240 protein-coding genes, 2 tRNA genes, 1 pseudogene and 1 riboswitch (2 of these 244 running past the window's edge) are annotated in these 219,231 nt (G+C 61.9%); of the genes and pseudogenes, 128 read left to right on the forward strand and 115 right to left on the reverse strand.

What is annotated here, in order from left to right:
- The 4 genes from mutS to GO014_RS08835 form a co-directional block, all read right to left on the reverse strand.
- A protein-coding gene (gene mutS / locus GO014_RS08820) for a DNA mismatch repair protein MutS (protein ID WP_210252433.1) crosses the window boundary here: on the reverse strand, positions 1–1,939 show its 5' portion. 719 nt of this gene lie to the left of the window's left edge; only the first 1,939 of its 2,658 coding nucleotides appear in the window; it begins with the start codon at positions 1,937–1,939; the stop codon falls past the left edge of the window.
- A gap of 163 nt (positions 1,940–2,102) precedes the next feature.
- On the reverse strand, positions 2,103–2,918 hold the full coding sequence (locus GO014_RS08825; RefSeq protein ID WP_157290016.1) for a DUF2189 domain-containing protein: 816 nt from the start codon (positions 2,916–2,918) through the stop codon (positions 2,103–2,105).
- 140 nt (positions 2,919–3,058) lie between these two features.
- The gene (locus GO014_RS08830; RefSeq protein ID WP_157290017.1) at positions 3,059–4,330 is read right to left on the reverse strand and encodes an O-acetylhomoserine aminocarboxypropyltransferase/cysteine synthase family protein; all 1,272 of its coding nucleotides are present in this window, start codon (positions 4,328–4,330) and stop codon (positions 3,059–3,061) included.
- 112 nt (positions 4,331–4,442) lie between these two features.
- Complete coding sequence (locus GO014_RS08835; RefSeq protein ID WP_157290018.1) at positions 4,443–6,065, reverse strand: glycoside hydrolase family 43 protein; 1,623 nt, start codon at positions 6,063–6,065, stop codon at positions 4,443–4,445.
- Positions 6,066–6,236: 171 nt separating this feature from the next.
- Here GO014_RS08835 and GO014_RS08840 point away from each other — a divergent pair, with 171 nt between their 5' ends.
- Positions 6,237–7,313 carry a PAS domain-containing protein gene (locus GO014_RS08840; RefSeq protein ID WP_157290019.1) on the forward strand — a complete coding sequence of 359 codons (1,077 nt, stop codon included), beginning with the start codon at positions 6,237–6,239 and terminating at the stop codon, positions 7,311–7,313.
- A gap of 40 nt (positions 7,314–7,353) precedes the next feature.
- On the opposite strand, the gene xylA is transcribed toward GO014_RS08840, so the two are convergent.
- From xylA to GO014_RS08855, 3 genes are all read right to left on the reverse strand, one after another.
- A complete protein-coding gene (gene xylA / locus GO014_RS08845; protein ID WP_343030873.1) occupies positions 7,354–8,661 on the reverse strand; it encodes a xylose isomerase in 1,308 nt (435 codons plus the stop codon).
- Positions 8,658–10,121 carry a xylulokinase gene (gene xylB, locus GO014_RS08850; protein WP_157290020.1) on the reverse strand — a complete coding sequence of 488 codons (1,464 nt, stop codon included), beginning with the start codon at positions 10,119–10,121 and terminating at the stop codon, positions 8,658–8,660. The genes xylA and xylB overlap by 4 nt, the downstream gene beginning before the upstream one ends.
- Before the next feature lie 302 nt (positions 10,122–10,423).
- On the reverse strand, positions 10,424–11,467 hold the full coding sequence (locus tag GO014_RS08855; RefSeq protein ID WP_246204528.1) for a LacI family DNA-binding transcriptional regulator: 1,044 nt from the start codon (positions 11,465–11,467) through the stop codon (positions 10,424–10,426).
- Between the two features lie 160 nt (positions 11,468–11,627).
- On the opposite strand from GO014_RS08855, the gene GO014_RS08860 reads away from it, so the two are divergent.
- Positions 11,628–12,638 carry an aldose epimerase family protein gene (locus tag GO014_RS08860; protein WP_157290021.1) on the forward strand — a complete coding sequence of 337 codons (1,011 nt, stop codon included), beginning with the start codon at positions 11,628–11,630 and terminating at the stop codon, positions 12,636–12,638.
- A gap of 95 nt (positions 12,639–12,733) precedes the next feature.
- Complete coding sequence (locus GO014_RS08865) at positions 12,734–13,441, forward strand: helix-turn-helix transcriptional regulator (protein WP_116587638.1); 708 nt, start codon at positions 12,734–12,736, stop codon at positions 13,439–13,441.
- A 9-nt stretch (positions 13,442–13,450) separates the two neighbouring features.
- Here the strand turns inward: GO014_RS08865 and GO014_RS08870 are convergent, their stop codons facing one another.
- Positions 13,451–14,860: a helix-turn-helix domain-containing protein gene (locus GO014_RS08870; protein ID WP_157290022.1), complete on the reverse strand. Its 1,410-nt coding sequence runs from the start codon at positions 14,858–14,860 to the stop codon at positions 13,451–13,453.
- A 151-nt stretch (positions 14,861–15,011) separates the two neighbouring features.
- Between GO014_RS08870 and GO014_RS08875 the strand changes: the two genes are divergently transcribed.
- The 3 genes from GO014_RS08875 to cfa all read left to right on the forward strand — a co-directional run bounded on the left by GO014_RS08875 (position 15,012) and on the right by cfa (position 17,923).
- Positions 15,012–15,239, forward strand: coding sequence for a hypothetical protein (locus GO014_RS08875; RefSeq protein WP_116587636.1), 228 nt, complete (start codon positions 15,012–15,014; stop codon positions 15,237–15,239).
- Between the two features lie 200 nt (positions 15,240–15,439).
- Positions 15,440–16,735 (forward strand): isocitrate lyase, encoded by a 1,296-nt coding sequence (gene aceA, locus GO014_RS08880; protein WP_157290023.1) that lies wholly within the window; start codon positions 15,440–15,442, stop codon positions 16,733–16,735.
- A 72-nt stretch (positions 16,736–16,807) separates the two neighbouring features.
- On the forward strand, positions 16,808–17,923 hold the full coding sequence (gene cfa / locus GO014_RS08885; protein WP_157290024.1) for a cyclopropane fatty acyl phospholipid synthase: 1,116 nt from the start codon (positions 16,808–16,810) through the stop codon (positions 17,921–17,923).
- A gap of 45 nt (positions 17,924–17,968) precedes the next feature.
- On the opposite strand, the gene GO014_RS08890 is transcribed toward cfa, so the two are convergent.
- On the reverse strand, positions 17,969–18,421 hold the full coding sequence (locus GO014_RS08890) for an NUDIX domain-containing protein (protein WP_157290025.1): 453 nt from the start codon (positions 18,419–18,421) through the stop codon (positions 17,969–17,971).
- Positions 18,422–18,436: 15 nt separating this feature from the next.
- Positions 18,437–19,963 (reverse strand): YifB family Mg chelatase-like AAA ATPase, encoded by a 1,527-nt coding sequence (locus tag GO014_RS08895; RefSeq protein ID WP_157290026.1) that lies wholly within the window; start codon positions 19,961–19,963, stop codon positions 18,437–18,439.
- A gap of 187 nt (positions 19,964–20,150) precedes the next feature.
- Here GO014_RS08895 and GO014_RS08900 point away from each other — a divergent pair, with 187 nt between their 5' ends.
- The 4 genes from GO014_RS08900 to GO014_RS08915 all read left to right on the forward strand — a co-directional run bounded on the left by GO014_RS08900 (position 20,151) and on the right by GO014_RS08915 (position 23,918).
- Complete coding sequence (locus GO014_RS08900; protein ID WP_157290027.1) at positions 20,151–20,987, forward strand: glycoside hydrolase family 25 protein; 837 nt, start codon at positions 20,151–20,153, stop codon at positions 20,985–20,987.
- A gap of 101 nt (positions 20,988–21,088) precedes the next feature.
- Positions 21,089–22,081 (forward strand): SPFH domain-containing protein, encoded by a 993-nt coding sequence (locus GO014_RS08905; protein ID WP_211198461.1) that lies wholly within the window; start codon positions 21,089–21,091, stop codon positions 22,079–22,081.
- A 12-nt stretch (positions 22,082–22,093) separates the two neighbouring features.
- A complete protein-coding gene (locus tag GO014_RS08910; protein WP_116587553.1) occupies positions 22,094–22,543 on the forward strand; it encodes an NfeD family protein in 450 nt (149 codons plus the stop codon).
- Between the two features lie 109 nt (positions 22,544–22,652).
- Complete coding sequence (locus tag GO014_RS08915) at positions 22,653–23,918, forward strand: outer membrane beta-barrel protein (protein ID WP_157290029.1); 1,266 nt, start codon at positions 22,653–22,655, stop codon at positions 23,916–23,918.
- A 9-nt stretch (positions 23,919–23,927) separates the two neighbouring features.
- On the opposite strand, the gene galU is transcribed toward GO014_RS08915, so the two are convergent.
- Entirely contained in the window at positions 23,928–24,812 is an 885-nt protein-coding gene (gene galU, locus GO014_RS08920) for a UTP--glucose-1-phosphate uridylyltransferase GalU (protein ID WP_343030874.1), read from the reverse strand.
- A gap of 110 nt (positions 24,813–24,922) precedes the next feature.
- Between galU and galE the strand changes: the two genes are divergently transcribed.
- The 3 genes from galE to GO014_RS08935 all read left to right on the forward strand — a co-directional run bounded on the left by galE (position 24,923) and on the right by GO014_RS08935 (position 28,376).
- Complete coding sequence (galE, locus tag GO014_RS08925) at positions 24,923–25,909, forward strand: UDP-glucose 4-epimerase GalE (RefSeq protein WP_116587550.1); 987 nt, start codon at positions 24,923–24,925, stop codon at positions 25,907–25,909.
- 10 nt (positions 25,910–25,919) lie between these two features.
- Positions 25,920–27,122 carry a lytic murein transglycosylase gene (locus GO014_RS08930; RefSeq protein WP_157290031.1) on the forward strand — a complete coding sequence of 401 codons (1,203 nt, stop codon included), beginning with the start codon at positions 25,920–25,922 and terminating at the stop codon, positions 27,120–27,122.
- A 75-nt stretch (positions 27,123–27,197) separates the two neighbouring features.
- Positions 27,198–28,376: an SGNH/GDSL hydrolase family protein gene (locus GO014_RS08935; protein WP_157290032.1), complete on the forward strand. Its 1,179-nt coding sequence runs from the start codon at positions 27,198–27,200 to the stop codon at positions 28,374–28,376.
- Between the two features lie 231 nt (positions 28,377–28,607).
- Here GO014_RS08935 and GO014_RS08940 read toward each other — a convergent pair whose 3' ends face one another.
- The 6 genes from GO014_RS08940 to rsmI all read right to left on the reverse strand — a co-directional run bounded on the left by GO014_RS08940 (position 28,608) and on the right by rsmI (position 31,998).
- Complete coding sequence (locus GO014_RS08940) at positions 28,608–29,234, reverse strand: MarC family protein (RefSeq protein WP_157290033.1); 627 nt, start codon at positions 29,232–29,234, stop codon at positions 28,608–28,610.
- A gap of 58 nt (positions 29,235–29,292) precedes the next feature.
- Complete coding sequence (locus GO014_RS08945) at positions 29,293–29,490, reverse strand: DUF2283 domain-containing protein (protein WP_157290034.1); 198 nt, start codon at positions 29,488–29,490, stop codon at positions 29,293–29,295.
- Positions 29,487–29,741 carry a DUF4258 domain-containing protein gene (locus GO014_RS08950; protein ID WP_157290035.1) on the reverse strand — a complete coding sequence of 85 codons (255 nt, stop codon included), beginning with the start codon at positions 29,739–29,741 and terminating at the stop codon, positions 29,487–29,489. The genes GO014_RS08945 and GO014_RS08950 overlap by 4 nt, the downstream gene beginning before the upstream one ends.
- Before the next feature lie 61 nt (positions 29,742–29,802).
- A complete protein-coding gene (gene gshB, locus GO014_RS08955; protein WP_157290358.1) occupies positions 29,803–30,747 on the reverse strand; it encodes a glutathione synthase in 945 nt (314 codons plus the stop codon).
- Between the two features lie 8 nt (positions 30,748–30,755).
- Entirely contained in the window at positions 30,756–31,142 is a 387-nt protein-coding gene (locus GO014_RS08960; RefSeq protein ID WP_157290036.1) for a YraN family protein, read from the reverse strand.
- Positions 31,111–31,998, reverse strand: a complete 888-nt coding sequence (gene rsmI, locus GO014_RS08965) for a 16S rRNA (cytidine(1402)-2'-O)-methyltransferase (protein WP_157290037.1) — start codon at positions 31,996–31,998, stop codon at positions 31,111–31,113. Before rsmI ends, GO014_RS08960 begins: the two co-directional genes overlap by 32 nt.
- 130 nt (positions 31,999–32,128) lie before the next feature.
- Between rsmI and GO014_RS08970 the strand changes: the two genes are divergently transcribed.
- Positions 32,129–33,313, forward strand: coding sequence for a penicillin-binding protein activator (locus tag GO014_RS08970; protein WP_157290038.1), 1,185 nt, complete (start codon positions 32,129–32,131; stop codon positions 33,311–33,313).
- Here GO014_RS08970 and pncA read toward each other — a convergent pair.
- A complete protein-coding gene (gene pncA / locus GO014_RS08975) occupies positions 33,310–33,945 on the reverse strand; it encodes a bifunctional nicotinamidase/pyrazinamidase (RefSeq protein WP_157290039.1) in 636 nt (211 codons plus the stop codon). The genes GO014_RS08970 and pncA overlap by 4 nt on opposite strands.
- A complete protein-coding gene (pabB, locus tag GO014_RS08980; RefSeq protein ID WP_179952948.1) occupies positions 33,942–35,726 on the reverse strand; it encodes an aminodeoxychorismate synthase component I in 1,785 nt (594 codons plus the stop codon). The genes pncA and pabB overlap by 4 nt, the downstream gene beginning before the upstream one ends.
- A 243-nt stretch (positions 35,727–35,969) precedes the next feature.
- Between pabB and dnaK the strand changes: the two genes are divergently transcribed.
- The 3 genes from dnaK (at position 35,970) to GO014_RS08995 (ending at position 40,330) form a co-directional block, all read left to right on the forward strand.
- A complete protein-coding gene (gene dnaK, locus GO014_RS08985) occupies positions 35,970–37,886 on the forward strand; it encodes a molecular chaperone DnaK (RefSeq protein WP_157290041.1) in 1,917 nt (638 codons plus the stop codon).
- Positions 37,887–38,188: 302 nt separating this feature from the next.
- A complete protein-coding gene (gene dnaJ, locus GO014_RS08990) occupies positions 38,189–39,328 on the forward strand; it encodes a molecular chaperone DnaJ (RefSeq protein WP_157290042.1) in 1,140 nt (379 codons plus the stop codon).
- A gap of 147 nt (positions 39,329–39,475) precedes the next feature.
- Positions 39,476–40,330, forward strand: a complete 855-nt coding sequence (locus tag GO014_RS08995) for a glycosyltransferase (RefSeq protein ID WP_157290043.1) — start codon at positions 39,476–39,478, stop codon at positions 40,328–40,330.
- Here GO014_RS08995 and GO014_RS09000 read toward each other — a convergent pair.
- Positions 40,327–40,536, reverse strand: coding sequence for a hypothetical protein (locus tag GO014_RS09000; RefSeq protein WP_157290044.1), 210 nt, complete (start codon positions 40,534–40,536; stop codon positions 40,327–40,329). The genes GO014_RS08995 and GO014_RS09000 overlap by 4 nt on opposite strands.
- A gap of 69 nt (positions 40,537–40,605) precedes the next feature.
- On the reverse strand, positions 40,606–41,013 hold the full coding sequence (locus GO014_RS09005) for a VOC family protein (RefSeq protein WP_157290045.1): 408 nt from the start codon (positions 41,011–41,013) through the stop codon (positions 40,606–40,608).
- A gap of 117 nt (positions 41,014–41,130) precedes the next feature.
- Here GO014_RS09005 and GO014_RS09010 point away from each other — a divergent pair, with 117 nt between their 5' ends.
- Complete coding sequence (locus tag GO014_RS09010) at positions 41,131–41,676, forward strand: NADPH-dependent FMN reductase (RefSeq protein ID WP_157290046.1); 546 nt, start codon at positions 41,131–41,133, stop codon at positions 41,674–41,676.
- A gap of 2 nt (positions 41,677–41,678) precedes the next feature.
- Positions 41,679–42,284, forward strand: a complete 606-nt coding sequence (locus tag GO014_RS09015) for a histidine phosphatase family protein (RefSeq protein WP_116587536.1) — start codon at positions 41,679–41,681, stop codon at positions 42,282–42,284.
- A gap of 6 nt (positions 42,285–42,290) precedes the next feature.
- Here GO014_RS09015 and GO014_RS09020 read toward each other — a convergent pair whose 3' ends face one another.
- A complete protein-coding gene (locus tag GO014_RS09020; RefSeq protein WP_157290047.1) occupies positions 42,291–42,728 on the reverse strand; it encodes a MarR family transcriptional regulator in 438 nt (145 codons plus the stop codon).
- Between the two features lie 154 nt (positions 42,729–42,882).
- Here GO014_RS09020 and pyrF point away from each other — a divergent pair, with 154 nt between their 5' ends.
- Positions 42,883–43,584 (forward strand): orotidine-5'-phosphate decarboxylase, encoded by a 702-nt coding sequence (gene pyrF / locus GO014_RS09025; RefSeq protein WP_157290048.1) that lies wholly within the window; start codon positions 42,883–42,885, stop codon positions 43,582–43,584.
- Positions 43,585–43,692: 108 nt separating this feature from the next.
- Here the strand turns inward: pyrF and GO014_RS09030 are convergent, their stop codons facing one another.
- Together GO014_RS09030 and GO014_RS09035 are read right to left on the reverse strand one after the other, a co-directional pair.
- Positions 43,693–44,697 carry an adenosine kinase gene (locus tag GO014_RS09030; protein ID WP_116587534.1) on the reverse strand — a complete coding sequence of 335 codons (1,005 nt, stop codon included), beginning with the start codon at positions 44,695–44,697 and terminating at the stop codon, positions 43,693–43,695.
- 128 nt (positions 44,698–44,825) lie between these two features.
- The gene (locus GO014_RS09035; protein ID WP_157290049.1) at positions 44,826–45,386 is read right to left on the reverse strand and encodes a TetR/AcrR family transcriptional regulator; all 561 of its coding nucleotides are present in this window, start codon (positions 45,384–45,386) and stop codon (positions 44,826–44,828) included.
- Between the two features lie 59 nt (positions 45,387–45,445).
- On the opposite strand from GO014_RS09035, the gene GO014_RS09040 reads away from it, so the two are divergent.
- Positions 45,446–45,895, forward strand: coding sequence for a DUF2214 family protein (locus GO014_RS09040; protein ID WP_157290050.1), 450 nt, complete (start codon positions 45,446–45,448; stop codon positions 45,893–45,895).
- A gap of 56 nt (positions 45,896–45,951) precedes the next feature.
- Here the strand turns inward: GO014_RS09040 and nth are convergent, their stop codons facing one another.
- Positions 45,952–46,626, reverse strand: coding sequence for an endonuclease III (gene nth / locus GO014_RS09045; RefSeq protein ID WP_157290051.1), 675 nt, complete (start codon positions 46,624–46,626; stop codon positions 45,952–45,954).
- 48 nt (positions 46,627–46,674) lie between these two features.
- Here nth and GO014_RS09050 point away from each other — a divergent pair, with 48 nt between their 5' ends.
- The 3 genes from GO014_RS09050 to GO014_RS09060 all read left to right on the forward strand — a co-directional run bounded on the left by GO014_RS09050 (position 46,675) and on the right by GO014_RS09060 (position 49,499).
- A complete protein-coding gene (locus tag GO014_RS09050) occupies positions 46,675–47,154 on the forward strand; it encodes a DUF2244 domain-containing protein (protein ID WP_157290052.1) in 480 nt (159 codons plus the stop codon).
- Positions 47,155–47,241: 87 nt separating this feature from the next.
- Positions 47,242–48,111 (forward strand): methylated-DNA--[protein]-cysteine S-methyltransferase, encoded by an 870-nt coding sequence (locus GO014_RS09055; protein ID WP_157290053.1) that lies wholly within the window; start codon positions 47,242–47,244, stop codon positions 48,109–48,111.
- A 359-nt stretch (positions 48,112–48,470) separates the two neighbouring features.
- Positions 48,471–49,499: an AI-2E family transporter gene (locus tag GO014_RS09060; protein WP_157290054.1), complete on the forward strand. Its 1,029-nt coding sequence runs from the start codon at positions 48,471–48,473 to the stop codon at positions 49,497–49,499.
- Here the strand turns inward: GO014_RS09060 and GO014_RS09065 are convergent.
- Both GO014_RS09065 and dapB read right to left on the reverse strand, forming a co-directional pair.
- Entirely contained in the window at positions 49,496–50,110 is a 615-nt protein-coding gene (locus GO014_RS09065; RefSeq protein WP_157290055.1) for a 2,3-bisphosphoglycerate-dependent phosphoglycerate mutase, read from the reverse strand. The genes GO014_RS09060 and GO014_RS09065 overlap by 4 nt on opposite strands.
- Positions 50,111–50,170: 60 nt before the next feature.
- A complete protein-coding gene (gene dapB, locus GO014_RS09070) occupies positions 50,171–50,983 on the reverse strand; it encodes a 4-hydroxy-tetrahydrodipicolinate reductase (protein ID WP_157290056.1) in 813 nt (270 codons plus the stop codon).
- A gap of 125 nt (positions 50,984–51,108) precedes the next feature.
- Between dapB and GO014_RS09075 the strand changes: the two genes are divergently transcribed.
- Positions 51,109–51,459, forward strand: a complete 351-nt coding sequence (locus GO014_RS09075; protein ID WP_116587525.1) for a VOC family protein — start codon at positions 51,109–51,111, stop codon at positions 51,457–51,459.
- 147 nt (positions 51,460–51,606) lie between these two features.
- On the opposite strand, the gene coaA is transcribed toward GO014_RS09075, so the two are convergent.
- From coaA to hisB, 8 genes are all read right to left on the reverse strand, one after another.
- Positions 51,607–52,557, reverse strand: a complete 951-nt coding sequence (gene coaA / locus GO014_RS09080; RefSeq protein WP_157290057.1) for a type I pantothenate kinase — start codon at positions 52,555–52,557, stop codon at positions 51,607–51,609.
- On the reverse strand, positions 52,557–52,874 hold the full coding sequence (locus GO014_RS09085) for a phosphoribosyl-ATP diphosphatase (RefSeq protein ID WP_157290058.1): 318 nt from the start codon (positions 52,872–52,874) through the stop codon (positions 52,557–52,559). Before GO014_RS09085 ends, coaA begins: the two co-directional genes overlap by 1 nt.
- Before the next feature lie 59 nt (positions 52,875–52,933).
- Positions 52,934–53,731, reverse strand: coding sequence for an imidazole glycerol phosphate synthase subunit HisF (gene hisF / locus GO014_RS09090; RefSeq protein WP_157290059.1), 798 nt, complete (start codon positions 53,729–53,731; stop codon positions 52,934–52,936).
- A complete protein-coding gene (locus tag GO014_RS09095) occupies positions 53,728–54,057 on the reverse strand; it encodes a hypothetical protein (RefSeq protein ID WP_157290060.1) in 330 nt (109 codons plus the stop codon). Before GO014_RS09095 ends, hisF begins: the two co-directional genes overlap by 4 nt.
- Complete coding sequence (gene hisA / locus GO014_RS09100) at positions 54,054–54,782, reverse strand: 1-(5-phosphoribosyl)-5-[(5-phosphoribosylamino)methylideneamino]imidazole-4-carboxamide isomerase (protein WP_157290061.1); 729 nt, start codon at positions 54,780–54,782, stop codon at positions 54,054–54,056. The genes GO014_RS09095 and hisA overlap by 4 nt, the downstream gene beginning before the upstream one ends.
- Positions 54,779–55,432 carry an imidazole glycerol phosphate synthase subunit HisH gene (hisH, locus tag GO014_RS09105; protein ID WP_157290062.1) on the reverse strand — a complete coding sequence of 218 codons (654 nt, stop codon included), beginning with the start codon at positions 55,430–55,432 and terminating at the stop codon, positions 54,779–54,781. The genes hisA and hisH overlap by 4 nt, the downstream gene beginning before the upstream one ends.
- Entirely contained in the window at positions 55,429–55,779 is a 351-nt protein-coding gene (locus tag GO014_RS09110) for a DUF2628 domain-containing protein (RefSeq protein ID WP_157290063.1), read from the reverse strand. Before GO014_RS09110 ends, hisH begins: the two co-directional genes overlap by 4 nt.
- A gap of 202 nt (positions 55,780–55,981) precedes the next feature.
- Positions 55,982–56,569 carry an imidazoleglycerol-phosphate dehydratase HisB gene (gene hisB / locus GO014_RS09115; protein WP_157290064.1) on the reverse strand — a complete coding sequence of 196 codons (588 nt, stop codon included), beginning with the start codon at positions 56,567–56,569 and terminating at the stop codon, positions 55,982–55,984.
- A gap of 491 nt (positions 56,570–57,060) precedes the next feature.
- Here hisB and hslV point away from each other — a divergent pair, with 491 nt between their 5' ends.
- From hslV to hslU, 3 genes are read left to right on the forward strand one after another with little or no spacing between them, the layout of a single operon-like run.
- A complete protein-coding gene (hslV, locus tag GO014_RS09120) occupies positions 57,061–57,621 on the forward strand; it encodes an ATP-dependent protease subunit HslV (RefSeq protein ID WP_116587516.1) in 561 nt (186 codons plus the stop codon).
- The gene (locus GO014_RS09125) at positions 57,618–58,142 is read left to right on the forward strand and encodes a GNAT family N-acetyltransferase (protein WP_157290065.1); all 525 of its coding nucleotides are present in this window, start codon (positions 57,618–57,620) and stop codon (positions 58,140–58,142) included. Before hslV ends, GO014_RS09125 begins: the two co-directional genes overlap by 4 nt.
- Positions 58,139–59,449, forward strand: a complete 1,311-nt coding sequence (gene hslU, locus GO014_RS09130; protein WP_157290066.1) for an ATP-dependent protease ATPase subunit HslU — start codon at positions 58,139–58,141, stop codon at positions 59,447–59,449. The genes GO014_RS09125 and hslU overlap by 4 nt, the downstream gene beginning before the upstream one ends.
- Positions 59,450–59,609: 160 nt before the next feature.
- Here hslU and GO014_RS09135 read toward each other — a convergent pair whose 3' ends face one another.
- Genes GO014_RS09135 through GO014_RS09145 form a run of 3 tightly spaced genes read right to left on the reverse strand, consistent with a single transcriptional unit; the run spans position 59,610 to position 61,300 of the window.
- Positions 59,610–59,978 (reverse strand): helix-turn-helix domain-containing protein, encoded by a 369-nt coding sequence (locus GO014_RS09135; protein WP_157290067.1) that lies wholly within the window; start codon positions 59,976–59,978, stop codon positions 59,610–59,612.
- A complete protein-coding gene (locus tag GO014_RS09140) occupies positions 59,975–60,556 on the reverse strand; it encodes a Smr/MutS family protein (RefSeq protein ID WP_116587512.1) in 582 nt (193 codons plus the stop codon). The genes GO014_RS09135 and GO014_RS09140 overlap by 4 nt, the downstream gene beginning before the upstream one ends.
- A gap of 21 nt (positions 60,557–60,577) precedes the next feature.
- Positions 60,578–61,300 (reverse strand): Tim44/TimA family putative adaptor protein, encoded by a 723-nt coding sequence (locus GO014_RS09145; protein WP_116587511.1) that lies wholly within the window; start codon positions 61,298–61,300, stop codon positions 60,578–60,580.
- 172 nt (positions 61,301–61,472) lie between these two features.
- Here GO014_RS09145 and GO014_RS09150 point away from each other — a divergent pair, with 172 nt between their 5' ends.
- Together GO014_RS09150 and secB are read left to right on the forward strand one after the other, a co-directional pair.
- Complete coding sequence (locus GO014_RS09150; protein ID WP_157290068.1) at positions 61,473–61,937, forward strand: FxsA family protein; 465 nt, start codon at positions 61,473–61,475, stop codon at positions 61,935–61,937.
- 86 nt (positions 61,938–62,023) lie between these two features.
- Positions 62,024–62,545 carry a protein-export chaperone SecB gene (gene secB / locus GO014_RS09155; RefSeq protein WP_116588128.1) on the forward strand — a complete coding sequence of 174 codons (522 nt, stop codon included), beginning with the start codon at positions 62,024–62,026 and terminating at the stop codon, positions 62,543–62,545.
- A 71-nt stretch (positions 62,546–62,616) separates the two neighbouring features.
- Here the strand turns inward: secB and dnaQ are convergent, their stop codons facing one another.
- Genes dnaQ through GO014_RS09175 form a run of 4 tightly spaced genes read right to left on the reverse strand, consistent with a single transcriptional unit; the run spans position 62,617 to position 65,372 of the window.
- A complete protein-coding gene (gene dnaQ, locus GO014_RS09160; RefSeq protein WP_343030912.1) occupies positions 62,617–63,324 on the reverse strand; it encodes a DNA polymerase III subunit epsilon in 708 nt (235 codons plus the stop codon).
- A complete protein-coding gene (gene coaE, locus GO014_RS09165; protein WP_157290070.1) occupies positions 63,324–63,920 on the reverse strand; it encodes a dephospho-CoA kinase in 597 nt (198 codons plus the stop codon). The genes dnaQ and coaE overlap by 1 nt, the downstream gene beginning before the upstream one ends.
- Positions 63,921–63,923: 3 nt before the next feature.
- Positions 63,924–64,754, reverse strand: coding sequence for a shikimate dehydrogenase (locus GO014_RS09170; protein WP_157290071.1), 831 nt, complete (start codon positions 64,752–64,754; stop codon positions 63,924–63,926).
- A gap of 15 nt (positions 64,755–64,769) precedes the next feature.
- Positions 64,770–65,372 carry a Maf family protein gene (locus GO014_RS09175; protein WP_116588126.1) on the reverse strand — a complete coding sequence of 201 codons (603 nt, stop codon included), beginning with the start codon at positions 65,370–65,372 and terminating at the stop codon, positions 64,770–64,772.
- Positions 65,373–65,813: 441 nt separating this feature from the next.
- Here GO014_RS09175 and hemE point away from each other — a divergent pair, with 441 nt between their 5' ends.
- The 8 genes from hemE (at position 65,814) to GO014_RS09215 (ending at position 74,635) form a co-directional block, all read left to right on the forward strand.
- Positions 65,814–66,848, forward strand: coding sequence for a uroporphyrinogen decarboxylase (hemE, locus tag GO014_RS09180; protein ID WP_157290072.1), 1,035 nt, complete (start codon positions 65,814–65,816; stop codon positions 66,846–66,848).
- A gap of 31 nt (positions 66,849–66,879) precedes the next feature.
- Positions 66,880–67,308 (forward strand): protoporphyrinogen oxidase HemJ, encoded by a 429-nt coding sequence (hemJ, locus tag GO014_RS09185; RefSeq protein ID WP_157290073.1) that lies wholly within the window; start codon positions 66,880–66,882, stop codon positions 67,306–67,308.
- A 288-nt stretch (positions 67,309–67,596) separates the two neighbouring features.
- Positions 67,597–68,862 carry a transcription termination factor Rho gene (gene rho, locus GO014_RS09190; protein WP_104892701.1) on the forward strand — a complete coding sequence of 422 codons (1,266 nt, stop codon included), beginning with the start codon at positions 67,597–67,599 and terminating at the stop codon, positions 68,860–68,862.
- A gap of 24 nt (positions 68,863–68,886) precedes the next feature.
- Positions 68,887–70,179 (forward strand): tRNA uridine-5-carboxymethylaminomethyl(34) synthesis GTPase MnmE, encoded by a 1,293-nt coding sequence (mnmE, locus tag GO014_RS09195; RefSeq protein WP_157290074.1) that lies wholly within the window; start codon positions 68,887–68,889, stop codon positions 70,177–70,179.
- A 241-nt stretch (positions 70,180–70,420) separates the two neighbouring features.
- A complete protein-coding gene (gene mnmG / locus GO014_RS09200; protein WP_157290075.1) occupies positions 70,421–72,283 on the forward strand; it encodes a tRNA uridine-5-carboxymethylaminomethyl(34) synthesis enzyme MnmG in 1,863 nt (620 codons plus the stop codon).
- Positions 72,284–72,931 carry a 16S rRNA (guanine(527)-N(7))-methyltransferase RsmG gene (rsmG, locus tag GO014_RS09205; RefSeq protein ID WP_157290076.1) on the forward strand — a complete coding sequence of 216 codons (648 nt, stop codon included), beginning with the start codon at positions 72,284–72,286 and terminating at the stop codon, positions 72,929–72,931.
- Between the two features lie 18 nt (positions 72,932–72,949).
- A complete protein-coding gene (locus GO014_RS09210; RefSeq protein WP_157290077.1) occupies positions 72,950–73,750 on the forward strand; it encodes a ParA family protein in 801 nt (266 codons plus the stop codon).
- Positions 73,751–73,759: 9 nt separating this feature from the next.
- Positions 73,760–74,635, forward strand: a complete 876-nt coding sequence (locus GO014_RS09215; RefSeq protein ID WP_157290078.1) for a ParB/RepB/Spo0J family partition protein — start codon at positions 73,760–73,762, stop codon at positions 74,633–74,635.
- A gap of 79 nt (positions 74,636–74,714) precedes the next feature.
- Here GO014_RS09215 and holA read toward each other — a convergent pair whose 3' ends face one another.
- Positions 74,715–75,737 (reverse strand): DNA polymerase III subunit delta, encoded by a 1,023-nt coding sequence (holA, locus tag GO014_RS09220; RefSeq protein WP_157290079.1) that lies wholly within the window; start codon positions 75,735–75,737, stop codon positions 74,715–74,717.
- Positions 75,738–78,347 carry a leucine--tRNA ligase gene (leuS, locus tag GO014_RS09225; protein ID WP_343030879.1) on the reverse strand — a complete coding sequence of 870 codons (2,610 nt, stop codon included), beginning with the start codon at positions 78,345–78,347 and terminating at the stop codon, positions 75,738–75,740.
- 134 nt (positions 78,348–78,481) lie between these two features.
- On the opposite strand from leuS, the gene GO014_RS09230 reads away from it, so the two are divergent.
- The 3 genes from GO014_RS09230 to GO014_RS09240 all read left to right on the forward strand — a co-directional run bounded on the left by GO014_RS09230 (position 78,482) and on the right by GO014_RS09240 (position 80,539).
- The gene (locus tag GO014_RS09230; RefSeq protein WP_157290080.1) at positions 78,482–79,156 is read left to right on the forward strand and encodes a YggS family pyridoxal phosphate-dependent enzyme; all 675 of its coding nucleotides are present in this window, start codon (positions 78,482–78,484) and stop codon (positions 79,154–79,156) included.
- Positions 79,157–79,289: 133 nt separating this feature from the next.
- Positions 79,290–79,973, forward strand: coding sequence for a response regulator transcription factor (locus GO014_RS09235; protein WP_104892710.1), 684 nt, complete (start codon positions 79,290–79,292; stop codon positions 79,971–79,973).
- A 113-nt stretch (positions 79,974–80,086) separates the two neighbouring features.
- On the forward strand, positions 80,087–80,539 hold the full coding sequence (locus GO014_RS09240; RefSeq protein WP_157290081.1) for a Crp/Fnr family transcriptional regulator: 453 nt from the start codon (positions 80,087–80,089) through the stop codon (positions 80,537–80,539).
- 15 nt (positions 80,540–80,554) lie between these two features.
- On the opposite strand, the gene GO014_RS09245 is transcribed toward GO014_RS09240, so the two are convergent.
- From GO014_RS09245 to GO014_RS09265, 5 genes are all read right to left on the reverse strand, one after another.
- Complete coding sequence (locus GO014_RS09245; RefSeq protein ID WP_116587497.1) at positions 80,555–81,367, reverse strand: exodeoxyribonuclease III; 813 nt, start codon at positions 81,365–81,367, stop codon at positions 80,555–80,557.
- Between the two features lie 373 nt (positions 81,368–81,740).
- Positions 81,741–82,292: a 50S ribosomal protein L19 gene (rplS, locus tag GO014_RS09250; protein ID WP_157290082.1), complete on the reverse strand. Its 552-nt coding sequence runs from the start codon at positions 82,290–82,292 to the stop codon at positions 81,741–81,743.
- Positions 82,293–82,482: 190 nt separating this feature from the next.
- Positions 82,483–83,172 carry a tRNA (guanosine(37)-N1)-methyltransferase TrmD gene (gene trmD / locus GO014_RS09255; RefSeq protein ID WP_425482070.1) on the reverse strand — a complete coding sequence of 230 codons (690 nt, stop codon included), beginning with the start codon at positions 83,170–83,172 and terminating at the stop codon, positions 82,483–82,485.
- Complete coding sequence (gene rimM, locus GO014_RS09260) at positions 83,172–83,708, reverse strand: ribosome maturation factor RimM (RefSeq protein WP_116587495.1); 537 nt, start codon at positions 83,706–83,708, stop codon at positions 83,172–83,174. Before rimM ends, trmD begins: the two co-directional genes overlap by 1 nt.
- Before the next feature lie 61 nt (positions 83,709–83,769).
- A complete protein-coding gene (locus GO014_RS09265; RefSeq protein ID WP_157290083.1) occupies positions 83,770–84,369 on the reverse strand; it encodes a DUF4893 domain-containing protein in 600 nt (199 codons plus the stop codon).
- A gap of 80 nt (positions 84,370–84,449) precedes the next feature.
- On the opposite strand from GO014_RS09265, the gene GO014_RS09270 reads away from it, so the two are divergent.
- Positions 84,450–84,749 (forward strand): hypothetical protein, encoded by a 300-nt coding sequence (locus tag GO014_RS09270; RefSeq protein WP_104892717.1) that lies wholly within the window; start codon positions 84,450–84,452, stop codon positions 84,747–84,749.
- Here the strand turns inward: GO014_RS09270 and GO014_RS09275 are convergent.
- The 8 genes from GO014_RS09275 to htpX all read right to left on the reverse strand — a co-directional run bounded on the left by GO014_RS09275 (position 84,746) and on the right by htpX (position 95,193).
- Entirely contained in the window at positions 84,746–85,192 is a 447-nt protein-coding gene (locus GO014_RS09275; protein ID WP_157290359.1) for a metallopeptidase family protein, read from the reverse strand. The two genes, GO014_RS09270 and GO014_RS09275, sit on opposite strands and share 4 nt — an antisense overlap.
- Positions 85,189–86,595 carry a 3-isopropylmalate dehydratase large subunit gene (gene leuC, locus GO014_RS09280; RefSeq protein WP_157290084.1) on the reverse strand — a complete coding sequence of 469 codons (1,407 nt, stop codon included), beginning with the start codon at positions 86,593–86,595 and terminating at the stop codon, positions 85,189–85,191. The genes GO014_RS09275 and leuC overlap by 4 nt, the downstream gene beginning before the upstream one ends.
- Positions 86,596–86,702: 107 nt before the next feature.
- Positions 86,703–88,028, reverse strand: coding sequence for a lipopolysaccharide biosynthesis protein (locus GO014_RS09285; RefSeq protein WP_157290085.1), 1,326 nt, complete (start codon positions 88,026–88,028; stop codon positions 86,703–86,705).
- A 1-nt stretch (position 88,029) separates the two neighbouring features.
- A complete protein-coding gene (locus GO014_RS09290; protein WP_157290086.1) occupies positions 88,030–89,259 on the reverse strand; it encodes a carboxylate--amine ligase in 1,230 nt (409 codons plus the stop codon).
- A 201-nt stretch (positions 89,260–89,460) separates the two neighbouring features.
- Positions 89,461–91,044 carry a bifunctional phosphoribosylaminoimidazolecarboxamide formyltransferase/IMP cyclohydrolase gene (gene purH, locus GO014_RS09295; RefSeq protein WP_157290087.1) on the reverse strand — a complete coding sequence of 528 codons (1,584 nt, stop codon included), beginning with the start codon at positions 91,042–91,044 and terminating at the stop codon, positions 89,461–89,463.
- A gap of 104 nt (positions 91,045–91,148) precedes the next feature.
- Positions 91,149–92,759: a heparinase II/III domain-containing protein gene (locus GO014_RS19545; RefSeq protein WP_157290088.1), complete on the reverse strand. Its 1,611-nt coding sequence runs from the start codon at positions 92,757–92,759 to the stop codon at positions 91,149–91,151.
- A 108-nt stretch (positions 92,760–92,867) separates the two neighbouring features.
- Positions 92,868–94,142, reverse strand: coding sequence for an RsmB/NOP family class I SAM-dependent RNA methyltransferase (locus tag GO014_RS09305; protein ID WP_179952949.1), 1,275 nt, complete (start codon positions 94,140–94,142; stop codon positions 92,868–92,870).
- A 67-nt stretch (positions 94,143–94,209) separates the two neighbouring features.
- Complete coding sequence (gene htpX, locus GO014_RS09310) at positions 94,210–95,193, reverse strand: zinc metalloprotease HtpX (protein ID WP_157290090.1); 984 nt, start codon at positions 95,191–95,193, stop codon at positions 94,210–94,212.
- A 96-nt stretch (positions 95,194–95,289) separates the two neighbouring features.
- Between htpX and GO014_RS09315 the strand changes: the two genes are divergently transcribed.
- Positions 95,290–95,505: a DUF1674 domain-containing protein gene (locus GO014_RS09315; protein ID WP_157290091.1), complete on the forward strand. Its 216-nt coding sequence runs from the start codon at positions 95,290–95,292 to the stop codon at positions 95,503–95,505.
- Positions 95,506–95,519: 14 nt separating this feature from the next.
- Here the strand turns inward: GO014_RS09315 and GO014_RS09320 are convergent, their stop codons facing one another.
- From GO014_RS09320 to ccmA, 6 genes are all read right to left on the reverse strand, one after another.
- Positions 95,520–95,666 (reverse strand): Flp family type IVb pilin, encoded by a 147-nt coding sequence (locus tag GO014_RS09320; protein WP_114341092.1) that lies wholly within the window; start codon positions 95,664–95,666, stop codon positions 95,520–95,522.
- Between the two features lie 67 nt (positions 95,667–95,733).
- Positions 95,734–96,267 (reverse strand): DsbE family thiol:disulfide interchange protein, encoded by a 534-nt coding sequence (locus tag GO014_RS09325; RefSeq protein ID WP_157290092.1) that lies wholly within the window; start codon positions 96,265–96,267, stop codon positions 95,734–95,736.
- Entirely contained in the window at positions 96,267–96,413 is a 147-nt protein-coding gene (ccmD, locus tag GO014_RS09330; RefSeq protein ID WP_116587484.1) for a heme exporter protein CcmD, read from the reverse strand. The genes GO014_RS09325 and ccmD overlap by 1 nt, the downstream gene beginning before the upstream one ends.
- Positions 96,410–97,171 (reverse strand): heme ABC transporter permease, encoded by a 762-nt coding sequence (locus GO014_RS09335; protein WP_157290093.1) that lies wholly within the window; start codon positions 97,169–97,171, stop codon positions 96,410–96,412. The genes ccmD and GO014_RS09335 overlap by 4 nt, the downstream gene beginning before the upstream one ends.
- A 9-nt stretch (positions 97,172–97,180) precedes the next feature.
- The gene (gene ccmB, locus GO014_RS09340) at positions 97,181–97,846 is read right to left on the reverse strand and encodes a heme exporter protein CcmB (protein WP_157290094.1); all 666 of its coding nucleotides are present in this window, start codon (positions 97,844–97,846) and stop codon (positions 97,181–97,183) included.
- Positions 97,843–98,469, reverse strand: coding sequence for a heme ABC exporter ATP-binding protein CcmA (gene ccmA, locus GO014_RS09345; RefSeq protein WP_157290095.1), 627 nt, complete (start codon positions 98,467–98,469; stop codon positions 97,843–97,845). Before ccmA ends, ccmB begins: the two co-directional genes overlap by 4 nt.
- Positions 98,470–98,590: 121 nt before the next feature.
- Between ccmA and acnA the strand changes: the two genes are divergently transcribed.
- The 4 genes from acnA to GO014_RS09365 all read left to right on the forward strand — a co-directional run bounded on the left by acnA (position 98,591) and on the right by GO014_RS09365 (position 103,360).
- Positions 98,591–101,383, forward strand: a complete 2,793-nt coding sequence (acnA, locus tag GO014_RS09350; protein ID WP_157290096.1) for an aconitate hydratase AcnA — start codon at positions 98,591–98,593, stop codon at positions 101,381–101,383.
- A 125-nt stretch (positions 101,384–101,508) separates the two neighbouring features.
- A complete protein-coding gene (locus GO014_RS09355) occupies positions 101,509–102,246 on the forward strand; it encodes a DUF1223 domain-containing protein (RefSeq protein ID WP_157290097.1) in 738 nt (245 codons plus the stop codon).
- A 266-nt stretch (positions 102,247–102,512) separates the two neighbouring features.
- Positions 102,513–102,896, forward strand: coding sequence for a DUF2794 domain-containing protein (locus GO014_RS09360; RefSeq protein WP_116587481.1), 384 nt, complete (start codon positions 102,513–102,515; stop codon positions 102,894–102,896).
- Positions 102,893–103,360, forward strand: coding sequence for a GNAT family N-acetyltransferase (locus tag GO014_RS09365; protein WP_157290098.1), 468 nt, complete (start codon positions 102,893–102,895; stop codon positions 103,358–103,360). Before GO014_RS09360 ends, GO014_RS09365 begins: the two co-directional genes overlap by 4 nt.
- Here the strand turns inward: GO014_RS09365 and GO014_RS09370 are convergent.
- Together GO014_RS09370 and GO014_RS09375 are read right to left on the reverse strand one after the other, a co-directional pair.
- Positions 103,357–103,854 carry a GNAT family N-acetyltransferase gene (locus GO014_RS09370; protein ID WP_157290099.1) on the reverse strand — a complete coding sequence of 166 codons (498 nt, stop codon included), beginning with the start codon at positions 103,852–103,854 and terminating at the stop codon, positions 103,357–103,359. The genes GO014_RS09365 and GO014_RS09370 overlap by 4 nt on opposite strands.
- A gap of 96 nt (positions 103,855–103,950) precedes the next feature.
- Positions 103,951–104,676 carry a Bax inhibitor-1/YccA family protein gene (locus GO014_RS09375; RefSeq protein WP_116587478.1) on the reverse strand — a complete coding sequence of 242 codons (726 nt, stop codon included), beginning with the start codon at positions 104,674–104,676 and terminating at the stop codon, positions 103,951–103,953.
- Between the two features lie 199 nt (positions 104,677–104,875).
- Here GO014_RS09375 and thpR point away from each other — a divergent pair, with 199 nt between their 5' ends.
- The 3 genes from thpR to GO014_RS09390 all read left to right on the forward strand — a co-directional run bounded on the left by thpR (position 104,876) and on the right by GO014_RS09390 (position 106,748).
- Positions 104,876–105,415: an RNA 2',3'-cyclic phosphodiesterase gene (gene thpR / locus GO014_RS09380; RefSeq protein ID WP_157290100.1), complete on the forward strand. Its 540-nt coding sequence runs from the start codon at positions 104,876–104,878 to the stop codon at positions 105,413–105,415.
- Between the two features lie 219 nt (positions 105,416–105,634).
- Positions 105,635–106,156, forward strand: a complete 522-nt coding sequence (locus tag GO014_RS09385; RefSeq protein WP_157290101.1) for an invasion associated locus B family protein — start codon at positions 105,635–105,637, stop codon at positions 106,154–106,156.
- Positions 106,157–106,241: 85 nt separating this feature from the next.
- Positions 106,242–106,748 (forward strand): invasion associated locus B family protein, encoded by a 507-nt coding sequence (locus GO014_RS09390; protein WP_157290102.1) that lies wholly within the window; start codon positions 106,242–106,244, stop codon positions 106,746–106,748.
- 39 nt (positions 106,749–106,787) lie between these two features.
- Here the strand turns inward: GO014_RS09390 and GO014_RS09395 are convergent, their stop codons facing one another.
- Complete coding sequence (locus GO014_RS09395; RefSeq protein WP_157290103.1) at positions 106,788–108,176, reverse strand: M20/M25/M40 family metallo-hydrolase; 1,389 nt, start codon at positions 108,174–108,176, stop codon at positions 106,788–106,790.
- Positions 108,177–108,328: 152 nt separating this feature from the next.
- Here GO014_RS09395 and GO014_RS09400 point away from each other — a divergent pair, with 152 nt between their 5' ends.
- The 26 genes from GO014_RS09400 (at position 108,329) to GO014_RS09530 (ending at position 129,064) form a co-directional block, all read left to right on the forward strand.
- Entirely contained in the window at positions 108,329–109,096 is a 768-nt protein-coding gene (locus tag GO014_RS09400; protein ID WP_157290104.1) for a FadR/GntR family transcriptional regulator, read from the forward strand.
- Between the two features lie 157 nt (positions 109,097–109,253).
- Positions 109,254–109,356: riboswitch (TPP riboswitch) on the forward strand.
- Between the two features lie 111 nt (positions 109,357–109,467).
- Complete coding sequence (locus GO014_RS09405) at positions 109,468–110,211, forward strand: ABC transporter permease (protein ID WP_157290105.1); 744 nt, start codon at positions 109,468–109,470, stop codon at positions 110,209–110,211.
- A 19-nt stretch (positions 110,212–110,230) separates the two neighbouring features.
- Positions 110,231–111,181, forward strand: a complete 951-nt coding sequence (locus GO014_RS09410; protein WP_157290106.1) for an ABC transporter substrate-binding protein — start codon at positions 110,231–110,233, stop codon at positions 111,179–111,181.
- Positions 111,178–111,918, forward strand: coding sequence for a hydroxyethylthiazole kinase (locus GO014_RS09415; RefSeq protein WP_157290107.1), 741 nt, complete (start codon positions 111,178–111,180; stop codon positions 111,916–111,918). The genes GO014_RS09410 and GO014_RS09415 overlap by 4 nt, the downstream gene beginning before the upstream one ends.
- Complete coding sequence (gene thiE, locus GO014_RS09420; protein WP_157290108.1) at positions 111,918–112,580, forward strand: thiamine phosphate synthase; 663 nt, start codon at positions 111,918–111,920, stop codon at positions 112,578–112,580. Before GO014_RS09415 ends, thiE begins: the two co-directional genes overlap by 1 nt.
- Positions 112,577–113,380, forward strand: coding sequence for a bifunctional hydroxymethylpyrimidine kinase/phosphomethylpyrimidine kinase (thiD, locus tag GO014_RS09425; protein WP_157290109.1), 804 nt, complete (start codon positions 112,577–112,579; stop codon positions 113,378–113,380). The genes thiE and thiD overlap by 4 nt, the downstream gene beginning before the upstream one ends.
- Positions 113,377–115,194 (forward strand): TRAP transporter large permease, encoded by a 1,818-nt coding sequence (locus GO014_RS09430; protein WP_343030885.1) that lies wholly within the window; start codon positions 113,377–113,379, stop codon positions 115,192–115,194. The genes thiD and GO014_RS09430 overlap by 4 nt, the downstream gene beginning before the upstream one ends.
- 17 nt (positions 115,195–115,211) lie before the next feature.
- Positions 115,212–116,228, forward strand: a complete 1,017-nt coding sequence (locus tag GO014_RS09435; RefSeq protein ID WP_157290110.1) for a TRAP transporter substrate-binding protein — start codon at positions 115,212–115,214, stop codon at positions 116,226–116,228.
- 655 nt (positions 116,229–116,883) lie between these two features.
- Positions 116,884–118,146, forward strand: coding sequence for a tyrosine-type recombinase/integrase (locus GO014_RS09440; RefSeq protein WP_157290111.1), 1,263 nt, complete (start codon positions 116,884–116,886; stop codon positions 118,144–118,146).
- An 89-nt stretch (positions 118,147–118,235) separates the two neighbouring features.
- A complete protein-coding gene (locus tag GO014_RS09445; RefSeq protein WP_179952950.1) occupies positions 118,236–119,132 on the forward strand; it encodes a hypothetical protein in 897 nt (298 codons plus the stop codon).
- Between the two features lie 133 nt (positions 119,133–119,265).
- The gene (locus tag GO014_RS09450; RefSeq protein ID WP_157290113.1) at positions 119,266–119,457 is read left to right on the forward strand and encodes a MerR family transcriptional regulator; all 192 of its coding nucleotides are present in this window, start codon (positions 119,266–119,268) and stop codon (positions 119,455–119,457) included.
- A gap of 247 nt (positions 119,458–119,704) precedes the next feature.
- Entirely contained in the window at positions 119,705–120,094 is a 390-nt protein-coding gene (locus GO014_RS09455; protein ID WP_343030886.1) for a hypothetical protein, read from the forward strand.
- On the forward strand, positions 120,078–120,371 hold the full coding sequence (locus tag GO014_RS09460) for a hypothetical protein (protein WP_157290114.1): 294 nt from the start codon (positions 120,078–120,080) through the stop codon (positions 120,369–120,371). Before GO014_RS09455 ends, GO014_RS09460 begins: the two co-directional genes overlap by 17 nt.
- Positions 120,368–120,895, forward strand: a complete 528-nt coding sequence (locus GO014_RS09465; protein ID WP_157290115.1) for a helix-turn-helix domain-containing protein — start codon at positions 120,368–120,370, stop codon at positions 120,893–120,895. The genes GO014_RS09460 and GO014_RS09465 overlap by 4 nt, the downstream gene beginning before the upstream one ends.
- Positions 120,892–122,367, forward strand: a complete 1,476-nt coding sequence (locus GO014_RS09470) for a DEAD/DEAH box helicase (RefSeq protein ID WP_157290116.1) — start codon at positions 120,892–120,894, stop codon at positions 122,365–122,367. The genes GO014_RS09465 and GO014_RS09470 overlap by 4 nt, the downstream gene beginning before the upstream one ends.
- Positions 122,360–123,340, forward strand: coding sequence for a toprim domain-containing protein (locus GO014_RS09475; protein ID WP_157290117.1), 981 nt, complete (start codon positions 122,360–122,362; stop codon positions 123,338–123,340). Before GO014_RS09470 ends, GO014_RS09475 begins: the two co-directional genes overlap by 8 nt.
- 178 nt (positions 123,341–123,518) lie before the next feature.
- A complete protein-coding gene (locus GO014_RS09480; RefSeq protein ID WP_157290118.1) occupies positions 123,519–123,686 on the forward strand; it encodes a hypothetical protein in 168 nt (55 codons plus the stop codon).
- A gap of 9 nt (positions 123,687–123,695) precedes the next feature.
- Positions 123,696–125,000, forward strand: coding sequence for a hypothetical protein (locus GO014_RS09485; RefSeq protein ID WP_157290119.1), 1,305 nt, complete (start codon positions 123,696–123,698; stop codon positions 124,998–125,000).
- Between the two features lie 4 nt (positions 125,001–125,004).
- Positions 125,005–126,732 carry a hypothetical protein gene (locus tag GO014_RS09490; RefSeq protein WP_157290120.1) on the forward strand — a complete coding sequence of 576 codons (1,728 nt, stop codon included), beginning with the start codon at positions 125,005–125,007 and terminating at the stop codon, positions 126,730–126,732.
- A gap of 293 nt (positions 126,733–127,025) precedes the next feature.
- Entirely contained in the window at positions 127,026–127,238 is a 213-nt protein-coding gene (locus GO014_RS09500) for a hypothetical protein (protein WP_157290122.1), read from the forward strand.
- Between the two features lie 125 nt (positions 127,239–127,363).
- Positions 127,364–127,657: a hypothetical protein gene (locus GO014_RS09505; protein WP_157290123.1), complete on the forward strand. Its 294-nt coding sequence runs from the start codon at positions 127,364–127,366 to the stop codon at positions 127,655–127,657.
- Positions 127,641–127,940, forward strand: a complete 300-nt coding sequence (locus GO014_RS09510) for a hypothetical protein (protein ID WP_157290124.1) — start codon at positions 127,641–127,643, stop codon at positions 127,938–127,940. Before GO014_RS09505 ends, GO014_RS09510 begins: the two co-directional genes overlap by 17 nt.
- Complete coding sequence (locus GO014_RS09515; protein ID WP_157290125.1) at positions 127,937–128,176, forward strand: hypothetical protein; 240 nt, start codon at positions 127,937–127,939, stop codon at positions 128,174–128,176. The genes GO014_RS09510 and GO014_RS09515 overlap by 4 nt, the downstream gene beginning before the upstream one ends.
- The gene (locus GO014_RS09520; protein ID WP_157290126.1) at positions 128,173–128,466 is read left to right on the forward strand and encodes a hypothetical protein; all 294 of its coding nucleotides are present in this window, start codon (positions 128,173–128,175) and stop codon (positions 128,464–128,466) included. The genes GO014_RS09515 and GO014_RS09520 overlap by 4 nt, the downstream gene beginning before the upstream one ends.
- Positions 128,463–128,885, forward strand: a complete 423-nt coding sequence (locus GO014_RS09525; RefSeq protein WP_157290127.1) for a hypothetical protein — start codon at positions 128,463–128,465, stop codon at positions 128,883–128,885. Before GO014_RS09520 ends, GO014_RS09525 begins: the two co-directional genes overlap by 4 nt.
- Positions 128,882–129,064 (forward strand): hypothetical protein, encoded by a 183-nt coding sequence (locus GO014_RS09530; RefSeq protein WP_157290128.1) that lies wholly within the window; start codon positions 128,882–128,884, stop codon positions 129,062–129,064. Before GO014_RS09525 ends, GO014_RS09530 begins: the two co-directional genes overlap by 4 nt.
- A gap of 1,776 nt (positions 129,065–130,840) precedes the next feature.
- Here GO014_RS09530 and GO014_RS09540 read toward each other — a convergent pair.
- The 4 genes from GO014_RS09540 to GO014_RS09550 form a co-directional block, all read right to left on the reverse strand.
- Positions 130,841–131,224, reverse strand: a complete 384-nt coding sequence (locus GO014_RS09540) for a hypothetical protein (RefSeq protein WP_157290130.1) — start codon at positions 131,222–131,224, stop codon at positions 130,841–130,843.
- 476 nt (positions 131,225–131,700) lie between these two features.
- Positions 131,701–133,194 carry an alginate lyase family protein gene (locus GO014_RS09545; protein ID WP_157290131.1) on the reverse strand — a complete coding sequence of 498 codons (1,494 nt, stop codon included), beginning with the start codon at positions 133,192–133,194 and terminating at the stop codon, positions 131,701–131,703.
- A 162-nt stretch (positions 133,195–133,356) separates the two neighbouring features.
- Entirely contained in the window at positions 133,357–133,689 is a 333-nt protein-coding gene (locus tag GO014_RS19745) for a sunset domain-containing protein (RefSeq protein WP_484482002.1), read from the reverse strand.
- Positions 133,662–134,099, reverse strand: a complete 438-nt coding sequence (locus tag GO014_RS09550) for a hypothetical protein (RefSeq protein ID WP_246204530.1) — start codon at positions 134,097–134,099, stop codon at positions 133,662–133,664. The genes GO014_RS19745 and GO014_RS09550 overlap by 28 nt, the downstream gene beginning before the upstream one ends.
- 126 nt (positions 134,100–134,225) lie before the next feature.
- Between GO014_RS09550 and GO014_RS09555 the strand changes: the two genes are divergently transcribed.
- From GO014_RS09555 to GO014_RS09565, 3 genes are all read left to right on the forward strand, one after another.
- Positions 134,226–134,723, forward strand: coding sequence for a hypothetical protein (locus GO014_RS09555; RefSeq protein WP_157290133.1), 498 nt, complete (start codon positions 134,226–134,228; stop codon positions 134,721–134,723).
- A 34-nt stretch (positions 134,724–134,757) separates the two neighbouring features.
- The gene (locus tag GO014_RS09560) at positions 134,758–134,937 is read left to right on the forward strand and encodes a hypothetical protein (protein ID WP_157290134.1); all 180 of its coding nucleotides are present in this window, start codon (positions 134,758–134,760) and stop codon (positions 134,935–134,937) included.
- A gap of 195 nt (positions 134,938–135,132) precedes the next feature.
- Positions 135,133–135,348, forward strand: coding sequence for a cold-shock protein (locus GO014_RS09565; RefSeq protein ID WP_157290135.1), 216 nt, complete (start codon positions 135,133–135,135; stop codon positions 135,346–135,348).
- A gap of 60 nt (positions 135,349–135,408) precedes the next feature.
- Here GO014_RS09565 and GO014_RS09570 read toward each other — a convergent pair whose 3' ends face one another.
- The 5 genes from GO014_RS09570 to GO014_RS09590 form a co-directional block, all read right to left on the reverse strand.
- The gene (locus GO014_RS09570; protein WP_157290136.1) at positions 135,409–136,167 is read right to left on the reverse strand and encodes an SOS response-associated peptidase; all 759 of its coding nucleotides are present in this window, start codon (positions 136,165–136,167) and stop codon (positions 135,409–135,411) included.
- Positions 136,168–136,169: 2 nt separating this feature from the next.
- Complete coding sequence (locus GO014_RS09575) at positions 136,170–136,481, reverse strand: hypothetical protein (protein WP_179952951.1); 312 nt, start codon at positions 136,479–136,481, stop codon at positions 136,170–136,172.
- A complete protein-coding gene (locus GO014_RS09580) occupies positions 136,482–136,868 on the reverse strand; it encodes a hypothetical protein (protein ID WP_157290138.1) in 387 nt (128 codons plus the stop codon).
- A 1,329-nt stretch (positions 136,869–138,197) separates the two neighbouring features.
- Positions 138,198–138,626 carry a thermonuclease family protein gene (locus tag GO014_RS09585; protein WP_246204532.1) on the reverse strand — a complete coding sequence of 143 codons (429 nt, stop codon included), beginning with the start codon at positions 138,624–138,626 and terminating at the stop codon, positions 138,198–138,200.
- Complete coding sequence (locus GO014_RS09590; RefSeq protein ID WP_157290140.1) at positions 138,623–138,871, reverse strand: helix-turn-helix domain-containing protein; 249 nt, start codon at positions 138,869–138,871, stop codon at positions 138,623–138,625. The genes GO014_RS09585 and GO014_RS09590 overlap by 4 nt, the downstream gene beginning before the upstream one ends.
- Before the next feature lie 116 nt (positions 138,872–138,987).
- Here GO014_RS09590 and GO014_RS09595 point away from each other — a divergent pair, with 116 nt between their 5' ends.
- The 9 genes from GO014_RS09595 to GO014_RS09635 all read left to right on the forward strand — a co-directional run bounded on the left by GO014_RS09595 (position 138,988) and on the right by GO014_RS09635 (position 142,317).
- Positions 138,988–139,320 carry a hypothetical protein gene (locus GO014_RS09595; RefSeq protein WP_157290141.1) on the forward strand — a complete coding sequence of 111 codons (333 nt, stop codon included), beginning with the start codon at positions 138,988–138,990 and terminating at the stop codon, positions 139,318–139,320.
- Between the two features lie 13 nt (positions 139,321–139,333).
- The gene (locus GO014_RS09600) at positions 139,334–139,666 is read left to right on the forward strand and encodes a hypothetical protein (protein ID WP_157290142.1); all 333 of its coding nucleotides are present in this window, start codon (positions 139,334–139,336) and stop codon (positions 139,664–139,666) included.
- Between the two features lie 59 nt (positions 139,667–139,725).
- Positions 139,726–140,397 carry a hypothetical protein gene (locus tag GO014_RS09605; RefSeq protein WP_157290143.1) on the forward strand — a complete coding sequence of 224 codons (672 nt, stop codon included), beginning with the start codon at positions 139,726–139,728 and terminating at the stop codon, positions 140,395–140,397.
- Positions 140,394–140,774, forward strand: a complete 381-nt coding sequence (locus tag GO014_RS09610; protein WP_157290144.1) for a hypothetical protein — start codon at positions 140,394–140,396, stop codon at positions 140,772–140,774. The genes GO014_RS09605 and GO014_RS09610 overlap by 4 nt, the downstream gene beginning before the upstream one ends.
- Entirely contained in the window at positions 140,771–140,980 is a 210-nt protein-coding gene (locus GO014_RS19645; protein ID WP_157290145.1) for a GcrA family cell cycle regulator, read from the forward strand. The genes GO014_RS09610 and GO014_RS19645 overlap by 4 nt, the downstream gene beginning before the upstream one ends.
- Complete coding sequence (locus GO014_RS09620) at positions 140,977–141,285, forward strand: hypothetical protein (RefSeq protein ID WP_157290146.1); 309 nt, start codon at positions 140,977–140,979, stop codon at positions 141,283–141,285. Before GO014_RS19645 ends, GO014_RS09620 begins: the two co-directional genes overlap by 4 nt.
- The gene (locus GO014_RS09625) at positions 141,278–141,589 is read left to right on the forward strand and encodes a hypothetical protein (protein ID WP_157290147.1); all 312 of its coding nucleotides are present in this window, start codon (positions 141,278–141,280) and stop codon (positions 141,587–141,589) included. Before GO014_RS09620 ends, GO014_RS09625 begins: the two co-directional genes overlap by 8 nt.
- Before the next feature lie 132 nt (positions 141,590–141,721).
- Positions 141,722–141,916: a helix-turn-helix transcriptional regulator gene (locus GO014_RS09630; RefSeq protein ID WP_157290148.1), complete on the forward strand. Its 195-nt coding sequence runs from the start codon at positions 141,722–141,724 to the stop codon at positions 141,914–141,916.
- The gene (locus GO014_RS09635) at positions 141,913–142,317 is read left to right on the forward strand and encodes a hypothetical protein (RefSeq protein ID WP_157290149.1); all 405 of its coding nucleotides are present in this window, start codon (positions 141,913–141,915) and stop codon (positions 142,315–142,317) included. Before GO014_RS09630 ends, GO014_RS09635 begins: the two co-directional genes overlap by 4 nt.
- Positions 142,318–142,358: 41 nt before the next feature.
- Here GO014_RS09635 and GO014_RS09640 read toward each other — a convergent pair whose 3' ends face one another.
- From GO014_RS09640 to GO014_RS09650, 3 genes are all read right to left on the reverse strand, one after another.
- Positions 142,359–143,519 carry a COG3904 family protein gene (locus tag GO014_RS09640; protein ID WP_157290150.1) on the reverse strand — a complete coding sequence of 387 codons (1,161 nt, stop codon included), beginning with the start codon at positions 143,517–143,519 and terminating at the stop codon, positions 142,359–142,361.
- Between the two features lie 172 nt (positions 143,520–143,691).
- A tRNA-Ala gene (locus tag GO014_RS09645) sits at positions 143,692–143,767 on the reverse strand.
- Between the two features lie 50 nt (positions 143,768–143,817).
- Positions 143,818–144,852: an SDR family oxidoreductase gene (locus GO014_RS09650; protein WP_157290151.1), complete on the reverse strand. Its 1,035-nt coding sequence runs from the start codon at positions 144,850–144,852 to the stop codon at positions 143,818–143,820.
- Positions 144,853–144,932: 80 nt separating this feature from the next.
- Between GO014_RS09650 and GO014_RS09655 the strand changes: the two genes are divergently transcribed.
- The gene (locus GO014_RS09655; RefSeq protein WP_157290152.1) at positions 144,933–145,487 is read left to right on the forward strand and encodes a TetR/AcrR family transcriptional regulator; all 555 of its coding nucleotides are present in this window, start codon (positions 144,933–144,935) and stop codon (positions 145,485–145,487) included.
- Here the strand turns inward: GO014_RS09655 and GO014_RS09660 are convergent.
- Positions 145,484–146,494 (reverse strand): Gfo/Idh/MocA family protein, encoded by a 1,011-nt coding sequence (locus GO014_RS09660; RefSeq protein WP_157290153.1) that lies wholly within the window; start codon positions 146,492–146,494, stop codon positions 145,484–145,486. The two genes, GO014_RS09655 and GO014_RS09660, sit on opposite strands and share 4 nt — an antisense overlap.
- Positions 146,495–146,678: 184 nt before the next feature.
- Here GO014_RS09660 and GO014_RS09665 point away from each other — a divergent pair, with 184 nt between their 5' ends.
- From GO014_RS09665 to GO014_RS09675, 3 genes are all read left to right on the forward strand, one after another.
- Positions 146,679–148,028, forward strand: coding sequence for a hypothetical protein (locus GO014_RS09665; protein ID WP_116587458.1), 1,350 nt, complete (start codon positions 146,679–146,681; stop codon positions 148,026–148,028).
- On the forward strand, positions 148,025–148,843 hold the full coding sequence (locus GO014_RS09670) for a COG3904 family protein (RefSeq protein WP_246204534.1): 819 nt from the start codon (positions 148,025–148,027) through the stop codon (positions 148,841–148,843). Before GO014_RS09665 ends, GO014_RS09670 begins: the two co-directional genes overlap by 4 nt.
- Before the next feature lie 78 nt (positions 148,844–148,921).
- Entirely contained in the window at positions 148,922–149,200 is a 279-nt protein-coding gene (locus GO014_RS09675) for a hypothetical protein (protein WP_104892740.1), read from the forward strand.
- Here GO014_RS09675 and GO014_RS09680 read toward each other — a convergent pair.
- Positions 149,190–150,404 carry a GGDEF domain-containing protein gene (locus GO014_RS09680; RefSeq protein WP_157290154.1) on the reverse strand — a complete coding sequence of 405 codons (1,215 nt, stop codon included), beginning with the start codon at positions 150,402–150,404 and terminating at the stop codon, positions 149,190–149,192. The genes GO014_RS09675 and GO014_RS09680 overlap by 11 nt on opposite strands.
- Positions 150,405–150,461: 57 nt before the next feature.
- Complete coding sequence (locus tag GO014_RS09685; protein ID WP_157290155.1) at positions 150,462–151,493, reverse strand: LLM class flavin-dependent oxidoreductase; 1,032 nt, start codon at positions 151,491–151,493, stop codon at positions 150,462–150,464.
- A 202-nt stretch (positions 151,494–151,695) separates the two neighbouring features.
- On the opposite strand from GO014_RS09685, the gene GO014_RS09690 reads away from it, so the two are divergent.
- Positions 151,696–152,250: an acyloxyacyl hydrolase gene (locus GO014_RS09690; protein ID WP_157290156.1), complete on the forward strand. Its 555-nt coding sequence runs from the start codon at positions 151,696–151,698 to the stop codon at positions 152,248–152,250.
- Positions 152,251–152,339: 89 nt separating this feature from the next.
- Entirely contained in the window at positions 152,340–152,927 is a 588-nt protein-coding gene (locus GO014_RS09695; protein WP_157290157.1) for an acyloxyacyl hydrolase, read from the forward strand.
- Positions 152,928–152,934: 7 nt separating this feature from the next.
- On the opposite strand, the gene GO014_RS09700 is transcribed toward GO014_RS09695, so the two are convergent.
- Entirely contained in the window at positions 152,935–154,125 is a 1,191-nt protein-coding gene (locus GO014_RS09700) for a BaiN/RdsA family NAD(P)/FAD-dependent oxidoreductase (protein ID WP_157290158.1), read from the reverse strand.
- Positions 154,126–154,541: 416 nt separating this feature from the next.
- On the opposite strand from GO014_RS09700, the gene GO014_RS09705 reads away from it, so the two are divergent.
- On the forward strand, positions 154,542–155,585 hold the full coding sequence (locus GO014_RS09705) for an aspartate-semialdehyde dehydrogenase (RefSeq protein WP_116587452.1): 1,044 nt from the start codon (positions 154,542–154,544) through the stop codon (positions 155,583–155,585).
- A gap of 169 nt (positions 155,586–155,754) precedes the next feature.
- Positions 155,755–156,636: an EamA family transporter gene (locus tag GO014_RS09710; RefSeq protein WP_157290159.1), complete on the forward strand. Its 882-nt coding sequence runs from the start codon at positions 155,755–155,757 to the stop codon at positions 156,634–156,636.
- A 36-nt stretch (positions 156,637–156,672) separates the two neighbouring features.
- Here GO014_RS09710 and GO014_RS19420 read toward each other — a convergent pair whose 3' ends face one another.
- Positions 156,673–156,795: a hypothetical protein gene (locus GO014_RS19420; RefSeq protein WP_281351177.1), complete on the reverse strand. Its 123-nt coding sequence runs from the start codon at positions 156,793–156,795 to the stop codon at positions 156,673–156,675.
- A 478-nt stretch (positions 156,796–157,273) separates the two neighbouring features.
- A complete protein-coding gene (locus tag GO014_RS09715) occupies positions 157,274–157,912 on the reverse strand; it encodes a carbonic anhydrase (protein ID WP_116587450.1) in 639 nt (212 codons plus the stop codon).
- A 73-nt stretch (positions 157,913–157,985) separates the two neighbouring features.
- Between GO014_RS09715 and GO014_RS09720 the strand changes: the two genes are divergently transcribed.
- Positions 157,986–158,192, forward strand: coding sequence for a DUF1737 domain-containing protein (locus GO014_RS09720; RefSeq protein WP_116587449.1), 207 nt, complete (start codon positions 157,986–157,988; stop codon positions 158,190–158,192).
- 100 nt (positions 158,193–158,292) lie between these two features.
- On the opposite strand, the gene GO014_RS09725 is transcribed toward GO014_RS09720, so the two are convergent.
- Both GO014_RS09725 and GO014_RS09730 read right to left on the reverse strand, forming a co-directional pair.
- Entirely contained in the window at positions 158,293–158,868 is a 576-nt protein-coding gene (locus GO014_RS09725; RefSeq protein WP_157290160.1) for an NUDIX domain-containing protein, read from the reverse strand.
- A 95-nt stretch (positions 158,869–158,963) separates the two neighbouring features.
- Positions 158,964–160,994: a methyl-accepting chemotaxis protein gene (locus GO014_RS09730; protein WP_246204535.1), complete on the reverse strand. Its 2,031-nt coding sequence runs from the start codon at positions 160,992–160,994 to the stop codon at positions 158,964–158,966.
- Positions 160,995–161,313: 319 nt separating this feature from the next.
- Between GO014_RS09730 and sdhC the strand changes: the two genes are divergently transcribed.
- The 5 genes from sdhC (at position 161,314) to GO014_RS09755 (ending at position 165,172) form a co-directional block, all read left to right on the forward strand.
- Positions 161,314–161,700 carry a succinate dehydrogenase, cytochrome b556 subunit gene (gene sdhC, locus GO014_RS09735; protein WP_157290161.1) on the forward strand — a complete coding sequence of 129 codons (387 nt, stop codon included), beginning with the start codon at positions 161,314–161,316 and terminating at the stop codon, positions 161,698–161,700.
- 1 nt (position 161,701) lies between these two features.
- Positions 161,702–162,094 (forward strand): succinate dehydrogenase, hydrophobic membrane anchor protein, encoded by a 393-nt coding sequence (sdhD, locus tag GO014_RS09740; protein WP_116587445.1) that lies wholly within the window; start codon positions 161,702–161,704, stop codon positions 162,092–162,094.
- Between the two features lie 6 nt (positions 162,095–162,100).
- Positions 162,101–163,912 (forward strand): succinate dehydrogenase flavoprotein subunit, encoded by a 1,812-nt coding sequence (sdhA, locus tag GO014_RS09745; protein WP_157290162.1) that lies wholly within the window; start codon positions 162,101–162,103, stop codon positions 163,910–163,912.
- A 124-nt stretch (positions 163,913–164,036) separates the two neighbouring features.
- Complete coding sequence (locus GO014_RS09750) at positions 164,037–164,327, forward strand: hypothetical protein (protein ID WP_157290163.1); 291 nt, start codon at positions 164,037–164,039, stop codon at positions 164,325–164,327.
- 62 nt (positions 164,328–164,389) lie between these two features.
- Positions 164,390–165,172 carry a succinate dehydrogenase iron-sulfur subunit gene (locus GO014_RS09755; protein WP_157290164.1) on the forward strand — a complete coding sequence of 261 codons (783 nt, stop codon included), beginning with the start codon at positions 164,390–164,392 and terminating at the stop codon, positions 165,170–165,172.
- A gap of 77 nt (positions 165,173–165,249) precedes the next feature.
- Here the strand turns inward: GO014_RS09755 and GO014_RS09760 are convergent, their stop codons facing one another.
- The 3 genes from GO014_RS09760 to GO014_RS09770 form a co-directional block, all read right to left on the reverse strand.
- On the reverse strand, positions 165,250–166,524 hold the full coding sequence (locus GO014_RS09760) for a hypothetical protein (protein WP_157290165.1): 1,275 nt from the start codon (positions 166,522–166,524) through the stop codon (positions 165,250–165,252).
- Between the two features lie 74 nt (positions 166,525–166,598).
- A complete protein-coding gene (locus tag GO014_RS09765) occupies positions 166,599–167,549 on the reverse strand; it encodes a DMT family transporter (RefSeq protein WP_157290166.1) in 951 nt (316 codons plus the stop codon).
- A gap of 81 nt (positions 167,550–167,630) precedes the next feature.
- Entirely contained in the window at positions 167,631–168,560 is a 930-nt protein-coding gene (locus GO014_RS09770; RefSeq protein WP_157290167.1) for a tyrosine recombinase XerC, read from the reverse strand.
- A 104-nt stretch (positions 168,561–168,664) separates the two neighbouring features.
- Between GO014_RS09770 and GO014_RS09775 the strand changes: the two genes are divergently transcribed.
- The 7 genes from GO014_RS09775 (at position 168,665) to GO014_RS09805 (ending at position 178,571) form a co-directional block, all read left to right on the forward strand.
- Complete coding sequence (locus GO014_RS09775; RefSeq protein WP_157290168.1) at positions 168,665–170,833, forward strand: primosomal protein N'; 2,169 nt, start codon at positions 168,665–168,667, stop codon at positions 170,831–170,833.
- A 380-nt stretch (positions 170,834–171,213) separates the two neighbouring features.
- Positions 171,214–171,774: a F0F1 ATP synthase subunit delta gene (locus GO014_RS09780; protein WP_210252435.1), complete on the forward strand. Its 561-nt coding sequence runs from the start codon at positions 171,214–171,216 to the stop codon at positions 171,772–171,774.
- Complete coding sequence (gene atpA / locus GO014_RS09785; RefSeq protein WP_104892763.1) at positions 171,774–173,309, forward strand: F0F1 ATP synthase subunit alpha; 1,536 nt, start codon at positions 171,774–171,776, stop codon at positions 173,307–173,309. Before GO014_RS09780 ends, atpA begins: the two co-directional genes overlap by 1 nt.
- Before the next feature lie 22 nt (positions 173,310–173,331).
- A complete protein-coding gene (locus GO014_RS09790) occupies positions 173,332–174,219 on the forward strand; it encodes a F0F1 ATP synthase subunit gamma (RefSeq protein ID WP_104892764.1) in 888 nt (295 codons plus the stop codon).
- 21 nt (positions 174,220–174,240) lie between these two features.
- Positions 174,241–175,680: a F0F1 ATP synthase subunit beta gene (gene atpD, locus GO014_RS09795; RefSeq protein ID WP_116587436.1), complete on the forward strand. Its 1,440-nt coding sequence runs from the start codon at positions 174,241–174,243 to the stop codon at positions 175,678–175,680.
- 89 nt (positions 175,681–175,769) lie between these two features.
- The gene (locus GO014_RS09800) at positions 175,770–176,195 is read left to right on the forward strand and encodes a F0F1 ATP synthase subunit epsilon (protein WP_116587435.1); all 426 of its coding nucleotides are present in this window, start codon (positions 175,770–175,772) and stop codon (positions 176,193–176,195) included.
- A 210-nt stretch (positions 176,196–176,405) separates the two neighbouring features.
- Positions 176,406–178,571: a methyl-accepting chemotaxis protein gene (locus tag GO014_RS09805; RefSeq protein WP_157290170.1), complete on the forward strand. Its 2,166-nt coding sequence runs from the start codon at positions 176,406–176,408 to the stop codon at positions 178,569–178,571.
- A 5-nt stretch (positions 178,572–178,576) separates the two neighbouring features.
- Here the strand turns inward: GO014_RS09805 and GO014_RS09810 are convergent, their stop codons facing one another.
- The 17 genes from GO014_RS09810 to GO014_RS09890 all read right to left on the reverse strand — a co-directional run bounded on the left by GO014_RS09810 (position 178,577) and on the right by GO014_RS09890 (position 193,214).
- Entirely contained in the window at positions 178,577–179,266 is a 690-nt protein-coding gene (locus GO014_RS09810; protein WP_157290171.1) for an aspartate/glutamate racemase family protein, read from the reverse strand.
- 8 nt (positions 179,267–179,274) lie between these two features.
- Positions 179,275–179,814, reverse strand: a complete 540-nt coding sequence (locus tag GO014_RS09815; protein ID WP_157290172.1) for an RNA pyrophosphohydrolase — start codon at positions 179,812–179,814, stop codon at positions 179,275–179,277.
- A 69-nt stretch (positions 179,815–179,883) separates the two neighbouring features.
- On the reverse strand, positions 179,884–181,032 hold the full coding sequence (locus tag GO014_RS09820; protein ID WP_157290173.1) for a divergent polysaccharide deacetylase family protein: 1,149 nt from the start codon (positions 181,030–181,032) through the stop codon (positions 179,884–179,886).
- A 110-nt stretch (positions 181,033–181,142) separates the two neighbouring features.
- Positions 181,143–182,576, reverse strand: coding sequence for a S41 family peptidase (locus GO014_RS09825; protein ID WP_157290174.1), 1,434 nt, complete (start codon positions 182,574–182,576; stop codon positions 181,143–181,145).
- A 7-nt stretch (positions 182,577–182,583) separates the two neighbouring features.
- Positions 182,584–184,002 carry a murein hydrolase activator EnvC family protein gene (locus tag GO014_RS09830; protein WP_157290175.1) on the reverse strand — a complete coding sequence of 473 codons (1,419 nt, stop codon included), beginning with the start codon at positions 184,000–184,002 and terminating at the stop codon, positions 182,584–182,586.
- A 102-nt stretch (positions 184,003–184,104) separates the two neighbouring features.
- Positions 184,105–184,587 carry a 23S rRNA (pseudouridine(1915)-N(3))-methyltransferase RlmH gene (gene rlmH, locus GO014_RS09835; protein ID WP_116587428.1) on the reverse strand — a complete coding sequence of 161 codons (483 nt, stop codon included), beginning with the start codon at positions 184,585–184,587 and terminating at the stop codon, positions 184,105–184,107.
- 15 nt (positions 184,588–184,602) lie between these two features.
- Positions 184,603–184,995, reverse strand: coding sequence for a ribosome silencing factor (gene rsfS, locus GO014_RS09840; RefSeq protein ID WP_116587427.1), 393 nt, complete (start codon positions 184,993–184,995; stop codon positions 184,603–184,605).
- Between the two features lie 190 nt (positions 184,996–185,185).
- Positions 185,186–185,818, reverse strand: a complete 633-nt coding sequence (locus tag GO014_RS09845) for a nicotinate-nucleotide adenylyltransferase (RefSeq protein ID WP_343030890.1) — start codon at positions 185,816–185,818, stop codon at positions 185,186–185,188.
- A 3-nt stretch (positions 185,819–185,821) separates the two neighbouring features.
- Entirely contained in the window at positions 185,822–187,105 is a 1,284-nt protein-coding gene (locus GO014_RS09850) for a glutamate-5-semialdehyde dehydrogenase (RefSeq protein WP_157290176.1), read from the reverse strand.
- Positions 187,092–188,249, reverse strand: a complete 1,158-nt coding sequence (gene proB, locus GO014_RS09855) for a glutamate 5-kinase (RefSeq protein WP_157290177.1) — start codon at positions 188,247–188,249, stop codon at positions 187,092–187,094. Before proB ends, GO014_RS09850 begins: the two co-directional genes overlap by 14 nt.
- Before the next feature lie 151 nt (positions 188,250–188,400).
- Positions 188,401–189,444, reverse strand: a complete 1,044-nt coding sequence (gene obgE / locus GO014_RS09860) for a GTPase ObgE (RefSeq protein WP_157290178.1) — start codon at positions 189,442–189,444, stop codon at positions 188,401–188,403.
- Complete coding sequence (locus GO014_RS09865) at positions 189,441–190,034, reverse strand: GNAT family N-acetyltransferase (RefSeq protein WP_157290179.1); 594 nt, start codon at positions 190,032–190,034, stop codon at positions 189,441–189,443. Before GO014_RS09865 ends, obgE begins: the two co-directional genes overlap by 4 nt.
- 70 nt (positions 190,035–190,104) lie before the next feature.
- Positions 190,105–190,632 carry a GNAT family N-acetyltransferase gene (locus GO014_RS09870; protein ID WP_157290180.1) on the reverse strand — a complete coding sequence of 176 codons (528 nt, stop codon included), beginning with the start codon at positions 190,630–190,632 and terminating at the stop codon, positions 190,105–190,107.
- Positions 190,629–191,171: a GNAT family N-acetyltransferase gene (locus tag GO014_RS09875; protein WP_157290181.1), complete on the reverse strand. Its 543-nt coding sequence runs from the start codon at positions 191,169–191,171 to the stop codon at positions 190,629–190,631. Before GO014_RS09875 ends, GO014_RS09870 begins: the two co-directional genes overlap by 4 nt.
- A gap of 121 nt (positions 191,172–191,292) precedes the next feature.
- Positions 191,293–191,559, reverse strand: a complete 267-nt coding sequence (gene rpmA / locus GO014_RS09880) for a 50S ribosomal protein L27 (protein WP_116587420.1) — start codon at positions 191,557–191,559, stop codon at positions 191,293–191,295.
- Positions 191,560–191,572: 13 nt separating this feature from the next.
- Positions 191,573–192,202: a 50S ribosomal protein L21 gene (locus tag GO014_RS09885; protein ID WP_157290182.1), complete on the reverse strand. Its 630-nt coding sequence runs from the start codon at positions 192,200–192,202 to the stop codon at positions 191,573–191,575.
- A gap of 238 nt (positions 192,203–192,440) precedes the next feature.
- Positions 192,441–193,214, reverse strand: a complete 774-nt coding sequence (locus GO014_RS09890; protein ID WP_157290183.1) for an MBL fold metallo-hydrolase — start codon at positions 193,212–193,214, stop codon at positions 192,441–192,443.
- Positions 193,215–193,418: 204 nt separating this feature from the next.
- Here GO014_RS09890 and GO014_RS09895 point away from each other — a divergent pair.
- From GO014_RS09895 to panC, 5 genes are all read left to right on the forward strand, one after another.
- Positions 193,419–193,508, forward strand: a tRNA-Ser gene (locus GO014_RS09895).
- 11 nt (positions 193,509–193,519) lie between these two features.
- Entirely contained in the window at positions 193,520–194,149 is a 630-nt protein-coding gene (locus GO014_RS09900; RefSeq protein WP_210252436.1) for a pseudouridine synthase, read from the forward strand.
- 112 nt (positions 194,150–194,261) lie between these two features.
- A complete protein-coding gene (gene panB / locus GO014_RS09905; RefSeq protein ID WP_157290184.1) occupies positions 194,262–195,080 on the forward strand; it encodes a 3-methyl-2-oxobutanoate hydroxymethyltransferase in 819 nt (272 codons plus the stop codon).
- A gap of 3 nt (positions 195,081–195,083) precedes the next feature.
- Positions 195,084–196,292, forward strand: coding sequence for a bifunctional phosphopantothenoylcysteine decarboxylase/phosphopantothenate--cysteine ligase CoaBC (gene coaBC, locus GO014_RS09910; RefSeq protein ID WP_157290185.1), 1,209 nt, complete (start codon positions 195,084–195,086; stop codon positions 196,290–196,292).
- Positions 196,289–197,143, forward strand: coding sequence for a pantoate--beta-alanine ligase (gene panC, locus GO014_RS09915; protein ID WP_157290186.1), 855 nt, complete (start codon positions 196,289–196,291; stop codon positions 197,141–197,143). Before coaBC ends, panC begins: the two co-directional genes overlap by 4 nt.
- On the opposite strand, the gene GO014_RS09920 is transcribed toward panC, so the two are convergent.
- Together GO014_RS09920 and GO014_RS09925 are read right to left on the reverse strand one after the other, a co-directional pair.
- Complete coding sequence (locus tag GO014_RS09920) at positions 197,123–197,524, reverse strand: YciI family protein (RefSeq protein ID WP_116587404.1); 402 nt, start codon at positions 197,522–197,524, stop codon at positions 197,123–197,125. The genes panC and GO014_RS09920 overlap by 21 nt on opposite strands.
- A 63-nt stretch (positions 197,525–197,587) precedes the next feature.
- Positions 197,588–198,460 (reverse strand): EamA family transporter, encoded by an 873-nt coding sequence (locus tag GO014_RS09925; RefSeq protein ID WP_343030893.1) that lies wholly within the window; start codon positions 198,458–198,460, stop codon positions 197,588–197,590.
- A gap of 143 nt (positions 198,461–198,603) precedes the next feature.
- Between GO014_RS09925 and GO014_RS09930 the strand changes: the two genes are divergently transcribed.
- From GO014_RS09930 to GO014_RS09950, 5 genes and pseudogenes are all read left to right on the forward strand, one after another.
- Positions 198,604–199,665 (forward strand): aldo/keto reductase, encoded by a 1,062-nt coding sequence (locus GO014_RS09930; RefSeq protein WP_157290187.1) that lies wholly within the window; start codon positions 198,604–198,606, stop codon positions 199,663–199,665.
- Positions 199,658–200,341 carry a fumarylacetoacetate hydrolase family protein gene (locus GO014_RS09935; protein ID WP_425482072.1) on the forward strand — a complete coding sequence of 228 codons (684 nt, stop codon included), beginning with the start codon at positions 199,658–199,660 and terminating at the stop codon, positions 200,339–200,341. Before GO014_RS09930 ends, GO014_RS09935 begins: the two co-directional genes overlap by 8 nt.
- On the forward strand, positions 200,341–201,432 hold the full coding sequence (locus tag GO014_RS09940; protein WP_157290189.1) for an ATP-dependent DNA helicase: 1,092 nt from the start codon (positions 200,341–200,343) through the stop codon (positions 201,430–201,432). Before GO014_RS09935 ends, GO014_RS09940 begins: the two co-directional genes overlap by 1 nt.
- 230 nt (positions 201,433–201,662) lie before the next feature.
- Positions 201,663–203,393: pseudogene (locus GO014_RS09945) on the forward strand (cation:proton antiporter domain-containing protein); the annotation flags it as partial.
- Between the two features lie 680 nt (positions 203,394–204,073).
- Complete coding sequence (locus GO014_RS09950) at positions 204,074–204,502, forward strand: RrF2 family transcriptional regulator (protein WP_116587399.1); 429 nt, start codon at positions 204,074–204,076, stop codon at positions 204,500–204,502.
- 56 nt (positions 204,503–204,558) lie between these two features.
- Here the strand turns inward: GO014_RS09950 and purU are convergent, their stop codons facing one another.
- Complete coding sequence (gene purU, locus GO014_RS09955; protein ID WP_157290191.1) at positions 204,559–205,413, reverse strand: formyltetrahydrofolate deformylase; 855 nt, start codon at positions 205,411–205,413, stop codon at positions 204,559–204,561.
- Here purU and GO014_RS09960 point away from each other — a divergent pair.
- Entirely contained in the window at positions 205,400–205,789 is a 390-nt protein-coding gene (locus GO014_RS09960; RefSeq protein ID WP_157290192.1) for a hypothetical protein, read from the forward strand. The genes purU and GO014_RS09960 overlap by 14 nt on opposite strands.
- Here GO014_RS09960 and GO014_RS09965 read toward each other — a convergent pair.
- From GO014_RS09965 to GO014_RS09980, 4 genes are read right to left on the reverse strand one after another with little or no spacing between them, the layout of a single operon-like run.
- Positions 205,786–206,595 carry an ABC transporter permease subunit gene (locus GO014_RS09965; protein WP_157290193.1) on the reverse strand — a complete coding sequence of 270 codons (810 nt, stop codon included), beginning with the start codon at positions 206,593–206,595 and terminating at the stop codon, positions 205,786–205,788. The two genes, GO014_RS09960 and GO014_RS09965, sit on opposite strands and share 4 nt — an antisense overlap.
- Before the next feature lies 1 nt (position 206,596).
- The gene (locus GO014_RS09970; RefSeq protein ID WP_116587397.1) at positions 206,597–207,547 is read right to left on the reverse strand and encodes an ABC transporter permease subunit; all 951 of its coding nucleotides are present in this window, start codon (positions 207,545–207,547) and stop codon (positions 206,597–206,599) included.
- Positions 207,544–208,698 carry an ABC transporter ATP-binding protein gene (locus GO014_RS09975; RefSeq protein ID WP_157290194.1) on the reverse strand — a complete coding sequence of 385 codons (1,155 nt, stop codon included), beginning with the start codon at positions 208,696–208,698 and terminating at the stop codon, positions 207,544–207,546. Before GO014_RS09975 ends, GO014_RS09970 begins: the two co-directional genes overlap by 4 nt.
- Before the next feature lie 58 nt (positions 208,699–208,756).
- Complete coding sequence (locus GO014_RS09980) at positions 208,757–209,848, reverse strand: polyamine ABC transporter substrate-binding protein (protein ID WP_157290195.1); 1,092 nt, start codon at positions 209,846–209,848, stop codon at positions 208,757–208,759.
- A gap of 429 nt (positions 209,849–210,277) precedes the next feature.
- On the opposite strand from GO014_RS09980, the gene GO014_RS09985 reads away from it, so the two are divergent.
- Together GO014_RS09985 and GO014_RS09990 are read left to right on the forward strand one after the other, a co-directional pair.
- Entirely contained in the window at positions 210,278–211,213 is a 936-nt protein-coding gene (locus tag GO014_RS09985; RefSeq protein ID WP_157290196.1) for a pseudouridine-5'-phosphate glycosidase, read from the forward strand.
- Positions 211,210–212,094, forward strand: coding sequence for a carbohydrate kinase family protein (locus GO014_RS09990; protein ID WP_116587393.1), 885 nt, complete (start codon positions 211,210–211,212; stop codon positions 212,092–212,094). Before GO014_RS09985 ends, GO014_RS09990 begins: the two co-directional genes overlap by 4 nt.
- A 46-nt stretch (positions 212,095–212,140) precedes the next feature.
- Here the strand turns inward: GO014_RS09990 and GO014_RS09995 are convergent, their stop codons facing one another.
- Entirely contained in the window at positions 212,141–212,950 is an 810-nt protein-coding gene (locus tag GO014_RS09995; RefSeq protein ID WP_157290197.1) for a siderophore-interacting protein, read from the reverse strand.
- Between the two features lie 110 nt (positions 212,951–213,060).
- Between GO014_RS09995 and GO014_RS10000 the strand changes: the two genes are divergently transcribed.
- The 3 genes from GO014_RS10000 (at position 213,061) to GO014_RS10010 (ending at position 215,124) form a co-directional block, all read left to right on the forward strand.
- Positions 213,061–214,029 carry a zinc-binding dehydrogenase gene (locus GO014_RS10000; protein WP_157290198.1) on the forward strand — a complete coding sequence of 323 codons (969 nt, stop codon included), beginning with the start codon at positions 213,061–213,063 and terminating at the stop codon, positions 214,027–214,029.
- 98 nt (positions 214,030–214,127) lie between these two features.
- Positions 214,128–214,652: an HPP family protein gene (locus GO014_RS10005; protein ID WP_116587390.1), complete on the forward strand. Its 525-nt coding sequence runs from the start codon at positions 214,128–214,130 to the stop codon at positions 214,650–214,652.
- Positions 214,653–214,743: 91 nt separating this feature from the next.
- Positions 214,744–215,124: a VOC family protein gene (locus tag GO014_RS10010; protein ID WP_165836768.1), complete on the forward strand. Its 381-nt coding sequence runs from the start codon at positions 214,744–214,746 to the stop codon at positions 215,122–215,124.
- Position 215,125: 1 nt separating this feature from the next.
- Here the strand turns inward: GO014_RS10010 and GO014_RS10015 are convergent, their stop codons facing one another.
- Complete coding sequence (locus GO014_RS10015; protein ID WP_157290199.1) at positions 215,126–216,445, reverse strand: NAD(P)H-dependent oxidoreductase; 1,320 nt, start codon at positions 216,443–216,445, stop codon at positions 215,126–215,128.
- Between the two features lie 391 nt (positions 216,446–216,836).
- Here GO014_RS10015 and GO014_RS10020 point away from each other — a divergent pair, with 391 nt between their 5' ends.
- The 3 genes in view from GO014_RS10020 to GO014_RS10030 are tightly spaced (at most 42 nt apart) and all read left to right on the forward strand, a layout consistent with a single transcriptional unit that may run on beyond the window.
- Entirely contained in the window at positions 216,837–217,127 is a 291-nt protein-coding gene (locus GO014_RS10020) for an STAS domain-containing protein (protein WP_157290200.1), read from the forward strand.
- On the forward strand, positions 217,124–217,489 hold the full coding sequence (locus tag GO014_RS10025; RefSeq protein ID WP_157290201.1) for a response regulator: 366 nt from the start codon (positions 217,124–217,126) through the stop codon (positions 217,487–217,489). The genes GO014_RS10020 and GO014_RS10025 overlap by 4 nt, the downstream gene beginning before the upstream one ends.
- A 42-nt stretch (positions 217,490–217,531) precedes the next feature.
- Positions 217,532–219,231, forward strand: the 5' portion of a protein-coding gene (locus GO014_RS10030) for a chemotaxis protein CheA (RefSeq protein ID WP_157290202.1). Its footprint extends 655 nt past the window's final position; only the first 1,700 of its 2,355 coding nucleotides appear in the window; it begins with the start codon at positions 217,532–217,534; its stop codon lies off the right edge, out of view.

Consider the following 219,231-nt stretch of genomic DNA (forward strand, 5'->3'; position numbering starts at 1 on the left):
GCGCGTTCTGCCTGAGGAAGGTGGATTTACCACCCATATTGGGGCCGGTGACCAGCCAGAGCGACCCGCCGCCCGACTCTTCGCTACCAGAGAGATCGGCGTCATTGGCGACAAAGCTCTGGCCTTCCGATTTCACCATCAATTCCACGACGGGATGGCGCCCGCCGGAAATGGCAAAAGCAAGGCTGTCGTCGACAATCGGTCGGCAATAGCCCCGCGTTGCGGACACTTCTGCGAGAGCGGCGGTGACGTCGAGCTCGGCCAGCGCGTCGGCCAGACCCTGCAACTGGCTGGTTGCAGCCAGCGTCTCGTCGCGCAGGCGGGTAAAGATGGCCTGTTCGATCTCCAGCGCCGCGCCCTGCGCCTGGGCGATCCGGCCCTCGAGATCGGCCAGTTCGGTGGTAGTAAAGCGCATGGCGTTGGCCAGGGTCTGGCGATGTATGAAGGTTTCGCGATGCGGGGCCTCAAGCAGTTTCTGGCCGTGCGCGGCGGGCACTTCGACGAAGTAGCCCAGCACGCCATTGTGCTTGATCTTCAAAGACCGCACATCGGTCTCGTCCATCAGCCGGGCCTGCAGCGCCGCTACCACGGCGCGGGTCTCGCGGCCGAGCGCGCGCTCCTCGTCAAGCCTTGCGTCATAGCCCGGGCGGATAAAACCACCATCGCGGCTGAGCAGCGGCAATTCATCATCCAGCGCCGCCGCCAGTTCACTGGCAAGCGCCTGCGGCGCGGCGCCAAGGGTTTGCGTCAGGCTATCCAAAATGGAAGGCAAATCGGGCTGTGCGCGCAGATGCTGCGCCAATTCCAGCGCCGCGTCGACGGCCTTGCCGATGGCAGCCAGATCTCGTGGACCACCACGCTCCAGGGCCAGGCGCGAGAGGGCGCGCGCCAGATCGGGCGCGGATTTGAGGTCCTGGCGCAGGCGGCCGCGCAACAGCGTGTCCTCGACCAGGCGGCTGACCGCGTCGAGCCGTTCGTTGATTGCATCGGCCCGGCGCAATGGCGCGGCCAGCCGGGTTGCCAGAAGCCGCGCGCCGGGTGCGGTAACGGTCAGGTCGATGGCCTGGCGTAGCGAGCCCTTGGCCTGGCCGCGCTGGGTGATGAGCAATTCGAGGCTGGAGCGGGTGGCCGCGTCAATCGCCATGCTGGCCGCAGCCGCATTGATGAGCGGCGGCCGCAGCGGGGCGCTGCGCCCCTTCTGGCTTTCCCCGACATAGCCGATCAAGGTACCGAGCGCCGCCCGGCCGGCCCGGCTGAGGGCGCTGGGGTCGAAGGCCTCGGACGGGAAACTGCTGCGCAAGAGCGGCAAGGCCGCTTCGCTGTCGGCCAGCTCCGGGGCGATAATGGAGGCAATGCCGCCCCAGGCAGGGGCAAACAGATGTCTTTCGACCAGCGCGGCCCGGGTCGCATCGGACAGCAACAGTTCGGCCGGGGCAATGCGGGCCATTTCATCGCCGAGCTGGTCGGCGGCGAGGTCGGAGACGAAAGTTTCGCCGGTGGAGATATCGGCCCAGGCCAGGGCAAAATCGGTTTCGCCATGCCGCACCATTGCCAGGGCCGCCAGATAATTGGCGGAGCGCGCATCGAGATGATCGTCTTCGGTCAGCGTGCCGGGGGTGACCAGGCGCACCACATCGCGGCGTACCACGGATTTGGAGCCGCGCTTCTTGGCTTCGGCCGGATCTTCCATCTGCTCGCAGATGGCCACGCGATGACCCAGGCGGATCAGCTTGTTGAGATAGTCGTTGGCGGCGTGAATGGGCACGCCGCACATCTGGATATCTTCGCCCAGATGCTTGCCGCGCTTGGTCAGCACGATGCCCAGCGCCGCACTTGCGATTTCGGCGTCCTCGAAGAACAGCTCATAGAAATCGCCCATGCGATAGAACAGCAGATAACCCGGATTGACCGCCTTGATCTCGAAGAATTGCGCCATCATAGGCGTCAGTCCCGCAGGCGCGGGGCCGGGGGCAGCCTCGAAAGGGGATTGATCCATGGGCGCGGGCAGTCAGGGCTTCAAAATTGATCCCGGACCTTAGGCGGTTCGGGATCAAAATCCAACCGGGCCGAACAAGTTTGTCCCGTTCGTTTTGCGGCGCAAATCAGGCATCGCGGATGAGCGACACCGGCTCGACCAGCTTGCGATAGAGATGCCAGGTGGCGTGGCCAAGGATGGGCAGCACTACCGCCAGGCCGACAAAGAGCGGGATGGAGCCCAGAAAGATACTGGCGCCCACGATGACGCCCCAGCCCAGAAGCGGCACGGGGTTGGAGATCACCGCCCGGAACGAGGTTTCGACGGCTACATAGGCTCCCACGTCACGATCGAGCATCAGGGGGAAGGCGATGACCGTGGTGCACAGCACCACCAGAGCGAACAGGGCGCCCAGGCCAGTGCCGATCGCCAGCAGCGTCATGCCGGCCGGTTCCGTCAGGATCTGGGCGAGCAGGGCATCGAGCGTGCGCGGCGGCGAGGCACCAAACAGGGTCTCATAAAGCGCCTGGGCGCTAGTGAGCCAGAGAGTGAACAGCACGAATAGCATGGCGCCGACGGCCAGTATGGAACCGATAGCGGGCGATTTCAGCACGCTCATGGCGTCGCGCCAACTTGGATTCTCTCCCATTTCGAGCCGGCGCGACACCTCATAGAGCGGAAGGGCGGCGATGGGGCCGACCAGGGCAAAGCCACCGACCAATGGATAGAGCAGGGTCCAGGCATGCCAGCCATTCATCCAGACCGTGAGCACGATGCCGATGATCGGATAGATCAGCATCAGCAGCACGTAATGGCTGGGCTTGGCCCAGAAGTCTGCCGCGCCGCGCCGCAGCACGCCGCCAAGATCGGCCAGGGAAATCTTGTGAATGACCGGCATGTCGAGCTTGTCGCCGACACCGGAAATGACGTGCATTTTGGCCATGGGCATCACTCCTCCACAAAGGAGGCCGCAGCACTTGCGAGTGGCGCATGACAGGCGCGAGACGCAATATGGCGCGACCGCTATGCCGTCATACTATGCCCAGAACCGGGAGCTGTCGCCCCCGGCTCAGGTGAATGTGATCAGGCCTTGGCCAGCGCCTGATCGATGTCAGCAATGATGTCGTCGACGTGCTCGATGCCGACCGAAATGCGTACCAGATCCTCCGACACGCCGGCATTCTTGAGCTCTTCTGGCGAGAGCTGGCGATGGGTGGTGGTGGCGGGGTGGCACGCCAGCGACTTGGCGTCTCCGATGTTGACCAGGCGCAGGATCATTTGCAGCGCATCGATGAAGCGGGCACCGGCATCCTTGCCGCCCTTGATGCCGAAAGAAAGAATGCCAGAGCCCGACCCCTTGGAGATCTTGGTAGCCGCCGCATGGTAGGGGCTATCGGGAAGGCCGGCATAATTGACCCATTCCACCTTGGGGTGACTTTTCAGATGCTGGGCAACCTTGAGCGCGTTTTCGCAATGGCGCTCCATGCGCAGGCCCAGCGTTTCGAGGCCCTGCAGGATCATGAAGGCGTTCATCGGCGAGAGCGCTGCGCCGGTATTGCGCAATGGCACAACGCGCGCCCGGCCGATATAGGCCGCAGGCCCCAGCGCCTCGGTATAGACCACGCCGTGATAGGACGGATCAGGCTCGTTCAGAATGGGGAAGCGCTTGGCATTGGCCTTCCAGTCGAATTTGCCGCTATCGACGATGACACCGCCGATGGATGTACCGTGACCGCCGATATATTTGGTCAGCGAGTGCACCACGATATCGGCACCGAAGTCGAAGGCACGGGTCAGGTAGGGAGTGGCCACCGTGTTGTCGACGATCACCGGCACACCGTGGCGATGGGCGATCTCGGCGATCTTTTCGATGTCCACGACATTGCCGGCCGGATTGCCGATGGATTCGAGGAAGACGGCCTTGGTTTTCTCGTCAATGGCCTTTTCGAAGCCATCATAGTCGTCATGGCTGACCAGCCGGGCCTCGATGCCCTGGCGGGGGAAGCTGTGGACGAACAGATTATAGGTGCCGCCATAGAGCTGGGAGATCGAAACGATATTGTCGCCAACCCCGGCAATGGTCTGGATGGCATAGGTGATGGCGGCCATGCCCGAGGCCAGGCCCAACGCGCCGATGCCGCCTTCCATCTCGGCAATGCGTGCCTCGAGCACGGCCGTGGTGGGGTTCATGATGCGCGTATAGATATTGCCCGCGACCTTGAGATCGAACAGGTCCGCGCCATGCTGGGTATCGTCGAAGGTGTAGGAAGTGGTCTGGTAGATGGGCACGGCGGCCGCCTTGGTGGTGGCTTCCGATTCATACCCATGGTGCAGGGCGATGGATTCAAGTTGCATTATTTGCTCCCTTTGACTCGCGGACGCCAAACTTGCCGGTTCGCCCGGAAATGACAAGGCGCAGGAGCGACACTTCGTCCTCTCCCGCGCCAAGACGTTGAAATAGGTGTGCTTAGCTCAGCGTATCGATCTCGTAGCGGTCGGACGGGTCGCGCACCGGCCGATAGGTGAAGTTGTCGAAGTGGGCCGGGCTCGCGGTGCCGTTGAGATCGTTCGCCGCCACGCCGACAAAGGCGCCGGTGAAGCTGCCATGCGCCTGATGGCCACCGCATTCGTCCGACAGGATCGACGCATCGAGGACCGGGCCAATGGGCTGCAATTCCTGGCCTTCCAGCGCATAGAAGAATTGCAGCGCCCTGCCGCGGATGGTCAACGCCAGTTTGACCTTGCCGGTATTGGGGATCTGCACCGGCTCGGCCGGGAAGCTGAGATCGCCATCGGGCCAGGAAATTTCCGAGCTCATCAGCAAGAGTTCACGCTGGCCGTCCGAATGGGCCGTCACTGCCAGATAGAAGAAATTGTAGCGGCTGTAATAAGCGGTCAGCCCGGCCATGGTGCGCTCATCAGTGGCGGCAAAATCGACCACGGTCTCGGCATCATAGGAGAAATGCTGCTGGCGCCGCGCCACTAGCGCCTGTTCGAACCAGGAGCCGATGGATTCGCGTCCGAACAGGGTCAGCTTGCCGCCTTCCGTGGAGAAGATGCGATCAGGCTCGGGGGTGCGCAGCCACTGGAAATCGATGGGCAGGCCGTTCTCGAACGTGGAGTGCTGTTCGGCCCAGTACTTGTTCTCGTCACGGGTGCCGGGAACCTCGACATGCAGCGATGGAACGGGACCGCCCTTGACGTAGAGCCAGTCATCTTCGCCCCAATAGGCTTCCTGAATCGCCGTCTCGCGGCCCAGCACACAACGACGTTCCTGGGTGGTGGGGCGGCCGGTCAGATGGACGAGATAGAGTTTGCCCTCTGGCGTTTCCACCAGGTCACCGTGGCCCGAGCGCTGCAGCGCGGCAAGCGGGGCGTCCTTGCTGGTCAGGATGTGCTTGTCCGGGTGGGTTTCGTAGGGCCCGTCGATGTTGCGGGAACGAGCGAAGGTGCAGGCATGGTCATAGGCCGTGCCACCCTCTGCGGTCAGCAGATAGTACCAACCGTTGCGCTTATACAGGTGAGGTCCCTCGACAAGCTTGAGATCGGTACCCTTGTAGATGTTCTTGACCGGGCCAATGAGCTTGCCGGCCTTGGGATCGAATTCCTGCAGGGCAATGCCGGCAAATTTCAGCGGCCGTGTGCGGTGATCCCATAGCATGTTGACGAACCACTTGCGGCCGTCGTCGTCGTGAAACAGGGACGGGTCAAAGCCCGAGGAATTGATATAGATCGGGTCGGACCAGGGGCCCTCGATGTTGTCGGCCCAGACGATGTAGTTATGGGCATCCTTGAACGAGCCGTCCTTGCGTTTCACATCGGTATAAACCAGCCAGAACTTTTCCCCGTCATGGGTGAGGCACGGCGCCCAAACACCGCAGCTATCTGGATCGCCGCGCATGTCGAGCTGAGAATTGCGCGTCAGGGGCCGGGTGAGCAGCTCCCAGTTGGCAAGATCCTTTGAGTGATGGATCTGAACGCCGGGGAACCACTCGAAGGTGGAGGTCGCAATGTAATAGTCCTCGCCGACGCGAAGGATGGACGGGTCCGGATTGAAGCCGGGGAGAATGGGATTTGTCAGTTGGGGCATGAATTTTTTCTCCGGTGCGACAAAAATGCCGTTGGTGCGTTATTGCGGGTTGAGAGGTAGACAAGGGGACCCAAAAGGGCGTGAAACCGCGCCGGACAGTGCCCCAATTGTCTGGAATAGCGTCAAAGCCAACGGCCGGTGGGCCAGTTGGTCCAAGAGGGAATAAACGCCGTGGACCTTCACATTCGCGAGTTGAGCTACTGGAAGAACGTCAAGTCCAAGATGCGACTGCAGCCTTTTGTGCACGCAGTCGAATCGAGCGCAGTCCCGATCGCCATTGCCGATCCATTCGAGCCCGATTGCCCTCTGGTATTTGTCAACGACGCCTTTCTTACGCTGACCGGGTACACTGAAGACGAGGTGCTGGGCCGAAATTGCCGGTTTTTGCAGGGACCGGACACGCGGGACGCGGACCGGCTGATCCTGAAAAAGGCGGTGCGGGATCGGGAAACGATCAGCCATGAAATCCTCAACTACAAGAAGGATGGCACGGCTTTCTGGAACGAGCTGCACATGGCTCCGATGCTCGATGACGCCGGCGAATTGCTCTACTTCATCGCCACCCAGGTCGACATTACCGAGCGGGTGGAGCGGCAGGCTGGTTTGCAGCAGGCGCTGGACGAGCGCACCGAGGCGCTGCGCAACCAGGCGGCACGCACCCATCACATGGCGCAGGAAATGACCCACCGAGTGCGCAATTCCCTGGCGTTGATACAGGCCATGCTGCGCATGCAACTCTCGAGTCTCTCCGACGGCACAGCGCGCAATGCGCTGGTGGGCGCCCTGAGCCGGATCCAGGCCATTGTCGAAATTCAACGCATTATCGAGCATGCCGATCTCAACACGCGCATCGACATCGGACAGATCGTCGGCTCGATCTGTGACAAGCTCGACCACATCAATCGTGCCCATGTTGTGGCATCCGCCGACAAGATCGAGATCAGCGAAGACCTCATCACGCCAGTGGCGCTGATTGTCTCTGAACTTGTCACCAATGCGCAAAAGCATGCTTATGGGCCCGAAGATGGTGGCGTCATTGTGGTCTCTGCCCGGCGGCGGCCGAACGGGATCGAATTGTGCGTCCGCGACGATGGCTTTGGCATCCCGGAAGGCTTTGATCCCAAGGCAAGTAAAGGCTTTGGCATGCGAATGCTCATGCAACAGATATCGCAACTGGACGCGACCCTAGAGGTTGAGCGGCTAAGCGAGGGGAGCCGCTTCACGGTGTTCATTCCGCACACCGTCTAAGATCCGTCGGCCCCGCGGTTGGGGGCCGACGGAAATGTGACTAGACGAACCGGTTGACCAGGTTTTCGAGATATTCCTGACGGCCCGAGCGCGGCTGGGGATTGATGGCATCGGCATCGACCTTGGCGGCGATATCGGCGAGGCTCAGCTTGCCAGACAGAATATCCTTGCCCAGACCATTGTCCCAACCGGCATAGCGGTCATCGAGCAGTTTATCGAACTCGCCGTCTTCGATCAGGGCGACCGCGCCCTTGAGGCCGCGGGCCAGGGTGTCGAGGCCCAGAATGTGGCCATGCAGCAAATCCGCGGGGTCAAGCGACTGGCGCCGCACCTTGGCGTCGAAGTTGAAGCCGCCCTTGCCCAGGCCGCCCTGCTTCAAAATGTAATAGAAGGCCAGGGCCATCTCGCCCGCATTGTTGGGGAAATGATCGGTGTCCCAGCCAGACTGCAGATCGTTGCGATTGGCGTCGACCGAGCCGAGCATGCCCAGCGACGAAGCGACGGCCAGTTCATGCTCGAAGGAATGGCCAGCGAGGAAGGCATGGCCGACCTCGATATTGCACTTCACCTTCTTTTCCAGGCCGTATTTCTGCAGGAAGCCGAAAACGGTGGCGACGTCGTAGTCATACTGATGCTTGGACGGTTCCTGCGGCTTGGGCTCAATGAGAATCTGGCCCTTGAAGCCGATCTTTTCGGCGTGCTCGATGACCAGGTGCAGGAAACGGGCCATCTGGTCCTGTTCCTGGCCGATCTTGGTGTTGAGCAGGGTTTCGTAGCCCTCACGGCCGCCCCAGAGCACATAGTTTTCGCCGCCCAGCTCATTGGTCAGCTCGAGTACGGCCTTCACCTGACCAGCGGCATAGGCGAAGATCTCAGGGTCGGGGTTGGTGGCGGCACCGGCCATATAGCGGCGATTGGAGAACAGATTGGCCGTGCCCCAAAGCAGCTTCTTGCCAGTTTCCTGCATCTTGGCGGCAAGGATATCGCCGATGACGCGCAGGTTCTTGTTGCTCTCGGCCAGCGTGGCGCCCTCGGGAGAAACGTCCACATCGTGGAAGGCGTAGTAGGGCACATCAATCAGGTTGAAGAACTCGAAGGCCACATCGGCCTTGAGCTTGGCCCCTTCCATGCCCTTGTCGAACCAGGGCCGGTCGAAGGTGCGGCCGCCAAACGGGTCGCCGCCTTCCTGGGCGAAGGTGTGCCAATAGGCGATGGCCGGGCGGATATGGTCTTCCATCCGCTTGCCGGCAATCACTTCGTCCTTGTTGTAATGACGATAGGCCAGCGGATTCTTGGAAGTCGGGCCTTCATACTTGACCTGGCTCAACCCTTTGAAAAAATCGGTCACGAATTTGCCTCCTCAATGGCAGGATAAAGGGCGCGATAGCGCGCATATTGATCGGAGTAGGCGGCCGACAGGGAATTGTCGGGCGCGATAGTGGTCTTGATCGGCGGCATGGACATGACATCCATCGGATCGGCACCGGTGGCGGCACAAAGCCCCAATCGGGCCGCGCCCAGTGCACCGCCGAAATCGCCGTCCTCGGGCAGCGCAATTTCCATGTCGAGATTGGTAGCCAGCATTTTGAGCCAGAGCGGGGACTTGCTGCCTCCGCCGACCGCCAGCAGGCGATTGATCGAGGTGCCGGCATCGGCCAGCACGCGCTGGCAATCGCGCATGGCAAAGCTGACCCCTTCCATCACCGCCTGCGCCAACTGGGCCGGATCGGTGGATTGGGAAAGACCAGTGAACGAGCCACGCGCAGCCGCATTATTGTGCGGGGTCCGCTCGCCCGAGAGGTAGGGCAGGAAGATGGTTTCGCCCGGTCCCTTGAACTGCGCCTCGGCTTCGCCCGAGAGTTCCGCCTGTTTCCTGCCGGTGATGCGGGACAGCCAGTTGAGACTGTCCGTCGCTGAAAGGATGACGCCCATCTGGTGCCAGGTGTCGGGGATGGCATGGCAGAAGGCGTGCACCGCCCCTTCGGTATTGGGACTGAATGTCTCGTTGGAGACAAACAGCACGCCCGAGGTGCCCAGCGACACGAAGCCCTCGCCGGGCCGGACCGCGCCGATGCCGCAGGCGGCCGCCGCATTGTCGCCAGCGCCGCCGGCCACCACGACAGTACCCGACATGCCCCAGCGCGCCATCAGATCAGGCTTCAATTGCGCCGAGACGGCCGAGCCTTCGACCAGGGACGGCATATGTTCGCGGTCAAGGCCGGTGACGCCCAGCAGATCTTCGGACCAGTCGCGTTTGGCGACATCGAGCCAGAGCGTGCCCGCGGCGTCGGACATCTCTTCGACATGCTCGCCGGCCAGCAACAGGCGAACATAAGCCTTGGGCAGCAGCACCTTCTTGATGCGGGCATAGATTTCCGGCTCGTGCTTGCGGACCCAGGCGATTTTCGGAGCGGTGAAACCGGGCATGGCGATATTGCCGGCGAGATCCCGCAAATTGGGCAGTTCCGCTTCCATCTCGGCGCATTCGGCCGCCGAACGTCCGTCATTCCAGAGAATACAGGGGCGCAGCACCGTGTCATTCTCGCCCAAAAGCGTCGCGCCGTGCATGTGGCCGGACAGGCCAATGCCCTTGACCGCCGCCAGCGCCTCGCCATGGCTCTGCTTGAGCGTGTCGATGGCGCCCAGCGTGGCCGTCCACCAATCGGCGGGGTTTTGCTCGGACCAGCCGGGCTGGGGCCGCACCGGCGCGACAGCAGGCGCCGAGGCATCGCCCAGCGCCTTGCCGTTCTCGTCGATCAGCAGCGCCTTGACCCCCGACGTGCCGATATCAATACCGAGAAATGTCATGAGGCACGTACCTCATGCACGATTATGCAACTCATTCGAACGTCCTCCCGCCCGTTTCGGGCCGCGCCGATTTGGTGATTGGCGCCGTGTTTAGCGCAGATTGTCGCGCAGGAAAATCCCAATTTCAATGCTTAGGACTGTCCAGAAGGGCAAATCGCTCCTGGGGAGCGATTTGAGAGAGGAAGGCCATGAGAGCTTGGAGCGGCCCGGAGGGACAAATTGCGCCAGTGGCGCAATTTGAGTGCACAAGGCTCGAATGGCTCGCACGATGCTGTCCAGGTCAAGGCGGACTGGTCCAACTGTCAGCGCAGATTGTCCCGCAGAAAAATCCCGATCTCAATGGGGTCGGTGATCGCCGTCCGCGATGCGTCCAGCGCCAATGCGCGGGCAGCGGCAATGGCCTCGCGGATTTCGCCATCCGGATTCTGGTCGAGCACAACATCGATGGCGCCGCTCGCCAATCCGGCTCGGGTGGGCGCGGTCAGCTCATGGGCAATCACACGCAGATTGCCGCTGCGCCCGGACGCCTCAAGCGCCGATACCAGCCCGGCATTGCCGGCACCAAGATTGTAAATACCGCCAAGATCGGAATGGTCGGCCAGCAGGGCCGTAATGATTTCTGCGGTCTCGGTGCGTTCGTCATGGCCTTCCAGCGGACCGATGATCTCAAGCGCGGGAAATTCTGCGCTCAGGGCCGCGCGAAAGCCATCGAGCCGCTCGGCATGGTCGCGCAAATGCAGCGAGCCAGCCACCACCGCCACCTTGCCCCCCTGGGGCAGAAACCGGCCCATCAGGGAGGCCGCGGTGCGTCCGGCGGCCACATTGTCGATGCCGATGAAATTGCGGCGCGCCGAAGCGGGCAGGTCCGACACCAGGGTCATCACCGCAATGCCGCGACGCTGCGCGGCGTCGATAGCAGCGAGCACTTCGGGCTCATCACTCGAAACGATCACCGCACAATCGCATTCACGCGGCGCGAGCTGGTTGAGGCTTTCGGCCAGCGCGGCGGCATCGAGCGCCCGGACCCGGCGCAGATCGAGGTGGATACGGTCGGCCAGTGCCAGAGGCGAGCGCCGATGCACGGCTTCGGCCAGGCTGTCCATGAACTCATTGGAGCCATCAGGAATGAAGAAGACCACGCTGAGATCGCGGGCCCGGGCCATCAGCGAGGCATTGAGATCGCGGGCAAAGCCCAGCTCGGCAATGGCCTGTTCGACTTTTTCGGCAGTCGCGGCCCGGACGCCAGGCCGACCATTGAGCACCCGGTCGACCGTGGCCAGTGAGACCCCTGCGGCACGGGCCACATCATGCACCGTTGCCCGTCGCCTGATCGTCTCTTCACTCAAATCCGCTTCCCCACCAACAGCGCGCAAATGGCGTTCCGCCATGCGCTTTGATGCCAGCACACTTCCCCACGCCTTGCGCAAAGGTCAAGTGCAGCGTTGCAGCAGAGGGGCGAATAGCGCTACAGCTCCGCGCCGAACAGATGGGAAGGGGACAACCGCCATGGCAGTCGCAGTTTCAGGTTTCGGTGAGCACAACGGGCAGCGGGTGGATCAATTCCGCCTGACCAGCGATACCGGGGTCAGTGTCGACATTATCGGCTATGGCGTGGTGGTGCGCGACTGGCGGGTGCCGGTGGCCGGAGGTGAACGCTCTGTCGTGCTGGGTTTTGACCAGTTCGAGGCCTATCCCGCCCATAGCCCGCATTTCGGGTCGCTGGCCGGGCGCGTAGCCAACCGGATCAAGAATGCCAGCTTCGAGCTTGATGGTGTGACCTATCAATTGTCGGCCAATGCGGGCGATTTGCAGCTACATGGTGGCGAAGAGGGGCTGGGACGGCAGGTGTGGCAGGGCCAGATCGACAGCGCCAACAATGCGGTGCGTTTCACCCATTTCTCGCCCGACGGGGCCATGGGTTATCCTGGCAATGTCAATTTCGCCGCCACCTATACGCTCAACGGCAATCGGCTGCGGCTCGAATTGAGCGCAACTACTGACCGGGCCACACCGATCAGCCTGGTACAGCACCAGTATTTCAACCTGGGCACCACCGATGACGTGCTCGACCACAGCATTCAGGTCAATTCCTCGGCCTATACCGAGTTGGGCCCGGATCTGGCGCCCACGGGGGCTATCCTGCCTTCAAAGAGCACCATCTATGACCTGCGCCAGCCGCGCACCATGCGCGACGCCAATGGGGCGCCGGTTGATTATGATATCGGCATGGTGCTCGATACCGGCCGCAAGCTGGCCGATCCGATCGCCAGCGTTGTCTCACCCGACCAGGTGCTGACGCTCAAGCTCTGGAGCGACCGGCCGGGCGTGCAGGTCTATAATGGTGTCTGGACCGAGGTGCCGGTGCCGGGCCTCAATGGCAAGCGCTATGGCAAGCATTCGGGGTTCTGCCTGGAAGACCAGGCCTTTGCCGATGCTGTGCACAATCCGCATTTCCCCAATGTCATCTATTCGCCCGACCGGCCCTATAGCCATTGGTGCGAATTCGAGATCGCCTGACGCTATCTGTTCGGTGTTGCTGACGCGGTCTGTCAGCCCAAGTGCGCATGGTCCTGCCGGTAACGCTGGCAGGAGACCACGATGGAGGGACGCCTATGGACAAGACCGAGCGGCTGTTTTCGATCATGGACGCGCTGCGGCGGCATCGGCGGCCGATTACGGCTGCGGCGCTGGCCGAAGAGCAAAATGTGTCCGTGCGCACGCTCTATCGGGATATCCAGACCCTTATCGGGCTGGGCGCGCCGATCGATGGGGAAGCAGGGGTCGGCTATATGCTGAAGCCCGGCTTCTTCCTGCCGCCGCTGATGTTTTCGCCAGAAGAGCTCGAAGCGCTGGTGCTGGGCGCGCGTTGGGTGGAGACCCAGCCCGATGATGGCTTGAGCGCGGCGGCGCGCAATGCGCTGGCCAAGATTGCCACGGCTTCGCCGGAGGATCTGCGCGACCGGATCAGCGATACCGCGCTGTGGCCGGTGGCCCTTTGGGGGCAGCGCAAGCCTATTCCGGTGCTGGGCGATATTCGCCTCGCCATGCGCCAGGAAAAGGCCGTTACCATTGACTATGAAGACGAGCAGGGGCGCCCGACCAGCCGCACGATCTGGCCGGTGGGCCTGGCCTTTTACGAGGGCAAGCAGACCATTGCCGCCTGGTGCCTGCTGCGCCAGGATTTTCGCAATTTCCGCACCGACCGGATTGTCTGCCTGACCATAACCGAAGAGCGCTATGGCAAGCGCCGCGCAGTTCTGGAGCGCGAGTGGCGCCAGAGCTGGGACCAGGACCGGCGCACTCACGAGAGCGAAGGCTAGCTCCGACCGCTAGCTCATGCGCGCATAAAGGCTTTCGGGGCGGATATTGTCATCCAGGCGGAAGCGGTGATCGGCTGGGGGATGCGCCCTTTGCCCGCATTCGAGGCGCGGGCAGATGCGGCACCCGACGCCTATCGGCACGGTCTGCAGGTCCGATGTGAGGTCCATGCCGTCCGAATAGATCATTTCCCTGGCATGGTGAATCGCGCAGCCCAGCCCGATGGAGAGATAGCGGCGGGGCGCGTTGTAGCGGTAGTCACCCTTGGTGATAGTGCGCGCAATGCAGAAATAGCGCTGCCCATCCGGCATCTGGCTCAATTGCACATTGATGCGCTCGGGCGCGAGGAACGCCGCATAGACATTCCAGCGCGGGCAGGCGCCCGAGTGGCGCGGAATGTGAATGCCGGAAAGCGAGAAGCGCTTGGAGATATTGCCCGCGATATCGGTGCGCACGAGATGCAGTGGAATGCCCGATGCACCCTTGCGTTGCAGCGTGGTCATGCGGTGGCAGATCTGTTCGAAGCTGGCACCAAAGCGGCGCCCCAGCCGGTCGATATCGTAGCGATAGTCGCGGCAGGCCCTGAGAAAGGGCGCATAGGGCATGATCAGCGCGGCGGCGAAATAGGCCGATAGCACATTGCGCGCCAGCAGGGGCGCATCACCTTCGGGCAAATCAGACTGAGCGATAATCTCGCCGATCTCGGCTTCGGCCGCCAACTGGCCGAGATGCTGGGCGAGCAGGAAGTTGGCGGTTTGGGGCGGCAGCAGGTCCGAAACCAGCAAGTGACGGCGCGCCGGATCGAGCTGGCGGGCGATGCTGTGGGGCAGGGAGGCCAGCCGCACCTCGAGCCCGAAGACGTTGAACAGATAGGCGCGAATGGCCGCATCGAAACTGTCGCCGGCATTGTCGATGTCGGCGCGGACACGTTCGGCCGCTTCTTCCAGGGCCGGAAAGTGGTTGGCATTGACCTGCAGGAAGTCCGAAATGGCGTCGGTGGCGAGGTGGAAGGGTTCCGCCTCGTTTTGGTTCCGTGAAACCGGCGTCCCGGCCGTTGCCAGCCGGTAGCGGTCATAAAGTTTTAGCACGGCACGGGCCGCTGCCGGATTAGCCTGGGCCAGATCGCGGATTTCGAGATTGGTCACATCGCTATCGGCGAAGATGTCATCACCAAAAGCCTCCATCAGATCGCCGACCAGCCGCCCTTCATCGCCATCGACCAGCTCGCCCGGTTCGACACCGAAATAGCCGGCAATGGAGAACAGCAGCGGCACGGTAAGTTTGCGTCGATTGTGCTCGATCAGGTTGAGATAGCTCGAGGAGATGCCCAGCGCCTGGGCCAGGTCGGCCTGATTGAGATGGCGCTGGCGCCGCAGCCGCTTGATGCGGCCGCCAACCTGGCTTTCGGCTGTTTCAACCATGTCTTCCTCCGCATGAACTTTACAGACTTTACAATTCTGTGTCCAGAAATTGACCAGCGATTTACAGGTTTACTGGTGCTTCTGCGGTTATTTCTTGCATGTCTGCGCCATTTGTCAAATCTTTACAGACATCGAGCGAGGAGAATTCGAAATGACCCCCATCACCGAGCAACGCGACGAATACATCACCATCATCGCCCCCACCGCCAATGAGGCCATGGCGCAGTTCAAGGCCCGTGGCCTGGCTGCCCAGGGCTATTCCATCGCGGGCCGCATTGGCCGGCACCAGTTCACCCTGGTGGGTGGCGAGGATGCCCAGGAGCTGTTTTCCGGCGCCGGCATGATTGCCGCGACCTTCTGCCGGCGCGCGGCAGTTTAGAGATCAGGCTGCAGACCCATTCGGCTATCGCCGCCGGCTCCGCCTCTCGAGCGCAGCTCTCGAGGCCTTCTCGACTAAATTCGCTCCACTGGAGCGAATTTGCGGCAAGCCGCCGGCTCGAAGTTTCACGTGAATCCATACTGCCTTCCGCCCGTGCGGCGGAACGGCTCCGTCATGTCAACATTTTGAGGAGAGACGACATGCTCGACAAACCAGCCCATCCCGAACATTTCCCGACGCCGGACTATGCGCCGGATCGCTGGGACAATATTGTCCGCAATTACACCCCGGCCGATGTGGTGCGGCTTGCCGGATCGCTGCCGATCCGCCATTCGCTGGCCGAACACGGGGCGAAAAAACTTTGGCAATTGCTGCACAGCGAGGAATTTGTGCCAACGCTGGGGACCTTTACAGGCAATCAGGCGGTGCAGCAGGTCAAGGCGGGGCTGAAGGCGATCTATCTTTCCGGCTGGCAGGTGGCCGCCGACGCCAATTCCTCGGGCAATATGTATCCCGACCAGTCGCTTTATCCGGTCGACAGTGTGCCCACGGTGGTCAAGCGGATCAACAAGGCGCTGCAACGGGCCGACCAGATTCAGACCATGGAAAGGGCCGACGGTATCGCCACGACCGATCACGACTTCTTCGTGCCGATCATCGCCGATGCCGAGGCCGGCTTTGGCGGCGCGCTCAATGTGTTCGAATTGATGAAGGCCATGATCGAGGCCGGCGCTGCCGCCGTGCATTTTGAGGACCAGCTCGCTTCAGAAAAGAAATGCGGGCATCTGGGTGGCAAGGTGCTGGTGCCGACCAGTCAGTTCGTGCGCACGCTCAATGCGGCGCGGCTGGCGGCCGACGTCATGGGGGTGCCAACACTGATCATGGCGCGTACCGACGCGGAAGCGGCGCGGCTGATCACGTCCGACATCGACGATTATGACAAGCCTTTCGTCACCGGCGAACGCACCGCCGAAGGCTTTTACCGGCTCAAGGGCGGGCTGGATTGCGCGATTGCCCGAGGGCTGGCCTACGCACCCTATGCTGATCTGATCTGGTGCGAGACTTCCAAGCCGGATCTGGGGGAAGCGCGCAAATTCGCGGAAGGCATCCGCAAGGACTATCCCGACCAGATGCTGGCCTATAACTGTTCGCCGAGCTTTAACTGGGCCAAGCATATGGGCGAGGCGGAAATGGCGGCATTCCAGCGTGAGATTGCCGCCATGGGCTACAAATACCAGTTCATCACCTTGGCCGGTTTCCACAATCTGAGCCTGACGACGTTCGAACTGGCGCGCAGCTACAAGCAGGACGGCATGGCCGGCTATTCGCGCCTGCAGCAGGCCGAATTTGCCGCCGAAGCTCACGGCTTCTCTGCTGTTCGGCACCAGCGCGAAGTAGGCACCAGCTATTTTGACGCGATTTCCATGACGGTCACCCAGGGCCAGAGCGCAACCACGGCGATGGCTGAATCCACGGAAACGGCGCAGTTCCATTAAGCCAAGTCCCGCTTGATCGGCAAAGCGCGATGGGTCTAGGATTTCTTCCCAGCTCATTGCGCCTTGTCGCTCATGTCGTACGCCGCCAAACGTTTCGTTCTGGATCAACTCGACCGTGCCGGGATTGTCACCGGACCTGGCCCGGATGCCGATGTCACAATCCATGACGAGCGGCTATACGCCCGCCTGTTGCGGGACGGCACGCTGGGGCTGGGCGAAAGCTATATGGATGGCTGGTGGGATGCCGAACCGCTCGACGCGCTGTTGTTCAAGCTTGCCGCGGCGCGGGTCCAGGATACCTTTCCCCGCGACCTGCCGCTGATTGCCAGCACGCTCAAGGCGCGCCTGCTCAACATGCAGCGGCTGCGGGTGCGCGAGGTGGCCGAAAAGCACTACGATCTCGACAACGATCTCTACGCAGCCATGCTGGACAGGCGCATGGTTTATTCCTGCGCCTATTGGGCACAAGCCGACACGCTGGAGGCGGCACAGGACGCCAAGCTCGACCTGATCTGCCGCAAGCTGGGGCTGGAGCCGGGAATGGCTGTGCTCGATATCGGCTCGGGCTGGGGTGGGTTCCTGCATTTTGCCGCCGAGCGCTATGGCATTTCCGGGCTCGGCGTCACCGTGAGCCAGGAACAGGCCGACTATGCCAATGCTCACGGCCAGGGCCTGCCGGTGGAAACCCGGCTGATGGACTATATTGCGCTTGAGGGTCAGTTCGATCGCATCGTCTCGATCGGCATGTTCGAACATGTCGGCTACAAGAATTACCGCGACTATTTTGACAAGGCACGGTCACTGCTCAAGCCAGATGGCCTGTTCCTGCTGCACAGCATTGGCGGCAATGTTTCAACCACCCATGGCGACCCCTGGGCAGAAAAATACATCTTTCCGAATGGCATGCTGCCTTCGATTGCCCAGATCGGGGCAGCCGTGGAAGACCTGTTCGTGATGGAGGACTGGCACAATTTCGGGGCCGACTATGATCGGACGCTGCTGGCCTGGCGCGCGCGGTTCGATGCGGCATGGCCTGAGCTGTCGCAACGCTATGACGAACGCTTCCGCCGCATGTGGCGCTATTACCTCTCGGTCTTCGCCGCCCTGTTCCGCGCTCGGCAGATCAATCTCTGGCAGATCGTGCTTTCACCGGAAGGGGTGCCGGGGGGCTATCGCCGGGTGAGCTGAGCGTGATTCACGTGGAACATTTGTCCACAGACTTATGCACAGAGCTCAAAAGATTGACTGCCTGAGGGGCAGTTTGATCGGGGCCGGAAAGCCAGTCTTCAGATCATCCCAGAAACGGTCGCGCAGGACTTCGGGGAAGACATGGCCCTGGGGCAGGGTCTCGCGTGCAAACCAACCTGCTTCGCTGATGGACTCGCCCTCGGCAGGATTGGCCGAAACATCGATCTCGCCCGAAATATAGTCGGCGAGGAACCAGAATTTGACGATGCGGCCCCAATCATCGACCAGTTCGTCGATATAGGCCAAGGCGCGCGGCTTGACGCGGATGCCGGCCTCTTCAAAGGCCTCGCGCTCGGCCGCTTCGCAGAGTTCTTCGGCGCCCTCCGCGCCGCCACCGGGGCCCGCCCAGAAGTCATGTTTGTTCGCCCGAAAGTGGCGCACCAGCAGGACGCGGTCATCGCGCAGCGCCAGCACGCCGGCGGAAATGCGGTGTTTCATCGGGTCCTCGCGCGCTCAAGCGGCCCCGAAGCTCAGCCGGTAGCTCAGGGCTTCGGCAATATGGGGCCGGGCGACCTTATCGGAGCCCGCCAGATCGGCAAGGGTGCGCGCCACCTTGAGCACGCGGTGATAGGCGCGGGCCGAAAGATTGAACCGCTCAGCGGCCTGGAGCAGCAAGGACTGGCTCTCGCGATCGGGCTCGACCAGTTTTTCGATGAGGGCGGCCGGGGCCGACGCATTGGTGAGGATGTGACCATGACCCGCATCGGCAAAGCGCCGGTGTTGCCGCTCCCGCGCGGTGGCAACACGTTTGGCAACATCGGCCGAGCTTTCCACCACGCCCGCAGACCCGATCATGTCGACTGCGCTCACCGCCGGTACATCGATGCGGATGTCGATGCGGTCGAGGAAGGGGCCGGAAACCCGCGCCTGATAGTCGCCTGCACAGGCCGCACCGCGCTTGCAACTATGGCCCGGCGTGCCGGCCATGCCGCATTTGCAAGGGTTCATGGCCGCAATGAGCTGGAACCGCGAGGGATAGGAAACCCGCGCATTGGCCCGGGCAATCACTGTCTCGCCGCTTTCGAGCGGCTGGCGCAGGCTGTCGAGCACATTGGGCGCAAATTCGGGCAGTTCATCGAGAAACAGCACGCCATTATGCGCCAGGCTGGCTTCGCCGGGCCGCACTTTCAGGCCCCCGCCCACCAAAGCAGCCATGGAGGCGGAGTGATGGGGCGCGCGAAACGGGCGCCGGTCAGACAGGGCGCCACCAGCCAGCTCCCCGGCGATGGACTGGATCATCGAAATGTCGAGCAGTTCGCGGGCGGAAAGAGGCGGGAGAATTGAGGGCAGGCGCGCGGCCAGCATGGACTTTCCTGCGCCCGGCGGCCCAACCATGAGCATATTGTGCCCGCCGGCCGCGGCGACTTCGAGCGCGCGCCGCGCCACAGCCTGGCCGCGCACATCGGCAAGGTCGGGCAGGTCGCCGGGCGCGATCAATTGACGGACCGGCTGGGGGCGTGCCTGCAATTGATGGCCGGTCAGATGATTGGCCAGTGCGACCAGGCTGTCCACAGCAATGATGTCGACATCCTCCCCGGCCCAGGCAGCTTCCGCGCCGGAGGCCCGCGGACAGATAATGCCCATGCCCTTGGCACTGGCGGCCATGGCGGCGGGTAAAACGCCGCCGACATGGGCAAGGCGCCCGTCGAGCCCCAGTTCGCCCAGCGCCATATAGCCCTCGAGCGCATCCTGCGGGATGGCGCCCAGCGCGCCCATCAGAGCGAGCGCGATGGGCAGGTCATAATGGCTGCCTTCCTTGGGCAGATCTGCAGGCGCCAGATTGATGGTAATGCGCTTGGGCGGCAGGCCGAGCCCGGACGCGGTGAGGGCCGCGCGCACCCGTTCGCCGCTTTCGCGCACCGCCTTGTCGGGCAGGCCGACCAGCACCAGCGCGGCCAGGCCGGGCGCAATATGGGCCTGCACATCGACCGGAACGGCCTCTATGCCCTGAAACGCCACAGTCGTTACGCGGGTGACCATCGGCCCTTGCCCCCAAATGCCGGGCCTGACGCTAGCAGATCGTTAACCACCCAGCAAGAACGAAGAGCGAACGGAAGATGGCCTGTTAACCATAGGCGCTGCCACACTGGTTACCCTAAAACTCCATTAACCGGCCCATGTTGATTCAAGATGGAATTGTCCTAGTTGCGTTTGGGTGTTTTCCAGAATGGTCCTGTCCCTGTCCCGCTCTGCCTCCGCCGCGTTGCGCGGCGCCGTGATGAGCCTCGCCGTGGTGGCCTTGGCTGCCTGTGGCAGCATGGGTGGTCTCTACAACGCCATTCCCGGTGACAACCGGCCGCATTCGGGCGTCGACCGGGCGCGGTCCATGCCGATCCAGGGGATCGATGTAGCGCGCTATCAGGAGAATGTGGATTTTGCCCGGGCGCGTGCGGCCGGCACGCATTTCGTGTTCATGAAGGCCACCGAGGGCAAGGACTATATCGACCCCAATTTCCGCCTCAACTGGCAGCGGGCGCGCGATGCGGGCATGCCGCGCGGCGCCTATCACTTCATGACCTGGTGTTCGCTGGCCTCAGAGCAGGCGGCCTGGTTCACCCAGAACGTGCCCTACGATCCAAGCGCCCTGCCACCGGTGCTGGACCTCGAATGGAACAATCATTCGAGCTGCAAGGTCAAACCGAACAAGGCTGACGCACTGGAGAAGATCCGGCTGATGCTCGACGTCATGGAGCGCCATAGCGGCAAGCTGCCGATCATCTATACCGACATAAATTTCCATCGCGACATTCTGGCCGGCGAATATTTCCCCAATGCCTTCTGGCTGCGTTCGACCGCCGCCGAGCCGCATGAGCGCTATGAGAACCGGCCTTGGACCTTCTGGCAATATACCCAGACCGGCGTGGTGCCGGGCGTGCGCGGCGAAGTCGACCGGAACGCGTTCTACGGCAGCACCGAGGACTGGCTGATGTTCCTGCATACCGGCTGCGATCCGCGCGCCATTGCCGCGCTGCGGGCAACTGGACGCTGTCTGCCCTCAAAATAGGGGGCGATTTGGCGCTACCCAACCGGCTTGTCGCCGCATAAAGTTGCGCGGCGAGTTGGGCATGGAGGGCTGGGCCGATGGGCTTTCTCAACGATTTGGGGCTGGACGGTCTCAGCATCACGCTGATCGGGCTAGGCATATTGCTGGTGCTGGTGCTGTTTGCCGGCGCCAAGACCGTGCCGCAGGGCTATAATTTCACCATTGAGCGGTTCGGCAAATATACCCGCACGCTCAAGCCCGGCCTCAATCTGATCGTGCCGTTCATCGATGTGATCGGCAAGAAGATCAACGTCATGGAGCAGGTGCTGGACGTTCCCCACCAGGAGGTCATCACGCGCGATAATGCGACGGTGACCGCCAATGGCGTGACCTTCTACCAGATCCTGGATGCCGCCTCGGCCGCCTATGAGGTGACCAATCTCGAACACGCCATTCTGAACCTGACCATGACCAATATCCGCTCGGTCATGGGCTCGATGGACCTCGATTCCCTGCTCTCCAATCGCGACGAGATCAATGACCGCGTATTGCGGGTGGTCGATGCGGCCGTCTCGCCCTGGGGTGTCAAAATCACCCGTATCGAAATCAAGGATATCGACCCGCCCAGTGATCTGGTGGATTCGATGGGCCGGCAGATGAAAGCCGAGCGTGAGAAACGCGCCACGATTCTGGAAGCCGAAGGCCGGCGGCAGGCCGCCATTCTCAAGGCCGAGGGCGAAAAACAGGCCCAGGTGCTGGAGGCCGAGGGCCGCCGCGAAGCGGCCTTCCGCGATGCCGAGGCCCGAGAGCGCGCCGCAGAGGCAGAAGCCAAGGCAACTCAATTGGTGTCCGAAGCCATTGCCGCGGGCAATGTGCAGGCAATCAACTATTTCGTGGCCAACAATTACATCAAGGCGCTGGAAAAAGTGGCCACTTCGCCCAACCAGAAGCTGCTGATGCTGCCGGTCGAAGCGTCCAGCGTGATCGGGGCCATTGGCGGCATTGCCGAGATTGCCCGGGAAACCTTTGGCGCGGAAAAGCCGGTGCAGCCGCGCGCAACCAGCCGCCCGCCCGCCAGCGCACCGTCCGCAGCGCCGCCTCCCGCGCAGGACTGATGGGAGCGCGTTATGGAGATCGTCAATTTCCTGGTCGAAAACGGACCCTGGAGCTGGATCGTGGCCGGGCTGGTCCTGCTGGCCCTCGAGCTGGTGCTGCCCGGCGGCTTCCTGCTCTGGATGGGCATTGCCGGCATTCTGACCGGCATCGTCACTCTGTTCCAGCCGCTGGCCTGGCCGCTGCAATGGTTGGTCTTCGGGGTGCTTTCGCTGGTTTCCATCTATGCCTGGGTGCGACTGACCAGAAATCGCGCCACGCAGACCGACCGGCCCTTGCTCAACCAGCGCACCGAGCATTTCATGGGGCGTGAAGTGGTGCTCGATCAACCCATTGTCGACGGCTTCGGGCGCCTGACCATGGGCGATACCAAATGGCGCGTGAGCGGCCCCGACCTTCCCGCCGGGCAGCGCGTGCGCATCATTGGCGCCGATGGTGCGGTGCTGAAAGTCGAGCCGGCCTAGGCACTATCCCGCAAGGTTTCATTAACCACAAAATGCAAAGATCGGGACCCGGCCCCATGGGCCTGATCCGGCTTGCCCATGCCTGCCGGCTTGATCTGCGGAGCGGGACTTGGCCCGGCACGACCTGACAGCGTTGCGAGTGTTGCTGGCCAGCACAGTTCTGGCCGGTCCGGCGCTGGCTGATCCCCTGATCATTGATGAAACCAGCCTGCGCGAAGACCGGCTGGCACCCGGCCTCTATCCTTCGGCGCCGGTGCCGGAGGAATTTGCGGTACCGAACGAGCCGGGGCATCCGCCGCTCGAAATCGACTGGTCGCTTGGCCTCAAGGGCAGTTACAGCAATACCACCAGCGGCGAGCGCTTCCTCACCACGCTCAATCCGGCAGTCTCGGCGACCCGCCAGGGTATGCGCACTGATCTTGTGCTGGAGGGCGATGCCGAGCTGGCCCGCGACACCGACGGCACACTGGGCGTCACCCGGCTTGATCTTGATTTTTCCGCCACCACCCGGCTTGATCGCGACACCACGGCCAGCGGCGGAGCCAGCCTGAGCCTGTCGCGTGATCTGCCGTCGGCGCCCGGGCTCGATCCAGTCATCATCGAACCGCCCCTCAGCGTCTCCGGCCAGCTTGATGGCGGTATTGACCGGCAGTTCGGCAAGTTCAATCTGGGGCTTGATGGCGCCATCGCCCGCACCGTTTATGGACCCACCACGCGCAGCGATAGCGGCGTCTCCGACAATTCAGGCCGCAATGTCTGGGAGGGCGACGCAACGCTGCGCCTCGGCCTGCAAGTCACCCCAATCATCGAGGTTTTCACCGAAGCCGGGCTGGGCCGTGACTGGTATGACGGAACCGGGGCAGGCGGGGTCAAGGCCGATGCCACCAGCCGCACCTTGCGGGCGGGCCTTGCCGGACAGTGGAACGGTCTCCTCTCGGCCAGCGCATCGGTGGGCATCGGCCAGCAGGATTTTGACAATGGAAACCTGAGCGACATCACCACGCGGCTTTATGACGCCAGCATCACCTATTCGCCCGACCCCACGCTGAACCTGACGGCCGCCCTGGCCACCACGGTGGAGCCCACGGGCACGGACAGCACAGGCACGGCCAGGGTCGCCCATACCGCCACGGCGAGCCTCGACTACACCGTCAATTCCTGGTTGCGCCTGCGTGCATCAGCCGACTGGGCCCGATCCTGGCTCGAAGGCAGCACGGAAACTGAACAGCGTCATGGCGCCGGCATCGGCGCGGACTACAAGGTCAATGCCCATACCGCCGTTTCGGCCGATTATGGCTATGCGCATCGCGACAACAGTGCGAGCGGGGTGCTCGAGAGCCACACCGTCAGCCTTGGCGTGACGGTGCGACGCTGACCGAAACGGCTAGAGCTGGTCTTCCAGATCGAGCTTGCGCAATTCCTCAACAAAGCCGGGGCGGATGTCGGGGCGGTCCAGGGCAAAGACCACATTGGCGGTCAGAAAGCCCAGCTTGGAGCCGCAATCAAACACCTTGCCCTCATACTTCACCCCGGTGAAGCGTTGCTGGCCCATCAGGGTCTGCATGGCGTCAGTGAGCTGGATTTCATCGCCAGCCCCGCGGGTCTGCTCGGCCAGCAGGTCAAAGATTTCGGGCTGCAGGATGTAGCGGCCGGAGATGAACAGGTTTGAGGGCGCCTCGTCGCGATTGGGCTTTTCCACCATGCCATTGATGGCAAAGCCCTCGTCCGGCCCATCGCCGCGCACCACCACACCATAGGAGGACACATCCTCCCAGGCGCATTCCTCCACGCCGATGATATTGCCGGCGCGTTCCTCATAGGCGTCCATCATCTGCTTGAGAACGCCCGGCTTGGCCTTGAAGATCATGTCCGGCAGCAGCAGGGCAAAGGGTTGATCGCCCACAATGTCACGGGCGCACCAGACTGCATGGCCCAGGCCAAGCGGCTCCTGCTGGCGGGTAAAGCTGGTGCGGCCCGCCGACGGCAGGTCCTGTTGCAAGTCCTCAAGCGCCTCGGTCTTGCCGCGGCTTTCCAGCGTCGCCTCGAGTTCGAACTGGCGGTCGAAATGGTCCTCGATAACGCCCTTGTTGCGGCCGGTGACGAAGACGAAGTGCTCGATGCCGGCCTCGCGGGCCTCGTCCACCGCATATTGGATCAGCGGCCGGTCCACGACCGTCAGCATTTCCTTGGGCATGGCCTTGGTTGCTGGCAGAAAGCGGGTTCCCAGACCTGCGACGGGAAAGACGGCTGTACGGACACGTTTGGACACGCGATGCTCTCCTGAGTGGCATTCGAAGGGTAGTCGGCGTAAAGCTAAATCAACATCTGCCACATAATGTTGCAACCAAATAGCGTTGTGATGCCGGGAGTTAGCGATAAATGACAGTATTGGTTACCGGGGGCGCCGGCTATATCGGGAGCCATATGGTGCTCAATCTGGCCGATGCGGGCGAAAAAATCGTCGTGCTGGACAATCTGGTCACCGGCTTCGACTGGGCGATTGACGGGCGCGCGATTTTCGAAACCGGCGATGCCGGGGACACCGAGCATGTGCTTGGATTGATCGAAAAGCATGCCATTACCGAGATCATTCATTTTGCCGGGTCGATCGTGGTGCCCGAATCGGTGGTCAACCCGCTGAAATATTACGGCAACAACACTGCCACCTCGCGCAATCTGATCGAAGCGGCTGTCAAGGGCGGGGTAAAGCACTTCATTTTCTCCTCCACCGCCGCTGTTTACGGCATGACCGGGCTGGATCCGGTGGTGGAAGAGACCCCTCTCAATCCGATGTCACCCTACGGCCGGTCCAAGCTGATGACCGAGTGGATGCTGGCCGATGTGGCGGCGGCCCATGACATCACCTATGGCGTGTTGCGCTATTTCAATGTGGCTGGGGCCGACCCGCAGAAGCGCTCGGGTCAGTCCACACCCGAGGCCACCCATCTGATCAAGGTTGCCTGCCAGGCGGCGCTGGGACAGCGCGAAAAGATGGACATTTTCGGCACCGATTATGAAACGCCCGACGGCACCTGCGTGCGTGACTATATCCATGTCACCGACCTGATTGCCGCCCATGCGCTGCTGCTCAAGCATCTGCGCGGCGGGGGCGAGAGCACCACGCTCAATTGCGCCTATGGCAGGGGCTATTCGGTGCGCGAGGTGGTGGACACGGTGCGCAAGGTCTCCGGAGTCGATTTCCGCGCCGATGAAGGCCCGCGCCGCGCTGGCGACCCGGCCTCGATCACCGCCACGGGCGAAAAGGTGCGGCAAATGCTGGGCTGGGTGCCGCAGCATGACGACCTTGAGGAAATCGTCGATACCGCCTTCAACTGGGAGCGGCATCTGATGACCCGCAATCGCTAGGAGAAGCGCGATGCTCACCCGGCTGGTGGTTCTGACCTGGCTGGCGCTGATGGTGCCGGTTCACGCCCAGCCGACGGAGCGTTTTGAGGCGTTCCTGGGCGATTTTCGCAGCGAAGCGGTTGCAGCAGGCGTCAATGGCGTTTTCTATGACAGCATAATATCGGGCTTGACCCCCGATCCGCGGGTGCCCAACCTGGTTGAGACGCAGCCCGAATTCACCACCCCGATTTGGGACTATCTCGATAGCCGGATCTCCTCTGGTCGCATCGAGCGCGGCAAAACCGCCATGGCGCGCCAGGCAGAACTGTTTGCGGCAGTGAGCCAGGCCTATGGTGTCGACCCCTATGTGCTCGGCGCCATCTGGGGCATGGAAACCGATTACGGTGCCGTGCTGTCCAATGACAATCTGATCCGGCCCATTGTGCGCTCGCTGGCCACCGTCGCCTGGCAGCGGCGCAGCCGGTTTGTCGAGGACAAGGCCGATTTCATCGCTGCGCTGAAACTGGCAGCGGCCAATGGCGGGGTGTCGCCGGTGGGCTCCTGGGCCGGGGCGATGGGGCATTTGCAGGTCAACCCATCCAATGTGCTGGCGCATGGCACCGACGGGGATGGCGACGGCCGTGTCGACCTGCACGCTTCCCTCGCCGATGCCCTGGTCACCAGCGCGATCTATCTGCGCCGGCTGGGCTACCAGCCTGGGCTCGATTGGGGTTTTGAGGTTGTGGTGCCGGACAGTTTCGACTATCTGCTGGCGAGCCGCGAGCAATTGCGGCCCATATCCTTCTTTGCCGAGCGTGGCATTGTCCGCGTGTCCAACCGGCAGTTTGCCGATCTGTCCACTCCGGTCTTTCTCTATGTGCCGGCCGGCCGGAGTGGCCCGAAATTCCTGATGACCGCCAATTATCTGGTGTTCAAGGGCTATAATTTCTCCGACAGCTACGCCATGGCGGTGGCGCATCTGACCGACCGGCTCAAGGGCGGCGGGCCGTTCGTCACGCCATGGCCGCGCAATACGCAATTTCCCGATCTGGCGCAGCGCCAAGCCATTCAGCAGGCGCTGAAACAATTAGGCCATTATGACGGGGCGGTGGATGGCCGCATCGGCCCGATCACCCAGGCGGCCTATGCCAGGTTCCAGGCGCAGCGCGGCGAGATTGCCGATGGCTTCGTCACCCGCGCCGCCTTTGAGTCCTTAAGCGCCGCGGTGAGGTAACGGGGTGGCGAGCGGCGTGGTCAGGACCGGGCGCTGGTGGTAAAAGGCGGCAATCGCAGCTTTGCGGAAATGGGTATGAAACGGTTCGTCCTGTGTCTCCTGGTGAGTTTCGTCATCCTGGCCGATTTCGGCCCGGCCTGGGCGCAGCCGCTCACGGAAGACCGCATGCTGGTAGCCCAGGCCGAGCAGCCGCGCCGCCGCACATTGTTCGATCTGCTGTTTGGCGAAGAGCCAGCACCCGCCCCGCAGGTGCGCCAGACCCCGCCACGCCAGCAGGCCGAGCCAGCACCGGCCGCTGCCCTGCCGCCACCCAAACCCGCCATCGACAAGGCAGAGGACGCCACGCGCCTGGCCGTATTCGGCGATTCGCTGGCCATTGACCTGGCCAAGGCGCTGGAGCGCTTTTACGCCGAAGATCCCAACCTGATCGTTGTCGGGCAGGGGGTCAGTTCATCCGGCTTCGTACGGGATGATTATTTCGACTGGAATGCGGCCCTGGCCGAACAGCTTGCAGCGGACAGCTTCGATCTGGCGGTGGTGATCATCGGCATCAATGACAATCAGGCTCTCAACACCGGCGGCCAATCCTACGAGCCGCTGAGCGAGGGCTGGACCAGTGCCTATCAGGCCCGGCTCAACAGGTTTCTCGAGCAGTTGCGGGCGGAGCGCAAACCAGTGATCTGGATGGGCATGCCACCCATGTCGCGTAGCCAGTATTCGGCGGCGATCAGCCAGATCAGCGCCTTGCACCGGCTGGCAGCATTTTCCGGGGGCGCTGAGTATCTCGATATTTTTGATCGCTTCGCCGATGAGGAGGGGAAATACACCTCCCACGGTCCAGATGTGAACGGGCAGAATGCGCGCATGCGCAAGGATGACGGCATCCATTTTTCTGCGGCCGGCTCGGACAAGCTGGCCTTCTATATCAGCCAGGCGATGCGCAGCTTTTATCGCGGGGGCCGGGTGAGCGTGGCCGTGGTCGATCCGCTGCAAGGGACCGATGCAGCAACCTTGCTGCGCCCGCCCTTCCAGGGTCTGGGGCAGATCCGGCTGCTAGAAGTGGCCGGAACGGTGATGCCGCTGGGCCGGGCGCCGAAACGGGCCGGCGAACTGCTGACGGCCGGTGCTCCGATCAGCGCCCCTGCCGCATTTCCGCTTGAGAAGCTGTTTGAGGCACCGGTCGGCCGTGTCGATGCCTTCGGTGTTGGTGTGTCACCGCAGAGCGAAGCCGAACCACTGAACAGCGCGCGCTAGAGCGTGGCGGTGATCGGGGTGAGCATTTCGGAGCGGACGACACCGGTTCCGGCCACGCTTGTGGCCATGATGGCGAAAATCAGCAAAGCCAGGGCAGCAGCAAGACGCATATGGAATAATCCCTGTCCGTAGAACTGCGCTATTCCTGCGTCCGGATGCGTCACGGTGCAATCACAGCGTTAAGACTTGCTTAACGTCGACAATTTTCAGCAAATTTGCGGCATTGGCCGCTCAGCCGCCCAACAGGCCACTGGCCTTGATGCCATCGAAGACAAATTGCACCGCGAGAGCGGCGAGCAGAATACCGACAACGCGGGACACCACCGACAGACCGGTGAGGCCGAGCAGGCGCTGGATCGGGATGGCAATGAGAAGGGTCAGCCAGCACAAGGCCAGGATCACCACGATGGCCGCCAGCACCAGCCAAAATTCGAGATCGGTGGTTGCGCCGGTGGTCAAAAGGATAACGGCGGAGATTGCACCGGGTCCGGCCATCAGCGGCATGGCCAGAGGAAACACTGAAATATCCTGGCTCTGGCGCGCTTCGCGTTCTTCTTCGTCCGTCGTCCCGGTGCCGCCCGAATGGCGGGCAAATACCATGTCGATGGCGATCAGCAGCAGGAGCACGCCGCCGGCGGTGCGCAGGGCGGGAATGGTGATGCCGAACACATCGAGAATGGCATTGCCGAGCACGGCGAAGAACAACAGGATCGCCAGCGCGATCAACACGCCGCGCGTGGCAAAGGTGCGGCGCTGGGCCGGGCTGTTGTCCTTGGTCAGAGCGGCAAAGATGAAGGCGATATCGGCCACACCAACGGTGGCGAACAGCGTGGCGAATGCGACGAGAAAGGTGTTCATGCAAGCTCCCCAGCCCAGGCGACAGCACTAGGGCATTTTGCTGGCTTGAGCAAATGTGTCAGGCGGCTTCAACCAGCATGTCGGGGGACAATTGTTTACGGGCCTGCAGCACTTCCATGCCAACAATGTGCCGCTCTTTGTCATAGTCGAGGACAATGCCGGGCGAGACTTCTTCACTCTCTTCGACCAGGCCGGAAGAGAAGCGAATATAGGCGGCATCCGCCTCCGGGTCATACGCCACTGTCGGCTTGTTCATTTTGGCCTCGCACGGCGATCCAGAAACACAGATGCTATACGGAAATTGACGGGCGTTTCCACTGCGGCAACACGAAGATAGCGGCCATCACGTTCCGGAACGGCGCCAAAGTAACGAACTACGGCCGGGTCGATGCGGTCCGGTTCAATCCACTGCGGTTCGCGAAGAACTCTTTCGACCGAGGCGGGATTCAGGCCACGGTCAAGCAACACGGTGTTTGCATGATCTGTGTAGACGACCGGCTTTAACATCGATTCGGCCTCCTGTTTCGATGTCGTTCAACAGGTGAATGGTTGCCGGAACAAACCGGCGCTACGCCCGCCGCTTCTCGATCGCGTCCCAGATCAGAACGGCAATGTCCGGGCCGCCGAAGCGCTTGATTTCGCGGATACCGGTGGGGGAGGTGACGTTGATCTCGGTGAGATAGCCGCCGATCACGTCAATGCCAACAAAGATCATGTCCCGCTCCTTGAGCGCCGGGGCGATAGCAGCGCAGATTTCCTGTTCGCGCTCGGTGAGCGGAGAGAGTTCCGGGCGTCCGCCGACATGCATGTTGGAGCGTGCCTCGCCGTCGGCCGGGATGCGATTAAGGCCCATGACCGGTTCGCCATCGATGATGATGATGCGCTTGTCGCCCTGGCGCACATCGGGGAGGTAGCGCTGCACCATGAAGGGTTCGCGATAGTTCTGCTCGAACAATTCGAGCAGGCTGGCCAGATTGTGGTCGCCTTCCTGGATGAAGAACACGCCGGCCCCGCCATTTCCGTAAAGCGGCTTGACGATGATATTGCCGTGCTCGCGCCGGAAGGCCTGGATTTCGGACCGGTCGCGCGTCACCAGCGTCGGCGGCATCAGCTCGGGGAAATCGGTGACGAGGATCTTTTCGGGGGCATTGCGCACCGCGGCGGGCGGGTTGACCACCAGGGTCTTGGGATGGATGCGCTCGAGCAGATGGGTGAGCGTGATATAGTTCATGTCGAAGGGCGGGTCCTGGCGCATCAGCACCACGTCCTGGGTGGAAAGATCCACCCGCGCCGCTTCGCCCAGGGTGAAGTGCCTGCCTTTTTCTGCGTCGGTCACCGTGATCGGCTGGGCCAGCGCGCTCACCACATCGCCCTTGAGCGAGAGCGTATCGGGTGTGTAATGCAGCAGCTCATGCCCGCGCGCCTGCGCCTCGAGCATCATGGCGAAGGTCGAATCGCCGGTCGGGTTGATGGTTGCGACATGGTCCATCTGGACGGCGACTTTAAGCGACATGGTCATTCTCACGCTGCAGGAAAGGCGTTGATGAGATGGCGTGGCCAGCGACCCGGTGCAAGCAGAATCACGTCGAAACGCAAATCCTTGCCGCTTTCCGCCGGGTGTCGGACGAGCCAATATTGCGCGGCACGCGTGATCCGCTGACGGTTGATGGCGGCATGGGTAAGATATTCGTCAGCGTCCCGGGCGCGTGCCTTGACCTCGACAAAGGCGATAGTGCCACTCTTTTCGACCACTAGGTCGATTTCGCCCACTGGCGTTTTGAAGCGACGGTCGCGCAACCGATAGAATTTGAATTGCAGGAACAGCGCCGCCAGCGCTTCGCCGCGATGACCGCGGCGCTCGGCCTTGACCCGCTTCCTACTGGGCGTTCTTGAGGGCGAGCGCGGCATCGTAAACTTCCTTGCGCTTGAGGCTGAAGCGCGCGGCAATCTCATCGACCGCGGCGCGCAGCGGTTGCTCAGACATGGCTTCGACCAATGCCGCCTGCCAATCAGCGGTGTCGGGCGCGGCGGGTTCGGCGGCGCCCGCCACGACAATGACGGCTTCGCCCTTGGTGCTCTCCTCGCTGAATTGGCCGGCCAATTCGGCGAGCGGGCCCCGGAAGGTGCGCTCGAAGCGCTTGGTCAATTCAAGCGAGACGGCGGCCTGCCGGTTGCCCAGCACATCGCGCATGCTGGCTAGGCAGGCGGCGAGGCGCCTGGGCGATTCATAGAACACCAGCGTTTCACGTGAATCCTTGAGTTTTTCAAGTGCATTGGTCCGAGCGCCCGCCTTGGGCGGCAGGAAGCCGTGAAAGGTGAAGGCGTCGGTGGGCAGGCCGACCACCACCAGCGCCGAGAGCAGCGCCGAAGCACCGGGGATGGGAAAGACCGGGAGGGTCTGTTCGGCCAGCGTCCGGATCAGCGGAAAACCGGGGTCGGAGAGCAGGGGGGTGCCCGCATCGGAAATCAGGGCAATGGCCGCTCCCGCCGCCACGCGCGATGCGATCGCCTCTGCCTTGTCGCGCTCATTGTGCTCGTGCAGCGCCTGGCGCCGGCCCTTGATGCCGTAATGGTCGAGCAGTTTGGCCGAGGTGCGCGTATCTTCGCACAGCACCAGCTCGGCGGCGGCCAGGGTTTCCAGCGCCCGCAGGGTGATGTCGCGCAGGTTGCCGATGGGGGTGGCGACGACATAAAGGCCCGGCGCCAGGGGCGGGGCTTCGAACCTGGTGCCGGCGATGAAATAGTCCCTTTGCGCCTCACTCATCGCCTGCCCCCTACGCGTCTCAAACTTTGGTTAACCATATGCGGCGACCTTGTTAACACATTGTGAGCATTTGCAGCGGCATCGGATGAAAATGGAGGACAAGGGAGCAAGATGGAGCCGCCGGGCGGTCATGGCAGGCCTCGCCTCGGCGCTGGCCGCCTGTTCTCCGGGCGGTCTGCAATGGGGGTCGCGCTCCTTCTCGCTGCCCTGGGCGGGTGATGGCGCCAACACTGGCGGCCTGCCCCCGATCGCCAGTGCGCCAAAGGAACAGTTCGGGCGCGGTCGCGTCAATGTCGCGCTCTTGCTTCCGCTCTCGGGCAATGCGGCGCTGAGCCAATTGGGCACGGCGCTGGCCAATGCGGCAAAGCTCGCTATTCAGTTTATCGAGGCCAATCCCAATATCGGGGAGAACATCACCATTTCGCTGCGCGACACTGGCGACAGCGCGGCAGGGGCGACCAGCGCCGCCAATGCCGCCGTGGCCGAAGGCGTCAAGCTGATCCTGGGGCCGGTGACGGCCGAACAGGTGAGCGCCGCCGGCCAGGTGGCGCGGACGGCCAATGTTCCGCTGATCGGATTTGCCAATAACAGCGCGGTCGCGATGCCGGGCGTCTATGTGCTCAACATATTGCCCGAGACCGAAATGAAGCGCGCAGTGCGCTATCTGCGCGACCAGGGGCGGCGCGGGCCGGCGGGCATCTTCCCGGCAACGCCCTATGGCGAGGCGCTGGCCACGGCCTTCCGGCAACAGGCCATCGCCGCCGGATTCAATCCCGGCGCGGTCTATACCTTCTCCGCTATCAGCGAAGCCCAGCAGATCATGGACCAGGCCAAGCCGCTGGTTGAACGCGGAGCGATCGATGCGCTCGTCATGCCCGACCGGGCCAGCGCCCCAGCCTTTGCCAGCCTGTTGGCACAGGCTGGCGCCACCACTGAAACGGTGCAATTGGTCGGCTCGGCCGATTGGGCCAATGATCCCGCCTTGCTGGGCAATCCGGCACTGGCCGGGGCGATCTTTCCGGCTGTGGACGAGGCCGGGCTCAATGCCATTCGCGCCGATTATGCAGCTCGTTTTGGGACCAATCCGCCGCAAATGGCGACCATTGTCTATACCGCCACCATCCTGGCCAATGTGAACACCCTTTCGCTGGCCACCCCGCCTTACGAATCAAGCCTGCTCACCAACCCCGCCGGTTTTGCGGGCCGCGACGGATTGTTCCGGCTTCACGCCAATGGGCGGAGCGATTATGCGCTGGTGATCAGGCAGATCAATGCGGGTGGGGCGACGCGCACCGTGGATGGGGCGAAGCTCTAGCCAAGAATGTCCCGGCTCGGGATGCGGCTGACCCCTGCCGCTTCCATATCGGCCCAGGCCTGTTCCAGAGACCCATTGGCATCGATGGCGCGGGTGGCGTCTTCGATGACGGTGACGTCAAAGCCCCCGGCGGCGCCGTCCAGCGCCGTCCAGGCGACGCAGAAATCCGTCGCCAGTCCGACCACGAACAACCGTCCTACATCGCGTTCGCTGAGATAGCCGGCCAGACCGGTCAGCGTTTCCCGGTCCGCCTCCTGGAAACCGGAATAGCTGTCGATCGCCTTGTTATAGCCCTTGCGGATGATGAGCTGGGCATGGGGGATATTGAGATCCCGGCTCAGCTCGGCCCCCCTGGTCTGCCACACACAATGGTCTGGCCAGAGCACCTGGGTGCCATAGTCGAGCTCGATCGTCTCGAAGGGCGCCTTGCCTTCATGCTGGCTGGCAAAGGAAATATGGTCGGCCGGGTGCCAGTCCTGGGTGAACACGACATTGCGGAACCGGGTCGCCAGCTTGTTGACCAGCGGCACGATTTCATCGCCTCCCGCCACCGCCAGGCTTCCGCCAGGCAGGAAATCATATTGCACATCGACAACGACGAGCACGTCCTGGGGTGTAACGGCGATGGTCATGCGTCGGGGTTCTCCAGCTCTATCCATTCGGCCCGGACCAGCCCGCGCACCGAATTGCCCAGCCAGATTGCATCGGCGGCGCGCAAATCGGCAAGCCCAAGCACGCGCTCTTCTGCCTTGCCGGTGGCGAGCAGCTCGGCGCGCAGCGTGCCGGGCAGCACGCCAGAGCTCAGCGGCGGGGTGAAGAGTCCACCCTCGCGCTCGACGAAGACATTGGTGAACGAGCCTTCGGTCACTTCTCCGCGTTCATTGGTGAACACCAGCTCATCCAAGCCATGCGCCTCATGCGCCCGCTGGCGCGGCACATCATAAAAGGCACGATTGGTGGTCTTGTGCGCCAGCCAGATACTCGCAGACTCCAACGCCTCTTTGGCAATGGTGAAGCGGAATTTGTCCGGGATTGGCGGCAGGGGCATGGCGCCGAGGTCGAAACCGTCGTCGGACAGGGTCAACCGCACCCGCATGGGTCCGGTCCAGTCCAGCGCATGCGCTGCCAGGCAGGCCAGGGCATCCTCGCGCGTCGCCATCAGGTTGAAATAGGTCGCCGACGCCATCAGGCGATCAAGATGCCGCTCCAACAGCTCATAGCCTTGGTCCGGCGTCCATTTGAAGGTTTCGATCAGCGTGACCGGCGGGGCGGGGTCGGACAGGAAAGTCAATTTGAGCAGTGCCTCCTCATATTCATCGCGCGCCGCCGAATCAGCGACAATACCGCCGCCAATGCCAATTTCGCCGCGGCCCTGGCTGTCGATCACCGCGGTGCGGATCGCCACGTTGAAGGCAAAATCGCCGGTCGGGGCGAGATAACCGATAGAGCCGGTATAAAGCCCACGCGGGGCCTGTTCGAGCTCATGGATGATTTCCATGGCCCGCAATTTGGGCGCGCCGGTGATCGAACCGCAGGGAAAGAGATTTTCCAGCACCTCGAAGAAGCCCACACCCGGGCGCATTTGCGCCTTTATCCCCGAGGTCATGGTGTGGAGGCTGCGATAGGTCTCCACGGTAAAGAGGTCCGTCACCTCAACCGAGCCGGTTCGGGCAATGCGCCCCAGATCGTTGCGCAGCAGGTCAACGATCATCAGGTTTTCCGCGCGGTTTTTTTCATCGGCGGCCAGGGCGGCCCGACCGGCCGCGTCTTCGGCAAGGGTTCGCCCGCGCCGGCGCGTGCCCTTCATCGGCCGGGCGCTGAGCTCATCGGCAACCAAGGAAACAAAAAGCTCGGGCGAGCGGGACAGCACCTGGTGATCCCCGGCATCGAGATAGGCGCCAAAAGCGGTCTGCTGGCTCTGCGCCAGGCGGCGATAGAGGCCCAGCGCATGCCCCTCAAGCGTGAAGCGGGCCTTGAAGGTCAAATTGACCTGGTAGCTGTCGCCGGCGGCAATCAGCGCCTTGACCCGCTCGAAGGCTTTTTCATAGTCCGCAAAGCTGGGAACGGGGCGGACCGAGATGGCCCGGCCATCGGGCGCCTCGGCCAGAAGCTGCCGCACCTGGTCGGCTCCGGGCCGCTGTGGTCCTTCGTAGAGTCCGAACCAGAGCAGCGGGGTCTTGCTGCACGCGGGGAGCAACGCCTCCAGCCGCTCCTCGAAAATATAGCCCAGTTCATAGGCCAGGTAGCCGGCGGCCCACAGCCCGTCCCGGCCGGCCTCGGCGATCCGTGTCAGGGCGGCCCTGGCTTCCGCGGCTGAATGGGCGACCAGCACCTCGCGCGGGGCACTGAACAGCAGGTTCTGGCCATCAGAGCTCAGATTGTCATGCAGCAAGAGGGTGCCGGGCGTCATCATGTTGCGCTCATAGGCTGTTTGTTCGCCTGGGGGAATCATCCAATGCAGGCCGGTGCATTATCGGGGAAGCGGGAAATTCCCCAATACGCGCGCTTGAAGCGTTCATGACACCCCCCTATATACGCCCCGAGGCCCCGCAAGGGGCGACTTCACAACCTATGAGGGACCCCGGCCCATCGGGCCAGGAAGCTGCTTTCCTTGAGAGGGCTTTAATCGCGGGTTCGCTGAGAAAGAGGCAGAGTAATGGCTAAAGTCATCGGTATCGACCTGGGTACCACCAATAGCTGCGTTGCCGTCATGGACGGCACCAACCCCAAGGTGATCGAGAACGCTGAGGGCGCCCGGACCACCCCGTCCATGGTCGCCTTTTCCAAGGATGGCGAGCGTCTCGTCGGCCAGCCGGCCAAGCGCCAGGCCGTCACCAATCCGGAAAATACCCTGTTTGCCGTCAAGCGCCTGATCGGCCGCCGCTATGAGGACAAGACCGTCGAGAAGGACAAGGGTCTGGTTCCCTACAAGATCATCAAGGCCGACAATGGCGACGCGTGGGTGGAAGCCTCGGGCGACAAGTACTCGCCCTCGCAGATTTCCGCCATGGTGCTGCAGAAGATGAAAGAAACCGCCGAGAGCTATCTCGGTGAGACCGTCACGCAGGCTGTCATCACCGTTCCGGCCTATTTCAACGACAGCCAGCGCCAGGCGACCAAGGACGCTGGCAAGATCGCCGGCCTTGAAGTGCTGCGCATCATCAACGAACCGACCGCGGCGGCGCTGGCCTATGGTCTGGACAAGAAGAACTCGGGCACCATCGCGGTCTATGACCTTGGCGGCGGTACCTTCGACGTCTCTATCCTCGAGATCGGCGACGGCGTGTTCGAGGTGAAGTCCACCAATGGCGACACCTTCCTGGGTGGTGAAGACTTCGACATGCGTCTGGTCGACTATCTGGCCGACGAGTTCAAGAAGGAGCAGGGTATCGACCTGCGCAGCGACAAGCTCGCCTTGCAGCGTCTCAAGGAAGCTGCCGAAAAGGCCAAGATCGAACTCTCGAGCTCAACCCAGACCGAAATCAACCTGCCCTTCATCACCGCCGACTCCTCGGGCCCGAAGCACCTGACCCTCAAGCTCAGCCGCTCCAAGCTCGAATCGCTGGTGGAAGACCTGATCACCCGCACCATCGAGCCGTGCAAGCAGGCCATGAAGGATGCTGGTGTTTCGGCCAGCCAGATCGACGAGGTTGTGCTGGTGGGCGGCATGAGCCGCATGCCCAAGGTGCAGGAAGCGGTCAAGCAGCTGTTCGGCAAGGAGCCGCACAAGGGCGTGAACCCGGACGAAGTGGTGGCGCTGGGCGCCGCCATTCAGGGCGGCGTGCTGCAGGGCGATGTCAAGGACGTGCTGCTGCTCGACGTGACCCCGCTCTCGCTGGGCATTGAAACCCTGGGTGGCGTGTTCACCCGCCTGATCGACCGCAACACCACCATCCCGACCAAGAAGAGCCAGACCTTCTCGACCGCCGAGGACAATCAGAACGCGGTGACCATCCGCGTCTTCCAGGGCGAGCGTGAAATGGCGGCCGACAACAAGCTGTTGGGTAATTTCGACCTGGCCGGCATTCCGCCCGCACCCCGTGGCGTGCCGCAGATCGAGGTGACCTTCGACATCGACGCCAACGGCATCGTCAATGTGTCGGCCAAGGACAAGGGCACCGGCAAGGAACAGCAGATCCGCATCCAGGCCTCGGGTGGTCTTTCGGACGCCGATATCGAGCAGATGGTCAAGGACGCCGAGGCCAATGCCGAGGCGGACAAGAAGAAGCGCGAGGCCGTGGAAGCCAAGAACCAGGGCGAATCGCTGGTCCACTCGACCGAAAAGTCGTTGGCCGATTATGGCGACAAGGTTTCCGCCGAGGACAAGGCCGCCATCGAGACCGCCATTGCCGATCTCAAATCGGTGCTGGAAGGCGACGATGCCGAAGCCATCAAGGAAAAGACCGCAACCCTGGCGGAAGCCTCGATGAAGCTGGGCGAGGCCATGTACAAGGCCAGCCAGGCCGAAGCCGAAGCCAAGGCCAATGGCACCGATGATGATGGCGATGACGACGTGGTCGACGCCGACTTCGAAGAGGTCAAGGACGGCGACGACGACAAGAAGTCGGCGTAAGCTTGCACTGAACGAATAGTTCAAAGCCCCGGTGGAGACACCGGGGCTGTTTTGTTCTGATATCATTCGCTCGCTGGCTCCATGGCCTTCCTTGTCGGCCAAGTTCGGTCCGCCGGCCGAATTCGCCGTTTGGGCACGCCTCAAAGTTTCACGTGAATCCAGTGCGGTTGATCCATCCCGTTCCCCTTGCTAAGAGGCGCACGCCTGCCCATATGCGGGTTTGAGCGCCGGCCTAGCCGGCCTTTCTTCATTGCAATCCAGCGCGACGACCAGACCGGCGCGACCGACAAAGAGAGTTCAACTTGGCCAAACGCGATTTCTATGAGGTGCTTGGCTGCCAGAAGGGTGCCGATGATGGCGCTCTCAAGAGCGCCTATCGCAAGCTCGCCATGCAGTTTCACCCCGACCGCAATCCGGGCAATGAAGACGCCGAGCACAAGTTCAAGGAAATCAACGAGGCCTACGACACCCTCAAGGATCCGCAAAAGCGCGCGGCCTATGACCGGTTTGGCCATGCCGCCTTTGAAAATGGCGGCGGGCCGCGTGGTGGTCCGGGCTTCGGGCCGGAATTCGCCTCCTCCATGTCCGACATCTTCGAAGACATCTTCGGCGATTTCATGGGCGGTGGTGCCGGCCGGCGGGGCGGTGGCGGCGCGGCGCGCATGCGCGGCTCGGATCTGCGCTACAATCTCGAAATCACGCTCGAAGAGAGCTTTGAAGGGCGCACCGTCGAGATCGACGTGCCGACCCTGGCCACCTGCGAAACCTGCGACGGGGCAGGGGCCAAGCCGGGTACCGGCACCCATACCTGCCGGCAGTGCAATGGCCATGGCAAGGTGCGCGCCGCCCAGGGCTTCTTCACTATCGAGCGCACTTGCCCGGTCTGCCAGGGCCGCGGCCAGATGATGGATCAACCCTGCACCGATTGCGGTGGCCAGGGCCGGCGGCAGCAAAATCGCAAGCTCAGCGTCGACGTGCCCCAGGGCATCGAGGACGGCACCCGCATCCGCTTGGCCAATGAGGGCGAAGCCGGGGTACGCGGCGGTCCGCCGGGCGATCTTTACATTTTCGTCTCGATCAAGCCGCACCAATTGTTCCAGCGCGATGGCGCCGATCTGTATGCGCGCGTGCCCATCTCGATGACCACCGCCGCTTTGGGTGGCGAGTTCGAGGTGCCCACGCTGGACAATGCCCGCGCCAAGGTGAAAGTGCCGGCCGGCACCCAGCCGGGCCAGCGTGTCCGCCTCAAGGGCAAGGGCATGCCGGTGCTGCGGAGCAAGGATGTCGGCGATCTCTATGTGCAGCTCGACATCGAGACACCGCAAAATCTGAGCCGCAAGCAGCGCGAACTGCTCGAGGAATTTGCCCGGCTCGAAACCGGCGAAACCAGCCCGACATCGGACGGTTTCTTCGACAAGCTCAAGAAAATGTTTGAGGCTTGAGCCCGACCGCTGCGCGGCCAAATCGCGCCAGTGGCGCGATTTCCCGGCTCAAGGCTCGAAGAGCTATGCTCGCACGGCACGAAATCGCCGCGCACCTGATGGCCCGCCGGTCCGCGCGCATCCGTCACAGGTCTGGGGGACCAAGCCGTGCATGACATTGTCCTGACCTTTGACGACAATTTCTGGGGCCCGGCCTATGCGACCATGCGATCGCTTTGCCTGACCAGCACCGACCCCACCGCGCTGCGTTTCCATGTCTTTCACACCGGGCTCAAGTCGGACAATCTGGCGATCATCCAATCCATTGCCGATGACTATGGCGCCGCGCTGCATCTGACCGATCTCCAGCAAAGCGACATTCTGGGCGCCCGGATTGCCGCCTTCCCGCGCATTCGCATGAAGCGGCTCAATCCGATCGTCTATGTGCGCCTGTTCCTCAGTGAATTGCTGCCGGCCGGGACGAAACGGGCGCTCTATATCGACGCTGACACCTTTGTCCGCAATCCGATCGAAAAGCTTTTCGCCATCGATATGCAGGGCAAGGTGATTGCCGCCGTGTTGCAGCCGGACCGCATGCATTGCGTTGCCGGGCGCGACCTTTCGGCCCGGTCGAGTCTTTCCATGGCCGAGCCCTATTATAATGCCGGGGTGATGCTGATTGATCTCGAGCGCTATGCAGCGGTCGACTTCATCGCCGGCCTCAAGGGGCTTCCGGCAGCCGAACTTGAGCAGTTCTACTACGATCAGGACATTCTCAATTACGTCCTTAAAGGGCAGTTCCTCGAGCTTGACCCACGCTGGAACATGCAGAATCCCGAGCCGGCGCATGAAGTGTTCGACCCGCACATCCTGCATTATTCATCCGACAGCCGCCCCTGGTGGCCCTGGGCGCGCGTGGCCTTCAAGCAGACCTATCGGCACCTGATGACCAACGCGCATTATTATCGCTACCAGCGCGAGCAATATTGGCGGCTGCTTCGGCGGTTGTTGCGGCTGGGTTAGGGCAGGCGGCGCTCGGCGGCCTGCAGCTCGCCGACAAGATCGGCAATGGCGGTTTCTGCCGCCGCCTCGATATCCTCCAGCGCCGTGCCGTAGGGCACTTCCAGACCCAGCCGCTTGGATGGATCGTCGTCCCAGACAAAGGACACAAAGCTCTTTTTCTGCGCGATGTCGTGGCTGAGATGGGTGATGGTCATCGTCTTGGCCATGGCGATTGTCCTCTTCGACTGGCGGGGCCGGGGCGACCCATCGCGGCCGCACCCGTAGGCTCTGGACGATTATTCGGACGGGAACTTGGTCATGTCCATCCAGACATATTCCCATATGTGGCCGTCGATATCGGCAATGGCGCGCGAATACATGAAGCCGTAATCATCCGGATCGCGCTGTTCGGTGCCGCCGGCCTTGAGCCCGGCCTCGGCAATGGCGTCCACCTCTTCGCGGCTATCGCGCGAGAGGGCATAGAGAGCGCCGATCTGGCTTGTTGCGTCGGGAACGGGCTGTTTGGAAAAGCTCTCGAACTTCTCATGGGTGAGAAGCATCACATAGATGGTGTCGCTGATGACGATGGAGGCCGCCGTTTCATCGGTGAACTGCGGATTGTGCTCAAAACCCAGCGCCTTGTAATAGGCCATGGCGGCAGCCAGATCGCGCACGGGCACGTTGATGAAGATCGAGGTGGTCATCGGGTTTCTCCCTGGAACATTGTGTCGGACAGACAGGAGCACATGCCCCCGCCAATTCACTTGCACCAACGAACCGGTCACGTCACTTTCGACATTCTTGATTATTCCGGAGGCAATATGAAGACGGCACTTACCCTGTCGGGGTCGATCCGCAAGGGGTCCTATAACCGCATTCTGCAACAGCATATGGGCCGCAAGCTTACCCAGGCCGGGGTTGCGGTGACCGAAATCAGCCTCAAAGATTTCGACATGCCGATCTTCAATGAAGACCTTGAACCCGACCATGTGCCGGAGACCGCCGTCAAACTGGCCGAGATGTGGCGCAGCCACGACATCGTCTTTATCGCCACACCCGAATATAATGGCGGGGTGCCGCCGCTCCTGGTCAACACCGTGACCTGGCTCTCACGCCAGAAGCCGAGCGTCTTTCGCCATGCCGTCTTCGGCATTGGCGGTGTCTCTTCAGGAAAGTATGGTACCATATGGTCCTTGAGCCACCTGCGTGACAGCCTCACCAAGGTCGGCACGCTGATCGTGCCGACCCTGCTCGGCATCGGTCCGGCAGAAGCGGCATTCGACGAGAACGGCGATCCGCTGGAACCGGCGATCAACCGCAAGGTCGACCAGATGGTCACCGAATTGACCCATTTCAGCCGGGGATAGAATTGCGCGCGCTCTACCTCACCCACCCTCAGGTCCGGATCGATGCGGCCATCCCGGTGCCGCTCTGGGGCCTGTCGGATCTGGGTCGGGCGCGCACCGAGGCCTTTGTGACGCGCGGCGTGGTGCCCGACGGCGCGATCATCTTTTCGAGCCGTGAAACCAAGGCGCTGCAAATGGCCGAGCTGATCGCAGCGGCGGCCGGAACCCCGGTGCTGGCCGATCACCAGATGGGCGAGAATGACCGCTCCGCCACCGGCTTTCTGCCACCGGCGCTGTTCGAGGAAACGGCAGACCGTTTCTTCGCCTTTCCCCAGCAGAGCATTGAGGGCTGGGAGCGCGCCATCGATGCGCAGGCGCGGATCGTCTCAACCATCCGCACCGCCTGCGCATCGGTGCCCGCCAATGGGGTGGCGGTGTTCTGCGGCCATGGCGCCGTTGGTACCCTGCTCAAGTGCAGGCTGGGCAATCGCCGGATTTCGCGGGAGGAGGATCAGGGCCATATCGGCGCGCCCGGCGGTGGCAATGGTTTTGTCTTCGACCTCGCCGCCAAACAGCTGCTGACCGACTGGACACCGATGGAAGAAGTCACGCCGGACTGGTTTGCGTGATGAACTCTACCGCCCCGTCCAGTCCTCCAGCCCGAACAGCTCCAGCGCATCGTTGAGCGCCGGGGTCAGCCGGTCGAGCCGCTCGTTCTCTCCCACGACATCGCGCAGCCGCATCGGGCCGGCCATCGGCACGGCGGCCACCAGCGCGGCCCCCGCTGCGCTCAAAGATACATTGCGGGCCCGCCGGTCCTCGGGATTGGTGCGCACCTGGCACAGGCCCTTGCGGCGTAGATCGTCAATCGCCTGGCCCAGCGTTGCCGGATGCGCCAGGAGCGCCTTGCGCAAGGCGGCAAGCGGAATATGGGGGCGTTCGGACACGATATGCAGCACCGCCAATTGCAGCGTGGTGATCTTGTGGTCGCGCTTGAGCGCGGCTTCAAAAGCCTTGAGCGCGCTGTCGAGCCGCATCCAGGCCACCATGGCCGCCAATGCCTGTTGCTGCATGAGGAAATCCGGAAAACATGAGCAGAAAGCGGCTTGATATGATGTCATAGCACTGCGCCGCAAGGTCATTATGCCAGCATAGTATCGAAGGAAATGCTTGCGCTCGGGGGCGGGCTATGCGAGCGGAGAACAAATCAGCGAAAGGATGGGAATCATGGCTGGCCAGTTGATCGTGGGCCTCGACGTTTCGTCTCGCGCACGCGCCGAAGAAATCGTTTCGCTGCTGGGCGACAGCGTCGATTTCTACAAGATCGGCTATCAGTGCTTTTATGGCGCCGATGGCTTCAATCTGGGCAAGGCTCTGCTCGCGGCCGGCAAGAAGGTGTTCTTCGATCTCAAACTGCTCGATATCGACAATACGGTCGAAAAGGGCGTGGCGGCCATTGCCGAGACCGGCGCCACCATGCTGACCGTCCATGCCTATCCCAAAGCCATGCGCGCCGCCCAGAAGGGCGCCGAGGGCTCAGGCCTTTGCGTGCTCGGCGTCACCGTCCTCACCTCTATGGACGACGTGGATGTCAAGGACGCCGGCTATGCCCGCGATGCGGCCGGGCTTGTCGCCCTGCGCGCCCAGCAGGCCCGCGAAGCCGGCATTGGCGGCGTGGTCGCCTCCGCCCATGAGGCCGAAATGGTCCGCACCATTGTGGGGAAGACCATGGCCATCGTCACCCCCGGCATCCGACCCGCCGGCGCTGATCTGGGCGATCAGAAACGCGCCACGACCCCCGGCGACGCCCTCAGCGCCGGCGCCAGCCACCTCGTCGTCGCCCGCCCGATCATCGCTGCACCCGACCCGGCCGCAGCGGCGAAGGCAATCCTGGCGGAGATGGGGGGGAAGCGGGTGAGCGTGGCTTAGATCAGTTCAAGCGGGAAGGGCGTCGGCTGCCAATGGGGTTCTAGACCGAGCTTTTCGACTCGTTGTGCTTCCCATCGATGCAATTGTGCTCGCCAACGCAAACGGTCGTCACCCCGCCAAACCGTGCTTCTGGCTCAGCTCTTCGAGATCGAGCTGGGGGCGGGCGCCGATATGGGTGATGACTTCGGAGGCAGCGAGACACCCGGTCTTGAGCGCTGCATCCATGGTCTGGCCGCGCGCCAGGCCGAGCAGGAACCCCGAGGCAAACAGATCCCCGGCGCCGGTGGCGTCCACCACCTTGTCGACCGGGAAGGCAGGGACCGAAACCACTTCGCCGTTGAACACGGCCATGGCGCCCTCGGCGCCCATGGTGATGGCGGCGACTTCGGCGTCCTTGGCGATTTCGCGCACCGCTTCGCCCAGATCATCGGTCTGATAGAGCGATTTGATCTCATTCACATTGGCAAAGACATAGTCGATGGTCTTGGAGCGGATCAGATCGAGGAACTCGGCACGGTAGCGGTCGACGCAGAACGGGTCCGACAGGGTAAAGGCGGCGGCGCGTTCGTTCTTGTGGGCGTAATGGGCGGCCAGCACGAAGGCCTTCTTGGCTTCCACCGGATCCCACAGGAACCCTTCCATATAAGTGATGGCGGCACCTCCGATTTCATCGGGATGGATATCGCGCTCGGTCAGTTCGTGGCAGGCGCCGAGATAGGTGTTCATGGTCCGCTCGCCATCTTCGGACACGAAAATCATCGAGCGGGCGGTCAGCGCGCCGTTCTTGAGGCGCGAGGTGTTGTAATGCACGCCGATTTCGGTGAGATCGGTTTCGAACACATCGCCCAGCGGATCATCGGCCACCTTGCCGATAAAGGCAGCGCGGCCACCCAGCGAGGCGACGCCGGCGGCGGTATTGGCGGCCGAACCGCCCGAGATCTGTTCGCGGCCCAGCGGCATCTTGGCATAGAGGTCTTCGGCCCGATCGGTATCGATCAGGTGCATGATGCCCTCTTTCATGCCCTCGCGCTCGATGAAGCCGGGTTCCACCGGGGCGATGATGTCGACAATCGCATTACCGATGGTCAACACGTCGAAGCGGGTCTGGGTCATGTGCGGGCGTGTCCGGCGTTGGGGAAAAGGCCGTGGGCCGGTTTAGAGCATGATGACGGCCGGGGCAATTGTTTTGGCCGCTGTGCTCCGGGGCGGGCGCACGCCGCGACGACCAGCCGGACGCCGTCCTAAAGCGAGGATATAATCTCTTCCACCAGCGCCTCGGTATCTTCGCCCGAGCGGATGGCGATCTGCCCGTCGAGCAGCAATACGGCCAGGCCATGCACTTTGGCCCAGGCCGCCAGCGCCCGGATCCGGCTCTTGTCGAGATCGCCCCCCACCAGATGGCGCAGCGTATCAAAGGCCGCATCGGCCGCCATGCGCAGGCCGGGGCGGGAATCCTTCTTCAGTTGCGGCGAGAACATCAGGCGGAACAAATTCGCATTCTGCAGTGCAAAGACCACATAGGTCTTGCCCATCGCCGCCATGGGGTCATCCGGCTGGCTCGCGGCCACCGCCTCCATACGCGCGGCAAAGCGCTGGAAGCCGGTTACAGCCAGGGCTTCGAGCAGCGCCGCGCGGCTGTCGAAATGCCGATAGGGCGCCGCCGGAGAGACCCCCACCGCCCGCGCCAGATCGCGCAGGCCCAGCCCGGCCTCGCCCTGCTGTTCGAGAATGACCAGCGCCGCCTCAAGCAGGGCCTGGCGCAGATTGCCGTGATGATAGGGACTGTTCGATGATGTTGACATTGATCACATAGTAAAGCAGATATGTATGCACTGATTACATACATTGGGGCAAAGCGCAAATGCTCGACCTGATCCTGGCCTCGACCCACCATCTGGCCGTCTTCATCCTGGTGGCCTTGTTTGCTGCCGAATTCGCGCTGGTGCGCCCCGGCCTTTCGGGGCCGCGCCTCAAGCAGTTGACCCGCATCGATGCGGCCTATGGCGCGGTCGCCGGCATCGTCATAATCGTGGGCATTATCCGCGTCATCTTCGGCGCGGTGGGCTATGAATATTACATCGGCAATCAGGCCTTCTGGGGCAAGATGACAGCCTTTCTCGTTATGGGTCTGCTGACGATTCCGCCGACCATGGCGTTTCGCCGCTGGGCCAGGGCGGGCGCCGAGCAGGCCGATTATGCCCCGCCGGCCAGCGAGATTTCGGCAAATCGGCGCTTCATCCATTTGCAGGCCGGCGTGCTGTTGCTGATCCCGATCTTTGCCGCCGCCATGGCCCGGGGCTATGGGGGGTGACCCTTTGCACCTCTCCCTCTGGGGGAGAAGGCCACCCGCAGGGGCGGGTGTGGGGCCTATCGCCCCATGGGCAGCGGGGTCTTGGGCTCAAACCGGCACCAGTCAGCAATCGGGCAGCGCCAGCATTCGGGCTTTCTGGCCTTGCAGATATAGCGGCCATGCAGGATCAGCCAGTGATGCGCGTGCAGCATGAAGCGCTCTGGCACTTGTTTGGTCAGGACCGTCTCGACATCGAGCGGGGTCTTGCCTGGCGCCAGACCGGTGCGATTGCTGACCCGGAATAGATGCGTGTCGACCGCAATAGTGGGCTGCTTGAAATAGATATTGAGCACCACATTGGCGGTCTTGCGTCCGACTCCGGGCAAGGCCTCGAGCGCGGCGCGGTCCGGCGGCACCTCGCCACCATGTTTTTCGATCAGGATCTGGCTGAGGGCGAAGACATTCTTGGCCTTGCCGCGGTAGAGCCCGATCGTCTTGATCAATTCGGTGATTTGCTCGATCCCCAGCGCCACCATGGCAGCCGGCGTGGGGGCCAGCTCGAACAGGCGCTTGGTGGCCTTGTTGACCCCCACATCGGTGGCCTGGGCCGAAAGCACCACCGCCACCAAGAGGGTGAAGGCGTTGACATAGTCAAGTTCGCCCTTGGGTTCGGGTTCGATCTGGTGGAAACGGGCGAAAATCGCCTCGGCATCGGCCCGGCCCAGTTTCTTCACTTTTTTGGCAGTCGCCATTCTCTCGGCCTCATTTCTCTGCCAGTATTTCGGCCAAGAGGAACTGCGATGCAAGTCACCACGACCACCCCACTGTTTGCGGCAACCCTGCGACCGGACCGGTCGCTACGCATGGCTGGTGGCTGGCTGGCCCTGGTGCTGGCGGCCATTGTGGCGGCGCCGTTTCTGCTCGCCCTGCCCGAGTTTCTCGTACCGGGCCTGTCGGCCTTTGCCATCGGCACCGCGGGTCTGGCGGCCATGAGCGTGCGGCAGGCGCGGCAACGCCGGATCAGCCAGCAGGTGACGCTCTGGGCCGACCAGATCGAAATCGCCACAACCCGGCCAGGCGTGGAAAAGACGCTTGAGCGCTTCGACCCGACAGAGGTGCGTTTGCGGCTAGAACGCGACAGCTTCGAGCGCACCACCGGCATCTATCTGCGCGCCGCGGATCGTGAAATCGCGCTCGGGCCTTTTCTCTCCACCGCCGACAAGTCGAGTTTTGCCAAAGCCTTCGGCGCAGCCTTGCGCAAGGCCCGCCGCGCCCGCTGACACGGCCCCGATGCCGTCAAATCCGGGTCGCTCTGTCCCTCGCCAGGCGCTACGACCATCCGGAGTTTTCCAGTGAAAGACCCGGACATGAACCAGCATCTGACGCTGACGCCGGACAGCGATTACGACACCATCCGCGCCGCCATCCGCTATCTGAGCAAAAACGGTCCTGATACCACGGACCTTGGTCGTTTCGCCCGCGCGCTGGGGCTTACCGAGCGGCAATTGACCGATCTGTTCCGGCGCTGGTGCGGCCTTTCTCCCAAGAGCTTTGCCCAGGCCGTGGCGCTCGATCATGCCAAGAGCCTGCTGCGCGACAAGGCTAGCGTACTTGACGCAACCTATGAGGTGGGTCTGTCCTCGACCTCGCGCCTGCATGATCTGTTCGTCACCTATGAGGCCATGCCGCCCGGCGTGTTCCGCGCGGGCGGCGCCGGCATCGACATGTTCTGGGGCGTGGCTCCGTCACCCTTCGGCTTGGCCGTGGTCACCGCCACCGATTACGGCATTTCCGGGCTGGGCTTTGCCGATGCGCAAACCAGCGTCGACGCTGCCTTTGCCGACTTGGCCAATCGTTGGCCCAGAGCGCGCTTCCAGCGCGACGACAAGCGCATCGCCCCACTGGTCGCCGGCATTTTCGAACCCGCGCGCTGGTCACCTGACCAGCCGGTGCGCGTCGTGCTGATCGGCACCGATTTCGAGGTGAAGGTCTGGGAAACGCTGCTCAAGATTCCCTGCGGCCAGGCGACAACCTATTCGGATGTCGCGCGGACTATCGGGCGGCCCACCGCCTCACGCGCGGTCGGGGCGGCAGTGGGCAAGAACCCGATCAGCTTCGTCGTGCCCTGCCACCGCGTGGTGGGCAGTTCAGGCGCACTGACCGGCTATCACTGGGGCGTGCCGCGCAAGCGGGCGATCCTGGGCTGGGAAGCCGGCGTGATCTCGGCGGCGCATTAGCCGCCTGTCGCCACTGGCACTGCTGCGCATACCATCGGGTATCATCGCGCGCGCCCAAGCCATTCGAGCACAGACAGCTCTCATGGCCTTCGGCCCTGCCATTCGAGCACAGCTCTCATGGCCTTCGGCCCTGCCATTCGAGCACAGCTCTCATGGCCTTCGGCCCTGCCATTCGAGCACAGCTCTCATGGCCTTCGGCCCTGCCATTCGAGCACAGCTCTCATGGCCTTCTCGCCTCAAATCTCCCCACCGGGGAGATTTGCCCTGACGGGACGGCTCGAAGTTTCACGTGAATCGAGAAACCGGGGAACTTCCGGCACGGTCAGGCTTTGCCTCTTTGTTCACAAGGCAAGGCCAGCATGACGGATATCACCCGCGCCATTCTGATCGGCATTATTGCCATTGTCTCGCTGATGGTCGCCTGGCAGCTATCCGCCATCCTGCTGCTGGTCTTTGCCGGCATGCTTGTGGCCGCCTTGCTCGATGCCGCCGTCCGGCCGCTTGACAAAATCGTCCTGCTGCCCCGCGCCCTGATCGTCGTCGTGGTGACGCTGCTGATCGCCGGCCTGATCGCGGCTGGCCTGTCCTGGGGCGGGTTCAGCCTGTGGCAGGGCTTTGACGAGCTCTGGTCGATGATCAGCAAACAGGCCACCGAGCTCTATGAGCGTTTCGGCGAGGATCTGGGCGACCAGCTCTCGAGCGAGGGCAATTCAATCATGCAGGACCTTCTGCCCAACCCTGCGGACCTGTTCAGCCAGGCCGGGTCCATTTTTGGGCTGACCCTGGGCGTACTCGGCAATATCGTGATTATCGGCTTTCTCGGCCTGTTCTTTGCGATCAACCCGGCGGGCTACCGCGATGGCGTGCTGGTCTTGATACCGGCAAAACATCGCCAGCGCTGGAAAGACGCCTTCGACCACACCGGGCAAACGCTGCGGGGCTGGCTGGTCACCCAACTGGCAGTGATGATCCTGATCGGGTGCCTGGTCTTCACGCTGCTGACGCTGCTGGGCTCGCCCGATGCCCTGTTGCTCGGCCTGCTGGCCGGCTTTCTCAATTTCATACCCTATCTCGGGCCGGTCATTTCCGCTGTGCCAGTGCTATTAACCCTGGCCGGTCAGGACATGACAACACTCTGGATCGGTGCACTGGGTCTGCTGCTGATCCAGAATATCGAGGGCTATGTCATCACACCGCTGCTGCAGCAGCGCATCATCGAATTGCCGCCGGCCTGGTCCCTGACCATCATGGCTGTGATGGGGGTACTGTTCGGTCCGATGGGCGTGGCCCTGGCCACACCCCTGTTTGCTGTCAGCCGCACATTGACCCAGAAGCTCTACATCGAACCCCGAGATGCGGGCGACACCGGGCGGGGGCACAACGCCTAAAGCGTTACCCGCTCCACCAGCTTGCCGTCCGGTCCGATCTTGTAGATCGTCGGTTCGCCAGTGCCGATTTCGCGGGCCAGAATTTCGTCCGGGGTCAGCCCCTCAATGGCCATCACCAACGCACGCAAGGAATTGCCATGGGCGGCCACCAGCACGGTTTTGCCCGATTTGAGCAGCGGCAGGATTTCGGCCTCGTAATAGGGCAGGGTGCGCGCCGCGGTATCCTTGAGCGATTCACCACCCGGCGGGGGTACGTCGAACGAGCGGCGCCAGATGTGGACCTGCTCCTCGCCCCATTTTTCGCGTGCATCGTCCTTGTTCAGGCCCGCCAGATCGCCATAGTCACGCTCGTTGAGCGCAATATTGCGGATGATGGTGACGTTCTGGATGTCCATCTCTTCAAGCATCAGGTCCAGCGTGTGCTGGGCGCGGCGCAGGGCGGAGGTGTAGTAAAAATCCGGTTCGATGCCGGCCGCTTTTAGGCCCTTGCCGGTCGCGCGGGCTTCCTCGATCCCCTTTTCGGTCAGGCCCGGATTGCGCCAGCCAGTAAAGAGGTTCTTGAGGTTCCATTCGCTCTGGCCATGACGCACCAGGATCAGTGTTCCGCTCATGTCTTTTGGTCCCTTGGATCTGTGTTTCGTGGGAGGCCCTGTCACCAGGGCGCAAAAAATTCAGTCGGCAAGGCCGAGCACGTCGGCCATGGAATACAGCCCCGGCTGCTGCCCGGCAGCCCAGAGCGCCGCCTTCACCGCGCCATTGGCATAGATGGTGCGGTCCTGCGCCCGGTGGTTAAGTTCGATGCGCTCGGACTGTCCGGCCAGGATCACCATGTGATCGCCAATGACATTGCCGCCGCGCAGCGTGGCAAAGCCGATCGTGCCCGCTTCACGCGGTCCGGTATGGCCATCGCGCACCCGCACGGAATTGTCCTTCAAACTGATATTGCGGCCCCGCGCTGCGGCCTCGCCCAGCATCAAGGCGGTGCCCGAGGGTGCATCGACTTTTCTGTTGTGGTGCATTTCGAGCACTTCGACATCATAGTCGGCCAGCGCCCTTGCGGCCTTTTCGACCAGCACGGTCAGCGCCACCATGCCGGGAGAAAAATTTCCGGACTTGACGATCCGCGCGCCCGCTGCGCCAGCGTCAGCAATAGCGTCGTCATCGTCTTCGGTGCAGCCCGTTGTGCCAATGATGTGAATCAGCCCTTTTGCTGCGGCCTGCCGGGCCAGCGCCACGCTGGCAGCCGGCGCGGTAAAATCAATAATGGCATCAGCCTGGTCCAGAAGCGCCGTGGCATCATCGCTGACCGGCACGCCCAATGCGTCGAGGCCGGCCAGCGTCCCAGCATCCTTGCCGATGGCGGCCGAGCCGGACCGGTCCAGCGCGCCGACCAGCTCCACCCCGTCATGGGCGGCGATGGCGGCAATATTGGCAACGCCCATGCGCCCACCGGCTCCGGCCACGATAATGCGCAATCTGGTCATGCCATGAACTCCCTGTAATTGCCTTGCCCTATAGCAGCGCGTTGCCGCCCCGCCAACCGGGATGCCCGGAACCATCTGCCTGTGCTAGGATTCGGTAAAAGCAAGAAGAGAAAGTGGACCTGTCCATGAGCCTCACCAATGTGCTGGCCGGAATTGCTGTCGAAGATCTCGGGCATTCCCTGGTCTGGTATGAATATCTGTTCGGCCGTCCGGCCGATGCGCGCACCATGGTCGATGTGGCCGAATGGAAACTGCCCGGCGGCGGCTGGGTGCATGTGATGACCGATGAGGATCGGGCTGGCGCCAGCGTCTGCATGCTGATCGTCGATGACATCGCTGACGAGCTGGCGCGGCTCGAACTGCACGGTATCAAGCCGGTGGCCAAGGCGATCGGGGATTTCTTCAAGACCGCTAAGCTGCGCGATCCGGATGGGAACCTGATCATCCTCAGCCAGCCCCAGCAGGGCACGTATTAGGGCCCAACAAAACCGCGACGCGTACCCTCCCCCTTGCGGGGAGGGTAGCGGAGCTAGGGAGGGGGCCAAAGTGCACGATGCACTAGAGGCACCCCCACCCATCCTCCCCCGTCAAGGGGGAGGTGTCAGGTCGCGCGCGCTGAAGGCTCAAAGCCGTTTCAGCTTCACTTCCTCGACCCGGTGGTCCTTGCCCTTTTTGAGGATCAGGTCGGCGCGCCCGCGGGTGGGCAGCACGTTTTCGAGCAGGTTGGGCAGGTTGATTGTTTCCCAGACATTGCGACCGAAGGCGCCCGCCTCCTCCTCGCTCATTTCCGAGAACTTGCGGAAAAACGAGGTCGGATCGCGGAAGGCAGTTTCACGCAGGCGGAAGAAGCGGGTGAGGTACCAGTCGCGCAGATCGTTTACATCGGCGTCGATATAGATCGAGAAATCGATGAAGTCGGAAGCAAACAGGATCGGTTTGCCGTCGCGCGGCAATTCACCGGGCTGGAGAATGTTGAGCCCCTCGACAATCAGAATATCGGGGCGCTCGATGATCACCTCTTCGCCGGGCACCACGTCATAGACCAGGTGCGAATAGACCGGCACCGAAACCTTGGCCTTGCCCGATTTGATGTCGCCCAGGAAATTGACGAAGCGGGCCCTGTCATAGCTTTCCGGAAAGCCCTTGCGCTGCATCAGCCCGCGCTCTTCAAGCACCTTGTTGGGATACAAGAACCCGTCTGTGGTCACCAGATCGACCTTGGGGCTTGATGGCCAGCGGCTAAGCAGAGCGCGCAGAATGCGCGAGGTGGTCGATTTGCCTACCGCCACCGAGCCGGCCACGCCGATGATGAAGGGCACCTTGTCACCCGGCGTGTTGAGAAAGCGCGAGGAGACATCGTGCAGGCCCTGGATTGCCTCGACATAATAGGCGAGCAGGCGCGAGAGCGGCAGATAGATCTCCTCGGCCTCGGCCAGCGAGATCGGGTCAGTCAGCGCACGCAGCCGATCAATATCGTCGGCATTCAGCGTCATCGGTTGGCCGTTGCGCAGATCGCTCCACTGGTCCTTGGTGAAGCTGCGGTAAGGGTCGAGCCCCGGGAGACGCTTGGCCATCAGGCATTGTCCTTGCGGGCGGCTTTTTCGGCCAGACCCGACTGGGCGGTGCGGCTGTCGAGCTCGGCCATCACTTCGGACAGCGGTACGCCTTCGACCTTGAGCACCACCAGCAGATGATAGAGCAGGTCGGCGCTTTCCTTGACCAGCTCGGCGCGATCATGGGTCACCGCGGCAATCACCGCCTCAGTGGCTTCCTCGCCCAGTTTCTGGGCGGCCTTGTTGATACCACGGGCAATCAGCTTGGCGGTGTAGCTTTCTTCCGGCGAGGCAGCGGCGCGCTCGGCAATGCGCGCTTCAAGGTCTTCAAGGGTCATGTCGGGCTGGTCTCCTCAGTGCGGACCATTGGCGGAAATCGAGCCGCCTGCAATTGAACTTAAGCCGCGCTGTCGAGCCGCATCGCGATGCCATGCTCGGCCATGTAGCGCTTGGCCTCAGGGATGGTGAAGGTGCCGAAGTGGAAGATCGAAGCGGCCAAAACCGCGCTGGCATGACCTTGCGTTACACCATCGACCAGGTGCTGCAGCGTGCCGACTCCGCCCGAGGCGATCACCGGTGCTTCCACCTGATCGGCAATCGAGCGGGTCAGCTCGAGATCAAAACCGGATTTGGTGCCGTCCCGGTCCATCGAGGTGACCATCAGTTCGCCGGCGCCGCGCTCCACCATTTTTGCAGCAAATTCCACCGCGTCGATACCGGTCGGCTTGCGTCCGCCATGAGTATAGATTTCCCACCCGCTGCGATTGTCGCCGCCTACCCGCTGGCCCAGACGCTGCTTGGCATCGACCGAAACAACAATGCACTGATTGCCGAACTTGTCGGCAGCCCGCGCGATGAAATCGGGGTCGTTCACGGCGGCCGAATTGATCGCCACCTTGTCGGCCCCGGCCAAGAGGAGCTTGCGGATATCCTCGATGCTCCGGACGCCGCCCCCGACCGTCACCGGCATGAAGCAATGCTCTGCCGTGCGCGCCACCACGTCAAAGATCGTGTCGCGGCCCTCATGGCTGGCGGTGATGTCGAGGAAGGTCAGTTCATCGGCGCCGGCGGCGTCATAGGCCATGGCAGCTTCCACCGGATCGCCGGCATCGATCAGATCGACAAAATTGACGCCTTTGACCACGCGGCCGCCGGCCACGTCCAGGCAGGGGATGATCCGGGTTTTGAGACTCATTGGGTTTTCGCCTTCTGCATCCGCCTCCAGGCGATGCGATGGATGATGAGTGTGGCCAGCCAGACGATCAGCGCACCGCCGCCCAGCGGCAGGGTGGCCAGGGCAAAAAGGCTCAGAACAAAGAAGAAGCTGATAATCCCGCCGAACTCCATATCCCCAACCACGCAGGGATGCATATCGTGTTCCGTCAGCGTGCAGCCATTGACCTCGGCCAGCAAGCCCGAAAACAGGGCCGACAGAATCGGAGCCAGTGCAAACAGAACGATCACACCAAACAGCAGCCAGTAGACCCGCCAGGGGAAGTTTGCCGGCTGTTTCGTGCTCACGCGGCCCTCAGCTTCGCCAATGCTTCACGTGAATCAATCCGCCCGTCATAGAGCGCCCGCCCGGAAATGGCGCCTTCGAGCGCCTGGTAATCGGGATGCGTCATGCGCTCGATATCGTCCATCGAGGCAAGACCGCCCGAGGCGATGACCGGGATCGAAGTCGCCCGCGCCAGCTCCAGCGTCGCATCCCAATTGATGCCGGCCAAGACACCATCGCGGTCGATATCGGTATAGATGATGGCGGCGACGCCAGCGCCCTCGAAGCGCCTGGCCAGCTCGATCACCGAGAGCTCGGACGTCTCGGCCCAGCCCTCGACGGCCACCATGCCCTGGCGCGCATCGATGCCGACGGCGACCTGGCCGGGCCATTTCTGTGCGGCCTCCTTGACCAGCGCCGGATCGCGCACCGCGACCGTGCCGAGAATGACGCGGCTGAGGCCCTTGTCGAGCCAGGCTTCGATATGCCCAAGATTGCGGATGCCACCGCCAAGTTGCACCGGGAATTTGACGGTCTTGAGGATCGCCTCGACCGCCGCGCCATTGACGCTCTGTCCGGCAAAGGCGCCGTTGAGATCCACGACGTGCAGATATTCAAAGCCCTGGTCCTCAAAGCTCTTGGCCTGGGCCGCCGGATCGTCATTGAAGACAGTGGCCTGATCCATGTCGCCAAGCTTGAGGCGCACGCACTGGCCGTCCTTGAGATCGATGGCAGGAAACAGGATCATGGTGTCCACCCCAGGAAATTCTCGATCAGTTTCAAACCCAGCGCCTGGCTTTTTTCCGGGTGGAACTGGGTACCGAAAATATTGTCACGGCCGACGCAGGCGGTCAGCGCCCCACCATAGTCGGTGGTGGCGACCAGTGTTTCGGCGCGGTCGGTTTTCAGATGATAGGAATGGACGAAATAGGCGTGCAGCCCATTGGGGCCCGTTTCGATCCCATCGAGCAGCGCATGCGGGCGCGTCGCCGTGATGGTGTTCCAGCCCATATGCGGGATTTTCAGGGTCGGGTCGGCGGGCGTGATTTTCTGCACCGCGCCGGGGATCCAGCCCAGTCCTTGGGTCACGGTCTTTTCCCGGCCTTCGCTGGCCAGCAATTGCATGCCGACACAGACGCCAAGAAACGGCACGCCGCCCTTGATCACGCGCTCTTCAAGCACCTCGACCATGCCGGTGACGGCATCGAGCCCGGCCCTGCAATCGGCAAAGGCGCCGACGCCGGGCAGCATGATGCGATCTGCGGTCCGCACGATTTCGGGATTGGAGGTGACCGTGATGACATCGCCCTGGCCCCGTTCGGCGGCCACACGCTCAAAGGCCTTGGCGGCCGAATGCAGATTGCCCGCCCCGTAGTCGATAATGGCCACGATGCTCATGGGGTGGTCTCCAGGCTGGCGAGGCGCGCCAGATCGGCATCTGTGGCATAGCGATAGCCGGCAGCAGCATGGCCGCGCCGCTTCAGCGCCCGCTGCCGCGCGCACGGTGCCGCAAAGCCGCAGGCGATGGCCAGCAGGATATAGAGCCAGATCACCGCATCGGCGCCGATATAGGGGGCGGCGAAAACCAGCGCCATGATCGCCAGCACAAACAGCACAAGCTGTCCCCAGAGCCGATGGGCCAGCGCATGCACCGGCGGCAACAGCGCGGCGAACCAGGAGAACTTTTCGGGCACCGCCTGGGGCAGGGCACCGGTATCGGATCTGAGAATGGCGTAGAGGGTCACGGGACACTCCAAGGGCAAGATGGCGTCCCCTTAGTGCAAAATGCGCGGAGGGGGAAGGGCGGTGACGGTCGCCCTCGCCTTTCGAGGCCGCTTCGGGGCACCTCAGGATGAGGGCTACCGAGAATGCTCATCGTTCGACGCCCTCATGGTGAGGTGCTTCGTGTCGCGATGCCTTGAACCACGAGGGCGGCTTTCACCAAACCTAAAGCACGCCCTTGGTGCTGGGCACCCGGTCGGCCATGCGCGGGTCGATCTCGACCGCCTCGCGCAGGGCGCGCGCCACAGCCTTGAACATCGACTCGGCCAGATGGTGGTTGTTGTCGAAGTAGAAGTTCTCGATATGCAGCGTGATCCCGGCATTGATCGCCAGCGCCTGGAAGAACTCGCGGAACAGTTCGGTGTCGATCTCGCCAATCTTGTTCTGGCTGAATTCCGCTTTGAACACCAGGAAAGCGCGGCCGGACACATCCAGCGCCGCGCGGGTCAGCGTGCCGTCCATGGGCAGGTCACAGCTCGCATAGCGGCGGATACCCTTCTTGTCGCCAAGGGCCTCTTTGATCGCCTGGCCCAGTGCAATGCCGACATCTTCGACCGTGTGGTGGAAGTCGATGTGCAGGTCACCGTTGCAGCTCACCTCCATGTCGATCAGCGAATGGCGGCTGAGCTGGTCCAGCATGTGATCGAAAAAGCCGACGCCGGTCCGCATCTGGTGCGCGCCGGTGCCATCAAGATTGATCGAGACGGCGATCTCGGTCTCGTTGGTCTTGCGGGCGATCGTTGCGGTACGCATCGGCTTGGGTCTCCGGTCTTTCGGCGCTTGACTAGCAGATAGGCAGGTTCGCGTGAAGATTGGGTTTAGCCGGCCGCTGATCCCCGCACCCAAGACCTCGCGCATACTCCCACCTATTCCTCTCGCGATAGGGCGGCCTGCACCGACCAGTGGCGGGAGGGACAGCCGGGCGTGGGGCAGTCGCGTGCAGCCATTGTCTGGGGGTCGGTCGGTGAGAGTTCGTGCCTGCTGTGGCTTCGGTCACAGCTGAAAGCGGGCGCCCCAGGGGCGGCCGCGCCGGACAGCCTTCCAAGTTACCCTCTATCGAGAAAACCCGGCGTCCCGAGGCGGCTTTCGTCTCAGTTTTTTGTTTCAGGGACGAAATGCCGTCTCGGGACACCGCTCTGATTTGATATCCGCAGGTCCGGAGACCGTGCGGCGCTTGGGCGCGTCTGTTGCAATCTGGGTTCGTACCCCTAAATATCAGCCAACAGTTCGGAGTATCTTTTCCAATGAGTGACAATAATTTTCCCGGCTGGCACGGCACGACCATCGTTTCGGTCCGCAAGGGCAACAAGGTGGTGGTGGCCGGCGACGGCCAGGTCTCGATGGGCCAGACGGTGATGAAGCACAGCGCCAAGAAGGTGCGGCGGCTGGCCGATGGCAAGGTGATCGGCGGTTTTGCCGGCTCCACCGCCGATGCCTTCACCCTGTTCGAGCGGCTCGAAACCAAGCTCGAGCAATATCCCGACCAGTTGATGCGCGCTGCCGTGGAACTGGCCAAGGACTGGCGTACCGACCGCTATCTGCGCAAGCTGGAGGCCATGATGATCGTGGCCGACAAGACCGACACGCTGGTACTGACGGGCACGGGCGATGTGCTGACCCCCGATCACGGCGTCATCGCCATTGGTTCGGGTGGCAATTACGCGCATTCGGCGGCGCTTGCCCTGCATCAGGCCACCGAGCTCGATGCCGAAGATATTGCCCGCCGCGCCATGAAGATTGCCGAAGAAATCTGCGTCTACACCAATGGCAATGTGACGGTCGAAACCATCGAGCTCAACGCGTGAGCTTTGTCATAAAGCGTCTGGGCCTGGAGGATGCGGCGGCCTATCGTGCCATCCGCCACGAGGCGCTGGCCAACCATCCCGAGGCTTTCGTCTCAACGGCCGAGGGCTTTGCGCAAAAGTCCGATGCTGAGATCGTTCAGACGCTGGAAGCGCTGACCATCTTTGGTGCCGTCCTGCCCGATGGCCGTCTGGGCGGCATCAATGCCTTCTTGCGCAATGAGGGCGCCAAGGAGCAGCATCGGGGCTGGATGATCCAGGTCTATGTGCGGCCCGAGCATCGCGGCTCGGGCATGGCGCAGGCCCTGGTCGAGCATTTGGTGGATCGCGCACGGCATCATGTGCTGCAGATCCATCTCGGCGTCTGGTCGGAGAACATCCCGGCCATCAGGCTCTACAAGCGGCTGGGCTTTGAAACCTATGGCACCGAGCCCCGCTATCTCTTCGTGAACGGTCGATTTATCGACGAACACCTGATGGTGCGCTTCCTGGACAAGGCACCGATCGAAAGTGACCAAAAATGAGTGAAACCAATTTCTCCCCGCGCGAGATCGTCTCCGAGCTTGACCGCCATATTGTTGGTCAGGCCGATGCCAAGCGCGCCGTTGCCGTTGCCTTGCGCAATCGCTGGCGCCGGCAGCAACTTTCGCCCGATCTCAGGCGCGAGGTGACGCCCAAGAACATCTTGATGATCGGACCGACCGGCGTGGGCAAGACCGAGATTTCGCGCCGTCTGGCCCGGCTGGCCCAGGCCCCCTTCGTCAAGGTGGAAGCCACCAAGTTCACCGAGGTGGGCTATGTCGGCCGCGATGTCGAGCAGATTGTCCGCGATCTCGTCGAAGCGGGTATCACCGTCCTGCGCGATAAACGCCGCCGCGATGTGCAGGCCCAGGCCCATCACAATGCCGAAGAGCGCGTGCTCGACGCGCTGGTCGGTACCTCGGCTACGCCGTCCACGCGCGAAAGCTTCCGCGCCAAGCTGCGCGGCAATGAGCTCGACGACAAGGAAATCGAGATCGAGATGCAGCCCTCGGCCGGCACCGGCGGGTTCGAAATCCCCGGCATGCCCAATGGCGGCATCGGCATGATCAACCTTTCCGACATGTTCAAGCAGGCCATGGGCGGGCGCGGGGTCAAGCGCAAGATCAAGGTGCAGGATGCCTATGAGCCGCTGGTGGCCGAGGAGGCCGACAAGCTGCTCGACCAGGATCAGTTGAAGGCCGAGGCCATCGAGCTGGTGGAAAACCACGGCATTGTCTTTATCGACGAGATCGACAAGGTCGCGCATCGAGAGGGCGGCGCGCAGGGCGGTCCGTCTCGCGAAGGCGTGCAGCGGGATCTCTTGCCGCTGATCGAGGGCACTACCGTTGCCACCAAATATGGGCCGGTCCAGACCGACCATATCCTGTTCATCGCCTCGGGCGCGTTCCACGTCTCCAAGCCAAGTGACCTGCTTCCCGAATTGCAGGGCCGCCTGCCGATCCGGGTGGAACTGAAGGCGCTGACGCGTGAGGATTTCATCGGCATTCTCTCGGACACCGAGGCGAGCCTGATCAAGCAATATGTGGCGCTGATGGGCACCGAAGGGGTGACGCTCAGCGTCACCAAGGACGCCATCGAGGCGATCGCCGACGCGGCCGTGCTGGTCAATTCCTCGGTGGAGAACATCGGCGCGCGGCGCCTGCAGACCGTGATGGAGCGGCTGGTGGAAGAAATCTCCTTTGACGCACCGGACAAGTCCGGGGAGACGGTTAACATCGACGCCGCCTTTGTCCGCGACAAGGTCGGTGCCCTGGCCGGCGATACGGATCTGAGCAAGTTCGTATTGTAAAACCATCTTCACCCTCCCCCTTGCGGGGGAGGGCAGCACAGCGTGGCCGGCAGGCCTGGCGGCGTTGGGACGGGGGACCAAAGAGCACGCAGCTGGCGTTACACCCCCTCCTATCCTCCCCCGTCAAAGGGTGAGGTGCCGCATCGCGCACGCCGATTGCCTATCGCTTTCTTCCAGCGCGCCGCACCACTTCATCGCGCAGGAATTTCAAATCCTCGGCCTCCAGCCGGCTGATATCATCGCGCAGACGATTGGTCAGTTCGGTCGCCTCTGGCACCAGGCCCGCGGTATTGATCGTCACCTTGGGATCAGAAATCTCGGCCAGGCGCTGAAGCTCTTCGGCCTCGTCCCAGATGACGTTGAAAAAGGCGATGATGCGATGGAGCAGGAAGGATGTGGGCTGGCCGCGCTTGCCGTGTTCCAAGGCCGAGAGATAGGCACTCGACACGTTCAGCGCCGCCGCCATTTCCTTGAGCGAAATGCCGCGGGCGTCGCGCATGGCCCGCAATTTGGCGCCCAGCGGGGTCATTGGCGGCGCAGGCGCACATACCACGCCCCCTCTCCACCATGACCGCGCGCCGCAACGCTCCAGCCGGACACCAGATGCGCCAGTCCTGGCTCCGAGAGCCAGATGGGCAGCATTGTGCGCAGAATGCCGCGCTCGGTCATGGCCGCGATATAGTCATTGTCGGTTTTTGCGCCCTTGCCGGTGATGACCAAGATGGTCCGGTCTCCTCGCGCCGCCCGCGCCCCGATATAGCGCCGCAGCACCTCGCGGGCTTCCGTCTGGGTCATGCCATGCAGATCGATCTTGCCATCGATCTCAATGCGTCCGCGCCGCACCTTCTTGTGGATCGCCGGATCCACGGCCCGTTCGGCCACTGGCGTGCCGGAGGCGGGCGCCTGATAGGGCGGCAGAAAGGGCTTGGCAGGCTTGAGTGGCCTGGGAGCCGGCTTGACCAGCGGTTCAGGGTCCGCTTCAGGGACCGGCAAGGTGCCGGCCCCCATTTTCAGCAGGCCCTTGCGCCGCAGCGGCTCGACCGTGGCGGCCACGGTGGTCCAGAGATGAAAATCATGCGGCAGGCGCCTGGAGCCGCGTTTGGACATGGTTCAGCCTGCCGAATGCGATCAATCGAGCTGGCTGGTGGCGATCACCTTCCAGTTGGGATCGCGCGATTTGGGATTGCGCGAGAAGGTCCATTCATCGGCAATGGTCTGGACCTGGTCGGCATTGCCCTCGACCAGATTGCCGTCCTTGTCACGCGTGGCCGAGACGACCTCGGCATGGAAGTCGACCGTCACATTGACGTCCTTCTTGTCGAATTCGGCATCGACAATCGAGACTTTGGGCAGGCCGACAAAGGTGAAATCCACCGTCTTGCCCTCGGCCTCGCGATCGGCAATGGCGCGCTGGAAGCTCTCGAAAATGGGCTTGTCGAGCAGGTTCTTCAGCGTCTGGCGATCGCCCTCGGCAAAGGCCGTGACGATCATTTCATAGGCCTGCTTGGCGCCCTCAAGGAAGCTCTTGGGCGAGAAGGACGGGTCGACCTCGGCCACAGCCTTGAGACCGGCCGCAAGCGCTTCATTGCCGGCTGCGGCCTGTTCAATCTCTGCCTCGAGCTTGCGGGCACGCCGTTCATCGTCGAGATCGGGCTGGGCCGCCCGGGGCCGCAGGGGCACCACCGTTTCCTCATTGGCCGCAGCCTGTTTTTCCGTGGGTGTCGAGCGGCTCCGATCGATGGGCGGGCGCTCATTGCCGGTGCGCGTGCCCAGCACAGAGCGCAGGCGGAACAGCACGAAGACAGCAACGGCGATGGCAATCAGGGTCGGCAGATCGAGGAATTCGGCCATGTAGCGGGCACCTTGAATATGAGGCGTCGACAAAAAACTGTTCGCTGGCGCTCGTTGTGCGCCATATCTGGCCTATATATAGGCAAAGCTTTAGCCCGAAACCAGTTCACGATGGGGCGAGTTGCGTTTTTGCCGCGCCCGAGGTGAACAAAATTCCTGCAAGGAGCCGAATTTGGCCCGCCTGATTGCCCTTTCCTTCCTGGCTTTGCCGCTTCTGGAAATCGCCGTGTTCATCATTGTCGGCCGCGCCATCGGCCTGTTCCCGACACTCGCACTGGTGATCCTGGCAGCGCTGGCGGGTGGGTTGCTGCTGCGCCAGCAGGGCCTGAGTACGCTTTCGCGGCTACGCAACAATGTCAATGCCGGCACCATTCCAGGGCGCACCATGTTTGACGCCATGCTGATCGGCGTGGCCGCAATCCTGTTGGTGCTGCCGGGCTTTCTTAGCGATGTGCTGGCGTTGTCCCTTCTGGTACCCCCGGTGCGCAATTGGCTGTTCTCCGCCCTGGCAAGCCGGGTCCGGGTGGTGGAGACCACCACCAGCTATCGTCGCTATGATGAACCAGAGACGACATATGACGTCGATGCCAAGGTCATCGAGCACAGGGATGAGGACGATCCCAAGCCCCGCCAATAGGTCTGCTTGGCTTGTTCCAATGGGCCAAAAGTGGTAGCCACACGGCCACAATTGCTTTGAATACAGACATCAAGAAGGACCAGACAATGGCCGATGACACCCAGGGCGCGGCAGCGCCGCAGCCCGGCACCGCACCCAGCATGAACCTTGTGGGGCAGTATATCCGCGATCTCTCCTTCGAAAACCCCGGTGCGCCGGGCACGCTGCTGGGCGGTGGCGCCAATCCGGCTTTCAACGTGTCGATCTCGGTCGGCGTCAAGAAGCAGAGCGACGAGATCTATGCCATCGAGCTCACGCTCAATGCCAAGGCCAATCGCGAAGAGACTGTGCTGTTCAATGTCGAGCTGGTCTATGGCGGCATTTTCCGCATCAAGAACGTGCCGGAAAACCAGCTTTCACCGCTGCTGATGATTGAATGCCCGCGGCTGATCTTCCCGTTTGCGCGCCAGGTGCTGGCCAGCGTGACCCAGCAGGGCGGGTTCCCGCCGCTGATGATGGAGCCGGTGGATTTCTCGGCGATCTATCGCCAGAACCTGGCCAAGCTGGCCCAGCAGCAGGGCGGCGCACAGGCTGCCGATGCCGCCGCCGAGACGCCCAAGCCGAACTGATCGCGCAAAACGGTCCGAAAAAAAAGGCCCCGGTCTCCCGCCGGGGCCTTAATCATGTCGCGTGGTTGATCCTATTCGGCGGCGGCGCTTTGCTTATATCTGGCCCAGATGGCATTCTCGCCCATCTTTTCAATGAAGGCCTCATGGGCTTGAGCTTCGGCCGCGCTGAGCCGGCCAGGCAATGGACTGGGCCGCCGGGCCACCGCAATGCGCGCCTGGCCCATGCCGCTGGACGCCGTTTCTACCTCGGCCACCAGAGCCAAGCTTACCTGTTTGCCGCCGATCAGCTCAAGATAGACTTCGGCCAGGATCTCGCTGTCGAGCAGCGCGCCATGCAAGGTGCGGCGGGAATTGTCGATGCCGTAATGCTTGCACAACGCATCAAGGCTGACGCGAGCACCCGGATGCTTCTGCCGGGCGACCATGACGGTGTCGATCACCGCATTGGCAAGGCGCGGCAGGCCAGCCCATTCCATCTCGGCGTTCAGAAAGCCCATGTCGAAGGGCGCGTTGTGGATGACCAGCGTAGCATCACCGATAAAAGCGCGGAAATCCTCGGCCACCGCCTTGAAAAGCGGCTTGTCAGAGAGAAATTCCTCGCTCAGCCCATGCACGCGAAATGCCTCTTCAGGCATGGAACGTTCGGGGTTGATATAGACGTGAAAGTTCTTGCCGGTGGGGATGTGATTGATCAGCTCGACGCAGCCGATTTCCACCAGCCGGTCTCCGCCCTGCGGCGAGAGGCCCGTGGTTTCGGTATCGAGCACGATTTCCCTGATCATCCGTCCTGCCGTTCGGTTCGCAATTTGCGCACCAGCTCTGCCACTTCCGCCTCGATCACCTGGATCGGCGCGCTGGTATCAAAGAGCCAGTCGGCGCGTTCCTTCTTTTCGGCCTGTGGCATCTGGCGGGCAAGCAGGGTCTCCATCTTTTCCACGGTCATGCCGGGCCGGGCCAGAATTCGCTCGCGCTGCACCGCCTCGACCACATGGGTCACCGCGATGGTATCGAAACCATAATCATGACCGCTTTCAAACAACAACGGCACCTCGACAGCCGCCAGGGCATGACCCTGCGCTTCTGCGTCATCGAGAAAGTCAGCAATTGCGCTGCGCACCAGGGGATGGACAATGGCTTCGAGGCGCTGGAAACCAGAGGGATCGGAAGACAGGCGCCGGGCCAGTTCGGCGCGGTCGATAACGCCGTTCTCCGCCACACCGGGAAACAGCACGTCGACAGGCGCAACAGCCGCACCGGCATAAAGCCGCGCCACCGCTTCATCGGCTGAAAACACCGGCACGCCGCATTTGGCAAAGGCAGCCAGCAAGGTCGATTTGCCGGTGGCGATCGATCCAGTGATGCCAATCCGGTGCATGGTTCAATGATCCAGTGTTGCTTCGATCCGCGCCCGCAAGGCTGGCGTTACCTCCGGTTCGACGCCAAACCAGGCGGCAAAGCCCGGCACGGCCTGATGCAGCAGCATGCCCAGCCCGTCCACCGTACGCAATCCCTCCGCCTTGGCCGCGGCCAGAAGCGGGGTTTCGAGCGGGGTATAGACAATGTCGGTCACCAATGTGGATTTAGCCAGAAGGCTCATATCGAGCCAGTCAAAGCGGGTGCCATGCATGCCGATGGAACTGGTATTGACCACCAGGCCCGTGTTCGAGGCCAATTCGGCGAAGGCATCAAAGCCATGCGCTTCGAACGGTCCGTCGATTTCTTCGACCAGCGCCTGGGCATTGGCCAGCGTGCGGTTGAGCACATGCACCTTGCCGCCATGGCGGCGGCGCAGAGCCACCAGCACGGCCCGCGCCGCGCCGCCCGCACCAATGATCATGGCGTCTTGGGTACCCTCGGACCAGCCCGGCGCGTTGGCATCGAGATTGCCCAGAAAGCCAAGATAGTCGGTATTGGTGCCGTTTACCGCGCCGTCTTGCACCACCAGAGTGTTGACCGCCCCAATCCTGCGCGCCAACTCATCGACGGTGTCGCAAAGGGCAAAGACCGCCTCCTTGTGGGGAATGGTGACATTGCCGCCAGCGAATTCTCCCGCCCGCAGGCGCGAAAAAAAATCGGGCAGAGAGTCGGGCGCTACATCGATAGCCTCATAGGTGCCATCGATATTGTGTTCGGCCAGCCAAGTTCCATGGATCAGCGGCGAGCGGGAATGGGCAATGGGGTGCCCGATGACGAATGCCTTGGTGGTCAATCCGGTTTCCTTGGCTCAGTTCCGAGCACTCAAGAGATCTGGCGCGATATCGCGCAATGCGGCCAGCAGGGGAAGCAGGGGCAGGCCGAGAATGGTAAAATAATCGCCGGCAACGGTTTCGAACAGACGAATGGAAGGGCCTTCCAGCCGATAACCACCGACCGAGCCAAGGCTTGCCTCCCCCTCCAGATCAAGCACGTGATCGCGTTCCTCGGCGGAAAAGTCGCGCATGGTCAACTCGGCCGTCTGAAGATCGGACCAGAGCAGATGCCCGTCCCGCACCAGGGTCACCGCAGCGTGCAGCCGATGAGTCTTGCCCCGCAGGTGATCGAGCTGGGCGACGGCCTCCGCGCGCGACGCGGGCTTGTGCAAAAGTTCCAGGCCCAAAGCGAGCGTCTGGTCGGCGCCAATAACCAGGTCACCTGGCCGGCTGCTGGAAACGGCTTCGGCCTTGTGCCGCGCCAACAGCAGGGCAACATCCCGGGCATCGCCGCCAGCCTCAAGAGCCTGATTTTCTACCTGGCGCTCATCGAGTTCTGCCGGCTTGGCTTCAAAACGCAGTCCGGCCTTGTCCAGCAAGGCTTTGCGGGTGGTACTGGCGGAAGCAAGGATCAGCATGGAAAGCAGTTTTTCCACACTGTCATCCCCAGCTCAAGACCGATCTGTGATCTCGTCGTGCAAGTCTGGCCAGGCCTCCAACTTGTCCCCTTTGGCTAATAATTTGTTAACAGTTGATTTCGGAACCCGGTGAAACAGTGATGTGGAAAGCTCTGGGGAAAGCTTGTTCGGGCGGCCGAACGATATGCGCAGGCTCATCCACACCCGGAATCGAATCATTGACTCGGCAAAGGCCGGATTAACCTCTCGTTAATGAATTAGGCGCGTTAACACTTCAGTAAGAGTTTGGACTTGATTCACACCCCGTTAACTATCGCCTGCGCGCAAGTGTCACTTCACCGCTCGATTGTGGGTGACGAGGAATTGCAGCTAAACACCGCCATAAAGATAAAGAAGCGAAGCAAGAAAGACTCTTTATAGGGTTTTAGAAGGGATGACCCCATGGCTCCGGTGACGCACAAACCATTGCTCGCCACGGTGTTGGGACAGCGGCAGGAACGCCCCCCCATCTGGATCATGCGCCAGGCCGGACGCTATCTGCCCGAATACCGGCAGACCCGGGCACAGACCGGCGGTTTCCTCGAACTGTGTTACACGCCCGAACTGGCCGTCGAAGTTACACTGCAGCCGTTGCGGCGCTTCGATCTGGACGCAGCCATCCTGTTTTCCGACATTCTGGTAATCCCGGATGCCTTGGGTCAGAGCGTGCGCTTTGCGACAGGCGAGGGTCCGTTGCTTGAACCGCTTGATGAAAAGGGCATTGATAGTCTCGATCGGGATCGGGCGATGAGCCATCTGGCACCGGTCTTTGAAACGCTGCGCCGTCTTCGGGCTGCACTGCCTGCTGAAAAAACCCTGATTGGCTTCTGTGGTGCCCCCTGGACCGTGGCGACCTACATGCTGGGCGGTCGAGGGTCACCGGATCAATGGACAGCGCGCCGGTTTGCGCTGGAGCATCCTGAGGCTTTTGACAAGCTGATCGATATTCTGGTGGACACCTCGATCGACTATCTCGCGGGGCAGTTCGAGGCGGGCGCCGATGTGGTGCAGCTTTTTGAAAGCTGGGCACTCAATCTGGACGATGCCAGTTTTGCCCGTCAGGTCATGGAACCCAACCGGCGGATTGTCGAAGGCCTGCGCCAGCGGGTCCCCGATGCACCGGTGATCGGATTCCCGCGTGGCGCGGCCGGCAATCTCCGACGCTTTTCGGAGGCCACCGGAGTTAATGCCTTGGGGATCGACTTCGCCACGCCGATCGAATTCGTCAATGCGCATTTGCCGCCCGAGCTGGCTGTGCAGGGCAATCTTGATCCGCTGCGGCTGGTAGTCGGTGGTGAAGCCATGGAGCGGCAAGCCCGTGCCATTATCCAGGGCTTCGCGAACCGGCCGCATATCTTCAATCTGGGACACGGCATCGTCCCCGAAACGCCGATCGCCCATGTCGAACGCCTGGTCGAATTGGTCAAGCGCGGCTGACAGACGCTGCTGAACTGTTGAGGAGTTCGCCATGTATGAATGGGTCAAGGCGCTGCATGTCATCTCGGTCATCGCCTGGATGGCGGGAATGATGTATTTGCCGCGGCTGTTTGTCTATCACGCCGAAGCGGCGGCTGGTTCGGACAAGGCCGAGACCTTCAAAATTATGGAGCGCCGGCTGTATCGCGGCATCATCACGCCAGCGATGCTCGCCACCTGGCTGTTTGGGCTATGGCTGGCCTTTGGCTTCGGCATTGTTGATTTTTCGCAGGGCTGGATGTGGCTCAAGGCGGTGTCGGTCATCGCGCTGAGCGGCGTGCATGGCTGGTACGGCTCCATGTTGCGGGCCTTCAGGGAAGACCGCAACACGCGACCGCATACCTTTTATCGCGCCATCAACGAAGTCCCCTTTGTCATAGCCATCGTCATTGTCATCGCGGTGATTGTGAAGCCGTTTTGAGGCGTGATGAATACGGGGGTTGTGCCTTCGCCACTCGACCATAGGTCTCTTGGCCTTTTCGCCTCAAATACCCACACAGGAGAGATTTTGCCCTACCGGGACAGCTCGAAGTTTCACGTGAATCGATTTTCACAATTTGCTTTGAACTTGAAACGGTCCGCGGATCACGCTACATGGGGACAAGGCATCCCCTGATTGCGCGACCACCCCGGTTGCTGCGCGGTGCCGAAAATTCCCCTTATTCGACTGTCCAGTCTTACCGATATCCCTCTAGGGTCGTTTCGCTACATGCAGAATATCAAGCTCAGTGAGCTCAAGGCCAAGTCCCCGGCTGAACTCTTGGCATTTGCCGAGGAACTCGAAGTCGAGAACGCTTCGACCATGCGCAAGCAGGAGTTGATGTTCGCCATCCTCAAGGAGCTGGCTGCCCAGGACATCAACATCGTTGGTGAAGGCGTGGTTGAGGTGCTCCCCGACGGTTTCGGTTTCCTGCGCTCGCCCGATGCAAACTATCTTCCCGGACCCGACGATATTTATGTCAGTCCGAGCCAGATTCGTCGCTTTGGCCTCAGGACCGGCGACACGGTCGAGGGCGAAATCCGCTCTCCCAAGGAAGGCGAGCGCTATTTCGCGCTGCTCAAAGTTTCGACCATCAATTTTGAGGACCCGGAGGCGGTTCGCCACAAGGTCAATTTCGACAACCTTACTCCGCTCTATCCCGAAGAACGGCTGCGGATGGAGCTGCCGGATCCCACCACCAAAGATCGCTCGGCACGGTTGCTTGATCTCGTTGCGCCGCTTGGCAAGGGCCAGCGCGCATTGATTGTTGCGCCACCACGTACTGGTAAAACCGTATTGTTGCAAAATATTGCACAATCCATCGCCACCAATCATCCTGAATGCTATCTTATCGTCCTGCTGATCGATGAGCGTCCCGAAGAAGTGACCGACATGCAGCGCTCGGTGCGCGGCGAGGTCATCTCCTCGACATTCGATGAACCCGCTTCGCGCCACGTCCAGGTCGCAGAAATGGTAATCGAAAAGGCCAAGCGCCTGGTCGAACACAAGCGAGACGTCGTTATCCTGCTCGATTCGATCACCCGCCTCGGCCGCGCCTACAACACCGTGGTGCCTAGCTCGGGCAAGGTTCTTACAGGCGGCGTGGACGCCAATGCCCTGCAGCGTCCCAAGCGCTTCTTCGGTGCGGCCCGCAATATCGAGGACGGCGGCTCGCTGACCATCATCTCGACCGCCCTGATCGATACCGGCAGTCGCATGGACGAAGTTATCTTTGAAGAATTCAAGGGCACGGGCAACTCTGAAATCGTGCTCGACCGCAAGGTCGCGGACAAGCGCGTCTTCCCGGCGATTGACATCAACAAATCGGGCACCCGTAAGGAAGAGCTGCTCGTCGAATCAGATATCCTGCGCAAAATGTATGTCCTGCGCCGCATCCTCAATCCAATGGGCACGATCGACGCCATGGAGTTCCTGACCGACAAGGTGCGTCAGACCAAGACGAATTCGGATTTCTTCGATTCAATGAACACCTAAGGTCTCGGGGCCAGGAGCCGGAACATGCAGGCGGGCGACACCATCATGGCGCTCTCCTCCGGCGCTTTGCCGGCGGGTGTTGCGGTTATTCGCCTCTCTGGCCCAGGCGTGCGGGAAACTCTAGACAAGCTTGCCGGCGGCGTTCCCACACCGCGGCAATTGGCTCTGCGCAAGATTGGTGCAGGGCAGGCGCTTGATCAGGGTCTGGTGGCCTGGTTCCCGGGCCCCCACAGCTTCACTGGTGAAGACTGCGCCGAATTGCAGGTGCATGGGTCGCCTGCCGGCGTTAAAGCCATTCTGGCTGAGCTGGGGGCGCTCGGCCTGCGCCTGGCGCAAGCCGGTGAATTTACGCGGCGCGCCTTTGAGAATGGCAAGCTCGATCTCGTGGAAATTGAGGGCCTGGGCGATCTGCTGAACGCCGAAACGGAGAAGCAGCGTCAACAGGCACTGGCGCGCTTTGATGGGCGCCTGACGGAAAAAATCGCACAATGGCGCGAAAGCCTGCTGGATTTGCGCGCGGAAATCGAGGCCCGGCTCGACTTCTCTGATGAGGGCGATGTGTCCGAGGACTTGCCGCATCACTGGCGGAGCCAGCTCGCCGCGCTAGAAACAGCAATCCAATCATCGCTGGCCACTCTGGAAAGCGGACGGATTGTGCGCGAAGGTATCCGGGTGGCGCTGGCGGGCGCTCCTAATGCCGGAAAATCAAGCCTGATCAATGCCTTGGCTAAGTCCGATATTGCCATAGTATCGGACGAAGCGGGTACAACGCGCGACGTCCGGGAAGTACCGCTGGACATAAACGGCCAGCTCTTCATTCTGCTCGATCTCGCCGGTCTGCGCGAAAGCGACAGCAAGGCGGAAGCCGAAGGCGTGCGACGGGCGCAACAGGCCATTGAGACAGCCGATATAGTGCTGTGGCTATCTTCACCTGATGTGCCTGATATCGCGGCCCCTGATGTAGCCGGCCAGGTGCTGCGCATCGGCACCAAATCGGATCTTGGGCTATTACCGGGAGTGGACGTGAGTATCTCGACGGGGTCACGTGGCGATCTGATTGAACTACGGCAACGTCTTGATGAATTGGCCGTAGGCATGACAGGCGCAGAACCCAGCCTGATCAGTCATGAAAGAGATCGCCTGGCCCTCAGCGGGGCCATGGCGGCGCTTGAGGAGACGCGACGTAATCTCGGTGATTGGGAGCTGGCTGCAGAGTCGCTTCGCAGGGCTTCGGCAGCCCTGGAGCGGCTGATTGGCCGCATAGACGCAGAAAAGGTGTTGGATCGCCTTTTTTCCAGCTTCTGTATCGGCAAATGATTCACGTGAAACTTCCAGCTGTGTCACAGGCAGATACGGTGCAGTGAACCTAGTATGGGCAGGAAGGTCGTCAGAACCAAGGGTGAATGGCAGGCGTGCCCTATGTGATACAGGCGCGATAGCGCCTAACTCGGCTATCGGAATTGATTCACGTGAAACACGGTCAGCCAGAACCTCAGGCAAGCGGTCAATTGATTCACGTGAAACATTGGCCTATGTCAGGCGCCTTGGAGAAATTGCCATGACTGACTATGCCGTCATCATCGTCGGCGGGGGCCATGCGGGCACGGAAGCTGCAGCAGCCTCGGCACGCCTCGGCGTTCCCACCGCACTGATCACCCATCGCTTTGACACCATAGGCGAGATGAGCTGCAATCCGGCTATCGGCGGATTGGGCAAGGGGCACCTTGTGCGCGAAATCGATGCCCTGGACGGGCTGATGGGCCGCGTGGCCGATGCGGCAGGTATCCAGTTTCGGGTGCTCAATCGCCGCAAGGGACCGGCGGTGCGGGGTCCGCGCGCCCAGGCGGATCGCAAGCTGTATCGTCAGGCCATGCAGGCAGCCATCTCTGCTCAGCCCAATCTCGATGTGATCGAAGGCGAAGTCGATGACCTTGAGGTCACCAATGGCCGGATCAGTGGCGTCGTGCTGCTGGATGGACGCCGGGTTGGCGCCAAGGCCGTGGTTCTGACTACGGGAACATTCCTGCGCGGGCTGATCCATCGTGGCGAGGAAACCCTCCCAGCCGGGCGGCTTGGTGAAAAGCCGGTGCTGGGCCTCTCGACGCGGCTCGAAGGGCTGGGTCTGCAGCTGGGTCGGCTGAAGACCGGGACGCCGGCGCGCCTGGACGCCTCAAGCATCGACTATACCGTGCTTGAGGAGCAGCCGGGCGATAATCCGCCAGAAGCCTTCTCGGCACTGACCACCAGCATCACAACGCCGCAGATTTCTTGCCATATCACGCGGACAACGGCCGAAACCCACCGGATTATTCAGGAAAATTTGCATCGCTCAGCGATGTATTCGGGCCGCATTCAATCGCGCGGTCCGCGCTATTGCCCGTCCATAGAGGACAAGGTGGTGCGCTTTGCAGACCGGGATAGCCACCAGATTTTTCTGGAGCCAGAAGGGCTGGATGATCTGACGGTTTACCCCAATGGGCTCTCGACCTCATTGCCGGCAGAGGTGCAGACGGCATTTCTACAATCCATGCCCGGTCTTGAGTCGGTCCGGATCATCCGGCCGGGCTATGCTATCGAATATGATTATGTCGATCCGCGAGAGTTGAAGCCAACGCTGGAAGTCAAAAAACAGGCAGGCCTCTATCTGGCGGGCCAGATCAACGGCACCACCGGCTATGAAGAAGCTGGCGCCCAGGGCCTGCTGGCCGGCGCCAATGCCGCATTGGCCGCGAAGGGCCAAGAAGCCTTCGTGCTGTCGAGGACGGAAAGCTATCTCGGCGTGATGGTCGATGATCTGGTCACGCGCGGTGTCAGTGAGCCTTATCGGATGTTTACGTCGCGCGCAGAGTTCCGCCTGCATTTGCGGGCGGATAATGCGGATCAGCGCCTTACACCTTTGGGGCTGGAGCGGGGGCTGGTTGGGTCGGAACGCAGCGATGTTTTTTCCAGGCGCAAGTCGGCACTGACCATGGCGCGCAGTTTGCTGCACAGCCTGTCTGTCTCACCCAATCAGGCACGCAAGGCCGGCCTGGCGGTGAATGAGGATGGCAAGCGGCGGACGGCGTTTGAGCTGCTGTCCTACCCCGATCTGGAAGCGGCTGACTTGGCAGGGCTTTGGCCTGAACTGTCCTCGATGGATCCGGCGATTGTCGAGCAAGTGTCAATCGATGCCCAATACGCGGTTTATCTGGACCGCCAAAAGGCGGACATCGAGGCGGTGCGTCGGGACGAACAGCGCGCTATCCCTGATGCGCTGGACTATATGGCCATTCCTGGCCTGTCCATGGAGCTGCGGCACAAACTGGCCAATGCCCGCCCGCAGACGATTGCGCAGGCTCAGGCGATGGACGGCATGACGCCGGCCGCCATCACACTTCTCCTCGCGGTGATCCGTCGCGGCCAACTCTCCAAGGCTAGCTGAATGCAGGACGTGCAGGCCGTTGAACGCTACGCGTCTGTTCTGTCACGACCTGTGAACGCTGTCGTGCGGGATCTGGAATCCTATGCCAAGTTGCTGGCCAAATGGCAGTCAGTGCAGAATCTGGTTTCACGTGAAACACTGGCCCAGATCTGGACCCGGCATTTTGCTGACAGTCTGCAGGTACTCAGCCTCATGACATCAGATGATCGGCTCTGTCTCGATATTGGCAGCGGCGGCGGCTTTCCCGCGCTGCCGATGGCGATTGCCAGCAAAGGCCTGGATCGCCATTTTGTGCTGATCGAGCCAACCTCCCGGAAGGTCAGTTTCCTGCGCACCGTGGCGCGTGAACTGGATCTCAATGTTACGGTGATCGGGCGGCGCTGCGACCAGATTGATTCACGTGAAACAGGTTTGCCGGACGTCATCACCTCCCGTGCCCTGGCGGCTATGCCCCAGTTATGTGCCTGGATGGCCCCGTTTTTCGGAACAAACACCAGGGCTTTGCTGCATAAAGGACGGGAACATGTTGAAGAGCTCGTGGAATCGGGTGCGCAATGGCATCATGACGTGTTAGTAAAGGTCAGTGACACAGATCCCGGCGGCGTGATCCTGACGGTTACGAATCTGCGCCGGAAAACAATGCGTTAGCGGCACACGGAGGCCAATTTGGCACCCCGGATTTTGACTTTGGCCAATCAGAAGGGCGGCGTCGGCAAAACGACGACTGCCATCAATCTGGCAACCGCCCTCGCGGCCATCGGTGAACGCGTCCTGATCGTCGATCTCGACCCGCAGGGCAACGCCTCCACTGGTTTGGGCATTTCGCGGACGGATCGCGCCCTCTCAGCCTATGATGTCCTGGTGGGCGAGGCCAGCGTACCGCAGGCCGCGGTGATGACCAGCGTGCCCAATGTAGCCATTGTGCCGTCCACCATGGATCTGCTCGGGGTCGAACTGACCATTGCGGATCAGGCTGATCGTGCCTTCAAGCTCCGTAATGCGTTCAAGAACCTGGATGAACTGCGGCTCAACGACCAGTCCATCAGCTATATTCTGATCGATTGCCCTCCCTCTTTGAACCTGCTGACGGTCAATTCGCTGGTCGCGGCCGATGCGGTTTTGGTGCCACTTCAATGCGAGTTCTTCGCACTGGAAGGGTTGAGTCAATTGCTGCAGACCATCGAGCAGATTCGTTCAACGCTCAATCCACGACTGTCCATACAGGGCGTGGTGATGACCATGTTCGACAAGCGTAACAACCTGTCCGAGCAGGTTCTGAACGATGTGCGCAGCGAAATGGGTGAGCTGGTTTATGAGACGGTGATACCGCGCAATGTGCGGCTCAGCGAGGCACCGTCCTATGGCAAGCCAGCGCTGCTTTATGATCTCAAATGTGCGGGAAGCCAGGCCTATCTTCGCCTTGCCACCGAAGTAATCCGTCGTGAGCGACGGTTGAATGCTGCCTAGGAGCTCAACATGACCGACAAACCAACCCGACTGGGCCGGGGCCTTGCCGCGCTGATTGGTGATATGGCGGCCATCGAGGGCGCACGGGTAACCGAGTCGTCCGGTGGCAGCAAGCGCCTCCCCGTTGATTTCATTATCGCCAATCGGGCCAATCCGCGCCGCAGTTTTGGCGCCGAACAGCTTGAAGAGCTGACCAACTCGATTCGTGAGAAGGGCGTCATGTCGCCCCTCTTGGTGCGGCCGACCGATGATCCGAATATCTTCGAGTTGATCGCCGGGGAGCGGCGCTGGCGGGCGGCGCAAAAGGCCGGCTTGCATGATGTGCCGGTCATTGTCCGCGAGGTCGACGACAAGGAAGCGCTTGAGCTGGCGATCATCGAGAACGTGCAGCGTGCTGACCTCAATCCGCTTGAAGAAGCGCTGGGTTACGGGCAGTTGATCGAGCAATTCGACTATACGCAGCAAGATCTGGCGCAAGTGATCGGCAAATCGCGTTCGCATGTGGCCAATACGTTGCGCCTGCTCAAACTACCGGAGGATGTGCGCGGCATGGTGTCGAGTGGCACCTTGACCGCTGGGCACGCCAGGACGCTGATTACAGTAGAAGACCCGGCCGCTCTGGCCCGCCAGATCGTCGAGAAAGGGCTTTCGGTACGTGAGGCGGAAGCCCTGAGCCAGCAGCGTGATCTGCCCAAGCGCAAGCCCGCCACCGAACCGACGCAGCGTGATGCCGACACCTTGGCCTTGGAGCGCAGGCTTGCCGATGCGCTGGGGTTGAGCGTCGCGCTGAACCATACCGAGCGCGGCGGCAAGGTCGAAATCCGCTACAAGACGCTTGAGCAGCTGGACGATATCTGTCTTCGCTTGACCGGCCGTACAAACTAAGTCCCTGAAAAGCAAGCTGTTCCACGTGAAACCGTTTCGGCTGGGGCGCTTACCGCGTTGAACCCAGACCGTCTCCCCGCTAATGCGTGGCGGCCATCATGCAAAGCGCCAGGGTCGTGCGGCGCAGTATGGCGTCTGCGAGGGCCGGTTTGCGGCGTGAATCCGATACCCCTTGCAACAGCCGCTCTATGGCCTGGGCGAGGGCAGGATCGGTCCAGAGCCGCAATTGCTGCTCCAGGGCACCTATGCGCGAAAAATGTGGTTTGGGACGTTGGCTATCAAGGACAGCCCTTGCGGTCTTGCCGCTATCGAGTTCGGTGCGCCAGCGGCGGAGATTGGCGAAGTGATTGGTCAGCATGGCCAGCAATTGCTGGGGGTTCACATTGGCGGCCAGCGCGCGATTGAGGGCCAGTTCGAGCCGTTCCGCATGGCCGCCACCGGTTGCATCGAGAATGGCATCGATGGCCAAGGCGCCATTATCGGCGCAAAGCAGAAGAACATCCTCGCGCGTCAAAACCTTGCTCGCTGCGGCATAGAGCGTCAGTTTTTCCAGCTCGCGGCGCGTTACCTCCCGGTCATTGCCCAGAATTTCACGCAGGGTGGGCACAACGTCGCTGTCGGTGCGAATACCGGCCTGGTTGAAGGTCTCGCGCATCAGCGCCATCAGGGTTTCGTCGGAATCCGGATAGCAGGGCAGTGCGCGGCCGAATTTGGCCGCCTCGACCAGCGAACGCAGCGCATCGCGTGGGGTGAGATTGTCGGCTTCGAGAACGATGGCCGTGCCTCCGGGGTCGTCGCGCAGCTCAGTCAGCGGCATGACCAGTGCCTTGGTGGCATTGCGCACCCGGATGATGCGCTTGCCCCCGAATAGCGATACCGAACGCGCTTCCAACACCAGTTGGGATGGGTCGGAAGCCAGTTCCGGCCCGTCAAAGATGGTGACATTGGCCGAGGCCGGGTCGTCGCCGCTCAAATGACGAATCAGGCGCTGCGCGGTCTCGCGCACCAGGCCGCCATCTGGCCCATAGGCGAGGAATATCCCCTCGCTGAGATCGGGGCGCGCCAGATAGCGCGCCACTTCATGGGCCTTGAGGGCCGTCATCTAGACGACGATGTTGACGATGCGATTGGGCACCACCACCACCTTCTTTGGCGCCTTGCCGTCCAGCGCCTTCTGGACGATATCCAGCGCGAGCACCAGGGTCTCGACTTCTGCCGCCGGCATGTCCTTGGCGACATTGATTTCGCCGCGGCGCTTGCCATTGATCTGAATGGGCAGGGTCACCTCATCGTCGACCAGCATGGCTGGATCCACCTCGGGCCACAGTGCGTCAGCGACAAGTCCTTGTTTTCCGAGTACTTCCCAACAGCTCTCGGCGAGATGCGGCATCATCAGATTGATCAGCAGAACCAGCTTTTCGACGCCGTCGCGCAAGATTGGGGCGAGTTCGGCGGCTGCTTTGCCATCCTTGGCCTTCACCAGGGCATTGGTCAGCTCATAGATGCGGGCGACGGCGCGGTTGAAGCCAAGCCCCTCGATGTCCTGGGCGACACCAGCGACGGTGCGATGGATGATCTTGCGCAGGGCCAGGGCATCAGCACTGTCCAGTGCAACAGTCGCTGAGGATTGTTCGGATAATTCGACCGTGTCGTTGACGAGGCGCCAGATGCGCTGCTGGAAACGGCTGGCGCCTTCAACGCCCGATTCAGTCCATTGCACGTCACGCTCGGGCGGGGAGTCCGAGAGCATGAACCAGCGGGCGGTATCGGCGCCGTAGCTGCGCACGATCTCGTCGGGATCCACCACGTTCTTCTTGGACTTGCTCATCTTTTCGACCGAACCGATGGCGATTGGCGCGCCGGTCTGGGCGTGCCTGGCGGTGCGGGTGTCGCCCTCGGTCTCGATGATGATGTCAGTGGGGGGCACCCATTCGCCCTTGTCGCCCTTATAGGTCTCGTGGGTCACCATGCCCTGGGTGAACATGCCCTTGAAGGGTTCACTCAACCCCACATGGCCGGTCGCCTTCATCGCTCGGGTGAAGAAGCGTGAATAGAGCAGATGCAGAATCGCGTGCTCGATGCCGCCAATATACTGGTCTACCGGCAGCCAATGGTCGGCGATTTCGGGAACCGTGGGTGTATCGGCTTGGGGTGCGGTGAACCGGGCAAAATACCAGGACGAATCCACGAAGGTGTCCATTGTATCGGTTTCGCGCCGCGCGGCGGCACCACATTGCGGACAATGGACATGTTTCCAGGTCGGATGATGGTCGAGCGCGTTGCCCGGCTTGTCGAAGCTCACATCCTCGGGCAGCACCACCGGCAGGTCTTTTTTGGGCACGGGAATGGTGCCGCAGACCTCGCAATGGATCACCGGAATGGGGCAACCCCAATAGCGCTGGCGGGAAATGCCCCAGTCGCGCAGACGATAATTGACTTCGACCTTGCCTTGCGGCTTGCCATCGACCACGCGGGCAGAGAAATGCTCGGCAATCCGTGCCTTGGCTTCGTCGATGGTCAGGCCATCGAGGAAGTCAGAGTTGAAGATGTTACCGGCGTCAACATAGGCTTCGTTCGCAATCGCGAAGCTGGCCGGATCGGCGCCTGGCGGCAGCACCACCGGGGTAACCGGCAGATCATATTTGCGGGCGAAATCGAGATCGCGCTGGTCATGCGCCGGGCAGCCGAACACGGCGCCGGTGCCGTAATCCATCAGCACGAAATTGGCGACATAGACGGGCAGCGTCTGGCCTTCGATCACCGGATGCTTGACGCGCAGGCCGGTGAGAACGCCCTTTTTCTCAGCCTTTTCCAGCGTTTCGGTTGCGGTTCCCTGACGATGGAATTCGGCGATAAACTCGGTGAGCGCCGGATTGTCTGCTGCCAACTGGGACGTCAGCGGATGGTCGGGCGAGAGCGCGAGAAAGGAGGCGCCGAAAATCGTGTCCGGGCGCGTGGTGAAAACCTCGATGCTTTTCGCATCGGTCCTGTCGCTGGCTTCCAGCTCGAACAGCAGCCGCAGGCCTTCGGATTTGCCAATCCAGTTGCGCTGCATGATGCGCACCTTTTCGGGCCAGTCGGTTAGCCCATCCAGGGCTTCGAGCAGCTCCTCGGCAAAATCGGAAATCCTGAAGAACCACTGGGTCAGCTCGCGCTGCTCGACCACCGCGCCGGAGCGCCAGCCCTTGCCGTCGATCACCTGCTCATTGGCGAGCACGGTCATGTCGACCGGGTCCCAATTGACCTTGGAACTCTTGCGGGTGACCAGACCGGCTTGAAGCATGTCGATGAACATGGCCTGCTGGTGCTTGTAATAGTCGGGCGAGCAGGTGGCGATTTCGCGCGTCCAGTCGATCGACAGGCCCATCGATTTGAGCTGAGCCTTCATCGCCTCGATGTTCTGATAGGTCCAGGCGCCGGGATGGGTCTTGCGCTCGATCGCGGCATTTTCCGCGGGCAGGCCGAACGCGTCCCAGCCCATGGGGTGCAGCACATTCTTGCCGCGGGCACGGTGATAGCGCGCCACCACATCGCCCATGGCGTAATTGCGCACATGGCCCATATGGATGCGGCCCGAGGGATAGGGGAACATCTCAAGGACATAATAGGGATCGCGCGGATCGTCATTTGCGGTGACGAAACTCTTGTTCTCGTCCCACACCTTCTGCCATTTCGGTTCGCTTTCGCGCGGATTGTAGCGTTCGCCGCTCACGTGATGGTCGTCCTTGCAAGATTTCACGCCTGGCCCGCCGCAAATGGCGGCACAGCTTGCGTTTTTGAGGGTTTTTGGCTACCCGGACCATCACCAGAAATCCCTTGCTAGGTCAACAGATACGGGGCCGGAACATGGCTGATCGCGCTGAAAGCGCCGCAACGCGCCTCGACTATATTCGCACGCGCATGGAAAAGGCGCGCCGCCGGTTTGGGGCGCCGCCAGAGGCGGTCGAACTGGTCGCGGTGTCCAAGACCTTCCCCGCAGAGGTCATCGAACCCTATATTGCGGCGGGTCAGCGCGTGTTCGGGGAAAACCGGGTTCAGGAGGCCAAGGAAAAATGGCCTGGCCTGCGCGAGAAATATCCCGATCTCAGCCTGCACCTGATCGGGCCGCTGCAGTCGAACAAGGCGCGCGAGGCCGTGGCGCTGTTCGACGTCATCGAAACCGTGGATCGGGAGAAGATCGCGGCGGCGCTGGCTGCAGAAATGGCGCGGGCCGAACGCCATCTGCCGTGTTTCGTGCAGGTCAATATTGGCGGCGAAGAGCAGAAGGCAGGTGTGCCGGTCGATGATGCAGTGGCGTTCGTGCGCCATTGCCGCGAGGTGTATGGGCTCGATATTGTCGGGCTGATGTGCATTCCGCCCGATGGCCAACCGGCCGGCCCCTATTTCGCGCATCTTGCCGCGCTGGGCCGCATGGCGGGGGTCGAGCGGCTGTCCATGGGCATGAGCGGCGACTTCGAAACGGCCATCGCCATGGGCGCCACCCATGTGCGGGTGGGGTCGGCGATCTTCGGCAAGCGCTAGGCGCTGCCTGCAACTTTTCGTCCGGTTTGCGCGTTGCTCAAGATGAAATAACGCCGATGTGATTGGCTGGCCAAAAACGGGTCGCAATAGTGTGGCCTTGGTCGGCCAGGCACGGAAAAGACCGGAGAAAACAATGAACAAGCGACGCATCCTAGTCGTAGATGACGACGCGGACCTGCGCCAGACCCTGGTTGAACAACTCAAGGGCGAGCCTGATTTCGACATTCTCCAGGCCGGAACCGCCAATGACGCGCTAAAGGCGGTGCGCGAACACAATGTCGAATTGACCATTCTCGATGTCGGCCTGCCCGATATGGATGGACGCGAGGCCGTCCGGCTGATGCGCCAGGAGGGCTATAAGAGCCCCGTGCTGATGCTAACCGGTCACGACACCGATGCTGACGAGATCAAGGGGCTCGAAGCCGGGGCCAATGACTACCTGACCAAGCCGTTCCGCTACCCGGTGCTGCTGGCACGGATCAATGCGGCCCTCCGGCAGCGCGACCAGAGCGAGGACGCGGTCTTTACCATCGGGCAATACAGCTTCCAGCCTGCGGCCAAGGTGCTCGAGACCAATGAAGGCATCAAGGTGCGCCTGACCGACAAGGAAACTTCCATTTTGAAGTATCTCTATCGGCAGGGGCCCAAGACCATCACCCGCGATGTGCTGCTCAAGGAAGTCTGGGGCTATAATAACCGGGTGACCACGCACACACTGGAAACCCATATCTACCGCCTCCGGCAGAAGATCGAGCGCGACCCCTCCAATGCCAGGCTCCTGGTGACCGAGGACGGGGGCTACCGTCTCGTCCCGTAAACGGCGCAAAGCCTTTCATTTCCTGCCCGAACCAGACTATAGCTTGAGCCGGAACAGTCGCCCGCAGCCAGCGGGCGGCGCAATTTGGCGCTTTGGGTCTGGGGCCTATGAGAATGGATGACGCGGCCGGGGTCTTGGCCCGGGCCGATTTCTTCGACATCTGCGACGATGAACAATTGCGCATGCTCGGCTTTGCGGGCGATCGCAAGCATTTCGATGCCGATGCGGTCATCTACAAGGCCGGGGCCGTGCCCAGCGGCGCCTATGTGCTGATCGAGGGGACGGTCAAGGCCAGGCATGAAGGCGCCGAGGCCGGTAAGCCCTATGCGCTCTCAGAACCGGGTAGCGTCATTTCGCCCACCTCGCTGATTCTGGACAAACCCCGCCCTGTCACCTTCACTGCCGTCACCGATTGCGAATTGCTGTTCGTGCCTCGGACGGCATTTCTCAAGCTGGCGCGGCAGAGCCCGGATCTGGCCGCGCGCGCGGCCCAGCGCATCGAGCAGGAACTGGGGCGCTATATGCATGCGCTCGAGCCGCTGAAAGGCAAGATGAAAGGCGGCTAGTGCGTTGGTTCGCCACTAAGGCCGCACGAAACGGGCGATCACCGGCACGTGGTCGCTGGGCTTGTCAGTCCAGCCACGGGCCGGCTTGATGATCTCTGCGCTCACCGAGCGTTCGGCTACGTCGGCCGTGGACCAGATATGGTCGAGCCGCCGGCCGCGGTCCGAGGCTTCCCAATCCTTGCCGCGATAGCTCCACCAGGAATAGATCTTGGTGTCGTGGGGCACATGCTTGCGCACCAGATCGGTCCAGCCGTGACCGCCAGTGAGGATGGCGTCGAGCGCTTCGGTTTCGACCGGGGTGTGGCTGACCACCTTCAAAAGCTGCTTGTGGCTCCAGACGTCATTCTCATGCGGGGCAATGTTGAAGTCGCCGGCGATCAGATGGCCGCGCTGAAACACGGGCTCGGCAAACCAGGTCTTGAGTTCGTCGAGAAACCCCAGCTTGTGCTTGAATTTTGGGTTGATCTCGGGATCGGGCTCGTCGCCGCCGGCGGGGATGTAGAAATTATGGAGGGTAAAGGGGCCGTGCCCAAGATCCACCAGTGCTGAAATATGGCGCGATTCCTCGATTTCGCAGAAGACACGGCTGGAAATCTCGGTCAGCGGAAATTTCGAGACGATGGCAACGCCGTGATAGCCCTTCTGGCCATGCACCGCCATGTGCGGATAGCCGGCCGCGATGAAAGCGTTCCGCGGGAACTGGTCATTGGTGCATTTGATCTCCTGCAGCATCAGCACGTCGGGCTGATATTGCGCCAGGAAATCGAGCACCATGGGCAAGCGCAGGCGCACGGAGTTGATGTTCCAGGTGACGACGGAATGGGTCATTGGGCGTCCGGAGAATCGGGCATTGGCGGGGTGTGTCCTGTTATCGCCAAGGCGGGGTTGAGGGTAAAGCCGGAAATGGCGCTGGTACGACAGGTTTTGTCAGCAGCGTTTCACGTGAATCGCTTAGCAGTGCTCCTCCAGATCTCGACACGAAGTACTTCCCGGCATCTCAACGTTCACCGGACGGCACCTCCCCTTGACGGGGGAGAGACTGGCTGAGGGTGCCAACGAACCTGATATCGGGGACGGAACACCCCTCCCCATCCCTCCGGTGAAGGGGAGGGTGCCGCATCGCGTTCGTGTTGCCACGGTTCAAAAACAAAAAAGCCCGGCACAATGGCCGGGCTTTTCAATTCTCAAAGAGCTGCAGCTCTTATTCGCTCTTGGCTTCTTCGCCTTCAGCGGCAGCGGCCTGTTCGGCGGCGGCAGCAGCAGCGGCCGCTTCAGCGTCCTTGGCAGCCTGTTCAGCGGCGAAGGCCTCGGCAGCAGCGATCTTCTCGGCTTCGCGGGCTTCCTTGGCAGCCTGAGCGGCAGTGCGCTCGGCGTCCTGGATCTTCTTGGTGCGCGAATTGGTCGATTCGAAAATACGGGCCGACTTACCGCGACGATCACGCAGGTAGTACAGCTTGGCGCGACGGACCTTACCGCGCTTGATCACTTCGATCGAAGCGATATTGGGCGAGTAGATCGGGAACACGCGTTCCACGCCTTCGCCATAGGAAATCTTGCGCACGGTGAAGCTTTCCATGATGCCGCCGCCGGAGCGTGCAATCACGACGCCTTCATAGGCCTGCAGGCGTTCCTTGTCGCCTTCGCGGATCTTGACCCACACCTTGACGGTATCGCCATGGGTGAATTCGGGATGTTCGCGCTGAGTGGCGAGCGCCGCGACCTGTTCGGCCTCGATCTGTTCGATAATGTTCATTTTTCGATCCGTTCTGATCTTTTCATAGGGACGACTCTTTTATGGGCCTTTGCGGCCCCGTCGCCCGGTCTTGGTTGGTAACGGAAGGGCAGTCTTCTTGGTCTTGTTGCGTGCCGGTCCGATACGCCTGGCACACGAATGGGCGGCTCATAGGGGAAAACAGGGCAAGAGTCCAGTGCCTATGCCGGTTTCAGCGCGATTTGGCGGGCAGCAGGTCCGGCCGGCGCGCCCCGGTCAGCGCCAGGGATTGCTCATGCCGCCATCGGGCGATTTTCCCGTGGTCACCCGACGTCAGCACCGCGGGGATTTCCCGCCCTTCGAAGCTTTGTGGCCGCGTATATTGCGGATATTCGAGCAGGCCGTTTTCGAAGCTCTCCTCGTCGCGGCTGTCCAGCGCGCCGAGTACGCCGGGAATAAGCCGCACGACGGCTTCGAGCAGCACCATGGCGGCCACTTCGCCGCCGGCCAGCACATAGTCACCGATGGAGATTTCCTCGAGCTTGCGGGCCTCGATGACGCGCTGGTCCACCCCTTCAAAGCGGCCGCAGACGATAACTGCGCCGGGACCGGCGGCCAGCTCGTGGGCGCGGGCCTGGGTGAGGGGGGTGCCGCGCGGTGACATCAGGATGCGGGGGCGCGGGTCGTCGTCCGGCGCGACAGCATCGATCGCCTTCGCCAGAATGTCGGGCTTGAGCACCATGCCGGCCCCGCCGCCCGACGGCGTGTCGTCCACAGTGCGATGCCGATCTGTGGCGAAGTCGCGCAACTGGGTGGCCTGCAAGGCCCACAAGCCGTCATTCAGCCCGCGCCCCAGCACGGACGCACCCAGCGGCCCGGGGAACAGCTCAGGGAAAAGAGTGATGATATCGGCGGAGAACATCAATCCGGCTCTTCCTCGCCAGGCTCGGCATCGAGCGGCGGGGCGATCACCAGATAGCCGTCGGCAATGCGGATGAGGGGAACAACGGCCTTGGTGAAAGGATAAAGGAATGTGTCACCCGAGCGTTCATCCCGCACCTCCAGGATGTCCCCGGCGCCGTGATCATAGATGGCGCTGACTGCCCCGATGGACACGCCATTGTCGAGACGGGCATCGAGCCCGATCAGATCGGCGTGGTAGAAATCGTCTTCATCCTCGATTTCCGGAAGGCGGCTGCGCTCGACATACAGCTCGACGCCATTGAGCAATTCTGCTGCATTGCGGTCGCGCACGCCCTTGATGCGGGCAATCAGCACTGTCTTTTGCAGCCGCGCCGATTCAATGGTGATGACCAGCCCCGGCCGGTTGGTTTCGAGCGGACCATAATCGGCTATGGCCTCGGGCTCCTGGGTGTGAGAGGCGATGCGTACCTCGCCCTTGATGCCGTGCGCGGCGCCGATCGTGCCCATCAGAATGCGGGATGAAGTGTCTGCCATCGGCCTTCTCTTCTTGTTTGTATGGCTCCATAGCAGCGCCATCAGAAGGCGCAAGAGCTTGTCAGCGCGTCGGCACCAGTTCGATCACGTCGTGGGTCGATTCAAAGCGCGGAAAAGGCAGTTCCAGGCGATATCGCACCGGCTTGCCGTCGACTTTGTAGACGCAGCCGACCTGGCTGCGTTCGGGGTCGGCTCTGTAGTTCATGGGGGCTTCGTCGCCATAATGCAGCGTTCCCCAATAGAACAGGCCCCCGCCATCGCTGGGCAGGAGGTTGCCGCTGAAACGCTGCGACCCGGTGAGCTTTTCGATGCGGGCACCGTCATTTGAGACGGTGCAGGCAAATTGGGTATAGGTTGTAAGAGGAAGAAGGCCGCCCAGCTTGATGGTGCGGCAGCGATAGTTCCCATCCGGCATCTGCGAGATCGGGGTCTCGCCAAGGGCAAAGAGCGTGGAGACGAGCGCCCGGTCGGCGGCGTTGTCGGAGAGCAGGGCTTCGGCAAGGCCCCGGGAGCGGGCCGCCTCAAAGCCGGTCATGCGGTCGCCGTCGAATGGCGTGATTGGGGCGGCATCGGGCACCTGGCAGGCCAGGGTGCTTACGACGGGCATCAGCACCGCCGCCAGCAGCAGGGCCGCGAAGCGGCGCGTAGGAATATTTCGCATCTTTCGCCTGCCTTGTCTCAGATCAAGGAACCTTGCACGCAAATGATGCTTTCTCAAGCAGACCAGACAAGGAGGTTGCAATGTCCAAGATGCTCACCGACCGAGAGGCCATCCGCGAATGGGTGATTGCCCGTGGTGGCAATCCGGTGCTGATGGATGTGCCCGATGGCAGCAAGACCCGCACGGTGCTGCAGCTCTCCTTCGGTCAGGCCAGTCTCAATTCCCTTGGCAATGAAGGGCCGGACCGGATCGGTGGTTTCGAACTAGTGAGCTGGGAAGAATGGTTCACCGCGCTCGAAAACGGCAATCTGGCCCTGATGGTCTCGGACGACCCGTCCGGCGGCAATGAGGCTGAATTCAGCTTTGTGGAGCGCGATTAGTCCTCGGAAAAGGCTGGAACGCCGGCCTTGTCGGCCTCAGCTTCCAAGGCCTCCATGTCCTCGTCGGAAAAGCCGAAATGGTGGCCCAGTTCGTGGATCAGCACGTGGGTGACGATTTCACCCAGCGTGTTGTCTTCGTTTTCGGCCCAATAATCGAGGATCGCGCGGCGGTAGAGATAGACGGTATTGGGCATTTGGCCAGTTTGCGGTGTGGCGCCGTCTTCGGTCAGGCCAACACCGGAGAACAGCCCCATCAACTCGAACGGGCTTTCCATCCCGAAGCCTTGCAGGATCTCGTCCTCGGCATATTCGGCAACCGAGCAGGTGACGTCGGCGGCAAGAGAGGCAAAGGGCTCCGGCAAGCCGGCCAGGGCCGCGCTCGCCAGAGCCTCGAAATCGTCCAGTGTCGGGGCGTAGAGCCCCGACCAGTCGGTCTTGCTCAGCGCCACTCGCGGATGTCGACGAAGTGGCCGGCAATGGCAGCCGCAGCGGCCATGGCGGGGGACACCAGATGGGTGCGACCCTTAAAGCCCTGTCGACCCTCGAAGTTGCGGTTGGAGGTCGAGGCGCAGCGTTCGCCCGGTGCCAGCTTGTCCGGGTTCATCGCCAGGCACATTGAGCAGCCCGGTTCACGCCATTCGAAACCGGCATTCTTGAAGACCACATCAAGGCCTTCGGCTTCCGCTTGGGCCTTCACCAGGCCCGAGCCGGGCACGACCATGGCCGAGACGTGGCCGGCCACCTTGCGCTCGCCGATAACCGCTGCTGCGGCGCGCAGATCTTCGATACGGCCATTGGTGCAGGAGCCGATAAAGACACGGTCGAGCTTGATGTCGGTGATCGGGGTGCCGGGCTTTAGCCCCATATAGTCCAGCGCCCGCCATTTGGAGGCGCGCTTGTTCTCATCGGCAATGTCGTCCGGGTTGGGCACCGCACCCTGCACCGAGATGACGTCTTCGGGCGAGGACCCCCAGGACACGATCGGGGGCAGGTTGGCGGCGTCGAGCACCACGACCTTGTCGTAATGGGCGCCTTCGTCGGTATGCAGCGTCTTCCAGTAGTCCAGCGCCATGTCCCAGGCCTTGCCAGTCGGGGCGCGCGGGCGATCCTTGACATAGGCAAAGGTCTTTTCGTCAGGCGCGATCAGGCCGGCGCGGGCGCCGCCCTCAATGGTCATGTTGCAGACCGTCATGCGGCCTTCCATCGAGAGCGCGCGGATGGCTTCGCCGGCAAACTCGATGACATGTCCGGTGCCGCCGGCCGTGCCGATCTCGCCAATAATGGCCAGGATGATATCCTTGGCGGTGACGCCCGGGGGCAATTGCCCGTCGACGCGCACCAGCATGTTCTTGGCCTTTTGCTGGATCAGCGTCTGGGTGGCCAGAACATGTTCGACTTCCGAGGTGCCGATACCGTGGGCCAGGGCGCCAAAAGCACCGTGGGTCGAAGTGTGCGAGTCGCCACACACAATGGTCATGCCGGGCAGGGTGAAACCCTGTTCCGGGCCGACGATGTGCACGATGCCCTGGCGACTATCGAACGGATCGTAGTACTCGATGCCAAAATGCTTGGTGTTCTCGGCCAGCGCGGCGATCTGCACGGCGCTTTCCGGATCGGGATTGGGCAGCGAGCGGTCGGTGGTGGGCACATTGTGGTCGACAACGGCCAGGGTCCGCTCGGGATGTCGCACCTTGCGGTTGTTCATCCGCAGGCCCTCGAAGGCCTGCGGGCTGGTCACCTCGTGCACCAGGTGCCGGTCGATATAAAGAAGGCTCGTGCCGTCCTCGTTGTTCTGGACCAGATGGTCGTCCCAGATCTTGTCGTAGAGCGTGCGGGCCTTGGTCATATCCGTAGGTTCCGGGGCAGGAATGAAAGATTGGAGTGGTTCTAAGCCCAAGCCGGGGCAGGGGTCAAGCACAACCGTACTCACTGGTACGGTGGTGGTCGATCAGGCTATCTGGCGCCAATGATGCTCCAAAAGCCCAAGCGGCGGCGCACGAGCCAGACCATGGCGGTGGTCGCCACGCAGATGGTAATCGTGGTTCCCACAGCTGCGCCCATTGGGCCGAACTGAACAATCAGCACGAAATCGAGTATTACAGCCAAAACGGCGCAGCCGCACAGCGCCAGCGCCAGATGGTTCTGCTCGCCCGTCATCAGCAGCAGGAATTTGGTTGGTCCGGCCGCGGCCTGCACCACCAACCCGATCAGCAGGATCGTCAGCAGGGGGCTGGCGCTGACAAAGTCGGGACCGAACAGGCCCAGGGCAAGGGGGGCGCCGGCCGCCATCAGCAGTGCCGCCAGCAGGGTCGGCCAGAAGGACCAGACGACAAACTTCTTCACTAGCGCGGTTAGCTCATCATGGCGGCCAGCGGCATGAAGGCGAGCAAGCTGGGCGCTGGAAATCGCCGAAATGGCAAACATGACATAGGACACCAGCGCCGCCAGGCGCGAGGCTGCGTAAAAGGCGCCTCCGGCTTCGGGGCCGGAAATGGCATTGACCAGCATGACGTCGATGCTGGTGACCAGCATGAAATAGCCGTCAACCGCGACTATGGCCCAGGAACCGCCCAGCCAAGCGCGCGGTTCGTAGCGCGGCGGTCCTTGCAGCGCGGGACCGAGATGGTGGCGGATCACCCCCCATTGCACGGCCCAGGTCAGCAGCAGGGCGACAAGCATCGCCCAGACGGCGGCGGGGGCGTTGATAGGCAAGCCCAGCGCGTGGAACGCGCCCAGCGTTGCGAGGAAGAGAACAGGCCTGAGCATGAAGCTGGGAAGATAGGCGAGCCAGGCCGGGCCGTCGGCGCGTGCGATGCCCTTGCCGATATCGACCTGGGCGAAAAGCGGAATGCAGAGACAACCAATGAGAAGAGCCTCCTTCTGGCCGCCGGTCAGGGCGAGCGCCGGAAGGGACACCAGTGCGGCGATCACACCTGTGGTCAGCAGGCTGATGGCAAAGACAGCCAGCTGGGAAAAGATCACGATGCCCTTGACGCCCGCGAGATCCTGCCGCTCGAGCGCGCCGGCAGCGAAGCGGGTGGTGGAACTTGCCATGCCCAGTTGCGCCAAGGTTCCCGCCAGCGTCACCCAGACCCAGGCATTGGAAAATATGCCGAACTCGGCCAGCCCCATCCATCGGGCAATCAGCAATTGCGAGAGGAAGGTCACCAGAGACCCGCCAATCCTCACTCCGAATGACAGAATGGCGTCGCCGCCCCCGCCCTGTTTGAAGGCAAGCCGCCGCAGTCGCGCCATGGAGCCGAGAGGAACATCGCTCATCTCAGCCCGACTTCCCTTGGTTGCGCCGCTCAAGATCTGGCTCGGCGCGGCGATGCGCGCGGTTTTCGGCAATTCTGGGTGCCATTCTCAGCTGCGCTAGTGCGGGACCCAGGTCATGGCGAACGAAGGTATCGGAACGCTCGCGCCCCAGCGCCCAGCTCGCGGGCTGCATGGCAAAACCGGCAAGGCGCTGCAGCGCCTGGGACCAATGGCCGGGGCCGGTGCGAAAGGTCATGGCTATGGCGTGCAGGTCGCGCAGGAAATTTCGTCCGCGCAACCCGACCCGATAATCCACCTGGGGTCGCGTGCGGCCCTCAACGTATTGCTCGAAGAGGTAGAGAGGAAAATCGACCCCGGATGCGACGGCCAGGGGAAGGGAGCCCCAGAGCCGGGCATTGACTTCGATCAGAATAAAATTGCCCGTCCGATCCTGGCGGAATTCGACCATCGCAACACCGTTCAGACCGGTTGCGGCCGAGATTGCGCTCGCCGCCGCCCGCAGCCGCGGGTCTATCGCTTCGCTGATCCGCAGCGAACTGCCGCCTTCCGTGCCGGTTTCTCCCAGCCGACGATGCTGAAAGGCCTGGCTAATGACCCCGTCCTTTGCCAGCACGGACAGGCCAAGCCCGTCCCCGTCAAAGTAGTGTTCGACCAGCAGGCCCTCGCGGGTCGGGACAGCGGCCAAAAAGGCCTCGACTTCATCGGCCGTGTTGACCTGAACGACGCCGTTGCGACTGGTCAGATTGGCCAGGCGGTAAGACTGAGTCTGCTTGATCAGAAGAGGCAGGCCGAGCTCTGCCACAAGGCTTTGGGCGTTGTCATCCTCCCGCACCGGGCGCCCCGAGGCGGTGGGCACGCCGAGCCGGGCGCAAAGGTCCCGCGTTCTCTGCTTGTCGTTGAGAATGGTAAGGGTGTCATGGGCGGGAAGTGCAATGGTCTGGTCTGCGAAGCGGTCCCGGTTCTGGTCGAGCGGTAGCATGGATCGCTCGCAGCAGGGCAGGAGCAGATCGAACTGCTGCTGATCGAGCAGATGCCGCAATTCATCGAGCCAGACAATGGGATTGTCGCTATAGCGCGGAAGACGGTGAACAGCGCTTACATAGCGTGACTGCGTGGTAGGGCTTTCCCAGTTGAACGGCGCCAAATGCACAGCAATGCCCGCCCGCCCCAGCGAGCGCACCGCCGCCAGGACGCTGCGGTCATCATCGCCAAATATGAGAACTCTTCTCATTCAGGCGCACTGCCTCGCAAGCTGTCGGGCAGAAACCGAAAGGTCAAATGATCTGATGTTCCCGAGTTGCATCTGCCGTACCCTTCCTCGCCGCGCTTGAGGTGGCGCGACAAGAGAAGTGTGACACAGACGGTTTCAAGAAGGTCTTACCGGAACCTGCCAGCAAAATTACAATTTGGTAATTTCCTGGTCACCTTAGCCCTAATGCCGAAAATGGCGCATGCCAGTCATCACCATGGCGATGCCAGCGGCGTCGGCAGCGGCGATCACCTCGTCGTCGCGCATCGAGCCGCCGGGCTGGATGACGGCGGTGGCGCCTGCGGCAACCAGTGCTTCAAGGCCATCGGCAAACGGGAAGAAGGCGTCGGAGGCCACGACCGAGCCCTGGGTCAGAGCCCCTTCGATACCCGCGGCCTCTGCCGCATCGATCGACTTGCGATGCGCCACACGAGCCGAATCCACCCGGCTCATCTGCCCGGCGCCGATGCCGGCGGTGGCGCCGTCCTTGACGTAGATGATGGCATTGGACTTGACGTGTTTTGCCACCTTGGCTGCCAGCTTCAAATCCACCAGCTCCTGATCGGTCGGCTGGCGCCTGGTGACGACCTTGAGGTCGCAATCATCGACATTGGCATTGTCTCGGCCCTGCACCAGCAGGCCCCCGGCCACCGATTTGACCATCAGGCCTTCGGCCTTGGGATCGGCAACGCCGCCGGTCAGCAGCAGGCGCAGGTTCTTTTTGGCGGCGATGATCTCCTGCGCTTCAGGCGTCGCAGAGGGGGCGACGATCACCTCGGTGAAGACCTTGACGATTTCGGCGGCTGTTTCGGCGTCGATTTCGCGATTGGTGGCGACAATGCCGCCGAAGGCCGAGACCGGATCGGTGCGCAATGCTTTCACATAGGCGGTCTTGAGATCATCGGCGACGGCCACGCCACAGGGATTGGCGTGCTTGATGATCGCGACCGCAGCGGTCTGGGCAGGATCGAATTCCGAGACCAGTTCGAAGGCAGCGTCGGTGTCGTTGATGTTGTTGTAGCTCAGGGTCTTGCCCTGCACCTGGGTGGCGGTGGCCACGCCAGGGCGGGTTTCCCCGGTCTTGTAGAAGGCGGCCCATTGGTGGGGATTTTCGCCGTAGCGCATGACTTCGCTCAAGGTGCCGGCAAAGCTGCGATAATTGACATCGGCAAAGTCGATTTCGCGGGCGAACCAGCTCGAAATGGCGCTGTCATATGCGGCGGTACGGGCATAGGCCTTGGCGGCGAGGCGCTGGCGCATCTCGAAGGGAATGCCGCCATTGCGGATGGCTTCGAGAATGGCCGGGTAGTCGGCGGGGTCTACCACCACTGTGACAAAGGCATGGTTCTTGGCCGCCGAGCGCACCATGGCCGGGCCGCCAATGTCGATATTCTCGATGATTTCGTCGTAGCTGGCGCCGGAGGCGACGGTTTTTTCGAAAGGATAGAGATTGACCGCGACAAGATCGATCGGGCCGATCTCGTGCGTGTCCATCGAAGCCTGGTGTTCGGGGTTGTCGCGCACCGAAAGCAGACCGCCATGCACTTTGTGATGCAGGGTCTTGACGCGGCCATCCATCATTTCGGGAAAGCCGGTCAGATCAGAAATGTCGCGCACCGGCAGGCCGGCCTCGCTGATCAGGCGATGGGTGCCGCCGGTGGAGACCAATTCAACCCCAGCCTCGGACAATCCACTGGCGAAATCGGCCATGCCGGATTTGTCGAATACCGAAAGCAGTGCCCGACCGACACTTACCGTCTTGCCCATGAGATCTGTCCCGCGCTTTTGGAAAATGGAGGATTTCGCGGCTGCGCTAGCACGAGACGGGCAAAAGGCCAATCTCTTTGCGCCCGCAGGGCCCCATTTGCGCACTATTGCTGTTCGAGCGTGAAGATCCAGGCCACTTCAGTGGTGTTGGTGACATCGGTTTCCAGCACCAGCTGCCGGGTGCGGTGAAAGCCGAGATAGGCCGATTGGCGTACGCTGTCCTCTTCGCGGAACTGGGCCCCTTCCCAGAGGAAACTCCAGGTCACACCATTGGGCAGCACCAGCCGTGCGATGCCCTCGCCAGTGGTGCGCCGCACCTTGACGCCCGGCGCCAGGTGAAAGCGCAGGGACATCATGCCCCTGGGCTCCCCTGCGGGCACGATCCGGTCCTGGCCAACCAGCGTGGTGCCGCCTGAAAGCAGGGTCAGCCGGCGCTCGATCTCAACACCATAGCGCTGGGCATAGCCGGCGCTGGTCAGGGTCAGCATGTGTTCGACGGTGTCGATGGACATGGCCGGGGCGGCAGCGCGGCGCTGCCTGTGCTCGGGGCCTTCCGCATCAATGGTGGGGGCAGAATGGGCCACTGGCTGGCGGAACAGGTCACGGCTCTCCGGCAGATCGGAGGGTGCGGGGCCACAACTGCCGACCACCAACTCGCTGGCATGGGCAAACTCGAAGGCCAAGGCGCTGTCATGCGCCTCGCCATCGAAACCCGGTGGAGGCCGCAGGCCGCTATCGGCGATCACCACGGTGTCGCCGGCCCGCACAATGCCATAGCCGCCGATCAGCCGCGAGCGGCGTGAGGCCGAGGGGCCGTTGGCCTGCACCGCCACCAGGACATCGTGCGGCACCTGACCGCAGCCGTTGAAATAGACCGGTTCGCCGCTCGACAGCGTCAGGGCGTCGAGGGCCTCATGCATACGGTCGACGCGGTTGGTCAATTCGGCCATGGCCGGGCTGCCATGGCGCCCCACGGCACGGCGCAGGCTCGCCAGTTCGACCAGTAAGGCCAGTTGCTGGCGCGGATTGCGCGACAGGTGCAGCCCGTCACTGTCAAGCTGCTGGGCAAGCAGGGCATCGAGCCGGGCGACATTGGTGTCGATGTCAGGAACATCGTCCAGATTGCACAATTCGGCGCCCAACAGACCAATAGCGGCAAACAGCGCTTCGATCGGATCGGCGGCAAGCGGCCCACGCACGCGCAGGCTCTGCACCTGGGTCCCAAGGCTGCGCTGGATGGTGCGGGTCTGGTCGGGCGTGGCGCCGTCCAGCACCAGGGTCAGATGGCGCAACCAGTTGAGCACGCGCTGGGCCGTCAGCGTCAGCGTCCAGCTATCGGCCTCGAACTGGCCTTCGCGGCCGATCCAGTCCAGGACCAGGGTGCGGGCGAAGAGTTTCTCGCCCGGATCACGGCAATCGCGGAAATGCCTGAGCCAGGAGAAACTGTGGAGATTGTTCCACCAATCAGGATGCTCGACATCGAGCGAAAAGGGCGAGGCGCCGCCGGTTTCGAACAGTTTTGAGGCGAGCAGATAGCGCCCGGACATCATTTCGCGCACCGCTTCGCGGTCGGCGGGGCGGAAGTCGGGCAGGTCGCCGGCATAGGCGTGATCGGTCTGGCCGCGCCAGGTCCAGCGCAGCAATGGCATGGTGACCACGCTGTCGGCCAAGCCAAGCGCCAATCTGCGCCCAGCCGGAACCAGCCGTCCGTTCACCGCGTCCCTCCCCCCTGGTTCGGGGAAAAGGCCATTGCCTTGTCCATTGGTATTCCCACTCGAAACGTCTCGCCGGCCAATCATGGCTGGCGCCTGTTACCAAAGCCCTTAGCGTGTTCGCCTGAACCGCGCCACGAAGAACCCGTCCATCCCCGCATTTCCGTTTCCGGGCGACATGGCGGGGTGGGTGCGTATCAGGCCCTCGGCAGACACCGCCTGTTCGAGCCCGGTCATCTCGTCACGGGCGATTGGCCAGAGCTCAAGGCCAGGCAGGGCATCGAGCGCCCAGGTGACCTGCTGCTCGCCTTCGGCCGGCTCAAGCGAACAGACGCAGTAGATCAGCGTTCCACCGGGTGCCAGGCAGCGGAACGCATTGGTCAGCAGAGCCTGTTGCAAGGTGACGCGACCGGCAATATCGCGCGCTGAACGGTTCCAGAGCACTTCGGGATGGCGGCGGAACGTTCCAGTGGCCGAGCAGGGTGCATCAAGCAAAATGCCGTCAAATGGGCTGGTGGGGTCGTAATTGGCCGCATCGGCCTCGACCACACCCGGCGCATAGCCGAGGCGCTCCATGTTCTGCCTGAGACGGGGAAGGCGCGTGCCATCGCTGTCGAGCGCTGTGACTTTGTAGCCGGCTTTGATCAACTGGGCGGTCTTGCCACCAGGCGCGGCACAAAGGTCGAGCACGCCGCGACCAGCCTCCAGACCCATCAGGCGGGCGGGAATGGCCGAAGCGGCATCCTGCACCCACCAGCGGCCCTCGTCATAGCCCGGCAGGGCCTCGACGGCCCGGTCGCGGCTTTCAAGGCGGATGCTGTCGGCAAGCAGGGGTTCGGCACCCAGCGCCTCGATCAGCTCCGGGTCGTTGTCACGCAAGGTCAGGTCGAGAGGCGCCCCCTCGATCAGCGCCGTGGCGAATTGGGCAACGGCGTCAGCGCCATAGGCCGCGGTCCAGCCGGTGGCGAAATGTTCGGGCAGCAGCAGGGCGTCATCCATCAGCCCATAACGGGCCGAATTGGCCTGGGCGCGGCGCAATACCGCGTTCATCAGGCCGGAAAGATGGCGGGCCTTGGCGTCGCGCTTGATCGCTTCGACGGCCAGGAACAGGGCGCTATGGGCGCCCAGATCGGGCAGGAAGACCAGCTGGGCGAGCGAGAGGCGCAGCACGGCCTCGAAGCTGCCCGCTCGCGCAGGCAGGCCTTTTTCCAGGAGGTCGGCCAGCATGACATCGATCTGGCCATGCCGCCGCAGGGCTGTGGTGATCAGCCTATTGGCCAAAGCACGATCGCGCCCGTCGGCGAGATCGCTCGCGCCAAGCGGGGTGAAATGTTCGCCTGCCAACACGGTCTTGAGCCGCTCTGCGGCGGCGAGGCGGAGCTTCAAGCCCGCCGGTTCGGTCCGTTGCGCCAATTCGTCAACTCAGTTTGGGCTGCGCCATATGGGCGCTGCACTATCCCCAGGGTCCGCGGTTTTCACCCTCGTCCAAAGGGCGTCCAGCGGTCGGTACCCGCCAGCCGGTGCCCGTATTGCGGCCACTTGAGGCGGCGCGCGGGCGGGGCTGACGTGTTCGCCCCTTATCCTCCACGCGCATCTCGGCGGCAAGCCTTTGCAGCGCTGCGATACGGTTGCCGGTATCGGGATGGGTGGAGAACAAATTGTCCATCCGCTGCCCGTTGAGCGGATTGATGATATACATATGGGCCATGGCCGGGTTGCGCTCGGCCGCCACATTGACCTGGCGGCCGGCCAAGGTGGCGATCTTGTTGAGCGCCGAGGCGAGGGCAATCGGGTCGCCGGCAATTTCGGCCCCGAGCTTGTCGGCTTCATATTCGCGGGTCCGGCTCACCGCCATCTGCACCAGCATGGCGGCCAGGGGAGCGAGAAACACCATCAAGAGCGCGCCAATGCCGCCCAGTGGATTGTCGCGATTATTGCCGCCGCCAAAGAACAGGCCGAACTGGGCCAGCGCCGAAATGGCACCGGCCAGCGTGGCGGTGATGGTCATGGTCAGGGTGTCGCGGTTCTTGATATGGGCCAGCTCATGGGCGACCACGCCCGCAACTTCGCGGGTATCGAGTTGCCGTAGCAGGCCCGAGGACACGGCAACGGCGGCATTGTTCGGGTCGCGCCCGGTGGCAAAGGCATTGGGCTGGTCGGTCTCGATCACATAAACGACCGGGGTCGGGATGCCGGCGCGCCGGGAAAGCACATCGACCATGTCATAGAGTTCGGGGGCGCGGGAGCGTTCCACGGGCACCGCATTCTGCATGCGCAGCACCATCTTGTCCGAATTCCAGAAGGCGAACAGATTGGTGCCGGCGGCAAACAGAAACGCGATCATCATGCCGGCCGTGCCGCCGATGAAATAGCCCACAACCATGAACAGCGCCGTCATTGCCGCCAGAAGGGCAAAGGTACGCAGCGTATTGAACATCGTCTCGAACCCCTTGGGTTGGCTTTGCTGAGCAACTATGTTGTGTGTCAGGCGGTTCCGCGCAAGCGGAGTGACCAATTTGTCATGGAAGAGACGATGAGCGACGACCCGCAACGCCCCGACCTATCGCAACACGATGAGCTTCGCGTATTGAGCCCGGCGGCGCAGCGCGCCCTGGCCGAGGCCGAAGCCCGGCGGCGGGGCATCGATGCGGCTTCTGCAATGGCGCCAAAGGAAAAGGGTGGTCGCGGAGGGCTCGAACCGGTGCGCTATGGCGACTGGGAGATCAAAGGCCTCACCAGTGATTTCTGACGCGGCGGGGCGGATCAGCCCGGGAAGAAATCGGTAATGTTGTAGCCGGCGGCCGAGACGGCGAAGGTGGTGGCGACCGTCACGATCGCAGCAATCAGCACATATTCGATGCGGGTGATCAGCGGCTGATTGCGGAGATGGCTAAGAACGCGACGCAACATTCAGGTCTCTTCCAGATGACGAAGACGGCCAAGATGCCGCAGACAAGATGAACGGAGCCTGAATGGCTCAGCCCCGCGCCTTTTCTAGGGCAGGAAGCAGCTCGGTTTCAATAGCGGCGGGCGTCAATGGGCCGACATGTTTGTAGGTAATGACGCCATCGGCATCGACCAGAAATGTTTCAGGCACGCCATAAACGCCCCAGTCGATGGAAACACGGCGATCGCGATCGGCCCCGACCGCGTCATAGGGATTGCCAAGTTCTGCAAGAAATGCCCGCGCGTTTTCCGGCGCATCGGAATGGTTGATGCCGAACAGCCTGACGCCGGTTTCTGCCTTGAGGGTTTCGAGCAGCGGATGTTCGTCGCGGCAGGGAATGCACCAGGAGGCAAAGACATTGACCACCGTTACTTCGCCGCTGAGCGAGCTGGTGTCGAAGCCGGGCGCGTCCAGGCCCTCGACTGCCGGCAGGGTGAAGTCGGGCACCGGCTTGTCGATCAGGACCGAGCGAACCAGGGTGGAATCGCGGTCGATGGAAAAGGCAAAGACCGAGACCAGCGCCACCAGCAGGATCAGGGGGAGGGCAAAGAGCGCATACCGCATCAGCCGCGCTTGTCCCCAAGCGTCTCGAGCCGGGCCCGGACGCGGCGGCTGTCATAGACGATCCAGCCGATCAGCAGTCCAAGGCCGACGAATACACCGGCATAGGCGGCGAAGATGAACTCGGCGTGTTCCCCAAGGGCGATCATAGGGTGTCTCCCCGCGCGGCGCGTCGTTCCAGCGTCACCAGGCGCCGCCGGCGAATTTCGGTATGCATGGCCAGCAATTGGAGGGTGACGAAAAGCAGGGTGAAGGCAAAGAACATGACAAAGAGCGGGGTCAGCAGCGAGCCGGGCATGGTGGGCCCGTCGGCGCGAAACACGCTGGCGGGCTGGTGCAGCGTCGACCACCAGTCGACCGAGAATTTGATGATCGGCACATTGACCGCGCCGACCAAGGTAAAGACGGCGACGACGCGGGCGGCGCGCAACTGGTCGTCAAAGGCGCGCCAGAGGGCCACAATGCCGAGATAGATGAAAAGCAGGATGAGAGTGGACGTCATGCGCCCGTCCCATTCCCAGAAGGTGCCCCAGGTGGGGCGGCCCCACATCGAGCCCGTGAACAGGGCCATGGCGGTAAAGGCGGCCCCGAGCGGGGCGGCAGCCTTCATCGAGACGTCCGCGAGTGGATGGCGCCAGACCAGCGTGCCCAGTGCCGAAACGGCCATGGCGGCATAGACGAACTGGCTGAGCCAGGCGGTGGGCACATGCACATACATGATGCGGACCGTATCGCCCATCTGGTAGTCGGCGGGCGAATTGAAGAAAGCGAACCACAGCCCGAGCAGGTACAATGCGGTCGTGACCCCGGCCAGCGGCCAGATCAGCGGCCGCGTCCAGGCCAGAAACTGGCCAGGATGGGCCAGCCGGTTCCACCAGCTCATTTTCGGGGTGTCATCAATGCTCATGCAGGCGCTCTACTCTTCTCCCCAATCTATCGCAAGCGCAGCGGCAAAGGGAGAGAGCGCGAGTGACATGAGACTGAGTGCCGCAAGGAACAGCATGGCACTCGAGGCCTGGTCGGGTCCGCCAAGCGGCGCAATGGCACCGACGCCAAAGATCAGCACCGGCACGCAAAGTGGTGCGATCAGGATCGGCGCCAGCAGGCCGCCACGCCTTATGGCCACGGTTATCGCGGCGCCGAAGGCTCCGAAGGCAGCCAGAGCCGGGGTGCCCAGAAGCAGCGAGAGCACCGTACGCCAAAAGGTCGGGCCATCCATGGCCAGGATCATGGCGAGAAAAGGTGACGCCAGGATCAGGGGCAGCGCGGCGGTCAGCCAGTGGGCGATCACTTTTGCGGCAACCACCCCGGCCATGGACATGTCGGCCATCCGGTAGAGGGCCAGAGTGCCGTCGTCGCGATCGGGCCGGAACAGGCGGTCAAGACCCAGCAGCATGGCGAGAAACGCAGCGATCCAGATGATGCCGGGGGCAATGCTGGCCAGCAGCGCCCGGTCCGGGCCAATGGCAAAAGGGACGATCGCCCCCACAATGATGAAGAACAACACCAGCGTCAGGACTTCGCCACCACCCGAAAAGCTGAGACGCAGGTCGCGCCGGAGAACGCCAAGAAAGCCGCTCATGCCCTGGCTCCAAGCGTCAGCGTGGCCGCGCCGGGCAGGGCGATGTCGTCATGGGTGGCGACTACGGCCAGGCCACCGCTTCTGAGATGGTCCGCGAGCAGGGCCGCCAACAGGTCGCGCCCTGCCGCGTCCAGCGCCGCGCTGGGTTCATCGAGCAGCCAGACGGGGCGGGGCGACACCAATAGCCGGGCCAATACGAGACGGCGCTGCTGGCCCGCGGAGAGATATCCGGCATCGAGACGGGCGGTGCGTCCCAGACCAACCCGATCGAGCGCTGTCGCAGGGGTCACATCACCGTGCCCGTTAATGTCGGCCCAGAATTTGAGGGTCTGGATCACGCTGAGGCGCGGCCTTACTGCGTTCTTGTGTCCGCAATGATGGATGAAGGGCCCCGCCTCGGGATCAGCACCCTCGAAAACGACATTGCCCGAGATGGGATGCAGCAGGCCGGCCAGGGTGAGCAGGAGAGTGGATTTGCCGGCGCCATTGGGTCCGCGCAGCAGCAGGGCACTGCCCGCAGCGACCTTTAGCGACAAATCTGCGGCCAGCACGGCGTCACCGCGCCCACAGGCAAGGCCCTGTGTCTTAAGCTGTATCTGGTGCTGGACTTGCCTTTGCGTCATGGCCCCATCTCGTATTGGACCCATGGTCGTACTGGCAAGGGCTTGGTTGATTGACTATAAGCCCAAAGAGATTGGAGTCATTCCAGAAAAGCGCGGTTTGTTCTTCGGCCCCACGCCCCGAATGATCCGGCGCACAAGCAGCAAGAAGGGCGGAGCACAAGTGACCTCGATAGACAGCTTCAAATCCAAGCAGACACTGACGGTCGGCGGCAAGACGTATACCTATTATTCGATCGTCGAGGCCGAGAAGAACGGCCTTGCAGGCGTCTCCAAACTTCCCGGCTCGATGAAGGTGGTGCTGGAAAACCTCCTGCGCTTCGAAGATAACCGTACCGTGACCAAGGCCGATATCGAGGCCGTTGCCACCTGGCTGGTTACCCGCAAATCCGACCACGAGATTTCCTATCGTCCGGCGCGCGTGCTGATGCAGGATTTCACCGGCGTGCCGGCCGTGGTGGATCTGGCCGCCATGCGCGATGCCACCGCCAAACTCGGCGCCAATCCGCAGAAGATCAATCCGCTGGTTCCCGTCGATCTGGTCATCGACCACTCGGTGATGGTGGATAGCTTTGGCACCGCCCTGTCCTTTGGGCAGAATGTCGAGCTCGAATATGAGCGCAATGGGGAGCGCTATGAGTTCCTGCGCTGGGGCCAGTCGGCGTTTGACAATTTCCGCGTGGTGCCTCCCGGCACCGGCATCTGCCACCAGGTGAACCTGGAATATCTGGCGCAGACCGTCTGGACCCGCGAAGAAAACGGGGAGACCGTCGCCTATCCCGATACACTGGTGGGCACGGATTCGCACACCACCATGGTCAATGGCCTGGCCGTGCTCGGCTGGGGCGTGGGCGGCATCGAGGCCGAGGCGGCAATGCTGGGCCAGCCGATCACCATGCTGATCCCCGAAGTCATTGGCTTCAAGCTGACTGGCAAGATCAATGAAGGCATCACCGCCACCGATCTGGTGCTGACGGTTACCGAAATGCTGCGCAAGAAGGGCGTGGTTGGCAAGTTCGTCGAGTTCTACGGCCCGGGGCTGGATTACCTCTCCCTCGAAGACCAGGCGACCATCGCCAACATGGCGCCCGAATATGGCGCGACTTGCGGCTATTTCCCGGTCGATGCCGATACGCTCAAATACCTCACCACTACTGGGCGTGACCCGGAGCGCGTGGCACTGGTAGAAGCCTATTCGCGGGCCCAGGGCATGTTCCGCACCTCGGAATCTGCCGATCCGGTGTTCACCGACACGCTTGAGCTCGATCTTTCGACCGTGGTGCCCTCGCTCTCGGGCCCCAAGCGTCCGCAGGACCGTGTGCCGCTCAATACCGCCGCTTCGGCCTTCGCAAAGGTCCTGCCGGAATTGACCGGTGGCCGTGTTGATCGCACCAGCACTCCCGACAGCCGCGGCGAGTCCCGCTATGTCGATGAAGGCGCCACCGGCGTCGACGATATTCCCGAAGAGGCCGCCTTCCCGGTCAAGGGCACCGATTATCACATTGATGATGGGTCGGTGGTCATTGCCGCCATCACCTCGTGCACCAATACGTCCAACCCCTCGGTGCTGGTGGCTGCCGGCCTGGTTGCCCGCAAGGCACGGGCGCTGGGGCTGGATTCCAAGCCCTGGGTCAAGACCTCGCTGGCGCCCGGCTCGCAGGTGGTCACCGACTATCTGACCGCCGCGGGCCTGCAGGAAGATCTCGATGCCATCGGCTTCAACCTGGTCGGGTATGGCTGCACCACCTGTATCGGCAATTCGGGCCCGCTGCCGCAGGCCATCTCCGATTGCATCAACGAGAACAAGCTGGTCGCCTGCTCGGTGCTTTCGGGCAACCGCAATTTCGAAGGCCGCGTGAACCCGGACGTGCGCGCCAATTATCTGGCCTCCCCGCCGCTGGTGGTGGCCTATGCATTGGCCGGGTCGATGAACATCGACATCACCACCGAGCCGCTCGGCATGGGCAAGGATGGCAAGCCGGTCTATCTCAAGGATGTCTGGCCCACCAACCATGAGGTGGCCGAGATCGTGCGCCAGCACGTCACCGCCGAAATGTTTCGCTCGCGTTACTCGGACGTGTTCAAGGGTGACGAGCACTGGCAGGGAATCGCGGTGGAAGGCGGGGAAACCTATGGCTGGAATTCTTCGTCCACCTATGTGCAGAACCCGCCCTATTTCGAAGATCTGACCATGGAGCCCAAGCCGGTGACCGATGTGGTTTCGGCCCGCGTGCTGGCGCTGTTCCTCGACAGTATCACCACCGACCACATCTCGCCCGCTGGCTCGTTCAAGGCTGCCACGCCTGCCGGCCAGTATCTGACCGAGCGTCAGGTGGCGCCGAAGGACTTCAACTCCTATGGTGCCCGGCGCGGCAATCATGAAGTGATGATGCGCGGCACCTTCGCCAATATCCGCATCAAGAACATGATGCTTGACGGCGTCGAGGGTGGCTTCACCAAGGGCCCGAATGGCGAGCAGATGCCAATCTATGACGCGGCCATGGCCTATCAGCAGCAGGGTACGCCCCTGGTGGTCTTTGCCGGCAAGGAATATGGCACCGGCTCCTCGCGTGACTGGGCCGCCAAGGGCACCAATCTGCTCGGCGTCAAGGCCGTCATTGCCCAGAGCTTTGAGCGTATTCACCGCTCGAACCTGGTCGGCATGGGCGTCATTCCGCTGCAGTTCAAGGACGGCGACAGCTGGCAGAGCCTGGGGCTGGACGGCACCGAGACAGTGGACATTGTCGGGGTGGAAAGCATCGAGCCGCGCGCAACGGTCAATGTGAAGATCACCCGCCCCAATGGCGAAGTGCTCAATGTCGAAACCCTGTGCCGGATCGATACGGCCAACGAGCTCGACTACTTCAAGAACGGCGGCATCCTGCACTATGTGCTGCGCAGTCTCGTCGCTGCGTAAACGCCGCTTGCAAGCACCCACAGAACAGATGGCGGTCCCTTGGGGCCGCCATTTTTTGTTTTGCCGGTGTGGCTCACCCGCTTTTGACTAGGCAATCGATATGGGCCCGGCCTACAACAGCGCCCATGTTTCTTCACGGCTTTTCCGCATCCATTGCAGGCACGGCTCTGGCGCTGATCCTTTCGGGCTCGGTTGCCGCAGAATCCGTACGCCTCAATCCCAAGGCGGTGGTGGAATTGTTCACGAGCCAGGGTTGCTCGTCCTGTCCGCCGGCCGATGCGCTGCTGACCAGCCTTGCCGAGCGTGATGACGTGTTGGCGCTGGCCTATCACGTGGATTACTGGGACTATATCGGCTGGGAAGATACCTTTGGACACAAGGATTTTTCCGACCGGCAGCGCGGCTATGCCAAGAGCTGGGGGTCCTCGCGCATCTTCACCCCGCAGATGGTCATCAACGGCGCCGAGGGTGTCGTCGGATCCAAGCGTGACGAAGTCTATGATGCGGTTGCTTCGGCGCAATTGCCGCTGGAGGTGTCGCTCACCGTTTATGGCGACATGCTCAAGCTGAACGTGCCAGCCGACGCCTCGCTGGAAGACGCCTCGATCTGGTTGATCCGCTATCTGGACCGGGCCGACGTCGCCATAGAAAAGGGTGAGAATGCCGGCAAATCCATGGTCTATACCCAGGTTGTCGTCGGTCGACAGATCGTGGGCATGTGGGAGGCCGGGGCGGGGGCAGAGATCAAGCTGCCGCTGGATCAGTTCGATCCCAGCGCCAATGGCGGTATTGCCATCCTTGTCCAGCCCGAGCGCAATGGCCTGCCTGGGCCGATCCTGGGCGCTGCCGCCTACAGCTTCTAGCTTTGCCGAACAAAAACGCCCGCTCCGGGGGCAGGAGCGGGCGACTGACTTGGAGTCAACTCAAATAATTGCGGCTGGCAGCGGGCCTTCTGGTTTGGGGGCTCGGTCGGCCTGCCACCAGCCACTGGAGGCAATGGTTGAACGATGCTGCGGCATTGGGGCGTGTTGAGGGACAAATAATGGCCGAAATGCGGTATTTCATGCCTCTTGCCAAGCCGCGCGATTACGTCGATCATTGCGGAACGATGACAGGGCATTGAGGCGGCGTGCAGGGTCCTCCGAAGACGAGTTCGAGCAATCTGGCACTGGTGCATGTGGGCGAGCCCTCTGGCCAGTCCAGTCGGCCCGTGCAGCCCGTGGTTGCCTTTGACCGCCGGGAGCTGATGCAGATCTTGTCCGTCTATGGCCGCAAGGTTGGCTCAGGTGAATGGCGCGACTACGCCATGGATTTCCTCAAGGATCGGGCGCTGTTCTCGATCTATGCGCGGGTTTCAGAACGCCCGCTTTACGTGGTCGAGAAGAACCCCAAGCTGCGCAACAAGCAGGGCCAGTTCATGGTCACCAACCAACAGGGACGCATTCTCAAACGTGGCCACGACCTGGCGCAGGTGCTGCGGGTGCTTGATCCCGATCTGATGGTCGTGGGGTGAGCCTGCTGATCCGCTCGGCAGCTCGTGAGGATGCACCGGCGATGAGCCGGGTGCTGATCGCTTCGATCACCGAACTCTGTCATGCCGATCATCAGGATGATCCGGATCGGATTGCCGAATGGACCGCCAACAAGACCCCAGACGGCATTCTCTCCATGCTTGCGCGGGACGGTTTCTTCATGGTGGTTGCCGAACTGGATGGGCAGGTAGTCGCTGTCGGGGCCACTACGGCGGATGGCGAGATCGCCCTCAACTATGTCGCCCCTGAGGCCCGCTTTCGCGGTGTCAGCAAGGCGCTTCTCAATCATATGGAGACCGATCTGAGATCGCGCGGGTTTGTCGAAGGACGGCTGAGGGCAACGAACACGGCGAAGGCCTTTTATCGGGCCCAGGGCTGGTCTGCAGATGCCAGCCCGGATGGCGGCACGGCCTGTTTTGCCATGCATAAACGGTTGGCTGACTAAAGCGCCTTTTGCAGATGCACAATGTCGTGCCAGCGGTCAAACTTGTAACCAACGGCCTTATAATAACCTACGCGCTCGAAGCCGAACTTCTCATGAATGCCGACTGAATTTGCAGTGTCAGCGGTGATTACGGCCAGCATTTGCTTGAACCCGAAGGCTTTCGACTGCACCAGCAGTTCGGTCAGCATCAGCTTGCCCAGGCCCCGTCCGGTCTCTGCGGGATCGAGATAGATCGAATCCTCGCAGGTGAAACGATAAGCGGCACGGGGCCGGTAGAAGCTGGCATAGGCATAGCCGACAACCTTGCTCGCGCGTTCGGCGATGATCAGCGGATGGCCGAGCTTTTTCAGGCCCGCATATTTTTCGGCGATGGCTTCCTCGCCCGGGGCTTCGGTATCGAAGGTGATGGCGGTGTGGTCCACGTAGTGGCGATAGATCGTGGTGATCGCCGGAACATCGGACCAGGAGAAGGGGCGAAGAAGATAATCGGACATGGCTTTGGACAAAAGAAAGGGACCGCAGCCTTTTAAGCTGCGGTCCCTTGTGACGTCCAACCAATTTCCTTGATCGGGCGATCAAGGCCTTGATTGCTACTCGCGATTGCCGAACAGGCGGAGCAGCATCATGAACAGGTTGATGAAATCGAGGTAGAGCGAGAGCGCGCCCATGATGGCGTTCTTGGTCATCACGTCTGCCCCATAGTGCTCGGAATAGCTTTCCTTGATCTTCTGGGTGTCATAGGCGGTCAGACCGGTGAAGATCAAAACGCCGATGACCGAGATCGCAAAGTCGAGCATGGACGAAGCCATGAAGATGTTCACAATCGAGGCGATGATGATGCCAATCAGGCCCATCATCAGGAAGTTGCCCATGCCGGTCAGGTCGCGCTTGGTGGTGTAGCCGTAAAGGCTCATCGCACCAAAGGTCGCGGCGGTAATGAAGAACACCTTGGCGATCGAGGCGCCGGTATAGACCAGGAAGATGGACGACAGCGACAGGCCCATCACGGCCGCGAAGGCCCAGAATGCGCCTTGGGCGGCGCCCACGGAAAGCTTGTTGATACCGAAGCTCAGCACCAGCACGAAGGCCAGCGGGGAGAGCATGATGACCCAGGACAGCGGGCTGCCATAAAGCAGCTCGGCATTGGCCTGGCTCGACATGGCCCACTGGCTGGTGAAGAAGGCCACAAGGCCCGTAACCACCAGGCCCAGGCCCATATAATTGTAGACGCGCAGCATATAGCTGCGAAGGCCCTCATCGATGGCCGCGGCCGAGCCGGCCCGCGCACCGAGGGTCTGACGGTCATATTCAGCCATTCTTGGTTCCCTTTCCAATAGCAGACGCGGTCTTGTCACCGCCGGGGGCAATTGAGTTGCCACTTGGACCGGAATATGGGGAGGCATTGCCTGATTGACAAGGATAATCGGTTGGCTGCGACACCGGGACTGGCCGGATAAAGCGTTTGTGTTAGGGTTCTTGGGCGAATCGCGCAGACACTTGCCAGGGAGGTCCGTGATGCCCCGGCTCTTTACCGGCCTCGAAATCCCCGCCGATGTGGCATTTGCCCTCTCCCTCAAGCGAGGTGGGCTTCCCGGGGCCCGTTGGATCGATCCAGAGAATTACCACATCACCTTGCGCTTTATCGGTGATGTCGACGGCAAGACCGCAGACGAGGTGGTCGACAGCCTCGATCGGCTGTCCAATTCGCTGCAATTTTCCATCCGGCTGACCCATCTGGGCACCTTTGGCGGCGACAAGCCGCGGGCGCTTTATGCCGGCGTGGAGCCATCCGAATCGCTCAGCCGCCTGCAGGCCGCCCAGGAGCGGGTGTTGCAGCGTGCCGGCCTGCCGCCGGAGGGGCGCAAATTCGTGCCGCATGTGTCACTGGCGCGGTTGCGGGGTACGGCAGACGCCGACGTGGCGCGGTTCATTGCTGAAGCAGCTCGGTTCGAACCGCTTAGCTTCGTGCCGGCGCGATTCGTGCTGTTTTCGAGTCGGGATTCGGTGGGGGGCGGGCCCTATCTGGTGGAACAAGGCTATCCCCTGGCGGCTTGAGCCGGTTCAGATCACGCCCTTGTTAGCGCCCGCTTAACCCTGTGATGGGAGAGCGCCGGGTACCGGCCCGGATATGCCCAATTCCCGCCGCCTTTGGCTTCCATTTGATGCAAATGCCCGAGATCGGGCGGGTTTTGACACCTTGGTAACCATGTTCGGGGCACACTGGGCGGACGGAACTGCCTTCGAACACCAGCAAGACAAGAGGAAGATTTGGCGATGACGATGAAAACCGGTGGCCTCATCCTTGGGCTCGCGGTGGCAACGGTCATGGCTCTGGCCCCGGCCGCTCAGGCGCAGCAGGCCACCGAGCTGGGCACCTTCAATGCATGGTCCGCCTATACGGCGAGTGACCAGAGCGGACAGCTCTGTTTCGTTATTGGCGAACCACAGCGCAGCGAACCGAGTGGGGTCAATCGTGACCCGGTCAAATTCCTGATCGTGCACCGCAAGGGCATGGGCTCCAAGAACGAGGTTCAGACCCAGATCGGTTACCCGTACAACACCACCGATGCCAAGGCGTCGGCGACCGTTGATGGCAAAAGCTACGTCATGGCGGCACGTGGGTCGACCGCCTGGTTGGCCTCGAGCAGTGACGAGCCGGGCTTTGTTCAGGCCTTCAAGGCCGGAAACCAGTTGGTGGTGCGTGGCACCAGCCAGCGGGGGACCGATACGGTCGATACCTATTCGCTCTCCGGCGCTACTGCTGCCATGAATGCGATCGACGCGGCCTGCCAGTAGGGGCTTGCCGAGAGGCTTTCAAACACCCTAACTGGGCGTCGGGCCATCGGCCCGTTGCCCGGTTTTGCCAATGGTAAGAGACTTGATGACCCGTATCTCCGCCCTCACGTTCGCCCTGCTCACCACGCTCACTGCCGTTCCGTCGGCCTGGGCGCAATCGGCGCGCGTGCTCGGTGATTTCCGGGACTGGTCGAGCTATGCCGCCGATGACGGCAGTGGCACGGTCTGTTTTGCCATGACCCGGCCCAAAACCACCGAGCCGACACCTGAAGGCTATGGCGAGGCCTATCTTTATGTCACCAATCGCCCCGGTGAGGATGTGGTCAATGAGTTCAACGTGGTGGCCGGCTATACCTTCCAGACCGGCTCGATGGCCGTCGCCAGCGTGGGCGGGCAGGATTTTGCGCTCTTTACCCAGAATGATGCAGCCTGGCTCGATGACAGCGCCCAGAGCGCCAATCTGGCCGCTGCCATCCGCGCCGGTTCAACCGTGACCATCACGGGCACCTCGGCAAGTGGCACGGAAATCGTGCAGTCCTATTCCCTCTCGGGCGCTACGGCCGCGCAGCAGGCCATCGGCGCGGAGTGCTGAGCCGGCGCCCAGAGGCGCCCGGCCGGGCCGGCGCTGGACCTATTGCGCCAGCGCGCCCAGCACCCGTACCCAGGAGCGGATGCCGCGGTGGTAGCTCTCCAGGTCATATTTCTCATTGGGCGAGTGGATCTGGTCGTCCACATGGGCAAAGCCGATCAGCAGCGTATCGAGCCCCAGGATCTTCTTGAAATCGCCGACCACCGGAATCGAGCCGCCGGCGCCAGTGATAACCGCCTGCGTGTTCCATTCATCTGACAGGCCCTGGAGGGCCCGGTGCAGAAATTCCCCGTCGGCGGGAACCGTGATAGCAGGCGACCCACCATGGGGGGTAAAGGTCGCTGTGCAGTCTGCGGGCAGCATGTTTTCGACATGGGCGCGGAAGGCGGCGCGGATCTTTTGGGGGTCCTGGCCTGAGACCAGGCGGAAGGAAATCTTTGCCGATGCTTTGGCGGGAATGACGGTCTTGAAGCCGTCGCCCGTATACCCCCCGCTCATGCCGTTGATTTCGCAGGTGGGGCGCGCCCAGAGCTGTTCCAGCACCAAGCGGCCCTGTTCGCCGGCCGGTGTTGAGAGCCCGACCCCGCCCAGAAAGCCTTTCTCGTCAAAGTCGAGGCCGGCCCATTGCGCCTTCAGTTCAGGGGTAATTTCTGCCACATCGTCATAAAAGCCGGGCAGCGTCACCGAGCCGTCGGGCGCCCGCAGGCTGGCAATGATTTCGGCCAGCACCTGATTGGGATTGCGAGCGGCATTGCCGAACATGCCGGAGTGCAGATCCTTGTTGGCGGCGGTGATTTCGACCTCATCGGCCACCAGACCGCGCAACATGGTGGTGATCGAGGGGGTCCGGCGGTCCCACATGTCCGTGTCGCAGACCAGGGCAATGTCGGCCTTCAGCTCTTCCGCATTCTCGCGCATGAAGGGGGGCAGGTTCTTGCCGCCGCTTTCCTCCTCGCCCTCAAGCATCAGTGAGACACGGACGGGTAGCGTTCCGGTGGCGCCCTTCCAGGCGCGGCAAGCTTCGATGAAGGTGAGCATCTGCCCCTTGTCGTCCGAAGCGCCGCGCGCAACGATGATCTTGCGGCCGTCTTTCTCCTTGATTACCGGCTCGAACGGATCGGTGTCCCACAAATTGAGGGGATCGACCGGCTGTACGTCGTAATGAGCGTAGAACAGCACGTGCGGGCCGGGCTGCTGCGGGCCATGTGCCACCACGACCGGATGGCCCGGCGTGGGGCGGCTGGTGGCTTCAAAACCGAGCGCGGCCAGTTCGCCGGCAATCCAGTCGGCGGCCTTCCGGCATTCCTCGGCGTATGCCGGGTCGGTGGAAATGGACTTGATCCGCAACAAGTGAAACAAGCGCTCAAGGCTTTGATCGAGCCCGGAATCGACGGCAGCGAGAACGGTGTCGATGGTGGCGGGGCTGGTCATATGGGAGCGTCCTTGCTTGCGAATCCGATGGAGCGGTGGCGCACCATCGCGCGTGGCGCGTCGGGCTGTCCAGTGGCATCGCGATCGATGTTATTGTCATACTATTGCGGCTGTGGTTAGGTCTCGGCGCATCATGGGTGAATGGGGTTGGCATGGACAGATCCGGTGGACGCGCGCGGCATTCGGGTGATCTGATCGCCTCGCTTTCCGGTCGCAGCCCGGCGCGCAATCTGCATTCAGACGTGCTCTGGGAACTGGGCCTGGCGATTGTCTCCGGACAATATGCCGAGGGCGAAATCCTGCCGCCGGACAGCGACCTGCTCGACCGCTTTGGGGTGTCGCGCACCGTGTTGCGCGAAGCGCTGAAGACCCTGGCGGCCAAGGGATTGATCGAGGCACGCGCGCGAATCGGCACCCGCGTCCTGCCGCGCAATCGCTGGAACCTGTTCGATGTCGATGTGCTGGCCTGGTTTTTCGAGTTGGGCCCGGAAGTGGGGTTCCTGCGCAGCCTCGCCGAAGTGCGCATTGGCATCGAGATCGAAGCGGCGGCGCTGGCGGCGGAACGCAGCGCGCCAGAGCTATCGGCGGCGTTGATCGCATGTGTTGAGCAGATGGCAATCGCGGAGACGCCCGCCGATTTTGCGCGCCATGATCTTGAGTTTCATCGACTGGTGGCGGAGGCGTCAGGCAACCCCTTCATGGCCTCGATCAGCGCATTGGTGGAAATGGCGCTGACGGCGGCCTTCACCATATCGTCGCCGGTCAATGATCCGGTGGCCCTGGGCGTCACGGTCAGCGTGCACCGGCGCATTGCCGAAGCTATCCGGGATGGTGATGCGCATGCGGCGCGGCTGGCCATGCGCGATGCAATCTCACAGGGCTTCGACCGGGCAGCCGGGCGGATGGAAAAAGAGGGGTAGAGGGGGTCTGTCTGCCTTTGGGTTCGGCATTGTTGCCTGGGCAAATTCGCCGCGACAGCCTTCGCATTCCTTCCGCGTCATCATCAACATCCTGTCCCGACAGCGAGAGCCCGCGGCGCAGGCGCCTTGACGCTTCTTAGTTTCCCTGAAATTGTCATCCTATTCCGAGGGGGGCGCCGAACGGCGCTGAGATGGCGGTGAGCCGGACCCTTGAACCTGATCCGGGTCGTACCGGCGTAGGAACGGAACAAGGGACAGCCGCTGTCCTCATTCCCCCTTCTTCGCTTGCCTGGATCTCCATGATGATTGGAGATCGCCAATGTTAAACTGCATGATGATCAGCGCCATTTGGCCCGGCTGAAGCTGGCGCGATGGGGAATTTCTCGTCCACGATGCGGACGCTGGTGACGTTGCTTGCCGGCTGGCAGGCAATCGTCTGGATCTGGACGCCGCCGCGCTACATTCTGCCCGCGCCGCTGGATGTGCTGGCGGCGATGCAGAGGCAGCCGCTATTCTTGCTCCAAAATAGTTTGGTGACGCTGGCTGAAGTCCTTGCCGGATTTGCGCTGGGTTGTGTGCTCGGGGCGCTGACAGCGCTCGGTATGGCTGCCTGGCCCCGGCTCGGACGCCTCGTCTGGCCGATCGTGCTGGTGCTGCAGGCCTTCCCGGTTTTCGTCATAGCGCCGTTGCTCGTCATCTGGCTGGGCTTTGGCATGCCTTCGAAAGTGGTGATGGCGACGCTCATCATCTTCTTCCCCGTGACTTCGGCTTTCGGCGACGGATTGCGGCGAATCGAGCCGGACCTGCTCGACGCCACCGCGCTGACCGATGCCAGCCACTGGCAAACCCTCTGGCATATCCGCGTGCCGCTTGCGCTGCCCTCGCTGGTTTCAGGCCTGCGTGTGGCCGCGCCGTTGGCTCCGCTGGGGGCCGTGGTGGGCGAATGGGTGGGCGCGTCGGCGGGGCTTGGCTTCGTCATGATCCAAGCCAATGCTCGGATGCAGACCGACATGGTCTTTGCCGCCATGACCATTCTCGCTGCCCTGACGCTGCTGCTGCGCCATGCGGTCGACCGCATGGCACCGCACCTGACGCCGTGGGCCCAGGAACAATAATCTTCAAACACACCGCACAATGGAGCGTCCCATGATCCGACATACTGCCCTTGCCTTTGCCGCGAGCCTGGCTCTGGCCGGCCCGGCGGTCGCCGATGACAAATTGACGATATTGCTCGAATGGTTCGTCAATCCGGACCACGCGCCACTGGTTGTGGCCAATGAGCTGGGCCTGTTCGAAGAAGTTGGTCTTGAGATCGAACTGCTGCCGCCGGCCGATCCCTCGATCGTGCCGCGCGCCGTTGCCTCGGGACAGGCGGAAATTGGCGTCCACTACCAACCCAATCTCTATCTCGACAACGAAGCCGGCGTGCCGCTGGTGCGGTTCGGAACGCTGGTGGAGACGCCACTCAACACGCTGACCGTCCTGGACGATGGCCCGATCGAGGACCTCGCCGACCTGGCCGGCAAGCGCATTGGTTTTTCGGTGTCGGGCTTTGAGGACATGATCTTGTCGACCATGCTGACGAGCGCTGGTGTCGACCCCGCAGACGTGGAGTTCGTGAACGTCAATTTCGCGCTGACTGCTTCCCTGATCGGAGGCAAGGTCGAGGCGACCATAGGCGGCTTTCGCAATTTCGAACTGATGCAGATGCGGCTCGAGGGCCGCGAGGGGCGGGCGTTCTTTCCCGAGGATCACGGCGTTCCCATCTATGACGAACTGATCTTTGTCACACGCGCGGAGCTGGTGTCGGACGACCGGCTCGTGCGCTTCCTCGAAGCTGTCGAAAAGGGCGCGATCTATCTGACCAATCACCCGGAAAAGAGCTGGGAGCTGTTCATTCGCGCCTATCCCGAGCTCGATGACGCGTTGAACCGGCAGGCCTGGGTCGACACCATGCCGCGCTTTGCCAAGCGTCCAGCGGCGCTCGATGCGGGACGCTATGAGCGCTTCGGCCAGTTCCTGGCGGACGCCGGGCTCATCGAGACCGCACCGGCGCTGAACGAAATCGCGGTGGAACTGAAATGAGTGCGCCTAGGTCTTACGCGCAAGACCTGCCCAGGCAGGCGGCCGATTTATTGGACCGCGTGCGGACAGGAAGCCCGCGCGTGCATTGCCTGATGAACACCGTGGTGCAGAAGCTGGTGGCCGACGGGTTGTCGGCCATAGGCGCCGTTCCATCCATGACCTCTTCGGTCGAAGAAGTGCAGGCTTTCGTCCGCAAGGCTGATGCGCTTGTGGTCAATTTGGGCACCCTTGATGCGCAAAGGCGCGAGGCGGTCGGTTTGGCGCTCGATACCGCTGCGGAAGTTGAAAAGCCCTGGGTGCTGGATCCGGCCCACTGCGATTATTCGCCGTTGCGCGCGGCATTCGCACAGGAGCTACTGGCCCGGGGGCCGGCAATCCTGCGTGCCAACGCGGCCGAGCATCTGTTGCTCGAAGTGCCGTCCGATATCGTCGGGGTCCGGACCGGGGAGGAGGACCGCATCGATTTGTCCGCCAGGACGGCGATGATTGGCAACGGACATCCGTTCATGGCCAAAGTTACCGGCACCGGTTGTCTTTCCGGGGCGGTGATCGCGGCGTTTGTGGCAATCGGAGACGACCGGTTCATTGCCGCCGCGTCAGCCATGCTGGTCATGGGCGTGGCCGCCGAGATCGCAGCTCGCACTATGAGGGGGCCGGCAAGCTTCGGAATCGAGCTTCTCGACGTCTTGTATCGGCTTTCGGCACAGGACATCGCGCAGGTCGCAAGGTGTCGATAATGAGTAGGGTCGATTACCGGCTGAACGCCATCGTCGACGGCAGCCTGCGCAATATCGCGGACCTGGCCGAGCTGGCGCGGATCGCGGCGCAGAATGGGGCCACCATTGTCCAGTATCGCGACAAGAAGGCGGGCAGCCGAGAGCTTGTCGAACAGGCTATGGCTATTCGCACGGCCCTTGCCGGCACAGGCGTCCCGCTGGTCGTCAATGATCGCGTTGACGTGGCGCTCGCCGCGGGGGCGGATGGTGTTCATCTGGGCCGTGACGATCTCGATGCGAAGACAGCGCGTCGACTGCTCGGGCCGGAGGCGATCATCGGGCTTACAGTCAAGAACGAAGCCGATGCCGATGCGGCGCTGGCGGTGCCGGTGGATTATGCCTGTATCGGCGGGGTGTTCGAGACGCTCTCCAAGCTCAATCCCGATCCGCCGGTGGGGTTGGACGGCTTTGCGCTGTTGCGGAGCCGCATGCGGTCGGCCTGCCCGGACATGCCGGTAGGTGCCATCGCCGGAATAGACCTGGCGCGCGCCAGCCAAGTCATCCGCGCTGGCGCTTCCGGCGTCGCAATGATTTCGGGAATATTTCGGGCGCCCGATATTGCTGCCGCGACGCAAGCAATGCGCCGGGCCGTCGACGCCGCTCTCAAGGAACACCAGAAATGACCAAGATCGCGCTTACCATCGCCGGATCGGATAGCGGCGGCGGGGCTGGCATCCAGGCCGACCTCAAGACGTTTTCGGCGCTTGGCGTGTTTGGAACCAGTGTCATTACTGCATTGACTGCGCAGAATACCATGGGCGTCCGCGCAGTTGAGGATGTGTCCCCTTCCATGATCGCTGCGCAGATCGACGCCATCTACGAGGACATGGATGTGGGCTCGGTCAAGATCGGTATGGCCTCGCGGATCGAGACCATTGAGGTCATCGCCGGCAGCCTGCAAAGCCGCGGCATAAGGCCGGTGCTCGACCCGGTCATGGTCGCCACATCCGGCGACCGCCTGTTGCGGGCCGATGCCATCGAGGCGCTGCGGACGCAATTGGTGCCGCTTGCGGTTCTGGTCACCCCGAACCTGCCCGAAGCAGCGCTATTGAGCGATTCCCGTCCTGCCGAGACCGAGAAGGAAATGCAGGTCCAGGCCGAGGCGATACTGCGTGCCGGGGCTGGTGCTGTTTTGCTCAAGGGTGGGCACGGCGTCGGGACAGAGAGCACCGACATCCTATTTGACGGCAACGGGATGCAACGCTTCCCTGCGCTGCGTATCCGCACCGCCAATACGCACGGCACCGGCTGCACATTGTCGGCGGCGATCGCTGCCGGTCTGGCGCAATCATTGTCGCTGGCCGAGGCTGTGGGCCAGGCCAAGGCGTATCTGCAGGAAGCCTTGGCGGCGGGCGCGAAGATGTCGATCGGGCAGGGCAATGGCCCGGTTCATCATTTCCATCGCTGGTGGCCTGCTGCGTGAGAGGGAGCGGAATAGCTGTGGGATCCCCGTTCTGCGACCGCGCTGCCCGTTGGCTGCGAGGGGTGGAAGGGGTGCTGGCTGCCATCTGCGCCGCGCTGCTGCTGGTCCTGCTGGTCGTGGTGCTGATGACGGTTGTGCTGCGCTATGGCTTCAACACCGGCTTTGTCGGCTCGGAAGAGCTGGGAATCTGGTTGCATGTCGCCCTGATTGCATTTGGTGCTCCGCTGGCACTGAACAGTGCCCTGGCCATGCGGCTCGACGTGTTCACCGCCCGACTGCCGCCGGGTGGGCGGGACGCAGCGGCCGTCCTGTCGGACACCTGCACCGTGCTGGCCGGCCTGGTCCTGGCGTTCGGCAGTGCGCGGATCGCCACCATGCTCGGCGGCGTTGCGCCCGCGCTGGGCCTGCCCGAATGGATACGCTTTGGTTTTCTTGGGGCCGGCGGGGCAATGATCGTCGTGGTTTTGGCGCTGCAGCGGCTTGCCGAGGGCAGGTGGCGGAGCTTGATGGTGGCGCTGGCGGCGGGTTTTGGCCTGTACCTCGTCACTGCCCAGATGACCGTTCCGGTCGGATGGCCATCAAGCGTCGTGCTGGGGCTGTTCGCGGCCATGGGCGTCGTCGTCGCCGCACCCCTTCCGCACGCGCTCATTGCTGCCGCCTATCTGGCTGTCGCCTTTGGCAGCCCGCTGCCGGAACAGGCGATTGTCTCCTACACCGTCGGCGGCATGTCCAAATTCCTGTTGTTGGCGATACCGTTTTTTCTGCTCGCTGGTGGTTTGCTGACCCTATCGGGCACGGCGGCTCGGATCGTGCGCTTTGCCGCATCGCTGGTCGGGCATCGGCGGGCCGGACTGGCGCAGACGACGCTTTTGACCAGCGTGCTGTTTTCCGGCGCCTCCGGGTCGTCAGTTGCCAATGCAGCCTTTGGCTCCGCCACGCTTCAACCGGAACTGGTCAAGAACGGCTACGCGCCGGCGCAGGCTGGAGCGATTGTCGCCTCGACATCGGTGCTAGACAACGTCATACCGCCGTCCATCGCCTTTCTTATTCTGGCCGTGGCGACAAACCTCTCCGTCGGCGCGCTGCTTGTCGGCGGCCTCATGGCCGGCGCCTTGATGGCGATGTGTCTGGCGGTGGCTATCCACCTGAGTGCAAACAGCCAGTCGATGGCGCGGGCAGGCGCGGCGGAGCGTTGGCGTTCGGCTCGGGCCGCAATCCCCGCCTTTGGCCTCGGCATCATTGTCGTTGTCGGCATTCGTATGGGGGTGGTGACCGTTACGGAGGCTGCCGCGCTCGCCGCGCTTTATACGCTCGTTCTGGGTATTGGTACCCGCCTGACGATGATGTCGCTCTATGCCGCCTTCCGCCAGTCGGCAATCGAGGCTTCCGCTATCGGCCTGCTGATCGGTGCCGCCGGGCCGTTCGCTTTTCTCATGGCCGTCGATAACGTCTCAAGCTTGGTGTCTTCCCTTATCAGCGGTCTGGGGCTTGGCCCGCTTGGCGTGCTGATCGTCATCAACGTGCTGCTGGTGATGGTCGGGCTTGTGCTCGATATCGGTGCCGCGATCCTGCTGTTCGCGCCCATCTTTCTGCCACTGGCGGTTGCCGCCGGTGTCGATCCCATTCATTTCGGGGTCATTCTGGTCGTGAACCTGATGATCGGCGGTTTGACGCCTCCGTTCGGCATGCTGGTCTTTGTCGTGAGCGGCGTCACCAAAGTGCCCGCCGGTGCGCTGTTCCGGGCCATCCTGCCCTATCTTGCCGCTTTGTTCGTCTCGCTCGCTTTGCTCACTGCGGGCGCCGTTATTCTTTAGCAACGGAGCATTTTTCGATGTCCACGCTGTCCCGCCGTCGTTTCATCCAAGCCGCCACTGCCGTGGGCGCGGGGCTCATCCTCGCCCCAGCCGTTATCGGCCGCGTGCGGGCGCAGGCCCCCATAACTCTGACCGTCGCCTCGCTGTTCGGTGAGGACAAACCCGAGACGCAGATCTGGCACCACATCCGGGACATCGTGGCCGAGAAACTGCCGGGCCAGTTCCATTTCAATATCGTTGGCAATGCCGCCCTGGGTGGGGAAAAGCAAGTGGCGGAAGGCATCCGTCTCGGCTCTGTGCAGGCCAGCCTGTCAACTGTGTCCGCGCTCTCCGGTTGGGTGCCCGAAGCGCAGCTTCTCGACCTGCCGTTTCTGTTTCGCGATGCTGCGCATGTCCGCGCCACCGTAGGCGGAACCGTGGGAGCGGAACTCAAGGAGAAGTTCGCAGCACAGAATTTTGTCGTGCTCGATTTCATCAATTACGGCGCGCGTCATCTGCTTACAAAAAAGCCGGTGACAGAGCCTGCTCAACTCGCCGGCAAGCGCATTCGCGTCATTCAAACCCCGCTGCATACCGGGCTCTGGAGCGCCTTTGGCATGACACCGATCGGTATTCCGATTCCCGAGACCTACAACGCCCTGCAGACGGGGGTGGCCGATGCGATGGACCTGACCAAATCGGCCTATGCCGGCTTTCGGCTCTACGAGGTCGTGCCCTACCTGACTGAAACCGGCCATATCTGGGCGTCGGGCGTGGTTTATTTCTCAGCCTCTTTCTGGAATGGCCTCAATGCGGAGCAGCAGGAGGTGTTTCGGGCGGCGGCGTCTGCCGGCGCTGCCCATTTCAACGAGCTGATCGTCGCCGACGAGGCGCGCTCGATGGCTCTTGCTGCACAACATGGCGGCGAAGTTCTCCAACCTGAAGACCGGGCGCAGTGGGAGGAAGGCGCGCGCGATGTCTGGCAGGATTTCGCTGCCGTCGTGGGTGGCCGTGACAAGATTGAGGCGATCCGGCAGGCCGGTGGAGCGGGATGAGATCAGCCTGTGTTTCAACTGAATTAGAAAGCAAGAAAGTGGACATTTTCGACCGCCTCAAGGAGGCCGATAGGGCCGCGCCTGTCGTGCTTTCTGCACCCCGCTTCCAGCGTCTACACGCACACCACCATCAGCGGCGGCCAACGCTATCGTTCGACAACGGGGGGTGCTGGACCAGCATTGTCCTGTACCTTGAGCCGAAGCGACAATGGGCACGCAGGGTCAATCGCCTGTATAGGCTGGGCGATCCTCAAGATTGTTGCGCAGTGAGGACACGCTGATCTTTTCGGTTGTCTGTTTCCGTCAGCTACACCCGCCAGAAGGAAACTGGGGGTTGGTTAGAACGTCGGCATGGCGAGTCCTTGGATGGCTGACCAAGGATTTTGGGAGCTATTCTACGGGGTACGGAGCCGGGGTACGAATTGGCGACATATTGTGAACCAATGCCGACATAACGCATTGATTTTTCGAAAGTTTTTTGCAGTTTCGGAGAAATGGTGGAGCTGAGCTCCACCTAACCAACGTTCTCCGGTGTTCGCAGACATTCAGATTTCATAGTGGTTTAGCCCGGTCACCGTGAACACATGTTCTTGTGGCGTTCGCCGATGTTCGCTATCATCCACACACTCAAGTGGGGATGAAAGTGGGGTCTGCTATGGCGCGGTCTCTGAACAAGTTGTCCGAAGTCGGGGTTCGCTCTGCGAAGAAGGTCGGTCGTCATAGCGACGGGGGCGGCCTCTATCTCAACGTATCAGCGAGCGGCGGAAAGTCGTGGGTCTTCATGTGGACGCCGCCTGGTGGCAAGCGTCGTGAGATGGGTCTCGGTCCATATCCAACGGTGACCTTGGCCAAGGCCAGGGCGATGGCTGCCAACTATCGTGTCGACGTAGCAGAGGGTCGCGATCCGATTGCCGAACGTGACCAGACGCCCGAACCCTTATTTGGCGACGCGGCCGACCAGTATATCGAGACCATCAAATCCGAATGGAGCAACGCCAAGCACGCGGAACAATGGTCGCACACGTTCAAAGTCCGGTGCGCGGCTATTCGGAACTTGAGGGTGTCGACCGTTAGCACCGATCACATTCTCAAGGTTCTCCGCCAGCCGGTGACTTCGAAATACAAAGGCGAGGTGAAGAGCGGCGAGTTCTGGCTTGTTATGCCAGAGACGGCCGGTCGGGTTCGCAACCGAATTGAGCGTGTTCTCGACCATTGCCGGACAAAAGGATGGCGTTCCGGTGAAAACCCAGCACGTTGGAAAGGCCATCTTGCGCATTTGCTGCCCAAGCCAGCATCCTTGATCCGGGGCCATCAACCGGCCATGCCCTATGAAGACGTTCCCGCCTTCATGGCGGAACTGCGTTCCCAAGAAGGTCTGACGGCGCGCGCGGCAGAATTCACCATCTTGAATATGTCTCGGTCGAACGAGGTGCTAGGCGCTGAATGGTCTGAGTTCGACTTGGAAGGCAAATTCTGGACGATACCGAAGGAACGCATGAAGATGGACAAGGAGCATACGGTTCCTTTGTCTGACCGCGCCGTTGAGATTATCCGGGAGCTCAAGGGTGAGGGCACAAACCATCGCTATGTGTTCCCTGGCCAGCCCCGCACGTCGGACGGGGAAGAGCGACCGCTTTCCAATATGGCAATGCTGATGCTGATCCGCCGGATGGGCTACGAAGTCACGATGCACGGCTTCAGATCGTCTGCCCGAGACTGGGCCGGGGATGAGACGCCATTCGCCCGTGAGATTGTCGAGCACGCCCTCGCCCATAAGGTCGGCGATGACTCCGAGAATGCTTATCGGCGCCTGACCGCGCTCAAGAAGCGCCGGGTGCTCATGCAGGCTTGGGCTGACTACTGCTGCTCGACAAGGCCCTCAAACGTCGTGCCCATCAAGGGCGGTGCAACTAGCTAACAGAACCCGTGGGGATAGACCGGCCAGTCGAAAAGCGGGGAACACCTCCCGCCCTCCCCACGGTCCCTAGGTGTCCGCAGAGGTAGCGAGTGAACGAGAACTTCTTAGACGTAGTCGCGCGCCGAAGAGCTAGGCGGGAAGACTTGATTGCGCAGGTCGCTAACGGGCTGCCTCATGAGGAGGCGGAGCGAATTAGCTTAGCCGAAGGACACGGGTCACTTCTCAACAACCCTACATTCGCGGACATCGATGGATTTGCGGAGCCACGATGGACGCTGCTCATGGCATTCGCTTGGGTTGCATGGGGTCGAAACCCGGACCACGTTCGTCTGTATTTTCCTGAGTACCGTGCCCAGTGCAGACGTTGGGTGAGCTTTGGGAGCGGTCATGTCATTGCACCAATGCAGATTTACAATGCCCACGGTGCGATTCAAAATCTGAGGCAAGACTGGCACGGCGATCTCGACAGTGCGTTGGGCCACCACGGCACCACGGCCCGGTTGGCCTGGGATAGCCTCCGCGCGAAGTTTCGCGCTGGTCGTATAAAAACCTTTGCGCAGCTTGTGAATGAGCCAGCTAAAGGGGTGGGTGATATCGATGCCGCCAACTGGCAAGGTTTGTTCTTGATGCCGCCAACGGGCGTTTTGGTTGACGCTCTGTGCTATGCGGACAAGCAGCCAGTCTATTTCAACGTATCCGTCGAAAAGGCCTCTTTGTTCGCTGAGTACCCTCCAGATGGCGAGCGTGCCCCCACGGCTGCGATGACTGAGAGTAGCGCAGAGGCGAAGAGGCCCGCTAAAGGACATGCGGCTGGTATTGAGGCGGCCATAGCTGCTTTGTGGCCAGACGGTCTGCCGGCCGGACTTCCTGTGGCCGAGCGAAATGACATCATCTTTCGTGAGATGCAGCGACAGGGGACAACAACTAAGGCGACAATCGACCCCGTCACTTTCCGTAGGTTCTTCAAGGAACGATCGTCACGTTAGGCGACATTTTGCGACAGGTACCGACAGGTCTCAATTTGACTGCTGACCGCACGCATTCGTGTGCTTAGTGAATTAGTCGCCCGCTGATCTCCAGCGGAGTCTGACTGGCCAGAATGCCAGCGGGACGCGACTAATGACCCAAGTTGAAGCTTACCCTCTGCCCGAATTTTGCCGGACACACGGTATTGGGCGCACCAAAGCCTACGAAGAAATCAATGCGGGTCGGCTCAAGGCCCGCAAATCTGGTGCTCGCACCATCATCTTGGCCGAGGACGCCGAGGCCTGGCTGAAGAGCCTACCAGAGTTGTCGCCCAAGGCCGCCTGATCCAGCAACCCATGAAAAAGGGGAGCTGGCTGGCAGGCCAATGCGCTCCCCGGAAAGTGTTTCCGAGTGCATAAATACACCAAGTGCGCCAATGCGCGCAACAGGCGCAAAGCCGCAAATCTCTGCAACATCAACGAACCTGAACTGACGCGCGGCGGTCTGGTAATCAAGCGCTGTCGCCCCCAGTGGTCGGCCAGCGTTTGCAACCTCAAGGCAGCATTGGCTGGCATTGGTCAGGAGGTGCGCCATGTCGGCTAATCCTCGCCGCCGTACGTCGGCCACTGACCCAAAGCGTTGCATCTTCAGAAAGGCTAAGACCTGGACACGACGGGATCCCGACGCCCCCCAGACGCCTCAGGCCAGGTGGAACCAGAGCAATCGCCACAAACTTCGCGCCCATGCCGAAGTCCGGAAGGCCCTGCGCACCGGCGACCTCAAGCGCGGTCGCTGCGAGGTCTGTGGCAGTCTACGCGTCGAAGCGCACCATGAGGACTATACGGCGCCACTGGCGGTGACATGGCTGTGCCGTCGCCACCACAAGCTGTGGCACGCGGCCGAGCAGAAAATCGAAAATGGTGGCGTCGCCCTTTGGATCGAAGCGCTATTGTCGGGAGGCTCCAATGTCTCCGGCCAATGACAATGCACCAAGTCCTGAGGCGAGCTGGAGCCATATCGAACTGTCGGCGGGGACGGTAACCGACGCCTACGTGCTGGACGAGCATGGCAAACGTGCTCTGCCAAGTGAGGTTGGTCAGTTTCGCTTCTTCATCGACGTGGTCGAATACGATGGTGGTCGTCTCGGGTTGGACAGTTGCGACACCTATGACCACGCGATCCTTAAGGCGGAACAGGCGCGACATGACTGGCGGCTCTCCAGTCCGGTTCGTGACGTGGTCGTGGAGTCGCGCCCATGAGCAAGGAAGCCTGTAAATGGCATAGCCGTCAGGTGATCCCCAATGGACCAATGAAATCCGTCCTGGGTGTCCTGGCATACCTGCACTGTGAGGGGAAGTTGATCTTCCCCTCACAGGCTTACCTTGCCCGTGAGACTGGATTGACCGACCGGTCGGTGCGCACCGCGCTGGCTCTTCTCGATGCGATGGGTGTCGTTGACCGTCGCCATCGCAGTGCTGGTGCAAAGGGTCGAATTTCCGACAGCTACACCCTGCGCCTGAACCAGGAATTCATGTTCACCCGGCGGCAAATCCGGGACACCCGAAATGCACTTCGTTACCGGAAGCAAATTCCGGTTGGAGAAAATTCGCTACCGGAACGTGGTTCCTTCGCTACCGGAAGCGCGTTCCGGGGAATAGGAGAGGAACAGGATAAGAGTACCTACCAAGAGGGAGCCCTAAAGGGGGTAGATAGTAGTGTAGGGTATACGCGCGAGGCCGGGGTGGTGGTGCCACTGCGCGCAATCGGCGGGGGTGCCAAATGAGGCAGCTCCACGACTATCAAGCCAATGCCATCGCCTTTCTACGCCAATCCCTGGCCAAGGGACACAAAAGGCCCATGCTCCAGGCGGCGACCGGGTCAGGTAAAACGGTTATCGGTGCCCACATTACGCAATCGGCCTTGGACAAGGGAAAGCGCGTTTGCTTCACCGTTCCGGCGATCTCGTTGATTGACCAAACCGTCGAGCGTTTCCGGCAGGAAGGAATCGATAACCTAGGGGTTATTCAGGCAGACCATCCTGCCACTGATCCAACGGCGCAAGTCCAGATCGCCAGTGTCCAAACCCTCGCCCGCCGCATGTTCCCTGGCACTGACCTCGTTATCGTTGACGAGGCCCATCAGATGCACAAGGCGGTGTTCCAATGGATGGGTCACTGTCCAGAACTCCCATTTGTCGGGTTGTCGGCAACGCCTTGGACCAAGGGCCTCGGCAAATACTACGACGACCTCATTGTGGCTGCGACGACGGGTGATTTGATCTCCCGGGGCTTCCTGGCCCCATTCCGGGTCTTTGCCCCGTCGCATCCTGACCTTTGCAAGGTTCGAACTGTTGCTGGTGACTATCACGAGGGCGACCTCGAAGAGGCCATGAGCGAGCCCAAACTCACGGCGGACATCGTGTCGACCTGGTTGGAAATGGGTGAGAACCGTCCGACCCTTTGCTTCGCGGTCAATCGAGCACACGCGAGAAAGTTGCAGGACGAGTTCACGGCCGCCAATGTCAGTTGTGCCTATGTCGATGCCTACACTGACCGTGAGGAGCGCAAGCGGCTCTGCGAGGCCCTCAACGATGGGCTGGTCAAGGTCATCGTCAATATCGGGACCATGACGACGGGCGTGGATGTTGATTGCCGGTGCATCATCCTGGCGCGACCCACGAAGTCGGAAACCCTCTATGTCCAGATCATCGGTCGCGGCCTTCGCACTGCGCAGGGCAAAGTTGATTGTCTGATCCTCGATCACAGCGATACCACGCTGCGGCTGGGCTTTGCCGACCAAATCCACCACGACACGTTGGACGATGGGCGCCGCGACGAAACCCGTTCCCGGAATGCCAAGACAGGCACGCCCAAGCTGCCCAAGGAATGCACCAGTTGCCACTTCGTGAAACCGGCCGGCGTCCACGTTTGCCCTCAATGCGGTTTTGCACCCGCGCGTAGGGAGGACGTGGAAACGGCGGCAGGCAAGCTCGTTCAGGTGGCCGGAGGCAAGGCACAGGCAGATCACTCCACCAAGCAAAGGTTTTGGAGCGGGCTGCAATGGTATTGCCAGCAGCGCGGCTACAATCAGGGCTGGGCATCGCACAAGTACCGGGAAAAATTCGGGGTCTGGCCACGTGGGATGCTCGACACGCCGCGTGCCCCGGATGCGGAATGCGCCAACTTCGTTCGGGCTGGGATGATCCGGTTTGCCAAGGCCAAACAGAAGCAATTGCGGGAGGCGACCAATGGGTAATCTCGCAGACCGTGCACAGGGACGGTGGCGTGAAATTCTTCCCGCTCTCGGCATCGACGCCAAGGCATTGGTCAACAAGCATGGGCCATGCCCTGTCTGTGGTGGCAAGGATCGCTTTCGCTTCGATGACAAGAATGGGTCAGGAAGCTGGATTTGCAACCAGGGCCATGGTGGCGAACACGACAAGGCAGCGGGTAGCGCCGGAAATGGCGTCTCCCTTGTCATGGACTTCAAGCAGTGCAGCTTCCCCGAGGCAGCGCGTCTGATCGAAGGCATTGTCGGAAAAGCCGACAATGACCGGCCTCCATCCATGCCGGTCGTGGACGAAGAACAGGCCGCCCGAGAACGTTACCAGCAAACCATTGCGCTCTGGCGTTCCGGTATCGCCATCCGCTCAGGTGATCCCGCAGATCTCTATCTCCGGTCTCGCGTTGGTCCGTATCGGCCAACACGGGCATTGCGGCTCATTCCTGAGACCGTTTTTGCTGGCCGGTCCATGCCCGCATTGCTCTCGGCTTTTGTGGATGTCCACGGCGAATTGTGCGGGGTGCAGCGGACCTTCCTGACCGCCGATGGGCAGAAGGCGAAGGGCATCGAGGCGCCCCGCTGGAACACTGGGACTTTGCCCGAGGGCGGAGCCATACGATTGGCATCGCATGACAACACCCTGGGGATCGCCGAGGGCGTGGAGACGGCCCTATCTGCAACCGCCCTCTACGGTGTTCCCTGCTGGGCAGCGTTGAACGCCGGGCGGCTGGAGGCATGGGAGCCACCCGAGGGCGTTCGCAACATCGTGGTGTTCGGTGACGCGGACCTGAACTACCGGGGACAACAGGCGGCCTTCAACCTGGCGCATCGGCTTTCACGCAAGGTGCAGGGGAAACCCGAACTGGTGGTGCAGGTGGCCATACCCGAGGAGCTGGCAACCGATTGGAACGATGTCCTGCGCAAAAGTGGGCAGCGTGCTGCGTGATGTCATCTGCACCCTTTTCCTGAGAACACCCCCGTTACTCCATCAGATGACATCTGCTGAACACCGGCGAACGGGCGAGAACGAAAACGGATACTAAGTCATTGTAATATAAGGCTAAAGTTGCTTTATCGGCAGATTTGCCCTAGAATGAGCGAACACCAGAATTGAGGTTCGCCAAATGAAATCGAAGCTCGACACCGCCCCCGCCCTCGATGAGCGCATCAGTCTTGTGCTGCCCCTAGATCTGAAGGCTCGGCTTTTTGAGATTGCATCCCGCAAACGCCTTCCGGCCTCGCATGTGGTTCGCGAAGCGATCCATCACTACACGACTGAACACGCAGCGTAGGGGGTAGTCATGGCAACCCGTCCCCTCTTTGGCGATAACGGCTTTTTCGGAAACCCGTTTGCCCCTCAGGTTTCCGGTCCTTCTGTGCCGATGCCTCGCCAGCAGGGCGGCATGGGTCAGATGCCAACCACACAGCGACCCCAGCGCATCGGGCAGATGCTCGGTTGGGGCGACAACCCGCTCTACCAAGCGTTCGATAGCAATCGAAACGCCCTGATTATGTCAGGCATGGCCATGCTCGATGGCGACATGACCGACGCCTACCGGGCGTATGCGCAAGGCTCGATGCTCGACAACCAGGAGGCAGAGCGCAAACGTCAGGGTGAAATGGCGACACGCTACGCTGAGCTACTTCGCGGTTGGGGTCCAGAATACGAGCAATTTGCATCGGGCATTGAAACCGGGGCTTTTGAGCCGGGGCAAGGCTACCTCTCTGCGCTCGAATACCAGCAGGATTTGAAAACGCAGGCTGCTCAGCAGCAGCAGCTTGCCGGAAATGCGCAGTTCTTGCCGGAGGGGCCATGGCGTGACGCCTACATGGGCGGCGCTATCGACTTCATGGATGCGCACAAGTGGTCACAGGGCGGCGGTGAGCCTGAAATGACCGACACCCAGACCAACCTAAGTTGGCGCGCTCAAGAGGCCGGTCTGGTTCCCGGTACGCCAGAATATCAGAGCTTCATTCTCAGCGGGGGCAGTGGGGGCGGAGGCCTCTCCATCACCTCTGATGGTCGGGGCGGCTTCTCGGTCACTCAGGGCATGGGCGGAAAATTTAACCAGACCGTAGATGGCGGGATGGGTGACGAGTTCGTCAAAATTCAGCAGGACGCATTGTCGGCAGTTACCGGCCTGCAAACCCTCGACGCCATGGAACAGGCAATGTCAGACCCCAGCTTCTATTCGGGCTTTGGGGCTGAGCAGCTCATGGGCTTGAAGCAAGCCGCCGCCGCTATCGGGATTGACCCCGAGGGCGTGACCTCGATGGAGTCTTTCAGGGCATTGAGCAACAAGGCGGTGCTTGATGCCATGGGCGGTTCGCTCGGAACCGGCGTTTCCAATGCCGACCGTTCGTTTGTCGAGGCCCAGGTTGCCCAGTTAGGAAACACCCCGGCAGGCAACGCGCAAATCATCAGCATTCAGCGCGCCCTCAAGGAACGCCAAATCCAGATTGCCGAGATTGCCGACCGCTACCGAGCGGCCAATGGAAACATGAATGGCTTCGCCACCTACCTCGCGCAGTGGGCAGAGGCGAACCCGCTATTCCAGCAGGCCGGGGGAAATGCCGCCGATCCGCTCGGGCTCTTTGGGGGCTAAGCCAATGGCAATGACCCTTGAGGACTTCAAGCGCCAGAATCCGGCATATGCCCAGACCCCCGACGACCAGTTGGCGGATGGGCTTTACCGCAAGTTCTACGCCGACAAGATGGACCGGGCCGACTTCGACGCCATGGTGCAATTCCAGCCATCTCCACAGGCCCGCTATGACACGGCCTTGGGGAAGGTGCGCCAGTCGCAATTCCCCGACATGTCGGATGAGCAGTGGCAGGACTATAGCGGCAAGTTCTTTGCCCCAGACATGCAGGCTCAGGGTCAGCAGTCCACCACTCTCGGCTTTGGCGATGAAATCAGCGCGGCTATGGGCGGGCTCGGTGCCCAGGCGCGCCAGTGGACCGGAGGCGGCGGGGGCGGCTTTGGTGAAGCCTATGGCGACCTCTACGAGCTTGAACAGGCCCGGCTAGAGCTTGCCCGGCAGAACAATGGCGCAGCAGGGACGGCGCTGGAGGTTGCAGGGGGCCTTGCAACCATGGGGCCTGCCCGGAGCGCCGCAGGCGCGTTACTGGCGCCAGCGGCCACGACCGGCGGACCTTTGCGTCAGATCGCTCAGGCCGCTCCGTCTGCCATGTCGGCTGGGGGTGTCTATGGGTTCGGATCAACGGACGGCGACATCGGACAACGCGCAATCGGCGCTGGCGTGGGTGCTGGAATTGGTGCGGCCGGCGCTATGGCAGTGCCAATTGCTGGCAAGCTCATTCAAGGCACCGCCCGCAAGATTGCCCAAATTCCGATTAACCAGGCGAACAAGGCCGCGCTGTCCCAGGCAGTCACCAATGCCCCATCGGCTGCGTCCATTAAGGCTGGATCAAAGGCCGCATATAAGGCCGCTGAACAGACCGGGGCGACCATTGGCCAGCCCGCAATGCAAATCCTGGCCCATGACATTGACCAGTTGGCACGGCTTCAGGGTTTGGTCATGCCGAGCGGCAAGCTCTCCACGGCTTATCCGAAGGTTGCCCATGCGATCCGGTCAATCCGGGAATATGCACAGGGGCCGGTTTCCATCGAGCAGGCGCAGACCCTATTGCGCTCGCTCCGCACGGCTCAGAAGTCGATTGACCCAGACGAGGCCCGGCTTGGGTCCATGCTTGTCGACCAGTTCGAAACTTTTCTCGACAACCTGCCGCCCAACGCTTTCTCAGCAAACGGCCAGAAGTCGGGGCAGGCAATCCAGCAATGGGCAAAGGGCCGCTCGGAATGGGCGCGGTCCAAGAAAGTTTCGACGGTCGAAAACATCATTGCCGACGCCCGGCTAAAGCGCGGGGACTATGCCCAGAACCTTCGCAACGGCTTTGGCGCAATCCTGAAATCCAATGCCGCCAAAAAGCGCCGGGGTTTCACTGCTGCCGAGCTACAGGCAATCGAACGCTTTGTGCAGGGCGGGCCGATCGAGGAGCTATTGCAGCGCCTCGGTTCGGGCTCCGGCATTCCTGGAGGCTTGCTGGGTGGGCTCACGGGCGGTTGGGCGGGCGCCATGGCAGTCCCGGCAATCGGGATGGGGGCGAGGGCTATTTCCCGCCGTGGTGCCCAGCGTGGCGCAGACCTCTTGCGCGCCCAGGTGGCGACCCCTGGCGGCCTTCCTCCCATGCGTCAGCTACCCGCACCTACCCCCATGCCTCGGGTTGGTGCCCCGGCCAGTGTCGGTGCGAATGTGCTGGCAGGCGAACCGCTCCGCATCGTGGTCAACGGCGCCGGTTCATACAGGGGTTAATCTGAATTGCCGAAGAACCAGCCAGGAAATAGCCCCGCAAGCCCAACACCCAGCCACAAGGCACAGGGCACCGGCAAAAGCGCAGCCCAAAAACCGCCGAGCTGCCAAGCGGCAAACGAGGCCGCAATGGTTGCCACGGCTGCAATGGCCACAATGCGCCAAAGCAGTGCCGGTGAAGTCAGCGGCCTGTCGGGAACACGGCGAAATTCACCGTTCGAAAGCTCAATGCTTTTGGGTTCATCCATGCCGAGCACGATACCCGCAAACCACATTTCCGACAATTGGGGGCTCGAATGACCGAGACTGAGATTGTCCTAGCAATCAACACCATGCCGCTCGGGCAGCGCCTCGCCTTCGTTGAAGAATGGGCGCAGGGCGCGGCCGAAATGCGGACTTTCACCCCGCAAGACCCGCTCCGCGACATTTTCACAATGCAGCGGGCTTTGCTCAGCGCATTGGTCATTGCCGATGGCATGGGCTTTGGAAGCCAGTCATTGAGTGGGTGAACCCTTCGGTTGATCCGCTTTCGGCCATCGCCCAGGTGAAATCCATCGCGGCCTGGCTGCTCGACAATCCCGATTTCCAAGCCGCAGCCGGTGGCGCTGCCATCACGGTTCACTGAGGGGTCGAGATGGCAACCCACCTTCGCAGTCGTCTTTTCTGGCTTGAGCAGACCAGCAGCGGTCCTATTGGCCGCTTCATCGCGGTCAGGGGCGTAGATAGTTATGCCGATGCCATGTCGGTGCTGCGCAACCGCGGGATCGTCGTCGGACGCTACGATATCGTCTCTAATGAGCCCGGCGCGATGCCGCCTGAGGTGGATATGGTCGAAGCCACTATGTCCCCCGAATGCTGGGTGGAGCTTCTGTCCGATGAGGCGGCAATGAATTCAATCAAAGGAAATCAACATGACCGCGCTGCGTAACCGCCTCCGCTCGCTGGAAAATCGTGTTGCTCCCTCCACCATGCCGATGCGGGTTTACGGCCTGGTGGGTGAAGGAGACGAGGCAGAACTGGCCGATTTCATCCGGTCAGAAGGATGGGCGTTCGACCCTGACACCGACATGATTATCCACCATGTGCCAATGGAACCGGATTATCGGGACGGGGTGTTGCTCGGGGCCAAACCATGCAGCGTCCCAGAGTTGAGCCGCATTCGGTTCACCCAGGAACCCAAGAACCCTGCATGGCGATTGGAGGCGGCATGACGAGCGCGCTCCGTACCCGCCTGGACCGAATAGAGAAGCTCGGCGGCGACGCCATGCAGCGGTATATTGCTTCGCTGTCAGAGGAAGAGCTTGAGGCCCGGTGCGAGGAACTGTCCGCGCGTCTCCGGGGCGAGCTTGAGGCCAACGGGCACGATTGCACCGGGTTGGACAACAACCAGTTGGTTGCGCTTGCCCAGAGCATTGATCCGACATGGCCGAAAGCGGGGGCACGATGACCAACATCGCCACTCGTCTCGCCAAGCTTGAAGCTGAAATCAAGCCGAACGCTGAAGGACGGCAATTCACCTTCTCCGGGGGCGCCCCTGACGCTGACCTGGAAGCCTTCGCCCTAACCTTTGGAGTGACATTGACCGACAAGGACAAGGTAATCCACCACACCCTATCCGCTGGCGCTGAGCATGTCGGCAAGCTGACCCTGGCGCACTGTAGCGAAGAGGGTGTGATGCTCGACTACGCCTTCAAGTACGCCAGATCCATCATGCCGCTTTATGAGGACGACCAATGAGCCGTGGTGGGGCAAGGCCAGGTGCAGGCCGTCCGGTCGGAAGCGTAAACCGACGCACCGCCGAAGTCATTGCCGAGGCCATGGGAGCAGGCAAGACGCCGCTCGAATTCCTGCTCGAAACCATGCGGGACGAAGAGCTCGACCACAAGGACAGGGCATGGGCGGCAGAAAAGGCAGCGCCATTCATGCACCCCCGCCCGGCGCCCATGGAGCGCACTGTCTCACTTGATCTGCCCGATACGTCCACGGTCGAAGGGATCGACAAGGCCCTCGATGCAATCATTGCCGCCATGGGCAAGGGCGAACTCTCACCGCAAGAGGGTCAGGGCTTCATCACGGCCGTCGAAACGCGGCGCAAGGCTATTGAGACCGGTGACCTGCTGACCCGCATAGAGGCGTTGGAGGCAACCAAGCGATGACTAGTCTCCGGCAGCGTCTTGCCCGCCTTGAGGCCCACGATGATCCGGACACGGACTATTTCATCAGCGACGAACCCGAAGGCGAGGCACCAGCAGTGGGGTCGTACGCAATTGGTCCGGAAATGTCGGGTGACGAGTGGGCGCGCTCATATTGCGACCAGGCAGAAGAGGCGAGTTAGATGGCGGAAATCTCCCGAGACCTCATCAATACCATCATTGCCGAAGCGGGTGGCGAAGGCGACGAGGGCATTATCGCAGCGACTTGGGCGATTGCGCAGCGAGCAGCAGCGCGCGGTCAGACCATGGACCAAGTCATTCGATCCGGATTTGACGGCTACACCAATCCCGGTTCTGGGGCGGTGAAGTCACAGCAAGACCCGGCATTGCGCCGAAAGGTTGAGAGCATCATTCAGGGTGTGCAAGGCGGAACGATCCCAAACCCAGTACCACGTGCTGATCATTTCCTCTCCGGTGATGTCATGCCCTCCTGGGCAAAACAGATGGACCATGTAGCGACGATCAACGGGCATAGGTTCTATGCTTCGGGTCAGGTGCCCGAGAATGCTATTGGAATCCCGCTCCCGCCTGGCCAAATCCCGAACACGGTAGCAACTGCACTTGATGTTGTTCCGCCCCGTCGCGTCGCCCCTGTCACCCCTACGCCCTTGCCGCCCATGTTGGCAGCGCAGCGCAATCTGCAGCCCGTCACGCAGAACACGGCCTCTCTCTATGCCGGGATCTATCCTCCAGCACCTCCAAAAGCCCCGGTCACAGACAAAGACCTGATTTTTGACCGTGGCATTGCCGATACGATTGAGCGCTCCTTGGCCGGGCAAGACCAGAACCTCGCCACCATCCTTGAGCGTCGAATTGCCGAGGCTGGGCAAAAGGCCCCCATGTCCACGGCGGCAATCTCATACGCGGGGCAGGAGCGCGGTTCAGCAACCGCCCCAAGAGTGGGGGCGACGGCTCAACCTCAACGACTTCCCGAGTTACCACCGTCTCAGGTTGCCTCACCGCGAATGGTCTCGACCTCGATGCAGCGGGCGGCAAATGCTGTGGACCCTCGCTTGCAACAGGCCTTGGAGCAGAGCGCTCAGCAGGCGTCCACGGTCGATTCCTCTATGCAGCGCGTGGCGAGTGCAGCAGATCCTGCACTGCAGCGAGCGCTTGAGGCCCGCAGCGCGCCCGGTGTCGGGTTGCCTCCTAGCACTCGGTCAGTCGCGTCCGTCCCTATGCCCGCATCCATGCCACGCCCAACCGGTCCGGCACTCTCCCGAGATAGTGTCGCGCAGTCTCGATTGGGCAATGAGACGGTGCAACGTCTCGGCCCTACCGCATTCGCCAAGCCATCGTTGCCGATGCCTAAGTTGCCCGCGATCCCCAATGCCATTCCCGGTCCGGCCCGCGTCCCCCAGGTTGCCGATCGGCTGCCCGCCGGCACATGGGAAGTCCCACAAAAGACGTTGGCGGCAACGGGAGTTGTCCCGCCTGCCGTGCCTGACGTTGGTGTGGCCTCGGCAATGTCAGTGGTTCCAGGCTTCCCGCCCATGCCCCGCCCTCGCCCCCTGCGATCCGGCGTCAATGTCCAGATGCCTACCCCAATGGGTCAGCGCCCGACACTGCCCATGCCACGAAGCGGCGGACTAGGGGCCATCTTCGCAATGCCCACGCCGGTTTCGCAGCGTCCAAACCCCAATGCTCTCCGGGTCCAAGTCAACGGAGCGGGAAGCTATGGCGGCGGTTCGTCGGGCGGTTCGTCAGGTGCACCGATCAGTTTCGCCGGCACACATACGGGCCGGAACTACAATCCAGGGCAACGGTATTCGATGGGTGGTGACGTGTACGTGGCCAACGCCAACGGCAGCTTTACCAACGAGAGGACAGGCCGCACGCTGGTGGGGTCTAGTCAGAGATAAGTGGAGCTGGCAGGAACTCCGCCAGCTCCAAGCCTGTTAGGCTTTTGTGAGTAGGTCGCCCAGCAATGTCGGTACCGACTGTCGATTGCAGATAGGATCGAGGCTATGACGAAGATCGGTTTCAATGGCCACCCGCTGAACGGGATCGTCAATCCTGTAGATACCAACGTGCGTAGCACCGGCCTTCAAAGCACGTTTCAGCCCGTCATGGTTGACGGTACCGGAGTTGAGGCGATCTACGAGGGACTCCGTCTCGCCAACATACAAAGCGGTGTGTTGACTACCTCCGTTGGGAAGAAGCGTGCTCACTCGACTAAGGATGTAGACGGCTGATACCGGATTAAACTCGGTCCAAGCCAATTCGTACAGTTCGCAGAGAAAGTGACGGCCGGATTGGCCGTACCAGTTGATAGTGGACATATAAACGGTTCCTTATATGGAACCGATGAGGCCTTGAACGCCAGCACGGAATCTGTAGAATGACGCTGTGCACAAAATCGAGCCCTCACCGGCTTAGGTATCCAACAAACCGGCTTCGCGTTCGTACCGCGAGGCCGGTTTGGCCTTTCTGGGAATCAGATAGGCTGGCGTTAGGATAACCTGATTCATGTTCACGGCAAAACAGGCCGTTCACGACCCGTTCTTGTTCGGCCTGCTGGCGGCTTCGGCTGAGCTTAGCTTGTCGGTTGGGAAACACTTAAGTGGCATCATGCGTGATTAGGTGGACCACCGCTCCACCAAGTAGAGCGATCAAAGCTCTGGAATGATTGGAATATCCTTCACGGTTCCACAGCCTCCCCATTTGTATCCCCACTTGGCAGGCGCTGGTGGGGCCTGAAACCTAAACTTTTGGCACGTGGCACGAAGTCGAGGCAGGTTCGGCCGTTTGGGGGTTGTTAAGGCGCGGAGACCGGCAAAAGGGTAGGCATCGTTGAGCTGAAGCAACCTGACATATAGCCCATCCAGTGAGAGCCCACTGCGAAGCGGGTCGAATGGTCATGCAGCATGGAGGGAATGGTCAGGGGCTGCTCGCCCGCCGCACTACACCACCAGTCGTCGGATTTACCGTCGGCGATGTGCCCCTCACTGCAGATTACAGGGTCCAGTTCTGTTCCCCTGATTGCCTCGATATTTTCGTGATCAGGAAACCGTTCGGCGTAGGCCGGCAGCCAGCTGAAATATCCTTCGAAGAACGTTGCATAGGGTGAGTCAGGGCTACCAGGGGATGCATGGTTGACCTCTGCGTAGTTACGGACCAGGTCATAGTCGCCCCAGGCTTGGACCGCAAAGGCCACCGCGTCGTGAATAGTTTGATCATTCGACCCGGCCACGTCGTACAGGTCGACCCCCTGCGCTCTAGACACCTCGGCCAAGGCATGCAGATGGCTGAGCTGAGCGCCGGTATAATGCAGGGATCGGGCGCCGCGCTGCGTCTCGGTGGGGAAGCTGCCATCATTGCGCATGGACGAGAGTGACGCCTGCCAGCGCTCGATGCCCTTCTCGAGCATGACGCGGTCGCCGATTAGCGAACCAAGGGCGACAATAGGCATAGTAGCGGCCACAGCGTGATTGCGCGCCTCCTTATTGAAGCGATCAACCTCTGGGCCATCATGCTCCACGACGAAGTTGTAGTGGTTTGCGCGATCATAAAGCCAGTCTATGATCTGAGCATCATCTGCTGGATCGACCTCCACCAGTTGTCGGGCTGTGGCGTAATTGACGATCATTGGTGTGAGGACGACGTTTGCCATCCATGCCACGCCATCGAAATCCTCACTTCCAGAACGACGCGGAACGGGAGTCTGTAGCGCATCTGCCTGAGCCCAGTTCAGCACAGTGTCTACGATTTGTTCGCAGGCGCGATCCGAGCTAGCGAGGCACTCCATACCCGACATCACCAATTTTTCGGCCATCGGTGACATCCAATCCTCACCGTCCGAGATGTAACCGCCAGTGGTAGCCTCTTCAGTGAATTGTGTAACGGGCGTTTCGCTTCCATCTAGGGTTGGCAGGTTCAGACGATTGCGACAGTGGCGCAGCCGTACCGGCTCCCCTTCACCTTGCAGATAGCTTCGCCTTGCCACTGGATCTGTAACCACCAAGCCTGGCTGAGAAGTCGTGCGAGCACCGGGCAACATTTGGTGCAACAGCTGAATAGAAGACCCGCTCAGATCTTCAGTAGGGGGCAGGCCCTGGTCTACTCGAACCGCGTTTAAGGCGGTGCGAGACTTGCCACCCCAGGCCCCATCTATTGGCCCCGGATCTTGTCCAAGCTCCAATAGGGCCTCTTGCGCAAACTTCACCGTGTCGTTCGCGATCACTGGCACAATCGCTGCAGCATAGAGCGCCACTATGCCGAAGCATTTAGAGGTGACTAGAAAGTCTTTCATCCGCAGATCCTCCCCGTGCTGAGATGCTGACTTGGAGAGTGACTAGAGTCAACTAGTATTCGATGCACACCAGAAGGTGGCGCCGCAGTCCGGCCCTCAGAGCAAATTGCGCGGGAATAGGTGCGCCATGGTCTTGCTCTAGGCTATCTCACGCTTCAGTGGTCACACCTTGGATTTTCTCCAACCCGCCGCACGAGCCTCTTCCTCAGAGCAAAACCACCGTTCGCCATGTGATGGGCTGATGCGGGTGTCGTTGTAATACTTCTGCCCAGGCACGTGGTAGATGCGCTCACCCTGCGTGCTGACATTGCCTTTGATGTTGCATGCGCGGCTGTCCTGGCCCGTAGCGGGAACCGCGACAGCAGCCAGAGCGAGGATTGCCAAGGCAACGCATTTCGTTCGCAATATGCGGTCCTCCTCCAATTGTGTGAGGCGACCGAAGTCGGCCGCCCCATCTGGTCGTGCAATTAGCTCGCGGCGAAAACAATGCCGCAATTCTTGACGCGGTTCACCTGTTCAATGGCCTGCATCTCACCCTTCAACCGAGCTACTTCAGCCGCGTCGGCTCCGTCACCCTTCATGAAGAACAGCGCGGGCCAGAACAGCACAACGCCTACTGTTGTCATAGCCGCGTCCTGGCCGCGATTCGATTCCTGCTTGCCATAGGCGGCGGCGGCGCGCGCCGAGACGCCTTCGGCCTCGTTGCGCAGTTGCTGGCAAGACAGGTTTTCATAGAGGGTCGTGGAAACGTATGCGGGTGCAATGTCCTTGGGCGGCGTAGCGCACGCGGCCAGCATTGAGACCGCGCCAAGCGCGATGACAGAATTCTTCAACATGGAAAGTCCCCCAAATTTATGCGGGCAGATAAGCATCCCAAAGGTCTGACGGACAAGGATTTTGTTCATCTTTCGTTAAGCCTTGGGATTTTTCCCAATCTGGGGGCGTGTGTGTGCTGAACGCCCGGGTCTTGACTCACCGGCTATGCAAGCGGGAGAACAAAGAAAGAACAATGTTGCCTTTGGCTTGTGAATATGCCCGCCGACACCCTCAAACAGATGGGCTCAATTTCCCTCAGGTTTCGCTGTGAGCCGTGCGGCCGAAATGGGCAATACCGAGCTGATCGGCTCGCTGAGCTTGTTGGTGATGTCGGGTTGCCTGAAGCGATGGTGGTGCTGGCGAAGCTCGGGCAATGCCCACGCGCGCTAAATCCGCCCTCGGTCAACAGCACCAGTTACAACCAGGACAAATGCCAGATACGGCGCGACACGCCCGCGCCGTCTATGCCCCCAACCGTGGGAAAGGCCATGCACGAAAGATGGCGGGGCTTCATCCGGTGCGAGAGGCACCACCAAGGGCTGAAGGCGACCAAGCCGTGCGGAGTGGAGGCAGAGCTTGACTTGCCCACGCTGGTGGCCGCTCTGGGCTATGATTTCGAGATTGCGAAACTCAACGCGAAACTGACGGCGCCATGCTGCGGAAGCCGGAGTTTCGAGCTGACCTGGTACCGACCAACTCAACAGGCCGCCTAGTGCATTTGGGCCGCTCTTGGAGTAGGCTCGGGTCATGAAATCAGACACCACTCCAATAGAACGAGCATTCGAACTGGCCCGCAGCGGCAAATGCCAGTCTTTCAGTGAAATCAAATCGGCGCTGAAGGCGGAAGGATATGATACCGCGACCCTAACCGGAGGCGCACTTTCCAAACAACTGCGTCAGCTCATGGCTGCCAGCGCCCGGTCGTAGAATTGTGTGCCTTGCCACGAACACTATTGGGTGGGATAAGGCACTATACGTTTTCAGCCCAAGTCGGCTGCCTCTTGCCGGTAGATACTGGTCCTTGGCTCACTGATCCACTTTGCGAACGTTTGTAGGCCCTCTTGCATGTTGCGGAGGGGAACGCTCGCTTTGCTTCGGCTCCGAGCTTTAAGGAAATAGAAAATGGCAACCGTTACCGGTACAGTAAAATTCTTCAACACAACCAAGGGGTTTGGCTTCATCACCCCTGACAACGGCGGCAAGGACCATTTCGTCCACATCTCCGCTGTCCAGAATTCGGGCGTCGATGGCCTTTATGAGAACGACAAGCTCACCTATGAGGTCGAGACTGGTCGTGATGGCCGTGAGTCCGCCATCAATCTGATGCTGCAGAAGTAACGCCCACCTCTGCGTGAATGAGAAGGTCACCAGATTGGTGGCCTTTTTTTGTTCGCGTCGCTAGGCGGCCTGGTCCTGTTTCTTGCCTACCGCCACGATTTCCAGCACACCGTCAGGCAATGGCCGCTGTAGCTTGATGGCTTCCTCTTTCGGTGCGGTCAGCCAAGTCTCGATTTCGTCTGGCTCGGTCAGAATAACCGGCATCGCCTTCATATGGATTGAGCCCACCACATCATTGGGCTGGCATGTCAGGAAGCCGAACAGGTCTGTGGTTTCGAGGCCGGTTTTGACCTTGCGCACGCTGGTCCAGTCCTTGACCCAAACTCCGGCGAAGAATGCGAGCGGGCGGCTTTCATCAAAGGCAAACCAAGTGTCACCCTTCTTCTTGCCGTCCTCGAAAGTGTTGTCGAACTCCGAAAAGCTGGTGAAGGGCACGACGCATCGGTTTTCAACGCCCATCCAGCGATTCCAATGGCTATTCCAGCGGGTACCGTTGAAGATGTTGCGGACATTGGTCGTGCCGCTGTCAGGCTCCATTTTCAGAAGCTCGTCAAAGTCCACGTCCTTGCCCTTGGCCCGGAGCTTATCAGCGCGGCGGCTGGCAGCGTCGTAGAGTGCCTTCTGACTTGATGGCAGGCCCCAGCGGACCTTTGCCAGTTCCCGGCCCTCTGGCGTGTTCCTGACGATAGGTGCGGGGTAATCTGGAAAGATGCCCGGCTGTGGCTCAAGGTTGTCCAGGCCGGATTGAATGCGCTTGATGTCCCGCACCATCGCGGCAATGGCGGAGCGGTTGCTGGTGTGGCTGTAGAGGTTGCACATGCCTAGTTCTCCGGGACCGGATAGCCGAAGCGTGCCAAAATGGCGTCAATGTCGGCACGTTTGCCTGGATAGATGTCACGGACTTCAAGAAGCAACGCCATGGTGGTCTCAAAGGCGCCGAGTGCATTTTCCTTATCGTGGCCGGCGTGGAAGTCGGTGCTGTGCGACTGCAGGGCCGCGGCGCACCGACGAATGAACTGACTGCATTCCTTGTCCGGCATAACATGCAACGGCAGCGGACTGAATTCCCCGGCGTCGTCCTTGATTTCTGATCCAAGGAAACGAAGCGAGATGGAGTTGGGCACGCGCACCATCTATTTGCACTCGGGCCAATACAGATCGCCGTCGAGGATCATAAAGTGCCCGGGCTGGTTTTCCGTGACGCGCTCAGAGATGTCGAACATGGTGTAGGCAAAGCTTTTCGCATTCTCATTGTCGGGGATATAGGCTGCGCGACTGCGAATGCCCGTACCGCCGCTGGTGGTCGTGTACCGCGTCGTTTCGCCATTGATCGTCAAGTCGAGGAAGGGAAACTCACTGAAATCGGCCATCGCAGCGTCTTCAGGTGCCACGGGCAAAATTTGGTTCCAGCCGGTCGCACCTTCCACATCTTGCCGATAAACCGTCGTCTCCGAACAGTTTAGCGCCGCCTGAGCCGAGGACGACATCAGAAACGATATGAGGATAACCGCGCCGCGCATTTCAAGAACCTCCCCCTGTGAATCGTGAGCATAAGCGCGACTCTGCGGTAGCGCCAAGCTCCCTATGGTGTTGCACTACCCACACTGGACTGGACAGGAGGCGACAATGCCCAAGTCATGGTTAGTGCGCGGCGCGGAGTCTGCCGACCGTGCCCGGCGCCGAATGCAGCTCTTGGGCGTCACGCCCAACGGGCACCCGCTTTGGGAGCCATGGGAAGTGGAGCCGGTCATTGGGCGATACCCGGACTACCGGTCCATATTTCCCGTGCTGGACCGTCGCACCCATCCCGCCGTTTACAACAAGGCCGGGCGACTGGGCATCACCAAGCCGCGCGGACAGCCCTGGTCCGAGAACGAGATATTGCGGCTGAGGAAGGTCTATCCGAAAGGCACAAGGGCGGAGATTGAGGCCGCATTTCCGGGAAGGTCATACAACGCCATCGCGAAAATGGCGAATGCTCGGGGAATTCATAGGGCGCCAAGGCCTTTGAAACCGACCGGGCACCGCCTGCTTGACCAGGTGCTTGAGCGCGCCCGAAAGATGAACCTGTCCAGATCAGACTTGGACAGCATGGCGCGGTCCAAGCGGTACTTTCAATCATCGGCATGGAAGCGCCGCGCAGATGTAGCGATACACTGCAGAGCTGCCGTGGTGCTAGGGGGTACCATTAGGGCTGCTTTCCCATGACCCGCGCCAGTGCATATACCGCGCACGAGGTTTATTTGATCACGCGTCACTTCCCCAACGTTGAATTGATCCTTTCACTGTTGCCGCACCGAAACAGAGCGGGGATATGGCGAAAGGGCTATTCACTAGGTCTAAAAAGACCGAATGCATTTCTGGTCGCTTGAGCAAGACAATATCATTCGTCGGCTCCATCCAGACATTGGGGCCATCAGGCGAGCTTTGCCTGGCCGGAGTGAACAAGCCATCAGGAAACGCATCAGGCGTCTCGGGATGCCTATAAGAACTCGCAGTTGGACGTCAGATCGAAACAGTGTGTTGATGCAGCTCGCACCGAAACTCAGTGATATTGAGATTGCTCAGTGCCTAGGCAGCACGCGGATAGCCGTCGCGTGTCAACGCCGCAGATTGGGCCTGCTTCGGCGTGCCAAACACGACAAGATTAAGTTGCAGATTGTAAAGGACATTCGCAACGAGGCCGCTAGGCAAGGTATAACTCTAAAAAGTCTGGTGAAACCGGCGTATGCGGGCATATTTTGCCCGTCTGCGTCCTTGAGCAAGATCTCATGGCGGACGGTTGCGACAGCCGTGGACGTTTTGGCTGGTGACCTCTACGTCGAGTGGGACAACTGACCGTCAACTGGTCAGCACCAGAACTCTCGACCATTCGGCCAGCGCCGCGCCAAACCCTCGGCAATGAGAATGTCACCTACATCACGCCCGCTAATCCGGATGGTCGCCAGGGTGCGCCCGTACCGGTCTTCGCCATGCATCTCGACGGTGAACGGGTTCTGGTTGAGCAATTCGCGTAACCTTGCGCTGGCACGGTGAGCAAGGTCGACCTCCGCCCTTCCCCCGCAAATGTCATTGTAGGGTTCGGGCGTGTCGTAGGATTCCAGCCTGAGGTTGTGACCCTCAAGCCAAATGGTATCGCCATCGACAATGCAGGTGTGCCGGACGCCGCCGCACATTGGGAAGTTTACCCGCCACTCCTGAGCTTGAACGTACGAAGCGCTCCCGGCCGCAATCGACAAGGCGCAAAGCAAGTTTCGGAGATGGATGCCAAGTGTCATTCGGGCGCATCCTGGCGCTTTGCCCATCGAACACCGGCGCCACCACCATTCTCGGGAATGAACTGAATTCCCCCTGCTGCCAGCGTCGATTCCACCTTCTGTATGGTGTCGCCTGCGCTTTTGCCGGTCCCCGCCGTTTCCATGCGCTTGATGGTGGGCAAGGACACGCCGGACTTTTCAGATAGCTGAGCCTGAGACCATCCCAATAGAGCGCGGGCGGCTCGCATTTGATCTGCAGTCATCATTCCCTTGGATTCCTTTGTGATACCTTTTGTATCTAAAATTGTACCAAAGGTGTTGACAAGCGATTAATGGCCATGTGATACCAAAAGCATCATAGAAGATGCCAAGAGGATCGCATATGGCCATTCAGTTCAACCGTTCTGACATCTTGAAGCAGGCTTGGACCGATTACCGCCGTGCTGAATTTAAAGGCTATTGCGGCCCGCGCCGTGGTGAAGGCTTCAACCGCAAGCACTTCGCTTACTGCCTTCGCATGGTCTGGGCCGTGGCCAAGGAACGCGCCGCCCGCGCCGCTGCTGAACCGGCCCCGGCTCCTGTTGCCAAGCCGTGCACCAATCCAATCCGCGCCGCCGAAATCCGTGCCGAACTCCACGACATGGAAATGGGCAATTTCATCAACTGGACCCGTCACGCCAGCCTTGGCGCTGAACTGGCCCGCCTGCACGCCTAAGGGGAGAAGCGCCATGAAACCAAAAGAAACCATTTATTACCGGATTGCAGCCCATGCGGTTGCCTATGCCCGGCTTGAGGCTGCTTGCGACCCAGCCGACGAGATGTCCGCTAAAGAGCGCGGCCAGAAGGTCACGCCAGAGGCCCTTGCCGAACGGGACGCCGCCGACAGCGGGGAGATTGCAGCATTCGAGGAATTCTTGGCCTACGTGCCAGCCTCCCGGCTCTGCCTCATTCGCAAGGTGGAGTACCTGCAATATGCCCTGCGGGGCCGCGATACTTTGGATCGCGACGAATTGGGCACCTTCCTGCATTCCCTGCGCCAGTTCCGCCCCCACGAGGACTGACTGATAGCGGCTCGGGAAAGCGTTGCAACCGCCTCCCGAGCCTCCCCACGAAATCACTTTTGGAGGTCATTTCCATGGATAGTCTGAACGTACTTTCCCGCCGCTCACTGCTCAAGGCGTCATCTTTCCTTGCCGCCTTCGCTGTGGCTTCGCCCGTCGCCGCTTTGGTTGCGCCCACCGTCCCCGAAGTGCTGACCCTGCTACTCAGGGAATACGCCGAAGCCGCCGACAATGCCCGAGTATCGCAGGACAGGTTCAATGCGGCGCGCCGCGAAAAAGAGGCCGCATTGCACAACGCCAACATGTTCCTGAAAATGCCTCATGGCCAGTGGGAGCGCATCGGCGGGGATAAAGGCTATCACCCAGAAAACATGCTCCGTATTCTGAACGAAGGCGAGGCCCTGGATTTCGCCGCACTCGGCAGCAAAGCGGGAGCGCGCGCAAAAATGCGTCGGGCCTATGCTCGGTGCAGGCAGGACATTGCCGCGCTCACCCTCGAATACGAGGCCATTGAAAACGCGACTGACTGGCCCCACGCGGTGGAATTCGACATGGCCGCAGACCGTAGGTTTCGGAGCGCGAAACAGGCTCTCGTGAGCTATCGCCCGGAAACTATGCCCGAAGTGGCAGCGCTGTTGCGCGGTGTTAGCGAGGTCGGGCCATATGTCGGCTTTTGCAACGGCCTCACTGTCCGCGACCTTGCCGACATGCTGGATGGGGTGTCGCAATGAACGCCCTTGCCATTCCGTTTCCGCTTGTTTCGCCGCAAGAGCTTGCCGCCGTCATTGCCGACCGCATTGAGGCCCACGCCCGCGCAATGGACGCCCTTATCGTCCTGCTCGATGCACTGGACGGCGACCCCGACCTAGAGCCGTCCCTTGGGGCGCCAGAGGCCAAGGTGGATTTGCCATGGGGCACCGTGTTTATGGTCCGCACCCAAGACGGCGACCAGTCCATGTGGGCAGACGGAGTTAATGACGCGCCAACCGACGACGCGGAAGCCGTCAATGAAGATGGGGACGAACTGGCCTCGGGCGAGTTGTCCTGCCCTATCCCCGGTGGCTCTGACCTCACAATGGATTCGCTCCATTCGGAGGGCGGGAAATGACCGTGTCCCTCATCCATCTGAAGCGCCCTTTGGGAGCGAGTACCCCCATCACCATCGAGGAGCTTAAAGCGGAAAGCTGTCGCTGGCCCCTGTCAGACGATCCACCTTGGCACTTTTGCGGACTGCCCAAGGCGAAGGGTGCCTATTGCGCCGTCCATGCCTCGGTTGCCTACCGCGGACCCGGCGATAAGGAGAAACCAGAATGATGACACCAGCCGAAGCCCTTGCGGCTATCACCAATGCCGCGTTTCAAGAAGGGAAGCAGAGTGCCGAGGTCATCTGGCGCTACGTTCCCGCCCCATTGGATCCAGTGTGGGTCGAGCAGGTTCAGGACAATGTGGTGGAAGGCGTTGTGGCGCCGTTCGCGGCAAACCCGCACTTTGCCCAAACGCCCGACTTTCTCAATGCCATCAGGATTTCCGCCTGGGATGGATTCGAGCGGCGATGGCGTGAGCTTTTGAAGGACGGCCCAAGGCCACTGGATACCAAGCCCGGTGCGCACAATGGCTGATGCCATGGCCACGCTGGGCCTAGAATTGGAGCGGGCGGTAGCGGCTTACACTGTCGCTGCTGCTGCCCATCGGGCCAATCCCGGCGATGACGATTGCCAGAGCGCCATAGCCATTGCCGCCCTCGATGCCTTTGAGGCTGCTTCCCGCATCGCCGCGATGCCAGCGGCCACGATTCCAGACCTTCGGATCAAAGCCCAAGCGCTGGCGCAATTGTTCGATGCCGTGCCGGGTAGCCGTCCATCTGGTGCCGAACAAAGGCTGCTATGCCAGCAGATCATTGAAGGCCTCTTGGCCTTGGGCTGACGACCGCCCTGAAAAAACGACATCGGGTCGAAAGAAAACTCGGGATACTTTCCAAGCTATGTGAATGATAGGGTGTGCGCTCGAAGAACACGGGCGCGCGCACCGGCCGTTCAGCCGGCGGAGCTTGGCCCCATGAAGCCGGTGGCATACTCTGTTTCTCAAGTGCTGGCATTGGTTGGCATCAGTCGGACGACCTTTTACGCCTTGGTCAAAGCGGGCAAAATTCCTGTCCGCAAAGTAGGCACCCGCAGCTTTGTGCTCGCCAAAGACTTGGAAAGCTGGCTGGAGAGCCTGCCTGTCCTCCACGACTTCGGGGGCGCGGAATGACCGGCTACCAGCCATCGCCCCGCGTTGTGCGCAAGCGGAAGGACGCTGATCGACAGCAGGTGCGCCGCAACAAATTGAAGGTTGCAGGCAAGCCCACCACGCACGTCCTAAACCGCGCGTTGGTCGAAGGGTTGATGTACCAGATTGACCTTCAGCGTGCGCGGGGAGTCGAGGTCAAGAATATGCAGATTCCGGCCCAGCGGATTGTCGCATACGCAACCTCAATTTTGACTGCGCAAACCAACGGCGGTGATCGTTATGAGGTGCCATTTGTCGTTGACGCGATCAGGGATCGTATTGGCCAACCCAACGCCAACAAGTTTCACCTCACAACAATCCGGAAAGAACAGCGCCGCGAAAGAGAGTTGATGGCCCTAGTATATGCCGACGAGATCGACTGAAAGCTGGCCGAAGAGGGATTCGACGACAAGCGTGCACCGACCTATTCGGCCCACGATTCAAGGACTTCCCGGAACTTAATCCGGGCTTCGTCGTCCTTCTGGAGTGTAAGAAGAGCATTTCGGCCATTCTTGAGCACGAGCGCCAGGTCGATATTCTGATGGTCGTTCAACATGTAGGCATTCGTGTATCCGGCTCCATCGTCCGCCGATAGGGCGAAGACGAATGAACGCTCACCGGTCTTAGCAGATGCGCCAAATAGTGGGGTGCCAGTGGCGGCCATATCATCCTTCACCAAAACACCCGCGATCTGCTCCACTTCAACGACTGAGTAATTCGAGAATTGCACTGTCATCACGGACATTGCGGGCACGGCGGCATCGGTGTTTTTCCGCCAGATGATCTTTGCATCCAATGCCATCTTTGGAATCGCAGCTTCAGCGACCATAGCGGTATTCCCACCTTCCAGAGTGGTCGACCACCATACCTCGCCAGCGTACTGGTCTACTTCCGTCCAAAGCTGAGCCCGAGCAGGTTGGGGTAAACTTGGGTGGATATAGCTTATTCCGTCTTCATCGGTCGCATTGACGTTAATCCCTGGCTGGAAGCCAAGAGATAGGGCTCCAGTATCAGGGGGGGCATCTGCCACGGCTTCCGTCAATCGATTTAGACCGAGTTCAGTTGCCGCCGCTGCGTCGTAAACCGTCATTTCCTGGGGCGGCGTGCGCAGCATGTCGGATATGACCCGGTCCGGGACATCGAATTCACCAAGGGTATCCAAGAGATCCGAAATAGCCACCTGAACCGAGTAGATGTCGCCGTCGTCATTGGCCATTTGATGAACGCCCAGTGCGCCTTCAACCAGTCGGTCTTTGCCCGCGAGAAAAACATATGAGCAGGCCGAGTAGCAGAAGCTGTCTGGGGCAATGAACGTGCTAATGCCGCGCTCATGTACCTCTTGGGCAAGTAGGAGGCCAGCGGTCACATCCCCACCGACGCTATGGAGTGCGACGGTCGCAATATCTGGGTAGGCCCGAATCATTCGACGGAAGTCGAGCGGCGCATTGTGCTCTATCGGCCCTGCGAGCACCGCGAACTCTGGGTGCTGAGGGTCAACAATGAACCGCCCAAAATACTCGTCATCGGCCTGGGCGATCGACGTCGCGACGATTCCGAGAATTGCAACGGCGATTGCCCTGAGCATTGGTTTTCTCTCCCCCTAAGGAAAACTATCCCCGGCAGAAGCTGGTGCCAATACCTGGAAGTTCTCGGGGGTGCACCCAGCCTAAGCACGGCTCATAAGTGGGGAGTGAAGTGGGGATGGCCGAGTGACCTTGAATTTAATCAAGGTAAGTCAAGGCCATAGAGGGGTTATTTGGTGGAGCTGAGCGGGATCGAACCGCTGACCTCGTCATTGCGAACGACGCGCTCTCCCAACTGAGCTACAGCCCCTCACCACTTGCGTATATGGACAAAGTCTGGCGTCAGGGCAAGAGGTCCGGTCATACGATCCTGTGCTCGATCAGGGCATGCGTGGTGGCGGTGATGGCCTGATCGGCGGGGATGAGTGGGCGACCCAGCAAGGCAATTGCGCCACTTGAGTCGAGGTGTTTCAGCACGCCCAGTTCATTGACTATCCCGCGCACATCGCGGTCGAACAGGGCGTAGATACGGACTGCCCAGTCCGGCATGGTGAGGCGCGGTACCTTGCGGTCGGGTACCGCCTTGCGGACGATATCGGCCACTTCACCCATCAGAATGGGGCGTTCGCCCATGGGGAAACGACGCCCACGGGCGCTATCCGCTGTCATGGCAGCGACATGGGCATTGGCAATGTCGCGCACGTCGACGATGACAAAGGGCAGCCGTGGCAAGGCAGGGACCGAGCCATCGAGCAGGCGTTTGACGATCAGGGCAGAGGTGCCCGGGTCCTGGTCAAGCAGGGGGCCCAGAATCGCGCTGGGATTGATGGTGGTCAGGTCGGCGGCGCGACCGGCGGTGCGCATGATGTCCCAGGCACGCTGTTCGGCCAGTGTCTTGGATTCGATATAGGCATTGACTTCACGACCGTCGAGATTGGTCCAGTCCTTATCGGTGAAAGGTTTTGTGTGCGCTTTTGCATGGCCATAGGCGATGGCGGCCATGGATGAGGTTAGAACGATCCGCTCCACGTTTGTCCGCAGCGCCGCGTTCAAGGCCCGTTCTGTCCCCTCGACGGCGGGGCGGATGAGGTCCATCTTGTCTTCAGGCAGGTCGATGACAAAGGGTGATGCGGTATGCTGGAGATAGCGCACGCCCTCCATCGCCTCGTCCCAACCCTTGTCCGAGAGCAGATCCAGGGCAACGAATTCGAGCCTTGAAACATTGGCCCCGGCGCGCTCAAGCGTGGCGCGAACCGACTCGGCCTTGCCGAGGTTGCGCACGCTGCCGCGCACGATATAACCGGCGTTGAGCAAAGCGAGGGCGACGTGACCGCCCAGAAAGCCGGAAACACCGGTGAGCAGGACGCGATCGTTTTGTAGCGTGGGGGCAGTCATGGGCTGGTCTCCTCAAGATTTGAACGATATATACGTAAGTCGTTCAATTCGTTCAATGGCGACGGATACACATATCTGCGATGAGCAACGAAAGACAATCCGAAAAGCGGATGCGCATCCTGGCGGCGGCACGCGAGATGTTCCTGCGGCAGGGTCTGCGGGCGACCACCATGGAGGCGATCGCCAAGAGTGCCGGCATGGCCAAGCCAACGCTTTACGCCGAATATTCCGACAAGGACGCTGTATTCCTCGCCGTGCTTGAGCAATTGGTGGCCGACAAGCTCACCAGATTCGAAACCGAGCTTGATCGGCCCGGTCCCTTGCTGGAACGAATTGGTGATGCTTTGGCGGCCGAGTTCGAGGTCATTGCTTCAGCGCTGGCCGGCTCACCCCATGTCGACGAGCTGTTCTCTGCGCACCGACAGGGCGCCTCGCTGTTTGCCGATTCGGAGCGTATCGTGCGGGATCGCCTGAGCAATGAATTGGCCAAGGCCGGCGCCGCTGATGCCGAGCGGCTGGCGCGGCTGGTGCTTGATGCCAGTTTTGGGGTGGCGCAGAAATCCATTGCCGCCGAGACGCTGGCAGCGGACCTCAAACTGGTCGTGGCGCGATTGCTAGGGCCCGATCTGGGCTAGCGCTTCACGCTGGCCCAGCCACCCGACTTTTCGCTCTCAAAGATCGCGTCGATCACGCGCATGGATTTTATCGCATCCTCGACACCGTAGGGCAGTGGCGTTCCGCCCAGGACAGCCTGGGCAAAGGCTTCCGCCTGTTCAGTATATTGATCGCAGGCGGGCAGGATTTCGCGCCGAGCGAGCGAACCGTCGAATGGAGCGCCGATATCGATGGTAATGGCGCTGCGCTCGTCTGGCGGGGCGTTGAAAGGTATGACGAGCTCGGCCTTGGCCTTGGCGCCGAAAATCTGCACCCGCTGATGTGGCGTGACCTGTGTAGAGCAGGTGAATGACAATTGGCGCCCGCCGCCGAAATCGGCCAGCACGGATGCCAGCCGGTCGGTGCCGAAATCGGGATCGCGTTCGACCAACGAAACCACGCGTTCAGGTTCGCCTTCGAAGAAGTAGCGCGCCGCGGTGATCGGGTAGCAGCCGATATCCATGATGCCGCCACCGCCGATATCGGCCTGGTTGCGCACATTGACGGGGTCGACATTGTGATAGGTGAAGACCGCGTTGATGGAGCGGATTTCACCCAATTCGCCCGAGCGGATGATCTCGCGCATGCGGTGCCATTGCGGATGGAAGCGCACCATGAAGGCTTCCATGAAGACGATATTGTCCGGAATGTCCCGGAGCTGTTCGGCCTCGCGGGACGATAGCGCAATGGGTTTTTCGCACAGCACATGCTTGCCGGCACGGGCTGCGGCCAGGGTCATGGGCACGTGCAGGTGATTGGGCAAGGGATTGTAGATGGCGTCGATATCGGGATCGGCGAGAAGCTCCTCATAGGATCCATAGGCTTTCGCGATCTTCAAAATGTCCGCGGCCGCGCGAGCCTTGGCGGCATCGCGCGAGGCGATCGCGACAACCTCGGAGCTTGGCGAAGCCATGATGGCCGGGGTCACTTTCTGCATGCCGATATTGGCGGTGGACAGGATGCCCCAACGGATTTTCTGCGCTGCCATGATTTGATCCCCCAATGTCGAGACGGGGGTAACTGGCCCGGACCCGTGAGGCAAGGGTGAGATCACCGAGATGTCATCATGGTCCGATTAACCCTCACGTATGCTGCCTCGGTTTAGCCGACAAGATTGTGTTAACCTGAGGTTAAAGGCCCGAATGGGGCCGAAATTGATGTTGGGGCCGTCCATGCAGCTCAAGCCAAATGCCTTCCGTCTGCACGAAACCGCGCGCGGCGTTGAAACCATGAGCCGGTTTGCCCTGGCCGTGCTCGCTCTGGCCTCGGGAGTCTATACTTATCTCGGGGTCAGGGGGCTGCTCGATGGCTCGGCTAGCTTCGTGTTCTTTGCCGCCATCATCTATTCGGCCGCGGTGTCGGTCGCGATCTACGCTTTCTGGACCTATATGATGCGCTTTATTCCGCTGGTGGTCAGCGGGGTGCAGCGGATCAGCCTGTTTCTCACCATGCTGGTGGGGTCGGTGATGATCATTGCCATGAGTTCATGGCTCAATGCTGCGGCGCTGGCGGGATCCGCCGCGCTGGAACAGCATATGGCGGTTACGCTGCAGGGCTATGCCGAGGACCTCGATCAGGCCCATGCCAATGCACTGGCCAGCCAGAGCCTGTTGCCCGATGTTGAGCGCGCTTCGGCCCGCTTCTCTGCCTTGGCACAGGATGAGCGCGAGAGCGGGGCCCTTACCGGAACGCAAGGGTCGGGCAGCGTGGTGCAATTGCTCACCCAGATGAGCCAGCAGATGACCCAGCTTTCCGGCACGATTTCCGGCTCGCGTGAAGAGGTGTCAGGCCTGTTCGCCCAAGGGTCAGATCGGCTGGCGACGATGCGCGAACTGGTGTCTACACCGGGGCAGATCGAGCCGCGCTCGGATGCCTTCCAGGCCGAAGCGGTGCAGCTTTCCGCGGTGATTGCGGCGTTGCAGCAAACGAACGTCGCGGCCTCTGTAAAGCGCGCGGCAACCGACCTTTCAGCGGGCTTCATCGCGCCGGTTGCCGATGGCCGTGTGGGCGATCTGGCGGTGCGGCAGAACCAGGTGATGGCCACAGTGCAAAGCTCGGTCGATGCCCAGGCGGCGGCGCTGGTGGCGGCGGCCGACGAAATCCTGGCCACGGCCCCGGTCGAGCAGCGGCGATTCGTGCCGCTCTCTTCGGCGGAAGCGGTGATCCGCTATTGGAGTGACTTTGTGCCTTCATGGGCCGGGGCGATTTCCATAGATTTGCTGCCGGTTGTGCTGGTGCTGGTGCTGATGATCGTCAATGACGCGATGCGGCGCGAGGCCGAGTCACTCAAGGAAGCTGAGACGATTACGGCGGCGGAGATGCTGCGGGCCATGGCGCTTTACAAGCGCATGGAGGCCGAGGGTGCCGCCGCGGCAGCAGAGGCGCTGGGGGTGCAAGATGAACAAGATGACGCGCCCCCGAACGAAGGTGTCCCGGACGCAGCTGTCAAGGCGGAGGAGGGAACAGTGACCCCAATCGAGGCGGCACAGCGCAAGCGTGGCGACGGACCGCGCCAGGCATGAAGTCCGAGGCCAATGCCCGCGCCGCCAGTGATGCGAGCCCATTTTATCGGTATGTGATCACGCGGCTCGCGCGTATCCAAGACGGGGCGATCCTGCGCTTTGCATTCTTTGCCATGCTGGCGGGCACAATAGGCGTGCTTTTTGTCGATTACCGGGAGCTGAGCGCCAACGCGCCTGAGGCACTGACCTATAAACCGCAACCCATTCTGCCCCCGGCATCGACCGAGGATGGGGGCGGGCGGCCGCGTCCTGCGCTTAATACGTCGCCGGAGCTGCTCGACGATCCCCTGCGGATCGAATTGACCACAGGCGGGGTGCTGCGCCTGACCGGCACCATCGATCCGGGCGCAGCGACAAGATTTGCGCAGGAGATCGCGCAAAGAGGCGAGTATGTGTCAACCGTGCTGCTGGATTCGCCGGGCGGCTCGGTCGACGATGCCCTCCAAATGGGGCGCCAGATCTTGGAACACGGTCTTAACACGCAGGTACCGGATGGCGCGCTTTGCGCGTCCTCGTGCCCGATCGTTTTTGCCTCGGGCGAAGAGCGGACGGCGGGACGTGAAGCGGCCATCGGCGTGCACCAGATTTACGCGGCAGCGTTGAGTGCGACCCCCCTCGATGCGCTCAGCGTAGCCGGGGTGGCTATGGCGGATGCACAGTCTGCAACGGCCGAGATCACCCGGCACCTGGGCGAGACCGGGGTGGATCCGGCGCTGTGGCTGCATGCGCTGGAGACGCCGCCAGACCGGCTCTACTACTTTTCTCCTGAAGAGATGGAACGTTATGTTCTTGTCACCGAGTGGATGGAGAATTGAACGGGCGAGGGGGAACCGGTGGAGGACCGGCCCGTTTCGCGCGCAAGACTGAGACTATGGCAGGTGAGGAGGCCAGAGATGAAGCAGACCCATATGCTGACACGGCATCGGGATATCCAAAACTGGGTCACCGACCGGAGCGGCCGGCCAGCGATTGCCCGGGTGCGCGACCGGTTTGGTGAGGAACGGGCCCAGCTCAAATTGCGGTTCGCGCAGCAAAGCGAAGGCCGGGTCGATGCGGGCATGAGCCCATGTTCGTGGACCGCCTGGCTGGCGGAACTGGATCGCCAGAACCTGGCGCTGCGGGTCGATCCAACCGGCGATTGCGAGCTGGTTTCGCGGCAGGCTATGAACTGAATCGCCCACTGCGATCCGCCATATTTAAACTCTCCGGCTTGCGCGCGGGCGTTGGCATGGCCATGCGGACGCAATCGCGGCCTTCGTTCTTGGCCTCGTAAAGCGCGGCATCAGCGCGGCGTAGCAGATCGGCGAGATGGTCGTAGGGCATGAGCTGGGCCACACCGAACGAGGCGGAGGCCGGGTTCCGCAGCCCGGTTTCATCCGAAGGCAGGCTGCGGAAGGCGTGGCGGACGGTCTCGGCATAGAGCTTGCCGGTGTTCAGATTGGCACCGGGCAGGAAGGCGCTGAACTCTTCTCCTCCCAGGCGACCTATTATGGCAGGGGGAGCCGCGCATTCTTCCAGTATCGCCGCGAAGGCGGCAATGACCCTGTCGCCGGTAGCATGGCCGTAGGTGTCGTTGATCTGCTTAAAGTGATCGAGATCGGCCACGATCATCACGGCGGGCACGCCTGATCGCGCTGCCAGGGTCAGGGCGCTCTCGCCCCGGTCTTCAAAGCCGCGGCGGTTGAGCAGGCCAGACAGCGTGTCGGTTTCCGAGCGTGCGGTCATGTCAGCCATGACGTCGCGCACGATGATGAGCAGCATCATCAAACCACTGGCAATCAACAGCACGGCGCCAAGGGTCTGGGAAACAGCGGCATAGGTCGAGCTGATATAGGCCTGCGGCGCCGCGCCCGAGCCGATAGCCATAGCCAGCACCGGCTTGGCCAGAAAATGCAGGGCCGAGACGAAAAAGATTACCAACAGGGCGAGATCGAGCGCGCCCTTGCGCTTGTTGGCCAGAATCACGCCGACGCCGATCGCCTGCACCAGTGCATATGGGGCCTGGTAGAGCAGATTGCGGACAAAGCTGGCGCGCGGCATCTCAAGAAGGGCGAGGTTGACCAGAAGCGAAGCGATGACGGCAATGGCCAGCAGCAACCAGGGCGGGCGGATGCGGTAGTGATGGGCCAAGCCAATGACACAGCCGGCCAATGCGAGCAGAAACACGGCAAAAATGCCAAAGCTGACGAGGCGGTGGTCGTTCTGAAAGGGCAGGACGAACTCGAGCACGACATTGAGCACGCCCAGCCCATAGGCAAAGGCCAGCCAGCGCGCACCCAGCGCCGAACGCTGATAGGCAGCGACGACGCCGAAGGCGGTGGCAAATATCCCTGCGATAAACAGGTTTATGGCCAGCACGAAGGCTGCTGCGCTCATTGGGACTGTACCAGGTTCGAACTCGCCCAATCGTAGTGGCAGGGGCAGAACGAGACGTTAATGAAATGCCAATTCGTCGCCAGCGCGCGGGGCAATGCCCAGTGCCTCTGCCAGAAGGGCGAAAGACCGGTGGCGCAAGGTGTAGTCATAGATTGTGGTGGTGATCATCACCTCGTCGGCCCCGGCGGCATGGGCCTTTTCGGTGATGGTGGCGGCCAATTGTTCGGGATCGCCAACCAGCCAGAGCGAGGACTGGTGCTCGATGACCTGTTGCTGCTGCGGCGAAAGCGCGCGGGCAGCGGCCTCTTCGGGCGGCATCAGATCGCGTTGTTCGCCGGTGACAAACAGGGCCCAGCTCACCGACTGCGAGGCGGCGAGGAATTTTGCCTCTTCCTGGGTGGGAGCGCAAATGGCCGAGAGGCACAGAATGGTCCGGGGCTCCGGAAACGCCGTCGACGGCTGGAAGGCGTCGCGATAGGCGGCAAAGGCCGGCGCGGCCGGGGTATGGCTGAAATGGGCGGCGAAGGCATAGCCGAAACCGATCTGGCCGGCGGCCTGGGCGCTGGCGCCTGAAGAGCCCAGCAGCCATTTGGGCGGCAGGGTGATGCCGCCGGGGGACACCGGCACGCGCGAGAAGGGGTGGTCGGGTGGAAAGCTGTCCTCGTCAAATGCCATCAGCTCGGCCAGATAGCTGGAGAACTCTTCTCCGCCGCCGCTTTTGAGGGCTCGCATGGCATAACCATCGCCCCCCGGCGCGCGTCCGAGCCCCAAATCGATCCGGCCGGGGTGGAGCGCTTCGAGGGTGCGATAAGCCTCGGCAATGCGCAAAGGCGCGTGATTGAGGAGCATGACGCCGCCTGAGCCGACGCGAATGCCAGTTGTGGCGGCCGCTGCACTGCCAATGAGGATCTCGGGTACCGAGGAGGCGATGGAAGGCATGCCGTGATGTTCTGCATACCAAAGCCTAGTGTAGCCCAGCCGATCTGCGTCGCGCGCCAAGAGGATCGTTTCGGCCATGGCCTGTTGGGTTGAGGTGCCCTGGGCAATGGGCGCAAGATCCTGCAAGGAGAGCGTAAACGGGGCGGGCATAGCATAGCTTTCGAGAACTTGAGTACCATCGGTAGATCACGATGAAAGCGGCAAAGGTCAAGGCCGGGACGGGAATTTGTCCTGCGGGTTCTGTGGCGATCCGCGCAATTTTAACGATAGATTAAAGACGCTGTTAGGCAGAACTTGCACCGGAAGCCTGTGACCGGCCCAATGGCTTTTCCAAAGGCTCCTGAGTAGTTCCGTGTCGCATCGCCCGTTGATCCACATGCTTGTTGCCGCTCTGGCGTTTGGGGGGCTGACCATTCCCGGACTGGGCCAGACCTTGCTGCTGGAAGCGCGTGGCGGGCTGGGCATGCGCGATTTCGTACAGCCGGACACCAATTTGCTCGATCCAACGCGTCTGCGCGATATCAATGCCGAATTGCTTGTGTCGATCCCCAATCCTGCGACGCTGCTGCTGCCAGGCGAGTTCCGACCGCATCTGGGGGCGAGCTTCGACCCGGGCGCAGGAGATGGCTTTGCCTATGCGGGATTGAGCTGGACGGTCAGGGCGCCCGTGGTTCCGGTATTTGTCGAGGCCGGCCTTGGGGCGGCAGTCCAAAGTGATGTCATCAACCAAGGGGCCTCGCGCTTCGGTTGTGCGGTGCAGGCCCAGGCCCAGGCCAGTGTTGGGCTCGATGTCCTGCCCAATGTGGCGGTGATGGTCAGTGTACAGCATATCAGGGATTTCGGGCTGTGCGGTCAGGCCGATAATCCAATGAGCAACGCTGGCCTGCGCCTGGGCGTTCGGTTCTAGACGCTTTGGCCGCAGGCTGTGGTGATAGGACAATTGACTTTCGCTAGTTTGCCGTGGCCCATATGGGTTCCCAAGGGGATAGAGGTGCAATGCGGAATGTATTAGTAGCCATTGCGGTGTTTGCCGGCATAGCAACGGCTCCGGCTCAGGCAAACGACCTGCTCAGTCCACACCCGCTGGCGGGCGTGGTGGATGAGTTTCGCATTGGGCTGCACGCCCATCGCGTGCACCACGCCGCGCTGCCGTTTCTCGTGCATGAATGGAATTTGGGCGATGTCGAAGATGTCAGCTTCGATGTCCTGTTCACCTCCCCCGATATCGATGCCTTCCGCTGGATTGGCGCGCCGCGCCCCGAGATCGGCACCACCATCAGTTTTGCCGGACGCGACAGCCTGGTGCATGCCAATCTGACCTGGCAGTTGCCGATTTTTGATACGCCCATCTATCTCGAAGCAGGGCTGGGGGCCGCCATTCACGATGGTGCGCTGACCGGGGCGGCGCCGGGCCGGCAGAATTTCGGTTGCCGGGTCAATTTCTACGAACGCTGGGGGGTAGGTGTGAATATGAGCGAGAACGCCACAGCCACGCTGACCTACGAACACACCTCCAATAATGGCTGGTGCGCAGCCAATGACGGGCTGTCCAATTTCGGCCTGCGGCTCGGCTGGAAGTTCTAGCCAGGCTTCAGGCGGCTTGTCCGGCAGCCCAGCCCGAGGCCCAGGCCCACTGGAAATTATAACCGCCCAGCCAGCCGGTGACGTCTACCGCCTCGCCAACAAAGAACAGGCCCGGCACCTCGCGCGCGACCATGGTCTTAGCGTCGAGCCCGGTGGTGTCGATGCCGCCCAACGTCACTTCGGCGGTGCGGTAGCCTTCCGAGCCGACGGGTTTGAGGCGCCAGTTTGAAACCTGCTCGGCGGCGGCCATCAGCTTCTTGTCGGACAGATCGCCAATCATGCCGGGCTGGTCGATCAGTTCGCCCACAAGCTGGGCGAGACGCCGGGGCAGCCTGTCACTCAGCACGGTTTGGAGATGCAGTTTTGGCGTGGTCTTGCGCGCGGCCCGGAACAGCTCGAGTGCATCTTCGCCGGGCAGCAGATCGACCGAAATGGCGTCGCCATCGCGCCAATAGGACGAGATCTGCAAAATTGCGGGGCCGGAAAGGCCGCGATGGGTGAAGAGCAGGGCTTCTTCAAACCGCGTCTTGCCATGGCCGACCACCGCATTTGTCGAGACCCCGGCCAGGGGCTTGAGTTGCTCCAGCGCGCCCGGCTCGAAGGTCAGGGGCACCAGGGCTGGCCTTGTGTCGGTGACGGCAAGGCCGAACTGGCGGGCAATCTGATAGGCCAGGCCCGTCGCGCCCATCTTGGGAATGGATTTGCCACCCGTGGCCACGACCAAGCTTGAAGCGGTCACCCGCCCATCCCCGATCATCACATCAAAGCCATCGGTGGTCTTTTCGATGCTGCCCACCGCGCGTCCGGTCCAGATGGAGGCACCCGCGGCGCGCAGATCATTGATCAGCATCGAAACGATCTGGGTGGCGGGACCGTCGCAGAAGAGCTGGCCAAGGGTTTTTTCGTGATAGGCAATGCCCTGCTTCTTGACCCGGGCAATGAACATTTCGGGGGTGTAGCGGGAGAGCGCGGAGAGCGCGAAGCGCGGGTTCTGGCCGAGGAACCGCTCGCGGCCAAAGGTGTGAGTGGCGTTCACATTGGTGAAATTGCAGCGTCCGCCGCCTGAAATGCGGATCTTTTCACCCGGATCGCGGGCATGGTCGACAACCAGCACCTTGCGGCCCCGTTTGCCGGCCTCAATGCCCGCCATCATGCCGGCGGCGCCTGCTCCCAGAACGATGACGTCGAAATCGGGCATGTTTCAGTTTCCTTTGCGCCGGCAGAGATGGCTGGCCTGCTGCACCCGGACCGGTTTGGTGGCGCATTCTGGAGGCGGTATGCGCTGCAAATGGGGCCCGGATCAAGCCCGGGCATGGAACGGGCGGGCCGGCGACCGGTTGGCAAGAACATTGACTCTTTCCTATTTCGGAGTATGAGAAGTCCTGCTTTTCTAGAGGAAGCCTAGTTCGTCATGCGCAGCCGCAGCAGCATCAAAGCAGCTCTTGCCACCACCCGGTTCACCACCGGGGGCATGCCGGCCATGACCAAAACCACCAAAACCGCCTGACGCTTTTCCCCGGGTCGCACTCCCGACGGGGAGAGGCGCAAAAGCATTGACCGCGATGGCTCGCCATCGTGCGGGGGGCGAAAATGGTAAGGAACCGGAGTTCCATTATGGGTTATCGCGTCGCTGTCGTCGGGGCCACAGGCAATGTGGGCCGCGAAGTTCTCAATATTCTGGCCGAGCGCAAGTTCCCGGCCGACGAGGTTTTTGCACTGGCCTCGTCACGTTCGATCGGCAAGGAATTGTCCTATGGCGACAAGGTGCTCAAGGCCAAGGACCTGCAGCATTTCGACTTTTCGACCGTCGATTTCGCCATCATGTCGGCGGGTGGCTCGATCTCCAAGGAGTGGGGCCCCAAGATTGCCGCCGCCGGGGCCATCGTGATCGATAATTCGAGCTATTGGCGCTATCATTCGGACGTGCCGCTGGTGGTGCCGGAAGTGAACGGGGATATCCTGGATCGCTGGCTGGCCGACCCCAAGCGCACCAATATCATTGCCAATCCCAATTGCTCGACCGCCCAGCTCGTGGTGGCGCTCAAACCCCTGCATGACGCGGCCAAGATCACCCGCGTGGTGGTGTCGACCTATCAGTCGGTCTCTGGCGCCGGCAAGGAAGGCGTGGACGAGCTGTGGAACCAGACCAAGGGCATTTTCGTCAATGACAGCCCGACCCCGGGCAAGTTCCCCAAGCAGATTGCCTTCAATGTCATCCCGCATATCGATGTGTTCATGGAAGACGGCTACACCAAGGAAGAGTGGAAGGTGCTGGCCGAAACCAAGAAGATGCTCGACCCCAAGATCAAGGTGACCTGCACCGCCGTGCGCGTGCCGGTATTTGTCGGACATTCCGAAGCAGTCAATCTCGAATTTGCCAATCCGATCAGTGCCGATGAGGCCCGCGATATCCTGCGTGAAGCCCCGGGCGTCTCGGTGATCGACAAGCGCGAAGCCGGTGGTTATGCGACCCCGGTGGAAAGCGTGGGTGAATATGACACCTTTGTCAGCCGCATCCGTGAGGACACTACGGTGGAAAATGGCCTGGTGCTCTGGGTGGTCAGCGACAATCTGCGCAAGGGCGCGGCGCTGAATACAGTGCAGATCGCCGAGACGCTGATCGAAAAGGGCTACAAGGCCCGCGCCCTGGCGGCTTGAAATTGACCATTCCTCTCCCTCTTGGGGAAAGGAACAAGAAATTGGCCCATGTGACCGGCCTCCCCTTGGGGAGGCCGGTTGCGTTGATGCATGGACGGATTGCGGATTTGCGCCCTTGAGGGGGAAAGGGGCCGGGCGTACAAGCGAAGTCTTACCGGACCTAAGTTTTATGCCAATCCGCCATATTCTTCTTGCCCTTATGGTCGTCGCCATCTGGGGCTTCAATTTCGTTGTCATCAAGCTGAGCGTGGAAGCGCTGCCGCCGATCCTGGCGGCGGCGTTGCGCTTTGCGGCGGCGGCTTTTCCGGCGGTGCTCATTGTCAGGCCGCCTAGGGCGCCGGCCTGGATCGTCATTTCTTTCGGGCTGGCCTTTGGCGTGGCGCTCTACGGTTTTCTTAACCTGGCGCTGGCCTGGGGGATGCCGGCGGGGCTAAGCTCGCTGGTGCTGCAGACCCAGGCTTTTTTCACCATGGTGATCGCCTTTGTGCTCCTGGGGGAGCGGCCGAGCCGGTTCCAGGTGATCGGGGCGGGGATTGCCTTTGCCGGGATCGCGGTGATCGCTTCGGAGCGCTTGGAGGCAACCAATCTCCTGCCCCTGGGCATGGTGTTGCTGGCCGCACTGAGTTGGGGCGTGGCCAATGTGCTGACCAAGAAGGCGGGCAAGGTCAATGCCGTGTCGTTCACCGTCTGGGGGGTGCTGGCGGCGCCGGTGCCGCTCTTGCTGTTGTCGCTGACAACCGAGGGCTGGCCAGCGGTCACGGGCGCGCTGGCAGGCTTTTCCTGGAGCGATGCGGGCTTGATCGCGTTCCTGGCCTATCCGGCCACGCTGCTCGGCGGGGGTATCTGGAGCTGGCTGTTGGGGCGGCATCCGGCCTCGGTGGTGGCGCCGTTCACCTTGCTGGTACCGATTACCGGGCTGGCCTCGGGCTATCTGGTGCTGGGCGAGACGATCACGCGGATCGAGGTGCTGGGGGCCCTGCTGGTGATCTGCGGGCTGATCGTGACCCTGCGCAAGGCGAAAAAGAGCGAACCGCCGATCCGGCTCGATTGAGGGAAGGCCGCTCGTGGCGGCCCTCCCTGAGTCGGCTTACTCGACAGCCGGCGCAGCGGCGGCAGCCACCAGAATGTCGTATTCGTCCGCCGAAAGTTCGCCATTGCCGTCGGTATCGGCTGCGGCAAAGGCGTCTTCGGTCAGGTCCGGCCATGCCACCTGGGCTTCGGTCAGTTACACACCGCCATTGAGGTCGGTGTCGACAGCCACGAAATCGGTGGCAGCCTGCGCCATGGCGGCACCGGACAGGCCAAGGGCGAACAGCGTGGTCAGGACGATTTTCTGCATGGGAATGCTCCATGTTGATTGTACGAAAACGGACGGGGACATCCCCCACCGACGGAGCGCTGGTCTGCGTTCCGTGAGACAGACAATCGTTGCGCATTGTGGCCGGTGATGGCTGGCAGAAGGGCGCAGCCGGACCATTTCCGGGGCAATTTCCGGGCGCAGTGAGGCACTTGCGAGATGGGCCTGCAGCAATCACGAAAGCGTGAAAGTCTGCGTCTTCGCAGCAATGGGCTGCGCTCTAGTGATCACGAATGCGGCGGGCCCAGTGCAAGTTCGGGGCAAAAGCAGGACAAGCCGCCCCAGACAAATCTAGCGCGGGCGATCATTGGCTATGCGGCGGCACAGGGGTTCACAGTTGGGGGCGGATGAAGTCGCCATCGTTGTCCATGATCCACAATTCGCCGGTCGAAATGTCGAACCAGGCGCCGTGTACCGCCAGTTGCCCTTTGTCTTCGAGCGATTTGACGTAAGGGAAGGTGCGCAGATTGCGGATGGAGTTGCGGATCGAGATTCGCTCCATGGCAGTCTGGCGCTCGGCATCGGTCATCGCGGTATTCTGGCCGAGTTGGCCGGGCAGATCGCCCAGCATGCTCATCCATTTGCCGATGAAATCGCCGCTGTCGAGCGGCTTCATGTGCGGATCAAGTGCGGCCTTGATCCCGCCGCAGCGGCCATGACCCATCACCACGATGTTGGACACTGAAAGGCCCTTGATGGCAAATTCAATGGCGGCCGAGGTGCCGTGCTGGCCACCATCCGGCTGGTAGATCGGCACCAGATTGGCCACATTGCGCAGCACGAAAAGCTCACCCGGGCCGGCATCGAAGATCATTTCGGGCGCCGCGCGGCTGTCGCAGCAGGCGATGATCAGCGTGGTCGGTTTCTGGCCGGTTTCGGCCAGATCGCGAATGCGTTCTTTCTCCCGGGCATAGCGACCGGACATGAAATTGGCGTGGCCATCGAGAAGGTGCTGAGGAAAGCTGTGCATGAAGTTTCGATTAGCTGTAAGAGGCGAGAAGATCAATCACCGGCGTTGGGCGCCGGCACAAACGGGGATATGCATGCTGATCTACCGATTGCTCACCGGCGAGGATGACAGTGCCTTTTGCCACAAAGTCACCAAGGCGCTGTCCGAGGGATGGCAGCTCCATGGCGGCCCGACCTATGCCTATGACGCGGTGTCCAAGAAAATGCGCTGCGGCCAGGCGGTGACGCGAACCGCCAAGGACCAACCCTATGATCCGGACAAGAAGCTGATCGACTACTGAGCGTCCCGCAGGCCGCTGGGTCCAGTTACCCGATGGAGCGAAGAAGACCATGAGCGCTTTGCGTGAATGGCGTGGACCGATGCATTGAGCCGTGCGTTTGTCAGCCTGATTGCTGCAGCGCCAGGTGCTGAAGCAGGATGATGGTCTTGGCATCGACGATGCGGCCATCGCGGGTCATGGCGAGGGCCTCGGGAAAATCGAGTTCCACCAGCTCGATCTCCTCGCCTTCGTGTTCGAGACCGCCGCCCGCGTGGCGCAACGTGGTGCGGTCATACACGCCCAGGAACAGGCTGACTTTTTCGGTCAGCGAGCCGGGGCAGGTATAGATGTCGCAGACGTGCCGTACACCCTTGGGCTCGTGACCGGTTTCTTCGAGCGCCTCACGGGCCGCCGCACTAGCGGGCACCTCGCTATCAAGCAGGCCGGCGCAAACTTCGAGCAGGTCCGGGGCGTCCCCATTGAGCAGGGGCGGCAGCCGGAACTGGCGGACCAGCAAAACGGTGTCGCGTTCGGGATCGTGCAGCAGCATGGCGGCGGCGCTGCCATGGTCATAGACTTCGCGCTCGAGCCGCTGCACCGTGCCCGATCTGTGCCGGTAGTCGAGCGTCACATTAGAGAGCGTGCCCCAGTTCTTCATGAGCAGCTCGGCGCGAATAATGGAAATGCGATCGGTCATGCGGTCCCCGCGAAGAATGCAGGGACCGCATAACCCTTCTTGGGTGCAATGAAAAGCTCGGGCCGGACATGTCGACCCTTGCTTCTCACTGGTCCCTAGAACTCGTTCCAGTCCTCGGCGGCCGCGCCGCCGAAATAGGCCTTGGCGGCTTTTTGCACCTTGCCCAGGAGACCGCGGGCATCGTCCGATTTCGGGGCGGCTTTGCCTGTCGCGGCGACGAGGCGCGGTTGCTGGGTGGATGACTTGCCCGGATCGGTGAGGGTGAAGGTCGCAACAATCGTATCGAGCTTGGTAGCCTGGCCTTCGGTCTGCTCGATCGAGGCGTTCATTTCCTCCACCAGCGCGGCATTGTGCTGGGTCATTTCGTCCATCTGGCGGACGGCGACATTGACCTCGGCAATGCCGGAGGCCTGGGCCTGGCTGTCGCTGGCAATGGTTTCCATGACGCCAGCGGTCTGCTTGACGCCCTCGATGATCTCGGCGAGGCGCCCGGCCACATCGGCCACCAGTCGGGTGCCATTGCGCACTTCGCCGGCGCTCTGCTCGATCAACGCCTTGACCTCGGAGGAGGCTTCGGCCGCGCTCTGTGCCAGGCGCCGGACTTCCACGGCGACAACGGCAAAGCCCTTGCCCGCCTCGCCAGCGCGCGCCGCTTCAACCGAAGCGTTGAGCGCGAGCAGATTGGTCTGGAAGGCGATGTCGTCGATCAGGCCGATAATATTGGAAATCTTGCCTGAGGAGGTTTCGATGGCGCTCATGGCGCTGGTTGCCTCGTCCATCACGGCGCTGCTGGCCTGGACCACCTGGGTCACCTTGTCGGTGCTGGCGCTGGCTTCGCGGGCGCGGTCGGCATTGAGCGAGACGGTAGAGGCCATCTGCTCCATGGTGGCCGAGGTTTCCTCAATGGTGGCGGCCTGACGCGTGGTGCGTTCGGAGAGGTCGTTGGCGCCGGAAAGGATTTCGTTGGTGGCGGTCTTGAGGGCGCGCGAGGTGTCGCGCAGTTCGGTGACCATATCGGCGAGCTTGTCGGCGACGTTGTTGGTCGAGGTCTTGAGACGGTCGAAGGCCCCGGCATAGGCACCCAGCATACGCTGGCGCAGATCGGCCCGGGCCAGGGCGTCAAGGACCTGTTCGGCCTCACCCAGCGCCTCTTCGATTGAGCCGAGCATGGCATTGAGGTTGTCGGAAATGCGGTCAATCTCGGGGTCGTCATAGCGGTCATCGATGCGACCGGAAAAGTCGCCCTGCATGGCCTGGGCAATGACCCCGTCAAAAGCGGACTGAAAGCGGGCCATCATTTCCGCGCGCGCCTGGGTCTGGCTGACCTGGGCCGCCTTTTCGGCTTCGGCAGTGGCCATTTGCTGGCCATTGCTGCGGAAGGTTTCGAGTGCCCGTGCCATGTCGCCGAGCTCGTTGCGGTCATTGATGCCGGTGATGGCGATCTCGTAATTGCCTTCGACCAGCGTGCGCATGGTGGAGGTCAGATTGGCAAAGGCGCCACTGAGCCAGCGTGCGGTGACCACCGCCAGCGCGATACCGGCGATCAGGCCAACAAGGCTGACCCCGACGATAATGTAGAACTGGCGTTGCTGCTGGTCGACGATCTGCGGGCCAAGCGTGTTCTGTGCCTCTTTGGCCCGATCCGACATCTCATTGTAGAGCACGCTCATCTCTTCGCCCAGGGAGCGCAACTCGTCGGCCTGGGGGATATCCTGGGCGGGGGTGCCGTCAGCGAGGGCGGCGACCAGATCGGTGAAGATCGCGTCATAGGCCTGAGACTGCAGCGTCACCTCGTCGATTGCCGCCACCGAGACCGGATCGTGCAGGAAGAAGGCGTAGCCATCTGCGTCCGTGGTGCCGACATCCAGGATCATTTCGCGGACTCGCGCCTCGCCATTCGAGGACGGCGCGCGCAGATAGGACTCAAGATCCTGCCGCAGGGTTTCCACATCACGCACATAGTCGTTGATTTCCTGGGATTGCTGGGCCGCAAACTGGTACTGGCCGAACAGGCTTCCGGCCGAGGCCATCATGATGATCGACATGGCGCCGACAATCAGGATGATGGCAGTGACGCCGGCAAAGGCGGCATAGATGCGGGATTTGACGCTGGCAAACAGGGGCATTGGGAATTCTCCGTAGTCGACCGATAAATTCCACGGAGGAGGCTAATAATTGTTTACCATATGGCCGATGGGTGAACATGGAAGCGTTGGGGTGCGCTTTTTCGAATGTCCCCGGGATAGACTGTCGGATCGCGTCCGCCGGCCGCTTCGCACCTCGAACATGCTGTGCGCTATGCGAACAAAGTGCGGATTGCGCCGAAAGTTGCACGTTGGGGCGGTTGGGGGGCTTTGATTTGGTAACAAATGGGCGCTAAAGGGTCGAACCATTCCAAACTGGACGCGGCACAGCGCCGCATCAGGAAAGGCCCCGGAACGCCCCATGTCGGTCAGAGCCCGCCCCACTTCCCCACATCTGCAAATCTACCGCTGGACCGTCACAATGGCGATGTCCATCATCCACCGTGCCACCGGCATTGCCAATTATGGCGGCATGGCGCTGCTGGCCATCTGGCTGGTGGCCGCGGCCATCGGCCAGGATGCGCTGACCAGCGTCAACTACATCTATGGGAGCTGGTTCGGCCAACTGGTGCTGTTCGGCTTTACCTGGAGCCTGGTGCATCACATGTGCGGCGGCCTGAGACATTTCGTCTGGGATTTTGCCGTGATGATGGAGCCTGGCCAGCGCGACAAGATGGCCTGGGCCACGCTGGGCGCCTCGGTGGCCATCACCCTCCTGATCTGGACCGTTTTCGTGTGGATGGCCTGATATGCGTGAAACCGTGATAACCACTGAGACCATTGCCGATCCCAAGACCCACTACGGGGATGCACGGGCCTCGACCCGGCATTTCATCACCCAGCGGCTGACGGGGGCGATCAATATCGCCTTCCTGCTGCTGCTGCTGTTCGTGGTGGTGCGCCTGGCCGGACAGGACCGTACCGATGTGGTGGGCCTGCTGGGCAACTGGTTCGTCGGCATTCCCTTTGCCGCGCTGATCGCTATCGCCGCGATCCATATGCGCAATGGCATGCGCGATACGCTGGAAGATTACCTCGCCGGATCGATGTATCGCCTGGCCATGCTGCTCAACACGCTGTTCTGCCTTGCCGTGGCGCTTCTGGGCGCCGGCGCCGTGCTCAAAATCGTCTTCTGGGGTTGATCAAAAATGGCTGAATATGAACTGATCGACCACGAATTCGACGTTGTGGTGGTGGGGGCCGGCGGCGCCGGCCTGCGCGCCACGCTGGGCATGGCCGAGCAGGGCTTCAACACAGCCTGCATCACCAAGGTTTTCCCCACACGCTCGCACACAGTGGCCGCGCAGGGTGGCATTGCCGCCTCGCTGCAGAATATGGGCCCTGATAGCTGGCAGTGGCACATGTACGACACCGTCAAGGGGTCGGACTGGCTGGGCGACAATGACGCCATGGAATACCTGGCGCGTGAGGCCCCGGCGGCGATCTATGAGCTGGAGCACTATGGGGTGCCGTTCAGCCGTACCCAAGAGGGCAAGATCTATCAGCGCCCGTTTGGCGGCCACATGACCGAGTTTGGCGATGGCCCGCCGGTGCAGCGCACCTGTGCTGCCGCCGACCGCACGGGCCACGCGATCCTGCACACGCTATATGGCCAGAGCCTGCGCAATGACGCGCAGTTCTTCATCGAATATTTCGCGCTCGACCTGATCATGGGCGAGAATGGCGAATGCCAGGGCGTGATGGCCTGGAAGCTCGATGATGGCACGCTGCACCGGTTCCGCGCCAAGATGGTGGTGCTGGCCACGGGCGGTTATGGCCGCTCCTATTTCTCGGCGACCTCGGCCCATACCTGTACCGGCGATGGCAATGGCATGGTGGCCCGCGCCGGCCTGCCTTTGCAGGACATGGAATTCGTGCAGTTCCATCCCACCGGCATTTATGGCGCCGGCGTGCTCATTACCGAGGGCGCGCGCGGCGAGGGCGGTTATCTCACCAATTCGGAAGGCGAGCGCTTCATGGAGCGTTATGCTCCCAATGCCAAGGACCTGGCCTCGCGCGACGTGGTTTCTCGCTGCATGACGCTGGAAATCCGCGAGGGCCGGGGTGTCGGTCCCAAGAAGGACCACATCTACCTGCACCTTGATCACCTCGATCCCAAGGTGCTGCATGAGCGCCTGCCGGGTATTACCGAGAGCGCCAAGATTTTCGCCGGGGTGGATCTCACGCGCGAGCCGATCCCGGTGTTGCCGACAGTGCACTACAATATGGGCGGCATTCCCGCGAACTATCACGGCGAAGTGCTCAACCCGACGGCCGATGACCCGAACCGCATCGTGCCGGGCCTGATGGCGGTGGGTGAGGCGGCCTGTGCCTCGGTGCATGGCGCCAATCGCCTGGGCTCGAACTCGCTGACGGACCTGGTGGTGTTTGGCCGTGCCGCGGCGCTGCGCGCCGGCAAGGTGCTGGACAAGGCTGCGCCGGTGCCGGGGATCAACAAGAGCGAGGATGAGAAAATTCTCGCCCGCTTCGACCGGCTCCGCAATGCCAATGGCTCACAGCCGACCGCCAGGCTGCGTGATGAAATGCAGCACACCATGCAGGCGGACGCCGCCGTGTTCCGCACTTCGGAATCGCTCAAGAATGGCGTCAAGGCGATGAGCGAGATCTTTTCTCGCCTCCCCGACGTCAAGGTCACCGACCGCTCGTTGATCTGGAACTCGGACCTGGTGGAGACTCTGGAGCTGGAAAACCTGATGACCTGCGCCATCGCCACCGTGGTGTCGGCCGAGGCTCGTCATGAAAGCCGCGGCGCGCATGCGCATGAGGATTTCCCCAATCGCGATGACGCCGAATGGCGCAAGCATACGCTGGCGACAGTGGATGTCGCCTCCGGTGCGGTCGACCTCAGCTATCGCCCGGTAATCGTGGACCCGCTGACCCCGCTCGACCAGGGCGGCATCGACCTCAAAAAGATCGCGCCCAAGGCGCGTGTCTACTAGGACTGGGCGATGTGCCATCTGTGCGAAGAGCGCAGCTATGACAGTTTCCGGTCGGTGCAGCCCGCGCCGGCCGAACAGGAACAGGGCCGGCGCATGCAGGCCAGCCCGAAAGCCGGAGCCGATGATGCGGAAGTATCTCCTGGGATTGAGTCTGGTGGCGTCGAGCACTCTGGCGGTGATAGCGGCTCCGCCCACCGCTGCCCAGAAGGATGAGTTCTATGCAGTCTGCGTTGGCATTTCGCAGAATGCCGAGCTGTGCCGATGCAAGGCGGATGCGGCCATGACGTTGATCGACGAGCGCTTCATGGGCGTGGTGATCGCCTCGATGAAAGGCGGCTCGCCTGCCGCCGCGGACTATGATGCCTACAACACCTATGTTGCCAGATCGAACCAGGTCTGCAAGCCGAACTACTGAGCGGACGAACTGACATTTCCTTGGAGCGAAGGCTCCGAAGTTGAGAAGGAAGAGCGAAGAAAATGGCCGAACTGACTTTGCGCAAGGCCGACCAGCCGCAAAAGGGCAAGATCTGGCCCAAGCCTGAGGGCGCCACGCGCCTGCGCGAATTGCATATCTATCGCTATGATCCGGACAAAGCGGACAATCCGCGCATCGATACCTATTTTGTCGACCTGGACAATTGCGGGCCGATGATCCTGGATGCCCTGCTCTACATCAAGAACAATACCGACCCGACCTTGACGCTCAGGCGCTCCTGCCGCGAGGGCATTTGCGGCTCGTGTTCAATGAACATCAACGGGCTGAACACCCTGGCCTGCACCAAGGGCATGGACGACTCGACCGGTCCGATCAAGATCTACCCGCTGCCGCATATGCCGGTGGTCAAGGATCTGGTGCCGGACCTGACCAATTTCTATGCCCAGCACCGGGCCATCGAGCCCTGGCTCAAGACCACTTCGCCCACCCCGGAGAAGGAATGGACGCAGTCGGTGGAGAACCGCGCCAAGCTGGACGGTCTCTACGAGTGCATTCTTTGCGCCTGTTGCTCGACCTCCTGCCCGTCTTACTGGTGGAATGGCGAGAAGTATCTGGGCCCTGCGGCGCTGTTGCAGGCCTATCGCTGGCTGATCGATAGCCGCGACGAAACCCAGCCCGAGCGTCTCGACAATCTCGAAGACCCGTTCAAGCTCTATCGCTGCCACACCATCATGAACTGCGCCAAGGTCTGCCCCAAGGGGCTGAACCCGGCCAAGGCCATTGCGCAGATCAAGAAGATGATGGTGGAGCGCAAGGCCGCCTGACCGGTCGATCAGGGCTGAAACCAAAAAACGGCGGGGCTCAGCCCCGCCGTTTTCTTGCACTCAATGCTTGGTTTGCCTCAGCGCAGCGTGATCTTGCCGGCCTCGAACAGGGTCCGGCAATCGGCGGCGTCGCGTTCGCTGTCGCTGTCGAGCATGGTTGTTGCCGTGCCCGGACCTTCAAAGCGCGGGTCATCGCAAATGCCGTCATCGGCGTAGGACGAGCTATTGTCGCCAAACACAACACCGGCGCTGTCATAGGGGGCCCCGAGCTCATAGTCGGGGGAAAAGACCGGCTTGATAGAAATCTCGCCGCTGGTCTCCAGGGCCCGACAGTCGCTGGCATCACCCATAACATCGGCACTGGACAGCTTCTTGGCCATACCGGGTCCGGTGAAGCGCCAGTCATCGCATTGGCCGTCATTGGCCCATTCGGAGGTGTCCGATCCATAGTCGAAGGCACCAACCGCGCCGGCGGTGGATTTCAGCGTGGCGGTGCCGGCCAGGAACGCGGCGCGGCAATCGCTGGCATCATGCAGGCGATCGGCCTCGATCGGGTCGCTGACCACGCCAGGGCCGGTAAAGTCTGGATCGTCGCATTCCCCATCATTGGCCCAACTGCCGCTATCATCACCAAAATCGATGCGGGCGGCAATCTGCTCGAGCATGCTTGCAGGAACCGTAGTGGCCGGAGTGGCATCGGGGTCAACCAGGGCGATGGTGCCATCTTCATAGGCCTGTCGGCAGTCTGTGGCGTCGCGCAGAATATTGGTCTCTGAGAGCTCACTTGCCATGCCGTCACCGGCAAAACGCGGATCGTCGCATTCCAGGTCGTTGGCCCATTCAGAGGTGTCATCGCCAAACTCGATATCCCCAAGCATGGCCGGATCGCTTTCGCCCACCAGGGTGATGCTGCCTGCCTCATAGGCGGTGCGGCAGTCGGTAGCGTCGCGGCCGATATCGATGTCTTCGAGCTCGATGGCCATGGCCGAGCCGGCAAAGCGCGGGTCATCGCACTCCCCATCCCTGGCCCAATCTGAAGTATCATCGCCAAAGTCGATGGCGGAGATATCGGCGCTGTCGCCGGTGTCCGGCGCGGTCAGGGTGATGGAGCCGGCCTCGAACAAGGTCCGGCAATCGGTGGCGTCGCGCGCGAGGTCTGCGTCCACCAGTTCGCTGGCCATGCCCGCTCCGGCAAAGCGGGGATCATCGCATTCGCCATCATTGGCCCATTGTGAGCTGTCGTCGCCGAAGTCGATAGTGCCGGCCGATTGCGCCAGGGCCGGTGCTGACAAGCCCGCAACCAGGATCAGAACCAGGCTGGACGCCGCCAACCCCTTGTTGATTGTGCGCATCGCTCGTTCTCCCTCAACGCGTTTTGCCACCCTGTTGTGCACACTTTAACCCGGCTTTGTAGCAGCCAGAAGGGCTAATGCTCGGCCGACCTGGCGCGATTGGCCGTTTCGAGCCGGGCGAACAGCCAGGAGCCGGCCAGCACCATGGCCGTGCCGGCGGCGTGGAACAGGGTGAATTCCTCGCCCAGAATGAAAACGGCCAGGACGATGGTGACAATCGGGCCGAATGATGCGGTCGAAGAGGTCGCGCGGGCGCCGATGCGCGCAATGCCGGCATTGAGCAGGAAGGAGGGTAGGACAGTGCCGAAAATACCCAGCATCAGACCGAGAAACCAAACCTCGGCATTGTAATGCAGATAGCTTTGCGTCCCATCGACCACCAGGCTCTGGCCAATGGCTAGTAGAGCGGCGGTCGACATGCCGATGCAGGTGAACAGGGCCGAACCCAGGACCAGCATCTGCCGCTTGGCCAAATGCTGGTAGAAGGCGAAGGTGATGGCGGATCCGAGCACCAGGGCGGTGCCAACAAACAGGCCCTCTGGCCGCACCGTGAGGTTCCAGGCAAAGATCACCAGCAGGCCGCCATAGCTCAGGCCCATGGCCGGAAGCAGGTTCCAGCTCATGCGGTCACCGAAAAACAGTACGCCAAAGAGCAGTACGAAGAATGGATAGGTGAACAGCACCAGCCGTTCATATTGCGCGGTGACAAAGGCCAGGCCGGCAAAATCGAGATAGCTGGCGACATAATAGCCCAATATGCCGACCGCCATGGTGGCGAGCAGGCGCTTTGGCGTGATCAGAGGCCGCAATTGCGGATTGCGCCGTAACAGGGAGAGCAGGATCACCAGGTAGACCGGCAGGGCCACGAGCATACGCAGGGCCAGCGTTGCCTCGGTGGAAACGCCCTGGGCGAAGGCGAGCTTGATGAAGATGCCCTTGGTCGAAAATAGGGCGGCGCCGACAAAGGCGAGGCCATAGCCGATGGTGTCGATGGCAGGTGCGGTGCTCGTCGGTCCGGTGGGCATCGGAGAGTGTCCTTTGACCTAGCCTTAGGCCGCGTCCCCGCGCTTTGAAAGCCGGATCGCGGCAAATCCGTCTACCCCGGTTCAGCCGCGCGGGTGGGCCTTGGCATAGCTGTCGAGCAGATGTTCGGTGTCGACCGCAGTATAGATCTGGGTGGTCGAGAGACTGGCATGGCCCAGCAATTCCTGAATGGCGCGCAGATCGCCGCCCTTGCCCAGCAGGTGCGTGGCGAAGGAGTGCCGGAGCGCATGGGGTGTGGCCGAGGGCGGCAGGCCAAGAGCGCCGCGCAGCTGGGCCATGCGCAACTGGATCAGCCGGGGCGAGAGCACGCCACCACGCACGCCGCGGAACAGCGGCTCTTCCGGCCAGAGCCTGAATGGCGCCAGCGAGAGATAGCTCTCGATGGCCTGCCGGACCGGGGCGATCAGCGGCACCATGCGCACCTTGCCACCCTTGCCGGTGACCCGAAGCGTATCGGCTTCCAGATCTGCCTTGGTCAGCGCCAGGGCCTCTGAAATACGCAGGCCTGCACCATAGCAGAGGGAAATGACGGCCATGTCGCGCGCCGCAACCCAGGGGCGGTCCTCGATCTCATCGGTGGTGGCGATGGTCTTCTTTGCCTCCACAACACTCAAGGCCTTGGGCAGGGAGCGCGGGATTTTCGGAGTACGAATGACATTGAGCGCGTCACTGGCCAGGGTACCCTCACGCTCAAGAAAGGTGAAGAAACTCCTGAGCGCCGAGAGCACGCGCGCCAGTGAGCGCGACCCCAGGCTCTCGCTGCGGCGCCTGGCCATGAAGGCGCGAATGTCGGCGCCGCGCAGCGCCTTGAGAGAATCAAGTGTCACCGGTCCGCCCATATGGCCGGAAAGAAAGCCCATGAACTGGCCCAGGTCCCGGCCATAGGCTTCAAGCGTCTTGGGCGCCAGACGACGCACCGACCCCAGTTCGCGCAGCCAGGCGTCGATGCGGGCGCGGACAAATTCATCGGTGGCAAAGGCGCTGTCGGTCATGGCAGGCATTCTGCGTCTGTTCGGTAAAGCCGGTCTTAAGTCTGGGCCTAGCCGAATCGCGGTGCTTTCCTATCTAAAAGAGCATGCGAACAGAACAGGCACAAATGACTGAGCGGCCGGACATCGTCGCAGTGATGGTGGGGGTAGCCGTGGAAGGCCCCTACAGCTATCGCGTGCCGGAAGGGATGAGCGTGGCGCGCGGCTCCATCGTGGCCGTGCCGCTGGGGCCGCGCCTCATTCTCGGCGTTGTCTGGGGACCGCCAAAGGACCTCATCGCCCACAATCGCCTGCGCGACATTGCCCTGGCCTATGATGTGCCGCCTCTCTCCGAGGAGCTTCTTAAACTGGTCGAATGGGTGGCGCGCTATACGTTGACCGCGCCCGGCCAGGTGCTGCGCGGAGTGTTGCGCTCGCCCGAAGCGCTCGACCCACCCAAGCCGGTGATCGCCTATCGACGCACCGGGCATGAGCCGGAAAAGCTGACACCGGCGCGTTTGCGGGTGCTCGATTGCCTGATGGATGACATGGCCTGGCCCAAGCCGGCGCTGGTCGGGGCCAGCGGGGTGTCCAGCTCGGTAATCGATGGGCTGGCGCGGGCGGGGGCCGTCGAGAAGATCGAAATGCCGCCGCCACCGGTGGTGATGCCGCCGGACCCGGACGACAATCCGGCGCGGCTCAACCCTGAACAGCAAAGGGCGCTGGACCAGATCCTGGCGCTCGATGCGCATGCATTCGGGGTGGCGCTGCTCGATGGGGTGACCGGGGGCGGCAAGACCGAGGTGTTCTTCGAGGCGGTGGCCGATACGCTGCGCGCCGGGCGGCAGGCGCTGGTGCTTTTGCCCGAGATCGCCCTGACCAACACTTTTATCGACCGTTTCAGCCGGCGGTTCGGCACGCGCCCGGCCGAATGGCATTCGGACATGACCCCGGCACAGCGGGCCAAGGTCTGGCGCGGCGTGCTCGATGGCACGGTGCGGGCCGTGGTGGGCGCGCGCTCGGCGCTGTTCCTGCCGTTCCGCGAATTGGGGCTGATGGTGCTCGATGAGGAGCACGATGGCGCCTATAAGCAATCGGACGGCTTTACCTATCATGCCCGCGACATGGCCATTGTCCGGGCCAATCTGGCCGGGGCCCGGGTGGTGCTCTCCTCGGCCACGCCATCGGTCGAATCCCGCAACAATGCCAATCATGGGCGCTATGCCCATGTGACGCTGGAAGCCCGGTTTGCCGAAGCGGCGATGCCTGATGTGACGGCCATCGACATGCGCACTGACGGGCCGGGAAAGGGCGAGTGGATTGCACCAGCCCTGGCAAGGGAAGTGTTCGCGGCGCTCGACCGGGGCGAGCAGGCCCTGTTGTTTCTCAATCGGCGGGGCTATGCACCGCTGACTTTGTGCCGCTCCTGCGGACATCAATATCAATGCCCGGACTGTTCGAGCTGGATGGTGGAGCATCGGTTTCGCGGCGTCCTGATGTGCCATCATTGCGGGCATGAAATGCGTACGCCCAAGGTCTGCGGGGAATGCGGGGATGCTGACAGCCTGGTTGCCGTGGGGCCGGGCGTCGAGCGGGTCGCGGAGGAAGCGGCGGCGCGTTTCCCCGACGCACGAAGGGTGCTGCTCTCCACCGACATGGGCAGCCATGCCCAATTGCGCGAGCGGTTCTCGGAGATAGAGCGGGGTGAGTATGACCTCATCATCGGCACCCAGCTGGTCTCGAAAGGACATCATTTCGAAAAGCTCTCGGTGGTGGGCGTGCTCGATGCCGATCTGGGCCTGGCGCATGGCGATCCGCGCGCAGCGGAAAAGACTTTTCAGATTTTGACGCAGGTGGCCGGGCGCGCCGGGAGGGCCTCGCGGCACGGCAAGGCGTTCCTGCAGACCTATCACCCGGACCATCCGGTGATGAGGGCGATGGTGTCCGGCGACCGCGAAGCGTTTTACGCCCAGGAACTGCTGGCGCGCGAGGCAGGCGGCATGCCCCCTTTCGGGCGGCTGGCGGCGCTGATCGTGTCTGCCAATGAACAGCCGACGGCGATGGCTTTTGCGCGGTCCCTGCTCTCGGCCGCTCCGATGGCCGAGGGGGTGCGGCTGTTCGGGCCAGCAGATGCGCCCGTCGCCATGATCAGAGGACGGCATCGCGTTCGGTTGCTGGCCCAGTCGGGTAAGGATTTTGACCTCTCGGGCTATGTGCGCTTCTGGCTGGCCAACGCCGAAAGGCCCAAGGGGGATCTGAAGGTACAGGTTGATATAGACCCGATGAGTTTTATGTAGCGGGTGTGCTGCAGGGCACGCTTCGTGCCGCTCGAGCGTAGCTCTCATGGCCTTCTCGGCTTGAAAGGCTCCCCCGGGGAGCATTCGTCCTTTGGGCCGGTTCCCGCCATTCGAGCATAGCTCTCATGGCCTTCTCACCTGAAATCTCCCCACTGGGGAGATTTCGTCCGTTGGACACGGTTCGAAGTGCGACACTTTCGACATGGTCGAATCCGTGCCCGGAGCCTTGCGTGGCGCGCGTGGCTTGTGATAGAGCGGGCGCGACTTTCAAGGGGTCCGGCTCGCGGCCCGTTTCCGAGCACGTCCAAGCGTTCATAAGCCGTCCGGGTTTCGGTCAACGAAGCCAAAAAAGGATCGGCCAACAAGAGGGTGAAGCGGCATTGGCAGCGCAGAATTCAGTGCTTACCCAGATTGCGCGGCCATATGCGTCGGCGCTGTTTGACCTCGCGCAGAGCGAGAACCAATTGGCTTCGGTGGAAACCGGGCTCTCCGACATCTCCCGACTGATCGGCGAAAGCGACGACTTTTCCCGCTATCTTCGCTCCCCGGTGATTTCGGGCGACGTGAAGGCTGCGGCGCTCGACGCCATTCTGGGCAAAGCCGAGGTCAATCCGTTGCTGGCCAATTTCCTGCGCCTGGTGGCCAAGAATTCCCGCCTGTTCGCCCTGGACAATATCATTGCCGTGTTCCGCGAACTGGCCGCTACCGCCCGCGGTGAAGCCACGGCTGACGTCACCTCTGCCGCGCCCCTGACGGATGCGCAGGCCAAGGCTCTGGGCGAAACGCTCAAAGCCAAGCTGGGCAAGACCGTGACACTCAATCAATTCGTCGATCCCTCGCTGATCGGTGGCCTTCAGGTGAAGGTCGGCAGCCAGATGATCGATAGCTCACTCAAGACAAAACTCGCTGCGATGAAAATCGCCATGAAAGAGGTCGGATAATGGACATCAAAGCCGCGGAAATTTCTGCGATCCTCAAGGACCAGATCAAGAATTTCGGCCAGGAAGCCCAGGTTTCCGAAGTTGGTCAGGTGCTCTCCGTCGGTGACGGTATTGCCCGCGTCTATGGCCTCGACAATGTGCAGGCCGGCGAGCTCGTCGAATTCCCCGGCGGCGTCAAGGGCATGGCCCTGAACCTTGAAGTGGATAATGTCGGTGTCGTTATTTTCGGCAACGACCGCGCCATCAAGGAAGGCGACGTCGTCAAGCGCACCGGCGCCATCGTGGATACCCCGGTTGGTCCGGGCCTGCTCGGTCGCGTGGTCGATGGTCTGGGCAACCCGATCGACGGCAAGGGTCCGATCGAGCACACCGAGCGCCGCCGCGTTGACGTCAAGGCTCCCGGCATTCTGCCGCGCAAGTCGGTGCATGAGCCGATGTCGACCGGCCTCAAGGCCATCGACGCGCTGATCCCGATCGGCCGTGGCCAGCGCGAGCTGGTGATTGGTGACCGCCAGACCGGCAAGACCGCCATCATTCTCGACACCTTCCTCAACCAGAAGCCGGCCCATGACGCCGACGCTTCGGACACCGACAAGCTGTTCTGCATCTATGTCGCTGTGGGCCAGAAGCGTTCGACCGTTGCCCAGTTCGTCAAGCAGCTCGAAGAAGCCGGCGCCCTGCAGTACTCGGTGGTCATCGCCGCGACCGCTTCGGAAGCCGCACCGATCCAGTATATTGCGCCGTTCACCGGCTGCGCGATCGGCGAGTGGTTCCGCGACAATGGCAAGCATGCCGTGATCGCCTATGACGATTTGACCAAGCAGGCCGTTGCGTACCGTCAGCTCTCGCTGCTGCTGCGCCGTCCGCCGGGCCGCGAAGCCTATCCGGGCGACGTGTTCTACCTGCACTCCCGCCTGCTCGAGCGCGCCGCCAAGATGAACGAAGACCACGGTCTTGGTTCGCTGACAGCGCTCCCGGTCATTGAAACCCAGGCCAACGACGTTTCGGCCTATATTCCGACCAATGTGATCTCGATCACCGACGGCCAGATCTTCCTAGAGACCAATCTGTTCTTCCAGGGTATCCGCCCGGCCGTGAACGTGGGTCTGTCGGTGTCCCGCGTGGGTGGTTCGGCCCAGATCAAGGCGATGAAGCAGGTTGCTGGTTCGCTCAAGGGTGAACTCTCGCAGTACCGCGAAATGGCCGCCTTCGCCCAGTTCGGTTCGGACCTCGACGCTGCCACCCAGCGCATGCTGAACCGCGGTGCCCGTCTGACCGAGCTGCTCAAGCAGCCGCAGTTCTCGCCGCTCAAGACCGAAGAGCAGGTCGCGGTGATCTTTGCTGGTAGCCAGGGCTATCTCGACACCATTCCCGTGAACAAGGTGCAGGATTTCGAAAAGCACGTGCTTTCGAACATGCGCTCCAAGCACGCTGATCTCTTGAAGACCATCGCCACCGAAAAAGCCTTGAGCGATGATACCCGCGCCAAGCTGAAGTCGGCTCTGGACGAAATCAAGAAGACCTACGCGGCTTAAGCCCTGAAGGAGACGACAGGCAATGCCGTCGCTAAAGGACCTAAAAAATAGGATCGACTCGGTCAGATCGACCCAGAAGATCACCAAGGCCATGCAGATGGTCGCGGCGGCAAAGCTCCGTCGCGCCCAGGAAGCTGCCGAGGCCGCTCGCCCCTATGCCGAGCGCATGGGCAAGGTCTTGGCCGCGCTTGGCGCAGTCTATGATGGACAGGAAAACGCCCCGGTGCTGCTTGGCGGTACGGGCAAGGATCAGGTGCATTTGCTGGTGGTTGCCACCGGTGAGCGCGGTCTGGCCGGCGGTTTCAACTCGTCGATTGCGCGCCTGGCCCGTGACCATGCCCAAAAGCTCATCGCTCAGGGCAAGACGGTCAAGTTCTTGACCGTGGGCCGCAAGGGCCATGACATTCTGCGCCGGCAATATCCGGAACTGATCGTCGACACGTTCAACTTCCGCGAAGTCAAGCAGGTGGGCTTCACCCAGGCCCAGCAGGTCGCCGACAAGGTGCTCGAACTATTTGCCGCCGGTGAGTTCGACGTCGCGACGCTGTTCTTTGCCAAGTTCGGCTCGGTGATCAGCCAGGTGCCGACGGCCCATCAGCTCATTCCGGCCAAGCTGGAAAAGGTCGAGGCCGAGGGTGACGTCAACACCCCTGCCGTGCCTTATGAATATGAGCCGAGCGAAGAAGCGATTGTCGAGGACCTGTTGCCGCGCAACATTTCGGTGCAGGTGCTGCGTGCCCTGCTTGAAAACAGCGCTTCTTTCTACGGTGCGCAGATGTCCGCCATGGACAATGCAACCCGCAATGCCGGCGAAATGATCAATAAGCTGCAGCTGAGCTACAACCGCCAGCGGCAAGCCCAGATCACCAAAGAACTCATCGAAATCATCTCGGGCGCGGAAGCGCTCTAACCCATCAGCGAGGACGAACAAATGGCAGAGAAAAAGGCCGGTCGCGTTTCGCAGGTCATTGGCGCCGTCGTTGACGTGGTGTTCGACGATCACCTGCCCGCCATCCTGAACGCACTTGAAACCAACAATAATGGTCAGCGCCTGGTGCTCGAAGTGGCCCAGCATCTGGGCGAGAATGCCGTGCGCACCATTGCCATGGACACGACCGAAGGTCTGGTCCGCGGCACCGAAGTCACCGATCTTGGCACCGCCATCTCTGTGCCGGTGGGCGAAGCGACCCTCGGGCGCATCATGAACGTTATCGGTGAGCCGATCGACGAAGCCGGTCCGATCACTGGTGAAGCGATCCGCGAAATCCACCAGGAAGCCCCGACCTTTGCCGAACAGAACCCCGAAAGCGAGGTTCTGGTCACCGGCATCAAGGTGGTCGACCTGATCGCCCCTTACGCCCGTGGTGGCAAGATTGGCCTGTTCGGTGGTGCCGGCGTGGGCAAGACCGTGCTGATCCAGGAACTGATCAACAACGTCGCCAAGGCGCATGGTGGTTATTCGGTGTTCGCCGGCGTGGGTGAACGCACCCGCGAAGGCAACGATCTTTACCACGAAATGATCGAATCGGGCGTGAACAAGGACCCCAAGGAACATGGTGGCTCGGCTGCCGGCTCTAAGTGTGCCTTGGTGTTCGGCCAAATGAACGAGCCCCCGGGCGCCCGTGCCCGCGTGGCACTGACCGGTCTGACCGTTGCCGAGCAGTTCCGTGACCAGGGTCAGGACGTGCTGTTCTTCGTGGACAACATCTTCCGCTTTACCCAGGCCGGTGCCGAAATGTCGGCTCTGCTGGGTCGTATCCCCTCCGCCGTGGGTTATCAGCCGACACTGTCGACCGATATGGGCGCGATGCAGGAACGCATCACCACCACGACCAAGGGCTCGATCACCTCGATCCAGGCCGTGTATGTGCCCGCCGACGACTTTACCGACCCGGCGCCGGCCACCACCTTCAGCCACCTGGACGCAACTACCGCGCTGAACCGCGCCATCTCGGAAAAGGGTATCTACCCCGCCGTGGATCCGCTGGCGTCAAACTCGCGTATTCTCGATCCGCAGGTTGTGGGTCAGGAGCATTATGATGTGGCCCGCGCCGTGCAGGCCATCCTGCAGAAGTACAAGGCCCTGCAGGACATCATCGCGATCCTGGGCATGGACGAGCTTTCCGAAGAGGACAAGCTGACCGTGGCCCGCGCCCGCAAGATCGAGCGCTTCATGAGCCAGCCCTTCGACGTGGCCGAAGTGTTCACCGGTGCTCCGGGCGTGTTCGTGTCGCTCGAAGACACCATCAAGGGCTTCAAGGGCTTGGTCGATGGCGAATATGACCATCTGCCGGAAGCCGCCTTCTACATGGTCGGCACGATTGAAGACGCTGTTGCCAAGGCACAGAAGCTGGCCGCCCAGGCTGCCTAATTGAGGCGCGGGGCCGCCTAGCGGCCCCGGCACATCAGTTGTGATGGAGCTCGGCTTCGCCCGGGCTCCACTGCCAAAGGACCAAAAGAATGGCTGAAGGCCTCAAGATCGAGATTGTGTCGCCAGAGCGGCTGGTGCTGTCCGAAACCGTTGTGTCGGTCACCGTGCCGGGCACGGAAGGCTATTTCACGGTCATGGATGACCATGCGCCGTTCATGACCACGCTCAAGCCCGGCTTCATCACCGTGACCAAGTCGGGGAGCGGGGCGGACGTCTATTTCGTCAAGGGCGGCTTTGCCGATGTGTCAGCCTCGGGGCTGACCATTCTGGCCGAGCAGTCAGTGCCATTCGCCGACTTTGACCATGGTGATCTGCAGGCGCAGATCAAGGCGGCCGAGGAAGAACTGAGCCGCGCGGCAACGCCGGAAGACAAGTCCTACGCCCAAGAAGTGGTGTCCGCGCTTTTGAACCTGGCCATCGAATCCCAGCATATCGACGGCGCGCACGTCCACTAAGCGACTCGTATCGAACAAGAATTCACAGGCCGTCCCAGATTTTTGGGGCGGCTTTTTTGCATGTGAAATGGGCACTACGCCCAATCATTATGCAAGTCGTTGATATGACAGGATTTTTTTCTGCCATACACCAGTGATTAACGCTTGGGGCGCACTCTTGCCGCGAAATGGTGGTTGCCGGACAGAAGTCTGGTCTGCGGGGACAAGAATATGACCAAGCTATTGGGTAATCTGCGCCTGACCTTTGCCATCTCCAGCCTGACAATTGGTGCCATAGTCCTTGCCATAGCCGGCGTACTTGTCAGTCTGTTTGTCAGCCTGAGCGGATCGGTCGAACGCGACGCTACGGCGGCCCTGACCAATACAACGCGCATTGCAGCGCAGATTTTCCAGGTCAACCTGCCCAGTCTCGAGGTGAGCGTCGCGGAGGGGGGCAATGTCGAAGCATTGACCGCCCGCAACATGCCACGTTTCCGCAATCACAATGTCATCGACGCTGTGGCCGGCGTTTCCGGCGCTCATGTCTCGGTCTATGTATTCGACCCCGAGGTTAGCCCGGACTTCCTGGTCGGCAGCACCAGTCTCGCCGATGCTGAGGGCGAGCGCGTCATGGACATGCCCATCGTGGCGGGGACGGCGCTGTTCGACACGCTGAGCGCCAATCAGTCGGTTCGTGAAAAGATGGTTCTCGATGGCCGGGACCATCTGGTGCGCTATGAGCCAATTGCAACGAGCGAAGGCGTAGTCATCGGCGCGCTCATGGTGCTGGTAGACAAGGCGCCGTTCGAGGCGTTGCTGTCGCAGACCATGCTGGTGCTGGGGGGTACGAGCCTGCTGGCGGTCATTCTGATAGCCATTGTCGCCCTATTGGCAGCGCGCCTGCTCATCCGACCGATTCCGCATCTGGCCGTAGCCATGGACACGATAGCCCAGGGCAATTTGGATGCCGCTGTTCCCTACACGGAGCGGCGCAATGAAATCGGAGCGATGGCGCGGGCTGTGGAAGTGTTCCGCAGCAATGGCACGGAAAAGGCAGCGCTGGACGCGCAGGCCCGCCAGCACATGGCGGAGGCCGCCGATCATACGGGACAATTGCAGGCCATTTCGCGCAGCCAGATCGTTGTTGAGTTCGATCTTGACGGCACCGTGCTGACGGCCAATGACAATTTCCTCGACCTGCTGGGTTATCGGCTGGACGATGTTGCCGGGCGGCCCAATGCGCTGTTCTTGTTCGACGCCGATCCGGCCAGCAGTGCCTATAAGGATTTCTGGCGCGAGCTGGCCTCCGGCGCCTTCAAGAGCGGCGAATATCGCCGACGCGCCAGAGATGGCCGGGAAGTGTGGATCCAGAGTACGTTCACGCCGATCAGCGACACAGAAGGCGTGCCCTACAAGATTGTGCAATTCGCCATCGATGTGACGGCACGCAAGCAGTCGGTGGCCACCATTGGCGCCGGTCTGAAAAGCCTAGCCGGGGGTGATCTCACCCATACGATCGACAATGCGTTCCCGCCCGAGTTCGAGGATTTGCGGGTCGCGCTCAATGGCACGATCACCCGCTTTGCCGAAGTGGTTGGACAATTGCGGATGACCACGCGCTCGCTGCGTACCGCCAGCGGCGAGCTGCTGAGCGGTGCCAATGACCTCAGCGAACGCACAACACGTCAGGCAGCGACCATCGAGGAAACCTCGGCGGCCATGGAAGAGCTGGCCGGAACCGTGGCCAGCAATGCGGGCATGGCTGAGGAAGCTGCCGGCAAGGCAGAAACCGTGGCCAAGGCTGCGGCCGAGAGCGGCGCAGTGATGGGGGAGGCGACAGGCGCGATGGAGCGGATCACCCAGTCCTCGGCCAAGATCTCCAACATCATCGGCATGATCGACGATATCGCTTTCCAGACGAACCTGTTGGCGCTGAACGCGTCGGTGGAGGCGGCGCGGGCCGGTGACGCCGGCAAGGGCTTTGCCGTTGTGGCGGTAGAAGTGCGGCGTCTGGCGCAATCGGCGGCTCAGGCGTCGTCCGAGGTCAAGGCGCTGGTGGAAAAGAGCGCCGAGGAGGTCAAGGGCGGCTCGGGCCTGGTTGCGGCGGCTGGCGAACGGCTCAAGGCCATGCTCGATGCGGTGGAGGAGAACAGTGCGCTGGTGCGGACCATTGCCCGGGCCAGCCGGGAGCAGGCCGCCTCGATCGAGGAGGTCAATACCGCCGTGCGCACGCTCGATCAGATGACCCAGCACAATGCGGCGCTGGTGGAACAGACCAATGCGGTGATTGCCCAGACCGAAGGGCAGACGCAGACGCTGGACGGCATTGTCGCTATCTTCCAGCTTGAGGATGTTGCGGGTGTACCGGAGTCTGGCGCGCGCCGCCGGGCGGCGTAATTCCGCTAATCCTGTAGCGCGGCGTCTACCAGGGCCCGCGCATGCAGATCGGTGGTGTCATAGGTGGGCAGGGTGCTGTTCGCGTCGTCGATCAGCATGCCGATCTCAGTGCAGCCCAAAATGACCGCCTGGGCGCCACGTGCGGCCATGCGGTCGATCGCGGCCTGATAGGTCCGGCGCGATTCCTCGCGCACGATGCCCTTGCACAATTCCTCGTAGATGATGCCGTTGAGATTGGTGTGATCCACCTCGGGCAACAGTACATTGAGACCATGGCTCACGAGGCGCTGCTTGTAGAAATCCATTTCCATGGTGAAGCGGGTGCCGAGCAGACCCACCGTGTCAAAGCCATCGCCGGTCAAGGCCTGGGCGGTCGGGTCGGCAATGTGGATGAAGGGAATGCCGATTCCTTCGAGCATGATGTCGGACACCACATGCATGGTGTTGGTGGCAAGCGCCAGCACCTCTGCGCCGGCGCGCACCAGGCCTTGCGCAACTGTGTTCAACTGCCGTCCGGCCGCATCCCAATTGCCCGCAGACTGCATTTTGGCAATCGGGGCGAAATCGACCGAGTGCATGATGACAGCCGCCGAATGCAGCCCGCCCAGCCGCCGGGCGGTTTCCTGGTTGAGAATGCGATAGTAGTGGGCGCTGGATTCCCAGCTCATGCCGCCGATCAGGCCGATGGTCTTCATGTTTGGGCTCATACGTGGGTGAAGCGTTGCGGAATGTCGCGGAAGGCCTCGACCACTTTCTCATAGGCGGGCCGCTTGAACGGCACGATGAGGTTGGGCGCGCGGTTGAGTTTCTCCCAGCGCCAGGCGTTGAACTCGGCCGGGTGCTTGCCGCCGGCTGGCTCAGCGACATCGATTTCACTCTCATCGCCGGTAAAGGCAAAGGCAAACCAGCGCTGGCGCTGGCCGCGATACTTGCCTTTCCAGGCCTTGCCCAAAACGTCGTCGGGCAGGTCGTAGTAGATCCATTCCGGCGCCTCCGCGAGCAGGCTCACCGAAGTCATATTGGTCTCTTCGTGCAATTCGCGCAGGGCCGCCCCAAGCGGGTCCTCGCCCTTGTCGATGCCGCCCTGGGGCATTTGCCAGGCCGAGCCATGTGCGGCCGACTGATCGGGGTCCCCCGCCGACTTGCGGTGACCGAAGAACACATTGCCGTGTGCGTTGAACACCGCAAGACCAACGCAGTCGCGATAGGGCAGGGCATTTCGATCGGGCGGGGTGTCAGTCATTGTGGTCGGGCCTCTATCTGTCGCATACACGGGTCGAACGACCAGCGGTCACCCGAGCGGCGTCATGCGCTATTGCATCAGCGCGCTGGCCGGAACCAGCGCAATGCCCTTGGCATCGAGCTCGCGCGACCATTCGGAGACGGCCTGCACCGATATGGGCAGGGCGCTGATAATACCAAGGGCGCTGCCAGTATCCATGGCCTGGGCCTCAAGGCTGGCAAGTGCTGAGAGAATGGATGCGCGGGCAGGATTGGCGTCGACGACCTGGCCCGCACGACCAAAGGGAACATTATTGGCGCCGGCGAGCTGAGCGGCGACCGAGCGGTTGGACGAGCCGTCGTCAAGATAGCCCAGCCCCCGGGCGCCCAGCTCTTCCATGATCGGCGCCATGTCGGTGGCTGAGGCGGTGAAACGCGCACCCATATTGTTGATGACCCCGAAATAGCCGCCGAAGCGGGCCATCAGCCAGAACAGCTTTTCCAGATTGTTGCGGGGCGTCTCGCCGGTCAGCATGGTGTGCGGGCCGGGATCGTTTTGCGGGTAATCGAAGGGCTCGAGGGGAATTTCGAGCATGACTTCGTGGCCAGCCGTGCGCGCGGCGGCCACCGTGTTGGGCAGGGAGCGGCCATAGGGCGCAAAGGCCAAGGTCACTTCGTCGGGCAGTTGATCGATGGCATCGAGCGATCCCTGCTCGTTGATCCCCAGCCCGGTCACGACAATGGCGATCATGGGCTGGTTGGATGTCGCCACGGTCCCGGCATTGCGACGATAGGCCAGGAAGGGCGTCAGGCCGGTGCCGGACATGCGGGGAATGGCGCCATGCGCAGTTTCTTCACTCAAGTCCGGCAGGACACCGAAATTGTCCGGGACCTGACCCGGCGCCGGCGTGGCGCTGCCCGGCGCAGGAAGCGCGACCATGGAGCCATCGGCCGGGAATTGCCCGGGATCGGCAGTGATGGTGGCCGGGCCGGTCGCTGCACTCTGGGCAATGCTGTTGCCATCGCGCGTGGAGGTGATGGCCACTTCGGCGCTGGGCCGGCCGCCATCGGGCTCCTCGACCAGGACCAGGCGCAGGGCGACCCCGCCAATGATCAGGAAAATGGCAATGAACAGCAGGCGTGCCAGCGGAAAGTGGAACTTTGCGGCCCGTTCCTGCTTCTGGCGCCGGCGTCCGGTGAGCGGTGTGGACAGATCATTGGCCATTGGCGCTTCGCTCATCTCCGGCTGGAGCTTTGTACCGTCGTTTTTGGGGCCCGCAAGATCGTTGCTTGCTGTGGGATGCGGCGCGAATCAGCTCGCGCCGCATCCCAGTCTATCATGGTGCCTTGCTATTCGGCTGTGGGCGGAAAAGCGGGGTCGGTCTCTTCGCCCTTTATCAGGCGGAGGGCGTATTGGAGCTGGGTGTCCTCTGCCTTGTCGGCGGGGACATAGACCGACGAACCGACGCTGGCCTCTTCCTGGCCTTCGACCGTAATATGGCCATCAAGTCCGGCTTCGCCGATAATTTCGTCGCGGCCCTTGAATTCCTCAGGGACGACCTGCCGCACCTCAATGTCCGGAGTGATGCCCAGCGCCTGGATCGAGCGGTTGTTGGGTGTGTAGTAGCGCGCCGTGGTCAATCGCATGGCCCCGTCCGGACCCAGCGAAATGATCGACTGGACCGAGCCCTTGCCGAAGGAGCGGGTGCCGACCAGTGTGGCGCGCTTGTGGTCCTGCAATGCACCGGCGACGATCTCGGCGGCGGAGGCCGATCCGCCATTGATCAGCACCACCATGGGCACATCGGCAATGCGCGCGTCCAGTGGATCGGGCGCGGCGTCATAGCGGGCGCTTTCGTTGTCCGAGCGGCCACGGGTCAAGACCACCGCACCGCGATTCAGGAAGGCGTCGGCGACATAGACCGACTGATCAACCAGTCCGCCGGGATTGTTGCGCAGGTCGAGAATGATGCCCTGCGGCGGCACGCCATTGCGCTCTGCATAAATGTCCTCGATGGCGCGTTCGATGCCGACAAAGGCCTGTTCGGAGAAGCGCGACAGGCGCAGCACGGCAATGTCGCCTTCGCCTTCGGTTTCGCCGCCCTCCATGCTCCAGCGCACAGCGCGCATGGAAATGATGCCGCGGGTCAACTCGAATTCGAGCGGCTCGTCGACGCCTTCGCGGAACACGGTGATGACGACATTGGTGCCGACCTCACCGCGCATCTTTTCCACGGCCTCGTCCTGGGTCATGCCCTGAACCTGCTGGCCATCGATTTCGATGATGAGATCGTTGGAAAGGATGCCGGCGCGGGCGGCAGGCGTATCATCAATCGGCGATACAACCTTGATCAGGCCTTCTTCCATGATGATCTCGACGCCCAGTCCACCGAACTGGCCAGAAGTATCCTCGCGCATGTCGGCATATTCGATGGGCGGCAGGTAGCCTGAATGCGGGTCGAGCGAGGTCAACATGCCCTGAATGGCGGCCCGGATCAGTTCCTGCTCATTGGGCGGATCGACATATTCGGACCGGATGCGGTCGAAGATTTCGCCGAAGAGGTTGAGATCGGAATAGATTTCGAGCGGATCGCGGGGCGCGGCGGAGCGCTCAGCGGCTGTTGGTTCAGCCTGCTCTCCACTGGGATTGGGGTCGAGCTGCTCTTCAATAGGCGCAGGATCGGCGGGGGCTTGGGCGAGCAACTGGTCCTGAGCGATCAGCACGGTGGCAGGCACCAGCACTGCTGCTCCGAGGGCAGCAAGGCGAAGGGTGGTCAGGCGCATGGATTACTTATCCCGTTTGTTCTTGGCTGGCCCACCACCCGGCCGGGTCGAAAGGCTCGTTGTTTTCTCGCAGTTCAATATAGAGGGTCGGCTGGTCGTTTCCAGCATTGGTGCTGACCGTGCGCCCAATTGTGCGTGATCCCATGGTTCCGAGGGGTTCGCCCATCTGCACGAACTGGCCGATTTCGGCGGTGATTGTGTCAAGGCCAGCAAGCAGCGCCGTAAAGCCTCCACCGGCGTTGAGAATGACGATCTGGCCATAATTGAGGTAGGGGCCCTTGTAGAGCACCCAACCATCAGCCGGAGCCAGCACCTGTGCCTCGGCGCGGGTGACGATGGATTGCCCCTGGGCGATGCCGCCCCGCCCGTCATTGGCGCCGAAATCGACCACCGTGACACCATTGGCCGGCGGCACCAGATAGCCATTGGCGAGCGGGAAGGGTACGGCCGGCTGGGTGCGGGCAGGATCGGCAAAGGCCAGCTCGATGGCCTCGGGCGAAAGCTGGGGCAGGTCGGGATCGGTCGTCGCAGGGGCCGCAGTGGCGCCAGCAGCGGCCCGTTCAGACAGGGCGCCGATCAATTCGCGCAAGGTGCTGGCGCGTTCGGCCAAGGCGACGGCCTCGGCCTGCTCGGCCTCGAGTTCGGCGCTCATCTGGGTGATGCCGGCCCGGCGCGCGGCGATCAGCGTGGCGATGCGCAACTGCTCTTCCTCCAGCACCTCGTGATTGGCTCTGAGGGTTTCTTCCTCGGCCATGGCAGCCAGCTTGATGTCGGTCAGCGCCTGCAGATCGGCGGCGACCGTATCGGCCTGGGCGCGCAATTGCGGCAGAATGGCTGCGATCAGCATGGCGCCGCGCGCCGAACCCAGGGCATCACCGGGATCGACAATCAGGGCCGGAGGCGGACTGAGTGAAATGCGCTGCAGCGCAGCCAGCACATTGGCGATTTCGGCATCCGCACCATCCAGGCGGCCGCGCACTTCGAGTTCGCGCACGATCAGGTCGGAAATGCGTTCTTCGACATCGGCGACCTCGATTTCAGCCAGCTTGACCCGCTGCGCCGCGGCGATGAGGGCTGCATTCTGCTGGGTGCGATCCCCTTCCATGGCCGCGATCTCGGCCTTGAGCGCATCGATGCGTTCGCGGCTGAGCGAGAGGGTGGCTTCCACCTCTTCGAGATCAGCGGCATTGTCGTCAGCCGGGCCGGCACTTTCATCGGCGGGTGTTGCGGGATCGTCCACCGGGGTTTGCGCCGCAGCCTCGCTGGCCGGGTCGAGCGGCAGAGAGGGGCGCAATTCCACCTCGGGCACGGTGTCAGATGTTGGTTCAGGCGCCTCGGTCTGCGCCAGAATGGGCCAGGCCGCTGCGCCGGTCAGCAGGGCGCCCGCCAGCAGGGCCGTTAAACGATGTGCCGGCCGCAAGGGCATGGCGTCTCCAGAAAAAGGGCATGACCCCGAATCAATTGGGGCACTCTAGCAAGTCGGAGGCAAACCGCCGGTTAACATCGCTTAACCATAAATCGAATCGCCCTAGTCGCCGCGGTGATAGGGGTGACCCGACAATATGGTGGTTGTGCGATAGAGCTGTTCGGCCAGCATGATGCGCACCAATTGGTGCGGCCAGACCATGGGCGAGAAACTGACCACCAGATCGGCAGAACGAACGAAATCGGGATCGATGCCATCGGCACCGCCGATGACAAAGCCGATGGCGGGGCGCCCGTCATCGCGCCAGCGGCCGATCCGGGTGGCGAAACTCTCGGAATCGATGGCCTTGCCGCGCTCGTCGAGCATCACGGTCACACCCTCGGGCAGGGCCGCGCGAAGCGCCTTTGCCTCCTCGGCCTTGCGGGCAGCGGCGGAGCCGGCGCGTGATTCATTGATTTCGGTGACGTCGAAACCGGTCAGCGCCAGGGGCTTGCCACTGGCGCCGGCGCGGTCGAGATAACGGGCCACGAGTTCGCGCTCGGGCCCGTTCTTCATCCGGCCGATGGCCGCAATCGAGACTCGCATATGATGCGATCGTGCCTAGTGCTGGTCAGCGGCGAAATCGGCCTGCCACATCTTTTCGATGTTGTAGAACTCGCGCACTTCGGGACGGAAGATGTGCAGGATCACATCACCGGCATCGACAAGCACCCAATCGCAGTGGGGCAGGCCTTCAACGCGCGGCTTGCCGTAGCCATTCTCGCGCAGGGCGGTGATGACCTGATCGGCGACGGCGCCGACATGGCGCTGTGAACGGCCCGATGTCACGATCATGTGGTCGGCCAGCGACGATTTGCCGGCAATGTCCACCGAGACCGTTTCTTCGGCCTTGGCGTCATCCAGCGTATCGAGAATGAGGTCGATCAGGGGCTTTTGCGCGCCGGCCATGGCGGCGGGCGTGGCGGCGGAGGTGTTTTCGGGCAGCGCGGCCATCAGAAACGGCCTTCCGCCCATGCGAGAGCACGGGTCATGCGAGAGATGAGCATCCTTGGTTGTTGATCGGAATGTTGCGGCGTCGTGAAAACGGCAAGCCGTCTGTTCCTGTTCCGGTGACAATGATCACACTTGAGCCTGAATATGCGCTTTTGCAGGCGATTTCGCAAGATCAAGGCCGATCGAGAGCTTAACGCAGGTTTCGTGACGCCCTGATGGCGGTGGACGACAGGGTCGATTGCCGTCCTTGCAGGTAGATCCAGGCCGGCGCCTGGCACCGCGCCAAAAGGGCAGCATCAGTCTCATCGAGCTGGGCATAGTCCAGGGTCGCGGCGGCGCGTGAGGCCAGGGCGCGGCGTGCGGCGCCGGGGCGGACATAGACGGCAATGGGGATTTTTGCCGCCATGTCGCGCCAGCGCTGCCAGCGATGAAAGTCGGCCAGGCTGTCAGCACCCATGATCCAGACAAAGCGCCGATCCGGCACGGTGGTGGTCAAAAAATCGATGGTTTGCCAGCTATAGGAGAAGCCCTTGGCGGCCTCGAAACCGGTGACGCGGATGCGCGGATCGGTGACGAAGGCACGGGCGGCGCGGACGCGGCTCTCAAGTGAAGGTAGGCCCGAATTATCCTTGAGCGGATTGCCCGGCGTCACCAGAACCCAGAGCGCATGCAGCTCCAGGCGGCGAAGCGTTTCCTCCATGACCAGGCGGTGCCCGTCATGCATGGGGTTGAAGCTGCCGCCGAAAAGCCCGATGCGCATGCCGGGCGCAGAGGGCGGGATTTCGGTGATGCCGGGAATGCGGAGCGGTGGGCGCAGGGTCAAAAGCTAGGGTCTCGTCTGCCCGTTGCCGCGGACGCGGTATTTAAAGCTGGTGAGCTGTTCGACGCCTACAGGGCCGCGCGCATGCATCTTGCCCGTGGCAATGCCGATCTCGCCGCCAAAGCCGAACTCGCCGCCATCGGCAAATTGGGTCGAGGCATTGTGCATGAGGATCGCCGAGTCAATTTCATTGAAGAACTTCTCGACCGCGGCAGGGTCCTCGGCAATGATCGCCTCGGTGTGGTGGCTGGAATAGTGCTCGATATGGGCGATGGCCACCTCGATGCTGTCGACGACCTTTACCGAGATGATGGCGTCCTCATATTCGGTCTTCCAGTCTTGCTCGGTTGCCGGTTTGGCGCCCGACAGCATGGACTGAACCGTTTCATCACCGCGTATTTCGCAGCCCTTGGCCACCAGCGCCTCAATGATCGGCTGGAGATGGGTGGCGGCGACGTCCTTGTGTACCAAGAGGGTTTCGGCCGCGCCGCAAATGCCGGTGCGGCGCATCTTGGCGTTGAGGGTGACGCTGACGGCCTTCTCAAGATCGGCCGATCTGTCGATATAGACATGGACCAGCCCTTCGAGATGGGCAAAGACGGGTACGCGGGCTTCGGCCTGGACGCGGGCCACCAGTGTCTTGCCGCCGCGCGGCACGATGACATCGATATTGCCCTCAAGCCCCTTGAGCATTTCGCCCACCGCCGCGCGGTCGGTGGTGGGGACCAGTTGCACGCATTCGACCGGCAGACCTGCCAGATGCAGCCCGTCGAGCAGACACTCGACAATTGCACGGCTGGAATGGAAGCTGTCCGAACCGCCGCGCAGGATCACGGCATTGCCCGATTTGATACACAGGGCGCCGGCATCGGCGGTCACATTGGGACGCGATTCAAAGATCACGCCGATGACCCCGAGCGGGGTGCGCACCCGCTCGATATGGAGGCCATTGGGGCGGTCCCACTCCGAGGTTACCGCGCCGACGGGGTCGGGCAGTTCGGCGATGGTCTTGACCGCCTCGATGATCCCGTCGATCCGCGCGTCGGTGAGCAGCAGCCGGTCGAGAAAGGCTTTCGAGATGCCCTTCTTTTCGGCGGCGTCCATGTCCAGGGCGTTGGCGGCCAGGATTTTCTTGCGATGCGCATTGAGGGCGCCGGCGGCGGTCAGGAGCGCGGTGCGCTTCTGGTCTGGCGTGGCGATCTTGAGCGCATTGGCACCCTTGCGGGCATTGCGGCCGAGCTCGGCCATCATCGCGGGAATGTCAGTCGTGGTGGCGTCAGCCAGGCTCATGGTGGGCCTCTTGTCTCTGCGTGGTGTCGGTGTTGCCGGTGAGCACCAGATTGTCGCGATGCACCATGGCGCCGCGATTGCTGGATCCGAGAAGCTCGATCACCGCTTCGCTGTGTTTGCCGATGACCAGGCGGGCGTCGTCGCTGTCAAAACTGACCAGGCCACGGGCGATTTCGCGCCCATCGGGTCCCAAGACAGCAATCGTATCGCCGCGCTCGAAAGTGCCGGTAATCTGGGTGACGCCAACCGGCAGCAGGGACTTTCCCTGGCTCAGGGCACGGGCGGCGCCGGCATCGACGTGAATGGTTCCCGAAACGGCCAAGGTGCCCATGATCCAGCGTTTTCGCGATTGCGCGCGGGTGGTGGCGGGCTTGAAGAGAGTATGGAGCCCCCCCGCGACCAGATGGGCCAGCGGATGGTTCTCGGTGCCCCTGGCGATGATCATGGCGGTGCCGGCCTGGGTGGCGATCTTGCCGGCCTCGACCTTGGTAGTCATGCCGCCGCGCGAGAGATGGCTGGCCGCCCCTCCGGCCATGGCTTCGATTGCGGGCGTGATGGATTCCACCAAGGGCAAATGGGTGGCATGGGGATCCCTGGCCGGTGGCGCCGTGTAGAGCCCGTCAATATCGGAGAGGAGCACCAGCAAGTCGGCCTCGATCATGGTGGCGACGCGGGCCGACAGGCGGTCATTGTCGCCATAGCGGATTTCGGCGGTGGCGACGCTATCATTCTCATTGATGATCGGCACCGCCCCCAACCCCAGGAGGGTCTGAATGGTGGTGCGGGCATTGAGGTAATAGCGCCGCTCCTCGGTGATATTGGGGGTGATCAGAATCTGACCGGTCACGATGCCGTGCTGCCCAAGCGCCTCGGACCAGGCCTGGCTGAGCGCGATCTGCCCGGCGCTGGCGGCGGCCTGGCTCTGTTCCAGCGTCAGTGCCAGGGCGTTGAGACCGAGCAGGCTCCGCCCCAGGGCAATGGCCCCTGAAGAGACAATGACGATCTCGCGCCCCTCGGCCTTGAGCGCGGCAATATCCTGGGCGAGCCCCGCCAGCCAGGGCGCGCGCAATTTGCCGGCAGCATCGACCAGCAGGGCCGAGCCGATCTTGATGGTGATACGGCGGTAGTTGGCGAGGGGGGTCATCGGGAGGCAAACTCGGTCTGCACCCTCCCCCTTGCGGGGAGGGATGGGGAGGGGGGAGGGCCAGCAGGATGTCGAGGGCGTGAGCACCCCCACCCAGCCTCCCCCGCCAAGGGGGAGGTGCCGCACCGCGTGTGCGGGAGCGCCCTTGCCCTCAAGGCGTCCATTTCTCTTCCGTCTGCTTGCGCTCGGCTTCGGCGATTGCGGCTTTCTCGGCGTCCAGAATCGCCAGCACGTCGAACAACACCTGTTCGACGCCCTGGCCGGTGACACCGGAGACCTGTCGAATATCGGCCTTGGAGACCTTTTTCAGAGCCTTGAGCTTGTCCTTGAGCTCTTCGGGGGTGAGCGCGTCGACCTTGTTGAGCACCACGATTTCGGGCTTGTCGGCCAGCACATCGGCATAGGCAGCCAGTTCGTGGCGCACCGCCTGATAGGTATGGGCAACATCTTCATTGGTGCCGTCGATCAGATGGATCAGGACGCCGCAGCGCTCGATATGCCCCAGGAACCGGTCGCCGATTCCGACGCCTTCGCTGGCCCCTTCGATCAGGCCCGGAATATCGGCCAGGACGAATTCACGCTCGGCAATGCGCACGACGCCCAGATTGGGGTGCAATGTGGTGAAGGGATAGTCGGCGATCTTGGGCTTGGCGGCGGAGACGGCCGAAAGAAAGGTCGACTTGCCCGCATTGGGTTGGCCCACAAGACCGGCATCAGCGATCAGCTTCAGGCGCAGCCAGATGCCCTTTTCGGTGCCTTCCTGTCCGGGATTGGCGCGGCGCGGCGCCTGGTTGGAACTGGTCTTGAAGTACGCATTGCCGAAGCCGCCATTGCCACCCTTCAAGAGCACTACGCGCTGGCCCACTTCGGTAAAGTCGGCGATCAGGGTTTCCTGGTCTTCCTCAAAGATCTGGGTGCCGACCGGCACGCGCAGCACGATGTCCTCGCCATCGGCGCCGGTGCGGTTCTTGCCCATGCCATGCACGCCCGTGCCGGCGCGGAAATGCTGCTGGTAGCGAAAGTCGATCAGCGTGTTGAGGCCATCGGCGCATTCGGCGATGACATCGCCGCCGCGACCGCCATTGCCGCCATCAGGGCCGCCGAATTCGACGAATTTTTCGCGCAGAAAGCTGACGGCACCGCCGCCGCCGGAGCCCGATTTGATATAGACCTTGGCCTGGTCGAGAAATTTCATGGCTTTATCGTGCCTTCCAGCACCTGGTCTGTCGCGCTTGCCGGTCTTTTTCCGGCTGGCCAGCCTTGCTGGAAACGCTCACGTGTCAATTTGGTGTCGATATGCTCCAGCTCGGCGCCGCGCGCAAGGCAGAGCAGGGTAGAACGGCCCGTCTCGGTAAATCCAAGCCGGTGCTGAATAGCCAGAGACGCGGCGTTGAAGTGGAACACCCCCGAGTAGATGGCCTTTGCATCGGTCCGCTCAAAAAACCAGCGAACAGTGGCGATGGCAGCTTCGGTCATGATCCCGCGCCCCCAATGCGGCTTGCCCAGCCAGTAGCCGATGATCGCGTCCTTGCCCGAAGGTTGATAGCCGATATGGCCGACATAGCCCACCCCGGCCAGCTCGATGGAGAAACTGGTCTGATTGGGGGCCTGCCGCGCCTGTTGGGTGGCAAGCCAGGCCCTGGCATCGCTTAAATGATAAGGGAAGGGCACGCGCGCCAGATTGCCCGCTACCTCAAGATCGTTGAGGTAGCGTGCTATGGGTTCGGCGTCGCCCGTCTGGGGCGGCCGCAATATGAGCCGCTCGGTAAGGAGGGTTGGGTTCATTCCTGCCACTCCATCACCAGGAGCATGCAAACGCCACCGGATTTTGGTCCAGTCGCCCGTTGAACACGTCTCAGGCGCATTGCTTGTGCTCCCGCTCCATCCAGCGCTCGCGCGTCAGCCGGGTCAACACATGCGGCACGTTATGCTGCAAGGCGTGAGAAAACCGCATGTCGCGCCCCACCTCCTCAAAACCCAAGCGCGCCTTAACACGCAGTGAGGGCCGATTGTCGTGGTGTGCACTGGCGGAAATATGGCTCTGATTGCTGGTGGCAAAATGCCAGTCGATAACAGCGCGGGCGGCCTCGGAGGCATAGCCCTTGCCCCAATGCGGCCGGGCGATCCAGAAGCCGATCTCGCTGGTCAGGGCGACGCAGCCGATCAGTCCGCGTCCGGGCAGGTCGATGATGAACATGGATTTGTCCGGCCCGTTCTCTGGCGCCAGCCGCAGCCAGTCATTGGCCATGGCCAGGGTGAAGGGGAAGGGCAGGGGCGTCAGCCAGCGGGCGACGGCAAAGTCGCTCACCCCCAGGGCAAAGCAGGGCGCGTCACCAGGCCTGGCCGGGCGGAGCAAAAGGCGGGTTGTCTGGAGCTCAGTCATCTTGGGTCGAACTCCAGCTGCATGAGGGCCATAGCCTGGCCAGCAAGATTGTGGTCCGGCTCGATTGCTTCGCCGATTGCGATGAAGCCGATTTTCCTCAGCACATTGCGCGAAGCGAGGTTGTGTTTGAGAGCCCGCGAGCGCAAGGCCGCCGCCCCAGCCGCTCGCGCGGCTGCCACAACGGCCTGGGCGGCCTCAGTGGCAAAACCATGGCCCCAGAAGGGTTCGCCCAGCCAATAGCCGAGTTCAGGCAGCTTTTCTGGCAGGATATGCAGCCCGACCGTGCCGATAAAGGCGCCATCCAACTCGATCGCCCAGGCAAATTCGCTGTCACCACGCGCGATGTTCTCGATGAAAAGTCGCCCATCGTTTTCGCCATAGGGATGGGGCAAGCGCGAGAGCATAGCGTGGATGGCCTTGTTATTGGCCAGCACGGCCATGTCCGGAACATGGGCCAGTGTCGGGGTCGCCAGCACAAGACGCGCGGTGCGGATGGTGGCGGGCAGGCGGTCCTTGAGGCCCTGTGCGACGATGGTCATTGGCAAATGCTCCGGAAACGAAAAAGGGGAACCGGCTGACCGGTTCCCCTTTGCATCTGCTTGTCTTTTCAAACGCGGCGCCGGGGAACGGGTCTCCGGCGGGTTTGAAAGGCCTGCCGGGTTATTCGGCGGCCTCTGCCGGGACGACAGATACGTGTACTTTATTGTTCGCGCGGGTGCGGAACGCCACGGTGCCATCGACCAAAGCGAAAATGGTGTGATCCTTGCCCAGGCCGACGCCGGTGCCCGGTGCCCACTTGGTGCCGCGCTGACGCACGAGAATGTTGCCGGCGATGACAGCTTCACCACCGAACTTCTTGACGCCGAGACGACGGCCAGCGGTATCGCGACCGTTGCGGGATGAACCGCCTGCTTTCTTATGTGCCATGGTTCTTTAGTCCTTATTCCTTGCCGGCCTTACCGGCGATGAGATCCTTGGCCTGCGCGATCCACTCTTCGCGTTCGATACGGCCCTTGAAGTTCAACTCTTCGTCGAACTTGGCCACGTCATCGGCAGTCCAGTCGGCAATCTGCTTGAGGCTGGTGATGCCGGCGGCGGCCAGCTTCTTTTCCAGCGCAGGACCAACGCCACCGATCAGCTTGACGTCGTCCTTGAATTCGGCAGCCGGAGCGGTGTCTGCCTTGGCTTCGGTCTTCTTGGCCGGCTTTTCAGCAACGGCTTCGCTCTTGTCGGCCTTGGCAGCAGCCTTGACAGACGGCTTCTTGCCGCCGGTCAGGATTTCGGTGATGCGCACGGTGGTCAGAAGCTGGCGGTGGCCATTGCGGCGGCGCGAATTGTGGCGGCGGCGCTTCTTGAAGATGATGACGGTCTTCTGCTTCTTGGTTTCGAGCAGCTCGGCGGCCACCAGGGCGCCTTCCACCAGGGGTGCACCAACGGTGTCGCCAACCATGAGGACCTGGTCAAAGGTGACAATATCACCAGCCTGGGCATCGAGCTTTTCGATCTTGATGACGTCGTCAGCAGCAACCTTGTACTGCTTCCCGCCCGTCTTGATAACGGCAAAAGTCATTCAGTCAGCCACGTGGTTTTCTCACGTGGTCCCTTTTTCTGTCGCGCTCTACGGCGCCGCGGTTGCATGCCTGTTTCCGCGGGCTTTTCGAATGGTCAGGGCCGAAATTCGGCCGGCAGCCTCGAGCAGCGTTTTCAAACAAAACCAGCGCACCGGACGGACCAGTGCGCAGATTGGTGGGCTTATCGGGGCAAAACCCGTCAGAGTCAAGCCATTTGCCTGGCGTCAGACTGCCGGATCAGGCCTGGTTGGGATACCAGTTGCGCAGGCGCACCTCCACACCTTCAACCACATCGGTTTCGAGCGGGCTCAGGTCGCTCTCGCCATAGTGGTAGGGATAGATAATGCCCGGTTTGAAGGTGTTGATGGCCTCCACCGCCTGTTCGGGTGTCATGGTGAACGGCAGGTTCATCGGCAGGAAGGCAACTGCAATGTCAGTCAGGCCCAGCATGTCGTCGGTCGGCTCGGTGTCGCCGGCCACATAGACTTGGCTGTCCCCGAAGTTCAGCACATAGCCATTTCCCACCCCCACCGGATGATATTTCATGCGATCCTCGGTGGTGTTGTGCGCGGCAATGGCACGGATCGGAATATCGAGGATGGTGCCGTCTTCGCCATTGGCCATGGCCTTCGCATTGGCTTTGAGGGCTTCGGGCAGCTTGGAATGCACATCGCCATTGGTGATCAGGGGGACGTCGCCGGCAATCGCCTCGAGCGTGGGCACGTCGAAATGGTCGCCATGCCCATGGGTAATGAGAATGGCCGAAGGGGCTGGCAGGGACGCATAAAGCTCGGCACCGCCGACCGGGTCGACATAAATCGCCTTGCCATCGAATTCGAGCACCAGGCTGGCGTGATCGATCGGGCGGATGACGAGATCGCCGGCACTGGTGGTAAGCGTGTCGGCCATGGGCATCTCCTGAGCGTTAGCGGCAGTGGCGGCAAGATTGGCGGCAATGCCGGCGAAGGGCAAGCCGACCATGCCGGCAACGACGATACGGCGCGTAACCATCAAGTGTCTCCATTCTGTCTTTTGGCTTAAAGACTAACGGCACAATGCGACGCTGGATCGCTCCGCACGCAATTGTGAGCACTGTGCACGGTGTGGCTTTGGCGCTCCAAGCATGCATAAGAGGTGTTGCAGGCGTGACAAGGCTATGTCATAAGCCGCCCCGTATCGACCAGCCGCGCCCAGCACAGGGCGTTTCGATCTCGCGGAGAGATGGCAGAGCGGTTGAATGCACCGCACTCGAAATGCGGCATAGGGGCAACTCTATCGGGGGTTCGAATCCCTCTCTCTCCGCCAGTTTTCCATTCATGACGTTGACTTTGAACTCTCCGGACGCCATGCCGGGCGGCAAAGCCCGCTCATGTTTTCTGGTTTCGATGGCGCGTCTGATCCTATTCAACAAGCCCTATGGGGTGCTGTCGCAGTTCACCGGGGGTGGGCCTGGCGAGACGCTGGCCGACTTCGTTGCGGTGAAAGGCGTCTATCCCGCCGGACGGCTGGACAAAGACAGCGAGGGGCTGTTGCTGCTGACCGATGACGGCAAGCTGCAGGCGCAGATCTCCTCGCCCAAGTTCAACAAGGAAAAGACCTATCTGGTGCAGGTCGAGGGCGAGCCGAGCGTGGATGCGCTGGTGCAATTGCGCAAGGGTGTTACGCTCAAGGACGGGCCGACGCGACCGGCAAGAGCGAAGCTGATCGAGCCGCCCGACCTGTGGCCGCGCGATCCACCGGTGCGGTTTCGCAAGAGTGTGCCCGATCACTGGATCGAATTGATCATTACCGAGGGGCGTAACCGGCAGGTGCGGCGGATGACGGCCGCGGTGGGTCTGCCGACCCTGAGACTGGTGCGCTGGCGTGTGGCCAACTGGACGCTGGAGGGGATAGCGCCCGGACAGTGGCGCGAGGTCCGGGCCGGCCTGGGGCCCGCCCGTCGCTGAGCGCCCAGCGCATAGCACCAATGAAGGGCTGGCGCGTTGCGCCCGATTGGCCTATTTCCCCTCCCCAAAGCCCGGACCATATTGGACCGGACAGGGTTGGAGGAATGCTGCCATGTCAGCCCAGACCCCCTCGAAGCGCCTGACCATCCGCGACATTGCCGCCATGCGGCGGCGCGGCGAGGCGGTGGCCATGCTCACAGCCTATGATGCCACCATGGCTGCCCTGGTCGATATGTCGGGCGCCGACATGATCCTGATCGGTGATAGCCTGGGCAATGTGGTGCTCGGCCATGAAACCACGCTGCCGGTGACGCTGGACGACATGATCCGCCACGCGGCGGCGGTCAAGCGTGGTTCACAACGCGCGCTGCTGGTGTGCGACCTGCCGTTTGGCGCGGTGATCGATCCAGATACGACGCTGGTCAATGCGATGCGGGTGCTGAAGGAAACCGGGGTCGAGGCAGTCAAGATCGAAGGTGGCCTGGCCATGGTGCCGCTGGTGGAGAAGCTGGTGAACCATGGCATTGCGGTGGTTGCCCATGTCGGTCTGACCCCGCAGCATGTCCATCAGATGGGCGGCTATTATATACATGGGAAGGACGAGACCTCGGCCGCGCGGCTGCGCGCTGAAGCTCTGGCGCTCGAAGGCGCTGGGGCCTTCGCCATCGTGCTCGAATGCGTTACCCCGGCGCTGGCTGCCGAAATCACCCAGAGTCTGACCATTCCCACCATCGGCATTGGTTCGGGCAAGGATTGCGCGGGACAGGTGCTGGTGATCAACGATCTGATCGGGCTTAACATCACCCCGCCGCCAAGTTTTGCCAAGCCGCGTGCCGATGTGGCGTCGGTGATCCGAACCGCTGTCGGCGAATATGTGGCCGAGACCAAGGCGAAGCGCGGGCCGGTGCCCCTTGTGCTCAGGGCCGATTAAGCGATGGCCAATATCCTGATTGCCGTTTCGGGCTCGATTTCGGCGTACAAAATTGCTGATGTGGTGTCCGAACTGGGTAAAGCCGGACACAAGGTGCAGTGCCTTCTTACTAGAAGCGCGACCGAATTCGTCTCGCCGCTGGTGCTGGAGACGCTAAGCGGCCGCAAGGCGCGGTTCGAGCAATTCGGGCCTGACGTGCCAGGCACCGAGCATATCGATTTTGCCCGCTGGGCGGATTTGATGGTGTTCGCTCCGGCCAGCGCTAACATGCTGGCGCGACTGGCTTTGGGGCTGGCCGACGACTTGCCCTCGACGGTGGCGCTGGCTACTGAAGCACCGCTGCTGATTGCGCCGGCGATGAATACGGTGATGTGGGAAAAGCCGATTGTGCAACAGCATTTGCGCACGCTGGTGGAGCGAGGCGCGCGCATCATCGAGCCGGCGTCGGGGCTCCTGGCCTGTGGTGAGGTGGGCATGGGCAAACTGGCACCGGTGGCCAGCATCGTTTCGGCCATCGAGGCGGCGGTCGTGCCACCGGTCCAGGACCTCCAGGATGAACGGATTTTGATCACTGCCGGGCCGACGACGACGCCGATCGATGCGGTGCGCTATATCACCAATCATTCCACCGGGCGGATGGGCGCGGCCATGGCCGAGGAAGCCCTGCGGCGCGGCGCGGTGGTCGATTATGTGCTGGGTGTCGATAAGGGCGTAGTGCGCCCGGTGCCGCCGCGCGGGTCGGAAAGCCGGCTGCACGTGGTCGAGGTGCGGACCGCCGAAGAGATGGCCGCAGCCGCCCTCGAGCGCCTGCCGCAGGCGACCGGTGTCGTGGCAACGGCGGCGGTGATGGATTATGCGGTTGCGTCACCCTCGGCCAGCAAGCTCAAGCGCGCGTCTGCTGCCATTGCGCTTGACCTGGTGCCCTCCATCGACGTGCTGGGCAGCCTGAAACAAGCCGCGAACGGGCAATGGTTCCTTGGCTTTGCAGCCGAGACGGACAATGTGGAAGAGCATGGCGCGGGCAAGCTTAAGGGCAAGGGGCTCGATTTCCTGTTTGCCAATGCGGTGAGCAAGCTCGGCGCAGCGGGCCAGACCGGCTTTGCGGTCAACACCAATGCCGGCGTGCTGCTCTCGGCCAATGGCGAGCGGCATGAACTGGGGCTGGGTGCCAAGGCCGACATTGCGCGGCAGATCTGGGATCGCATTGCATGACGCTCATTCTGCGGGACAAAACGAGCCTTCGCGCCTGGCGCGCCAAGCTGACCGGGGGGGCGCGGCTCGGCTTCGTGCCAACCATGGGCGCGCTGCATGCGGGGCATATGAGCCTGATGGCGCAGGCGCGCGGGGCGGCAGACACTGTCATTGCCTCGATCTTCGTCAATCCGCTGCAATTCGGACCGAACGAGGACCTGTCGCGCTATCCGCGACCTCTCGAAGCCGATATCGACAAGCTTGAAGCGGCTGGGGTCGATGCTCTGTTCCTGCCCTCCGTCGAGGACATGTATCCGGCCGGCGCTTCGACCATGGTGGAGGAAACCATGGTGTCCGGGCCGCTGTGCGGCGCCACGCGGCCGGGGCATTTCCGGGGCGTGACCACGGTGGTGCTGAAGCTGCTCAATCTGGTGCAGCCGCATGTGGCCGTGTTCGGGCAGAAGGATGCGCAGCAATGCGCGGTGATCGAGCGCATGGTGCGCGATCTCGACGTGCCGGTCGACATCCTGCGCGGGCCAATTGTGCGCGAGGCCGACGGGCTGGCGCTGAGTTCGCGCAATGTCTATCTCTCGGCTGAAGACCGGGCGGCAGCGCCACTGCTGCACCAGAGCCTCAGGGCCGTCGAAGCGGCCTATCTCGGTGGCGAGCACGACGCAGAAAAACTGGCCGGGATCGGGCTGGCGGTGCTCGCGCAATCGGATCGCATCAAGCCTCAATATTGGGAGGTGCGCGACCCTGAAAGCCTGGGTGCTATCGCCACGGTGGGGGCACGCGGAGCGTTGCTCGCCGTCGCCGCGCATCTGGGCACGACGCGGCTAATCGATAATCTCTTACTCAGCGGCGACGTTTAGCATTTCGGTGCTGGCCAGCTTGTTGTCACCGAAAAAGCGCAGCGGCCGGATTTCGTAGGAGCCAGTGCCGGGATTGGCCTTGGCCAGTTCGTGGGCAAAGTCGAGCGCATCATCCATGGATTCGCAGTCGGCGACATAAAAACCGAGGAACTGTTCCTTGGTCTCGGCAAAGGGGCCGTCGAACACGGCGGGCTGGCCATTGGTCTTTTTGAGCGTCTTGGCCTCATTGGTGTTCCAGAGCCGGACGACCGGGCCGAGCTTGCCCCTGGTCGCCATGCTGGACTGGACCTCCATCAGGCGTGCCATGCAGGCGTCGTCCTCCTCCTTGGTCCAGGTGGCAACGACGTCTTCCTCATTGTAGCAGAGAATGGCGTAGAGCATTTTGGGGTCCCTCATCACGCAATGGCCGGGACTATGCCAAGCCAGAACGGCAATTCCAAGACGTCATGGATCGGGCAGAGGCGGCGGTGTCCGGCGGGCGATGGTCAAGGTTGCGCCGATGGAGGCGAGCATGATTGCGCCCATGCCGGCAAGCTGCGCCGGGCCGATGGTTTCATGCAGGATGACGAGGCCCGAAAGCGCCGCCAAAGCCGGTTGCCCGCTCATCAATATGCCGAACAGGCGCGACGGCATATGGGGCAGGGCCACCATGTCCAGGGCATAGGGAATGGCGCTCGACATCAATGCCACGGCCAGACCCAATGGCAAGAGCGCCGGATCGAGCAGGCTGGCGCCGGCGGTGGCCACCCCGAATGGCACGGCGATCAGTGCGGCGGTGCCAACGCCGAGCGCGGCGATATGGGCGCCGCCACCCATGCCGGCGCGCTGGCCAAAGACGATATAGCCGGCCCAGCAGGCCCCGGCACACAGGGCCAGGACGACACCAATCGGGGAAATGTCCCCGCCGGTCTGGGTCCAGGGCAGCAAGAGGGCAAAGCCTGCGACGGCCAGGACAATCCAGAGGAAATCAACAAGCTTCCTGGCGCCGAACAGCGCCACGGCCAGCGGCCCGGTGAATTCAAGCGCGACGGCAATGCCGAGCGGAATGTGCTCGAGCGCGGCATAGAAGAACAGGTTCATGGCCCCCATGGCCCCGCCATAGAGCAGCACGGCGCGCCATTGCTTTGGGCCCAATTTGTAGCGCCAGGGGCGGAAGACGGCGATCAGCACTAAAGCCGCGAGCGTCAGCCGCAGTGCGGTGGCGCCGCCCGCACCCACCAGCGGAAACAGCATTTTGGCAAAGCTGGCTCCGGTCTGGGTGAAGACCATGCCCAGGGTGACGAGCAGGACGGGGATGAGGAGGGAATTGGGCCGCACGGGAAGGCTTTCAAGTGAACGAAACCACCTAGCAGGGAAATAAAGGACATGGCCAGCCGAGTAGGGGCGGATTTGCGACGCCAAGATTGACCCATCTCTTCGGCGCCTTTAGTCCTGTCTCTGCCGGAACAAAGGAGGAATCCATGGAATACCGCTATCTCGGACGCTCGGGGCTGAAAGTCTCGGTGCTGACCATGGGGACCATGACCTTTGGCGGATCGGAGAAGATTGGCAATACCAGCGCGGAGGATGCGGCGCGACAGGTCGATATGTGCCTGGATGCCGGGATCAATCTCTATGACACGGCCAATGTCTATAATGCCGGGGTGTCCGAGGAAATCCTTGGCGCGGTGCTGGCCGAGAATGGCCGGCGGCAGAAGGCGCTGGTGGCCACGAAAGTGCGGTTCAAGATGGGCGAGGGGCCCAATGAAGTCGGGCTTTCCCGTCACCACATCATCGAGCAGTGCAAGCAAAGCCTTAAACGCCTCAAGACCGATGTGATCGATCTCTACCAGGTGCACGAATGGGACGGGATGACGCCCATTGAGGAGACCATGGAGGCGCTCGATACGCTCGTGCGCCATGGGCATGTGCGCTATATCGGCTGCTCGAACTATTCGGGCTGGCACATCATGAAGGCGCTGATGGCGGCCGACAGGCGCCAGGGCGAGCGCTTCGTGTCCCAGCAGGTCCATTATTCGCTGCATAGCCGCGATGCCGAATATGAGCTGGTGCCGATTTCGCAGGACCAGGGACTGGGCATGCTGATCTGGTCGCCGCTGGCGGGCGGGCTGCTCTCGGGCAAGTATCGCCGGAACAGCGGCCCGGATAGCGGGCGCCATGTCGGGGGTTTCCGCGAACCACCGGTCCATGACTGGGACAAACTCTATACCGTCATCGAGGAAATCGTGGCCATTGCCGAGGCCCGTGGCGTTTCGGGGGCGCAGGTGGCACTGAGCTGGCTGCTGGCCCGTCCGGGTGTCACCTCGGTGATTATCGGCGGGCGCAATGAAAAGCAGTTTGCCGACAATATCGCGGCAGCTGCGTTCAAGCTTTCCGATGAGGAACGGGCGCGGCTCGATGCGGTCAGCCGGCCGCCGCTGCTCTATCCCTATTGGCACCAGTCGTTTACCGCGCAAGACCGGTTGAGTGCGGTCGATCTCGACCTGATCGAGCCCTATGCCGAGGAGTTCAAGCGTGGCTGATCTGATTTTTCCGGCGCCGCAGCCGGTGCTGGTCCCGGTGACCGGGGGTGGGTTCTTTCCGGTGCGACGGGTCTATTGCGTGGGTCGCAACTATGCTGAGCACATCAGGGAAATGGGCAATGATGTGCGCGAGCCGCCATTCTTCTTTGCCAAGCCGGCCGATGCGGTGGTGATTGATGGGGCGCCGATTGCCTATCCGCCGCAGACCCGGGATCTGCAGCACGAGATCGAATTGGTGGTGGCCATTGGCAGGGATGGCGCCAATATTGGCGAGCACGCTGCGCTTGAGCACGTCTTCGGCTATGCCGCCGGGCTCGACATGACGCGGCGTGATCTGCAGGCAGAGGCGAAAAAGGCCGGGCGTCCCTGGAGCATGGCCAAGGGGTTCGATCAATCGGCTCCCATTGGCACCATTGCGCCGGCCAAGGCGATCGGCCATCCGGCAACAGGGGCGATTACGCTCAGCGTCAATGGCGCGGAGCGGCAAAGGGGCGATCTGGGCGACCAGATCTGGAGCGTGCCCGAGACCATCGCCTATCTCAGCCGCCTGGTCAGCCTCAGGGCTGGCGATCTGATCCTGACCGGCACGCCGGCAGGGGTCAGCCCGGTGCGGCGGCGCGATGTGCTGGAGGGCAATATCGAGGGGGTCGGCACGGTCTCGACGGTGATCGGCTGATGCCGCCGGTCTGGTCGAGCCAACAGGATGCGGCGCTGGTCGCGGTGTCGGCCTGGCTCAAAGACCGCAATGGGCCGCAGGTGTTTCGCCTGTTCGGCTGGGCGGGCACCGGCAAATCGACGTTGGCGGTGCATCTGGCGCAGGATGTGCGCAGCGTCAAATATGCCGCCTTTACCGGCAAGGCGGCCATGGTCATGCGCAAGCGGGGCTGCAAGGGCGCGCAGACCATACACAGCCTGATTTATACGCTGGTGAGCGAGAAGGAGGGCGAGCCGCGCTTCGTGCTCGATCCGGAAAGCCCGGCGGCCGATGCCGATCTTATCGTCATTGATGAGGTCTCGATGGTGGACGAGCAGCTCGGCGCGGACCTCTTGAGCTTCGGGGTGAAAGTGCTGGTGCTGGGCGACCCGTTCCAATTGCCGCCCGTGCAGGGGGCGGGGTTCTTCATCAATACCGAGCCCGACATCATGCTGACCGAAATTCATCGTCAGGCGGCGGATAATCCAATCATCCAGCTGTCCATGGCGGTGCGCGAGGGCGGCTATCTTGAACATGGCCGGTATGGCGAGAGTTTGGTGGTGGGGCGCGATTCTGTGGATCGCGAGGCGGTGCTGGAGGCCGACCAGGTTCTGGTGGGGCGCAACAAGACCCGGCTGACCTATAATGATCGCTTACGCGAATTGAATGGCCTGCCTTTCCACGAGCCGGTGGTTGGCGATCGCATGGTGTGCCTGCGCAATAACCCGCGAAAACGCCTGCTCAACGGGCAGATCTGGATCGTCACCGAGGCGACGCGGCGCTCGAATGGCAAATGGTCGCTGTTATTGGCCGATGACGAGGGCAAGGGCGAAACCCGCGTGCTGACCCACAAGGCATTCCTTTCGGGAGAGGAGGACGCCATGAGCTGGCCCGAGCGGCGCCAGTTCGACGAGTTCACCTTCGGCTATTGCCTGACGGTGCACAAGGCGCAGGGCAGCCAGTGGGACAGCGTCTATCTGTTCGACGAGAGCTTCGTGTTCCGCGAGGAGCGGGCGCGCTGGCTCTATACCGGGATCACGCGGGCGGCCGAGAAGATCACGATCGTGGGGTGAGGGGGCACGGGTCCGCCATTCGCCCATAGGGCTCAAGGCCTTTGACTCTAAAATCGAGCCACCGGCTCGATTTTAGAGTCAAAGTTCCACCATACTTGACCCGACCTATAGAGCTTTGTGGCTGTCCTGCTGCGAATGGCTCATATGCCCTTGTGCATAAAGGCTTGCGCGCATGGGCCGCCATACCCCATTGTTTTGATCGACATAACCCGAACTGGCCGGAGGCGCGAATGCACCATGACACCCCCCTGATCTCGACGATCGTTGCGGGTCTGGTGCTGGCCTATATTTTCGGCATGGTGGCCAATCGGCTGCGCATGCCGCCGCTGGTGGGCTATCTGTTTGCCGGCATCATTGTGGGCCCCTTTACGCCGGGCTTCGTGGCAGATCAGGAACTGGCTCTGGAGCTGGCCGAGCTGGGGGTGATCCTCCTGATGTTCGGCGTGGGCCTGCATTTCTCGCTCAAGGATCTGATGAGCGTGCGTGCGCTGGCCATTCCCGGCGCGGTGGTGCAGATCGGGTTCGCCACCTTGCTCGGGGCCGGCCTAGGGCTGCTGCTGGGCTGGAGCCTGTTTGCGTCGATCATTTTCGGCCTGGCGCTGTCCGTGGCGTCCACCGTGGTGCTGCTCAAGGCACTGCAGGACAGGCGGCTGATCGAAAGCGAGCGCGGCCGCATCGCGGTGGGCTGGCTGATCGTGGAAGATCTGGCCATGGTGCTGGCGCTGGTTTTGGTGCCGGCGATCGCCAGCATCAATGGCGGCGGCGAAGGGCTGCACGATCCTTTTGTGTCTTTTGTCACCCGGCTGCTCGGCATCGATATCGGCATCTGGGGCATTTTGGGCCTGACCCTGCTCAAGGTCGCGGCCTTTGTCGGCTTCATGCTGGTGGTGGGACGCCGCGTGATCCCCTGGGCGCTGCATGGCACGGCCCATACCGGCAGCCGCGAATTGTTCCGCCTGGCGGTGCTGGCCATCGCGCTGGGCGTGGCACTGGGCTCTTCGGTGCTGTTCGGCGTTTCGCTGGCGCTTGGCGCCTTCTTTGCCGGCATGATCCTGTCGGAAAGCGAGCTGTCGCATCGCGCCGCCCAGGAGACCCTGCCGCTGCGCGACGCGTTTGCAGTGCTGTTCTTTGTCTCGGTGGGCATGCTGTTTGACCCGACCATCATCGTCACCCAGCCGCTGCTGGTGCTGGCGACGGTGTTCATCATCGTCATCGGCAAGTCGCTGGCCGCTTTCTGGATCGTGGTGTTGTTCAAGCGACCGATTTCGACCGCTTTGACGATTTCGGCCTCGCTGGCGCAGATCGGCGAATTTTCCTTCATCCTGGCCAGCATGGGCGTGGCCCTGGCCATTCTGCCCAGCGAGGGCAAGGACCTGATCCTGGCCGGTGCGCTGATTTCCATCGTGCTCAATCCGGTGGTGTTCTTCGTGCTCGACCTGGTCAAGCCGCGGCTGGAGCAGCGCGTGGCCCGGCGAAAAGGCGTCGAACCGCCGCCAGCAGAGCCGCGCATGGAGCCATCCATGGCGGCCGAAGGCCCGGCCATCAGTGATGCGCCTTCCGAAGGCGCGGTTGATCGGGGCGCTCCGGGCGCCGATGACGATACGGGCGAACCCTCGCACCAGACCGGTCATACCGTACTGGTCGGCTATGGCCAGGTGGGCCGCATCGTCGCCGCCGGCATCAAGGCCGATGGCGGCGGGTTGGTGGTGATCGAGGACTCCGATCACGATGTCGCCGCGGCCCGCGCCGAAGGTTTTGAAGTGGTGTTCGGCAATGCTGCCAGCGCGGATGTGCTCAAGCTCGCCAATCTGGGCGCGGCCAAAGCCCTCCTGGTGGCCATTTCCAATGGCTTCGAGGCTGGCTCGGTCTGCGAAAGCGGGCGCAAGCTCAATCCGGGCATTGCCATTATCTCCAGAGCCTATTCGGAAGAAGAAGAGAACTTTCTGCGCAATCTGGGCGCGACCACGATCATTCGCGGCGAGCAGGAGATCGGCCGGGGCATTCTGACCTATCTGCGCAGCGATGCCAGCGGCAACGGCCCGGGCAGCGACTTGCCCGGCGAGGTCAAGCTGCCCACGGCCGAGAATATTCTGGCCAATGCGGCCATGGGCGCGGCGCTGACCGAAGCGGCGATCAGTGAACAGGGTGAGGATGCTGAACCGGCGCCGCAAACGGTTGAACCGGGTGATGACGACGCCGTTGCGGCAAGCACTGCAGAGACCGTTGAGGCCGAGCAAGCGCCAGCCGAACTGCCGGTGGTGGAAGCAGTGGCTGAGCCATCGGACGCAGATAGTGCCACAGAGACAGAGCCAGAGGCCGACATTCCGCCGGCGGAGATCGAACCAGTTGTCGACACCCCGCTGGAGGGCGAAGCGCCTGCCGCCATCGACGAGATCGTGCCGCCGCAATCTGATGCGGATGCGGTGGCACAGACAGAGGATGAAACCGAGGCGAGCGAGGACTCGGCGCCCGATGACGAAGAAGCAGGCGCGGCCGCACCGCCGGTCGAGCCGGAGAAGAAAGACTAGCCTGGTTTCGTGAACAGTCCCTACCGGGACAGACTCGCGAGCACCGTGATCTATTGGGCAGAACCGGCAGGCAGCATGCAGCCTACCGGACTGTCATGCGTTCGGGGGAATGTATGATTTCGCAAAAGGCCAAATATGCCTTGCGGGCGCTGGTGTCGCTGGCACGGGCCGGTCGTGGACAGAGCCGGATGATCGGTGAGATTTCCAAGGACCAGGCGATCCCGAAGAAGTTCCTCGAGCAGATCCTTCTTGAGCTCAAACGTGCCGGTATCGTCAATTCCCGCCGAGGCCGCATGGGGGGCTATGAACTGCTCAAGGCGCCTGAGGAAATCACCTATGGCGAGGTGCTGAGGCTGATCGACGGTCCCATTGCGCCGCTGCCTTGCCTCTCCAAGATCGCCTACAAAAAATGCGTCGACTGCCAGGACGAAGGGTCTTGTGAAATACGGCATGTGTTCGAGCGGGTGACGCTGGCGACGCGGGCGGTGCTCGACCGGACCAGTCTGGCAGATTCGCTCAATTTGGAAGATTTGCCGGTTTAGGGGGATACCCCCACCTGACCTCCCCCTGACAGAGGGAGGGACATATCGAATACGCCTTACCCGAACACCACCGTCTTCTTGCCATTGAGCATCACCCGGTTCTCCAGGTGCAGCTTGACGGCGCGGGCGAGGACGCGGCTTTCGATGTCGCGCCCGGCGGCGACCAGATCGTCGGGGCTCAGCGCATGGGTCACGCGGGCGGTTTCCTGCTCGATGATCGGGCCTTCATCGAGATCGGGCGTCACATAATGGGCGGTCGCGCCGATGATCTTGACGCCGCGCTCATGGGCCTGGTGATAGGGCTTGGCGCCTTTGAAGCTGGGCAGGAAGGAGTGGTGAATATTGATCACCTGGCCGAACAGACGCGTGGAAAGATTGTCGGACAGCACCTGCATGTAGCGCGCCAGCACGACAAGGTCAGCGCCGGTGGATTTGACGATCTCAAGCACCTGAGCTTCCTGGGCGGTTTTGGTCTCCTTGGTGACGGGCAGAAAATGGAAGGGCACGCCGGCGTCTACGGCTATCTTGCGGGCGTCTTCATGGTTGGAGACAATGGCGGCGACCTCGGCGTCGAGCCAGCCGACGCGGATCTGGTAGAGCAGATGCAAGAGCGTGTGGTCGAATTTTGAGACCATGATGACAACGCGCTTCTTGCGGCTTTCATCGGAAAGCGCCGTCTTCATGTCGAAGCGTTCAATTGGCGATTTGAGCGCCTTTTCGATGCTGTCGCGGCTCACATCGTGCGGGGCGGTAAAGGCCAGGCGCATGAAGAAGCGGCCGGTCTCGCGATCCCAGAACTGATTGGACTCGGCAATATTGGCCTTGAGCGCCGCCAGCTCGGTGGTGACGGCAGCCACGATGCCGGGCCGATCGGTGCAGCTAAGGGTGAGTACGAAATTGGCCGAAGACAATGCGGGCCTCCCGAGATTTTTTGTGTCGCGCGTCCAAACCGAAACCGGCAACCAATTGGCATGGCAGCGCGGATGCTCGGCCAGCGGTATCAATGGCTTGGTGCCATCCGTCAAGCCTTGGGCTGGGCAGGTGGCTAACGGCGCAACAGAAAAGGGCTGCCCTTTGCGGACAGCCCTTCCTGAGCTTATCGGCCTTAAGGGGCCGGGAGGTGTGTTGTTAGCCGAGATCACTCCCGCTCAACACATGAAAACCCAGACCTTCCTCAAGCGCCAAAACCTCATAAGACACTGGATCACCTCCTTTGCTTTCGTTGAACATGAGGTGAGCTTGCCCGTGTTTTCCGGGCCTGTCCAGTCACGAAAAATTCGGCCCTAGACTTGTCGGTTTTTCGGTTTGGTGCGCAACTGAATGATCGTTGCGGCCAGCACGCCCAGGGCTACGATGCCGATGATGATAGAGGCTAGCGCATTGACGTCCGGGGAGACGCCCAGGCGCACCTTGGAGAAGATCACCATGGGCAGGGTGGAGGAGCCGGGGCCGGAGACAAAGCTGGCGATCACCAGATCATCGAGCGAAAGGGTAAATCCGAGCAGCCAGCCCGAGACCAGCGCCGGGGCGATGATTGGCAGGGTGATGTCGAAAAATGTGCGGACCGGCGAGGCGCCCAGATCCATGGCGGCCTCTTCAAGGCTGCGGTCGAAATCGGACAGGCGCGACTGCACGACCACGCAGACATAGGCGGTGCAGAAGGTGGCGTGGGCGATAACGATGGTCAGCATGCCGCGCCCTTGCGGCCAGCCCAGAAAACCTTCCATGGCCACAAAAAGCAGCAGCAGCGACAGGCCGGTGATCACGTCGGGCATGACCAGCGGGGCCGAGACCATACCGGCAAACAGCGTGCGTCCGCGAAAGCGACGGAAGCGGACCAGGGCAATGGCGGCCAGCGTGCCCAGCACCAGGGCGATGCTGGCGCTGAGCGCAGCAATCTGTAGGCTCAGCCAGGCCGCGCCGAGCAATTGCGGGTCGCGGAACAGCTCGCCATACCATTTGGTCGAGAAACCGGACCAGACGGTTACCAGGCTCGATTCATTGAACGAGAAGATGACCAGCGAAACGATGGGCGCGTAGAGAAACGAAAAGCCCAAGGCAGCGGCGATGGGAAGGAACCAGCCCCGGCGCATGCTATTTCTCCACCACTGCGCCCTGGGCGCGTTGCAACAGCATGATGGGCACCACCACAACCAGCAGCATGGCCACCGCCACGGCGGAGGCACGCGGCCAATTGGTGGCGCTGAAGAACTCATCCCAGAGCACCCGGCCGATCATCAGCGTTTCCGGCCCGCCCAGCAGCGAGGGAATAACGAATTCGCCAATGGCGGGGATGAAGACCAGCATCGAGCCGGCAATGATGCCGGGCAGCGAGAGCGGCAGGGTGACAAAGAGGAAGGTGTGGATGGGTCTGGCCCCCAGATCCGCCGAGGCCTCAAACAGGGACACGTCGAGCTTTACCAGCGTGGTGTAGAGCGGCAGGATCATGAAAGGCAGGTAGGTGTAAACAATGCCCACATAGACCGCAAAATCGGTCTGCATCATCACGATCGGTTCGATGCCGAACAGGCCGAGGAACTGGTTGATCACTCCATTGCCGCGCATGAAGCCGGTCAGCGCATAGACGCGAAGGAGGAAGGAGGTGAAGAAGGGCAGGACCACCAGCATGAGCAGGATATTGCGCCAACGATCGGGGGCGCGGGCAATGGCATAGGCCATTGGGTAGCCGACCAGCAGGGTGATGATCGTGGCAATCGCTGCAATGCGGATCGAGCTCAGATAGGCCGCGACATAGAGATTGTCGGTGAACAGACGGATGTAGTTGTTCAGGTGCAATGTCAGTTGCACCGTGCCCTCTTCGCTGGTGAGCAGCGGGGTATAGGGCGGGCGGCCGAACTGCTTGCTGGTCAGCGAAATGCCAAACACCACAGCCAGCGGCACGAGGAAGAACACCAGCAGCCAGATGAGCGGCGCAATGAGCACCAGCATGCGGCCGGTAATGCCGACACGGGCCAGACCACGCTCGACGGCGTTCCAGGGCTTGAGCCGCCGGGGCGGCGGGATGGTTGGATCGTGGGTGGTCATGAGGTCAGCACCGAGCCGGCGTCTTCGTCCCAGGTGACATAGACTGTCTCTTCCCAGGTGATGGCGTCGGGATTGCCACGCACCGAATTGGTCTGGCTGACGCGGAGGCGTTTGCCGCTTGCAAGCGCGATCTGATAGACCGAGATATCCCCCAGATAGGCGATTTCCTCGACAATGCCGGTGGCCACATTGGCGCCATGGAGCCCGGCGGGCTTTTCGCGGCTCAGAACCATTTTCTCGGGGCGGATGGCCCACCAGAGGCGCTGTTCGGGCGCGCAGTCGACACCGTGGCCGACATAGATATCGCAGCCCAGCTCGCTTGAGCGGATGCGCACATGGTCGGGCTCGTCCTCGGAAACCACGCCCTCAACCATATTGGCCGAGCCGATAAAGTTGGCGACGAAGCGCGAATTGGGAAATTCATAGATGTCGGTGGGTTCGCCGATCATGGCGATTTCGCCCTGGTTCATCACCCCGATGCGGGTGGCCAGGGTCATGGCTTCTTCCTGATCGTGGGTAACCACGATGAAGGTGACGCCGAGCTGTTCCTGGATCTTGACCAGTTCGAACTGGGTCTCCTCGCGCAGCTTCTTGTCGAGTGCGCCGAGCGGTTCGTCGAGGAGGAGGAGTTTGGGGCGTTTGGCCAAGGCGCGAGCGAGCGCGACGCGCTGGCGCTGGCCGCCGGAGAGCTGGTGAGGCTTGCGTTTGCCATAGTCCTGGAGCTTGACCAGGGCCAGCAGTTCATTGACCCGCGCTGCAATCTCGGCGCGCGGCAGGCCGTCGCGTTTCAGGCCATAGGCAATGTTCTGCTCCACGCTCATATGCGGGAACAGCGCATAGGACTGGAACATCATGTTGACCGGCCGGTTATAGGGCGGCACTTCGGTCATGTCCTGGCCGTCGATTTCGATGGTGCCCGAGGTCGGGTTTTCGAAGCCGGCCAGCATGCGCAGCAGGGTCGACTTGCCCGAGCCCGAGCCGCCCAAAAGGCAGAACAGTTCGGATTTGTAGATGTCGAGCGAGACCTCGTGCACCGCGATGATGTCGCCGAATTTCTTCGAGACATTCTTGATGCGCACGAAAGGCTTGTTGTTGGCCGTGTCGCGCCAGGGACGCGTGTCGATGGCTAGCTGCTGCGGCTTCTTGGCCATTGGTGCTCTCTGTCCGATGGAGTGAAGGGCGGCGCGGGCCGCCCTTCGCAAGGTGGTTCTACTGACCGGTCTTGATGCGGGTCCAGGTGCGGGTCAGCACTTCCTCGTAATCGGGGGAGTGTGCCTGCATCACGAAGGCCTTTTCGATGGTCTCGGCCGGCGGATAGATGCCGGGGTTCGACTTGACCGCTTCGTCCACGAATTCCAGCGCCGGCAGGTTCGGGTTGGCGTAGAAGACATAGTTGGTGATGGCGGCTACGACCTCGGGTTCGAGGATGTAGTTGATGAAGGCATGGGCATTCTCCGGATGCGGGGCATCGGCGGGGATGGCCAGGAAGTCAAATAGGGTGGCAGCACCTTCCTTGGGGATCAGATAGGTCACCTCAACGCCTTGTCCGGCTGCGGCGGCGGCATCGGCGGCGATGAAGATGTCACCCGAGTAGCCCAGTGCCAGGCAGATTTCGCCGTTGCCCAGATCGTCGATATATTGCGAGGAGTGGAAATAGCGGATCGAGGGCTTGATGGAATTCATCAGCGCTTCGGCCGCAGCCAGGTCTTCCTCGCTCTCCGAATTGGGGTCGAGACCGAGATAGTGCAGGGCAATGCCCATCACTTCAGAGGGACTGTCGAGCACGGCGACGCCGCAGCCGGCGAGCTTCTCGACGACTTCGGGCTTGAACAGCAGGTCCCAGCTTTCCAGATCCGCATCGGGGCCGAGTGCTTCGGTCACCTTGGCGGTATTGTAGCCCAGGCCGATGGTGTTGATCATATAGGGCACGGCATGGGCATTGTCCGGGTCCTGGTTGGCGGCGGTTGCCATCACGGCCGGGTCGAGATTGCCCAGATTGGTCAGCTTGGACTTGTCGAGTTCGAGGATCAGGCCAGCCTGAATCTGGCGCTCGAGGAAGTTGCCCGAGGGAACGACGATGTCATAGCCGGAATTGCCGGCCAGCAGCTTGGCGTCGACGATCTCGTTATTGTCATAGACGTCGTAATTGACCTTGATACCGGTTTCCGCCTCGAAATTGGCGATGGTGTCCTCGGCAATGTAGTCGGACCAGTTATAGACGTTGAGCACCGGCTCCTCCTGCGCAATGGCAGGGCTCGCAGCCAGTACAGCGCCAAGGGCAATGGCGAGCGACTTTTTCATCAGTTTAGTCTCCTGTGGAGGCGATTGGCATGTGCAGGGACAGCCGGTTCGAGGCGCCATGCGCCGGTTCGCGGATAGAGCCGCGGCTCAACCCCGGGGCCTCATCTGAAAGACCCCGGAAATGGCATGAAACGGAGGTGGATATGCGCGCGTAGGCGGCACCGGAAGGCGCCCGGAACTGTTGCGGCGATCAACCCGAAAAGTGGGTGCGTATCGAGGCGCAAACCAAGCGCCGTCAACAATGGATCTAGCCAGCGAAGTGTCCTTTCCCTCTCAAACACAAAGGCAAATTATCGACAAACCAGAAAGCCGACAAGGCGGTGTGGACGCTGTTTTTTACAGGACTTGACCGCATGGTTGCCGGGGCGCACAAGCTCGGCCAATTGCGTCGCCCACAGGCGGCAAACCAGCGTTTCGGAGTAGAACAGAATGAGTGCAAAGGCCTATCTGTCGGTTTCAGGCGATGTCAAAGCGGCGCTGGCTGCCGGCAAGCCGGTGGTGGCGCTGGAATCGACCATCATCACCCATGGCATGCCCTATCCGCAAAATTTGAGCATGGCGCAGGAGGTCGAGGCGGTCGTGCGTGAGCATGGCGCCGTGCCTGCGACCATTGCCATCATGGATGGCCGGCTCTGCGTCGGGGTTTCAGGCGAGGATCTTCAGCGTCTGGCCGAAGAGGGGCACAAGGCGGCCAAGGCCAGCCGCCGCGATATGGCGGCGCTTCTGGCCAGTGGCGTCATGGCCGGCACGACCGTTGCCACCACCATGCAGATCGCGGCACTGGCGGGCATCCGCATCTTTGCGACGGGCGGCATTGGCGGGGTGCATCGCGGTGCCGAGGACAGCTTTGACATTTCGGCAGACCTTGAGGAGCTTGGCCGCACACCGGTGGCAGTCGTCTGCGCCGGGGCCAAGTCGATCCTTGATATCGCCAAGACGCTCGAAGTGCTCGAAACCAATGGCGTGCCGGTACTGGGTTTCGGCACCGAGGATTTTCCCGCCTTCTGGGCGCGCACCAGTGGCTTCAAGGTCGATCAACGCCTCGATACTGCAGGCGAGGTGGCCAAGCTGCTCGCCATTCAGTCGGATCTCAATATGGGCGGAGTGCTGATCGCCAATCCCATTCCCGAAAGTGATGCCTGGGAAGCCAGTGCCATTGAGGGCTTCATTGCCCAGGCGCTAGCCGATGCCGAAGCGCAGGGGGTCAAGGGCAAGGCGACCACGCCCTTCCTGTTGCAGCGGATCTTCGAATTGACCGGCGGCAAGTCGCTGGAGAGCAATATCGCGCTGGTCAAGAACAACGCCAAGGTCGCCGCCCAGATTGCGGTCGCGCTGTCGAGCCAGCTCGCCTCTCGCCCGGCATGAGCACCCGCGTATTGGTGGTCGGCGATGTGATGACCGACATCATCGTCCGGCCCGAGGGGCCGATCGTGCCCGGCTCGGACCGGCGGGCGGAAATCCGCAACCGGCCGGGCGGGTCAGGGGCCAATCAGGCCGTCTGGCTGGGCGCTGCCGGGGCCAATGTGCTGTTTGCCGCCCGCGTCGGGGCCGCTGACCGGCCGATGTATGAGAACTATTTCCGCGGCCAGGGCGTGGTGCCGGCGCTTGCCGGGGACCGGGATCTGCCCTCAGGCGTGCTGGTGACCATTCTCGATCCGTCGGGGGAGCGCAGCTTTCTTACCGATCGGGGCGCCAATCTCAATTTGAGCCCCGGTGATTTGCCGGATAGCCTGCTTGAGGGCGTGGGACTGGTGCTGGTCTCGGGCTACAGCCTGTTTGCGCCGGGACCGCGCGAGGCGGTCCAGCGGCTGTTGCAGTCCGCGCGCACGCGCAATGTCCCTGTCGCCATTGATCCAGCGTCCACGGGTTTTCTCGAAGAAGTCGGGCCGGCGGTGTTCCTGGGCTGGGCTGGCCAGGGGGCGTGGTTGTTCGCCAATGAAAGCGAGGCGGAACTGCTGACGGGGGAAGCCGATTTTGATGCGCAAATGCAGGCACTGGGTCGCCAATTTTCCCATGTGGTCATCAAGCGCGGACAATTCGGGGCTGCATTGGGCGACCGTCACGGGCTGCGCCTGAGCCAGCCGGCGCCCATCGTCAAGGTGATCGATACCACCGGGGCGGGCGATGCCTTTGCGGCCGGATTTGTCGCGGCCTTGCTGCGCGGTGAGGACCACGAGGCCTGTCTCTCGGCCGGGATTGCTGGTGGCGCAAAAGCGGTTCAGGCAATGGGTGGCCAGCCCGGCTAAAGTCCCTCCGCCGGAAGGATTTTGCGGCTTTGCCGCCGCCTCGAAGTCAGTGATCCTCCTGGGCGTCGGCGATGCCCGGATGCCAATAGCCGGCGGCCTTGAGCCATTCGGGTTTGAAGCCGCGCGCCTCGAGCAGATGCGCCTTGACGGACCGGGCCATGTTCACTTCGCCAGCAACATAGGCATAGACGTCCCCTTGCGGAAAGATGGCGGCGGCCACCACGTCGCGGACGAGGCTGGTGGTCCCGGCAGCGGCGCCATTGCGGTGCACATATTGCAGCGTGAGGTCGGCTTCGGTTTCGAAATGCTGTTCCTCAGCCTTGCTCTCAACCTCGATTACGGCAACGACCGGTGTGCCCTTTGGCAACTCCTCGATCCGGCGGCCGATGGCGGGCAGGGCGGTTTCATCGCCGGCCAGCAAATACCAGTCAAAAGCCAGCGGCACGATCTGACTTCCGCGCGGACCGCCGATCACCAGGGTGTCACCAATCTGCGCGGAGGCGGCCCAACCCGAAGCCGGGCCATCGCCATGCAACACGAAATCGAGCTCGATCCAGCCCTCATCCACGCTCCAATAGCGCGGGGTGTAGTCGCGCATCTCGCGCCTTGTGCCGGGCGGGAATTGGGCGCCATTGGGGCCGACCGGCGGCAATTGGTCCGGTGTGCCGTCGGGGAAAAAGAAGGCCTTGATGTGGTCGGCATGGCCGGGTGAGACAAAGCCGGTCATGTCGCCGTTGAGGCGGATGCGGCGCATCAGAGGCGTGATATCCTTGATCCCGGACACGGTCAGCAGGCGAAGCCTGGTGTCGTGGCGCAGGCGCTGGATGACGCGGGATTGGGCGGTGGTCTCGGGCATTGTCTATCCTGACTTTATTGATCAGGAATTAGCGAAGAGAATTCGGCGTGGCAAGGTTGACGTAAGCGTCAGCTCGCCTATCTCTGCCGCACATGACAACGGAGATGAACATGAAGCGCGCCGTCTACACCGAGTTCGGCAAGCCCGAAATTGTCCTCACCACAGAGGAAAGTGCGCGCCCGGAGCCCGGGCCAGGCGAGGTCCTGGTGCGCATGGTGCTCTCGCCCGTGCACAATCACGACTTGATGACCATTGCCGGCCAATATGGTCACAAGCCCGCGCTTCCGGCGGTGCCGGGAACCGAGGCCGTCGGCGTTGTCGAGGTGCTGGGCGAGGGTGTCGAGAACCTGCAAGTCGGGCAGCGGGTTGCCGGCGGCGCTCAGAGCAGCTGGGCCGAATATTATCTTGCCGATGCGCGCCGGGTTGTTCCGGTCCCTGACAGCGTCGACGATGCCACGGCCTGCCAGCTCGTCTCCATGCCGCTCAGCGCCAAGATGCTGCTCGATACGCTGGGCGTCGAGGCGGGGCAGTGGATTGCGCTCAACGCCGCCAATGGAGCGGTGGGCAAGCTGGTTGCGCAGTACGGCACGGCGTCTGGCATCAAGGTGCTCGGCCTGGTGCGCCGGGCGGAGGCTGTCCAGGAGATGGCGGCTCTCGGGTTCGACACCGTGGTCGCGACAGAAGGCGAGGCTTGGCAGGAAAAGGCGCGTGCCATCACCGGTGGTGTGCCGATCGTGCGGGGCGTTGAATCTTTGGGCGGCAAGGGGGCGGCGCAGTTGCTGAGCATCCTCAGCGATGGTGCCGAGCTGATCAGCTTTGGAGCCATGACGGCCCGTCCGCTGGAAATCTCTGCTGGCGATCTCTTGTTTCGCGGCATCACGGTCAAAGGCTTCTGGGGCGCCAACCCACCAGTCAAGCCGGAGCGGATCGGCCAATTGCTCGGCGAACTGGTTGCCGATGCCGCGCAGGGAAAACTCAAAATGGCGATCGAGGCCAGCTATCCGATTGATGCCATTGCAGAAGCCGTTGCAGCCAGCGGCGTGCCAGGCCGCAAGGGAAAGATCGCCATTCACGGCTAGGTTTTGCCAGCAGGCGCTGCGCTGGCGTCCCAAAGGGCTGACAGCATGGACGGGGTTTGCCTATATGGGCAGACCCCTTTTTACTGTCCAGTTGATGCATGCACCCCCTGATTGCCCGTTTCATGGCCCGGCACGAACCCCGCAAGGACTGGCGGGTACATGCCAAATCTGCGGCCGCCACGACAGCGGCGGTTACATTGATTGGCTATCTTTCGGCGGTTACGGGCCTGCCCCTGCTGCTGGCGCCGCTAGCCCCTACGGCGCTGGTGATTTTCGGGCAACCTGAATCGCCCAATGCGCAGCCGATCAATATCTTTGCCGGCTATTTCATCGGCACGGTGGTGGCGGTGCTGGCGATGTCCGTGGTGCCCGAACCGTTCTGGCTGGCAACGCTGTGTGTGGGACTGGTAATGCTGGTCATGCTGGCGCTGCGCGTGACCCATCCTCCGGCGGCGGCCATCCCCCTGTTGACGCTGACTGGCCGGGTGGACGCGCTGACTCTGTTTGTCGTGCTGTTCCTAGCCTGCCTTCTGCTGGTCGTCATGGGCACAATACTGCATCGCCTGCCGCCACAAAGGCGGCGCTACCCGCTGCCGCTGGCCGAGGAAGTGGAGAAGGATTGAAGATCCATGCCCTGGTGACAGGGTCTGGCAGCACGGCACAATAGTGTGCATGGCATTAGCTGAACGACTTGGGAGAAAAGCTGGCATGTCCATCATCAGCCACATCACATTGGGAACCAATGACAAGACCCGTTCGGCCGCCTTTTACGATGCCGTGCTCGGCGTGCTGGGGTTCGAGCGCCTTGCCAAGCCGCCGGAAAAGCCGCTGGCCTATGAGAAGAACGGGCAGATGCCCACGATCTACCTCTACACCCCGGAAGACGGACGGCCCGCGACCTGGGGAAATGGCACCCATGTCGCGCTGATCGCCGAGAGCGCGGCGCAGGTGGAGCAGTTTCACGCGCTGGCTCTGCAACATGGTGGCAGCGACGAAGGCGCGCCGGGACCGCGCCCGCATTACGGGCCGAACTATTTCGCCGCCTATGTGCGCGACCCCGATGGCAACAAGCTGCAGGCGGTCTGCTACGCGTGAGCTAGGCGCTCAGGCCGAGCATGCGATCCTGTTCCTGCCGCAGCGCAAAGAGCCGCGTCGAGCTATCCGGTTGGGCGTTCGCGCTGGTGATGAGTTCCCCCTTTTTCACCGGCGCTGTCACCTTGCCGCCTTCGAGCAGACCCACCGGCAGGGCGCCGGCAGCGCGGGCATCGGTGACGGTCATGGCAAAGGAGCGATAGCAGGTCTCGCCGATGGCATCGAGCGCCTCGCCGGGCTGCAGATCGCGCTTGGCGACGGCGCAGACTTCGGCCACCGGGCGGGGCAGGGGGACCATGTCCGGCTTGCCGGTGAGCATGATGCGGGCACAGGTCAGCGGCACTTCAAGGCTGGTCAGGTGGTAGGGGCGGAAGAACCCGTAATAAGGCCCGTGGCCGATATGAAGATCATCCATGCGCTCGATGATGCGCGGGTGCTCGGCCTTGACGATGACGAACACACCCGGGGCCACGCCCTTGCCAATCGTGAAATCCACGACGCCTGACGAATTGAGAATGCCGCCATCGGCTTTGGGAATGAGTACCTTTGCCATGTCGTCGCGATCGGTGGACGGCCCGTGCATGCCGGGAATATCGGGCAAGAGCCCGGTGGCATTGGCGATGGCAGTCATTTCGACGGCGGTCTTTGACCCGTCGACGAACTCGACCAGCATGCGCGGGTTCATGTTGCGGCGTTCCGCTTCCTCCCGATAGTCGTCGGGTACCGCGTCGTGCTTCAATGGATTGTTCTTGCCCTTGCCGGCGGCGACAATGTCCAGGCCCAGGGCCGACACAAATTCGATCAGCTCCATGCAAGAGCTCGGCTCGTCACCGGCGCCGACTGAATAGACCACGCCGAGCTTGTCGGCCTGGGTTTTCAGATAAGGGCCGATGGTCACGTCTGCCTCGACATTCATCATCACCAGATGCTTGCCATGTTCCATGGCCAGCAGGTCGTAATCGGCGGCGACGCCCGGCTTGCCGGTGGCGTCGATCACCACATCGATATTGGGGGTGGTGACCAGCGTCTCGGCCGAGGTGATGGCAATCTTGCCGGCCTCGATGGCCGCGGTGGCGGCGCTGGGCGTGTCGCAGACCTTGCCCATAGTGTCCTCGCCATAGGCGATGGTCATGGCATCGAGCGCAGTATGGGGGCGGCGGGTGGCGATGGCCGCCATTTCGATGCCGGTCATCAGGCTCATCTGGGTGACGAGATCGGTGCCCATTTCGCCGGAGCCGATCACCCCGACGCGAATGGTCTTGCCGTCTGCGGCGCGCTGGGCGAGGTCACGGGCAAGGCCGGTCAGGGCGATCTTTGAGGGCATGGGGCGGTCCAGTTCTGGTATCGCGCCTGCGATAACCCCGTGTGAGGGCGGGAGCAAGGATTGTGTTGGGGTCGGAGGTGCGGCCAAGCCCTGTGAGCTGCGCTACGAGCTGCCAATCGAGCACAGCTCTTCGGGCCCATGACCCTGCAATGCGGACGCTCAGCCTTTCGAGCGTAGCTCTCAAGGCCTATTCGGCTCGGATCGCTCCACTGGAGCGCTCCGTCCCTTCGGGCACGGGATCGCCCTGCGAGCATAGCTCTTCGGGCCTATGACCCTCCAACCGCGCCACTGGCGCGTTTGGCCGCGATGCGGACGGGTCATAGTTAGCAATTCTTAAACCGTTGGGGCTGAATATGCAGCTTGGAGAAAACTCCGGGGGCACCTTTACGAAATGGCCAAGCAAAACCTGCAGACGGTCGCCTTGCCTGAAATCATCGACCTTGATTCGATCGATGGCATTCGCGACCAGTTGATCGACGCCCTGGAAGAGGGACCGGTCGCGGTCCAGGCCGGAGCGGTCGAGCGGGTTTCGACCAATGCGCTGCTGCTGCTGATCAGCGCCGCCGAGACCGCCCGGAGACACCATTTCGAGTTTTCTATTGAAGCGCCGAGCGCGGCCATGGGCGCCGCGATCGAACGGCTGGGCCTTGGTGCCCAGTTTTCGGGGATGATGAAACAATGACGTTGCGTGTACTCACGGTCGACGATTCGCGGACCATTCTGGCCATGCTGCATCACACGCTGAGCAATGCCGGCTTCGAAGTGCTGCAGGCCGAAGACGGCAAGCAGGGCCTGGATGTGCTCAGAAGCCAGGATGTGGATGTGGTGATCACCGACATCAACATGCCGGTGATGGACGGGATTGAGTTCATCAAGAACGTCCGGGCCTCCGGTCAGCACAATTCGCTCCCCATCCTGATCCTGACCACCGAGACCAGCCAGGACAAGCGCGACCAAGGCAAGGCGGCCGGCGGTACGGGCTGGATCGTCAAACCGTTCGATCCGGAAAAGCTGATATCAGTCATCAATCGCGTCGTGCACTAAACCAAAAACCAGTACGGACCCAGAAGGGTTGGAAGCCTAAGAATGAGTGATCTCGACGACTTCAAGGCCACCTATTTCGACGAGTGCTCCGAGCTCCTGACCGAGCTTGAAGAGCAATTCGCCGCCATTGAAGAGGGCGAGCGCCACGCCGACCGACTCAATGCGGTGTTCCGGGCCATTCATTCGATCAAGGGCGGTGCCGGGGCCTTCGGATTTACCGCGCTGGTGGGCTTTGCCCATGCCTATGAAACGCTGCTCGACTATGTCCGCGACGGTCGGATCGAGTTGACCGACGATGTTGTAGTGCTGTGCATCCGTGCCAATGACATCGTTGCCGATCATGTCAATGCCGCCCAGTCTGGTGAGGATCTGCCGGCCGATTACGGCGCCGACGAGAAGGCACGTTTTGATGCCCTGGCACGGGGCGAGTCGGGCGCGGACAGCGCCGGGGAAGACGATCTGGACGGAGAAATGGTCGACGAATTCGACCTTGATTTTACCCCCGTCATGGTCAATCTCGACGCCCCGACGCCAACCGGGGAAGCGCCGGTCGAAGATGTGTTCGACGCCGCCCCGATGATGGCTGCCGAGGGGCAGTGGGAAATCCGCTTCACCCCGCATCGTGCGCTTTATGCGCGGGCCAATGATCCATTGCTGCTGTTCCGCGAACTGGCGGCCCTGGGCAAAATGAACGTGCGCCCCATTCTGAGCGATGTGCCGCCGCTGTCTGATTTCGAGCCCTTTGGCGTCTACTGCACCTGGGAAATTACCCTTGTGGCGCCAGGTCTGGGCGAAGACGCCATTCGCGAAGTGTTCGAATTTGTCGATGGCGATTGCGACATCGTCATCGCCCAGGCCGGCACCGTGCCCGGCCTTGTGCAAGATGAACCCGAGGTCGTCGCTGAAGTTGCAACCGCGTCAGACGAGCCGGATCTGTCGAGCCTGCTGGCCCTGACCGAGGAAGAAGTGGCGGCCCCGGCCGAACCCGTCGTGCCGCCCGCCGCGTTTGCGCCCGAGCCGCCCGCTGCGGAGATTGGCCCGCAGGACAGTTTTGATGAAGCCCCCGCTGACCTGAGCTTTGCCGCGCTCGCCGCCGAGATTGCGCCGGCGCCCAAGGCGGAAAAGGCTGCTGCTGTCGCCGCGCCGGTTGCCGCCGCCAAGCCGGCCATGCCGGCCGCCGGTGGTGGTGAGAGCGAGGAAAGCAGCGGCCGCTCGGTTGGCGTGCAGTCAATCCGTGTCGATCTCGACAAGGTGGATCGTGTCGTCAACATGGTGGGCGAGCTGGTCATCACCCAATCGATGCTGACCCAGCAGATGGATGAAACGCTGCGCGCCCGCTATACCGAGCTGGTGCGTGGCCTCGAGGTTCTGGCCCAGACCACGCGCGGGTTGCAGGATTCGGTGATGGCGATTCGTGCACAGCCGGTCAAATCGGTGTTCAGCCGCATGCCGCGCCTGGTGCGCGAACTGGCCACCAAGACCTCCAAGAAGATCAAGCTCGAGACCATTGGCGAGAACACCGAAATCGACAAGACAGTGATCGAGCAATTGTCCGACCCGCTGACGCATATGATCCGCAATTCGGCGGACCACGGCATTGAGAGCCCGGAAAAACGCCTGGCGGCCGGCAAGCCGGAATCGGGTACAATTCGCCTTTCAGCCGAACAGGCGGGCGGCAATATCCTGATCATTGTCGAGGATGATGGGGCCGGCATCAACCGCGAACGCGTCCTGGGCCTGGC

Origin of the sequence: Devosia marina, from assembly GCF_009758415.1 — a bacterium.
Taxonomy (GTDB): Bacteria; Pseudomonadota; Alphaproteobacteria; order Rhizobiales; family Devosiaceae; genus Devosia; species Devosia marina.

Bases quoted from the DNA above. Each gene is read 5' to 3' on its own strand.
- coaA (WP_157290057.1), bottom strand. From the start codon at position 52,557: ATGGCCAAGCGTCTCCCGGGGCTCGACCCTTACCGCAGCTTCACCAAG.
- GO014_RS09800 (WP_116587435.1), top strand. From the start codon at position 175,770: ATGGCTGAAGGCCTCAAGATCGAGATTGTGTCGCCAGAGCGGCTGGTG.
- GO014_RS09985 (WP_157290196.1), top strand. From the start codon at position 210,278: ATGAGTGCAAAGGCCTATCTGTCGGTTTCAGGCGATGTCAAAGCGGCG.
- GO014_RS09725 (WP_157290160.1), bottom strand. From the start codon at position 158,868: ATGACCGATCGCATTTCCATTATTCGCGCCGAGCTGCTCATGAAGAAC.
- hisH (WP_157290062.1), bottom strand. From the start codon at position 55,432: ATGAGCATCGTGGCCATTATCGACTACGGGGCGGGCAATCTGCATTCG.
- GO014_RS08945 (WP_157290034.1), bottom strand. From the start codon at position 29,490: ATGAACAAGCCGACAGTGGCGTATGACCCGGAGGCGGATGCCGCCTAT.
- GO014_RS09085 (WP_157290058.1), bottom strand. From the start codon at position 52,874: ATGACCCTTGAAGACCTTGAAGCGCGCATTGCCGAGCGCGCCGCTGCC.
- GO014_RS09370 (WP_157290099.1), bottom strand. From the start codon at position 103,854: ATGTCCGATTATCTTCTTCGCCCCTTCTCCTGGTCCGATGTTCCGGCG.
- hemE (WP_157290072.1), top strand. From the start codon at position 65,814: ATGGCTCCGGTGACGCACAAACCATTGCTCGCCACGGTGTTGGGACAG.
- GO014_RS09825 (WP_157290174.1), bottom strand. From the start codon at position 182,576: ATGCGCCTGACCACCCTTCGCCTTGCTGCCCTCGGAGCAGCAGTGCTG.
- panB (WP_157290184.1), top strand. From the start codon at position 194,262: ATGTCAGCCCAGACCCCCTCGAAGCGCCTGACCATCCGCGACATTGCC.
- GO014_RS09930 (WP_157290187.1), top strand. From the start codon at position 198,604: ATGGAATACCGCTATCTCGGACGCTCGGGGCTGAAAGTCTCGGTGCTG.
- GO014_RS09720 (WP_116587449.1), top strand. From the start codon at position 157,986: ATGCTGATCTACCGATTGCTCACCGGCGAGGATGACAGTGCCTTTTGC.
- GO014_RS09490 (WP_157290120.1), top strand. From the start codon at position 125,005: ATGGCAATGACCCTTGAGGACTTCAAGCGCCAGAATCCGGCATATGCC.
- GO014_RS09965 (WP_157290193.1), bottom strand. From the start codon at position 206,595: ATGCGCCGGGGCTGGTTCCTTCCCATCGCCGCTGCCTTGGGCTTTTCG.
- GO014_RS09000 (WP_157290044.1), bottom strand. From the start codon at position 40,536: ATGGCCAAGACGATGACCATCACCCATCTCAGCCACGACATCGCGCAG.
- atpA (WP_104892763.1), top strand. From the start codon at position 171,774: ATGGACATCAAAGCCGCGGAAATTTCTGCGATCCTCAAGGACCAGATC.
- GO014_RS09770 (WP_157290167.1), bottom strand. From the start codon at position 168,560: ATGACCGACAGCGCCTTTGCCACCGATGAATTTGTCCGCGCCCGCATC.
- GO014_RS09600 (WP_157290142.1), top strand. From the start codon at position 139,334: ATGAAACCAAAAGAAACCATTTATTACCGGATTGCAGCCCATGCGGTT.
- GO014_RS09415 (WP_157290107.1), top strand. From the start codon at position 111,178: ATGAGTGCGCCTAGGTCTTACGCGCAAGACCTGCCCAGGCAGGCGGCC.
- GO014_RS09570 (WP_157290136.1), bottom strand. From the start codon at position 136,167: ATGTGCAACCTCTACAGCCACACCAGCAACCGCTCCGCCATTGCCGCG.
- htpX (WP_157290090.1), bottom strand. From the start codon at position 95,193: ATGTTCAATACGCTGCGTACCTTTGCCCTTCTGGCGGCAATGACGGCG.
- GO014_RS09540 (WP_157290130.1), bottom strand. From the start codon at position 131,224: ATGTCCACTATCAACTGGTACGGCCAATCCGGCCGTCACTTTCTCTGC.
- GO014_RS09805 (WP_157290170.1), top strand. From the start codon at position 176,406: ATGACCAAGCTATTGGGTAATCTGCGCCTGACCTTTGCCATCTCCAGC.
- ccmA (WP_157290095.1), bottom strand. From the start codon at position 98,469: ATGACGCAAAGGCAAGTCCAGCACCAGATACAGCTTAAGACACAGGGC.
- hemJ (WP_157290073.1), top strand. From the start codon at position 66,880: ATGTATGAATGGGTCAAGGCGCTGCATGTCATCTCGGTCATCGCCTGG.
- GO014_RS09555 (WP_157290133.1), top strand. From the start codon at position 134,226: ATGCCCGCCGACACCCTCAAACAGATGGGCTCAATTTCCCTCAGGTTT.
- obgE (WP_157290178.1), bottom strand. From the start codon at position 189,444: ATGAAATTTCTCGACCAGGCCAAGGTCTATATCAAATCGGGCTCCGGC.
- GO014_RS09640 (WP_157290150.1), bottom strand. From the start codon at position 143,519: ATGCTCAGGGCAATCGCCGTTGCAATTCTCGGAATCGTCGCGACGTCG.
- thiD (WP_157290109.1), top strand. From the start codon at position 112,577: ATGACCAAGATCGCGCTTACCATCGCCGGATCGGATAGCGGCGGCGGG.
- GO014_RS09980 (WP_157290195.1), bottom strand. From the start codon at position 209,848: ATGAAAAAGTCGCTCGCCATTGCCCTTGGCGCTGTACTGGCTGCGAGC.
- nth (WP_157290051.1), bottom strand. From the start codon at position 46,626: ATGGCGACTGCCAAAAAAGTGAAGAAACTGGGCCGGGCCGATGCCGAG.
- GO014_RS09970 (WP_116587397.1), bottom strand. From the start codon at position 207,547: ATGACCACCCACGATCCAACCATCCCGCCGCCCCGGCGGCTCAAGCCC.
- gshB (WP_157290358.1), bottom strand. From the start codon at position 30,747: ATGTCGCTTAAAGTCGCCGTCCAGATGGACCATGTCGCAACCATCAAC.
- GO014_RS10015 (WP_157290199.1), bottom strand. From the start codon at position 216,445: ATGCCCTCAAAGATCGCCCTGACCGGCCTTGCCCGTGACCTCGCCCAG.
- leuC (WP_157290084.1), bottom strand. From the start codon at position 86,595: ATGACCAAGGCCCGCACGCTCTACGACAAGATCTGGGACGACCATCTG.
- GO014_RS09485 (WP_157290119.1), top strand. From the start codon at position 123,696: ATGGCAACCCGTCCCCTCTTTGGCGATAACGGCTTTTTCGGAAACCCG.
- GO014_RS09230 (WP_157290080.1), top strand. From the start codon at position 78,482: ATGGCTGATCGCGCTGAAAGCGCCGCAACGCGCCTCGACTATATTCGC.
- GO014_RS09440 (WP_157290111.1), top strand. From the start codon at position 116,884: ATGGCGCGGTCTCTGAACAAGTTGTCCGAAGTCGGGGTTCGCTCTGCG.
- secB (WP_116588128.1), top strand. From the start codon at position 62,024: ATGGCCGATGACACCCAGGGCGCGGCAGCGCCGCAGCCCGGCACCGCA.
- GO014_RS09885 (WP_157290182.1), bottom strand. From the start codon at position 192,202: ATGACTTTTGCCGTTATCAAGACGGGCGGGAAGCAGTACAAGGTTGCT.
- GO014_RS09245 (WP_116587497.1), bottom strand. From the start codon at position 81,367: ATGACCCATTCCGTCGTCACCTGGAACATCAACTCCGTGCGCCTGCGC.
- rsmI (WP_157290037.1), bottom strand. From the start codon at position 31,998: ATGAGTGAGGCGCAAAGGGACTATTTCATCGCCGGCACCAGGTTCGAA.
- xylB (WP_157290020.1), bottom strand. From the start codon at position 10,121: ATGACATTTCTCGGTATTGATATCGGCACGTCGGGGGTCAAGGCGCTG.
- GO014_RS09750 (WP_157290163.1), top strand. From the start codon at position 164,037: ATGCGGAAGTATCTCCTGGGATTGAGTCTGGTGGCGTCGAGCACTCTG.
- GO014_RS09730 (WP_246204535.1), bottom strand. From the start codon at position 160,994: ATGCCCCTGTTTGCCAGCGTCAAATCCCGCATCTATGCCGCCTTTGCC.
- GO014_RS09875 (WP_157290181.1), bottom strand. From the start codon at position 191,171: ATGACCATCGTCGCACAGGGCCTCAAGGACCGCCTGCCCGCCACCATC.
- GO014_RS09685 (WP_157290155.1), bottom strand. From the start codon at position 151,493: ATGCCCGCCCCGTTTACGCTCTCCTTGCAGGATCTTGCGCCCATTGCC.
- GO014_RS09705 (WP_116587452.1), top strand. From the start codon at position 154,542: ATGGGTTATCGCGTCGCTGTCGTCGGGGCCACAGGCAATGTGGGCCGC.
- GO014_RS09755 (WP_157290164.1), top strand. From the start codon at position 164,390: ATGGCCGAACTGACTTTGCGCAAGGCCGACCAGCCGCAAAAGGGCAAG.
- GO014_RS08835 (WP_157290018.1), bottom strand. From the start codon at position 6,065: ATGCCCCAACTGACAAATCCCATTCTCCCCGGCTTCAATCCGGACCCG.
- GO014_RS09765 (WP_157290166.1), bottom strand. From the start codon at position 167,549: ATGCCCACCGGACCGACGAGCACCGCACCTGCCATCGACACCATCGGC.
- rho (WP_104892701.1), top strand. From the start codon at position 67,597: ATGCAGAATATCAAGCTCAGTGAGCTCAAGGCCAAGTCCCCGGCTGAA.
- GO014_RS09005 (WP_157290045.1), bottom strand. From the start codon at position 41,013: ATGACCACCTCGATCTTCATCAACGTGCCCGTGCGCGATCTGGCTGCC.
- GO014_RS09135 (WP_157290067.1), bottom strand. From the start codon at position 59,978: ATGACCCCGCTGGGCGCCAAATTGCGGGCCATGCGCGACGCCCGCGGC.
- rlmH (WP_116587428.1), bottom strand. From the start codon at position 184,587: ATGCGAGTCTCGATTGCGGCCATCGGCCGGATGAAGAACGGGCCCGAG.
- hisF (WP_157290059.1), bottom strand. From the start codon at position 53,731: ATGAGTCTCAAAACCCGGATCATCCCCTGCCTGGACGTGGCCGGCGGC.
- GO014_RS09505 (WP_157290123.1), top strand. From the start codon at position 127,364: ATGGCAACCCACCTTCGCAGTCGTCTTTTCTGGCTTGAGCAGACCAGC.
- GO014_RS08935 (WP_157290032.1), top strand. From the start codon at position 27,198: ATGAAACGGTTCGTCCTGTGTCTCCTGGTGAGTTTCGTCATCCTGGCC.
- GO014_RS09590 (WP_157290140.1), bottom strand. From the start codon at position 138,871: ATGATGACTGCAGATCAAATGCGAGCCGCCCGCGCTCTATTGGGATGG.
- GO014_RS09585 (WP_246204532.1), bottom strand. From the start codon at position 138,626: ATGACACTTGGCATCCATCTCCGAAACTTGCTTTGCGCCTTGTCGATT.
- GO014_RS09630 (WP_157290148.1), top strand. From the start codon at position 141,722: ATGAAGCCGGTGGCATACTCTGTTTCTCAAGTGCTGGCATTGGTTGGC.
- GO014_RS08865 (WP_116587638.1), top strand. From the start codon at position 12,734: ATGGACAAGACCGAGCGGCTGTTTTCGATCATGGACGCGCTGCGGCGG.
- GO014_RS09520 (WP_157290126.1), top strand. From the start codon at position 128,173: ATGACCAACATCGCCACTCGTCTCGCCAAGCTTGAAGCTGAAATCAAG.
- GO014_RS09975 (WP_157290194.1), bottom strand. From the start codon at position 208,698: ATGGCCAAGAAGCCGCAGCAGCTAGCCATCGACACGCGTCCCTGGCGC.
- GO014_RS09560 (WP_157290134.1), top strand. From the start codon at position 134,758: ATGAAATCAGACACCACTCCAATAGAACGAGCATTCGAACTGGCCCGC.
- GO014_RS08900 (WP_157290027.1), top strand. From the start codon at position 20,151: ATGGTCCTGTCCCTGTCCCGCTCTGCCTCCGCCGCGTTGCGCGGCGCC.
- GO014_RS08890 (WP_157290025.1), bottom strand. From the start codon at position 18,421: ATGAAACACCGCATTTCCGCCGGCGTGCTGGCGCTGCGCGATGACCGC.
- GO014_RS08960 (WP_157290036.1), bottom strand. From the start codon at position 31,142: ATGCCGCGCTCGCCCTCAAGAACGCCCAGTAGGAAGCGGGTCAAGGCC.
- GO014_RS10020 (WP_157290200.1), top strand. From the start codon at position 216,837: ATGGCCAAGCAAAACCTGCAGACGGTCGCCTTGCCTGAAATCATCGAC.
- GO014_RS09215 (WP_157290078.1), top strand. From the start codon at position 73,760: ATGACCGACAAACCAACCCGACTGGGCCGGGGCCTTGCCGCGCTGATT.
- acnA (WP_157290096.1), top strand. From the start codon at position 98,591: ATGATCCGGCGCACAAGCAGCAAGAAGGGCGGAGCACAAGTGACCTCG.
- GO014_RS08860 (WP_157290021.1), top strand. From the start codon at position 11,628: ATGGCAGTCGCAGTTTCAGGTTTCGGTGAGCACAACGGGCAGCGGGTG.
- GO014_RS09545 (WP_157290131.1), bottom strand. From the start codon at position 133,194: ATGAAAGACTTTCTAGTCACCTCTAAATGCTTCGGCATAGTGGCGCTC.
- GO014_RS10025 (WP_157290201.1), top strand. From the start codon at position 217,124: ATGACGTTGCGTGTACTCACGGTCGACGATTCGCGGACCATTCTGGCC.
- GO014_RS08870 (WP_157290022.1), bottom strand. From the start codon at position 14,860: ATGGTTGAAACAGCCGAAAGCCAGGTTGGCGGCCGCATCAAGCGGCTG.
- GO014_RS09815 (WP_157290172.1), bottom strand. From the start codon at position 179,814: ATGACTGACACCCCGCCCGATCGAAATGCCCTGCCCTATCGCGACTGC.
- galE (WP_116587550.1), top strand. From the start codon at position 24,923: ATGACAGTATTGGTTACCGGGGGCGCCGGCTATATCGGGAGCCATATG.
- GO014_RS09865 (WP_157290179.1), bottom strand. From the start codon at position 190,034: ATGAACCCAACCCTCCTTACCGAGCGGCTCATATTGCGGCCGCCCCAG.
- GO014_RS09695 (WP_157290157.1), top strand. From the start codon at position 152,340: ATGCGGAATGTATTAGTAGCCATTGCGGTGTTTGCCGGCATAGCAACG.
- GO014_RS09940 (WP_157290189.1), top strand. From the start codon at position 200,341: ATGCCGCCGGTCTGGTCGAGCCAACAGGATGCGGCGCTGGTCGCGGTG.
- sdhC (WP_157290161.1), top strand. From the start codon at position 161,314: ATGTCGGTCAGAGCCCGCCCCACTTCCCCACATCTGCAAATCTACCGC.
- GO014_RS09320 (WP_114341092.1), bottom strand. From the start codon at position 95,666: ATGTTGCGTCGCGTTCTTAGCCATCTCCGCAATCAGCCGCTGATCACC.
- GO014_RS09465 (WP_157290115.1), top strand. From the start codon at position 120,368: ATGAGCAAGGAAGCCTGTAAATGGCATAGCCGTCAGGTGATCCCCAAT.
- GO014_RS09010 (WP_157290046.1), top strand. From the start codon at position 41,131: ATGAAGACGGCACTTACCCTGTCGGGGTCGATCCGCAAGGGGTCCTAT.
- GO014_RS09385 (WP_157290101.1), top strand. From the start codon at position 105,635: ATGACGATGAAAACCGGTGGCCTCATCCTTGGGCTCGCGGTGGCAACG.
- GO014_RS09890 (WP_157290183.1), bottom strand. From the start codon at position 193,214: ATGGTTACGCGCCGTATCGTCGTTGCCGGCATGGTCGGCTTGCCCTTC.
- GO014_RS09040 (WP_157290050.1), top strand. From the start codon at position 45,446: ATGCTCGACCTGATCCTGGCCTCGACCCACCATCTGGCCGTCTTCATC.
- GO014_RS09235 (WP_104892710.1), top strand. From the start codon at position 79,290: ATGAACAAGCGACGCATCCTAGTCGTAGATGACGACGCGGACCTGCGC.
- GO014_RS09265 (WP_157290083.1), bottom strand. From the start codon at position 84,369: ATGCGAAATATTCCTACGCGCCGCTTCGCGGCCCTGCTGCTGGCGGCG.
- rsmG (WP_157290076.1), top strand. From the start codon at position 72,284: ATGCAGGACGTGCAGGCCGTTGAACGCTACGCGTCTGTTCTGTCACGA.
- GO014_RS09375 (WP_116587478.1), bottom strand. From the start codon at position 104,676: ATGGCTGAATATGACCGTCAGACCCTCGGTGCGCGGGCCGGCTCGGCC.
- cfa (WP_157290024.1), top strand. From the start codon at position 16,808: ATGTCGTACGCCGCCAAACGTTTCGTTCTGGATCAACTCGACCGTGCC.
- GO014_RS09075 (WP_116587525.1), top strand. From the start codon at position 51,109: ATGAGCCTCACCAATGTGCTGGCCGGAATTGCTGTCGAAGATCTCGGG.
- GO014_RS08930 (WP_157290031.1), top strand. From the start codon at position 25,920: ATGCTCACCCGGCTGGTGGTTCTGACCTGGCTGGCGCTGATGGTGCCG.
- rplS (WP_157290082.1), bottom strand. From the start codon at position 82,292: ATGAACATTATCGAACAGATCGAGGCCGAACAGGTCGCGGCGCTCGCC.
- GO014_RS09820 (WP_157290173.1), bottom strand. From the start codon at position 181,032: ATGAGCGAAGCGCCAATGGCCAATGATCTGTCCACACCGCTCACCGGA.
- GO014_RS08940 (WP_157290033.1), bottom strand. From the start codon at position 29,234: ATGAACACCTTTCTCGTCGCATTCGCCACGCTGTTCGCCACCGTTGGT.
- GO014_RS09830 (WP_157290175.1), bottom strand. From the start codon at position 184,002: ATGCCCTTGCGGCCGGCACATCGTTTAACGGCCCTGCTGGCGGGCGCC.
- GO014_RS09990 (WP_116587393.1), top strand. From the start codon at position 211,210: ATGAGCACCCGCGTATTGGTGGTCGGCGATGTGATGACCGACATCATC.
- ccmB (WP_157290094.1), bottom strand. From the start codon at position 97,846: ATGAGCGGCTTTCTTGGCGTTCTCCGGCGCGACCTGCGTCTCAGCTTT.
- GO014_RS09240 (WP_157290081.1), top strand. From the start codon at position 80,087: ATGGATGACGCGGCCGGGGTCTTGGCCCGGGCCGATTTCTTCGACATC.
- dnaK (WP_157290041.1), top strand. From the start codon at position 35,970: ATGGCTAAAGTCATCGGTATCGACCTGGGTACCACCAATAGCTGCGTT.
- GO014_RS09455 (WP_343030886.1), top strand. From the start codon at position 119,705: ATGTCGGCTAATCCTCGCCGCCGTACGTCGGCCACTGACCCAAAGCGT.
- GO014_RS09870 (WP_157290180.1), bottom strand. From the start codon at position 190,632: ATGACTGAGCTCCAGACAACCCGCCTTTTGCTCCGCCCGGCCAGGCCT.
- pyrF (WP_157290048.1), top strand. From the start codon at position 42,883: ATGGCTGGCCAGTTGATCGTGGGCCTCGACGTTTCGTCTCGCGCACGC.
- GO014_RS09060 (WP_157290054.1), top strand. From the start codon at position 48,471: ATGACGGATATCACCCGCGCCATTCTGATCGGCATTATTGCCATTGTC.
- GO014_RS09450 (WP_157290113.1), top strand. From the start codon at position 119,266: ATGACCCAAGTTGAAGCTTACCCTCTGCCCGAATTTTGCCGGACACAC.
- GO014_RS09460 (WP_157290114.1), top strand. From the start codon at position 120,078: ATGTCTCCGGCCAATGACAATGCACCAAGTCCTGAGGCGAGCTGGAGC.
- GO014_RS09390 (WP_157290102.1), top strand. From the start codon at position 106,242: ATGACCCGTATCTCCGCCCTCACGTTCGCCCTGCTCACCACGCTCACT.
- GO014_RS09405 (WP_157290105.1), top strand. From the start codon at position 109,468: ATGGGGAATTTCTCGTCCACGATGCGGACGCTGGTGACGTTGCTTGCC.
- GO014_RS09480 (WP_157290118.1), top strand. From the start codon at position 123,519: ATGAAATCGAAGCTCGACACCGCCCCCGCCCTCGATGAGCGCATCAGT.
- sdhA (WP_157290162.1), top strand. From the start codon at position 162,101: ATGGCTGAATATGAACTGATCGACCACGAATTCGACGTTGTGGTGGTG.
- GO014_RS09290 (WP_157290086.1), bottom strand. From the start codon at position 89,259: ATGAGAAGAGTTCTCATATTTGGCGATGATGACCGCAGCGTCCTGGCG.
- GO014_RS09650 (WP_157290151.1), bottom strand. From the start codon at position 144,852: ATGACTGCCCCCACGCTACAAAACGATCGCGTCCTGCTCACCGGTGTT.
- proB (WP_157290177.1), bottom strand. From the start codon at position 188,249: ATGACCCCCCTCGCCAACTACCGCCGTATCACCATCAAGATCGGCTCG.
- GO014_RS09760 (WP_157290165.1), bottom strand. From the start codon at position 166,524: ATGCGCACAATCAACAAGGGGTTGGCGGCGTCCAGCCTGGTTCTGATC.
- GO014_RS09055 (WP_157290053.1), top strand. From the start codon at position 47,242: ATGAACCAGCATCTGACGCTGACGCCGGACAGCGATTACGACACCATC.
- GO014_RS09050 (WP_157290052.1), top strand. From the start codon at position 46,675: ATGCAAGTCACCACGACCACCCCACTGTTTGCGGCAACCCTGCGACCG.
- GO014_RS09610 (WP_157290144.1), top strand. From the start codon at position 140,394: ATGAACGCCCTTGCCATTCCGTTTCCGCTTGTTTCGCCGCAAGAGCTT.
- GO014_RS09580 (WP_157290138.1), bottom strand. From the start codon at position 136,868: ATGCGCGGCGCGGTTATCCTCATATCGTTTCTGATGTCGTCCTCGGCT.
- holA (WP_157290079.1), bottom strand. From the start codon at position 75,737: ATGACGGCCCTCAAGGCCCATGAAGTGGCGCGCTATCTGGCGCGCCCC.
- GO014_RS09790 (WP_104892764.1), top strand. From the start codon at position 173,332: ATGCCGTCGCTAAAGGACCTAAAAAATAGGATCGACTCGGTCAGATCG.
- atpD (WP_116587436.1), top strand. From the start codon at position 174,241: ATGGCAGAGAAAAAGGCCGGTCGCGTTTCGCAGGTCATTGGCGCCGTC.
- GO014_RS09530 (WP_157290128.1), top strand. From the start codon at position 128,882: ATGACTAGTCTCCGGCAGCGTCTTGCCCGCCTTGAGGCCCACGATGAT.
- GO014_RS09625 (WP_157290147.1), top strand. From the start codon at position 141,278: ATGGCTGATGCCATGGCCACGCTGGGCCTAGAATTGGAGCGGGCGGTA.
- GO014_RS09950 (WP_116587399.1), top strand. From the start codon at position 204,074: ATGATTTCGCAAAAGGCCAAATATGCCTTGCGGGCGCTGGTGTCGCTG.
- GO014_RS09810 (WP_157290171.1), bottom strand. From the start codon at position 179,266: ATGAAGACCATCGGCCTGATCGGCGGCATGAGCTGGGAATCCAGCGCC.
- GO014_RS10000 (WP_157290198.1), top strand. From the start codon at position 213,061: ATGAAGCGCGCCGTCTACACCGAGTTCGGCAAGCCCGAAATTGTCCTC.
- rimM (WP_116587495.1), bottom strand. From the start codon at position 83,708: ATGGCAGACACTTCATCCCGCATTCTGATGGGCACGATCGGCGCCGCG.
- panC (WP_157290186.1), top strand. From the start codon at position 196,289: ATGACGCTCATTCTGCGGGACAAAACGAGCCTTCGCGCCTGGCGCGCC.
- rsfS (WP_116587427.1), bottom strand. From the start codon at position 184,995: ATGGCCGCGCTGCCCGAAAACACCTCCGCCGCCACGCCCGCCGCCATG.
- hslV (WP_116587516.1), top strand. From the start codon at position 57,061: ATGAGTGACAATAATTTTCCCGGCTGGCACGGCACGACCATCGTTTCG.
- GO014_RS09470 (WP_157290116.1), top strand. From the start codon at position 120,892: ATGAGGCAGCTCCACGACTATCAAGCCAATGCCATCGCCTTTCTACGC.
- hisA (WP_157290061.1), bottom strand. From the start codon at position 54,782: ATGATCCTGTTTCCTGCCATCGATCTCAAGGACGGCCAGTGCGTGCGC.
- thpR (WP_157290100.1), top strand. From the start codon at position 104,876: ATGCCCCGGCTCTTTACCGGCCTCGAAATCCCCGCCGATGTGGCATTT.
- GO014_RS09710 (WP_157290159.1), top strand. From the start codon at position 155,755: ATGCCAATCCGCCATATTCTTCTTGCCCTTATGGTCGTCGCCATCTGG.
- sdhD (WP_116587445.1), top strand. From the start codon at position 161,702: ATGCGTGAAACCGTGATAACCACTGAGACCATTGCCGATCCCAAGACC.
- GO014_RS09700 (WP_157290158.1), bottom strand. From the start codon at position 154,125: ATGCCCGATTTCGACGTCATCGTTCTGGGAGCAGGCGCCGCCGGCATG.
- GO014_RS09435 (WP_157290110.1), top strand. From the start codon at position 115,212: ATGTCCACGCTGTCCCGCCGTCGTTTCATCCAAGCCGCCACTGCCGTG.
- hslU (WP_157290066.1), top strand. From the start codon at position 58,139: ATGAGTGAAACCAATTTCTCCCCGCGCGAGATCGTCTCCGAGCTTGAC.
- coaE (WP_157290070.1), bottom strand. From the start codon at position 63,920: ATGCACCGGATTGGCATCACTGGATCGATCGCCACCGGCAAATCGACC.
- GO014_RS09145 (WP_116587511.1), bottom strand. From the start codon at position 61,300: ATGGCCGAATTCCTCGATCTGCCGACCCTGATTGCCATCGCCGTTGCT.
- aceA (WP_157290023.1), top strand. From the start codon at position 15,440: ATGCTCGACAAACCAGCCCATCCCGAACATTTCCCGACGCCGGACTAT.
- GO014_RS08910 (WP_116587553.1), top strand. From the start codon at position 22,094: ATGGAGATCGTCAATTTCCTGGTCGAAAACGGACCCTGGAGCTGGATC.
- pabB (WP_179952948.1), bottom strand. From the start codon at position 35,726: ATGATGACGCCCGGCACCCTCTTGCTGCATGACAATCTGAGCTCTGAT.
- GO014_RS19645 (WP_157290145.1), top strand. From the start codon at position 140,771: ATGACCGTGTCCCTCATCCATCTGAAGCGCCCTTTGGGAGCGAGTACC.
- GO014_RS09285 (WP_157290085.1), bottom strand. From the start codon at position 88,028: ATGAGCGATGTTCCTCTCGGCTCCATGGCGCGACTGCGGCGGCTTGCC.
- GO014_RS09680 (WP_157290154.1), bottom strand. From the start codon at position 150,404: ATGAGCGCAGCAGCCTTCGTGCTGGCCATAAACCTGTTTATCGCAGGG.
- GO014_RS09995 (WP_157290197.1), bottom strand. From the start codon at position 212,950: ATGCCCGAGACCACCGCCCAATCCCGCGTCATCCAGCGCCTGCGCCAC.
- GO014_RS09850 (WP_157290176.1), bottom strand. From the start codon at position 187,105: ATGAGCCTGGCTGACGCCACCACGACTGACATTCCCGCGATGATGGCC.
- GO014_RS09030 (WP_116587534.1), bottom strand. From the start codon at position 44,697: ATGACCCAGACCCGCTTCGACGTGTTGACCATCGGTAATGCGATTGTC.
- GO014_RS09550 (WP_246204530.1), bottom strand. From the start codon at position 134,099: ATGAACAAAATCCTTGTCCGTCAGACCTTTGGGATGCTTATCTGCCCG.
- GO014_RS09355 (WP_157290097.1), top strand. From the start codon at position 101,509: ATGTTTCTTCACGGCTTTTCCGCATCCATTGCAGGCACGGCTCTGGCG.
- GO014_RS09410 (WP_157290106.1), top strand. From the start codon at position 110,231: ATGGAGCGTCCCATGATCCGACATACTGCCCTTGCCTTTGCCGCGAGC.
- rpmA (WP_116587420.1), bottom strand. From the start codon at position 191,559: ATGGCACATAAGAAAGCAGGCGGTTCATCCCGCAACGGTCGCGATACC.
- GO014_RS08825 (WP_157290016.1), bottom strand. From the start codon at position 2,918: ATGGCCAAAATGCACGTCATTTCCGGTGTCGGCGACAAGCTCGACATG.
- GO014_RS09620 (WP_157290146.1), top strand. From the start codon at position 140,977: ATGATGACACCAGCCGAAGCCCTTGCGGCTATCACCAATGCCGCGTTT.
- pncA (WP_157290039.1), bottom strand. From the start codon at position 33,945: ATGACCATCGCCGTTACACCCCAGGACGTGCTCGTCGTTGTCGATGTG.
- GO014_RS09660 (WP_157290153.1), bottom strand. From the start codon at position 146,494: ATGGCAGCGCAGAAAATCCGTTGGGGCATCCTGTCCACCGCCAATATC.
- purH (WP_157290087.1), bottom strand. From the start codon at position 91,044: ATGGGCAAGACGGTAAGTGTCGGTCGGGCACTGCTTTCGGTATTCGAC.
- GO014_RS09920 (WP_116587404.1), bottom strand. From the start codon at position 197,524: ATGCTCTACGCCATTCTCTGCTACAATGAGGAAGACGTCGTTGCCACC.
- GO014_RS09775 (WP_157290168.1), top strand. From the start codon at position 168,665: ATGACTGAGCGGCCGGACATCGTCGCAGTGATGGTGGGGGTAGCCGTG.
- GO014_RS10005 (WP_116587390.1), top strand. From the start codon at position 214,128: ATGCACCCCCTGATTGCCCGTTTCATGGCCCGGCACGAACCCCGCAAG.
- GO014_RS08875 (WP_116587636.1), top strand. From the start codon at position 15,012: ATGACCCCCATCACCGAGCAACGCGACGAATACATCACCATCATCGCC.
- coaBC (WP_157290185.1), top strand. From the start codon at position 195,084: ATGGCCAATATCCTGATTGCCGTTTCGGGCTCGATTTCGGCGTACAAA.
- GO014_RS09670 (WP_246204534.1), top strand. From the start codon at position 148,025: ATGAAGTCCGAGGCCAATGCCCGCGCCGCCAGTGATGCGAGCCCATTT.
- GO014_RS09140 (WP_116587512.1), bottom strand. From the start codon at position 60,556: ATGTCCAAACGCGGCTCCAGGCGCCTGCCGCATGATTTTCATCTCTGG.
- GO014_RS09175 (WP_116588126.1), bottom strand. From the start codon at position 65,372: ATGCTGATCCTTGCTTCCGCCAGTACCACCCGCAAAGCCTTGCTGGAC.
- GO014_RS09595 (WP_157290141.1), top strand. From the start codon at position 138,988: ATGGCCATTCAGTTCAACCGTTCTGACATCTTGAAGCAGGCTTGGACC.
- GO014_RS09335 (WP_157290093.1), bottom strand. From the start codon at position 97,171: ATGAGCATTGATGACACCCCGAAAATGAGCTGGTGGAACCGGCTGGCC.
- GO014_RS09510 (WP_157290124.1), top strand. From the start codon at position 127,641: ATGACCGCGCTGCGTAACCGCCTCCGCTCGCTGGAAAATCGTGTTGCT.
- GO014_RS09020 (WP_157290047.1), bottom strand. From the start codon at position 42,728: ATGCAGCAACAGGCATTGGCGGCCATGGTGGCCTGGATGCGGCTCGAC.
- GO014_RS09900 (WP_210252436.1), top strand. From the start codon at position 193,520: ATGACGTTGACTTTGAACTCTCCGGACGCCATGCCGGGCGGCAAAGCC.
- GO014_RS09575 (WP_179952951.1), bottom strand. From the start codon at position 136,481: ATGGTGCGCGTGCCCAACTCCATCTCGCTTCGTTTCCTTGGATCAGAA.
- GO014_RS09525 (WP_157290127.1), top strand. From the start codon at position 128,463: ATGAGCCGTGGTGGGGCAAGGCCAGGTGCAGGCCGTCCGGTCGGAAGC.
- GO014_RS09565 (WP_157290135.1), top strand. From the start codon at position 135,133: ATGGCAACCGTTACCGGTACAGTAAAATTCTTCAACACAACCAAGGGG.
- GO014_RS09665 (WP_116587458.1), top strand. From the start codon at position 146,679: ATGCAGCTCAAGCCAAATGCCTTCCGTCTGCACGAAACCGCGCGCGGC.
- GO014_RS09655 (WP_157290152.1), top strand. From the start codon at position 144,933: ATGAGCAACGAAAGACAATCCGAAAAGCGGATGCGCATCCTGGCGGCG.
- thiE (WP_157290108.1), top strand. From the start codon at position 111,918: ATGAGTAGGGTCGATTACCGGCTGAACGCCATCGTCGACGGCAGCCTG.
- GO014_RS09715 (WP_116587450.1), bottom strand. From the start codon at position 157,912: ATGCACAGCTTTCCTCAGCACCTTCTCGATGGCCACGCCAATTTCATG.
- GO014_RS09315 (WP_157290091.1), top strand. From the start codon at position 95,290: ATGAGCGACGACCCGCAACGCCCCGACCTATCGCAACACGATGAGCTT.
- GO014_RS09065 (WP_157290055.1), bottom strand. From the start codon at position 50,110: ATGAGCGGAACACTGATCCTGGTGCGTCATGGCCAGAGCGAATGGAAC.
- GO014_RS09035 (WP_157290049.1), bottom strand. From the start codon at position 45,386: ATGTCAACATCATCGAACAGTCCCTATCATCACGGCAATCTGCGCCAG.
- GO014_RS08950 (WP_157290035.1), bottom strand. From the start codon at position 29,741: ATGTTAAAGCCGGTCGTCTACACAGATCATGCAAACACCGTGTTGCTT.
- GO014_RS09500 (WP_157290122.1), top strand. From the start codon at position 127,026: ATGACCGAGACTGAGATTGTCCTAGCAATCAACACCATGCCGCTCGGG.
- dapB (WP_157290056.1), bottom strand. From the start codon at position 50,983: ATGACCAGATTGCGCATTATCGTGGCCGGAGCCGGTGGGCGCATGGGC.
- mnmE (WP_157290074.1), top strand. From the start codon at position 68,887: ATGCAGGCGGGCGACACCATCATGGCGCTCTCCTCCGGCGCTTTGCCG.
- mnmG (WP_157290075.1), top strand. From the start codon at position 70,421: ATGACTGACTATGCCGTCATCATCGTCGGCGGGGGCCATGCGGGCACG.
- GO014_RS09270 (WP_104892717.1), top strand. From the start codon at position 84,450: ATGTCCAAGATGCTCACCGACCGAGAGGCCATCCGCGAATGGGTGATT.
- trmD (WP_425482070.1), bottom strand. From the start codon at position 83,172: ATGTTCTCCGCCGATATCATCACTCTTTTCCCTGAGCTGTTCCCCGGG.
- GO014_RS08830 (WP_157290017.1), bottom strand. From the start codon at position 4,330: ATGCAACTTGAATCCATCGCCCTGCACCATGGGTATGAATCGGAAGCC.
- GO014_RS09515 (WP_157290125.1), top strand. From the start codon at position 127,937: ATGACGAGCGCGCTCCGTACCCGCCTGGACCGAATAGAGAAGCTCGGC.
- GO014_RS08895 (WP_157290026.1), bottom strand. From the start codon at position 19,963: ATGGTCACCCGCGTAACGACTGTGGCGTTTCAGGGCATAGAGGCCGTT.
- GO014_RS09675 (WP_104892740.1), top strand. From the start codon at position 148,922: ATGAAGCAGACCCATATGCTGACACGGCATCGGGATATCCAAAACTGG.
- GO014_RS09325 (WP_157290092.1), bottom strand. From the start codon at position 96,267: ATGCGGTATGCGCTCTTTGCCCTCCCCCTGATCCTGCTGGTGGCGCTG.
- GO014_RS09475 (WP_157290117.1), top strand. From the start codon at position 122,360: ATGGGTAATCTCGCAGACCGTGCACAGGGACGGTGGCGTGAAATTCTT.
- GO014_RS09400 (WP_157290104.1), top strand. From the start codon at position 108,329: ATGGACAGATCCGGTGGACGCGCGCGGCATTCGGGTGATCTGATCGCC.
- GO014_RS08970 (WP_157290038.1), top strand. From the start codon at position 32,129: ATGGCAGGCCTCGCCTCGGCGCTGGCCGCCTGTTCTCCGGGCGGTCTG.
- ccmD (WP_116587484.1), bottom strand. From the start codon at position 96,413: ATGATCGCCCTTGGGGAACACGCCGAGTTCATCTTCGCCGCCTATGCC.
- GO014_RS09395 (WP_157290103.1), bottom strand. From the start codon at position 108,176: ATGACCAGCCCCGCCACCATCGACACCGTTCTCGCTGCCGTCGATTCC.
- hisB (WP_157290064.1), bottom strand. From the start codon at position 56,569: ATGCGTACCGCAACGATCGCCCGCAAGACCAACGAGACCGAGATCGCC.
- GO014_RS09635 (WP_157290149.1), top strand. From the start codon at position 141,913: ATGACCGGCTACCAGCCATCGCCCCGCGTTGTGCGCAAGCGGAAGGAC.